Annotated in this window: 224 protein-coding genes, 1 tRNA gene and 1 pseudogene (1 of these 226 only partly in view); 108 read left to right on the top strand and 118 right to left on the bottom strand. The window is 65.6% G+C overall.

The genetic code is table 11. The features are described 5' to 3' along the window. Window positions 1–118, top strand: partial view of a hypothetical protein gene (locus KZZ07_RS06880; protein ID WP_219513078.1) — the 3' portion only. 32 nt of this gene lie to the left of the window's left edge; 118 of the gene's 150 nt are visible here — the last part of the coding sequence; the start codon falls outside the window, past its left edge; its stop codon occupies window positions 116–118. Between the two features lie 20 nt (window positions 119–138). Here KZZ07_RS06880 and KZZ07_RS06875 read toward each other — a convergent pair whose 3' ends face one another. Both KZZ07_RS06875 and KZZ07_RS06870 read right to left on the bottom strand, forming a co-directional pair. Next, window positions 139–306: a hypothetical protein gene (locus KZZ07_RS06875; RefSeq protein ID WP_219513077.1), complete on the bottom strand. Its 168-nt coding sequence runs from the start codon at window positions 304–306 to the stop codon at window positions 139–141. 85 nt (window positions 307–391) lie between these two features. After that, on the bottom strand, window positions 392–1,264 hold the full coding sequence (locus KZZ07_RS06870; protein WP_219513076.1) for an NAD(P)-dependent oxidoreductase: 873 nt from the start codon (window positions 1,262–1,264) through the stop codon (window positions 392–394). Between the two features lie 103 nt (window positions 1,265–1,367). Between KZZ07_RS06870 and KZZ07_RS06865 the strand changes: the two genes are divergently transcribed. Further along, window positions 1,368–3,833, top strand: coding sequence for a penicillin acylase family protein (locus tag KZZ07_RS06865; protein WP_219513075.1), 2,466 nt, complete (start codon window positions 1,368–1,370; stop codon window positions 3,831–3,833). Beyond that, window positions 3,830–4,708, top strand: coding sequence for an aminoglycoside phosphotransferase family protein (locus tag KZZ07_RS06860; RefSeq protein ID WP_219513074.1), 879 nt, complete (start codon window positions 3,830–3,832; stop codon window positions 4,706–4,708). Before KZZ07_RS06865 ends, KZZ07_RS06860 begins: the two co-directional genes overlap by 4 nt. 35 nt (window positions 4,709–4,743) lie before the next feature. Here the strand turns inward: KZZ07_RS06860 and KZZ07_RS06855 are convergent, their stop codons facing one another. The 11 genes from KZZ07_RS06855 to dusB all read right to left on the bottom strand — a co-directional run bounded on the left by KZZ07_RS06855 (window position 4,744) and on the right by dusB (window position 18,313). Further along, window positions 4,744–5,241 carry a P-loop nucleotide/nucleoside kinase family protein gene (locus KZZ07_RS06855; RefSeq protein ID WP_219513073.1) on the bottom strand — a complete coding sequence of 166 codons (498 nt, stop codon included), beginning with the start codon at window positions 5,239–5,241 and terminating at the stop codon, window positions 4,744–4,746. Between the two features lie 190 nt (window positions 5,242–5,431). Further along, on the bottom strand, window positions 5,432–6,688 hold the full coding sequence (gene hflX / locus KZZ07_RS06850) for a GTPase HflX (protein ID WP_219513105.1): 1,257 nt from the start codon (window positions 6,686–6,688) through the stop codon (window positions 5,432–5,434). A 17-nt stretch (window positions 6,689–6,705) separates the two neighbouring features. Then, window positions 6,706–6,945, bottom strand: a complete 240-nt coding sequence (hfq, locus tag KZZ07_RS06845; RefSeq protein ID WP_023849333.1) for an RNA chaperone Hfq — start codon at window positions 6,943–6,945, stop codon at window positions 6,706–6,708. A 136-nt stretch (window positions 6,946–7,081) separates the two neighbouring features. Then, the gene (locus KZZ07_RS06840; protein ID WP_219513072.1) at window positions 7,082–8,584 is read right to left on the bottom strand and encodes a TrkH family potassium uptake protein; all 1,503 of its coding nucleotides are present in this window, start codon (window positions 8,582–8,584) and stop codon (window positions 7,082–7,084) included. 66 nt (window positions 8,585–8,650) lie between these two features. Continuing rightward, on the bottom strand, window positions 8,651–10,027 hold the full coding sequence (trkA, locus tag KZZ07_RS06835) for a Trk system potassium transporter TrkA (RefSeq protein WP_219513069.1): 1,377 nt from the start codon (window positions 10,025–10,027) through the stop codon (window positions 8,651–8,653). Between the two features lie 396 nt (window positions 10,028–10,423). Beyond that, window positions 10,424–11,038: a hypothetical protein gene (locus KZZ07_RS06830; RefSeq protein WP_219513068.1), complete on the bottom strand. Its 615-nt coding sequence runs from the start codon at window positions 11,036–11,038 to the stop codon at window positions 10,424–10,426. Between the two features lie 14 nt (window positions 11,039–11,052). Further along, window positions 11,053–12,468: a nitrogen assimilation response regulator NtrX gene (gene ntrX / locus KZZ07_RS06825; protein ID WP_219513067.1), complete on the bottom strand. Its 1,416-nt coding sequence runs from the start codon at window positions 12,466–12,468 to the stop codon at window positions 11,053–11,055. A 27-nt stretch (window positions 12,469–12,495) separates the two neighbouring features. Then, window positions 12,496–14,769 carry a sensor histidine kinase NtrY-like gene (locus tag KZZ07_RS06820; RefSeq protein WP_370631079.1) on the bottom strand — a complete coding sequence of 758 codons (2,274 nt, stop codon included), beginning with the start codon at window positions 14,767–14,769 and terminating at the stop codon, window positions 12,496–12,498. A gap of 110 nt (window positions 14,770–14,879) precedes the next feature. Continuing rightward, the gene (locus KZZ07_RS06815) at window positions 14,880–16,250 is read right to left on the bottom strand and encodes a response regulator (protein WP_219513065.1); all 1,371 of its coding nucleotides are present in this window, start codon (window positions 16,248–16,250) and stop codon (window positions 14,880–14,882) included. After that, entirely contained in the window at window positions 16,251–17,333 is a 1,083-nt protein-coding gene (locus KZZ07_RS06810) for a two-component system sensor histidine kinase NtrB (RefSeq protein WP_219513064.1), read from the bottom strand. Further along, window positions 17,333–18,313 (bottom strand): tRNA dihydrouridine synthase DusB, encoded by a 981-nt coding sequence (gene dusB / locus KZZ07_RS06805; protein ID WP_219513063.1) that lies wholly within the window; start codon window positions 18,311–18,313, stop codon window positions 17,333–17,335. The genes KZZ07_RS06810 and dusB overlap by 1 nt, the downstream gene beginning before the upstream one ends. A gap of 196 nt (window positions 18,314–18,509) precedes the next feature. On the opposite strand from dusB, the gene KZZ07_RS06800 reads away from it, so the two are divergent. The 4 genes from KZZ07_RS06800 to KZZ07_RS06790 all read left to right on the top strand — a co-directional run bounded on the left by KZZ07_RS06800 (window position 18,510) and on the right by KZZ07_RS06790 (window position 22,154). Next, window positions 18,510–19,640 (top strand): bifunctional 2-C-methyl-D-erythritol 4-phosphate cytidylyltransferase/2-C-methyl-D-erythritol 2,4-cyclodiphosphate synthase, encoded by a 1,131-nt coding sequence (locus KZZ07_RS06800; RefSeq protein WP_219513062.1) that lies wholly within the window; start codon window positions 18,510–18,512, stop codon window positions 19,638–19,640. Further along, window positions 19,637–20,122, top strand: coding sequence for a phosphatidylglycerophosphatase A family protein (locus KZZ07_RS27610; protein ID WP_255564195.1), 486 nt, complete (start codon window positions 19,637–19,639; stop codon window positions 20,120–20,122). The genes KZZ07_RS06800 and KZZ07_RS27610 overlap by 4 nt, the downstream gene beginning before the upstream one ends. Further along, window positions 20,119–20,583, top strand: a complete 465-nt coding sequence (locus KZZ07_RS27605; RefSeq protein WP_370631078.1) for a CinA family protein — start codon at window positions 20,119–20,121, stop codon at window positions 20,581–20,583. The genes KZZ07_RS27610 and KZZ07_RS27605 overlap by 4 nt, the downstream gene beginning before the upstream one ends. A 392-nt stretch (window positions 20,584–20,975) precedes the next feature. After that, a complete protein-coding gene (locus KZZ07_RS06790; protein WP_219513060.1) occupies window positions 20,976–22,154 on the top strand; it encodes an ammonium transporter in 1,179 nt (392 codons plus the stop codon). Between the two features lie 115 nt (window positions 22,155–22,269). Here the strand turns inward: KZZ07_RS06790 and KZZ07_RS06785 are convergent, their stop codons facing one another. From KZZ07_RS06785 to KZZ07_RS06775, 3 genes are all read right to left on the bottom strand, one after another. Next, complete coding sequence (locus tag KZZ07_RS06785) at window positions 22,270–23,547, bottom strand: MmgE/PrpD family protein (protein WP_219513059.1); 1,278 nt, start codon at window positions 23,545–23,547, stop codon at window positions 22,270–22,272. A gap of 57 nt (window positions 23,548–23,604) precedes the next feature. Beyond that, entirely contained in the window at window positions 23,605–24,132 is a 528-nt protein-coding gene (locus tag KZZ07_RS06780; RefSeq protein ID WP_219513058.1) for a hypothetical protein, read from the bottom strand. A gap of 150 nt (window positions 24,133–24,282) precedes the next feature. Then, complete coding sequence (locus tag KZZ07_RS06775) at window positions 24,283–24,726, bottom strand: type II toxin-antitoxin system RatA family toxin (protein ID WP_219513057.1); 444 nt, start codon at window positions 24,724–24,726, stop codon at window positions 24,283–24,285. 70 nt (window positions 24,727–24,796) lie between these two features. Between KZZ07_RS06775 and hpt the strand changes: the two genes are divergently transcribed. Beyond that, window positions 24,797–25,336: a hypoxanthine phosphoribosyltransferase gene (gene hpt, locus KZZ07_RS06770; protein WP_219513056.1), complete on the top strand. Its 540-nt coding sequence runs from the start codon at window positions 24,797–24,799 to the stop codon at window positions 25,334–25,336. Between the two features lie 83 nt (window positions 25,337–25,419). Further along, the gene (locus KZZ07_RS06765) at window positions 25,420–26,934 is read left to right on the top strand and encodes a Hint domain-containing protein (protein WP_219513054.1); all 1,515 of its coding nucleotides are present in this window, start codon (window positions 25,420–25,422) and stop codon (window positions 26,932–26,934) included. A 19-nt stretch (window positions 26,935–26,953) separates the two neighbouring features. Here the strand turns inward: KZZ07_RS06765 and KZZ07_RS06760 are convergent, their stop codons facing one another. Next, window positions 26,954–27,901 (bottom strand): tetratricopeptide repeat protein, encoded by a 948-nt coding sequence (locus tag KZZ07_RS06760; RefSeq protein WP_219513052.1) that lies wholly within the window; start codon window positions 27,899–27,901, stop codon window positions 26,954–26,956. A gap of 199 nt (window positions 27,902–28,100) precedes the next feature. On the opposite strand from KZZ07_RS06760, the gene KZZ07_RS06755 reads away from it, so the two are divergent. The 3 genes from KZZ07_RS06755 to KZZ07_RS06745 all read left to right on the top strand — a co-directional run bounded on the left by KZZ07_RS06755 (window position 28,101) and on the right by KZZ07_RS06745 (window position 30,148). Then, window positions 28,101–28,553: a c-type cytochrome gene (locus KZZ07_RS06755; protein WP_219513050.1), complete on the top strand. Its 453-nt coding sequence runs from the start codon at window positions 28,101–28,103 to the stop codon at window positions 28,551–28,553. Window positions 28,554–28,559: 6 nt separating this feature from the next. After that, the gene (locus KZZ07_RS06750; protein WP_219513049.1) at window positions 28,560–29,438 is read left to right on the top strand and encodes a c-type cytochrome; all 879 of its coding nucleotides are present in this window, start codon (window positions 28,560–28,562) and stop codon (window positions 29,436–29,438) included. Window positions 29,439–29,632: 194 nt separating this feature from the next. Then, complete coding sequence (locus KZZ07_RS06745) at window positions 29,633–30,148, top strand: hypothetical protein (RefSeq protein WP_219513047.1); 516 nt, start codon at window positions 29,633–29,635, stop codon at window positions 30,146–30,148. A gap of 48 nt (window positions 30,149–30,196) precedes the next feature. On the opposite strand, the gene lipA is transcribed toward KZZ07_RS06745, so the two are convergent. Together lipA and KZZ07_RS06735 are read right to left on the bottom strand one after the other, a co-directional pair. Then, the gene (gene lipA, locus KZZ07_RS06740) at window positions 30,197–31,147 is read right to left on the bottom strand and encodes a lipoyl synthase (RefSeq protein WP_219513046.1); all 951 of its coding nucleotides are present in this window, start codon (window positions 31,145–31,147) and stop codon (window positions 30,197–30,199) included. A 223-nt stretch (window positions 31,148–31,370) separates the two neighbouring features. After that, window positions 31,371–32,486 carry a DUF6456 domain-containing protein gene (locus KZZ07_RS06735; protein WP_219513045.1) on the bottom strand — a complete coding sequence of 372 codons (1,116 nt, stop codon included), beginning with the start codon at window positions 32,484–32,486 and terminating at the stop codon, window positions 31,371–31,373. Between the two features lie 237 nt (window positions 32,487–32,723). Between KZZ07_RS06735 and KZZ07_RS06730 the strand changes: the two genes are divergently transcribed. After that, window positions 32,724–33,011, top strand: coding sequence for a DUF6477 family protein (locus tag KZZ07_RS06730; protein WP_219513044.1), 288 nt, complete (start codon window positions 32,724–32,726; stop codon window positions 33,009–33,011). A gap of 27 nt (window positions 33,012–33,038) precedes the next feature. Here KZZ07_RS06730 and KZZ07_RS06725 read toward each other — a convergent pair whose 3' ends face one another. After that, window positions 33,039–34,583: a trimethylamine methyltransferase family protein gene (locus tag KZZ07_RS06725; protein ID WP_219513043.1), complete on the bottom strand. Its 1,545-nt coding sequence runs from the start codon at window positions 34,581–34,583 to the stop codon at window positions 33,039–33,041. Between the two features lie 358 nt (window positions 34,584–34,941). On the opposite strand from KZZ07_RS06725, the gene KZZ07_RS06720 reads away from it, so the two are divergent. Then, a complete protein-coding gene (locus KZZ07_RS06720) occupies window positions 34,942–36,201 on the top strand; it encodes an OmpP1/FadL family transporter (protein ID WP_219513042.1) in 1,260 nt (419 codons plus the stop codon). 16 nt (window positions 36,202–36,217) lie between these two features. On the opposite strand, the gene KZZ07_RS06715 is transcribed toward KZZ07_RS06720, so the two are convergent. Both KZZ07_RS06715 and KZZ07_RS06710 read right to left on the bottom strand, forming a co-directional pair. Then, on the bottom strand, window positions 36,218–36,529 hold the full coding sequence (locus KZZ07_RS06715; RefSeq protein WP_219513041.1) for a Lin0512 family protein: 312 nt from the start codon (window positions 36,527–36,529) through the stop codon (window positions 36,218–36,220). Continuing rightward, window positions 36,526–36,870, bottom strand: coding sequence for a Lin0512 family protein (locus KZZ07_RS06710; RefSeq protein ID WP_219513040.1), 345 nt, complete (start codon window positions 36,868–36,870; stop codon window positions 36,526–36,528). Before KZZ07_RS06710 ends, KZZ07_RS06715 begins: the two co-directional genes overlap by 4 nt. A gap of 132 nt (window positions 36,871–37,002) precedes the next feature. Between KZZ07_RS06710 and KZZ07_RS06705 the strand changes: the two genes are divergently transcribed. Next, a complete protein-coding gene (locus tag KZZ07_RS06705; protein ID WP_219513038.1) occupies window positions 37,003–37,701 on the top strand; it encodes a DUF2270 domain-containing protein in 699 nt (232 codons plus the stop codon). Between the two features lie 77 nt (window positions 37,702–37,778). Here the strand turns inward: KZZ07_RS06705 and KZZ07_RS06700 are convergent, their stop codons facing one another. Continuing rightward, complete coding sequence (locus KZZ07_RS06700; RefSeq protein WP_219513036.1) at window positions 37,779–37,958, bottom strand: hypothetical protein; 180 nt, start codon at window positions 37,956–37,958, stop codon at window positions 37,779–37,781. A gap of 160 nt (window positions 37,959–38,118) precedes the next feature. Between KZZ07_RS06700 and KZZ07_RS06695 the strand changes: the two genes are divergently transcribed. The 4 genes from KZZ07_RS06695 (at window position 38,119) to bmt (ending at window position 42,708) form a co-directional block, all read left to right on the top strand. Next, window positions 38,119–39,294 (top strand): alpha/beta hydrolase, encoded by a 1,176-nt coding sequence (locus KZZ07_RS06695; RefSeq protein ID WP_219513035.1) that lies wholly within the window; start codon window positions 38,119–38,121, stop codon window positions 39,292–39,294. A 42-nt stretch (window positions 39,295–39,336) separates the two neighbouring features. Further along, on the top strand, window positions 39,337–40,905 hold the full coding sequence (guaA, locus tag KZZ07_RS06690; protein ID WP_219513033.1) for a glutamine-hydrolyzing GMP synthase: 1,569 nt from the start codon (window positions 39,337–39,339) through the stop codon (window positions 40,903–40,905). Continuing rightward, complete coding sequence (locus KZZ07_RS06685) at window positions 40,902–41,546, top strand: YdcF family protein (RefSeq protein ID WP_219513031.1); 645 nt, start codon at window positions 40,902–40,904, stop codon at window positions 41,544–41,546. The genes guaA and KZZ07_RS06685 overlap by 4 nt, the downstream gene beginning before the upstream one ends. A 148-nt stretch (window positions 41,547–41,694) precedes the next feature. Next, window positions 41,695–42,708 carry a betaine--homocysteine S-methyltransferase gene (gene bmt / locus KZZ07_RS06680; RefSeq protein ID WP_219513029.1) on the top strand — a complete coding sequence of 338 codons (1,014 nt, stop codon included), beginning with the start codon at window positions 41,695–41,697 and terminating at the stop codon, window positions 42,706–42,708. Between the two features lie 350 nt (window positions 42,709–43,058). Here bmt and KZZ07_RS06675 read toward each other — a convergent pair whose 3' ends face one another. After that, window positions 43,059–43,994 (bottom strand): LysR substrate-binding domain-containing protein, encoded by a 936-nt coding sequence (locus KZZ07_RS06675; protein ID WP_219513028.1) that lies wholly within the window; start codon window positions 43,992–43,994, stop codon window positions 43,059–43,061. Between the two features lie 115 nt (window positions 43,995–44,109). Here KZZ07_RS06675 and KZZ07_RS06670 point away from each other — a divergent pair, with 115 nt between their 5' ends. Next, on the top strand, window positions 44,110–44,382 hold the full coding sequence (locus KZZ07_RS06670; protein WP_219513027.1) for a DUF4242 domain-containing protein: 273 nt from the start codon (window positions 44,110–44,112) through the stop codon (window positions 44,380–44,382). On the opposite strand, the gene KZZ07_RS06665 is transcribed toward KZZ07_RS06670, so the two are convergent. Next, complete coding sequence (locus KZZ07_RS06665) at window positions 44,379–45,464, bottom strand: PA0069 family radical SAM protein (protein ID WP_219513026.1); 1,086 nt, start codon at window positions 45,462–45,464, stop codon at window positions 44,379–44,381. The genes KZZ07_RS06670 and KZZ07_RS06665 overlap by 4 nt on opposite strands. Window positions 45,465–45,637: 173 nt before the next feature. On the opposite strand from KZZ07_RS06665, the gene KZZ07_RS06660 reads away from it, so the two are divergent. From KZZ07_RS06660 to KZZ07_RS06640, 5 genes are all read left to right on the top strand, one after another. Further along, window positions 45,638–46,342: a corrinoid protein gene (locus KZZ07_RS06660; RefSeq protein WP_219513025.1), complete on the top strand. Its 705-nt coding sequence runs from the start codon at window positions 45,638–45,640 to the stop codon at window positions 46,340–46,342. Window positions 46,343–46,431: 89 nt separating this feature from the next. Next, entirely contained in the window at window positions 46,432–46,647 is a 216-nt protein-coding gene (locus tag KZZ07_RS06655) for a hypothetical protein (protein WP_219513024.1), read from the top strand. Continuing rightward, window positions 46,647–46,964, top strand: coding sequence for a YbjQ family protein (locus tag KZZ07_RS06650; protein ID WP_219513022.1), 318 nt, complete (start codon window positions 46,647–46,649; stop codon window positions 46,962–46,964). Before KZZ07_RS06655 ends, KZZ07_RS06650 begins: the two co-directional genes overlap by 1 nt. A 93-nt stretch (window positions 46,965–47,057) precedes the next feature. Beyond that, a complete protein-coding gene (locus tag KZZ07_RS06645) occupies window positions 47,058–47,231 on the top strand; it encodes a hypothetical protein (protein ID WP_219513021.1) in 174 nt (57 codons plus the stop codon). Then, window positions 47,212–47,889, top strand: coding sequence for a DUF1638 domain-containing protein (locus tag KZZ07_RS06640; RefSeq protein WP_219513104.1), 678 nt, complete (start codon window positions 47,212–47,214; stop codon window positions 47,887–47,889). Before KZZ07_RS06645 ends, KZZ07_RS06640 begins: the two co-directional genes overlap by 20 nt. Before the next feature lie 4 nt (window positions 47,890–47,893). Here the strand turns inward: KZZ07_RS06640 and KZZ07_RS06635 are convergent, their stop codons facing one another. Then, entirely contained in the window at window positions 47,894–49,558 is a 1,665-nt protein-coding gene (locus tag KZZ07_RS06635) for a divergent polysaccharide deacetylase family protein (protein ID WP_219513020.1), read from the bottom strand. Between the two features lie 187 nt (window positions 49,559–49,745). Between KZZ07_RS06635 and KZZ07_RS06630 the strand changes: the two genes are divergently transcribed. The 7 genes from KZZ07_RS06630 (at window position 49,746) to lexA (ending at window position 55,297) form a co-directional block, all read left to right on the top strand. Next, window positions 49,746–50,327, top strand: a complete 582-nt coding sequence (locus KZZ07_RS06630) for an anthranilate synthase component II (protein ID WP_219513019.1) — start codon at window positions 49,746–49,748, stop codon at window positions 50,325–50,327. Next, window positions 50,324–51,343 carry an anthranilate phosphoribosyltransferase gene (trpD, locus tag KZZ07_RS06625; protein WP_219513018.1) on the top strand — a complete coding sequence of 340 codons (1,020 nt, stop codon included), beginning with the start codon at window positions 50,324–50,326 and terminating at the stop codon, window positions 51,341–51,343. Before KZZ07_RS06630 ends, trpD begins: the two co-directional genes overlap by 4 nt. An 11-nt stretch (window positions 51,344–51,354) precedes the next feature. Continuing rightward, a complete protein-coding gene (locus KZZ07_RS06620) occupies window positions 51,355–52,008 on the top strand; it encodes a uracil-DNA glycosylase (RefSeq protein ID WP_219513103.1) in 654 nt (217 codons plus the stop codon). Further along, window positions 52,008–52,811 carry an indole-3-glycerol phosphate synthase TrpC gene (gene trpC / locus KZZ07_RS06615; RefSeq protein ID WP_219513017.1) on the top strand — a complete coding sequence of 268 codons (804 nt, stop codon included), beginning with the start codon at window positions 52,008–52,010 and terminating at the stop codon, window positions 52,809–52,811. Before KZZ07_RS06620 ends, trpC begins: the two co-directional genes overlap by 1 nt. After that, complete coding sequence (gene moaC / locus KZZ07_RS06610) at window positions 52,808–53,284, top strand: cyclic pyranopterin monophosphate synthase MoaC (protein ID WP_219513016.1); 477 nt, start codon at window positions 52,808–52,810, stop codon at window positions 53,282–53,284. The genes trpC and moaC overlap by 4 nt, the downstream gene beginning before the upstream one ends. Then, window positions 53,281–54,447 (top strand): molybdopterin molybdotransferase MoeA, encoded by a 1,167-nt coding sequence (locus KZZ07_RS06605; RefSeq protein WP_219513015.1) that lies wholly within the window; start codon window positions 53,281–53,283, stop codon window positions 54,445–54,447. Before moaC ends, KZZ07_RS06605 begins: the two co-directional genes overlap by 4 nt. Before the next feature lie 154 nt (window positions 54,448–54,601). Beyond that, complete coding sequence (gene lexA / locus KZZ07_RS06600; RefSeq protein ID WP_219513014.1) at window positions 54,602–55,297, top strand: transcriptional repressor LexA; 696 nt, start codon at window positions 54,602–54,604, stop codon at window positions 55,295–55,297. On the opposite strand, the gene KZZ07_RS06595 is transcribed toward lexA, so the two are convergent. Then, window positions 55,291–57,366 carry a ComEC/Rec2 family competence protein gene (locus KZZ07_RS06595; RefSeq protein ID WP_219513012.1) on the bottom strand — a complete coding sequence of 692 codons (2,076 nt, stop codon included), beginning with the start codon at window positions 57,364–57,366 and terminating at the stop codon, window positions 55,291–55,293. The two genes, lexA and KZZ07_RS06595, sit on opposite strands and share 7 nt — an antisense overlap. Window positions 57,367–57,442: 76 nt before the next feature. Here KZZ07_RS06595 and gltX point away from each other — a divergent pair, with 76 nt between their 5' ends. Further along, window positions 57,443–58,858, top strand: a complete 1,416-nt coding sequence (gene gltX, locus KZZ07_RS06590) for a glutamate--tRNA ligase (RefSeq protein WP_219513011.1) — start codon at window positions 57,443–57,445, stop codon at window positions 58,856–58,858. Window positions 58,859–58,937: 79 nt separating this feature from the next. Continuing rightward, window positions 58,938–60,233 (top strand): citrate synthase, encoded by a 1,296-nt coding sequence (gltA, locus tag KZZ07_RS06585; protein WP_219513010.1) that lies wholly within the window; start codon window positions 58,938–58,940, stop codon window positions 60,231–60,233. A 185-nt stretch (window positions 60,234–60,418) separates the two neighbouring features. Here gltA and KZZ07_RS06580 read toward each other — a convergent pair whose 3' ends face one another. Then, on the bottom strand, window positions 60,419–61,195 hold the full coding sequence (locus KZZ07_RS06580; RefSeq protein WP_219513009.1) for an enoyl-CoA hydratase-related protein: 777 nt from the start codon (window positions 61,193–61,195) through the stop codon (window positions 60,419–60,421). A 70-nt stretch (window positions 61,196–61,265) separates the two neighbouring features. Beyond that, window positions 61,266–61,769: a DUF2087 domain-containing protein gene (locus KZZ07_RS06575; protein WP_219513008.1), complete on the bottom strand. Its 504-nt coding sequence runs from the start codon at window positions 61,767–61,769 to the stop codon at window positions 61,266–61,268. Between the two features lie 224 nt (window positions 61,770–61,993). Here KZZ07_RS06575 and KZZ07_RS06570 point away from each other — a divergent pair, with 224 nt between their 5' ends. After that, window positions 61,994–62,371, top strand: coding sequence for a VOC family protein (locus tag KZZ07_RS06570; protein ID WP_219513007.1), 378 nt, complete (start codon window positions 61,994–61,996; stop codon window positions 62,369–62,371). A gap of 17 nt (window positions 62,372–62,388) precedes the next feature. Here the strand turns inward: KZZ07_RS06570 and KZZ07_RS06565 are convergent, their stop codons facing one another. From KZZ07_RS06565 to KZZ07_RS06550, 4 genes are all read right to left on the bottom strand, one after another. Further along, window positions 62,389–62,886, bottom strand: a complete 498-nt coding sequence (locus tag KZZ07_RS06565; protein ID WP_219513006.1) for a cytochrome c-type biogenesis protein — start codon at window positions 62,884–62,886, stop codon at window positions 62,389–62,391. Then, window positions 62,883–64,850, bottom strand: coding sequence for a heme lyase CcmF/NrfE family subunit (locus tag KZZ07_RS06560; RefSeq protein ID WP_219513005.1), 1,968 nt, complete (start codon window positions 64,848–64,850; stop codon window positions 62,883–62,885). The genes KZZ07_RS06565 and KZZ07_RS06560 overlap by 4 nt, the downstream gene beginning before the upstream one ends. A gap of 154 nt (window positions 64,851–65,004) precedes the next feature. Beyond that, window positions 65,005–65,568, bottom strand: coding sequence for a holin family protein (locus tag KZZ07_RS06555; RefSeq protein ID WP_219513004.1), 564 nt, complete (start codon window positions 65,566–65,568; stop codon window positions 65,005–65,007). After that, the gene (locus KZZ07_RS06550) at window positions 65,559–66,182 is read right to left on the bottom strand and encodes a holin-associated N-acetylmuramidase (RefSeq protein WP_255564194.1); all 624 of its coding nucleotides are present in this window, start codon (window positions 66,180–66,182) and stop codon (window positions 65,559–65,561) included. Before KZZ07_RS06550 ends, KZZ07_RS06555 begins: the two co-directional genes overlap by 10 nt. 83 nt (window positions 66,183–66,265) lie before the next feature. Here KZZ07_RS06550 and KZZ07_RS06545 point away from each other — a divergent pair, with 83 nt between their 5' ends. After that, the gene (locus KZZ07_RS06545) at window positions 66,266–66,691 is read left to right on the top strand and encodes a cupin domain-containing protein (RefSeq protein ID WP_219513003.1); all 426 of its coding nucleotides are present in this window, start codon (window positions 66,266–66,268) and stop codon (window positions 66,689–66,691) included. 64 nt (window positions 66,692–66,755) lie between these two features. Here the strand turns inward: KZZ07_RS06545 and KZZ07_RS06540 are convergent, their stop codons facing one another. The 4 genes from KZZ07_RS06540 to zwf form a co-directional block, all read right to left on the bottom strand. Further along, on the bottom strand, window positions 66,756–67,313 hold the full coding sequence (locus tag KZZ07_RS06540; RefSeq protein WP_219513002.1) for a PRC-barrel domain-containing protein: 558 nt from the start codon (window positions 67,311–67,313) through the stop codon (window positions 66,756–66,758). Window positions 67,314–67,407: 94 nt separating this feature from the next. Beyond that, complete coding sequence (gene pgi / locus KZZ07_RS06535; protein ID WP_219513001.1) at window positions 67,408–68,991, bottom strand: glucose-6-phosphate isomerase; 1,584 nt, start codon at window positions 68,989–68,991, stop codon at window positions 67,408–67,410. A gap of 94 nt (window positions 68,992–69,085) precedes the next feature. Further along, window positions 69,086–69,763, bottom strand: coding sequence for a 6-phosphogluconolactonase (gene pgl, locus KZZ07_RS06530; RefSeq protein WP_219513000.1), 678 nt, complete (start codon window positions 69,761–69,763; stop codon window positions 69,086–69,088). 28 nt (window positions 69,764–69,791) lie between these two features. Further along, window positions 69,792–71,246 (bottom strand): glucose-6-phosphate dehydrogenase, encoded by a 1,455-nt coding sequence (gene zwf, locus KZZ07_RS06525; RefSeq protein ID WP_219512999.1) that lies wholly within the window; start codon window positions 71,244–71,246, stop codon window positions 69,792–69,794. A gap of 219 nt (window positions 71,247–71,465) precedes the next feature. Between zwf and KZZ07_RS06520 the strand changes: the two genes are divergently transcribed. From KZZ07_RS06520 to KZZ07_RS06510, 3 genes are all read left to right on the top strand, one after another. Continuing rightward, on the top strand, window positions 71,466–72,413 hold the full coding sequence (locus KZZ07_RS06520; RefSeq protein ID WP_219512998.1) for a radical SAM protein: 948 nt from the start codon (window positions 71,466–71,468) through the stop codon (window positions 72,411–72,413). A gap of 102 nt (window positions 72,414–72,515) precedes the next feature. Further along, window positions 72,516–73,457: a nucleoside hydrolase gene (locus KZZ07_RS06515; RefSeq protein ID WP_219512997.1), complete on the top strand. Its 942-nt coding sequence runs from the start codon at window positions 72,516–72,518 to the stop codon at window positions 73,455–73,457. Then, window positions 73,454–73,900 (top strand): GNAT family N-acetyltransferase, encoded by a 447-nt coding sequence (locus KZZ07_RS06510; RefSeq protein WP_219512996.1) that lies wholly within the window; start codon window positions 73,454–73,456, stop codon window positions 73,898–73,900. Before KZZ07_RS06515 ends, KZZ07_RS06510 begins: the two co-directional genes overlap by 4 nt. 7 nt (window positions 73,901–73,907) lie before the next feature. Here the strand turns inward: KZZ07_RS06510 and KZZ07_RS06505 are convergent, their stop codons facing one another. Further along, entirely contained in the window at window positions 73,908–74,444 is a 537-nt protein-coding gene (locus KZZ07_RS06505) for a CBS domain-containing protein (RefSeq protein ID WP_219512995.1), read from the bottom strand. 99 nt (window positions 74,445–74,543) lie between these two features. Here KZZ07_RS06505 and KZZ07_RS06500 point away from each other — a divergent pair, with 99 nt between their 5' ends. Beyond that, a complete protein-coding gene (locus KZZ07_RS06500; RefSeq protein ID WP_219512994.1) occupies window positions 74,544–75,962 on the top strand; it encodes a protein adenylyltransferase SelO in 1,419 nt (472 codons plus the stop codon). A gap of 52 nt (window positions 75,963–76,014) precedes the next feature. On the opposite strand, the gene KZZ07_RS06495 is transcribed toward KZZ07_RS06500, so the two are convergent. Next, entirely contained in the window at window positions 76,015–76,950 is a 936-nt protein-coding gene (locus tag KZZ07_RS06495; protein WP_219512993.1) for a DMT family transporter, read from the bottom strand. Between the two features lie 120 nt (window positions 76,951–77,070). On the opposite strand from KZZ07_RS06495, the gene KZZ07_RS06490 reads away from it, so the two are divergent. From KZZ07_RS06490 to KZZ07_RS06480, 3 genes are read left to right on the top strand one after another with little or no spacing between them, the layout of a single operon-like run. Then, window positions 77,071–77,925: a DUF533 domain-containing protein gene (locus KZZ07_RS06490; protein WP_219512992.1), complete on the top strand. Its 855-nt coding sequence runs from the start codon at window positions 77,071–77,073 to the stop codon at window positions 77,923–77,925. 7 nt (window positions 77,926–77,932) lie between these two features. After that, a complete protein-coding gene (locus tag KZZ07_RS06485; RefSeq protein ID WP_219512991.1) occupies window positions 77,933–78,859 on the top strand; it encodes a DMT family transporter in 927 nt (308 codons plus the stop codon). Beyond that, on the top strand, window positions 78,856–79,269 hold the full coding sequence (locus KZZ07_RS06480) for a Fur family transcriptional regulator (protein ID WP_219512990.1): 414 nt from the start codon (window positions 78,856–78,858) through the stop codon (window positions 79,267–79,269). Before KZZ07_RS06485 ends, KZZ07_RS06480 begins: the two co-directional genes overlap by 4 nt. A 167-nt stretch (window positions 79,270–79,436) precedes the next feature. Here KZZ07_RS06480 and KZZ07_RS06475 read toward each other — a convergent pair whose 3' ends face one another. The 6 genes from KZZ07_RS06475 to KZZ07_RS06450 form a co-directional block, all read right to left on the bottom strand. Then, window positions 79,437–80,156, bottom strand: coding sequence for an alanyl-tRNA editing protein (locus KZZ07_RS06475; RefSeq protein ID WP_219512989.1), 720 nt, complete (start codon window positions 80,154–80,156; stop codon window positions 79,437–79,439). Further along, window positions 80,153–82,597: a DUF3772 domain-containing protein gene (locus KZZ07_RS06470; protein ID WP_219512988.1), complete on the bottom strand. Its 2,445-nt coding sequence runs from the start codon at window positions 82,595–82,597 to the stop codon at window positions 80,153–80,155. Before KZZ07_RS06470 ends, KZZ07_RS06475 begins: the two co-directional genes overlap by 4 nt. Beyond that, window positions 82,594–83,628 carry a cysteine synthase A gene (locus KZZ07_RS06465; protein WP_219512986.1) on the bottom strand — a complete coding sequence of 345 codons (1,035 nt, stop codon included), beginning with the start codon at window positions 83,626–83,628 and terminating at the stop codon, window positions 82,594–82,596. Before KZZ07_RS06465 ends, KZZ07_RS06470 begins: the two co-directional genes overlap by 4 nt. A 142-nt stretch (window positions 83,629–83,770) precedes the next feature. Then, window positions 83,771–84,892, bottom strand: a complete 1,122-nt coding sequence (locus KZZ07_RS06460; RefSeq protein ID WP_219512984.1) for a gamma-glutamylcyclotransferase — start codon at window positions 84,890–84,892, stop codon at window positions 83,771–83,773. A gap of 2 nt (window positions 84,893–84,894) precedes the next feature. After that, window positions 84,895–85,335, bottom strand: coding sequence for a TrgA family protein (locus KZZ07_RS06455; protein ID WP_219512981.1), 441 nt, complete (start codon window positions 85,333–85,335; stop codon window positions 84,895–84,897). Between the two features lie 3 nt (window positions 85,336–85,338). Continuing rightward, window positions 85,339–86,544 carry an SAM-dependent methyltransferase gene (locus KZZ07_RS06450; protein WP_219512979.1) on the bottom strand — a complete coding sequence of 402 codons (1,206 nt, stop codon included), beginning with the start codon at window positions 86,542–86,544 and terminating at the stop codon, window positions 85,339–85,341. A 145-nt stretch (window positions 86,545–86,689) separates the two neighbouring features. Here KZZ07_RS06450 and KZZ07_RS06445 point away from each other — a divergent pair, with 145 nt between their 5' ends. Beyond that, window positions 86,690–87,091 carry a hypothetical protein gene (locus KZZ07_RS06445; protein WP_219512978.1) on the top strand — a complete coding sequence of 134 codons (402 nt, stop codon included), beginning with the start codon at window positions 86,690–86,692 and terminating at the stop codon, window positions 87,089–87,091. A 16-nt stretch (window positions 87,092–87,107) separates the two neighbouring features. On the opposite strand, the gene KZZ07_RS06440 is transcribed toward KZZ07_RS06445, so the two are convergent. From KZZ07_RS06440 to KZZ07_RS06410, 7 genes are all read right to left on the bottom strand, one after another. Continuing rightward, window positions 87,108–88,529 (bottom strand): cryptochrome/photolyase family protein, encoded by a 1,422-nt coding sequence (locus KZZ07_RS06440; protein ID WP_219512977.1) that lies wholly within the window; start codon window positions 88,527–88,529, stop codon window positions 87,108–87,110. Between the two features lie 66 nt (window positions 88,530–88,595). Further along, window positions 88,596–89,795 carry an aminotransferase class V-fold PLP-dependent enzyme gene (locus KZZ07_RS06435; RefSeq protein WP_219512976.1) on the bottom strand — a complete coding sequence of 400 codons (1,200 nt, stop codon included), beginning with the start codon at window positions 89,793–89,795 and terminating at the stop codon, window positions 88,596–88,598. A gap of 134 nt (window positions 89,796–89,929) precedes the next feature. After that, window positions 89,930–91,759 (bottom strand): BCCT family transporter, encoded by a 1,830-nt coding sequence (locus tag KZZ07_RS06430; RefSeq protein WP_219512975.1) that lies wholly within the window; start codon window positions 91,757–91,759, stop codon window positions 89,930–89,932. 63 nt (window positions 91,760–91,822) lie between these two features. Beyond that, the gene (locus KZZ07_RS06425) at window positions 91,823–92,236 is read right to left on the bottom strand and encodes a universal stress protein (RefSeq protein ID WP_043140094.1); all 414 of its coding nucleotides are present in this window, start codon (window positions 92,234–92,236) and stop codon (window positions 91,823–91,825) included. A gap of 273 nt (window positions 92,237–92,509) precedes the next feature. After that, window positions 92,510–92,935, bottom strand: coding sequence for an HIT family protein (locus tag KZZ07_RS06420; RefSeq protein WP_219512974.1), 426 nt, complete (start codon window positions 92,933–92,935; stop codon window positions 92,510–92,512). Continuing rightward, on the bottom strand, window positions 92,932–93,927 hold the full coding sequence (acuI, locus tag KZZ07_RS06415; protein ID WP_219512973.1) for an acryloyl-CoA reductase: 996 nt from the start codon (window positions 93,925–93,927) through the stop codon (window positions 92,932–92,934). The genes KZZ07_RS06420 and acuI overlap by 4 nt, the downstream gene beginning before the upstream one ends. A gap of 101 nt (window positions 93,928–94,028) precedes the next feature. After that, a complete protein-coding gene (locus tag KZZ07_RS06410; protein WP_255564193.1) occupies window positions 94,029–94,547 on the bottom strand; it encodes a DinB family protein in 519 nt (172 codons plus the stop codon). A 293-nt stretch (window positions 94,548–94,840) separates the two neighbouring features. Between KZZ07_RS06410 and KZZ07_RS06405 the strand changes: the two genes are divergently transcribed. The 7 genes from KZZ07_RS06405 (at window position 94,841) to KZZ07_RS06375 (ending at window position 103,684) form a co-directional block, all read left to right on the top strand. Then, a complete protein-coding gene (locus KZZ07_RS06405; RefSeq protein ID WP_219512972.1) occupies window positions 94,841–96,358 on the top strand; it encodes a CHAD domain-containing protein in 1,518 nt (505 codons plus the stop codon). A gap of 301 nt (window positions 96,359–96,659) precedes the next feature. Beyond that, on the top strand, window positions 96,660–97,586 hold the full coding sequence (locus KZZ07_RS06400) for an OmpA family protein (protein WP_219512970.1): 927 nt from the start codon (window positions 96,660–96,662) through the stop codon (window positions 97,584–97,586). Window positions 97,587–97,650: 64 nt separating this feature from the next. Further along, window positions 97,651–98,634 (top strand): hypothetical protein, encoded by a 984-nt coding sequence (locus KZZ07_RS06395; protein WP_219512968.1) that lies wholly within the window; start codon window positions 97,651–97,653, stop codon window positions 98,632–98,634. A gap of 74 nt (window positions 98,635–98,708) precedes the next feature. After that, complete coding sequence (locus tag KZZ07_RS06390) at window positions 98,709–99,653, top strand: trypsin-like serine peptidase (RefSeq protein ID WP_219512967.1); 945 nt, start codon at window positions 98,709–98,711, stop codon at window positions 99,651–99,653. 33 nt (window positions 99,654–99,686) lie between these two features. After that, window positions 99,687–100,370, top strand: a complete 684-nt coding sequence (locus tag KZZ07_RS06385) for an OmpA family protein (RefSeq protein WP_219512966.1) — start codon at window positions 99,687–99,689, stop codon at window positions 100,368–100,370. Window positions 100,371–100,399: 29 nt separating this feature from the next. After that, complete coding sequence (locus KZZ07_RS06380) at window positions 100,400–102,232, top strand: caspase family protein (protein ID WP_219512965.1); 1,833 nt, start codon at window positions 100,400–100,402, stop codon at window positions 102,230–102,232. Window positions 102,233–102,235: 3 nt separating this feature from the next. Continuing rightward, complete coding sequence (locus KZZ07_RS06375) at window positions 102,236–103,684, top strand: hypothetical protein (protein WP_219512964.1); 1,449 nt, start codon at window positions 102,236–102,238, stop codon at window positions 103,682–103,684. A 79-nt stretch (window positions 103,685–103,763) separates the two neighbouring features. Here KZZ07_RS06375 and KZZ07_RS06370 read toward each other — a convergent pair whose 3' ends face one another. Beyond that, complete coding sequence (locus KZZ07_RS06370) at window positions 103,764–105,791, bottom strand: TonB-dependent receptor domain-containing protein (protein ID WP_219512963.1); 2,028 nt, start codon at window positions 105,789–105,791, stop codon at window positions 103,764–103,766. Between the two features lie 198 nt (window positions 105,792–105,989). On the opposite strand from KZZ07_RS06370, the gene KZZ07_RS06365 reads away from it, so the two are divergent. The 12 genes from KZZ07_RS06365 to KZZ07_RS06310 all read left to right on the top strand — a co-directional run bounded on the left by KZZ07_RS06365 (window position 105,990) and on the right by KZZ07_RS06310 (window position 113,918). After that, a complete protein-coding gene (locus KZZ07_RS06365) occupies window positions 105,990–107,048 on the top strand; it encodes a hemin-degrading factor (protein ID WP_219512962.1) in 1,059 nt (352 codons plus the stop codon). Continuing rightward, window positions 107,045–107,938 (top strand): heme/hemin ABC transporter substrate-binding protein, encoded by an 894-nt coding sequence (locus tag KZZ07_RS06360; RefSeq protein ID WP_255564192.1) that lies wholly within the window; start codon window positions 107,045–107,047, stop codon window positions 107,936–107,938. The genes KZZ07_RS06365 and KZZ07_RS06360 overlap by 4 nt, the downstream gene beginning before the upstream one ends. A 4-nt stretch (window positions 107,939–107,942) precedes the next feature. Beyond that, a complete protein-coding gene (locus tag KZZ07_RS06355; protein ID WP_219512961.1) occupies window positions 107,943–109,010 on the top strand; it encodes a FecCD family ABC transporter permease in 1,068 nt (355 codons plus the stop codon). Then, window positions 109,007–109,789 (top strand): heme ABC transporter ATP-binding protein, encoded by a 783-nt coding sequence (locus KZZ07_RS06350; RefSeq protein WP_219512960.1) that lies wholly within the window; start codon window positions 109,007–109,009, stop codon window positions 109,787–109,789. Before KZZ07_RS06355 ends, KZZ07_RS06350 begins: the two co-directional genes overlap by 4 nt. A 10-nt stretch (window positions 109,790–109,799) precedes the next feature. Beyond that, window positions 109,800–110,549, top strand: coding sequence for a ChaN family lipoprotein (locus KZZ07_RS06345; protein ID WP_255564191.1), 750 nt, complete (start codon window positions 109,800–109,802; stop codon window positions 110,547–110,549). A gap of 12 nt (window positions 110,550–110,561) precedes the next feature. Further along, window positions 110,562–110,885, top strand: coding sequence for a heme-degrading protein HmuQ (hmuQ, locus tag KZZ07_RS06340; protein ID WP_219512958.1), 324 nt, complete (start codon window positions 110,562–110,564; stop codon window positions 110,883–110,885). Beyond that, window positions 110,882–111,049 carry a hypothetical protein gene (locus tag KZZ07_RS06335; RefSeq protein ID WP_219512957.1) on the top strand — a complete coding sequence of 56 codons (168 nt, stop codon included), beginning with the start codon at window positions 110,882–110,884 and terminating at the stop codon, window positions 111,047–111,049. Before hmuQ ends, KZZ07_RS06335 begins: the two co-directional genes overlap by 4 nt. Window positions 111,050–111,166: 117 nt before the next feature. Then, a complete protein-coding gene (locus KZZ07_RS06330; RefSeq protein WP_255564190.1) occupies window positions 111,167–111,595 on the top strand; it encodes a hypothetical protein in 429 nt (142 codons plus the stop codon). Then, a complete protein-coding gene (locus tag KZZ07_RS06325) occupies window positions 111,592–112,248 on the top strand; it encodes a MotA/TolQ/ExbB proton channel family protein (RefSeq protein WP_219512955.1) in 657 nt (218 codons plus the stop codon). The genes KZZ07_RS06330 and KZZ07_RS06325 overlap by 4 nt, the downstream gene beginning before the upstream one ends. Next, the gene (locus KZZ07_RS06320) at window positions 112,241–112,627 is read left to right on the top strand and encodes a biopolymer transporter ExbD (protein ID WP_255564189.1); all 387 of its coding nucleotides are present in this window, start codon (window positions 112,241–112,243) and stop codon (window positions 112,625–112,627) included. The genes KZZ07_RS06325 and KZZ07_RS06320 overlap by 8 nt, the downstream gene beginning before the upstream one ends. Continuing rightward, a complete protein-coding gene (locus tag KZZ07_RS06315) occupies window positions 112,624–113,010 on the top strand; it encodes an ExbD/TolR family protein (protein ID WP_219512953.1) in 387 nt (128 codons plus the stop codon). Before KZZ07_RS06320 ends, KZZ07_RS06315 begins: the two co-directional genes overlap by 4 nt. Further along, entirely contained in the window at window positions 113,007–113,918 is a 912-nt protein-coding gene (locus tag KZZ07_RS06310) for an energy transducer TonB family protein (protein WP_219512951.1), read from the top strand. Before KZZ07_RS06315 ends, KZZ07_RS06310 begins: the two co-directional genes overlap by 4 nt. 4 nt (window positions 113,919–113,922) lie before the next feature. On the opposite strand, the gene KZZ07_RS06305 is transcribed toward KZZ07_RS06310, so the two are convergent. Genes KZZ07_RS06305 through KZZ07_RS06290 form a run of 4 tightly spaced genes read right to left on the bottom strand, consistent with a single transcriptional unit; the run spans window position 113,923 to window position 117,129 of the window. Next, window positions 113,923–114,669, bottom strand: coding sequence for an amino acid ABC transporter ATP-binding protein (locus KZZ07_RS06305; RefSeq protein WP_255564188.1), 747 nt, complete (start codon window positions 114,667–114,669; stop codon window positions 113,923–113,925). 7 nt (window positions 114,670–114,676) lie between these two features. Beyond that, window positions 114,677–115,546, bottom strand: a complete 870-nt coding sequence (locus KZZ07_RS06300) for an amino acid ABC transporter permease (RefSeq protein WP_255564187.1) — start codon at window positions 115,544–115,546, stop codon at window positions 114,677–114,679. Next, window positions 115,536–116,288: an amino acid ABC transporter permease gene (locus KZZ07_RS06295; protein ID WP_219512950.1), complete on the bottom strand. Its 753-nt coding sequence runs from the start codon at window positions 116,286–116,288 to the stop codon at window positions 115,536–115,538. The genes KZZ07_RS06300 and KZZ07_RS06295 overlap by 11 nt, the downstream gene beginning before the upstream one ends. A gap of 1 nt (window position 116,289) precedes the next feature. Continuing rightward, on the bottom strand, window positions 116,290–117,129 hold the full coding sequence (locus tag KZZ07_RS06290) for a transporter substrate-binding domain-containing protein (RefSeq protein ID WP_219512949.1): 840 nt from the start codon (window positions 117,127–117,129) through the stop codon (window positions 116,290–116,292). A gap of 672 nt (window positions 117,130–117,801) precedes the next feature. Here KZZ07_RS06290 and KZZ07_RS06285 point away from each other — a divergent pair. Genes KZZ07_RS06285 through KZZ07_RS06265 form a run of 5 tightly spaced genes read left to right on the top strand, consistent with a single transcriptional unit; the run spans window position 117,802 to window position 123,986 of the window. After that, window positions 117,802–118,620, top strand: a complete 819-nt coding sequence (locus tag KZZ07_RS06285; protein ID WP_219512948.1) for a creatininase family protein — start codon at window positions 117,802–117,804, stop codon at window positions 118,618–118,620. Between the two features lies 1 nt (window position 118,621). Continuing rightward, a complete protein-coding gene (locus KZZ07_RS06280; RefSeq protein ID WP_219512947.1) occupies window positions 118,622–120,205 on the top strand; it encodes a CocE/NonD family hydrolase in 1,584 nt (527 codons plus the stop codon). Continuing rightward, a complete protein-coding gene (locus KZZ07_RS06275) occupies window positions 120,198–121,226 on the top strand; it encodes an ABC transporter ATP-binding protein (protein WP_219512946.1) in 1,029 nt (342 codons plus the stop codon). Before KZZ07_RS06280 ends, KZZ07_RS06275 begins: the two co-directional genes overlap by 8 nt. Window positions 121,227–121,260: 34 nt before the next feature. Continuing rightward, on the top strand, window positions 121,261–122,301 hold the full coding sequence (locus KZZ07_RS06270) for an ABC transporter substrate-binding protein (protein ID WP_219512945.1): 1,041 nt from the start codon (window positions 121,261–121,263) through the stop codon (window positions 122,299–122,301). After that, window positions 122,298–123,986 carry an ABC transporter permease subunit gene (locus KZZ07_RS06265; RefSeq protein ID WP_219512944.1) on the top strand — a complete coding sequence of 563 codons (1,689 nt, stop codon included), beginning with the start codon at window positions 122,298–122,300 and terminating at the stop codon, window positions 123,984–123,986. The genes KZZ07_RS06270 and KZZ07_RS06265 overlap by 4 nt, the downstream gene beginning before the upstream one ends. A 17-nt stretch (window positions 123,987–124,003) precedes the next feature. Here KZZ07_RS06265 and KZZ07_RS06260 read toward each other — a convergent pair whose 3' ends face one another. Next, window positions 124,004–124,891 carry a LysR family transcriptional regulator gene (locus KZZ07_RS06260; RefSeq protein ID WP_219512943.1) on the bottom strand — a complete coding sequence of 296 codons (888 nt, stop codon included), beginning with the start codon at window positions 124,889–124,891 and terminating at the stop codon, window positions 124,004–124,006. A gap of 114 nt (window positions 124,892–125,005) precedes the next feature. On the opposite strand from KZZ07_RS06260, the gene KZZ07_RS06255 reads away from it, so the two are divergent. From KZZ07_RS06255 to KZZ07_RS06240, 4 genes are read left to right on the top strand one after another with little or no spacing between them, the layout of a single operon-like run. Next, window positions 125,006–125,431, top strand: coding sequence for a cupin domain-containing protein (locus KZZ07_RS06255; RefSeq protein ID WP_219512942.1), 426 nt, complete (start codon window positions 125,006–125,008; stop codon window positions 125,429–125,431). Between the two features lies 1 nt (window position 125,432). Then, window positions 125,433–126,224: a cysteine hydrolase family protein gene (locus KZZ07_RS06250; RefSeq protein WP_219512939.1), complete on the top strand. Its 792-nt coding sequence runs from the start codon at window positions 125,433–125,435 to the stop codon at window positions 126,222–126,224. Beyond that, window positions 126,221–126,610, top strand: a complete 390-nt coding sequence (hpxZ, locus tag KZZ07_RS06245; protein ID WP_219512937.1) for an oxalurate catabolism protein HpxZ — start codon at window positions 126,221–126,223, stop codon at window positions 126,608–126,610. The genes KZZ07_RS06250 and hpxZ overlap by 4 nt, the downstream gene beginning before the upstream one ends. Further along, window positions 126,610–127,749: an amidase gene (locus tag KZZ07_RS06240; RefSeq protein WP_219512936.1), complete on the top strand. Its 1,140-nt coding sequence runs from the start codon at window positions 126,610–126,612 to the stop codon at window positions 127,747–127,749. Before hpxZ ends, KZZ07_RS06240 begins: the two co-directional genes overlap by 1 nt. A gap of 514 nt (window positions 127,750–128,263) precedes the next feature. On the opposite strand, the pseudogene KZZ07_RS28050 reads toward KZZ07_RS06240, so the two are convergent. The 12 genes and pseudogenes from KZZ07_RS28050 to iscR all read right to left on the bottom strand — a co-directional run. After that, window positions 128,264–128,605 (bottom strand): annotated as a pseudogene (locus KZZ07_RS28050) (DDE-type integrase/transposase/recombinase); the annotation flags it as partial. A gap of 498 nt (window positions 128,606–129,103) precedes the next feature. Beyond that, window positions 129,104–129,180, bottom strand: a tRNA-Arg gene (locus KZZ07_RS06230). Between the two features lie 60 nt (window positions 129,181–129,240). Then, on the bottom strand, window positions 129,241–130,251 hold the full coding sequence (locus tag KZZ07_RS06225; RefSeq protein ID WP_219512935.1) for a methyltransferase: 1,011 nt from the start codon (window positions 130,249–130,251) through the stop codon (window positions 129,241–129,243). A 114-nt stretch (window positions 130,252–130,365) separates the two neighbouring features. After that, complete coding sequence (locus KZZ07_RS06220) at window positions 130,366–131,586, bottom strand: cysteine desulfurase (protein WP_219512934.1); 1,221 nt, start codon at window positions 131,584–131,586, stop codon at window positions 130,366–130,368. Next, the gene (locus KZZ07_RS06215) at window positions 131,579–132,163 is read right to left on the bottom strand and encodes a YIP1 family protein (protein ID WP_219512933.1); all 585 of its coding nucleotides are present in this window, start codon (window positions 132,161–132,163) and stop codon (window positions 131,579–131,581) included. The genes KZZ07_RS06220 and KZZ07_RS06215 overlap by 8 nt, the downstream gene beginning before the upstream one ends. Beyond that, entirely contained in the window at window positions 132,160–132,660 is a 501-nt protein-coding gene (locus KZZ07_RS06210) for a YIP1 family protein (protein ID WP_219512932.1), read from the bottom strand. Before KZZ07_RS06210 ends, KZZ07_RS06215 begins: the two co-directional genes overlap by 4 nt. A 3-nt stretch (window positions 132,661–132,663) precedes the next feature. Beyond that, on the bottom strand, window positions 132,664–133,941 hold the full coding sequence (gene sufD, locus KZZ07_RS06205) for a Fe-S cluster assembly protein SufD (RefSeq protein WP_219512931.1): 1,278 nt from the start codon (window positions 133,939–133,941) through the stop codon (window positions 132,664–132,666). Continuing rightward, on the bottom strand, window positions 133,941–134,696 hold the full coding sequence (gene sufC / locus KZZ07_RS06200) for a Fe-S cluster assembly ATPase SufC (protein WP_219512930.1): 756 nt from the start codon (window positions 134,694–134,696) through the stop codon (window positions 133,941–133,943). The genes sufD and sufC overlap by 1 nt, the downstream gene beginning before the upstream one ends. Before the next feature lie 140 nt (window positions 134,697–134,836). Beyond that, window positions 134,837–135,049 (bottom strand): hypothetical protein, encoded by a 213-nt coding sequence (locus tag KZZ07_RS06195; RefSeq protein ID WP_219512929.1) that lies wholly within the window; start codon window positions 135,047–135,049, stop codon window positions 134,837–134,839. After that, window positions 135,046–136,578 carry a Fe-S cluster assembly protein SufB gene (sufB, locus tag KZZ07_RS06190; protein WP_219512927.1) on the bottom strand — a complete coding sequence of 511 codons (1,533 nt, stop codon included), beginning with the start codon at window positions 136,576–136,578 and terminating at the stop codon, window positions 135,046–135,048. The genes KZZ07_RS06195 and sufB overlap by 4 nt, the downstream gene beginning before the upstream one ends. A 15-nt stretch (window positions 136,579–136,593) precedes the next feature. Beyond that, window positions 136,594–137,643, bottom strand: a complete 1,050-nt coding sequence (locus KZZ07_RS06185; RefSeq protein WP_219512926.1) for a cysteine desulfurase family protein — start codon at window positions 137,641–137,643, stop codon at window positions 136,594–136,596. A 108-nt stretch (window positions 137,644–137,751) separates the two neighbouring features. Next, on the bottom strand, window positions 137,752–138,219 hold the full coding sequence (gene iscR / locus KZZ07_RS06180; RefSeq protein WP_219512925.1) for a Fe-S cluster assembly transcriptional regulator IscR: 468 nt from the start codon (window positions 138,217–138,219) through the stop codon (window positions 137,752–137,754). 185 nt (window positions 138,220–138,404) lie between these two features. Between iscR and KZZ07_RS06175 the strand changes: the two genes are divergently transcribed. Continuing rightward, a complete protein-coding gene (locus KZZ07_RS06175; RefSeq protein ID WP_219512924.1) occupies window positions 138,405–139,058 on the top strand; it encodes an alpha/beta hydrolase in 654 nt (217 codons plus the stop codon). A gap of 12 nt (window positions 139,059–139,070) precedes the next feature. Beyond that, the gene (locus KZZ07_RS06170; protein ID WP_219512923.1) at window positions 139,071–139,352 is read left to right on the top strand and encodes a hypothetical protein; all 282 of its coding nucleotides are present in this window, start codon (window positions 139,071–139,073) and stop codon (window positions 139,350–139,352) included. A gap of 175 nt (window positions 139,353–139,527) precedes the next feature. Here the strand turns inward: KZZ07_RS06170 and KZZ07_RS06165 are convergent, their stop codons facing one another. The 6 genes from KZZ07_RS06165 to KZZ07_RS06140 all read right to left on the bottom strand — a co-directional run bounded on the left by KZZ07_RS06165 (window position 139,528) and on the right by KZZ07_RS06140 (window position 147,987). After that, window positions 139,528–139,944 (bottom strand): DUF1801 domain-containing protein, encoded by a 417-nt coding sequence (locus tag KZZ07_RS06165; protein WP_255564185.1) that lies wholly within the window; start codon window positions 139,942–139,944, stop codon window positions 139,528–139,530. 16 nt (window positions 139,945–139,960) lie between these two features. After that, window positions 139,961–141,355 (bottom strand): dihydrolipoyl dehydrogenase, encoded by a 1,395-nt coding sequence (gene lpdA / locus KZZ07_RS06160; protein WP_219512921.1) that lies wholly within the window; start codon window positions 141,353–141,355, stop codon window positions 139,961–139,963. 77 nt (window positions 141,356–141,432) lie between these two features. Then, window positions 141,433–142,014, bottom strand: coding sequence for a DUF924 family protein (locus tag KZZ07_RS06155; protein WP_219512920.1), 582 nt, complete (start codon window positions 142,012–142,014; stop codon window positions 141,433–141,435). 99 nt (window positions 142,015–142,113) lie between these two features. Next, a complete protein-coding gene (locus KZZ07_RS06150) occupies window positions 142,114–143,373 on the bottom strand; it encodes an MFS transporter (protein WP_219513097.1) in 1,260 nt (419 codons plus the stop codon). Between the two features lie 268 nt (window positions 143,374–143,641). After that, complete coding sequence (gene queA, locus KZZ07_RS06145; RefSeq protein ID WP_219512918.1) at window positions 143,642–144,697, bottom strand: tRNA preQ1(34) S-adenosylmethionine ribosyltransferase-isomerase QueA; 1,056 nt, start codon at window positions 144,695–144,697, stop codon at window positions 143,642–143,644. A 17-nt stretch (window positions 144,698–144,714) separates the two neighbouring features. Next, on the bottom strand, window positions 144,715–147,987 hold the full coding sequence (locus KZZ07_RS06140) for a YhdP family protein (RefSeq protein ID WP_219512917.1): 3,273 nt from the start codon (window positions 147,985–147,987) through the stop codon (window positions 144,715–144,717). A 98-nt stretch (window positions 147,988–148,085) separates the two neighbouring features. Between KZZ07_RS06140 and KZZ07_RS06135 the strand changes: the two genes are divergently transcribed. The 4 genes from KZZ07_RS06135 (at window position 148,086) to KZZ07_RS06120 (ending at window position 151,444) form a co-directional block, all read left to right on the top strand. After that, on the top strand, window positions 148,086–148,547 hold the full coding sequence (locus KZZ07_RS06135) for a peroxiredoxin (protein WP_219512916.1): 462 nt from the start codon (window positions 148,086–148,088) through the stop codon (window positions 148,545–148,547). A 96-nt stretch (window positions 148,548–148,643) separates the two neighbouring features. Then, complete coding sequence (locus KZZ07_RS06130; RefSeq protein WP_219512915.1) at window positions 148,644–149,468, top strand: ferritin-like domain-containing protein; 825 nt, start codon at window positions 148,644–148,646, stop codon at window positions 149,466–149,468. A 163-nt stretch (window positions 149,469–149,631) separates the two neighbouring features. Further along, window positions 149,632–150,939: a M23 family metallopeptidase gene (locus KZZ07_RS06125; RefSeq protein WP_219512914.1), complete on the top strand. Its 1,308-nt coding sequence runs from the start codon at window positions 149,632–149,634 to the stop codon at window positions 150,937–150,939. Beyond that, entirely contained in the window at window positions 150,929–151,444 is a 516-nt protein-coding gene (locus KZZ07_RS06120; RefSeq protein WP_219512913.1) for a bactofilin family protein, read from the top strand. Before KZZ07_RS06125 ends, KZZ07_RS06120 begins: the two co-directional genes overlap by 11 nt. Window positions 151,445–151,555: 111 nt before the next feature. Here KZZ07_RS06120 and KZZ07_RS06115 read toward each other — a convergent pair whose 3' ends face one another. From KZZ07_RS06115 to KZZ07_RS06070, 10 genes are all read right to left on the bottom strand, one after another. Continuing rightward, window positions 151,556–151,837 carry a hypothetical protein gene (locus tag KZZ07_RS06115; RefSeq protein WP_219512912.1) on the bottom strand — a complete coding sequence of 94 codons (282 nt, stop codon included), beginning with the start codon at window positions 151,835–151,837 and terminating at the stop codon, window positions 151,556–151,558. A gap of 470 nt (window positions 151,838–152,307) precedes the next feature. Then, complete coding sequence (locus tag KZZ07_RS06110; protein ID WP_219512911.1) at window positions 152,308–152,511, bottom strand: hypothetical protein; 204 nt, start codon at window positions 152,509–152,511, stop codon at window positions 152,308–152,310. A gap of 144 nt (window positions 152,512–152,655) precedes the next feature. After that, entirely contained in the window at window positions 152,656–153,240 is a 585-nt protein-coding gene (locus KZZ07_RS06105; protein WP_219512910.1) for an HNH endonuclease, read from the bottom strand. A 228-nt stretch (window positions 153,241–153,468) separates the two neighbouring features. Then, the gene (locus KZZ07_RS06100) at window positions 153,469–155,202 is read right to left on the bottom strand and encodes a PDZ domain-containing protein (RefSeq protein ID WP_219512909.1); all 1,734 of its coding nucleotides are present in this window, start codon (window positions 155,200–155,202) and stop codon (window positions 153,469–153,471) included. 133 nt (window positions 155,203–155,335) lie between these two features. Then, on the bottom strand, window positions 155,336–155,632 hold the full coding sequence (locus tag KZZ07_RS06095) for a putative quinol monooxygenase (RefSeq protein ID WP_219512908.1): 297 nt from the start codon (window positions 155,630–155,632) through the stop codon (window positions 155,336–155,338). Between the two features lie 74 nt (window positions 155,633–155,706). Further along, on the bottom strand, window positions 155,707–157,950 hold the full coding sequence (locus tag KZZ07_RS06090; RefSeq protein WP_219512907.1) for a trypsin-like peptidase domain-containing protein: 2,244 nt from the start codon (window positions 157,948–157,950) through the stop codon (window positions 155,707–155,709). Between the two features lie 60 nt (window positions 157,951–158,010). Beyond that, entirely contained in the window at window positions 158,011–158,676 is a 666-nt protein-coding gene (locus KZZ07_RS06085; protein WP_219512906.1) for an alpha/beta hydrolase, read from the bottom strand. Window positions 158,677–158,703: 27 nt separating this feature from the next. Then, complete coding sequence (locus KZZ07_RS06080) at window positions 158,704–159,186, bottom strand: hypothetical protein (protein WP_219512905.1); 483 nt, start codon at window positions 159,184–159,186, stop codon at window positions 158,704–158,706. Continuing rightward, window positions 159,183–159,830: a DNA-3-methyladenine glycosylase family protein gene (locus KZZ07_RS06075; RefSeq protein ID WP_219512904.1), complete on the bottom strand. Its 648-nt coding sequence runs from the start codon at window positions 159,828–159,830 to the stop codon at window positions 159,183–159,185. Before KZZ07_RS06075 ends, KZZ07_RS06080 begins: the two co-directional genes overlap by 4 nt. Then, on the bottom strand, window positions 159,797–160,513 hold the full coding sequence (locus KZZ07_RS06070; protein ID WP_219512903.1) for a precorrin-6A/cobalt-precorrin-6A reductase: 717 nt from the start codon (window positions 160,511–160,513) through the stop codon (window positions 159,797–159,799). Before KZZ07_RS06070 ends, KZZ07_RS06075 begins: the two co-directional genes overlap by 34 nt. 294 nt (window positions 160,514–160,807) lie before the next feature. Here KZZ07_RS06070 and KZZ07_RS06065 point away from each other — a divergent pair, with 294 nt between their 5' ends. Both KZZ07_RS06065 and KZZ07_RS06060 read left to right on the top strand, forming a co-directional pair. After that, window positions 160,808–162,037, top strand: coding sequence for an MFS transporter (locus tag KZZ07_RS06065; protein ID WP_219512902.1), 1,230 nt, complete (start codon window positions 160,808–160,810; stop codon window positions 162,035–162,037). A 358-nt stretch (window positions 162,038–162,395) separates the two neighbouring features. Beyond that, the gene (locus tag KZZ07_RS06060) at window positions 162,396–163,802 is read left to right on the top strand and encodes a phenylacetate--CoA ligase family protein (protein WP_255564184.1); all 1,407 of its coding nucleotides are present in this window, start codon (window positions 162,396–162,398) and stop codon (window positions 163,800–163,802) included. 365 nt (window positions 163,803–164,167) lie between these two features. Here the strand turns inward: KZZ07_RS06060 and KZZ07_RS06055 are convergent, their stop codons facing one another. The 5 genes from KZZ07_RS06055 to KZZ07_RS06035 all read right to left on the bottom strand — a co-directional run bounded on the left by KZZ07_RS06055 (window position 164,168) and on the right by KZZ07_RS06035 (window position 169,566). Then, the gene (locus tag KZZ07_RS06055) at window positions 164,168–164,941 is read right to left on the bottom strand and encodes a squalene/phytoene synthase family protein (protein WP_219512901.1); all 774 of its coding nucleotides are present in this window, start codon (window positions 164,939–164,941) and stop codon (window positions 164,168–164,170) included. Continuing rightward, entirely contained in the window at window positions 164,938–165,654 is a 717-nt protein-coding gene (locus tag KZZ07_RS06050) for a class I SAM-dependent methyltransferase (protein WP_219512900.1), read from the bottom strand. The genes KZZ07_RS06055 and KZZ07_RS06050 overlap by 4 nt, the downstream gene beginning before the upstream one ends. After that, entirely contained in the window at window positions 165,654–167,273 is a 1,620-nt protein-coding gene (gene cimA, locus KZZ07_RS06045) for a citramalate synthase (RefSeq protein WP_219512899.1), read from the bottom strand. The genes KZZ07_RS06050 and cimA overlap by 1 nt, the downstream gene beginning before the upstream one ends. A gap of 193 nt (window positions 167,274–167,466) precedes the next feature. Next, entirely contained in the window at window positions 167,467–168,855 is a 1,389-nt protein-coding gene (cysS, locus tag KZZ07_RS06040) for a cysteine--tRNA ligase (protein WP_219512896.1), read from the bottom strand. A gap of 330 nt (window positions 168,856–169,185) precedes the next feature. Beyond that, window positions 169,186–169,566 (bottom strand): VOC family protein, encoded by a 381-nt coding sequence (locus tag KZZ07_RS06035; protein ID WP_219512894.1) that lies wholly within the window; start codon window positions 169,564–169,566, stop codon window positions 169,186–169,188. 160 nt (window positions 169,567–169,726) lie between these two features. On the opposite strand from KZZ07_RS06035, the gene KZZ07_RS06030 reads away from it, so the two are divergent. Further along, a complete protein-coding gene (locus tag KZZ07_RS06030; protein WP_219512893.1) occupies window positions 169,727–170,071 on the top strand; it encodes an MmcQ/YjbR family DNA-binding protein in 345 nt (114 codons plus the stop codon). A gap of 358 nt (window positions 170,072–170,429) precedes the next feature. Here the strand turns inward: KZZ07_RS06030 and KZZ07_RS06025 are convergent, their stop codons facing one another. From KZZ07_RS06025 to fabF, 3 genes are all read right to left on the bottom strand, one after another. Further along, on the bottom strand, window positions 170,430–170,642 hold the full coding sequence (locus tag KZZ07_RS06025) for a hypothetical protein (protein ID WP_219512892.1): 213 nt from the start codon (window positions 170,640–170,642) through the stop codon (window positions 170,430–170,432). 131 nt (window positions 170,643–170,773) lie between these two features. Then, window positions 170,774–171,931: an endolytic transglycosylase MltG gene (mltG, locus tag KZZ07_RS06020; RefSeq protein WP_219512891.1), complete on the bottom strand. Its 1,158-nt coding sequence runs from the start codon at window positions 171,929–171,931 to the stop codon at window positions 170,774–170,776. A gap of 6 nt (window positions 171,932–171,937) precedes the next feature. Continuing rightward, window positions 171,938–173,200 (bottom strand): beta-ketoacyl-ACP synthase II, encoded by a 1,263-nt coding sequence (gene fabF, locus KZZ07_RS06015; RefSeq protein ID WP_219512890.1) that lies wholly within the window; start codon window positions 173,198–173,200, stop codon window positions 171,938–171,940. A gap of 205 nt (window positions 173,201–173,405) precedes the next feature. Between fabF and KZZ07_RS06010 the strand changes: the two genes are divergently transcribed. Then, entirely contained in the window at window positions 173,406–174,407 is a 1,002-nt protein-coding gene (locus KZZ07_RS06010) for a hypothetical protein (protein WP_219512889.1), read from the top strand. An 80-nt stretch (window positions 174,408–174,487) separates the two neighbouring features. Here KZZ07_RS06010 and KZZ07_RS06005 read toward each other — a convergent pair whose 3' ends face one another. Beyond that, window positions 174,488–175,267: a glycosyl transferase gene (locus KZZ07_RS06005; RefSeq protein WP_219513094.1), complete on the bottom strand. Its 780-nt coding sequence runs from the start codon at window positions 175,265–175,267 to the stop codon at window positions 174,488–174,490. 259 nt (window positions 175,268–175,526) lie between these two features. On the opposite strand from KZZ07_RS06005, the gene rsgA reads away from it, so the two are divergent. From rsgA to KZZ07_RS05990, 3 genes are all read left to right on the top strand, one after another. Beyond that, on the top strand, window positions 175,527–176,564 hold the full coding sequence (gene rsgA, locus KZZ07_RS06000; protein ID WP_219512888.1) for a ribosome small subunit-dependent GTPase A: 1,038 nt from the start codon (window positions 175,527–175,529) through the stop codon (window positions 176,562–176,564). Between the two features lie 127 nt (window positions 176,565–176,691). Next, complete coding sequence (locus KZZ07_RS05995) at window positions 176,692–176,898, top strand: DUF1998 domain-containing protein (RefSeq protein ID WP_219512887.1); 207 nt, start codon at window positions 176,692–176,694, stop codon at window positions 176,896–176,898. After that, window positions 176,895–177,884, top strand: a complete 990-nt coding sequence (locus KZZ07_RS05990; protein WP_219512886.1) for a nuclear transport factor 2 family protein — start codon at window positions 176,895–176,897, stop codon at window positions 177,882–177,884. The genes KZZ07_RS05995 and KZZ07_RS05990 overlap by 4 nt, the downstream gene beginning before the upstream one ends. A gap of 295 nt (window positions 177,885–178,179) precedes the next feature. Here the strand turns inward: KZZ07_RS05990 and KZZ07_RS05985 are convergent, their stop codons facing one another. The 7 genes from KZZ07_RS05985 to KZZ07_RS05955 form a co-directional block, all read right to left on the bottom strand. Next, window positions 178,180–179,346 carry a M20 aminoacylase family protein gene (locus tag KZZ07_RS05985; protein WP_219512884.1) on the bottom strand — a complete coding sequence of 389 codons (1,167 nt, stop codon included), beginning with the start codon at window positions 179,344–179,346 and terminating at the stop codon, window positions 178,180–178,182. A 141-nt stretch (window positions 179,347–179,487) separates the two neighbouring features. Continuing rightward, window positions 179,488–180,654, bottom strand: a complete 1,167-nt coding sequence (locus KZZ07_RS05980; protein ID WP_219512882.1) for a M20 aminoacylase family protein — start codon at window positions 180,652–180,654, stop codon at window positions 179,488–179,490. Window positions 180,655–180,707: 53 nt separating this feature from the next. Then, window positions 180,708–182,051 carry an NAD(P)/FAD-dependent oxidoreductase gene (locus KZZ07_RS05975; RefSeq protein ID WP_219513093.1) on the bottom strand — a complete coding sequence of 448 codons (1,344 nt, stop codon included), beginning with the start codon at window positions 182,049–182,051 and terminating at the stop codon, window positions 180,708–180,710. A gap of 160 nt (window positions 182,052–182,211) precedes the next feature. Then, window positions 182,212–183,372, bottom strand: coding sequence for an acetylornithine deacetylase (argE, locus tag KZZ07_RS05970; protein ID WP_219512880.1), 1,161 nt, complete (start codon window positions 183,370–183,372; stop codon window positions 182,212–182,214). Window positions 183,373–183,411: 39 nt separating this feature from the next. Beyond that, a complete protein-coding gene (locus KZZ07_RS05965; protein ID WP_219512877.1) occupies window positions 183,412–184,293 on the bottom strand; it encodes an endonuclease/exonuclease/phosphatase family protein in 882 nt (293 codons plus the stop codon). Window positions 184,294–184,296: 3 nt separating this feature from the next. Further along, the gene (locus KZZ07_RS05960) at window positions 184,297–184,692 is read right to left on the bottom strand and encodes a hypothetical protein (protein WP_219512875.1); all 396 of its coding nucleotides are present in this window, start codon (window positions 184,690–184,692) and stop codon (window positions 184,297–184,299) included. Window positions 184,693–184,703: 11 nt separating this feature from the next. Continuing rightward, window positions 184,704–186,548 carry an ABC transporter ATP-binding protein gene (locus tag KZZ07_RS05955; protein WP_219512874.1) on the bottom strand — a complete coding sequence of 615 codons (1,845 nt, stop codon included), beginning with the start codon at window positions 186,546–186,548 and terminating at the stop codon, window positions 184,704–184,706. A 252-nt stretch (window positions 186,549–186,800) separates the two neighbouring features. Between KZZ07_RS05955 and KZZ07_RS05950 the strand changes: the two genes are divergently transcribed. The 6 genes from KZZ07_RS05950 to KZZ07_RS05925 all read left to right on the top strand — a co-directional run bounded on the left by KZZ07_RS05950 (window position 186,801) and on the right by KZZ07_RS05925 (window position 192,437). Then, a complete protein-coding gene (locus KZZ07_RS05950; protein ID WP_219512873.1) occupies window positions 186,801–188,498 on the top strand; it encodes a peptide ABC transporter substrate-binding protein in 1,698 nt (565 codons plus the stop codon). 104 nt (window positions 188,499–188,602) lie between these two features. Then, entirely contained in the window at window positions 188,603–189,610 is a 1,008-nt protein-coding gene (locus KZZ07_RS05945; RefSeq protein WP_219512872.1) for an ABC transporter permease, read from the top strand. Beyond that, window positions 189,603–190,592 carry an ABC transporter permease gene (locus KZZ07_RS05940; RefSeq protein WP_219512871.1) on the top strand — a complete coding sequence of 330 codons (990 nt, stop codon included), beginning with the start codon at window positions 189,603–189,605 and terminating at the stop codon, window positions 190,590–190,592. The genes KZZ07_RS05945 and KZZ07_RS05940 overlap by 8 nt, the downstream gene beginning before the upstream one ends. Window positions 190,593–190,650: 58 nt before the next feature. Then, entirely contained in the window at window positions 190,651–190,959 is a 309-nt protein-coding gene (locus KZZ07_RS05935) for a DUF1697 domain-containing protein (RefSeq protein ID WP_219512870.1), read from the top strand. Between the two features lie 59 nt (window positions 190,960–191,018). Next, a complete protein-coding gene (locus KZZ07_RS05930; RefSeq protein WP_219512868.1) occupies window positions 191,019–191,180 on the top strand; it encodes a hypothetical protein in 162 nt (53 codons plus the stop codon). A gap of 207 nt (window positions 191,181–191,387) precedes the next feature. Further along, a complete protein-coding gene (locus KZZ07_RS05925) occupies window positions 191,388–192,437 on the top strand; it encodes a YeeE/YedE family protein (RefSeq protein WP_219512867.1) in 1,050 nt (349 codons plus the stop codon). A gap of 354 nt (window positions 192,438–192,791) precedes the next feature. On the opposite strand, the gene KZZ07_RS05920 is transcribed toward KZZ07_RS05925, so the two are convergent. The 3 genes from KZZ07_RS05920 to KZZ07_RS05910 all read right to left on the bottom strand — a co-directional run bounded on the left by KZZ07_RS05920 (window position 192,792) and on the right by KZZ07_RS05910 (window position 195,860). Then, window positions 192,792–194,093, bottom strand: coding sequence for a DUF3422 family protein (locus tag KZZ07_RS05920; RefSeq protein ID WP_219512866.1), 1,302 nt, complete (start codon window positions 194,091–194,093; stop codon window positions 192,792–192,794). 132 nt (window positions 194,094–194,225) lie between these two features. Beyond that, window positions 194,226–194,642 carry a DUF6314 family protein gene (locus tag KZZ07_RS05915; RefSeq protein WP_300533851.1) on the bottom strand — a complete coding sequence of 139 codons (417 nt, stop codon included), beginning with the start codon at window positions 194,640–194,642 and terminating at the stop codon, window positions 194,226–194,228. Window positions 194,643–194,729: 87 nt separating this feature from the next. Then, on the bottom strand, window positions 194,730–195,860 hold the full coding sequence (locus KZZ07_RS05910; protein ID WP_219512865.1) for a sugar-transfer associated ATP-grasp domain-containing protein: 1,131 nt from the start codon (window positions 195,858–195,860) through the stop codon (window positions 194,730–194,732). Between the two features lie 219 nt (window positions 195,861–196,079). On the opposite strand from KZZ07_RS05910, the gene purB reads away from it, so the two are divergent. From purB to KZZ07_RS05885, 5 genes are all read left to right on the top strand, one after another. Next, window positions 196,080–197,390 (top strand): adenylosuccinate lyase, encoded by a 1,311-nt coding sequence (purB, locus tag KZZ07_RS05905; RefSeq protein ID WP_219512864.1) that lies wholly within the window; start codon window positions 196,080–196,082, stop codon window positions 197,388–197,390. Window positions 197,391–197,395: 5 nt separating this feature from the next. Continuing rightward, window positions 197,396–197,884: a DUF4396 domain-containing protein gene (locus KZZ07_RS05900; protein ID WP_219512863.1), complete on the top strand. Its 489-nt coding sequence runs from the start codon at window positions 197,396–197,398 to the stop codon at window positions 197,882–197,884. 126 nt (window positions 197,885–198,010) lie between these two features. Continuing rightward, on the top strand, window positions 198,011–198,163 hold the full coding sequence (locus KZZ07_RS05895) for a hypothetical protein (RefSeq protein WP_219513107.1): 153 nt from the start codon (window positions 198,011–198,013) through the stop codon (window positions 198,161–198,163). 242 nt (window positions 198,164–198,405) lie between these two features. Next, complete coding sequence (locus KZZ07_RS05890; RefSeq protein WP_219512862.1) at window positions 198,406–199,458, top strand: flagellar motor switch protein FliG; 1,053 nt, start codon at window positions 198,406–198,408, stop codon at window positions 199,456–199,458. Window positions 199,459–199,526: 68 nt separating this feature from the next. Then, the gene (locus KZZ07_RS05885) at window positions 199,527–200,495 is read left to right on the top strand and encodes a lysophospholipid acyltransferase family protein (RefSeq protein WP_370631077.1); all 969 of its coding nucleotides are present in this window, start codon (window positions 199,527–199,529) and stop codon (window positions 200,493–200,495) included. Here the strand turns inward: KZZ07_RS05885 and KZZ07_RS05880 are convergent. Further along, window positions 200,465–201,160 carry a DUF1223 domain-containing protein gene (locus KZZ07_RS05880; protein ID WP_219512861.1) on the bottom strand — a complete coding sequence of 232 codons (696 nt, stop codon included), beginning with the start codon at window positions 201,158–201,160 and terminating at the stop codon, window positions 200,465–200,467. The genes KZZ07_RS05885 and KZZ07_RS05880 overlap by 31 nt on opposite strands. A 319-nt stretch (window positions 201,161–201,479) precedes the next feature. On the opposite strand from KZZ07_RS05880, the gene acnA reads away from it, so the two are divergent. The 8 genes from acnA (at window position 201,480) to KZZ07_RS05840 (ending at window position 210,473) form a co-directional block, all read left to right on the top strand. Then, window positions 201,480–204,239 (top strand): aconitate hydratase AcnA, encoded by a 2,760-nt coding sequence (gene acnA, locus KZZ07_RS05875; protein WP_219512859.1) that lies wholly within the window; start codon window positions 201,480–201,482, stop codon window positions 204,237–204,239. Window positions 204,240–204,407: 168 nt separating this feature from the next. Beyond that, window positions 204,408–205,310 (top strand): Hint domain-containing protein, encoded by a 903-nt coding sequence (locus KZZ07_RS05870; protein ID WP_219512858.1) that lies wholly within the window; start codon window positions 204,408–204,410, stop codon window positions 205,308–205,310. 136 nt (window positions 205,311–205,446) lie between these two features. Further along, entirely contained in the window at window positions 205,447–205,782 is a 336-nt protein-coding gene (locus tag KZZ07_RS05865) for a TM2 domain-containing protein (protein ID WP_255564182.1), read from the top strand. A gap of 167 nt (window positions 205,783–205,949) precedes the next feature. After that, window positions 205,950–206,153 carry a hypothetical protein gene (locus KZZ07_RS05860; protein ID WP_219512857.1) on the top strand — a complete coding sequence of 68 codons (204 nt, stop codon included), beginning with the start codon at window positions 205,950–205,952 and terminating at the stop codon, window positions 206,151–206,153. Between the two features lie 183 nt (window positions 206,154–206,336). Continuing rightward, a complete protein-coding gene (locus KZZ07_RS05855) occupies window positions 206,337–207,263 on the top strand; it encodes a Hint domain-containing protein (protein WP_219512856.1) in 927 nt (308 codons plus the stop codon). An 85-nt stretch (window positions 207,264–207,348) separates the two neighbouring features. After that, window positions 207,349–208,293: a Hint domain-containing protein gene (locus KZZ07_RS05850; protein ID WP_219512855.1), complete on the top strand. Its 945-nt coding sequence runs from the start codon at window positions 207,349–207,351 to the stop codon at window positions 208,291–208,293. Between the two features lie 776 nt (window positions 208,294–209,069). Next, complete coding sequence (locus KZZ07_RS05845; protein WP_219512854.1) at window positions 209,070–210,014, top strand: Hint domain-containing protein; 945 nt, start codon at window positions 209,070–209,072, stop codon at window positions 210,012–210,014. Between the two features lie 318 nt (window positions 210,015–210,332). After that, on the top strand, window positions 210,333–210,473 hold the full coding sequence (locus KZZ07_RS05840) for a hypothetical protein (RefSeq protein WP_219512853.1): 141 nt from the start codon (window positions 210,333–210,335) through the stop codon (window positions 210,471–210,473). A gap of 36 nt (window positions 210,474–210,509) precedes the next feature. On the opposite strand, the gene KZZ07_RS05835 is transcribed toward KZZ07_RS05840, so the two are convergent. From KZZ07_RS05835 to yajC, 11 genes are all read right to left on the bottom strand, one after another. Next, window positions 210,510–211,352: a cytochrome c gene (locus KZZ07_RS05835; protein ID WP_255564181.1), complete on the bottom strand. Its 843-nt coding sequence runs from the start codon at window positions 211,350–211,352 to the stop codon at window positions 210,510–210,512. 98 nt (window positions 211,353–211,450) lie between these two features. Next, window positions 211,451–211,990, bottom strand: coding sequence for a DsbE family thiol:disulfide interchange protein (locus tag KZZ07_RS05830; protein ID WP_219512852.1), 540 nt, complete (start codon window positions 211,988–211,990; stop codon window positions 211,451–211,453). Beyond that, entirely contained in the window at window positions 211,983–212,141 is a 159-nt protein-coding gene (gene ccmD / locus KZZ07_RS05825; RefSeq protein WP_219512850.1) for a heme exporter protein CcmD, read from the bottom strand. The genes KZZ07_RS05830 and ccmD overlap by 8 nt, the downstream gene beginning before the upstream one ends. Continuing rightward, window positions 212,138–212,887: a heme ABC transporter permease CcmC gene (ccmC, locus tag KZZ07_RS05820; RefSeq protein WP_219512849.1), complete on the bottom strand. Its 750-nt coding sequence runs from the start codon at window positions 212,885–212,887 to the stop codon at window positions 212,138–212,140. Before ccmC ends, ccmD begins: the two co-directional genes overlap by 4 nt. Window positions 212,888–212,959: 72 nt before the next feature. Continuing rightward, window positions 212,960–213,616 carry a heme exporter protein CcmB gene (ccmB, locus tag KZZ07_RS05815; RefSeq protein ID WP_219512848.1) on the bottom strand — a complete coding sequence of 219 codons (657 nt, stop codon included), beginning with the start codon at window positions 213,614–213,616 and terminating at the stop codon, window positions 212,960–212,962. After that, entirely contained in the window at window positions 213,613–214,227 is a 615-nt protein-coding gene (gene ccmA, locus KZZ07_RS05810; RefSeq protein WP_219512847.1) for a heme ABC exporter ATP-binding protein CcmA, read from the bottom strand. Before ccmA ends, ccmB begins: the two co-directional genes overlap by 4 nt. 182 nt (window positions 214,228–214,409) lie before the next feature. Further along, window positions 214,410–214,763, bottom strand: coding sequence for an Mth938-like domain-containing protein (locus tag KZZ07_RS05805; RefSeq protein ID WP_219512846.1), 354 nt, complete (start codon window positions 214,761–214,763; stop codon window positions 214,410–214,412). A gap of 9 nt (window positions 214,764–214,772) precedes the next feature. Beyond that, window positions 214,773–215,522 carry a sulfite exporter TauE/SafE family protein gene (locus tag KZZ07_RS05800; RefSeq protein ID WP_219512845.1) on the bottom strand — a complete coding sequence of 250 codons (750 nt, stop codon included), beginning with the start codon at window positions 215,520–215,522 and terminating at the stop codon, window positions 214,773–214,775. Next, complete coding sequence (gene secF / locus KZZ07_RS05795; RefSeq protein ID WP_219512844.1) at window positions 215,515–216,483, bottom strand: protein translocase subunit SecF; 969 nt, start codon at window positions 216,481–216,483, stop codon at window positions 215,515–215,517. Before secF ends, KZZ07_RS05800 begins: the two co-directional genes overlap by 8 nt. Window position 216,484: 1 nt before the next feature. Then, on the bottom strand, window positions 216,485–218,149 hold the full coding sequence (gene secD, locus KZZ07_RS05790) for a protein translocase subunit SecD (protein WP_219512843.1): 1,665 nt from the start codon (window positions 218,147–218,149) through the stop codon (window positions 216,485–216,487). Window positions 218,150–218,155: 6 nt separating this feature from the next. Beyond that, window positions 218,156–218,443: a preprotein translocase subunit YajC gene (gene yajC / locus KZZ07_RS05785; protein ID WP_219512842.1), complete on the bottom strand. Its 288-nt coding sequence runs from the start codon at window positions 218,441–218,443 to the stop codon at window positions 218,156–218,158. A 423-nt stretch (window positions 218,444–218,866) separates the two neighbouring features. Here yajC and KZZ07_RS05780 point away from each other — a divergent pair, with 423 nt between their 5' ends. From KZZ07_RS05780 to lfb1, 4 genes are all read left to right on the top strand, one after another. Next, complete coding sequence (locus KZZ07_RS05780) at window positions 218,867–219,514, top strand: trypsin-like serine peptidase (protein WP_219512841.1); 648 nt, start codon at window positions 218,867–218,869, stop codon at window positions 219,512–219,514. Window positions 219,515–219,598: 84 nt separating this feature from the next. Beyond that, entirely contained in the window at window positions 219,599–220,891 is a 1,293-nt protein-coding gene (serS, locus tag KZZ07_RS05775) for a serine--tRNA ligase (RefSeq protein ID WP_219512839.1), read from the top strand. Between the two features lie 31 nt (window positions 220,892–220,922). Continuing rightward, window positions 220,923–221,624 carry a TspO-related membrane protein gene (locus tag KZZ07_RS05770; protein ID WP_219512838.1) on the top strand — a complete coding sequence of 234 codons (702 nt, stop codon included), beginning with the start codon at window positions 220,923–220,925 and terminating at the stop codon, window positions 221,622–221,624. An 80-nt stretch (window positions 221,625–221,704) separates the two neighbouring features. Further along, on the top strand, window positions 221,705–222,076 hold the full coding sequence (lfb1, locus tag KZZ07_RS05765) for an LIC10280 family protein (RefSeq protein ID WP_255564180.1): 372 nt from the start codon (window positions 221,705–221,707) through the stop codon (window positions 222,074–222,076). Window positions 222,077–222,254: 178 nt separating this feature from the next. Here the strand turns inward: lfb1 and der are convergent, their stop codons facing one another. Then, window positions 222,255–223,727, bottom strand: coding sequence for a ribosome biogenesis GTPase Der (gene der, locus KZZ07_RS05760; protein ID WP_219512837.1), 1,473 nt, complete (start codon window positions 223,725–223,727; stop codon window positions 222,255–222,257). Window positions 223,728–223,923: the final 196 nt, after the last annotated feature.

Genomic DNA, 223,923 nt, shown 5'->3' with positions numbered 1-223,923 from the left:
CGGCAACCCGTTCAACGGGAAGGGCTGGGAGGAATGGGAGCTCGATGACACGATGAAAGTCACCTCTGCCACAGGCTGGTTCGACGGCGAGACATACGACCGCCAAGTCGCGGGATGACCGCCGGTCCGTTCTCCGGATCACGCAGAGGCGCTGGTCGCGCGTTTTGATTTGACCGTCAAATTCCCTGCTTCGGACGTGACCTCGGCATCGGTGCAGAAGCCGATCCCAAGCCCCAGCCCGACGGCGGCGATACCGCCGGGCTTTGCGCGCTGGACCGGCTGGGGCCCGTCGCCTACCGGCATCATTGAGGGCCCGCCTGGCCGCGCCGGACAAGCGGTTTCGAAACCGCTTGGCAATGCCTTTCGAAAGGCATTGGCGCCGACGTGACGGTCAGTCGAAGCTGCGCAGCCGCTTGATCAACGAGGAGGTGTCCCAGCGCCCGCCGCCCATCTTCTGCACGTCCTTGTAGAACTGGTCGACCAGCGCCGTGACGGGCAGAGAGGCGCCGTTCTCGTTCGCGGTGCGCAGGCAGATGTCGAGGTCCTTGCGCATCCAGTCGACGGCGAATCCGTGTTCGAATTCATCCGCGATCATGGTCTGGTAGCGGTTGACCATCTGCCAGGACCCGGCCGCGCCGCCGCCGATCACGTCGACCACCGCCGCACCGTCCAGCCCCGCCTTCTCGGCGAAATGCAGCCCCTCGGACAGGCCCTGAACCAGGCCTGCGATGCAGATCTGGTTGACCATCTTGCACAGCTGACCCGCACCGCTCTCGCCCAGGCGTTTGCACAGCTTGGCGTAGGATTGCATGATCGGCTCCGCCGTGTCGTATTTCGCCTTATCGCCGCCGCACATGATGACAAGCTGGCCGTTTTCGGCCCCAGCCTGCCCGCCAGAGACCGGCGCATCGACGAATCCCAACCCGCGTTCCGCAGCCTGTTCGGCCAGTTCCAGCGTCACCTGCTGGGACACGGTTGTGTGATCGACGAACGTCGCGCCCGAGGACATGCCGGCAAAGGCGCCGTCCTCGCCGGTGCAGATCCCGCGCAGGTCGTCGTCATTGCCGACACAGGCCATGACGAAATCCGCGCCCTGCGCCGCCTCACGCGGGGTTGCTGCCGCCGCGCCGCCGTATTCGGACACCCATTTCTCGGCCTTGGCGGCGGTCCGGTTGTAAACCGTGACCTCGTGCCCGGCCCTGGCCATGTGGCCCGCCATCGGATAGCCCATCACCCCAAGGCCCAGAAACGCCGTTTTCGCCATATCGTTCTCCCCTCGTCACGTCAGCCTGCCTGCCCTTGGCAAGCCCGGGCTGGCAAGTTAATCCCGGTGCGATCTGACCTAGCCCATATGGACGGAGAACGAAATGGCGGTTGTGTTCCGATGGCTGTTGCGGCTGGCCAGCCTGGCCGTCGCCCTGATCGTCATCGGCGTGGCGCTTGCCTATTACCTCGGCTCCCGGTCCTTGCCCGATTACGACAAGGAGCTGCCCGTCGCGGGGATCACCGCCGATATCGAGATCGTGCGCGACAATTCCGCGGTGCCGCATATCATGGCCCTGTCGGACCGCGACGCGTTTTTCGGGCTGGGCTACGTCCACGCGCAGGACCGGCTATGGCAACTGATGATGATGCGCCGCACCGCGCAGGGCCGCCTGTCGGAACTCTTTGGCCGCCGCACCCTGCGCACCGACACTCTGCTGCGCCGCCTGGACATCTACACGGCGGCCAAGGCCTCTGTCGAACATCAGGACGCGCGCACGCTGGACGCGCTCGAAGCCTATTCCGCGGGCATCAACGCGCGCATCGCCGAGATCAACGCCAATAGCCTGGGACGCGGCGCGCCCGAATTCTTTCTCTTCGAGGCGGAAATCGCGCCCTGGCAACCGGCGGATTCGCTGGCGGTGATCAAGCTGATGGCGCTGCAACTGTCGGGCCAGATCGGGGACGAGGTGCTGCGCGCGCGGACCTCGCTGCTTCTGGGGGACGAAAAGCGCCTGTCCGACATCCTGCCCGACATGCCCGGCAATGGCGTCGCCGCCCTGCCCCGCATCGCGCAACTGCCCGAAGGCAGCGGCACGCGCCATGCGAGCGCCGCGCCACAGGGGGGTGACTTTCTCTGGCCGGTGCCACGGCGCGGATTGGCGGGCGCCTCCAACGTCTGGGCCGCCGCGCCGGAACGCTCGGCCTCGGGTGGGACGCTCTTGGCCAATGACCCGCATCTTGGCTTTACCGCACCGACCTTCTGGTACCTGGCCCGGTTGCAGCTGAAATCCGGCGGTGTGATCGGCGCGACGATCCCCGGCATCCCGGCGCTGATGGTGGGCCGGTCGGAACAGCTGGCCTGGGGTATCACCTCGTCCTATCTCGATGATCAGGACCTGTATTTCGAGGAACTGAACCCCGACGCCCAGGGCGAGTACCGCACGCCGGACGGATTCAAACCCTTCGAAAGCCGCCAGTCGATCATCCGTATCAAGGGCGAGGCGCCGGTCACGCTCAACCTGCTGTGGACGGACAACGGCCCGATCCTGCCCGCCTCGCAGTTCAACCTCGACAAGATCACGCCACCGGGGCACCTGGTCTCGCTGGCCTGGACCGCGCTCAGCCACGAGGACACATCGGCCTCGGCCGCCATCGGGTTGATGATGTCGCAATCGGTCGAAGAGGCGATCGAGGTTTCGCGCCTCTACGTCGCGCCCTCGCAGAACCTGACGTTGATCGACGAAGACACCGTGGCGATGAAACTGGTCGGCGCCATGCCACGCCGCGACCCGGCGCATGAAAGTCTGGGCCGCCTGCCCTCGCGCGGGTGGATCGAGACCAACCGCTGGCAGGGGTTCTTTCCCTTTTCCGCCAACCCCGAGTTCCTCGCCCCCGAGGGCGGCATCGTCGGCAACACCAACAACAAGCTGGTCGACCGCCCCTTCCCCGAGCATGTCAGTTTCGATTGGGGCGACAGCCAGCGCGTGCAGCGCTGGCAGACCATGATGCAGGGCCGAAAGGTCCACACCCGCGACAGTTTCGTCGAGGCGCAACTGGATACGGTTTCGCCCGCCGCACGCACCCTGTTGCCGCTGATCGGGCGGGACCTGTGGTTCACCTCAGAGGCCGCGGCCGAAGGGACGCCGGAACGCCGCCGCCAGCGCGCGCTGGACCTGCTGGCCAACTGGAACGGCGAGATGAACGAGCACATGCCGGAACCGCTGATCTATTCCGCCTGGCTGCGCGCCCTGCAGGTCCGCCTGATCCGCGATGACCTGGGCCCGCTGGCCGAGGAGTTCGACCATGTCGAACCGCTGTTCATCGAGCGTGTCTTTCGCGACGTGGACGGGGCCAGCGCCTGGTGTGACGTGATCCGCTCGGCGGCGGTGGAAAGCTGCACCGACATCGCAAGGCTGGCGCTGGACGACGCGCTGATCTGGATCGAGGAACATTCCGGCAAGGCGCTGGAATCCCTGCGCTGGGGGGACGAACACCTGGCCACGCATGAACATCCCGTCCTCGGTCAGGTGCCGATCCTGCGGTATTTCGTGAACATCCGCCAGACCACCTCGGGCGGCGATCATACGCTGCAACGGGGCGTGACCTCGGGGCATGATCCCGATCCCTTTGCCAATGTGCATGGTGCCGGGTATCGCGGGGTCTATGACTTCGCCGATCCGGACAGTTCGGTCTTTGTCTCGGCCACCGGCCAGTCGGGCCATCCGCTGTCGCGTCATTACGACGACCTCGGCCAGCTCTGGCGGCGTGGCGAGTATATTCCCATGTCTCTGGACGTGGGCCTGGCCCGCGCCGCCTCTGTCGGCATCACCCGGCTGGTCAAACCATGAGCGAGGACCGCGCGACCGAGGTGCTGAAAACGCTCTGGCCGGAATGGTCGGGTCGGATGGAAATCCTGTGCGACGGACCGGACACATGGGTCTATCGCCCGTCGCGGGGCCGTGTTCCGGCGGTGGTCAAGCTCTGGCCGCGCAAGTCCGAGGCCAAAGCCTCACGTCAGGCACTGCGGCAGGCGGAATTGGCGGCGGTGCTGTCACATGGCCCCTACCGCGTGCCGCGCGTTCTGTGGTTTGGCAAGGGCGCGCTGGTCATGCAGGACGCGGGCGGGCCGGATTTTCGCGACCGTCTGGAACGTGAGGCCGCGGGGCCATTGCTGCGCTCTGCCGGGGAATGGCTGGCCGCCTATCACGGGCTCAGCCTGCGCGAACGCAAATTCCTGCCCAAGGGACAAGTCAACTGGCTGACCCGACTGATCGAGGCGGTCGAGGCCGGTGAGCGCAAACCGATCGACGCCAAGGGACTGGTCTCTGCCGCGCGCGCGCTCAGGGAGACGCGCGGCACGGTGCGCGGCCTGCCCGCCACCCGGGCCATCACGCACCGCGACCTGACCCTGTCCAACCTCGTCAGCGGCCCCGATGACACGGTCTGGGGCATCGACTTCGAGAACGCGAAAGAGGACGAACCACTGCGCGACGTCTTTTCCCTGGCATTGGACGTGCTGTGCCTCACCGGGGACGAGGCGGCGCTGGCATCCCTGCGCGAGGGTTATGGCGATGACGTCACCGCGCCAGAGGTGCGGCTGTTCCTGCAGCGCTGCTTTGCGATCAGTGTCTGGGCCAATACGCCGCTGTCGCCTTCGAAACGGCAGCGCCAGCGCTGGGAGATTGCCCGCGATCTGCTGGAGCGTGACAGCGCCGTGATCTGACCCGGTCCCGGGCTGCCCCGGGACCTCCTCGCCGCTCATACCTGTGCATCGTGCGTCACCACGTTGAATCCCTCGTCCGGCCCCGGCGGCACGAAGTGGCGGGAGAACTGGTGAAACTGCTCATCCGTCACGACAAAGGGATGCGTGCCAGAGGCATTGCGCCTGCGCAGACGTTCCAGGCAGACCTCGTCCGGCGGTGCCAGCAGGTACAGCTGATGCGCGGCACCTGTCTCTTCCAGGATGCCCCGCACCCAGGCGCGTTGCTCCACGGTATTGGCCGCGAAATCCAGCACGACCGAAACCCCGGCCCGCAGCAGAGCCGCAACATGCGGCCCCATGACAGCCCGCAGTTTCCCCGTGCATCGCAAATAGTCGCGCGGGGTGGCCATCTGGTCGGCAAACAATGCGCCCAGCCAGGCGTCCTCGGTGATCAGGACAGCGCCCTTGGGACCGGCAAGCCGGTTGGCCAGGGTCGATTTCCCGGCGGCGATCTTCCCGCACATCACGTGCAGGGTTGGACATTCAGGAGACATGACAGTGATCCTTGTGCGGCGCATCCCGCGCCAGTGACATTCAGAACAAGACGCACCCGGCCCGGCGGTTCAGGCCGGGACCGTAATTCGGATGCGGCGCCAGGCGCCGGTTTTCTGAACATCGACTGTCATGCGCGCCGGATCGCATGAAATGGGGGGCCTGTCCACCCGCCATGAACGGGGCACGGGTTCAGTCCAGCGTCTGAAACCGCGCCTTGTCGCGTGCCGACCAGAGCACGCGCAGGTGAAAGCCGTCCTCTTCCTGGCGCTCGTCCTCGACCAGCCCCTTTTCAAAGAGCCAGGCCCGGCGCTTGCCTTCGGAGAAGCCCAGGACCAGGTCCTCCTCGACGCGTTCGGCGCCAAGCGCCTCTGTCACTGCCTCCAGGAAGCCATCCAGCCCCTCGCCCGTCAGGGCGGAAACGACAAAGACATCCGGGTTGCGCGCGGCACGGATGCGCACCGTTTCCAGCTCTTCCGGCCCCAGCTGGTCCAGCTTGTTCCACAGTTCGATCTGCGCGGTTTCCTCACCCACGCCCAGGCTGTCGAGAATGCCGCGCACGTCCTCGGCCTGCTCTTCCGTCTCGGGATGGGAAATGTCGCGCACGTGCACGACAACGTCCGCGGCCAGCACCTCTTCGAGTGTGGCGCGGAAGGCGGCGACCAGTTCGGTGGGCAGGTCACTGATGAAGCCCACCGTGTCCGAGAGGATAACGTCGGCCCCCGTCGGCAGGCGTACCGCGCGCATCGTCGGGTCCAGCGTGGCAAAGAGCATGTCCTTGGCCATGACGTCCGCCCCCGTCAGCCGGTTGAACAGCGTCGACTTGCCCGCGTTGGTGTAGCCCACCAGCGCAACAATCGGATAAGGCACCTTGGCCCGCGCCTTGCGGTGCAGCTCGCGCGTCTTGACGACCTTGTCCAGCTGCCGGCGCAGCCGCACCAGCTGTTCGTCGATGGCCCGGCGGTCGGCCTCGATCTGGGTCTCGCCGGGGCCGCCGACGAATCCCAGCCCGCCGCGCTGGCGTTCCAGGTGGGTCCAGGCCCGCACCAGCCGCGTGCGCTGATAACTGAGGTGCGCCATTTCCACCTGCAGAACACCTTCGCGGGTCGCCGCGCGATCCGAAAAGATCTCCAGGATCAGCCCGGTCCGGTCCAGCAGCTTGACCTTCCAGTCACGCTCAAGATTGCGTTGCTGTACCGGCGTCACCGGACCGTCGACCAGAACCAGGTCGATCTCCTCGGCCTCCAGCTTGGCGCGCAACTCTTCGATCTTGCCGGACCCGAACAGCGCGCCCGGGTGCGGGCGCGGCAGTGGCACGATCTGCGCGCCGACAACCTCCAGCCCCGGCAGCGCATGCGCCAGCGAAACGGCCTCTTCCAAGGCCATTTGCGCATCGCGGCGCTCCGGGTCGCTCTTGATGTCAGGATGTAGGACCCACGCCCGGGTCACAGGCGGCGCGTGTTCTCTCACGCGTCCCCTTCGCCGTCATACAGGTTGATCGGCTGGCTGGGCATGATGGTCGAGATTGCGTGTTTGTAGACAAGCTGCGACTGGCCGTCACGGCGCAGCAGGACGCAGAAATTGTCGAACCAGGTGATGACACCCTGCAACTTGACCCCGTTGATCAGGAAGACCGTCACCGGGACCTTTGTCTTGCGGACGTGATTGAGAAATGCGTCCTGCAGGTTCTGTCTATCAGAAGCCATTGAATTGCCTTTATTCTTGCCGTGCCCGCGCGCCGGGCTGCCCTCGTCTGGGTGAGTATGGTATGCTGTGGCGGGAGTTTCCAGCCGAAAATCCCCGAATTCGTGTGGCCGATCCCCGGGGGATGTCTCTAGGCAACTATTCGCGCCATATCTCGGGGCTTATCATCACGATGATTGCCAGCAGTTCAAGCCGTCCCAACACCATCGCCCCGCAAAGGATCAGCCGCGCGTCCCAGGGGATCGCCGACAGGTCGATCGCCGCGGCGGTGTCGATCAGCGGCCCGGTGTTCGACAGCGTGGCAATGGTCAGCACCGTCGCCCGTTCGAAATCCACCCCGTAGGCCCCAAGGATCAGTGTCATCGCCGCCAGCGTCAGCGCGAAGAACATGAAGAAAACCCAGGCGATAAAGGCCCCTTCGCGCCGGATGCGGCGCCCGAGCGGCCCCGCGCGCCCCACCGAATGCGGGTGCACCAGCCGCTCGATCTCGCGCTTGCCATTGAGATAGAGCGCGTAGACCCGCAGCAGCTTGACGCCCCCCGCGGTGGTCGCCACGCCGCCGCCCACCAGCGACAGCCCCATCAGGATGATTCCCGGCGTCGGCAGCCCCGACCAGCCCTGCGCCGTCGCCCAGTCGCCACTGACGAATCCCGTCGTGGTCAGGAAAGAGGCCGCGGTGAACAGCCCGCCCCAGAGCGCGCGCAGGCCCGCGATCCAGTTCTGTTCTTCGCCCACCTCAAAGGACGCCGCCCAGTGGCGCAGGAACATCGCCAGAGGCACCGCCACCACGATGATCATCCCCAGGCGGAACTCCGGATCGTAGAACAGGCCGCGTTCCTGCCGTGTATCGGCGGAGAAGGTCAGCCGCGACAGCGCGAAGAACAGAAAGCAGAAGAGAATCATCTCTCCGGCCATGCCGCTGGGCGCGGCCCCCAGTTCGGCCAGCGGCGTGATCCCCGAGGTCGCCATGACCGACATGGCATGGCTGACGGCCACCAGCGGCGGATCTCCCGCCACCAGCAACATCACCGTCAGCGCCAGCGTCAGCCCGGTATAGACCGGGAACAGGACATGCGCGCTGCGCATCAGCCGTTCCGCCGGGCTGGTCGGGCCGGTGTTCATCGCCCCTTGCGCGACGGACTGCCCGGGCTCACCGCTGGCCGTGACCTCGAATCCTCCCAGAGCCAGCGGCGCCAGGATCGCCGAGGCGGCGATCCACATCACCAACCCGCCCATCCAGCCGACCTGCGCCCGCCACAGATGTTCCGGCCCCGACAGGCGCGCCGCGTCGAACATCGTGGCGCCGGTTGTGGTAAAGCTCGACACCATCTCGAAATAGGCATTGCCGAACCCGGTGGTCCGCACCGCCTCGTGAAAGGGCACGGCAAAGATCAGCGGCAGAACGACAAAGCCCGCCGCCAGCGCCACCAGCTGGCGCAGGGCGCTCTGGTTGTGTTGCCTGTTGCCCATGGCCAGCGCCACGAGGGCAGTCATGATCAGCCCCAGCAGCGCCCCATAGAAAAAGGTCCGCGCGTCATGGTGCTCTTCGATGGCGTAGGCAAAGACCGCCGGCAGCAGCATCGAGAAAGAGCCAAGCCCGGTCAGAAGCAGGAACAGCGGCAGCCGCGCGATGGTCTTCATCCCGTGCTGCCCCGCCCCGGGCCGCGTCGCGCGGCAAAGGAACCCATGCGCCTCACCGCTCCGCGCCTAGAAAAAGTCGATCGAGACCTGAAGCAGGCGCTCGACCTCCGGCACATCGCCCGCCAGGGCAAAAATCACGATCTGGTCCCCTTCGTCGATCCGCAGCGAGCCGGTTGGTTTGACCACCTTCTCGCCCTTGCGCACCGCCCCCACCAGCACCCCCTCCGGAAAGTCGATCTCGCGGATCAGGCTGCCCGAGATCGGCGAGGTCGACAGGACCTCGGCCTCGATCACCTCCGCCTCGGCATCGCCGATGGAATAGACCTGGCTGACGCGGCCGTGCCGGATATGGCGCAGGATCGAGCTGACCGTGGTCGACCGCGGATTGATATAGGCGTCGATGCCCAGGGGTTCCATCAGCGGCACCAGCGTCGGATCGTTGATCAGGGCGATGACCATCGGACAGCCGGCGGCCTTGGCACGCACGGCGGCCAGCATGTTGACCTTGTCATCATCGGTCACGCAGAGCGCCGCATCCGCCCGCGCCACCCCGGCCTCGACCAGCAGCGCCGCGTCCAGCCCGTCGCCATGCAGGACGATGGTGCGCTCAAGTTCCTCGGCGGCCCGTTCGGCGTTCTTGCGGTTGTGCTCGATCATCTTGGCACGCACCCGGATCTTGCCCGTCTCCAGCCGCCGCGCCACGGACAGGCCGACATTGCCGCCGCCGATGATCACCACACGCTCCTGCTTGCGCAGCGATTTGCCAAAGATCTCCATCGTGCGCTGCACATCGTCGGCATGGACCATGACGTAACAGCTGTCGCCCTCGAACAGCTGGTCGCCCGATTCCGGCGCAAAGAGCACACCCTCGCGCCGCACCCCCACCACGACAGAGCGCAGGGTGGAAAACAGGTCGGTCAACTGCCGCAAAGGTGTGTTCACGATCGGACAGCCCGCGTCGATCGTCAGCCCCATCAGCTGGGTCCGCCCATCCAGAAAGCTCTCGGTATCGAAGGCGGCGGGCGCCGCCAGCCGCTGCAGGGCCGCGTCGGCCACTTCGCGCTCGGGCGAAATCACCACGTCGATGGGCATGTGATCGCGACGGTAAAGGTCGGAATAGATCGCCGTCAGGTAGCTTTCGGCCCGCAGCCGCGCGATCTTGCGCGGCACCGCAAAGACCGAATGCGCCACCTGGCAGGTGACCATGTTGACCTCGTCGGAATAAGTGGCCGCGATCACCATGTCGGCGTCACGGGCGCCCGCCTTGTCCAGCACATCCGGGTAAGAGGCAAAGCCCGCGATCCCCTGCACGTCCAGCGTGTCGGTGGCCCGGCGCACGAGATCGGGGTTGTTGTCCACCACCGTGACGTCGTTGCGCTCTCCGGCAAGATGGCGGGCGATCTGCCAGCCGACCTGGCCCGCCCCGCAAATGATGACCTTCATGCGCCCTGCGCCCCGATCTGCACCGCGTCCCGGCTCTGGCCTCATTGCCTCGCATGCGGGGGCAGCGCCGTCAATGGCCTGCAGTCCACGGCCCAAGCCGCTGTTCCACGGAGCCATCTCTCGCGTGATGCCGTTCCGGGCCGGACGGCGCCGGGGCGCAAGGGGGCGCAGCCCCGCCGACAGGCGGCTTGCCCTTGCGCCCCGGCGGCGACTGGCCCAGGCAGCAGGACAGCGAGAGATGGGTTCGGGGACCAGCGGCGCGCCTGTTCCCTGGTGAATCCTTGAGCAAAGGCGCGCGCCGCAAGGCGCGCAACAGGGTCGGCGGGCGGGCGTCTTTGCGGCGCAAGCCGCAAACAGTCCCGTCCAGACGACCACGCCCGAAGATCACGCCCGGCGCTACCGGCCCGCGCGGCGCGCCCTGCGGGCCCGTTTCATGGCAAAAACCTCGGCCCTTGGCACCCAGCGGTATTTCGGGTCGCTGGCAACCGGGCCGAACCACAACCGCCCCTGCCCCAGCCGCCACGGGTCCAGAACCAGCCCCCGCTGCATCGGCGCGCCACGGGTCGAGACGATCACCGTCGAATGTTCGATCCGCAGGTTGTCCGCATTGGCAATGGCACGGTGCAGCGACAGGCTTTCCAGCCCCTCACGTTTCAGCCGCGCTTCGAGGTCATCCGCCCAGTCCTTGCACAGTCCCCGCGGCTTTCGCCCGGTGTTCACCTGGATGTTGTGGATCAGCGGCGGGTCCACCGCGTCCCAGCGCTCTGCCCAGACCAGGGGCTCGCGCACGGAGATCCGTGCAACCGCCGCCGCCTCTGCCGGCGCCACACCCGGCCCCAGCGCCAACAGCGCCCGTTCCAGCACCCTGATCTTCGCCGCAGGGGCGTCCGGAACCTCGGCAAACGCCGGTCCCGACACCCGCTCAACAGGCGCCCTTGCGCCCGGGGGCGCCGCGCAGCCTGCCAGCGCCAGGGCGCTCATCCCCAGGGCCGCCCGCCGTGTCAGTTCCATCCCGGCCACGCCGTTCAGGAGACTTCCGAGATCGGCGCATCCACCCGCGCCACACGCGCGCCCGACTTCGCAGAGGTGACGACACCCAGCGACTTCAGCTTGCGGTGCAGGGCCGAGCGTTCCATGCCCACGAATGACGCCGTGCGAGAGATATTGCCGCCGAACCGGTTGATCTGGGTCAGCAGGTATTCCCGTTCAAAGGCCTCGCGCGCCTCGCGCAGCGGCAGGGTCGCCAGCGTGCCCGATAGGACAACGCGGCCCTCGGCATCCTCGCCCGGGGCGGTTTCCTGCGGCAGTTCGCGGGCCTCGATCGGACCGGTGCCATCGCCCAGGATCAGCACCCGCTCGACCAGGTTCTTGAGCTGCCGCACGTTGCCCGGCCAGGTCATGGTCTGCATCAGCGCGATGGCCTCCTCGGTCAGTTCCCGCATGGGCAGGCCCTGCGCCTGGTTGCACTGGTCGATGAAATGCCCCGCCAGTACCGGGATGTCCTCTCGCCGCTCGGCCAGCGAGGGCACGGCGATCGGCACCACGTTCAGCCGGTGGTACAGTTCCTCGCGAAAGCGGCCCTCGGCGATCTCGTCCTGCAGGTCGCGGTTGGTCGAGGAGATCACCCGCAGGTCGACACGCACCTTGTCGTTGCCGCCAACGCGCGTGAATTGCTGGTCCACCAGAACGCGCAGGATCTTGGACTGGGTGCCGTTGGGCATGTCCGCGACCTCATCGAAATAGACCACCCCGCCATGCGCCTGCTCCAGAAGGCCCGGCTCGATCCCGCGCTTGGCGGTTTCGCGGCCAAAGAGCATCGCCTCCATCATCTCGGGTTCCACGCCTGCGCAATTGACCGTGACGAAGGGCGCCTTGGCCCGGTTCGACTGGGCATGGATATAGCGCGCGGCCACTTCCTTGCCCGCCCCCGCCGGGCCGGTCAGCATCACCCGGCCGTTGGATTTCGTCACCTTCTCCAGCTGCCCCAGCAGCGCGCGGAAGGCGGCGCTTTCACCGATCATCTCGGCGGATTTCACCTCGCCGCGTTTCAGCTGCACGTTCTCGCGCCGCAGGATCGAGGTTTCCATCGCCCGCCGGATCACCACCAGCAACTGGTCGATGTTGAAGGGCTTTTCGATGAAATCGTAGGCGCCCTGCTTGATGGCGGCCACGGCGATCTCGATATTGCCGTGGCCGGAAATGATGACCACGGGAATGTCGGGGTTGTCACGTTTGACGGTCTTGAGAATGTCGATCCCGTCCATCTTGCTGTCCTTCAGCCAGATGTCGAGGATCAAGAGCGCCGGCGGCTCGGCGTTGATCTCGTTCATCGCCTCCTGGCTGTTGCCCGCAAGCCGGGTGGCAAAGCCCTCATCCTCGAGGATATCCCCGATCAATTCCCGGATATCGCGTTCGTCGTCGACGATCAGGATGTCGCTCATTGTCTTTGCCCTCTCATTTCTTCGTGCTCAAACATCTTCCAGCTCCGCCGCCCGCGGCAACTCGGCCGCACGGTTCAGCGGCAGCCGCACAACCGCCATCGCGCCCTGGTGCGCGCCCTCGGCGAAGGCGGGCGCATCTTCCAGCACCAGCGTTCCGCCATGTTCCTCGATGATCTTCTTGACGATCGGCAAGCCCAGACCGGTGCCCTTGTCGCGTGTCGTCACGTAAGGCTCGAACAGCCGCGCGCGGTCCTCGGGCAGACCGATGCCATTGTCCATGATGCGGATCTCGGCGCGGCCCTCCTGCGCCTCCGCCGTGACGCGGATCTCCGGTTGATAGTCTTCGGGCGCGCCCTTTTCCTGCAGGCTCTCGACCGCTTCACCCGCGTTCTTGATCAGGTTGGTCAGCGCCTGGCCGATCATGGTGGAATCCAGTTCCGCCGGCATCGGCTCTTCCGGCAGGTCGGTGACAAAGCGGACACCGGGCTGGCCGGTTTCCTGCATCAGGACCTCGCCGCGCAGGATCTCACACAGGTCCTCGGGGCGCCGTTCCGGTTCCGGCATCCGCGCAAACTTGCTGAATTCGTCCACGATGCGGCGCAGGTCGTCGGTGCGGCGCATGATCCGTTCCGTCAGGTCCGCGACCTTTTCCGCATCCGGTCCGTCCAGCCGCTTGGCAAAGCTGCGCTGGATGCGTTCCGCCGACAGCTTGATCGGCGTCAGCGGGTTCTTGATCTCATGCGCGATGCGCCGCGCCACGTCGCCCCAGGCGGCCATCCGCTGGGCGCTGACCAAGTTGGTGACATCGTCAAAGGCCACCACGTAGCCCTCCAGAGAGCGATCCTGCCGCCGCCGCGTGGACAGGCGCACCAGCAGGTGTTCAAGCCGCCCCTCGCGGCTGACCTTGACCTCTTCCTGCGCGGTTTCCACCGCCTCGGCCCGCAGCCGTGTGAAGAGCGCGCCGAACTCGGGCACCGCCACCCCCAACGGCACGGCCCGATGTGTCTCGTTCCAGCCCAGCAGCCGCTCGGCGGACCGGTTGACGAAAGTCACCTTGCCGTCGGCATCGAGGCCCACCACCCCGGAGGTGACAGAGGACAGGACGGAATCGAACAGCCGCTGACGGCGTTCGATCTGCCGGGTGTTTTCGAGCAGGGTCTCGCGCTGGCCCTTCAGCTGGTGGGTCATCTGGTTGAAATAGCGCCCCAGCATGGAAATCTCGTCGTCGCCCTCTTCCTCGGGGACCTGCACGTCAAGATCGCCGGACCCGACGCGCTGCGCCGCCCCGGTCAGGCGCCCCACCGGGCGGCTGAGGCGTTCGGCGAACCACAGGCCCGCCCAGGTCGCCGCCAGGATCAGAAGCAGGGCAAAGCCCAGATACAGCAGCGCGAAGTCGAACAGACGCCGTCCCCGCTCGCTTTCCTGCTGCTGGTAGAACCGCGCGGTTTCCTGGGTCTCGTCCAGCAGGTTGAGGATCTGCCCGTCCACCTCGCGGCTGACGTAAAGATACCGGTCGGCAAAGGCCTCCAGCGGCAGCAGGGCGCGGAACTCGTTGTTGTCCCAGTCCGGGATCACGGTCACGCCCTCGGCATCGGCGCGCAGGAAATCCGCCTCTGAGGGTTCCTCGAAATCGAACAGGTAAGAGCGTTCGCCCCGCGCCCGGATACTGCCCGCGCTGTCGATGACAAAAGCCTCGCGCAATCCGCGCTGAATCTGGGCCTGCCCCTGGCTGAGAACCTGGCGCAGCTCGCCGTCGTCCATGACAAAGTTGCGGCGGCGGTTGGCGTCAAGAAACGCACCAAGCGCGCGCGCGTCCTGGACCAGCCCGGCACGGCTTTCTTCCTCGTAGGCCTCGGCAGCCGAGAGTGAGGCGCCGACCACGTTCTGCACCCGGCTTGAGAACCAGGTTTCCAGGCCGATGTTGATGGTCAGCACCGCGAAGACGGCCACCGTGACCGTCGGCAAAAGTGCCATCAGCGCAAAGGCCGCGGTCAGTCTCAGGTGGAGGCGGGAACCCGCCGATTGCGCCCGGCGATCGGCCACCATGCGGGCCACGCGCGCCAGAAGCAGCGCCGCCAGCAGCAGGACATAGACAAGGTCCGCCAGCAGGACGAGTCGCAGCGACAGCGACCCGGCCCCCTGGTTCAGTGGCCCCAGAACCATGAAGGTCGCAAAGGACAGAACCGGCCCCAGCGCCACCAGGAAAAGCGCCACGATATTCTGGAAAAGCCTTGTCCGACGCAGGCGTGAGAATGACCCCCAGGTCGGAAATCGGTAAAATGAGCGTGCCCGCGTGGCCACAGCCTATCCTCGCCAATGTGCCGGCTCTGGATATCCAGAGGTCGACGACCGCCATATTTTGTGGCCTTCTCACCACGCCGAGGCGGCGGGGCCACACTTATGTGGCCCTTTTACATCAATTTCCGGCGGCGTGTCACGCGAATATCAAGGTCGGTGATCTTCTTGCGCAAAGTATTGCGATTGATGCCAAGCAGGTCGGCGCATTTGGCCTGGTTGCCACCCGTCGCCTCCAGCGCGATCTCGATCAGCGGCGCCTCGACCTCGCGGATGATCCTACCATATAGGCCCGGCGGCGGCAGCATCGCGCCATGCAGATCGAAGTAGCGCCGCAGGTGTCGGCCCACGCTTTCGCCCAGCTTGTCGCTGTCGCCGCCGCGCAGGACGGGGCCGGTTTCCGGCTGGTTGCCCAGCACCGCCTCGACCTCGGAGCGGGTGATTTCCTCGGCCCGGCTGGTCAGGCTCAGGCGGCGCACGGCGTTTTCCAGCTGGCGCACGTTGCCCGGCCAAGAATAGACGCGGAACAGGTCCGCCGCCCCTTCCGACAGCCAGCGTTTCGGCGCGCCCTCGCGCTCGGCCCGGTTGAGGAAGTGTTCCGCCAGAAGCGGGATATCCTCGACCCGTTCACGCAAGCTCGGCACGGCGATGGCCGCCCCGTCGAGGCGATAGAACAGGTCCTGGCGCACCTTGCCGTCCTCGATCAGCGACTGCGGATCATGCTGGGACGAGGCGAGGAAGCGCGGGACATGATCGCCCGGCACATCCATCATGCGCACGACGCGGGCCTGAATTTCGTCGCTGATGTCGGCGATCTCGTCGATCAGCAGCGTGCCGCCCTTGACCCGCGCCAACACCCGGGCCGGCCCATCCAGGTCCGACAGGTCAGATCCGGTGACGGTGATGAAGGGCAGCGTGCGCCGATCGCTGAAATCATGCAGCGCCCGGGCGATCAGGGACTTGCCCGTGCCGCTCTCGCCGGTGATCAGCACCGGCAGGTCCGTATTCATGACCCGCGCTACAAGCCGGTAGAGCCCCTGCATCGCCGGGGTCTTGCCCACGAGCGGCAGCTCGTCGGGTTCATCCGCGCCAACCACCGGTTCTTCCCGTTTGGGCGTGCGGTTGCGGTTTTCCAGCGCCCGCGCGGTGCGCTTCATCAGGTCCGGCAGGTCAAAGGGCTTGGGCAGGTAGTCATAGGCCTCGGCCTCGGCCGCCTGGATGGCGGTCATGATCGTGTTCTGCGCCGAGATCACGATCACCGGCAACCCGGGCCGGTCCTCGGAAATCTTGGGCAGCATCTCAAGGCCGTTGCCATCGGGCATGACGACGTCGGAGATCACCACATCGCCCTTGCCCTCGCTCACCCAGCGCATCAGCGTGGTCAGGCTGGACGTGGCGTGAACCTTGCAGCCCGCGCGCGTCAGCGCCTGCGTCAGAACCGTGCGGATTGTGCGGTCGTCATCGGCGACCAGAACTGTACCATCCATCTAGCTGCTCTCCTTTGGCGCCGCAGGTGCCCGCGGCAGCGAAATGCGAAAAACCGTCTTGCCCGGAACGCTGTCGACGGAAATCCAGCCGTCGTGATCCGAGATGATCTTGCTGACCAGCGCCAGGCCCAGGCCGGTGCCGTTCTCCTTGCCCGAAACGAAGGGGTCAAAGATGTCGCCCTTGATGTCCGGCGGCAGCCCCGGACCGTCGTCGATGATCTCGACCTGCAACGGCAGGGTCTGACCGGAGCCATCGGCCCGCCGCAACCTGAAACTGTGTTCGTAGAAGGTATGCAGCCGGATCGTCCCCCCCTCCTTTGGATCGGCCGCCTCCGAGGCGTTCTTGATCAGGTTCAGCACCACCTGCAGCAACTGGTCCGGGTCCCCCAGAGCCATCGGCAAGGACGGGTCGTAGTCCTCGATGATCTTCATATGCGCACCGAACCCCAGCAGCGACGAGCGCCGCGCCCGGTCCAGGACGTCGTGGATATTGACCTCGCGCAGCTCCGGAGCCGAGAGGTTTCCGAACTGCTCGACCTGCTCCAGAAGCTTCACGATGCGTCGGGTCTCGGCCACGATTAGATCCGTGAATTCAAGGTCATCCTGACCGATGCTCATGCTGAGGAGCTGTGCCGCGCCGGCGATTCCGGCCAGCGGGTTCTTGATCTCATGCGCCAGCATCTCGGCCATGCCGATGGCCGATTTGGCGGCGGATTTCACCGAATGGCTTTGCGTCATGCGCCCGGCCAGTTCCCGCGGCGAGATCAGCATGACCATCCAACCCGGCCGCCCCGACAGCGGCGCGATCTGCAGGTTGCAGACCAGCGGCGGGCGCGCCCCCGTCCCCACATCCACGTCGTTGACGAAGAGCGGCGTGCCCTGGCTGCGGGCGCGGACAAAGCTCTCTTCCAGCGGGGCATCCACCGCCAGTCGGTCCCAGATCGGCTGCCCGGTCAGCCACTTGGACGAGTTGTTCATGAAGCCTTCGGCGGCCGGGTTCAGATCGGCGATCCGATCATCCTCGTCGATCAGGATGGCCGGGACGGGCAGCGAGGACCAGATGTTGGGATCCGTTTCGGTCATCACGCGGCCTCCGCCTCGGCGCTCAGCGCCTCGGGCAGAAGGTCCAGCACCGCCTGCGTGTCCCTTTCGGTCAACAGGCGCTTGCGCAGGCCCGGCGGCGTGTTTGCCGCATCCATGTACCACCCCAAGTGCTTGCGCGCGACGCGGTTCCCCAGCGTCTTGCCGTAAAAACCCAGCAAGGCCTCGTAGTGCCCCGACACCATGTCGGTCAGGTCAGCCCCCCTGGGCACTTTCGGCGCCGGAGCGCCGTACAGCGCATGCGCCACCTCGGCCAGCCGCCAGGGCGCGCCCTGCGCCCCGCGCCCGATCATGACACCATCGGCGCCAGAGCGCCGCAGCGCCTCTTGCGCGCTTTTGGCGCCGATCACGTCTCCATTTGCGATTACAGGTACTTGCACCGCGTTCTTGACCTCCGAAATCGCGGCCCAATCGGCCTTGCCCTTGTAAAACTGACAGCGTGTGCGGCCATGAATGACGATCATCTTTACCCCTGCGGACTCGGCACTTCGGGCAATCTGCGGCGCGTTCAGGTGATCCGCGTCCCATCCCAGCCGGGTCTTCAGCGTCACCGGAAGGTCCACGGCCTCCACCACGGCTTCGACCAGGCGCAACGCATGGTCCGGCGCCCGCATCAAGGCCGATCCGGACCATCCGCCCGTCACCTTCTTGGCCGGGCAGCCCATGTTGATGTCGATCACCCGCGCGCCCATGTCGGCCACCATGCGCGCCGCCTCGGCCATCGGCCCCGGTTCGCGCCCGGCAATCTGCACGCTGGTGTTCTCGATCTGCGCGCCCAGTTCCGCTTTCTCGCGTGTTCCCGGACGTTCGGTCAGAAACTCGCCGCTGGCGATCATCTCGGACACGACAAGACCCGCGCCAAAGCGCGAGACGAGTGTGCGAAACGGCAGATCGGTGATTCCCGCAAGCGGTGCCAGCAAAACGGGTACGGTGATCCGCCGGTCTCCAAGATCAAAGCTCAATTGCCCAGTCCTTGTGCGATGGCGTGTGGGTATCCTCTGGGTTCAAGATCTATGGGAAAGCATTGTTTTCTTCAATCAATGCGGCTCAATTCGAGGGCGACCCAAAGGAGAACGCCCATTTTTTAATCAAATCTCTCGTCGGATTGCGCAACATGGTGCCTGCGCCTATGAGAGGACGGCGAAGATCGGACGGGCCATGCAGACAGGGATCATCATCGTTGCAGCCGGGCGCGGGATGCGGGCCGGTGGCGGGCTGGCGAAACAGTGGCGCCGCGTGGCGGGCAAACCGGTGGCGCGCTGGACGCTCGAGGCCTTTGCCGGGCGCGGACCTCTGGTCATGGTTGTGCATCCCGACGACATTTCACAGGCACAGAGCGTCGCGGCGGGGCTGGATCTGCGGATCGTGACCGGCGGTGCGGACCGTGCCGCCTCGGTCCGCGCAGGGCTCGACGCCCTGACGCAGGAGGTGCCCGATCGGGTGCTGATCCATGACGTCGCCCGCCCCTGCGTGTCGCAGCCGGTCATCGAGGCGGTGCTGGCAGCGCTGGACCAACATTCCGGCGCCGCACCGGCGCTGCCCGTCACCGATGCGCTATGGACGGGCGATGGCACCCGCGTGACCGGCACCCGTGACCGCGAGGGACTGTACCGCGCGCAGACGCCGCAGGGGTTCCGCTTTGCCGAGATCCTGGCCGCCCATCGCGCGAATCCGGGCGGGGCCGCAGACGATGTCGCCGTGGCCCGTGCCGCCGGGCTGGAGGTGGCCATCACACCGGGCGACGAAACCAACCTGAAGATCACCACGCCTGAGGATTTCTCTCGTGTGGACAGTTACTTGCGAGGAAATATGGACATTCGCCTGGGCAATGGCTTTGACGTTCACGCGTTCGAGGACGGGGATCATGTGATCCTCTGCGGCATCAGGATTCCGCACAGCCACAAGCTGAAAGGCCACTCAGACGCCGATGTAGGCATGCATGCCGTGACCGACGCCATCTACGGCGCGCTGGCCGAGGGCGACATCGGGCGGCACTTCCCCCCCTCGGACCCACAGTGGAAAGGCGCCGCCAGCGAGATATTCCTGCGCCATGCGGTTGAGCTGGCGCGGGAACGCGGCTTCGGGATCGGGAACATCGACCTGACGCTGATCTGCGAGCGCCCGAAGATCGGGCCACATGCCGATGAAATGACACAGAAAATGGCGGAAATCATGACACTGGACGCAGGACGGATCTCGATCAAGGCCACCACCTCGGAACGGCTGGGGTTCACCGGCCGCGAAGAAGGGATCGCGGCGCTGGCCACCGCGACTCTGGTGTCCGCATGAGGTGGCTGGCTTCGGTCGGTGGGGTCGGCTACCTGCGCCCCGCCTCGGGCACCTGGGGATCGCTGGCGGCGCTGCCTTTGGCCTATGGGATACACCTGCTGGGCGGGTTCTGGCTCTTGCTGGTGCTGACGCTTCTGGCCTTTGGCCTGGGCTGGTGGGCGGTGCAAACCCTGACCGCACAGGGCCACGGCGAAGATCCTTCATGGGTCGTGATCGACGAACTGGCGGGACAGTGGATTGCAATCTTTCCAGTAAGTTACGGCGCAATATTCATGAGCGTGGATGTCTGGCGGCTTTGGCCCGGCTGGGTCGCTGGGTTTGTCCTGTTCCGCCTGTTCGACATCTGGAAACCCTGGATCATCGGGCGCATCGACCGCATGGGCACGCCGCTGGCTGTGATGCTGGACGACGTGCTGGCGGGCCTGTTCGCCGCAGTCGTGTCGATTGCCCTGGCCGGCCTGTCACATGGAGTTCTGATGTGAATACCGCAGAGCAGATCATTGAAAAGGCAACACAAACCGGATTGACAGTCACGACCGCCGAAAGCTGTACCGGCGGCAAGGTCGCGGCCGCGCTGACCGATGTGGCGGGTTCTTCTGCCGTCTTCGAACGCGGGTTCGTGACCTATTCCAACGCGGCCAAGGCCGAGATGCTGGGCGTCCTGACCGCCACGCTCGATGCGCATGGCGCGGTGTCAGAGGACGTCGTGCGCGAGATGGCCCTTGGCGCGCGCGCCGCTGCGCGGGCGGATGTGGCCGTTGCAATCAGCGGGATTGCCGGGCCCGGCGGGTCCGAGTTCAAGCCCGAAGGTCGGGTCTGCTACGGGTTGGCCAGTGCTGCCGGGGTGATCACCGAGACCGTCGAACACGGCGCCATCGGTCGCGCCGAGGTGCGCGCGGCGGCCACGAAACACGCGTTGGATCTGATCCTTTCGGCCCTTTGACCGGGGTTTGAATTTTGTACAAAACGTACGAAACGTACACCGTTTTCAGCATTTTGTAAAAAACGCCCCGAGACGCCTGAACGGCCCTTTGTCAAAGCGTTCCCAGCCACGAAACAAGTCCCGCATACCGGGCAAGCGACCCGATACGCACAGAAAGCGGGCACTTTTTCGATCCAGCCCGCCCTTTACCGGGCGCCGCAATGACGCTTTATAGACAGAGCTTGAGAGGTCCTTAATTCGCCCCATTTGCGGGCATTATCCAAAAATTAAGCCTATTCTTGAGGCTTTTCGCAAAGAGCGCGCGTTTTATGCGCCTTTCACCCCTGATGCCGCTTTTTTCCGCACCCGAAACCGTCTTTCTGCCCCGCAATCCAAGAGGAGGGACAAGAGACATGAACGGAGCGGATACCGCCTGGATCATCGTGGCAACAGCATTGGTGCTGTTCATGACACTGCCGGGGCTGGCGCTGTTTTACGGCGGCCTCGTGCGGGCACGGAACGTGCTGAGCGTCTTCATGCACTGCTATGCCATCGCCTGTCTGATGAGCGTGCTGTGGTTTGCCCTGGGCTATTCCATCGCCTTTGGCGAGGGGAACGCGCTTTGGGGCGGGTTGGGCAAGGCCTTTCTGACCGGCATCGACGCGGACAGCCTGGCGGGCACCCTGCCCGAGGTGCTGTTCTTTGCCTTCCAGATGACCTTTGCCATCATCACCCCGGCGTTGATCGTGGGCGCCTATGTCGAGCGCGTGGGGTTCGGCTTTGTCTTGGTCTTCTCGGGCCTGTGGATGCTGCTGTGCTACGCGCCGGTGGTGCATTGGGTCTGGGGCGGCGGCCTGCTGGCGGGCGACGCGCCTCTGTTCGGCGAAGCGGTCAAGGATTTCGCCGGCGGCATCGTCGTGCATGAGACCGCCGGTCTGGCGGCGCTGTTGATCGCGGTCTTCCTTGGGCCGCGCCGGACGCAGACCCATCCCCCGCACAACCCGGGCTATGTGATGATCGGGGCGGCGATGCTCTGGGTCGGCTGGTTCGGCTTCAACGGCGGCTCTCAGCTGGCGGCGGACGGTGGCGCGGCGATGGCGATGACGGTCACGCATCTGAGCGCGGCGGCGGCCTCGCTGACCTGGGCGCTGTGGGAAAAGGTGAAGTTCGGCAAGGCCTCGATGGTGGGCATGGTCACGGGGACGATCGCCGGGCTGGCCTCGATCACCCCCGCGTCGGGGTTCGTCGGACCGGTGCAGGCGCTGGTGATCGGCGCGGTGGCGGGCATCCTCTGCCAGGAGGCGGTGAACCTGATCCGCAACAAGCTGCGGATCGACGACACGCTGGACGTCTTTGCGGTACACGGGGTTGGCGGGATCTTCGGCACGGTGATGATCGCGGTCTTTGGCCTGGGCTCCTGGGCGGCGCAGCTGGGCTCGCTGGTGGTGGTCGGGGTCTTTACCACGGGGGTCACGGTTGTGCTGATCCTAGTGGTCAAGGCGGTGGTGCCCCTGCGGGTCGACGAAGAGAGCGAGGTCAACGGGCTGGACATCAGCGTGCATGGCGAGCGGGCCTATGACCACGCCAGCTGAGCGGCTGGATATATGATGACGAACGGGCCCCGGCGGGGCCCGTTTTCGTTTGGGGATGGGAAAGGTCCTTTGAAGGACCTTGGGAAACGCGCTTCGAAGCGCGTTGGCCCCGTCCTCAGGCCGAGCGCGCCATTGCATCGGTCAGCGCGGCGCGATCCCCGCCCTCGATCGCCCGTGTCAGTGCCTCTGCCCGTGCCTGCCCCACAAGCGCCGCAGCCTTGGCGGACAGGCGTTCGGCACGGGTGGCAAGCGGAATGGGCGCGTCGAGGTCGAAGCTGGCCACCCGACCCTCTTCGGATCCGTCCAGCGTGACCAGCGCCTCGGTCTCTTTCAGGTCGTCCTTGCCCACCACCTTGACCCGGTCGCGCAGGGCGATCACCGCCGGATCGGCGCATAGCGCGTCGCTGTAGGTCTCCAGCGCGGCGGTGTCATGCCCCAAGAGCGCCAGCGCGACCGCCGTGCGATAGCTGAACTTGGCACCGAGACCGGTCGTCGGCGCGGGCTGGTTGCAGACGGTGAGCCAGCGCGGATGGGTGAAGACGGTGATTTCGGTGATCCGGTCGGCGTCGAGGTCGGACATCGTGGCCAGCGCCTCCAGCGTGGCGTGCAGCCCGTGGCAGCAGGCGTGGAACTTGTGGCTGAGGCTCTCCAGCAGAGCCTCGGCGGGCTGGTCCGTGGCGCCGTCGCAGACATGGGTCTGGACAAAGCCGTTGACCGTATCCAGCGCATCGGGGTTCGATACAAAGCCGCGCGCGGCGAGGAAGGCCGCCTCCACCCCGTTGGAGGCGGCGATGCCCGCGTTGAAGGGTTTGCCCATCGTGCCGAACTGCGACTTGAGGCCGGAGGCGCGGGTGGCGGTCAGGCCGAGCGCGTGCAGGACCTGCTCCTCGGTCAGATCCATCAGCTCGGCGGCGGCAAGGCAGGCGCCGAAGGCCCCGGCGGTGGCGGTCTGGTGATACCCCGCCTGGTAATGCGACCGGCCAAAGCGCAGGCCGAAGCGGATGGAGGCCTCGGCGCCCAGGCGCGCGGCAGAGAGGATTTCGGACAATGGCTTGTCCCGCCGTTCGCCCACCGCAAGGGCCGCAGGCAGCACGGCCACCGAGGGGTGGCCGATGTGGGCGAAATGGGTGTCGTCGTAGTCCAGCGCGTGCGAGGTCGCGCCGTTGACCAGTGCTGCGGTCCGCATGGGCGCCCGCCCACCGCCGAAAAGCGTGGCCTGCGGCGTGCCGCCCTCGTCCTCGGCCAGGGCGCGGGTCAATTGCGACACCGGCTCTGACTGCCCCGCGATGCCACAGGCGGCCCAGTCGAGCGCGGAGAGAGCCATGATGGCGCGCGCCGTCTCGGTGTCGGCGGCGCGGGCGGCCTCGATGATCGGGGTAAAGGGGGATGTCATGGGGGCCTCCGGCTGTGATCCGCCGCGCAGACTAGCCGGATGACGGGCGAGGTAAAGTCACTCTGCCGGGTCGGCCCCGGTGGCGCTGCGGGCGGCGGCATAGGCCGGGGCCGCGCGTTGCAGGGCAGAGGTGGCAGGGGCCTGCCCACCGGGCAGGCCCTGCGGGGACGCCGGGGCAGCCATCGGCAGCGGACCTTCCCCGGCTGCCTGGTCCTGTGGCTGGTCAGGGCCCTGTCCGGACGACGGGTCCCGCCGGCGGCCGCCCTGCTGGTCGCTGCCCGGACGGTCTTCGGGACGCCGGTCCAGCCCGTTGATCGCCGCCGCCGCAAGCCTGCCGGTCTGGCTGGTCGAGACAACAGGAGGCGGCGCGGGGACGGGCAATTGCGCCGAGGGCGGCAAGACCGCGCCGGTGGCCATCGGCGCCCCGGCGCCATTTGGCGCGGCGCCCGAGGGCGCGCCCTGTGCGGCGGACTGCGGCGCCTGTCCGGGCGGCACCTTTTGCGCCGCGTTCTTGGCCGCCTGCGGCAAGCCGATCAGCTGCACCAGCGGCAATTTCAGAGCGGCGATGTTGAAGACGGCGGGCATGGGCCTCTCCGAAACAGCGGTAACGGCCCGTTCAGAGCTACGCCCGAAATCGGGCGATTTGGGGGCGAAGGCCCCCGGCAAGGGGGGATTCGCGCAAGCTGGTTAACGGTGCGCAGGTGGCGCAGGGTCCCGGGTCAGGCCCGGGACGGGTCAGCCGTAAAGCTCGGCCGCGCGGCGTTCGAAGGCGCGCACGATGCGTTGCATCGCATCGTAGAAGAACATGCCCGCCGCCCCCTGCAGGATGCGGTTGCGGAACTCGAAATCGACGAAGAAGGAGACCTCGCAGCCGCCCTCGACATCGGTGAACCCCCATTTCGAAATCATGTGGTGAAAGGGGCCGTCGAGGTATTCCGTGTCGATCCGCATGTCTTCGGGCCAGAGCGTGACGCGGCTGCCGAACTTTTCCCGGAACACCTTGAACGAGATCACCAGGTCCGCAAGCATCACCTCGTGGTCGCCCATCTCCTGGCGCGAACGGATGCGCGCCGCCGCCGTCCAGGGCAGGAATTTCGGGTAGGAGGCCACGTCCCCCACCAGGTCATACATCTGCTGGGCGGTATAGGGCAGCTTGCGGGTCTCGGAGTGGGTCGGCATGTCGCTCTTTTCGGGACTGAACAATGGGCGGGGATTTCGTATTGTCGGGCGGGAATTTCAAGGGAAAGCCATGACAAAGCGTCCTTATGTCGTAGACGAGATGATATCGGCCAAGGCCATCGCCGCGCGGATCGAGGCCCTGGCGCAGGAAATCGACCGCGAATTCGCGGACACCGACAAGCTGGTGGTGGTCGGCCTGTTGCGCGGCAGTTTCGTCTTTATCGCCGATCTCGTGCGCGAATTGCACCTGCCGGTCGAGGTCGATTTCCTCGAAGCCTCGTCTTACGGCGACGGTATGGAGAGCAGCCGCGAAGTGCGCATCCTCAAGGACCTGCGATCCGGGATCGAGGGACGCGACGTGCTGGTGGTCGAGGACATCATCGACACCGGATTCACCATGAACCATGTGTTGCACATCCTGCGCGGGCGTGAGCCGCGCAAGCTGAAGGTGATTGCGCTCCTGGACAAGCCCACGCGGCGCGAGGTGGACATCAGGGCCGACTGGACCGGATTCGAGATCCCGGATGAATTCGTCGTGGGCTACGGCATCGACTTTGCACAGCGCAACCGCAACCTGCCCTATATCGGCAAGGTCCGGTTCACCGACTGAGGACCGGTCGCCGAAGATGCACCGAAAGGGCATTTTCCTTGCCGCAGGTTTGATGTCAGTCTGCGCAAGGGAGGTGTCACATCATGGCGGTCATCACGGTCACATCGCTAGGCGACGTCACGGCAGAGGACGGTCTGACCACCCTGCGCGAGGCGGTTGACCAGGCGGCCTCGGGCGACACGATTGTCTTCGACGCCACTCTTGCCGGCGGGCGGGTGGAGCTGACGCAGGGCCGGATCGGCATCGAGAAGGACCTGACCATCGACGGCGATGTCCTGGGGGCCGACCGTCGCGCCGACATCACGCTGGATGCCAACGGGGTCGACCAGATCTTTGCGGTCCGGGGCGTGTCCAGCCTGACGCTGAACGCGCTGGTGTTGACCGGTGGTTCGGTCGGCGGCGGCGGGGCGGTTTATATCGCGGGCGACGCCTCGTTGATCGTCGATGCCTGTACCTTCACCGGCAACGCAGCCCCGAGCGGCCCGGGCGGGGCGATCTGGAACAACGGCACGTTGACGATCACCGACAGCACCTTTGCCTACAACAATGCGTTCGACCAGGGCGGGGCGGTCTTCAGCCAGGGGGTCATGACCGCGACGAATACGACTTTCACCAACAACACGGTTTTTTCGGGCTTTCCCGGCAAAGGCGGGGCGATCAGCGCCAGCGGCAATGCCAGCACCCAGCTGACGTTGATCGACTGCACGGTGACCGACAATGTCGCGGCGGGGGCTGGATCCACAGGCGGCGGCATTTTCCAGCAGTTCGGCTCTATGTCGCTGACCAATACCATCGTCAGCGGGAACGCGGCGGATATAGGCGCCAATGTCACCGGCGGCTTCACCGACAACGGCGGCAACGTCATTGACGGGGACCCGACGCTGATCTTCGGCGCCAACACCCTGGCCTATAATGGCGGGCCGGTCGCGACCGTGGCGCTGGCCGAAAGCGCCGGCAACCCGGCGCTGGACGTGGGTGCCTCGGCGCTGACCGACGCGCGGGGCTTGCCGCTTTACGATGTGCCGGGCGTGGGCAATGACGGCAGCGGTTTTGCCGATGCCGGAGCCTACGAAGTGCAATGCTTTGCGGGCGGGACGCGCATTTCCGCACCCGAAGGGATGGTGCAGGTCCAAGACCTGCGGATCGGCGACATGGTCGACACCGCCGAGGGCGCCCCTGTGCCCGTGCTGTGGATCGGACGGCAGAGCGGCCCGGCGCGCGCACTCCAGGCGGTGCGCATCGCCGCCGGGGCATTGGGGCGCGGCCTGCCCCTGCGTGACCTGGTGGTGACCGGAGATCATGGCATGGTGCTGGACGGGAGGCTGGTCAACGCCTCGGCGCTGGTGGATGGCGCGGGCATCCGCTGGGTTCCGGCGCGCGCGCTCCCGGCCCGGGTGACCTGGTATCACGTCGAAACCGAAACCCATGCGGTGATCCTGGCCGAGGGCAGCCCGGCCGAGACCTTCATCGACTTTCGCGGACGCCGCGCCTTCGACAATTTTGACGAATACCTCGCGCTTTACGGCGCTGAGCGGATCATCCCCGAGATGCCCCTGCCCCGGATCTCGGCCCGCAGGCTGCTGGCGCGGGGCGCCTGAAGTTCAGAGGGCCTGAGGCTCAGCGGGCCTTGAGACTGTCGGCGAAGGCCCGCGCCGTGGCGCGCTGGGTCTCGTCGAACCCCTCGGCGATCTCGGCGCAGTCGGCGGCGGCGTCGCCCTCTTCCAGGCTGTGCCCCCAGTCGAGGCCCAGCAGGCAATAGCCGTAGCCCTTGACCGGGTCGTGCCAGAACCCCTCGTACTCCTCCCAGGCGACGAAAAGGCCCAGTTCAAAGGCGGCCTTGGCCACGCCCTTTTCGACCCCCATGCGGTAGAGCAGGTAGGATTTCAGCAGGTCCTGCGCGATGCCGTCGTTGCCTTCGTAAAGCCAGGCAAGGTCGGGAATCGATTTTTTGTCGCCCGCCGCCACCGCGCGTTCCAGGTAGAGGCGGCTGAGATCCACGTCGCTGGCCACGCCGTTGCCGTGATAATAGGCATAGCCAACCTCACGAAGACCGTTGAAGGTCCCTGCATCGGCCCCCTTGCGGTACATCTCAAGCGCAAGGGTCTTGTCGGCCTCGACGCCACGACCGTGGAAATACATGTCGCCCAGCAGGTTCCAGGCCTGCGGATACTCCAGCGCGATGGCTTCTTCGGCCAGGGCGCGGGTCTTGTCAAAATCGATGCCGAACCCGTCGTGATCGTTTTGCCAGAACAGCGCCATGTTGAAATAGGCCCGGGCAAAGCCCTGGTCGGCGGCGCGCCGGTACCAGTCCAGCCCGGCGGCGGGATCATAAGCCAGCCCCTTGCCGCCGTCCTTTTCGGTCAGGCTGGCACCGAGGATGTTCTGGGCCACGGGATCGCCGCCCTCGGCCGCGGCGCGCAGGGTGTCCCAGATCCCCTCGTAACGCCCGTTCAGCCAGGCCTCGCGCGCCTCGGCCAGGGCGGGTGAAATCTCTCGGTCAAGGCTGCCCTGGGCGGGCGCTATCAGCGGCCAGAGTGCGATCAGCACGGCAAGGAAACGGGTCATGGCAAAGGGCTCCGCTCAAAAAATGACGTTTTGTGCCACAAGGATAGTCAGGCGGTTGTCTGCCGGTCAAACCCCACGTCAAGATCCATGCTTGCAGATCACACCTGCGCGAGAGCACATGTTACTCAGCAGGTAAGAATGTGATTGTCACAATGGCCTGCGATATTATGCTGCAGGTATTCAACACAGGGAGATACCCATGAAAACTCCATTTGCCGCACTGGCGATCCTGGCCGTTCTAGGCACCCCCGCTCTCGCACAGGACCTTCCGCAGCCGGTCAAGGCGCGTCAGGGCCAGTTCAACATCCTGGCGCTGAACCTGGGCGTTCTGGGCGGCATGGCCCGCGGCACGGTCGAGTATGATGCCGAGGCGGCCCAGGCCGCAGCCGATTCGCTGGTCGCCGTGTCGACTCTGTCGCAGGGCGCGATGTGGCCGGACGGCACCGATGCCGGGTCGATCGCCGGTACCCGCGCCAAGGCGGACATCTGGGGCGACATGGACGATTTCACGTCCAAGTGGGCCGATCTGGGCGAAGCCGCCACCGCGATGGCCGCCGTTGCCGGCACCGGCCGCGACGCGATCGGCCCGAACATGGGCGGACTGGGCAATGCCTGCAAGGCCTGCCACGACAGCTATCGCGCGCCCGAGTAAGCCGCTGTGCGCAGCTTTCTGAAACTTCTGGTCCTGGCGGCGATTGTCGGCGCCGGGATCGGTCTGTGGGTGACGGCGCCGGACCGGGTGGATGCCGCCCGGCTCGACGGGCTCACAGGCGATGCGGCGCGCGGCGAGACGGTCTTTACGGCGGCCGGCTGCGCCTCGTGCCACCATGCCAAGGGGTCCGAGGACAAGCTGCTGCTGACCGGCGGGCAAGAGTTCGTGTCGGATTTCGGCACGTTCTACGCGCCCAATATCTCGCCCCACCCCGAGGCGGGCATCGGCGGCTGGAACTTCGAGGATTTTGCCAATGCGGTGACGCGCGGCGTGTCCCCGGAAGGTCAGCACTATTACCCGGCCTTCCCCTATACCGCCTATACCAAGATGCAGGACCAGGACCTGAGCGATCTCTGGGCCTACATTCAGACGCTGGAGCCCAGCGACGTCGCCAGCAAACCGCATGACGTGGGTTTTCCGTTCAACATCCGCCGCTCCGTCGGCGGCTGGAAGTTCCTCTTCATGTCGGATGACTACGTGATGGAGGCCGCAGACAACGAACGCGGTCGTTACCTGGTGGAAACACTGGCCCATTGCGCCGAATGTCATACCCCGCGCAACGCGCTGGGGGCGCTGGACAAGACCCGCTGGATGGGCGGCGCGCCAAATCCCTCGGGAAGCGGCAAGATCCCCGCGCTGACCCCGGACAAGCTCGACTGGTCCGCGGATGACGTGGCCTACTACCTCGAATCGGGATTCACGCCGACCTTCGACGCGGTCGGTGGTCACATGGCCGAAGTGGTCGAGAATTTCTCCAAGCTTCCGGCAGAAGACCGTCAGGCGGTCGCAGCCTATATCAAGGCTTTGCCGCCCTTGGGCGAATGATCCCGCGCCCCTGACCCAGGACTGAACCCGCGCGTCGGGTTCAGCCCCCCCTTCTCCCGACTGGCCACAACGATACCGCCGGCTTTCGCTTTGGTGAGCCCGGAGCCCCGCGCCGCGCTTGACACCTATCAAGACCCGCCGCCGAAAACCCGTGTACCCTCCGCCTGTCGCACGCCAAATGTCGGAGGCCTGAAATGCACCGCTTTAAAATTCCCACACTACGCTGGCTTTCCGCGAGTCTGGCACTGGCAGTCGGGCTTTCCCTGTCACCGGTTCACGCGGACAGTGATTTCTTTCCCTTGACCCGGGTTGAGCCGTCGAGACCCGCACCCGATCTGGTTATCCGCGACATGGAGTTCGTCATCGTCCAGAGTGACGAATTCAAGCAGATGCGTCTGCGTGTCCACGTCAAGAATATCGGTGACGCGCCCGCAATCGCGTACCCCTTTCCAACGCTGGAGATTTACAGATCCGCCTGGATCAACAACACGAACATGTTCGAACGGATTGCATTGTGGGCCGTGCCGAACCTGAATCCCGGTGCGGAGCTTGTTTATGAATCCAATGCGCTGGGTGTACCCAACACGTGGATCGGCTATTATCTTGCCGTAGTCGACCGCGGCACAAGTTTCGACCCGCGTGGCGTCGTGCATGAGGGTCCGACAATCATGGCCGAAAAAAATAACACGATGGGCATCCCGTCGCGCTGAACGTTGCGCGACAGGTTATCAGGCCATATGGCCTGATAAACACTTGGATCACGCCTTGGAAAGTTTCGCCTCTCGCGCCGTGCGCAGGCGGGCAAAATCGTCCCCCGCGTGGTAAGACGAGCGCGTCAACGGCGTCGCGGACACCATGAGGAAGCCTTTGCCATAGGCGGTTTTCTCGTAAGACGCGAATTCCTCGGGCGTCACGAAACGGTCGACCCGGTGGTGTTTGGGCGTCGGCTGCAGGTACTGGCCAATGGTCAGGAAATCCACGTCCGCCGCGCGCATATCATCCATGATCTGCGTCACCGCCTGCCGGTCCTCGCCCAGGCCCACCATGATGCCGGACTTGGTAAAGATCGCGGGGTCGATCTCCTTGACCCGCTGCAACAGGCGCAAGCTGTGGAAATAGCGCGCGCCGGGGCGCACCGTCGGGTAAAGGCCCGGCACGGTTTCAAGATTGTGGTTGAAGACATCCGGCTTCGCCGCAACGACGATTTCCAAGGCCTCAGGACCGCACTTCAGGAAATCCGGCGTCAGGATCTCGATGGTGGTGCCAGGTGCGCGGTGACGCACGGCGCGGATGGTCTGGGCGAAATGCTCGGCGCCGCCATCGTCCAGGTCGTCGCGGTCGACGGAGGTGATGACAACATGGTTCAGCCCAAGTTTCTGGACCGCATCGGCCACGCGGCCCGGCTCGAAGGCATCGAGCGTATCCGGGCGCCCGGTGGCCACGTTGCAGAAGGTACAGCCGCGGGTACAGATCTCGCCCATGATCATCATGGTGGCGTGCCCCTGGTTCCAGCATTCGCCCGCGTTGGGACATCCCGCCTCTTCACAGACAGTGACCAGGTTGTGCTCGCGCATGATGCGGCGGGTTTCGGCATACCCCTGCCCGCCCGGTGCCTTGACGCGGATCCAGTCGGGTTTCTTCGGCTGGGCATTGTCCGGGCGGTGCGCCTTCTCCGGGTGGCGTTCGGCGGGCATTTTGAGATCGCGCACGGAAATTTCCCCTCATGTGGCAAGGACCTTATCCTTACTACCGTAATGCAGGGGGCGTTTCCAGAGTACCCGGTCGCAGTCCCTGCGGCCTATCCCCGATGTTGACGATTACCCCCTGCACCTTTCCCCGGTGTTTCAAAAACTTAGACCCCGGAGCGGCGTGATGCCGCCCCGGGGCCATGCAGGGGGTTTCTGTCGGGGTTGCCCTGGGGGCAGGGCTGGATCAGCGGATCAGGTCGCCACCGCCCTTGCTGCGTTCCTCGTAGTGGCGACGCAGACGCTGCAGCGCGATACGCAGCACGACCTTGCCCGACCGGGCCGACCAGCCCAATCGCTTTTCGGTGGTTTCCAGCCCTTCGAGATAGCAGCAGCAGCGCAATGCCACATCGCCCAGGCCCGGCCCCAGGTCGCGCAACGCCGCCTGCAGGCGGGCCTGCGCTGCGGCAGAGCCACTGTCCTCAAACCCGCCGGGCGCAGTGGCGACACCGGCGGTCAGGAACTGGTCCCAGTTCTGCGCCGTGCGCGGCCCCATCTGGGCCAGTTCGAAATCCTCGCGCAGACGCTCGCCCGCGGCGATCAGCTCATCCGACAGGAAGGGTTCGCCATCCTTGCCGCGCCGCCGACCCAGGGCGGTCAGCGGGCTTTCCGCCAGCATGTAGCGCCCCTTGCGCGCGCGCGGGTCACGCTCGACCTCGTCCAGCGCGGCCTCGGCGTCACGCCCGGTGTCGAACCCGGCCTGGGCCTCGGCAAACCCGCGCACGCGGCTTTCCTGCTCGGCCACCAGCCGGTTGAGCGCCGCGCGCCCCGCCGAGGTGATGCGATAGCGCGAGATCCGCCCCGGGGCATCGCAGGCGATCCAGTCTTTGAGCGCCATTGCCTGGGCAACGGCAACATCCACCACGGCGGTGCGCGTGCTGCCGCCGTCGCCGGTGTCGCGCACGACCACGGCCTTGTCCATTTCGACCGCGACGGCCAGCACGGAGCCGCTTTCGCACAAGCGGCGCAGCACGCGCCGTGCCTCGCGGGCGAGCGTGGCCTCGTCCGGCGGCGTGGGTGTCATGGCAGCGTTCATCGGATCCGTGTCCTTTCTGGTCTTTTGTGCCGGAACCGTTTCCCCGGCAGCCCCCAGGTTGCACAAAGCCGCATCAATCAGGGGATCGTCCCTGCGGGTCTCGATCCTGCGCACCTGGCGCAGGACGGTCGACGCGTGGCACCCAGCTTGCCGCGCGAGTTCCCGGATCGAGCACCCCTGTTCGGTGTGCGCAAGGTAGACGCGCGCCGCCTCGGGCACCCAGTTCGGCAGATGATCCGCCGGGATGTCGAGCTGCGCGTCACGCATGGGCGCATACTGAAAAAGGGGTTATTTCCACAGACTTATCCCCAGTGGCAACTTTGGCAACCTAAACGTGTGTTCCTTACTGGACAGTTAACAGAACACCGCAAAAGTGATTGTTTATAAGAAAGTTAAACTACTTCTGAACTCTGCGTTCGGACCGTACGCCCCGGACGCAACACTCGCCAAAGCTGTGCATAGTCAGCCGGTATTCGCATGACGCGACCTGCATGGAGCGAGACGATGAAAGACATTCTTGGTTTGCTGAACGACCTGCGCCGCCCGCGCCTGCTGATCCGCGCGGCCCGCATCGGGGCGCAGGACTATCGGCGCAATCCGCACCTCAACCGTCTGCTGGGATATGGCGCCCTGCCCCGTCCCGGCGCCGCGCTGATGCGGCTGGTCGAGATCGAGTCCGAGCTGAACGAGCGGCGCCATGCCGATGACGCCGCCTATTCGGTCAGCCGCCATGTCGAGGTGCTGACCGCGATGATGGGCGAGGCCCGCATCCTGCGCGAGGCGGCCTACTGAGGCCGCCCGCAATCTTGCGCCCGACCCTCAGGAAAAGGCGTCGGGCATCGAGGCCTTGCGCTCTGCCACGAAGGCGTTGAGCGCCTCGTTGATCGCGGGGTCGAGCATCGGCTGCTGATAGGTATCCAGAAGCTTCTGCACCCGCACAGTCGCCAGCGCCACGGTATCCCGGGCGCCTTCCTCGGACCAGGTTTCATAAGGCTTGTAGTCGAAGACCTCGGACCGCCAGAAGGCGGTCTTGAAGTTGGCCTGCGTGTGCGCGCAGCCCAGGTAGTGACCGCCGGGACCGACCTCGCGGATCGCATCCATCGCCAGCGTGTCCTCATTCACAGTCACACCCTGCGCCATCTTGTGCAGCGTGCCCAGCTGGTCGGCATCCATCACGAACTTCTCGAACGAGGCGACAAGCCCGCCTTCGAGCCAGCCGCAGGAATGCAGCATGAAGTTCACGCCGGACAACAGCCCCATGTTCAGCGAGTTCGCCGTCTCGTAGGCCGCCTGCGCGTCCGGCAGTTTGGAGCCACAGAACGACCCGGCCGAGCGGAACGGAAGGCCGAGGCGACGCGCCAGTTGCCCGGCGCCGTAGGTGACCTGCGACGCTTCCGGCGTGCCGAAGGTCGGCGCCCCCGAGTTCATGTCGATCGAGGTCACGAAGGCACCCATGATGACCGGAGCGCCCGGGCGCACCAGCTGCGAATAGGCCACGCCGGCCAGCGTTTCCGCCAGCACCTGCACCAGTGTACCCGCGACCGACACCGGCGCCATCGCGCCCCCCACGATAAAGGGGGAGACGATGCAGGCCTGGTTGTTCTGCGCGTAGATTTCCAGCGCGCCCATCATCACGTCGTCGAAGGTCAGCGGCGAGTTGATGTTGATGAGCGAGGTCATCACGGTGTTGTCCTGCACGAACTCCTTGCCGAAGAGGATGCCCGCCATGTCAACGCTGTCCTGCGCGCGGCTGGGTTCGGTCACCGACCCCATGAAGGGCTTGTCCGACAGGGTCATATGCGCCAGCAACATGTCCAGGTGACGCTTGTTCACCGGCACGTCGGTAGGTTCGCAGACGGTGCCGCCGGAATGGTGCAGCCATTTGCACATCTGGCCCAGCTTCACGAACTTGCGGAAATCCTCGATCGTGGCATAGCGGCGGCCGCCGTCGGCGTCGCGCACGAAGGGCGGACCATAGACCGGCGCCAGGACCAGACTGTTGCCGCCGATCTCGACCGATTTTGCCGGGTTGCGGGCGTGCTGGGTGAACCGCGAGGGCGCGGTCTTGATCAGCTCGCGGGCCAGGCCCCGGGGAATGCGCACGCGCTCGCCGTCGATCTTGGCGCCCGCCGCCCGCCAGCGCTCCAGCGCAGCGGGGTTCTGGACGAAGTTGACGCCGACCTCTTCGAGCACCTGTTCGGCGTGCTCTTCGATCATCTCCAGAGCGGCGTCGTCGAGCAGCTCCATGTTGGGGATGTTGCGCTCGATGTAACGGGCGGTCTCCACCTGGACCGAGGTCCGTTCTGCGCGGCGTGCGGCACCGCCGCCGCCTCTGGACCGTTTGCGCGCTGCTGCTTCTGCCATGTGTCTCAGCCCTCGTCTGCGGGGGCGGTGCCGTTATCGGCCCGCTGGATCATTCCCCGTTCTAACGCTTCGCGTCCTGTGCCCATCGACCTTTTCCGGCAGGTGCGGGGGAAAAGCGACATTCCCCCGCCGGTCTGGGCCGCGCGGGCGGCCCTTGCCGCCCTGCCCTCCGGGAATCGCGCCGCAGAGGGGCAATTCCGAATTGATGACCCCGAGAATAATATTTCGTGACAAGTCACATTCCAGATGCTTAATATCACAATAGTGGAATACTACTGCCGGGCCGCAACGACGGACCGGCCCAACAAAAGCCAATGCAGGCCGGACAGCGGTCACGGACAAGGGAGGGACACCCCGAATGGTGCTCATGAAACTGCGCGGCCTCACGGCCGGCGCACTGGTTCTCTGCGGGCTGGGCACAGGCCCGGCAGAGGCCACGAACGGCTATTTCGCAAACGGCTTTGGCGGCGCGTCCAAGGGGATGGCCGGGGCCGGCGTCGCCGTGCCCTCGGGGGTTCTGGGCCTGGCCCAGAACCCGGCGATGGGTCACAAGGTCGGCAACAAGGCGGGCCTCTGCCTGACCAGCTTCCTGCCTGATCGTTCGGTCGAGATCGCGCCGGGCGGACCGCTGACCCCGGGCACCCACAAGAGCGAAAACGACTATTTCCTGATCCCCTGCGGCGGCGCCAACTGGGTGTTGAACAACCGGCTGACCTTCGGCGCATTTCTGTTTGGAAACGGGGGGATGAACACCGAATACGGCACCAACTTCTTTGCCGGGTTCGGCGCCGGGTCGGAACCGCTGGGTGTCAACCTCGAACAGGCCTTCATCAGCCTCAACCTGTCCTACAAGCTGTCGGACCAGGTGACGGTCGGCGTCTCGCCGATCCTTGCGGTTCAGCGGTTCAGCGCCACGGGGCTGGAGGCGTTTTCCGCCATGTCGACCGCGCCGGGCAATGTAACCAACCAGGGCGATGACTGGTCCCACGGCTGGGGCGCGAACTTGGGCATCCTCTGGGAGCCGGGCAACGGACTGGCGTTCGGGGCCTCTTACCGAACACGCATCGAGATGCAGAAGTTCGACAAATACGCCGGGCTTTTCGCCGAACAGGGCGGGTTCGACATCCCCGCCTCTGCCACCATCGGCCTGGCCTACACGCCGCCAACCGCGCCGAAATGGACCCTTACCGGTGAAGTTCAGCGCATCTTCTACAGCGACATCGCGGCCATCTCGAACCCGAACGCACCGCCGGAAGGGCCGCTTGGCGCGGACAACGGGATCGGGTTCGGCTGGACGGACATGGACATCTGGCGCGTCGCCGCCATCTATCGGCACAACGAGACATGGACCTTTCGCGGCGGGATCAGCCACGCCAGCGCCTTTGCCGAAGGCAAGAACGCGGTCCTGAACAGACTGACCCCGGCCACGCCGCAGTGGCATGCCTCTCTGGGGGCCTCGTACCGGATCAACGACCGCTGGGGCGTCACCGGATCCTGGACCCATGCCTTTGACAACAGCATCAAGGGCACCAACCAGGCGCTGACCGGCGTGCCGCAAGAGGTTCGCGCACGCATGTCCCAGAACGAGATCGCCCTGGGCCTGACCTACCGCTGGTAGACCGCGCCACCCGCCGTCAGGTGGCGGGTTCCAGCGGAAAGACCTCGATCGCCGCGCTGACCATGACCAGCGCGGCGCCACCCGGTTGCGGCACGGACATGCCGCCGGGCACCACGCGCACCTCGACCTCTCCGGCGCCGAAGGCACGGTTGAGCCCGCTGGTGTCCAGCTCTGCCGCCTCGGGCACGCCCAGGGTGACATGCACGGCACAGTCCACCTGCACATGCAGCACGGCGCGCGCCTGCGCCGCCGCGATGGCGCGTTCCGCCGCCTGACCCGCGGTATCACCCACGCCCATCCCCATCTGCACAATCAGTCGCTGTCTCATGCCGCCGCCTCTTCAAAGGAAACGGTCAGCGCCGCCAGCGCCATGACCGTCGGATTGCCCTGCCCCTCGGGGCGCGGCACGTCCAGCCCGCCAAAGACCACCTCGATCCGCGCCTCACCATAGGGAAAGACCTTTTGCAGCTCGGCCAGGTCCACCGCCTCTGGCTGTTGCACTGCGACGCGGACCGCCAGACGCATCTCGGATTTCTCACGCCCCAGCCATTCGGCGGCGTTGATCGAGGCCTTCCACAACAGGTCGCGCAGCGCGCGCACCGAGGCCTCGGTGTAATCGCCCCGCCGGAGCGAGGTGCCCAGGCCGAATTCCGTCAATACCTGCATCATGCCTCCATCCCGTCGCTCCCCCCAGAGGAGCCAGAGCACGGCGCCGGGGTCAAGCGGCGAAACGGCGATGCGACTTTGACCTCTGAGCGGAGACGCGGCAGAGTAGCCGAAAAAGGAAAGGAATCCGGCATCATGGGAGGAGAGGCCGCGGCAGAGGCGCCCGAGTTGGAGCGCAAGACGCTGAGTTCGTCCGAGATCACTGCCGTTGCGCATCTTTACCGGGGAGAGGTCTATCGCAGCACGATCTGGCGCACCCGGCTGGACACAACGACCAACTGGGCGGTGGTGACGCTGGGCGTGGCGCTGTCGATCTCGTTTTCGGCGCCGGGGGCCTCGCCCCTGCCGCTGGTGCTGGTGGGGGTGCTGATCCTGCTGTTCCTGATGCTGGAGGCGCGGCGGTACCGGTATTTCAACGTCTGGCGCGCACGTTGCCGCTGGATGGAACAGCATTTCTACGCGCCCATGCTGGACGACGGCGACCTGCACCTTGAGGAAAACTGGCAAAAGACCCTGGCTGCGGACTACCTGCGGCCCACCTATCATGTCACGCTGCTGACCGCCGTGGGGCGCCGTATCCGGTCGAACTACCTGTGGATCCTGCTGATCCAGTCGCTGGCCTTTGCCGGGAAACTGGCTGTGCACCCCACCCCCGTAAAGACCTGGGACGAGGCGGTTTCGCGTGCCGATGTCGGCCCCGTGGGGGGAGAAATCCTGATTCTTGTGGGCGTCCTATATGTCTCTGCCGCCGCCGGAATGGCGCTCTGGTCCTGGCAGTCGGACGTGAAACGGGGCCGTCAGCGCGGGCGCGTCAAATCCCATTCCATGGGCTGATAGGCGCCCCGCGCACCGGAGAAGGGACAGCGCCCTTTTCGGCACGCGGGGCCAGGCCTGACGGCTGGCCGTACGCGTCAGACCGGGACACCGCCAAAGAGCCGGGCAAAGCCACGGCGCCGGCGGAGTTTGGTGGGTTCGGGAGTGAACATGTCATGCGCCGCCTGCGAGCGCATGTGGCGGCCCCGCGCCATGTAATAGGCTGTGTCGATGGAACCATCGGGGCGGGTGCGGATCGTGTCGTCCTGCTGGGTCATGGTCTGTCTCCGGGTCTGGGATGTCATGACCCCATCTGACCCGATCACGGCCCGCCCCGCTTGAAGACGGTCTTGTCCTTGTCTTGTGAAACCCTTGTCATTCGCCCTGCCCTTGCGAAAACCTTTGCCATCGGCGCCGGACTTGCTGGATGCTGGATGCATGATCCTGAAATTCAACGATTGCGCGCTCGACCTCGACCGCCGGACCTTGGTTCGCGGCCCGCAGGAGGTTCACCTGGAACCGCAGGTCTTTGACCTGCTGGCCTATATGGCACAGTCCGGCGGGCGAGTGGTCTCCAAGGACAAGCTGGTCGAGGTGGTCTGGAAAGGCCTTGCCGTCTCGGATGCGACCATTGCGGCACGGATCAGCGCCGCGCGGGCGGCAGTGGGCGATTCCGGCAAGGAACAGGGCGTTCTGCGCACGATTCCCCGGCGCGGACTGTCTTTCGTGGCCAAATTGCGGGACAGCCCCAGGCCCCCGCAGACCCCCAGAACCACCCCGACCGACGTCGCCTATGCCCTGTCACAGGACGGCAGCGCCATCGCCTGGAGCCTGACCGGCGACGGCCCGCCCTTGTTGCGAATCGGGCACTGGCTGTCGCACCTGGAACTGGACCGGGACGGCACCATCTGGGGGCCATTGATCGACCGCCTGTCGCAGCGCCACCGGCTCTTGCGCTATGATCTGCGCGGTACGGGACTGTCGGCACGGGATGCGCCGCTGACCGGCATCGACGTTTTTGCCGAGGACATGGCGGCAGTGGCAGATGCCGCCGGGTTCGATTGTTTCGACCTCTTTGCCGCCTCGCAGGCCGCGCCCGTCGCCATCCGTTTCGCCGCGCGCTGGCCCGACAGGGTGCGGCGCATGGTGATCGTCGGCGGTTATGTCCAAGGCCGCGTGCACCGCGCCGCCGGCACAGAAGATGTGGACGAGGACACCATTCTTGCCATGATCCGCGCAGGCTGGGGCAAGGCCGACAGCCCTTTTATGCAGGCCTTTTCCACGCTTTTCGCCCCCGACGCGACGCGTGAACAGCGCGACGAACTGGTACGGATGCAGCTGTCCAGCGCCAGCCCCGAGTGCGCCGTCACCCTGCGCCAAGTGATTGATCGTTTCGACGTGACCGGCGACCTGGCCCGGATCGACGTTCCCGCTCTGATCTTTCACGCCGAACAGGATGCGATCCACCCGCTGAGCCAGGGTCTGAAACTGGCCGCGCACCTCAAAGGCGCGCAATTCGTGAGGCTGGACAGCCGGAGTCACATGCTCTTGCCGCAGGACCCGGCGTGGGAGCAGGTCCTGGCCCGGACAGAGGCCTTTCTGGCCGAAGGCTGACAGCGCGATTGCACTTTTCCGCAGCCCTGCCTAATGGAAGGCATGACCGAGACCCAGCACGACCGCCTCCTCATCATCGACTTTGGCAGCCAGGTGACGCAGCTGATCGCGCGCCGCCTGCGCGAGCTGAATGTCTATTGCGAAATCCACCCTTACCAGAATGTCACCGAAGCTTTCCTGGCCGATTTCGCGCCAAAGGCGGTGATCTTCTCCGGCGGGCCCGATTCGGTGACCCGCGAGGGCAGCCCGCGCCCGCCGAAGGGCGTCTATGACCTCGGCGTGCCGATCCTGGGAATCTGCTATGGCCAGCAGGTCATGATGCAGGACCTGGGCGGCAAGGTCGTGGCGGGCGAAGGCACCGCCGAATTCGGCCGCGCCTATGTCGTCCCCGGTGAAACCCGCCTGGACATGCTCAACGGCTGGTTCATGGACGGTTCCGGCCGCGAACAGGTCTGGATGAGCCACGGCGACCACGTCTCGGAAATCGCGCCGGGCTTTGCCGTCTACGGCACCTCGCCGGGCGCGCCTTTCGCGATCACGGCGGATGCCTCGCGCCATTTCTACGCCGTCCAGTTCCACCCCGAGGTGCACCACACGCCCAACGGCAAGACTCTGTACGAGAACTTTGTACGCGCCGCCGGGTTCAAGGGCGACTGGACGATGGGCGCCTACCGCGAAGAGGCCATCGCCAAGATCCGTGAGCAGGTGGGCGATGCCAAGGTGATCTGCGCGCTGTCCGGCGGTGTAGACAGCTCGGTCGCGGCGGCCCTCCTGCACGAGGCCATCGGTGACCAGTTGACCTGCGTCTTTGTCGATCACGGGCTGTTGCGCCTGCACGAGGCCGACGAGGTCGTCGGCATGTTCCGCGACCACATGAACCTTCAGGTCATACACGCGCAGGAACAGGATCTCTTCCTGGGGGAACTTGACGGCGTCAGCGACCCCGAGACCAAGCGCAAGATCATCGGCAAGCTCTTCATCGACGTGTTCCAGAAATACGCCGACGGGATCGAAGGCGCGCGCTTTCTGGCGCAGGGCACGCTGTATCCGGACGTGATCGAGAGCGTCTCTTTCAGCGGCGGCCCTTCGGTGACAATCAAATCGCACCACAACGTCGGCGGCCTGCCCGAGAAGATGGGCCTGAAACTGGTCGAACCGCTGCGCGAACTCTTCAAGGACGAGGTCCGCGCGCTGGGTCATGAGCTGGGCCTGCCTGCCTCCTTCATCGGGCGCCACCCCTTCCCCGGCCCGGGCCTGGCGATCCGCTGCCCCGGAGAGATCACCCGAGACAAGCTGGACATCCTGCGCAAGGCGGACGCGATCTATATCGACCAGATCCGCAAACACGGCCTCTATGACGAGATATGGCAGGCCTTCGTCGCGATCCTGCCGGTCCGCACGGTGGGCGTGATGGGCGACGGGCGCACCTATGACTATGCCTGCGCCCTGCGCGCGGTCACATCGGTCGACGGGATGACGGCGGATTACTATCCGTTCAGCCATGATTTCCTGGGCGAAACCGCCACGCGGATCATCAACGAGGTCAAGGGCATCAACCGCGTCACCTATGACGTGACCTCGAAACCCCCGGGCACGATCGAGTGGGAATGACCCGGCTTCTGCGCTGGTTCTTTCAAACGATATTACTCTATTCCCTGGCGTGTCTTGCGCTGGCCGTAGGATCGAGCCTGCTGATCCGGGATTGTCTCGTGGTTGACGAGGCCTACGACATTGTCGTCGTGCTGGGAGGCGGGCGCGAGGGCGAAGAACATGTTCTGGAACAGAAAACGGGACGCATTCATGCCGGCGTTCTGTTGTACGAGCGCGGCATTGCGCCGCGTCTCTTGCTAACCGGTGGTGGCGATCCGCGAACGCACAAGAGCAGCGCCATTGCCCTTGCCCGCATAGCCCGAGATCTCGGTGTGCCAGACACCGCGCTCACGCTGGAAACGCTGTCTCTCTCCACGCTGCAGAACGCGCTTTTTTCCAAGCCTGACCTCCCAGAAGACGCGCGCCTGTTGCTGGTGACAGAGGCCTACCACGCCTGGCGCGCCGGGGCATCCTTCGCCTGGGCCGGACGTCCCTCAGCGGTTTGCGCAAGTCCTGGACCCGGGCGAACAACAGGAGACAAGGCAACGGTGCTCCTGCGCGAGGCGGGCTCCTGGGCCGTCAATATTCCCCGTGCCGCGATCTGGTCGCTTGCCCGCGCGCTGGGTCTGCAAGACAAGCTGCCAGCCTTTCTCCTGAGCTGATACCCTTTCCCGAGGACCGAGGCCGAAACAAGCATGGTCCCGCAGCTTTTGCTCTGCCCCCTCATAACAATGATGATGATTATGAATTTGCCTCCAGTCAGCAGATGTGAAACACGCAAACCAACGACGTCCGGAAAAGGCAAAAACGATGAGCGACGCACTTTCCCGGGCCCTGGCTCAGCGCGACTGGCTGCTGGCAGACGGGGCGACGGGCACCAACCTCTTCAACATGGGGCTGCAATCCGGGGATGCCCCGGAATTCTGGAACGAGGATGAACCGGACAAGATCCGCGCGCTGTATCGCGGCGCGGTCGAGGCGGGATCGGATCTTTTCCTGACCAACAGCTTTGGCGCCAATGCCTCGCGGCTGAAACTGCACGAGGCCGGGCACCGCGCCTTTGAACTGTCGAAACTCGCCGCCGAACTGGGCCGCGAGATTGCCGACGGATCGGGCCGCGAGGTGATCGTCGCAGGTTCTGTCGGCCCGACGGGCGAGATCATGGGCGAGGCCGGCAACCTGACCCACGAACGCGCGGTCGAGATGTTCGAGGAAACCGCCGCCGGCCTCAAGGATGGCGGCGCGGATGTGCTCTGGGTCGAGACGATCTCGGCCCCAGAGGAATACAAGGCCGCCGCCGAGGCCTTTACCAACGTCGGCATGCCCTGGTGCGGCACCATGAGTTTCGACACCGCGGGACGCACGATGATGGGCATGACCTCGGCCGACATGGTCAAGATGGTCGAGAGCCTGCCGAACCCGCCACTGGCTTTCGGCGCCAACTGCGGCGTCGGCGCCTCGGACCTGCTGCGTACGGTACTGGGCTTTGCCGCTCAGGGGACAGAGCGTCCGATCATCGCCAAGGGCAACGCGGGCATTCCGAAATACGTCGACGGGCACATCCACTATGACGGCACGCCCGAGCTGATGGCCGAATACGCGATCATGGCACGCGATTCCGGCGCCCGGATCATCGGCGGCTGCTGCGGCACGATGCCCGAACACCTGAAAGCCATGCGCGCGGCTCTGGAAACCCGTGAAAAGGGGCCGCGCCCGACGCTGGAACAGATCACCGGCATGCTGGGCGGGTTCTCGTCCGACAGTGACGGCACGGGTGACGATGGCCCGACACGCGAACGGCGCGGACGGCGTCGGCGCGGCTGATAGGCGTGTGGCGGATTTCGCATCCGCCACGGCGACCTCGATCAAGGTCTGATTAACGCCCCTGCCCTATTTTCGTCCCGCCGACCCGGGTGGGATTCGGTTGGCAGGTAAGGGGTATATCATGGCGGATCACAGATGGGTCGCAGATGTTCTGAGCGACTTGGAAAGGTACCTACAGGCCAATGGCGGACAAGCGACAAGGGCAGCACTGCGCGTTGCACGGCGTGTCGCAATGGACGAACTGGGCCTGCAGGACGCCGGGGCCGACGCGGGATTTGAGGCCGACACCGGCCATGCCGTGGCCGGAGTCGGCTGTGTCCGGCTGGTCGTCGACAACGGCTGAGACGCGGTCAGATCCCGAACAGTATACGCATCTTGGCATGGTCATCGGCGGCACGGGCACCGATCCAGTCCCGAAACTTGCGCTGGACCGGTCCCAGCGGACGCTGTTCGTACCACAACAGGCGGTGCCAGTACTCCGCCGGCACGACGGACCCCACGCCGAAAGGCATGACCAGCGCGCCGCTTTCCACCGAGTGTACAACGTCCGACAACCCGCCCAGCACAAGGCCGATCCCGGCCCGCGCGATCCGCGCCCCGCTACCCTTGAGGGCAAACCGTGGCCCGTCGTTCGCGCTGGAGATGTCGATGCCCGTGGCCCGGCTCCATCCCTGCCAGTCCAGCCAGGCCGCGTCGGTGGTGGGCACGTCGATATGGGCGATGGGCACGCCGCTCAGATCCGTCTGGCCGGGGGTCAACCCGTAGCGGCGGGCGAACTCCGGCGTGCAGACCGGCACCACCCCGCTGGGCAGCAGGTCGATCGCGCCATAACCCGGCCCGGGTTGCGGCATGAAGCGGATGGCGAAATGCACGTCCGAACCGGCCAGGTCCACCACCTCCCAACTGGTGTCGATGCGCAGGTCCACCGCCCCCAACCTGGCAAAGAGATCCGGCAGGTGATGCGGCAGCCAGCTTTCGGCAAAGGTCTGGGTGACAGTCAGCGCCACGCGCCGCTGGCCAAGCCCGGAGCGCAGCGCATCCTGCACCGAGGCAATGGCCGCGAACCCGCTGTGCAGCGCGGGCGCCAGCCCGGCCAGGTCCTCGACCGGTTCCAGACCGCCTGGGGTACGCCGGAACAGCGTCCGGCCCAGCCTGTCTTCCAGCCGGCGGATCTGCGCGCTGACGGCGGCCTGGGTCACGCCCAGGGCCACGGCTGCACGCGCGACCGATCCTTCACTCAGAACGGCATCCACCGCCCGCCAGGCATTGAGATGCGACAGCGGCATGCTCCCCCGACAACATTTTGTCACCCGTCGAGTACAATAACTCAAATGATCGCGGGACAGAACTGCGCTTTACTTGGGGTGAGACGACAACGTCTTTTTGCCCAGGGAGGCCCAGATGAAAACCTATGTGATCGAACGAAATATCCCCGGCGCCGGGTCCATGTCGCAGGACGAGCTTTGCGGCGCGGCCAGCGCATCGAATGCCGCCTTGGCGAAACTGGCGCCCAGGGTGCAATGGAACCATTCCTACGTGGCCGGGGACAAGACATTCTGCGTCTACCTTGCCGAGGACGAGGATGCGATCCGCGAACACGCGCAGATGAGCGGCTTTCCCGCCGACACGATCACCGAGATCAAGACCCGCATCGACCCGACGACCGCCGGCTAGAACAGGCTCAACTGATCGCCCTTTTGTGCGGGCGGGGCAAAGAGATCGCGACGCAGCGCGGGCTGGTCGCGATCCAGCCCCAACGCGCGCGCCGCGCGCCGGAATCGCGCCGCCACCAGGTCGGCATAGGGGCCTTCGCCGCGCATGCGGGAAAACCATTTCGAGGAATAGACCTCGCCGCCGTGCATGTCGCGCAGGTGGCCCATGATGCGCGCGGCCCGGTCGGGATAATGCAGCTGCAGCCAGTCCTGCCAGAGGTCAGCGACCTCCAGCGGCAGGCGCAGCATGATCCAGCTGGCCGCGTCCGCGCCGGCGTCGGCCCCTGCCTTCAGGATCGCCTCCAGCTCCGGATCGGTCAGGGCCGGGATCATGGGCGAGGCCATGATCCGCACCGGAATGCCCGCCTCCGTCAGCCGTCGAATCACCTGCAAGCGGCGCTGCGGGCCGGGCGCGCGCGGTTCCATCCGGCGCGACAGGACCGGATCCAGCGTTGTGACGGATATTCCCACCCGCGCCAGCCCCTGCGCCGCCATGTCGGACAGAATGTCGATGTCGCGTTCGATCAGCGCGCCCTTGGTCACGATGGCCACCGGGTGCCGGAAATCGCGCAGGACCTCCAGGCAGGCGCGCATGATGCCACGGTCTCGCTCGACCGGCTGGTAGGGATCGGTATTGGTGCCGATGGCCAGCGTCGCAACCTCATAGCGCCTGCTCCGCAATTCGCGCGCCAGCACCTCGGGCGCGGCGGGCCGCGCCACCAACCGCGTTTCGAAATCCAGGCCGGGCGACAGGCCCAGCCAGGCATGCGTGGGCCGCGCAAAACAGTAGATGCAGCCATGTTCGCAGCCCCGGTACGGGTTCAGCGACCTGTCAAAGGGCAGGTCCGGCGACCGGACGTAGGTGATGACCTTGCGCGGCACTTCCTCGCTGACCTCGGTCCGGAACACCCCGCCCTCTTCCGGCAGGTCCCATCCATCATGCACATCCTCGCGCCGCAACCTTTCGTAGCGGCCGCAATCGCGACTCGTCGCGGCACGGCCACGGGCGCGTTCGGGATCGACGGGGCGGGACGGGGGTTTCATGCCGAAAACTTAGAACACAACGGGAACGTTGACAAGATTTGCGGCACTTGGGTGCCGCAGGTCGGTCCAGCCTTACCCAATGTCGCAATCCGCCAATTGAAATCCGCAGAAAACGACGAATAGTCGTTCAAACGACGGCATGCGATGCCATGCCAAGCCAAGGGAACCGCGCCATGTCCGATGAAGAAGACGACATCATCCTCTCCGAACTCGACGACGAGGAACTCGTCCAGCAGATGTTCGACGACCTCTACGACGGTCTCAAGGAAGAGATCGAAGAAGGTGTGAACATCCTGCTCGAGCGCGGCTGGGCCCCCTACGATATCCTGACCAAGGCATTGGTGGGTGGCATGACCATCGTCGGCCACGACTTCCGCGATGGCATCCTCTTCGTGCCCGAGGTTCTGCTGGCCGCCAACGCGATGAAGGGTGGCATGGCCATCCTGAAACCGCTCCTGGCCGAAACCGGCGCCCCCAAGCAGGGCAAGATGGTCATCGGCACCGTCAAGGGTGATATCCACGACATCGGCAAGAACCTTGTCTCGATGATGATGGAAGGCGCCGGCTTCGAGGTGGTCGACCTGGGGATCAACAACCCGGTCGAGAACTACCTTGAGGCGATCAAGGCCGAAGAGGCCGACATCCTCGGGATGTCCGCCCTGCTGACCACCACCATGCCCTACATGAAGGTGGTGATCGACGCGATGATCGAACAGGGCATCCGCGACGACTATGTCGTGCTGGTCGGCGGCGCCCCGCTGAACGAGGAATTCGGCAAGGCGATCGGCGCCGACGCCTATTGCCGCGACGCGGCCGTGGCGGTGGAAACCGCCAAGGAGTTCATCTCGCGCAAGCACAACCAGATGGCGGCCGGCTGACACAGCTGCCGGTCGATGAGGCGGGGCCCCGGCTCCGCCTCTTTTCTTTTGCGCCCCCTGCGGTCAGGATGGATGCAGAGGGGTGCGCCATGAAACTCGACAGACTCGTATTGATCATCGTCTGCGTCCTGGCAGGCAGCGCCGTGACCTTCTGGCTCGGGATGCTGCTGCTGGCCTCTCTCAGCGTGCCTTTCGCATGGCTGGCGGTGCTGCCCGCGGCGCTGGTGGGCTATATTCTCTATCGGGTCATCGCCGAACGGGTCGGCAATGCCGAAGAAGACCATTACGACGGGATGAAACACTGATGCTGATCGTCACCACCGAACACGTCGCCGGGCACGAGATCACCGCATCTCTGGGGCTGGTACGCGGCGCCACCGTGCGGGCCAAACACCTGGGCACGGATATCGTCGCCGCGCTCAAGATGCTCGTCGGCGGAGAGCTGACGGGCTATTCCTCGCTGATGGCGGGCGCACGGGAACAGGCGCTGGACCGCATGGCCGCCGAGGCCGAGGCGCTTGGGGCCGATGCGATTGTCTCCATGCGGATGCAGACCTCTGCCATCACGCGGGGGGCCTCCGAGATCGTCGCATATGGCACGGCGGTCAAGCTGTCGCGATAGGCACCCTGGCGCGTATTGATGCCGCAAAAGCGCGAATGGGGTTTTTCTTTCGTAACCTTTGGCCCATATTTAACAGTGAGGAAGGAGATCCCAATGCCCGTGACATCCTTTGCCCTGCTTGTGTGCGCCGTGATCGTGGCAGCTGCTCTGACGGTCTGGGCGGTGTCTTCCTTCGGGGTTCTGACGGTGGTGCCTGTCCTTCTGGCGATCGCGCTGCTGGCCCGCTGGGCCCTCGCCCATGTCCCCTATGACGACAGCCGCACCTGACGCGCTTTCCGACCGCGCCCTGACCGAAGACGGCCTGCGCCCCCACCAGAGTGCTGGCGGCGAGGGACGGATTCTGCTGCTGGCCTGCGGCGCGCTCGCCCGAGAGATCCTGGCGCTGATCCGGTTGAATGGGTGGGATCACATGGATCTCGCCTGCCTGCCTGCGATTCTGCACAACCACCCGGAAAAGATCACCGGCGCCGTGCGCGCGGCGGTGGACAAGCACCGGCCCAACTACGCGCGGATCTGCGTGGTCTACGCCGACTGCGGCACCGGCGGGCTGTTGCAGGCCGCCTGCGACGAGATGGGGGTCGAGATGGTGCCCGGCCCGCATTGCTATGCCTTCTTCGACGGGCTGTCCGCCTTAGAGGCCCGCGACGAGGTCACGGCCTTTTATCTCACGGATTTCCTCTGTCGTCAGTTCGACGCCTTCGTCTGGAAGCCGCTGGGCCTGGACCGACACCCGCAGCTGCGCGAGATGTATTTCGGCAATTACGACCGGCTGGTGTATCTCGCCCAGACCGAGAATGCCGAGCTGACAGCCCGGGCCGAGGCCTGCGCAGAACGCATGGGCCTTGCCTTTGAGCGGCGCTATACCGGTTACGGTGACCTGGCGCGCGTTCTGGAAGGCTGGGCCGGCGCACCGGCTCCACGCTGACGGATTAATCCGACGCCAGCGACTCGGCCAGCACAACCGATGTCGGAACAAGTGCGATACTGCCGCTGCGGTCTTGCAGCCCCCAGAGCACCAACGCCGAGACCGTGTCGGCGCGCAGCCGCCCCATCATGACCACGCCGCCTTCTTGCCGGGCGCGAAAGGCGGCCTGGTCCAGCGTGCGGCGGATCATCGTGGCGTCCTGCCCCTCACCGTCGAAATCGCGGAACAGCGTGACAGAGGGCACACCATCCTTCAGCGCCAGTTTCTGCGCCGTGTTCAGCCCCTTGGGCTGTGAGATCAACCCGTGCCCGCTATCCGCAAGAAAGGCCGCGACCTGACTCGACACATCGCGGGTCTCCTGCAGGTCGCCATCCGGGTCCTCAAGCACGGCCACGACATCCGGCACCGCCCGCATCAGCCCCTCCATCGCGACCTCGACATCGGCGGCCTGGGCACCGTCGGGCATGTCGCCCAGCACCAGCACCTCGAACCCGAGATCGCGATAGCCCTTGGCGGCGGCGGCGGGGTCCGGATGGTTGGGAGAGATCGCAAAGCTCACAGGGAAGGGAAAGGCCTCGAGCCCCGAAGGGCCAAGCGGGCCGCTGCCGTCGTCGATCAGAACGATGGCCATGCGCGGCACGTCCGGCGCCACCTTGACCGGGGCGGCGAAGCGCACCAGCGGGCTGTCTTCGGGCAAGGCCGCCAGCGCAGAGGGGGGCGCGGTGGGGCCGGTCTCCTCGGGGTCGGGCTGCGGATCGGGGGCAGCGGGCGTCGCGCGATCCACGAGGGACCGCGCGGGTTTGCCGATGGCCGGCCCCGTGGGTTCGGGCGCGGGTTCCGTTGTCTCCAGCACGGGTTCAAGCGCCGGATCGGGACCGGGCGCCGCAACGCGCGGTGCATCGGGATCGGACGCGGGGGCGTCCGGGTCCGGCGCGGCGGCGGGCTCGGGTGCCTCGGGTGCGGGATCGACCGGGGCCGGGTGCTCCGGCGCGGGATCGACCGGATCTGGCCCGTCCACCCGCTCGGTTACAAGCGCACTGTCGCCATCGGGCACGACCGGGGCCGGCGGCTGGGCCGGGCCGGTGATGATGATCGGTTGGGCTTCGGGACGGGGCGCCCCGGGGGCAGAGGTCTGCGCCCCCGGTTTGACCGGCGCGTCACGCCCGACGGAAACCGGCGCCGTGCCGTCTGGCGCCGGGGTTGCCCCCTCTGGCGCATCCGGCGCCCCGCCGACACGGGGGGCCGCGGGAGGTGCGGTATCCGCGCCCACCGCCACAGGTCCCGAGGGCGCGGCAGGCGCACCGGCTGGCGCGGCGGGCCGGTCGACGCCGCTTTCGGGCACCGGACGGCGCCCCGGCTCGGAAAGATCCGGTTTCGGATCAGCCACGTCACCCGCCTCGGGCGTCTCGACCACGCGCGGCGCCGAGGCATCGGGCGCCGGGTCAACCGGATCGGGCTGGGCCACCGGTTCGGCATCCGGGACCGCAAAAGGTGCCGCATCCGGGTCCGCATCGGGGGGCGTGTCCAGCAGGCCGCTGTCCACCACCCCGCCCGGTGGCGGCACGATGGCCGGGTTTTCGGGCAATGGTGTGTTCAGCGATACCGCTGCCAGCCCGGCCCCGGAAAAGACCGCGCCCCAGATCGCCCCAGACAGAAAACCCCGTGCCATGCTGCTCTCTCCGACCTCTTGCGCGCCTGTCCCGGCGCCTTTGTCCTGCAGTCCGGTCCCCCTGGCGGGCTTGACGCCACCGGGAGGGCCTGCGCATGTATACCGCGACGTGGCCCCGGGCCGCCAGCCCCCGATCGCGTCCCCGCTCTATAGACCTGTAAACGTTAGTCCAAAGGCGACCCGCGCCATGCTGCTCCTGATCGATAACTACGACAGTTTCACCTACAACCTCGTCCATTTCCTGGGCGAGCTGGGCGCAGAGGTACAGGTCTGGCGCAACGACGCCCTGAACGTGCAAGAGGCGATGGCGCTGAAACCCGAGGGCATCGTTCTGTCCCCCGGTCCCTGCGACCCGGACCAGGCGGGCATCTGCCTTGCCCTGACCGCGGCCGCCGCCGAGGTGCGGATGCCCCTGCTGGGCGTCTGCCTGGGCCACCAGACCATCGGCCAGGCCTTTGGCGGCACGGTGGTGCGCCATGACGAGATCGTGCATGGAAAGATGGGCGAGATTCATCACCGGGGCGAAAGCGTGTTCAAGGGCCTGCCCTCGCCGCTGAAGGCCACCCGCTATCACAGCCTGGTGGTGCGGCGGTCCGATCTGCCCGACAGCCTCAAGGTGACGGCGGAATTGCAGGACGGCACCATCATGGGTCTGATGCACCGCGACTTGCCCATTCACGGCGTGCAGTTCCACCCCGAATCCATCGCCTCGGAACATGGCCACGCCATGCTCCGCAACTTTCTCGACGCGATGAAGGTGCCGGCATGAGCGACAATCTTCGCCCCCTTATCGGCACCAGTGCCGACCGCTCCCTGACCCGCTCCGAGGCCGAGACCGCCTTTCAGATCCTGTTCGACGGCCAGGCCACGCCTGCCCAGATCGGCGGGTTGCTGATGGCCCTGCGCACGCGGGGCGAAACGGTGGACGAATACGCCGCCGCCGCCGCCGTCATGCGCGCCAAGTGCAACAAGGTCACGGCACCGGCGGGTGCGATGGACATCGTCGGCACCGGTGGCGACGGCAAGGGCACGCTGAACATCTCGACCGCCACGGCCTTTGTCGTGGCAGGTGCGGGCGTGCCCGTGGCCAAACACGGCAACCGCAACCTCTCGTCCAAATCCGGCGCGGCAGATGCGCTGGGGCAGATGGGCATCGAGGTCATGATCCCCGCCGACAGGGTCGAAAAGGCGCTCTCCGAGGTCGGCATCTGTTTCATGATGGCGCCCATGCATCACCCGGCGATGGCCCATGTCGGCCCGGTCCGGACCGAGCTGGGCACACGCACGATATTCAACATCCTCGGCCCGCTGACCAATCCTGCGGGCGTCAAACGCCAACTGACCGGCGCCTTTACCCGCGAGCTGATCCGCCCGATGGCCGAAACCCTGGGCCAGCTGGGCAGCGAACGCGCCTGGCTGGTGCATGGGTCGGACGGCACGGACGAGCTGACCATCACCGGTGTCAGCTGGATCGCCGCCCTGGAAGAGGACGGCAGCATCCGAGAGGCCGAACTGCACCCCGAGGACGCGGGCCTGCCGGTTCACCCTTTCGAGGAGATCGTCGGCGGCACGCCCGAGGAAAACGGCCGCGCCTTTCGCGCGCTTCTCGACGGGGCGCAATCGGCCTATCGCGACGCGGTTCTGCTGAACGCCGCAGCCGCGCTGACCATCGCGGGCAAGGCGGCGGACCTGCGCGAGGGCGCCGCATTGGCGCGCGAAAGCATCGACAGCGGCGCGGCGCTTGGCAAGGTTCAGGCGCTGGCCAAGGCGACGCAGGCGGCGTGACCCACGGCGTCCTGACGCCGCCCGACGGCTGGCGCCACCTGCCCTTTTTCGTGCAGGATCTGCCCCGGATCGCGGCCCATCTTGCACAAACCGACGCGCAGGTGCTGCCACCCGCGCATCAGGTCTTTGCCGCGCTGACCGCCTGCCCGCCGGAGCGCACGCGCGTGGTGATCCTCGGACAGGACCCCTACCCGACGCCGGGCCACGCCCACGGGCTGGCCTTTTCCGTCGAACCGGATGTGCGCCCCCTGCCCCGCTCCCTGACCAACATCTTCAAGGAGATGACGGAGGAGCTGGGCACCTGTCCGCCCAACGGGGACCTGCACTTCTGGGCCGACCAGGGCGTGCTCTTGCTCAACACCGCGCTGACAGTGGAGGCGGGCAAGGCGGGGGCCCATGCCAGGCTGGGCTGGGCGCGGCTCACCGAACAGGTGTTGGGCGCGCTGTCGGACCGTCCGCGTGCTTTCCTGCTCTGGGGTGGCCATGCCCAAGGGTTTGCAAAACACATCACCGGCGCGGACCACCTGATCCTGACCAGCGCGCATCCTTCGCCGCTCTCCGCGCGCCGGGGCTTTTTCGGCTCGCGCCCCTTTTCCCGCATCAACGACTGGCTTAAGGACAAGGGCCAGACGCCGATCAACTGGACGACGCCCAAGGGACCGTGATGACCACCACCATTCTCGACAAGATCAAGGCCTACAAGCTGGAAGAGATCGCCGCCGACAAGGCCGCCAAACCGATGAGCACGGTCGAGGACGAAGCCCGGGCCGCGCCGCCGGTACGGCGCTTTGCCGGTGCCCTGATGGAGGCCTCCGAGACCGGTTACGGCCTGATCGCCGAGATCAAGAAAGCCTCTCCTTCCAAGGGGCTGATCCGCGAGGATTTCGACCCCGAGGCCCTGGCCAAGGCCTACGAGGCCGGCGGCGCCACCTGTCTGTCGGTACTGACGGACACGCCCAGTTTCCAGGGCGCCAAACCCTTTCTCACCGCCGCCCGCGCCGCCTGTTCGCTGCCCGCGCTGCGCAAGGATTTCATGTATGACACCTATCAGGTGGCCGAGGCGCGGGCGCTTGGCGCCGACTGCATCCTGATCATCATGGCCAGCGTCAGCGATACGCAGGCCGCCGAACTGGAAGAGGCCGCGCAAAGCTGGGGTATGGATGCGCTGATCGAGGTGCACGACGGTGCCGAACTGGACCGCGCACTGGCGCTCAACTCGGCCCTGATCGGGGTCAACAACCGCAATCTCAAGACCTTCGAAACCACGCTGGACACCACCCGCACCCTGTCGAAACGCCTGCCGGACGACCGTTTCCTGATCTCCGAATCCGGGCTGAACACGCCCACCGACCTGGCGGATATGGCAGGTCACGGCGCCCGCGCCTTCCTCATCGGCGAAAGCCTGATGCGTCAGGCGGATGTCGCGGCGGCCACGCAGGCGCTGCTGAAAAACCCGGTGCCGGCATGAGCGGGCTGACCCATTTCGACGACCAGGGCAACGCCCATATGGTCGATGTCTCGGACAAGCCGGTGACCGCCCGGATCGCCACCGCCGAGGGCCATGTGAAAATGGCGCCCGAGACCTTTGAGATGATCACCGAGGGCCGCGCGAAAAAGGGCGACGTGATCGGCGTGGCGCGGCTGGCGGGCATCATGGGTGCGAAAAAGACGCCCGAGCTGATCCCGCTGTGCCACCCGCTGCCGGTGACCAAGGTGACGGTCGACCTGACGCAGGACCCGGACTTGCCCGGCCTGCGCATCACCGCCACGGTCAAGACCTCGGGCCAGACCGGCGTGGAAATGGAGGCGCTGACCGCCGTCTCGACCGCCGCGCTGACGGTCTATGACATGGTCAAGGCGGTGGACAAAGGCATGGTCATCGGCGGCATCCGCGTCCTGCTGAAGGACGGCGGCAAATCGGGGCGTTACGAGGCGACATGATCTCCGTTTCCGAGGCGCTCGACCAGCTTTTCGCCCTTGCCGCACCGCTGCCGGTCGAGACCGTGCCGCTGGTCCGGGCCGCGGGCCGCATTCTGGCGCAGCCTGTGACCGCAAGACGCGATCAGCCGCCCTTTCCCGCCTCCGCGATGGATGGCTATGCCGTGCCCGACGCGGCCCCGGGCCAGCGGTTTACGGTGATCGGCGAAAGCGCCGCCGGAGCCAGGTTCGAGGGCAGCGTCGGCCCCGGCCAGGCGGTGCGCATCTTTACCGGCGCCCCGGTGCCCGAGGGCGCCACACGCATCGTCATCCAGGAGGACGTGACCCGCGACGGCGAGACGATCACACTCGACGACGACCTCGACGACAACCCCTATATCCGACCCGCCGGCACCGATTTCCGCATCGGCCAGACGGTCGAAGCGCCGCGCCTCCTGACACCTCAGGACGTGGCCCTTCTGGCGGCGATGAACATTGCCGAGGTGCCCGTCACCCGGAAACCCCGCGTCGCCCTGATTTCGACCGGGGACGAACTGGTGATGCCGGGCGACACGCCGGGCCCGGACCAGATCATCGCCTCGAACACCTTTGGCCTGCACGCGCTCTTGCGCGACCTCGGCGCCGAGCCGCGCATCCTTCCCATCGCCCGCGACACGACAGAGTCGCTGATCCACGGGTTTTCGCTTGTCGAGGACGCGGATCTGGTTGTCACCATCGGTGGCGCCTCGGTCGGCGACCACGACCTGGTGGCGCGCGTGGCCGGAGAACTCGGGATGGAGCGCGCCTTTCACAAGGTCGCCATGCGTCCCGGCAAACCGCTGATGTCGGGCCGGTTGAGCGATGCCATGATGGTGGGCCTGCCGGGCAATCCGGTGTCGGCGATGGTCTGCGGCCACGTCTTCCTTGCGCCGGTGATCCGGGCGATGCTGGGGCTGGGCACCGCACCCACACCACGCCTCAAGGCCCGGTTGAGCGCCCCGCTCTCGGCCAATGGTCCGCGCGAACACTATATGCGCGCGCACCTGGACGGCGACGGGATCCGGGCGCTGGACCGTCAGGATTCCAGCCTGCTCAGCGTTCTGGGAAAGGCAAACGCGCTGCTGGTGCGCCCCGTGGGCGACGCCGCACGCCAGATCGGCGATACGGTGGACTACCTGCCGCTGTAGCGCCCGTCACGCCGCGCTTTGTTCCCCATTCCGGACAGGTTGGCCCTGCCGCTGTTGACGCCAATGCGCAACAAGGCGCCGGGCTTATCCACATGATTGTTGACACAAAACAAGAACACCCGTAGAACAAAAGTTAACAACTGTGGGGCTGAGCATGCTGACAAAGAAACAACTCGACCTTCTCGACTTCATCAACAAGCGGATGACCCGTGACGGTGTCCCCCCCAGTTTCGACGAGATGAAAGACGCGCTCAACCTGCGGTCCAAGTCCGGTATTCACCGCCTGATCACCGCTCTGGAAGAACGCGGTTTCATCCGCCGCCTCGCCCACCGGGCCCGCGCCATCGAGATCGTGAAGCTGCCTGAAAGCCTGGGCGGCCAGCCTGCCGGGTTCTCCCCCAAGGTGATCGAGGGCGACCGCCCGGACAACCGGCCCTCGGGCGCTTTCGACCTTGGAGCGGCGAACCTTGCGGAACTGCCGCTGGTCGGCAGTATCGCCGCCGGTCGGCCGATCGAGGCCATCAACGATCCCGCACCGGGCGTCTCTGTTCCCGGGCAGATGCTGCACGGCCAGGGCCGTCACTACGCGCTTGAGGTCAAGGGCGACTCGATGATCGAGGCGGGCATCAACGATGGCGACGTCGTTGTGATCCGTGAAACCTCGGATGCGTCGGAAGGCGACATCGTCGTGGCCCAGATCGAAGGCTACGAGGCCACGCTGAAACGGTTCCGCCGCAAGGGCGACATGATTGTCCTGGAGGCCGCGAATCCGATCTATGAACCGCGCGTCCTGCCGCGGGGATCCGTCACCGTGCAGGGCCGCCTTGTCGGCCTGATCCGCACCTACTGATCCGCAACCGCAGAGCGCGCGACCTTCACCGGGTCCGGCGGGCCGCCATGCCAGAGCCGATGGCCCGAGAGGTCGCGGTCCGTCACCACCTGCACACCATCCCTCAACCAGACTGCGACAGACCCGCTCTCGCCCAGGCGCGGCGGGTCAAAGACTTCGCAGCCGCCCGGCAGGCTCAGCGCCACGCTGGACACCACGATCTGTCCCGAATGACAGCTGGTGACGCTGCGCGCGGCGCGCTTGCCCTGCAGGTGCAGGATCTCGAGGTCCCCGAGGGCGGCCCGCGCCACGCGCCCTTCGACCGGCGTGGGCCAGAGTGCCGCCGCCTCGGGTTGCACATGACCCCGCCCATCGTTTTCCAGCCAGACACCCGCCACAAAGCCGGACCCACGGTCGCGTGACAGCGCCCGCCCCTCCGGCAGCATGATCCCCACCAGCGTCCCGCTGTCCGAGATCAGCACCCCGGGCCTGTCGGTTCCGGCCCAAAGCACCACAGCCAACCCCAGCGGCACCAATCCGGCCAAGCGCCCGCGCCCGCGCCACAGGAACAAGAGCAGTCCTCCGAGCGCGATCAGCGGCAGCACCCAGGAGCCCGGCGCCACAACATGGCCCACGGCCCCCTCCCAGTCCGCCACCGTATGCGCGACGCCAAGAATCCAGCCCAGCCCAAGCGCCATCAGCTCCAGCGCGATCCAGTCCAGTCCCAGCGGCATCAGGAGCGCCGCCAGCACCGCCAGGGGCACCACCCAGATGCCCATGACCGGCACCGCCATCAGGTTCGCCACCAGGCCGTAATGCGCCACCTGGTTGAAATGCGCCATGCCCACCGGCGCCGTCGCCGCCCCCGCCACAGCCGACGACAGGACAACCGACAGGATCGGCGAAATCCAGCGCGGCCACTTTCGGTCCCGCTGGAGCAGACTGAACTGCTCAAAGACCGCGACAAGCGCGGTGGTGGCGGCAAAGGACATCTGGAAGCCCGGCCCCAGCAGCGCCTCGGGCCGCATCACCAGAACAACCAGGGCCGCGATGGCCACGCTTCGCAAGCTCAATGCGCGGCGGTCCAGCAACAGCGCGCAGAGCGCCGCCGCCACCATGATGAAGGCGCGTTCCGTCGCCACGTTGCCCCCCGACAGCGCCAGATATCCCGCGGCGGCCAGCAGCGCGCCAAGCGCGGCCAGTTTTTTCCCCGGCCAGTGATGACGCGCGTGACGGGGCAGAATCAACGCCAACCGCAGGGCCGCGAACACGAACCCCGCCAACAGCCCCATGTGCAGCCCGGAAATCGCCAGCAGATGCGCCAGGTTGCTGTCCCGCAGCGCCTGCAACGTTTCCTGCCCCATACCGGACCGATCACCTGTCATGATCGCGGCGGCAAAGGCACCGCGCTCGCCCGGCAAGGCCTCCTGAACCCGGGCCGACAGCCACAGCCGCAACCGGGCCACCGGAAGACCGTCATCGGCCTCTTGCAACAACAGGACCGGACTGCGCGTGTAACCCACCGCCCCCAGCCGCAGGAACCAGGCGTGGCGGCGAAAATCAAAGCCGCCCGGTTCCACCGCGCCGCCGGGCGGGGACAGGTGGCCGGTCAGGATCACCACCTGCCCCGGGCGCGGGTCGAGATAGCCCTGTGTCCCGTGCAAGGATACGCGGACACGCAGCGGGACCTCGTCCGGGTCCATGCGTTCCAGCACCACCCGGTCCAACGTCAGCCGCAGCGCATCCGAGGCAGAGCGGTCGATCCGGACCACCCGCCCCTCGATTGCGCCGTAGTACCGGAAGTCCAACACCGGGCCGGCCACTTGCTGCGCCCGCACACCGGCCAGGGCAAACCCCGCTGCCGCCAGCGCAACCGCGCCCAGCAAAGGCCCCCAGAGCGGCCCCGCCCGATGTTGCAATAGCGCCAGGCAGCCCAGCCCGCCACAGGCCCAGAGCACCGCCGCCGAGGGTTCGGCGCGGAGCGAGAAATAGACCCCGATGCCGATTGCCAGGCAGACCGGCGCCCAGGGAAAGAGATGGCCACGCTGCCCCAGGAGAAGGGCGGCCAGCCACGTCAGGACCTGACCCATGCTTGCCCCCCGATGGGCGGCTCGTTAAGGAACGGCCAAGCCTAGCCCCGATGCCGTTATGAAAAGGTTAACCAAGATGCCCGACGCACAGGTCGTCACCCGCTTTGCCCCCTCGCCCACCGGTTTCCTGCACATCGGCGGCGCCCGCACCGCTCTGTTCAACTGGCTGTATGCCCGGGGTCGTGGCGGCAAGTTCCTGCTAAGGATCGAGGACACGGACCGCGCGCGCTCGACCCCCGAGGCGACAGAGGCAATCCTGCGCGGGTTGGACTGGCTGGGGCTGGACCATGACGGCGAGGTTGTCAGCCAGTTCGAACGCGCCCCCCGCCACGCCGAGGTTGCCCATGAGCTGCTCGCCAAGGGCGCGGCCTACAAGTGCTTTTCCACCCAGGAAGAGATCGAGGCTTTCCGCGAGGCCGCCCGCGCCGAGGGCCGCTCGACCCTGTTCCAGAGCCCCTGGCGCGACGCCGACCCCGCCACACATCCCGACGCGCCCTATGTCCTCCGCCTGAAGACGCCGCAGGACGGCGAGACGGTGATCGCGGACCAGGTGCAGGGCCGCGTCACCATCCGCAACGACCAGCTGGACGACATGGTGCTGCTGCGCTCGGACGGGACGCCCGTCTACATGCTGGCCGTTGTGGTGGACGATTTCGACATGGGCGTGACCCATGTGATCCGGGGTGACGACCACCTCAACAACGCCGCGCGCCAGATGGGCATCTATTCCGCGATGGGCTGGCCGCTGCCGGTCTACGCGCATATCCCGCTGATCCACGGGCCGGACGGCAAGAAGCTGTCGAAACGTCATGGCGCGCTTGGCGCCGACGAATACCAGAAGATGGGTTATCCCGCAGCGGGCATGCGAAATTACCTGGCGCGCCTGGGTTGGAGCCACGGCGACGACGAGTTCTTTACCGACGCGCAGGCCAAGGAGTGGTTCGACCTGGGCGGGATCGGCAAGTCGCCGGCGCGCTTCGACCTCAAGAAACTGGAAAATCTCTGCGGCCAGCACATCGCGATCAGCGACGATGCTGCACTGCTGCATGAAATCGAGGCTTTTCTTGCAGCCAAAGGGGACACCGCCTTGACCGAAACGCAGCGTGACGGATTGCTCCGTGCGATGTATTGCCTCAAGGACCGGGCCAAAACGCTTCCGGAACTTCTTGAAAAGGCGCACTTTGTCCTGGCGGACACCCCGATTCAGCCAGATGAGAAGGCGGCGAAAAACCTTGACACGGTATCCCGTGGTATACTGGCTGCGTTGACGCCGCACCTGCAAGATGCTAGCTGGTCCCGAGACGATCTGGAGGCGGTTCTCAACCGCTTCGCCGAGGATCAGGGGACCAAGTTCGGCAAGCTGGCCGGCCCGCTGAGGGCGGCGCTCGCCGGACGTGCCGTGACCCCTTCGGTCTTCGACATGATGCTCGTCCTGGGCCGCGATGAAAGCCTTGCGCGGTTGGCCCGGGCCGCGGCCGAAAAAGAGGGCTGAGGCCCCGGATCGGCCATGTGACTTCAACCGGCTGGGCCGTCTCACGGCCCCGCTTTACGATATTAGAGGGATGACAAGCATGGCTGAGACCAGCAAGACCGCGACGCTTTCGATCGACGGCAAGGATTTTGAACTGCCGATGCACTCGCCGACCGCCGGTCCGGACGTGATCGATATTCGCAAGCTCTACGGCCAGGCCGGTGTCTTCACCTATGACCCGGGCTTCACCTCGACCGCCTCTTGCGATTCGACCATCACCTTCATCGACGGCGACAAGGGTGAGCTGCTGCACCGCGGCTATCCGATCGACCAGCTGGCAGAGAAATCGCACTACCTGGAGGTCTGTTTCCTGCTGCTCTACGGCTATCTGCCCAAGGCGGCCGAGCTGGAAAAATTCGAGAACACGATCACCCGTCACACGATGATCCACGAGCAGATGTACAACTTCTTCCGTGGGTTCCGGCGGGATGCGCACCCGATGGCGATCATGGTCGGCGTGGTCGGCGCGATGGCGGCCTTCTACCACGACTCGACGGACATCAACGATCCGCGCCAGCGCGAGATCGCCAGCCACCGCCTGATCGCCAAGATGCCGACGATTGCCGCAATGGCCTACAAATACTCGGTCGGCCAGCCCTTCGTCTATCCGCGCAATGACCTCGATTATGCGGCGAACTTCCTGCACATGTGCTTTAGCGTGCCGGCAGAGGAATATGTCGTCGACCCGATCCTGAGCCGCGCGATGGACCGGATCTTTACCCTGCACGCCGACCATGAGCAGAACGCCTCGACCTCGACCGTCCGTCTTGCGTCGTCCTCGGGCGCCAACCCCTTTGCCTGCATCGCCGCCGGCATCGCCTGCCTCTGGGGCCCTGCCCACGGTGGCGCCAACCAGGCCTGCCTGGAAATGCTCAAGGAAATCGGTGATCCCGAGAACATCCCCGAGTACATTGCCCGCGCCAAGGACAAGAACGACAGCTTCCGGCTCATGGGCTTCGGCCACCGGGTCTACAAGAACTTCGACCCGCGCGCGAAGGTGATGAAGCAGTCCGCCGACGAGGTGCTCGACCTCCTGGGTGTCGAGAACAATCCGATCCTCGCCACCGCGAAGGAGCTGGAAAAACAGGCCGTCGCCGATCCCTATTTCGCCGAGAAAAAGCTGTTCCCGAACGTCGATTTCTACTCGGGCATCATCCTCGAGGCGATGGGCTTTCCGACCTCCATGTTCACGCCGATCTTCGCGCTGTCGCGCACCGTCGGCTGGATCAGCCAGTGGAAAGAGATGCTGAACGATCCGCAGAACAAGATCGGACGTCCGCGCCAGCTGTACCTTGGCGAGACGGAACGGGACTACGTCGATATCGAAAACCGCTGAACGCGGGAAAGACGATGATCCAAAGGCCCGGGCATGCCGCCCGGGCCTTTTTCATTGGACCCTCTTAACGTTCCAGACCCCGCACGTTCCAGACCCCAGGCAGCGGCGCCGCCACCCTGTTTCTTTGGGCCGATAAATACCTCCGGGGGGAGCCGAAGGCGGGGGGCAGAGCCCCCCAACAGTCCTCAACGCCCCTCGTAGACCGCCGGGCGTTTTTCGTGAAAGGCAACGACACCCTCTTTGAAGTCCCGCGTCTTGCCGCATTCCCCCTGCAGCTTCGACTCGACCCCCAGCTGCGCCTCAAGGTCATTGTCATAAGAGGCCCGCAGCGCCTGTTTCACACGCGCATAGGCCGCTGTCGGCCCCTGGGCCAGGTGCCGGGCGCGCGCCGCGACATGGGCGCCAAAGACGTCGTCGGCCACCGCTTCCCAGATCATGCCCCAGGCATCCGCCTGTGCCGCGGTGATCTTTTCGGCAAAGAGCGCAGCACCCATCGCCTTGGCCAGCCCCATCTGACGCGGCAACAACCACGTCCCTCCCGCATCCGGGATCAGCCCGATCCGGGTAAAGGCCTGCAGGAAGAACGCCGATTCCGCCGCGATCACCACGTCGGCCGACAGGGCCAGGTTGGCGCCCGCCCCCGCCGCAGCCCCATTGACCGCGCTGATGGTCGGCACCGGGCAGTCATAGATCGCCCGCAGCATGGGGACATATTCGTCGCGCAGGGTCCGTTCCAGGTCCAGGTTGGCGGCATTGCCGCCATCGCCCAGATCCTGCCCGGAACAGAAGGATCGTCCCGATCCTGTCAGCACCACGACCCGCGCTTCGCGCCCGCCACGGTCGACCGCGTCGGTGATCTCGGCCCGCATCTGGGAGTTGAGCGCGTTCATCACGTCTGGCCGGTTCAGCGTCACGGTGGCGATATCCTCGGCCACCGCGTAGGTGATCATGTCGTATTGCATGGGTGTGCTCCCTGTAACCTTGCCGGCATCAAACATCGCGGGCGGGGGAATGGCAAAGCCAAACGCCGCGTCACGGCCGCAACACGCGGGCAATCAGCGCACGGGCCTCGGCGCTGGGACGACGTTCCAGCCGGGCATAGGCGCTGCCGTCGCGGTCGCGCTGCAAAAGCCCGTGTTCGATCATCGCGCGGCGGATCTGGGCCGCGTCGCGAAAGCTGCAAAGCGTGTCGATCCGGGCGCTGATCTCGCGTTCCGTCCAGGTGGTCGCGGGCGACAGTTGCGCCCAGATCACCCAGAGGCAGAGGCCCTGTACGGACGTGCGCCCCGGCCAGTCCGTGAACCGGGCCGCAGCGTCAAAGAACCGTGCCGCCCGGGCAACCGCCCGGTCGTCCAGCGGCTCTGCCGGGGTGTCGGCCAGCCGCGCGCGCATATGCTGATAGTTGCGATAGCCCGCCGCGCGGGCGATCAGGCCCAGCATCTCGAGGTGCGAGGGCGGGTTTTCCAGCCCCGCGCGCAGGGACTTGGCGAAAATCGACAGGTCGGGAATGGTCAGGGCAATGGGATCACGAGACATCTGTGTCCTCCGTCACCGATACCGCGTCCCCTGTGCCGGGGAGAGGAGGGCCGCCCTTGTCCATGGGTATCGTGAAGGTACACCAAGGATCATTCGATGATCGCAGGTTTAGCGAAAGGCGGCGCCTGGGTGAACTGCGGACCCGTGAGACGCGCCTAGCAGAAAGCCGCAGGCGGGTCCATCGCCGTTGACCCTGGCGCCCCCGGCCTGTCATGCTCGCGGCCATGAGCTATAAACCCGACGGCTACACCGATCTTTCGCCCTATCTCGTCGTGCCCGACCCCGAGGCCGTCCTCAACTTCTGCGAGGCGGTCTTTGGCGCCACCCGGCTGCGGGTCTTTCACGACGGCGACAGGATCATGCACGCTGAGTGCCGTATCGGCGATTCCATCCTGATGATGGGCGGGGCCGAAGGGGCCGCGGGCGCGGTCATCCACCTCTACCTGCCCGATCCCGACGCGGCCTTTACCAGCGCACTGGAACTGGGCGCGGTGGAAATCCAGCCGGTGATGGAAAAGGGCGACGGCGACCGTCGCGGTGGATTTCGCACCCCCTGCGGGACGCAGTGGTACGTGTCGAAACAGATGGGCGCGCCGGCATAGTCCCTACCCGGGGCGCCTCAGCCCTCTTCGCCTTTCAGCAATTCGTCAAGGCGCGTCTGCTCTTCCGGAGACAGCCCGTCATCCCCTGCCCCTCCCGCCTGCGAGCGGCGGCGCACATAGGCCATACCCACGACCAGGGCCAGCAGGAACAGCCCGGGCCCAGAGGCCCAGAGCAGCCAGTTCCAGCCGCCTGTCGTCGGTTTCAGCAGGACAAACTCGCCGTAGCGGTCGACGATGAAATCCACCACTTCCTCGTTGGTGTCGCCCGCCATGATCCGCTCACGCACCAATAGGCGCAGGTCACGCGCCAGCGAGGCGTTGCTCTCGTCGATGCTCTCGTTCTGGCAGACAAGGCACCGCAGTCCCGCCGAGATGTCCCGCGCCCGGGCTTCAAGGGCCGGATCGTCCAGCATCTCGTCCGGCTGGACCGCCAGCGCCACGCTGGCCACCAGCGCAAACAGCAGGCCAAGGATGTAGGGCGGGGTTCCACCCTGCCGACGGGCTCTCAGTCTCATTCCGCGGGCACCCCTTGTGCCGGTGTGGTCTTGCGTGCCCCGGCGGCGATCCGGTAGCGACGGTCGGACAGGCTCAGACAGCCGCCCAGGGCCATGATGATCGCACCCGCCCAGATCCAGTTGGCCAGCGGCTTGATATAGACCCGCATGACCCATCCGCCGTCATCCTGCGGATCGCCGATCACCACATAGACATCGCGCATCACGCGATAATCAATGGCCGCCTCGGTCGTGGGCATCTGCGCAACCGGGTAGATCCGCTTTTCCGGGTTCAGCACCGCAATCTCGCGGCCATCGGCCATGACCCGCACCTCACCCATTGTCGAACGGTAGTTCGGACCCTGCACCTGGTTGACGCTCAGCAGCGTGAATTCGAAGGCACCCACGGTCCAAGGCTCATCGATATGGGCGACACGGATGTCTTCCTCTTGCCAGGCCAGCAGCCCGGCGATCCCCAGCATGGTGATGCCAAGGCCGGAATGGGCCACGGTCTTGCCCCAATCGGCGCGCGGCAACCGCAACAGGCGCGAGAAATCGCGCGACTGGCCCGTGCGCCCGATCAGATCGGTCACGGCCCCCGCCACGATCCATGTGCCCAAGAAGACGCCAATCGGCCCCATCAGACTGCGCCCGGTCTGCATCGCCCAGACCAGCCCCATCAGCGCGATGGCCAGACCAAAGGCCGGGGTGAGCGAGCGCAGAATGCGGTCCAGCTTGCCCCGTTTCCAGCTGATCATCGCGCCAACAGGCAGGACCAGACCCAGCACCACCATGAAAGGGGTGAAGGCCATGTTGAAGAAGGGCGCGCCCACCGACAGCTTTCGTTCGAACAGCATCTCGGCCAGGAAGGGCCACATGGTGCCGACGAAGACGACAAAGCTGGATACTGCCAGCAGGATGTTGTTCACGACCAGCGCGCTTTCTCGGCTGACGATGCCAAAGACGCCTTTGGACTCCATCACCTTGGCCCGTGCCGCGAAGAGCGTCAGCGCACCGCCGGTGAAGAACAGCAGGATATATAGGATGAACTTGCCGCGCACCGGGTCATTCGCGAAGGCATGGACGCTCGTCAGCAGGCCGGACCGCACGATGAAAGTGCCGATCAAAGAGAACCCGAAGGCCAGGATCGCCAGAAGGATGGTCCAGCTTTTGAGCGACTCGCGCTTTTCCACGACGATGGCCGAATGCAACAGCGCGGCGGCAAAGAGCCAGGGCATGAAGCTGGCATTCTCGACCGGGTCCCAGAACCAGAAACCGCCCCAGCCCAGCTCGTAGTAGGCCCACCAGGATCCCAGGGCGATGCCGATGGTCAGAAAGATCCAGGCCGCGAGCGTCCAGGGCCGCACCCAGCGCCCCCAGGCCGCGTCCACCCGCCCCTCGATCAACGCCGCCACTGCGAAGGAAAAGCAGATGCTCAGCCCGACGTAGCCCAGGTAGAGGAACGGCGGGTGAAAGGCGAGCCCCGGGTCCTGCAACAACGGGTTCAGGTCGGTGCCGTCGATAGGCGGGACGCTGAGACGCGTGAACGGGTTCGAGGTGAAGATGATGAAGGCATAAAACGCCGCCGAGATCGAGCTTTGGACAGCCAGAACGCGGGCGCGCAGTGTCGGTGGGATATTGGTGCCGAACCAGGCGGCACAGGCCCCGAAGAGTGCCAGGATCAACACCCAGAGCAGCATCGACCCCTCGTGGTTGCCCCAGACGCCCGAGATCTTGTAGAGCATCGGCTTGGCCGAATGGCTGTTCTCGTAGACCAGTTTCAACGAGAAATCGGACACGACAAAGGCATAGGTCAGGGCCGCGAAACTGCTGGCCACCAGCAGGAGTTGCAGCGTCGCCGCCGGTTCCGCCACGGCCATCCACCCGGGCCATCGCTTGTGTGCGCCCACCAGGGGCATGACCATCTGAACCAGTGAAACCAGGAAGGCCAGGATCAGGGCGAAGTGTCCGAGTTCTGTAATCATGTCTTGCGTTATAGTTGTGACGCCCTCCCGCGCCAATCCTTTTCGCCCGGTTTCCCCGATCACATTGTCGCAATGATATACGTACCACCCGCGCCACGAAAAAACCGCGCCCCTTGCAGGAGCGCGGCAATCGTATCGAGATCGGGGAAATCCGCTAGCCGGAGGACCGCCGCCAGTCGGCAAGTGCCGGATTGTCCGACGGCACCTCGAAGGTCGCGGTTTCGACCGGGGCATCGGCATCGGGCGTCACATCGCGCAGCGCCTCGACATCCTTGACCGTCTGCACCACCTGCGGGACCGCCGCCATCGTCACCGCCAGGTCGCGCTGGAAATCCTGCCCTTTGGCCTGGTGGCGCGCGCCGAAGTAAAAGCTGACGATGGCCGCCAACAGCCACCACAGCGGCTCTGGCACCAGGGCGATGCCCGCCATACGCGCCGCGAACCAGACCGGGTCGACCATCGCCGCGACAAACATGCCCAGCGTCCCCAGCGCCATCGCCGGGCGTGGTACACGATTCAAGGCATCCATCAGCCGGTCAAACCAGCCGCGACGGCGAATGCGGAACTCGCCCGCCATCTGCGCCAGCGCCGCGGCCTGCGCCTCGTGACCGCGCTGCGCCTGCGCCTCGGCATTGACACGGAACACCTCCGCTGTCTCCGTCACCACGTTGCGGCCAGGGCCGAACAGCGCGCCAAGGATCTGACCGATCAGCCCCATGCCGCCACCCGGGCGTGAAACTCGGCCTCCGTCATGTGGTACTTGGGCGCAATGAACTCTTCGGCGCGCTTGATCCAGCCGCCTTTTCCGCCCGCGCGGGTGCGCGCGTATTTGCGCGAGGCCGGACGGTTGTCGGCGATGCGGAAGTAATAGTTGCGCCGCGCGATCCCATAGGCATCCACCATGTGATGCGGCGCCTTGCCATAGGCGCGCGCCGTGGCGGCGATGGTGTGCGGGCCAATGGCACCATCCACCGTGACCTGTTCCCCCATCTGGTTCAGCAGTCGCTGCAGGATCTTGACCGCGTTACCACCCGCGTTGACATACATGTCAAAGACCGTGGCATGCAGAGGCTCCGGCAATTCCGCGATGCGCGGTTTCAGGAAGTAGTGGGTCAGAAAGATCGTCACCGCCTGGTCGCGGGTGATCTGGCGCACGTCCGCAGCATCGACATGTCCATTGCCGTCTAGGTCCAGGCCCAGACGGCGCATCGTGTGGATGGTGACGCCATATTTCGTGGCGCCACCCGGATCGTCCGGGTCGTTGACATATCCGCCCTCGCGGGCAACGATTTCCTCGGCCATCCTGCGGACGCGGGGGGTCAGAGTCGACATCCAGTCTCTCCTGCTCGGTTCACTCTCGATGGCCTGAGGGTGCGCCGCAGCTCTTAACCAATCCTCACAGGACCGTACGTTGCATGACCGCTAAAGAGATCATCGCCCTGCTGGGCCTGTCGCCACACCCCGAAGGCGGGCATTACCGGCAGACATGGGAGGCCGAGACCGATGACGGCAGACGCGCGGCCGGCACCTGCATCTATTTCCTGCTGAAAGGGGAGGAGCGCAGCCATTGGCATCGGGTCGATGCGGGCGAAATCTGGCATTTCTACGCCGGCAGCCCGCTGCGCCTGATGCGTGCCGCAACCGACCAAGGCCCGCGCGATGACATGGTGTTGGGGCCGGACCTGTCACAGGGGCAGCGCCCGCAGGGGATCGTCGAACCCGGTCACTGGCAGGCCGCGCAATCGCTGGGGGACTGGACCCTTGTCGGCTGCACCGTTTCACCGGGTTTCCGCTTCGAGGGTTTCGAGCTGGCCCCGCCCGATTTCGACATCCCGGGCTGACACATACGAAAACGCCCGGGGCGCAAATGGCCCCGGGCGAAATAACTCTGTCGGGTGTAGTGGGTTACTCGACCCGCTCCATGTCGGACAGGTCCTCGCTGGTGAACGGAGTCACGACAGCGTAATCCGCCTCGCTCACCATGACCATCTTGGTTTCATCCATCGGCAGCATGACCAATTTGTCGGCCACACCCAGGAAACCGCCGACCTCTGCCACGAGGCCCGTGATCTCGCCATTCTCGTCGACGATGAAATCGTCGATCGAACCGATGCGTGTCCACTCGTCGGCCACGGTCTCATAGTTCACATTCACGTCCCAATCGACGCTTTCAGTGGCCGACAAAGTGTAGATCGGCGCGCCGACGATCACCGAGGCTTTGACCGGCCCGGTCAACCCGGTATCGGCCTTGGCCGTATCCGACGCTTTGGCCTTGGGCGCATCCGGGTCGGTCGCCATCGGATCGGCCGTATCGGCTTTCTCCATCGGATCCGCCGTATCGGCCTGTTCCATCGGCATCGGCTCGGCGGCCGGGTCCATCGCATCGCCGGATTCGTGGTTTTCCGCCAGCGCGACAGCGGGGATGAGAGCGGTTGCGGCAACGGTCATCATGAAGCGTTTCATGTTGAACTCCTTCCTTTTTTCCGTTCAGTCTGCCCAAAGAACGCGTCTCTTTTCGCTCCTGTTCCCCATTATATTTTTCGCACCAACAGGAACTTCAGCCGCCTCCGTGCGTATGCAAGAACTTCAAAAGCTGCGTGGTGGAGGCGTCCTTGCCTTCGACCGGCACAGCCCCCGTCACCATCGGCCCCAGGGCCGTCGCCAGTTCCTTGCCAAGCTCCACGCCCCACTGGTCGAAAGAGTTGATGCCAAGGATCACGCCCTCGACAAAAACCCGGTGTTCATACAGCGCGATGATCTTGCCCAGCGTTTCGGGGTCGAGCAGCGGATAGATCAGCGTCGTGGACGGACGGTTGCCCGGAAAGACCCGGTGCCGCGCCTGCCGCTCCAGCTCGTCGCCCTCGAACTTGTCCGCGACCTTGCCGCGCGCCTCATCCAGATCGCGCCCGCGCATCAGCGCCTCGGACTGGGCCAGGCAATTGGCAACCAGCAACTCGTGGTGATGCTTCAGATCCGGTTCATGGCCTTTGGCGGCCACGAGGAATTCCGCCGGGATCACCCGCGTGCCCTGGTGGATCAGCTGGTAAAAGGCGTGCTGGCCATTGGTGCCCGGCTCTCCCCAGACCACTGGGCCGGAGTGATAGGGCAGATCAGCGCCGTCCATGCTGACGCCCTTACCGTTCGATTCCATCTCCAGCTGTTGCAGGTAGGCAGGCAAGCGCGACAGGCGGTTGTCATAAGGCAGCACCGCGCGCGTGGCATGGCCCAGCACCTGATTGTGCCAGATCCCCACAAGCGCCAGCAGCACCGGCAGGTTTTCGGCCAGGGGGGCGGTCTGGAAATGCCGGTCCATCTTCATGCCGCCGGTCAGAAAGGCGCGAAAGTCCTCCGGCCCCACCGCCAGCATCAGCGACAGGCCGATCGGTCCCCAGACCGAATAGCGCCCGCCGACCCAATCCTCGAATCCGAACACGCGCTCCGCCGGGATGCCGAACTCTGCCGCCTTTTCCTGGTTCGAGGACAGGGCGATGAAACGTCCCTCGTCGGACACGCCCCTATCCGCCAGCCAGGCCTTGGCCGTGCGCGCGTTGGTCATCGTTTCGATGGTGGTAAATGTCTTGGAGGCGACGATGAACAGCGTCGTCTCGGGATCGCATAGCGCCAGCTTGTCGGCGATGTCGGCGCCATCGACGTTCGACACGAAATGCGTGCGCGGCCCGTCGTGATAAGGCGCCAGCGCCAGTGTCGCCATGACCGGCCCCAGGTCCGAGCCGCCAATGCCGATGTTGACCACATCCGTGATCCCCGAACCGCGGATCTCGCGCGCCAGCGCCTCCATCCGGCCCAGCGTGTCCAGGACCGGTGGCATGACGTCCACGCCATCCACGCGGACCTCGGTCCCGTCGAGGTTGCGCAGGGCGGTGTGCAGCACCGCGCGCCCCTCTGTCTCGTTGATCTTTTCCCCGGCGAACATCGCGTCCCGACGGGCCGCCACGCCGCGCGCCTCGGCCAGGGCCAGCAGGCCTGCGCGCGCCTCGGCGTCGATCTGCGTCTTGGAATAATCGAAGAGCATGCCTTCTGCCGACTGCGAAAATGCCCCGGCCCGGCCCTCATCCGCAAACAGGGTCTCGATCCGGCGGTCGCCGATGCCTGCCGCCAGTGTCTTCAGTTGCTCGAACATTCCATCCCCCTCGCCGACCTTGATGCGGCCCTTTGAACATGTGCCCACCCCATAGCAGGCGGAAAATGACAGATTTGCGACCCGGGCGCGCAGCCTATGGCGCCCAATGCACCCGCGCCTCGGACAGGACCGCGTTGATCGGCGCCTCTTCGGCTGGCTTGCCGCGCGCCGATTCCAGCGCGACGCGCTTTTCTTCGCCAAAGATCAGGACGTGCTTTGACATTGCCCCGTTCAGGACGTGCGCGCTCAACGTGATGCGCGGCTCGGGTGCTCCGGGCGCCCGCATCGGCAACAGCACAGGCGCCTTGGGGGACAGGGCCTCTTCCAGCCGGTCCGCCCCCGGAAAAATCGAGGCCGTGTGCAGGTCGGCCCCCATCCCCAATAGCACCACCGCCAGAGGCAGTTCCTCGGCAATCGGCGCCTGCAGCGCTTCAAGCGCCTCTTCCGGTTCATCCGCGGGCGCATAAAGAGGCAGGAAACGTGCCGCCTGCGCCCGATTGATCAGCAAACGCTCACGCAGCAACCCGGTGTTCGAACGCGGGCTGTCCTCTGGAACCCAGCGTTCATCGGTCAGCAGTACATCCACCCGCGACCAGTCTAGATCGACAGTGTTCAGATCGTCAAAGACCGGACCCGGGGACGTCCCGCCGGGGACTGCGAAGCCGACCCGGTCCCGCTGACCCAGCGCCTGCCGCAAGTCGCCGGCCAGCTGGTTGGCCAGGTCGATGGCCAGCATCTCCCTGTCCTGATACTCGATGAATTCGTAACTCATGTTCCCGGCCTCCCTTGTCTCGCCAGGCTCATGCGCGGATGTCGCGCCAGCGACGCCCGTCGCGATGCATCAGCATCAACGCATCATCCGGACCGGCGGATCCGGGGTCATAGGGTTTGGGCACCTCGCCCCGGCCCAGCCATCCGGCGATGATCGGATCGGTCCAGGCCCAGGCGGCCTCGACCTCGTCACCGCGCATGAACAGGGTCTGATTGCCCCGGATCACGTCCATGATCAACCGTTCGTAGGCATCGGGCACTTCTTCCGCCTCCGGTCCCAGCGCCTCGGCAAAGCTCATGTCCAGCGGCACGTCCACCAGCCGCATGCCACCCGGCCCCGGTTCCTTGATCGTCACACCCAGGGTCATGCCCTCGTTCGGCTGCAACCGGATGGCCAGCACGTTGCGGTGCGTGCCTGCCTCGGGGCCGAAAATCGAATGCGGCGCGTCCTTGAAGACCACGGCGATTTCGCTGGCGCGCGCCCGCAGCTTCTTGCCCGTGCGCAGGTAGAAGGGCGTCCCGGCCCAACGCCAATTGGAGATATGGCATTTCATCGCCACGAAACTCTCGGTGGTCGAGCGCGGATTTTCCACATGTGCGCGATAGCCGGGCTGGTCGTCGTCCGCGTCGTACTGGCCACGCACGATGTGGTGGTAATCCACCGGGTCCAGCGCCCGGATCACCTTCAGCTTTTCGTCCCGCACCGAATCCGGTTCGAACCGTGCCGGGGGTTCCATCGCAATCAGGCACAACAGCTGCATCAGGTGGTTCTGCACCATGTCCCGCATCGCGCCCGACTTGTCGTAATAGCCGCCACGCCCGCCCACGTCGACGGTTTCGGCCACGGTGATCTGGATGTGATCGACGTATTGCGCGTTCCACAACGGCTCGAACAGCATGTTGCCGAACCGGACCGCCATCAGGTTCTGGACGGTTTCCTTGCCCAGGTAATGGTCGATCCGATAGATCTGATCCTCGTGAAAATGCTGCCGCAGGGTCGCATTCAGCGCCTTTGCGCTGTCCAGGTCATGACCAAATGGCTTTTCGACCACCACGCGGCTGTCATCGTCGGCCAGCCCGAAATGGCGCAGCCGTTCCGCCAAGGCCCCGAAAAGCGCCGGACCGACCGAGAAATAGAAGGCCCGAACCGTCCCGGGCCGCAGGTGCGTTTTCAGCGCCTCCCAGCCGCCCTCCCCCATCGCGTCGACCGCCACATAGTCGATACGTTCGAGGAATTGTTCCAGCGTGCCATCCTCGCAGTGGCGGCCGCCCCCGAATTCGCGGGTGGCCTCGGCCACCATCTCGCGAAAGCCCGCCGTATCCATGTCGCTGCGGGCGGCGCCGATGATCCGCGCGTCCTCTGGCATCTGTCCGCTGCAATAGCGCCTGAACAGCCCCGGCAGGATCTTGCGCCGGGCCAGATCGCCCGTCGCCCCGAAAATCACCAGATCGAATGGGTCGACCGGAATTACGCGTGAAACCATGAGTCCCGTGCCTTTCCTGTTCGGCGGAGCGGGCCGCCTCTTGCCATTGGCAATGCACCGTTAGCGCTAACGCATCCTGTTCGCGCTCCGAATACCCCATGTTCGGTTCAAAGTCTAACACCCAATTGATGCATCACAATGGCGTCAGGCGAAATCTTGTGACTGGCACCGGCTTTGCCTACTGCTTACGCCTTGGGGGGACTGCTTGAAGGACTGGATATGAAAGACGCTTCCGCCGCAAATATCGACAAGTTCAAGGACCCGGCCCGCACAGCCAAGGGCGAGCCGCGCGCACATGTGGCCCTGTCGGACCCGCAGACGCTGTGGTTCAACACCGGCACGCTCTGCAATATCGAATGCCTGAACTGCTACATCGAAAGCTCGCCCGAGAACGACCGGCTGGTCTATATCACGGCGGACGAGGTCACGGACTATCTCGACCAGCTCGAAACGCGGAACTGGGGGGTGGCCGAGATCGGATTCACCGGGGGAGAGCCCTTTATGAATCCCCAGATGATCGAGATGACGCGCCGCAGCCTCGCCCGGGGGTACAAGGTGCTGATCCTGACCAATGCCATGCGCCCGATGATGCGGCCTGCCATGCGCGAAGGCCTGAAGGCGCTGCACGCCGACTACGGCGACCGCCTTACACTGCGCATCTCCCTGGATCACTGGTCGGCGCGCCACCACGACGCCGAACGCGGTACGGGGACATTCGAAAAAACGCTGGAAGGAATGCGCTGGCTGCGTGACACGGGTATTCGCATGGCCGTCGCGGGCCGCACGATGTGGGACGAATCCGAAGCCCTGTCGCGGGCCGGGTTCGCACGCCTGTTCGAGGCCGAGGGCTTCGACATCGACGCAGAGGATCCGGGCATGACCATCCTCTTCCCGGAAATGGATATCAACGTCGAGGTGCCCGAGATCACCACCTCCTGCTGGGACATCCTCGACAAGCAACCGACCCAGGTGATGTGTTCCTCCTCGCGCATGGTGGTCAAGCGAAAGGGGGCGGCACGCCCGTCTGTCGTGGCCTGCACCCTGCTGCCCTACGAGCCGGAATTCGACCTTGGAGAGACGCTGGAGGCGGCAGAGCAGGACGTCTCGCTGAACCACCCCCACTGCGCCAAGTTCTGCGTCCTTGGTGGGGCCAGCTGTTCCGCCTAGTCCCCCGTCCTGACGTCCCGGCAAGGCCCCGCCGACCCGCCGATCCAGCTTGCGCCGCTCCCTGCCCCGTGTCACTCCTCCGGCAGCGAGCAGGAGAGACAGATGGCAGCGCGCAAGATCATCATCGACACCGACCCGGGCCAGGACGACGCGGTGGCCATCCTTCTGGCGCTCGCATCGCCCGCAGAGCTCGATGTCCTGGGTATCACCGCCGTTGCAGGCAATGTCCCGCTGGAGCTGACCGCGCGCAACGCCCGCATGGTCTGTGAACTGGCGGGCAAGCCAGAGACACTTGTCTTTGCAGGATGTGACCGACCGCTGGCGCATGATCTCGTTACCGCCGAACACGTGCACGGCAAGACCGGCCTCGACGGCCCCGACCTTCCCGAGCCGACCATGCCGCTGCAGGACGGTGATGCCGTCGACTTCATCATCGACACCCTGCGCGCCCAACCGGAAAAGACCGTCACGCTCTGTCCGCTGGGGCCGCTGACCAATATCGCCGCTGCCCTGCAACGCGCCCCGGACATCGCTGTACGCATCCAGGAAATCGTCCTGATGGGCGGCGCCTATTTCGAGGTGGGCAACATCACCCCCGCCGCCGAGTTCAACATCTACGTCGACCCGGAAGCCGCTGAAATCGTGTTCAAATGCGGCGCGCCGATCACGGTCATGCCGCTGGACGTGACACACAAGGCGCTGGTCACCACCGCCCGCAACGAGACCTTTCGCACCCTCGGCACGCCGGTCGGGATCGCCGTGGCGCAGATGACCGATTTCTTCGAACGCTTCGACCGGGAGAAATACGGCTCGGACGGCGCGCCCCTGCACGATCCCTGCGTCACGGCCTATCTGCTGCAACCCGATCTCTTCTCGGGCCGGTTCATCAACGTCGAGATCGAGACCCGCTCCGACCTGACGCGCGGCATGACGGTGGCCGACTGGTGGCGGGTCACGGACCGCGCCCCCAACGCCATGTTCATGGGCGACGTCGACGCCGACGGCTTTTTTGCCCTGCTGACCGAAAGGCTGGCGCGGCTATGAAATCCCTCCACCTCGCGGGCGAAACGGATGCAGACAGGCTCCTGCCGCTGGTCGCCGCCTTTCATACCGAAATGGGGTATGGCACCGACACCGACCACCGCGCCGCCGCCATCTCGCCCTTGCTTCAGGGATCGCCCCACGGCGCGGCCTGGCTGATCGGACCGCGACGTGCGCCGGTGGGCTATATCGTGCTGACCTTCGGCTGGTCGGTCGAGTTCGGCGGGCTGGATGCCATCGTCGATGAACTCTACGTCCGCCCCGCCGTGCGCGGGCGCGGCATGGGGCTCGAGGCGCTGGACGGCATCGCCAAGGCGATGCGAGAGGCTGGCGTGCGCGCGCTGCACCTCGAGGTCGACCGCGAAGATGAGCGCGCGCAGCGCTTCTATGGCCGCGCGCGCTTCAAGCCCCGCGATCGCTACATCTTCATGAGCCGGGTGCTCTGAGCGCGACTCACATCGCGCTCACGACGATCACCATGAGGATCGAATACAACATGATGCCCCCGCCGATCAGCCAGATCGGATAGTTGCGCCCCACGCTTGCCTTGGCCAGTTCCTTGGCCTGGTAGATCAGGTCGGGCCATGTGTAGCTGACGAAATCACCCTGGGTGAAGACCGCCTTGATCCTCTCGTCCTCATCCACGACAGGCAGGCGGCGGAACCGTTCGTTCGACATGATGCGCAGCCAGTCGATGACCTCGTCGGTTTCCCGTGCCACACGCGGATCGCGGGTCATGATATCCTCCAGCGTCAGGCTGGTCGCGTCGGCCTTCCTCGCCACGACCTTGCGCAGGATGTCGCGTTCCGTCACCACCCCCAGCACCCGGTCGTCCGGATCCACCACCATGACCGAGCCAAAGTTGCGCTCGTTCATCGCCTGCGCGGCGGTCGTGACCAGGGTCTTTGGCGAAAACGTCAGCGGCTGCGGCTTGGACGAGAACTCGGGGCGATCCATCAGGCGCATTGCGTAGGCGTTTTCCGTCTGCATCGTCTTGCTCCTGTTTGTTGGGTTGCGGGTAACCCTAGCCCCCTGACAGCTGTGGCAAGACCGCTGGCGCAACCGTGATCGCGCCCCTATATCTCGGGCATGACCCTGCACATCCCCTTCGACAATTCCTATGCCCGCCTGCCCGAGGGCTTTTTTGCCCGCCAGGGCCCGACCCCGGTCAAGGCCCCGCAGACCGTGGCCTTCAACCATGACCTTGCCGATCTCCTGGGCATCACCGGCGCCGACGACCCCGCTCTGGCGGCGCAATTCGGCGGCAATCGCGTGCCAGAGGGGGCCGAGCCCTTGGCCCAGCTCTATGCTGGGCACCAGTTTGGCCAGTTCAACCCGCAACTGGGGGACGGGCGCGCCTTGCTGCTGGGCGAGGTTGTGGGCACCGATGGCATCCGCCGTGACATCCAGCTCAAGGGATCCGGCCCAACGCCCTTCTCACGTCGCGGCGATGGCCGCGCCTGGCTGGGGCCGGTCCTGCGCGAATACGTCGTGTCCGAGGCGATGCACGCGCTTGGCATCTCGACCACCCGCGCCCTTGCCGCGATCCGCACGGGCGAGGAGGTCATCCGCGAACGCCCCCTGCCCGGTGCCGTGCTGACCCGCGTCGCCCAAAGCCATATCCGCGTGGGCACCTTCCAGGTCTTTGCCGCGCGACAGGACAACGAGCGTCTGAAAACGCTTTACGACTACACGGTCGACCGCCACTATCCAGATGCGCGCGACCCGCTGGACCTGCTCAACGGCGTGATCGAACGGCAAGCGCAGCTAGTGACACAATGGATGGGCGTTGGTTTCATCCATGGGGTGATGAACACCGACAATTGCGCGCTCTCGGGCGAAACCATCGACTACGGGCCCTGTGCCTTCATGGATGCCTACGACCCGGACACGGTGTTTTCCTCGATCGACCGGTTCGGGCGGTACGGCTATGCCGCGCAGGCCGATATCATCGTCTGGAACATGGCCCAGCTGGCCACGGCACTGGTGCCGCTGATGCCCGACACGGACAAGGCTGTCGAGGATTTCACCAAGGCCGTGCATGCCATGCCAGACCGGCTGCGCGCGCTCTGGCTGGACCGCTTCGGCGCCAAGATCGGCCTGTCCGCCCCGACGCAAGAAGACCTGTCCCTGATCGGCGACCTGCTGACGCTGATGCACGAGGGCGGCGCGGATTTCACCAACACCTTCCGCGCCCTGGCCGATGGCGATGCCCGCGACCAGTTCACCGACCGCGCGGCTTTTGACGGATGGGAGGCACGCTGGCAAGCGCGGCTGGAACAAGAGGATGACCCGCAGGCGCTGATGCGCGCGGTGAACCCGGTCCTGATCCCGCGCAACCACCGCGTCGAACAGATGATCGAGGCCGCCGTGGCGGGCGACGATGCGCCCTTTCACCGGCTGAGCGCGGCGCTTTCGGCGCCATTCGACCTGGACGACAACTATGCCGACCTGCGCCGCCCGCCGTCGAGAGGCGAAAAGGTTCGCGCCACCTTCTGTGGGACCTGACCCCACCGGACGTCACACCGCCCCGGGCGTGCCCCGGGGCCTCTGCCCGGTCCTAGTTTTGCCCTCGCAATGTTTCCTGCCCCGGGCCGGGCGGACCTTCGGCCCGCGTCTTGCGACGTCGGTTGATCAGCACGATCCCCACCGAGGTCAGCGCCAGCGCCCCCAGGAAATCCGGCCCCACCGGCTCGTCGAAGACAAGCCAGCCAAAGACCACGGCCATGACCGGAGACAAAAAGCTGAAGGACGCGATGTCCGAGGCCGGATAGATTCCCATCAGCCGCAACCAGAACATGAACCCCAGCGAGGCCACCAAAACGCCATAGGCCAATCCGAACAGGCTCAGCAGGCCGGTCTCGCGCCAGAGCGGGCCGAACAGCGGCGCCACCACGCAGAGCACAACCGCCGAAACAGCCAGTTGCCAGAACAGTTGTCCCTCCGGGTTCAGCTCCGAGGTCCGCGTCAGGCGCACATTCAGCGCGATCCCGGCCCAGGCCCAGGAGGCCAGAAGCGCCAGCAGATCGCCCCAGATGTTGCCCGCCCCACGGCTTTGCGGATCGGCAAGCGCCCATGCCACCCCCGCCATCGCCAGCACCAGGCCCAACAGGCGCCTTGACGACAGGCGTTCTCCCGGCAGGGTGAAATGCGCCACCAGCGCCAACCAGACCGGCATGGCGTAAAAGGTGATCGAGGCGCGCGAGACGCTGGTCAGGTCCAGCGAGGTGAACAGCAGGATGAACTCGATGCTGAACAACCCGCCCAGTATCAGTCCGGGCCACAGCGTCTGCCGCAGTCCCTTGATCCGGCGCCCACTAACCAGCAGCCAGATCCCCAGCACCGCCAGCGCCAGGGCCGAGCGCAGCCCCGCTCCGAAGACCGGACCGATCCCGGCATTGGCCAGTTTGATCGCCACCTGGTTGAAGGCCAGGACATTGGCAAAAACCACCATCCCCACCGCGCCGGCGAGGTCCATCTGTTGCTTGCGTTCCATGCCCTCTTGGACACCCGGACGCGGGCAAGGTCAATCCACTGCCGACGCCCCCCCTGTGCGCGGCGGCGAAGTTCTGTCACAGTCGCCAGAGGGAGATCATCGTCTGAGAGGAGAACGCACATGGGTCTGATGGGAACACTGGCTAAACTCGCCATAGGGTATGCCGCAGCGCGCGGGGTCGACCGGATGTCCGGAGGACAGGGACTTGGCAGTCTCCTCGGCGGTGGCGCGCAGGTACCGGCGAAAACGCCGACCGCGACGCTGCAGGCCCAGATGGGCAAGCTCATGGGCGGCCAGGCCCCCCAGGGCGGCGGCTGGCAAGAGATGATGGAGGCGGCGCAGAAAAGCGGCTTTCCCGGCATGCCCGGCGCCGGCGCCGCTGGGGCCAACCCCCTTGCCGACATGATGAAGACCATGCAGGCCGGAGGCATGGATCTCTCGGCCTTCACGGGCCAGGCAGGCACCGGAAAAGGCGGCGGCCTGCTGTCGCAACTGGGCGAAGGCGGCACCGGCATGGCCGGGATGCTGGCGGCCTTTGCCGGGTCGGCGGCCCAGGCGCAGGGCAAGGGCGCCGCCGGGCTGATGGACGCCATGAACGCCCAGTCCACAGCGCCAGAGGCCGAAGCAGCCGCCGGCCTCATGCTGCGCGCGATGATCCAGGCCGCAAAAAGCGACGGCGGCATCGACAAGGCGGAACAGGCCAAGATCCTCGAAACCCTGGGCGAGGATGCTGACCCTGAGGACCGCGCCTTTATCCAGGCCCAGCTCAAGGCCCCCGTCGACCCCGAGGCGCTGGCCGCGGATGTCCCCGAAGCGCAGCGCATGCAGGTCTATTCCGCCTCGCTGATGACGATCCGCGTCGATACGCAGGCCGAGGCCGAATACCTCGACACACTCGCCAAGGCCATGCAACTGGATGAGGCGGTGGTGAACATGCTGCACATGCAGATGGGCCTGCAACCGCTCTACGGCTGAGACATTCATGACACGCACCCCGGCCTTCGGCCTCGGCCTTGCCCTGGCCGGGGCGCTGATCCTGACACCCGATGCGCTGCTGATGCGCCTCTCCGGCATGTCCGGCTTCCAGATGCTGGGCTGGCGCGGGATCTGCATGGCGGTCATTTTCCTCGTCGCCTGGACATTGACCAGCCGGACCCGCCGCGCCGATCTTGCCGGGATTGCCGCGCCGACCGCGCTTATGGTGATCGCCTGCCACGCGTTGAATGCCATGCTGTTCCCCTTGGGGATCGCCTTGTCCCCGGTGGCGCCGGTCCTGTTGGGCGTGGCGACGGTGCCTGTCTGGTCGGCGCTTCTGGCGCGCCTTCTGCATAGCGAAGCCACCTCGCGCGCCACCTGGACCGCCATCTTGCTGGTTCTGGCCGGACTGGCGATTGCCGTGACCGACAAGGGGGCGGCTGCCCTGGACGCGGCCGCGCTGACGGGCGCCGCCTGCGGCCTTGGCGTGGCCTTTGCGCTGGCGCTCAATTTCGTCACCCTGCGCCACAATCCGGACCTGCCCCTGCTTCTGGCGATCGGCCTCGGCGCGCTGATCGCCGGCACGACGGGCTGGGCCATCACCGGCCCCGGCAGGATGACCCAAGGCGCCCTTTGGGCGATCCTCCTGGCCAGCATCTTCGTGCTGCCGCTTTCCTTTTTTGCCCTCAGCCAGGCGTCGCGCCACACCGCCGCGGCCAATGTCAGCCTGCTCTTGCTCCTCGAAACCGTGCTGGCCCCGCTCTGGGTCTGGCTCGGCACCGGCGAAGCCCCCTCGCGGCGGATGATCCTGGGGGGCGCGGTGGTCATCGTCACGCTGGCCGTCTACGTCGCACGCGCGCGCCGCGTTCGAGGCTTGGCCTCGCCCGCCGCATTGCCTAAAACGGGCGCCAGACCAACGACTCCGGGCCCATGACCGATAGCATCTCAGACCGCTGCACCGCCAAAGGCCTGCGCATGACCGACCAGCGCCGGACCATCGCCGAGGTGCTCGAACGCGCGACGGATCATCCGGACGTGGAGGATCTCTATGCCCGCGCCTCTGCGCGCGACCCCAATATCTCGATCGCCACGGTCTATCGCACCGTCAAGCTGTTCGAAGAGGCGGGCATCCTCGAGAGGGTCGATTTCGGCGACGGTCGTGCCCGGTACGAAGACGCCGAACGCGAACACCACGATCACCTGATCGACCTCAACACCGGCGAGGTGATCGAATTCGTCGATCCCGAGATCGAGGCCCTGCAGGAAAAGATCGCGGAAAAACTGGGCTACCGGCTCAAGGGCCACCGCATGGAGCTCTACGGCGTCCCGCTGAAAAAGCGCTGACGCCCAATCACCGCCGATCTTCGTTCTGGTGAGTCCTGAAGCTGTCGACCACAGGGCCACAGGCACCCACCCAAGGCAAAGCCGTCGCGTCACCAAGGGCGGATAAAAGCGCGCGGAAGCGCTCATTTTTGCAACCGTCCCGTCCTTGGCCTTTCCAGGCCAAACCATCACGCCAGCGCGATGGTCACGCGCCGGTTCTGCTTGCCCTTGTTCTCGATCTTGCCCAGCTTCAGCGCGCCGATCTCTCCGGTGCGGGCGACATGGGTGCCGCCGCAGGGCTGCAGGTCCACCTGCTCACTCCCCGAGCCGATCCGGACCAGCCGGATCTGGCCCGCGCCGCGCGGCGGCTGCACGGACATGGTCTTGACCAGTTCCGGACGTGCATCCAGTTCCGCCTCGGTGATCCAGCCTTCCGTCACTTCCAGGTCGCGGTCCACCAGACGATTCAAGGCCTCTTCCACCGCGTCGCGATCCTGCGGCGGTTCCGGCATCTTGAAATCCAGGCGCCCGGTCCCGGCGCCGATCTGCCCACCCGTCACCGGCAAGGGGATCACCACGCTCAGCAGGTGCAGCGCGGTGTGAATACGCATGTGCTTGTGCCGCCGTTCCCAGTCCAGTGTCTGCACAAGCCTCGTCCCGACCGCCGGCAGTTTCGCCGGTTCCGCAGGCACAAGGACAGAGACGCCCCCGTCTCCCTTGACCGCGGTCGCGATTTCCAGCGTCCGGCCATCCCATTCCAGCCAGCCACTGTCGCCGGGTTGGCCACCGCCGGTCGGATAGAAGAGGGACTGCGACAACACGATGCCACCCTCGTCGGTCAGGGCCACGACTTCTGCAGAGGCATCGCGCAGGTAGGGATCTTCGCGGTAGAGCGGTTGCTGGCTCATCCCTCGTCTCCGTCATCTGACACGCGTTCATCTCCCATGACGGCGCCGGACTTGCGCGGCGCCGGGCGCGGTGGGCTTTCTTGCGCCTCCTGCTCCTGAGATGCACTCCGGCGGCTTTCGACCGCGTCGGCCAGAACCTCCGGATTTCGCAGCCAAAGGTCGCGCTGCGCAAAGGGAATCTCGATGCCCTCGCGGGCGAATTCCTCGACGATCTGGTGGCGCATCTCGGTCTTGACGTCCAGGCCCTGACCGACATCGAACAGGATCGCCCGAATGCGGAAGTCCAGGGAATCCGCACCGAAGCCCATGAAATCCACCGCCGGCGCCGGGTTCATCAGCACCAGGTCGTGCTGCCGCGCGATGTTCAGCAGGATGCGTTCCGCCTTGCGCGTGTCGGTGCCATAGGCCACGCCCACGTCGATGATGATCCGGCCCAGCGAATTGCCCCGGGTATAGTTCGACACCGTGCCCGAGACGAAATCCGCGTTCGGGATGATCATGTCATAGCGGTCAAAGGTTTCGATCCGGGTCGAGCGCACAGAGATGTCCTTGACGATCCCGTGTGTGCCGTTGACTTCGATCCAGTCACCCTCGCCGATGGGGCGTTCGATCAGCAGGATGATCCCGGACACGAAGTTCGAGACGATGTTCTGCAGACCGAAACCGATCCCGACCGAGAGCGCACCGGCAACGATCGCAAGCGAGGAGAGGTCCAGCCCCCCGGCCGTCACCGCGATGATGACCGCCAGGAAGATCCCGACATAGCCCACGCCGGAGACGATGGAGTTCTGACCACCCTGGTCGATCTGGGTCTTGGGCAACACCGAGGTGCGCAGCGCGCCCTGCAGCAGTCGTGTCAGCATGTAACCGGTGGCAAAGACAAGAATCACGACGACAAAACTCATCGGGGTGATCCGGGTCTCGCCGATGCTGATGCCCTCCTGTGCCCGGGTCCAGATCTCGGTCAGATCGGCCGTGCGCGCGCCCCAGATCAGCGCCAGCGCCGGCAGAGCCAGCATCGCAAGGGCAAAGCCGCCCAGCACCGGCCAGAGGCTCTCGCCCCCCTGCCCTTCGCGTCCGGAAACCAGCTCGTAGAGGCTGTTGATGAACCGCTGCGCCACCATGATCAGACCGACAAGCGCCAGCGTCGCGATGGTCGGATAGACCATCGTTTCCCCGACCTTGTAGTAGCCGATGGCCGCCATGGCCGGGCCCAGAACCCCGACGATCTGGCAGGCCCGGCCCAAGAGCCGGGCAAAACGCAGCCGAAAATCGCCCGGCCCGTTCTCACGCGCCTCTCGGGTGCCCACCATGGCCGCGTCGTTGCGCACACGCCCAAGCCGCACCAGCATCAGGCCCGACAGGGCAAGAACCGGGAATTGCACGACCGCAGTCGTCGCGGGCGACCACTGGCCGATCTCGACAAATGTATCGACAGCGGATTTCAGCACGTAGAGAAAGGCCAGCGCGTTCGACAACCGCCGCGCAACCGCGCGTTCCTCGTGTGGGATCAGCAGCACGGCGATCCTGTCGTCGTCGTTGAACGCTTCCTCGGCCAGCCAGCGGATGCCGAAAAGCATGGCCACCCAAGAGCCGAGATTGTTCAAGAGGCCCGCCCAGGTCGGGCCGGTAAAACCGGTGGCGCCAATCGCCAGCAAGAGCGCCACAACCCCGAAGAACGGCAGGACGATCTTGCCAAGGGAGACAAGGAACCGGAACACGCCGGAGCCGCGCCGCGTTCCCGCGCGCAGTTTCTCGACACCGGCCCGCGCCCAGCGCGGACCGCGCACCAGCAACAACAGGCCGAGCAGGGCAAAGAACAGGACCACCGGCAGGTTCTTCAACGCTGCCGCGCGCGTAGTCCTGTCCGAGGTCTGTTTCGACATTTCCTGCCACAGATCCGAAAAGGTCGCGCTGACCTCTTTCGCGGCAACCGGCCAGCGGGTCGGATCCAGCGGCGAGGTCCCCAGTTCCAGCAGTGCATCCGCCTGGCGTTCACGAATGATGCGGTCGATCCCACCGACGATGGAATCGGCGCGGGAATAGGCCGCCTCGGCCCGCAGCACAGGCGCCCGCGCCTCGGACAATTGCTTGTTCAGCAAGGCGCGCTGATCGGCGATCTCATTGGCTTCGCTGCCGTCCTCCGGCACCGGGCCCAGCGCATCAAGCTGCGCCTGCAGGGTCTCGATGCGCGAGGCGTTGGTGCCCTGCGCAGCCAGGAACTGCTCGCGCCATTGCGCGATCTGCGCCCGCAGGTTTTCCAGCCGTTCGTCAGAGGCGCGCTCGGCATCGATCATCGCCTCGGCCCGCGTGGCGACGGTCTCCCAGGCGGTATAGTCTGGTGGTGTATCCTGCTGGGCCAGCGCCGCGCCGGTCCACAGGAAAACGGAAAGCACCAGCGCGGAAAGCGCCGGCAGAATCTTGCTGAACTGTCGGGTCATGCGTCCTCGAATACACCGGGAATGCTGGACGGTCCGCGCGTCATCCAGGGCGGCGTCGGCAGGCCCTTGTCACGCAGGAAGTCAGGGTTGAACAGCTTGGACTGGTAGCGGGTGCCATAGTCGCAGAGCACGGTGACAATCGTGTGCCCCGGCCCCATCTCACGCGCCATGTGGATGGCGCCGGCAACGTTGATGCCCGTCGATCCGCCCATGCAGAGGCCCTCATCGGCCAGCAGGTCGAACACGATGGGCAGCGCCTCTTCGTCGCTGGCCTGGGTCAGGAAGTCGGGCTTGAACCCTTCGAGGTTCGCAGTGATCCGCCCCTGCCCGATCCCTTCGGAGATCGAGCTGCCCTCGGGCTTGGCTTCGCCGTCCTTGTAGAGGCTGTAGATCCCCGACCCCATCGGATCGACGATCCCGCATTTCACGCCCTTGGGCTGCAGCGCCATGCCGACACCCGCCGCCGTCCCGCCCGAGCCGACAGCACAGATGAAGCCGTCGACCTTGCCGCCGGTCTGCTCCCAGATTTCGGGGCCGGTGGTCTCGATATGGGCCTGGCGATTGGCCACGTTGTCGAACTGGTTGGCCCAGATCGCGCCGTTGGGCTCGCTCGCGGCCAGCTTTTCGGCCAGCCTGCCGGAGTAGCGGACATAGTTGTTGGGGTTCTTGTAGGGCGCCGCCGGCACCAGCACCAGTTCCGCCCCCGCAAGACGCAGCATGTCCTTCTTTTCCTGGCTCTGCGTCTCGGGCATGACGATGACGGTCTTGAACCCCATCGAGGCACCGACCAGCGCAAGGCCGATCCCGGTGTTGCCGGCGGTGCCCTCGACGATGGTGCCGCCGGGCGCCAGCTGGCCCTTCGCGATGGCATCCTTGATGATGTAGAGCGCCGCGCGATCCTTGACCGACTGGCCCGGGTTCATGAATTCCGCCTTGCCCCAGATCTCGCACCCTGTCAGCTCCGACGCCTTGCGAAGCTTGATCAGCGGCGTCTGTCCGACAGCCTGTGCGAGGTCCTGCGAATTGCGCATGACGTGTCCTTTCCGAAACGTGTTCCCATTGGTGTAGGGCCGAGGTCCGGGGAACTCAAGCCGCAGCGGATCACGGCCGCGCCAGACTTGGACCTGTGCAATGCCGCCTGACGCTTCGCAAGTGCAATCCTTGAGAAACGTCTCACCCCGCGCGCAGGTCGGCCCGCCGCGCCGCCACCCAGTTGATCAGCATGGCCAGTGGCAGGGCATTGATCTCGCCCGTCTCGATCAGTTCCATCGCGTGCTCGAACGGGACGACATGGCTTCGGATGTCCTCGTGCTCTTCATCCAGCCCACCGATCCCCTTGTCACGACCGGACAGATCGCAGAGCCCAACGAAAGCATGATAGAACTCTGTCGTGTAGCCGGGAGAGGCATAGCCCTTGCAGGCGGGCAGCAGGGCGCGCACCTCCAGCCCCGCCTCCTCGACCGTTTCGCGCCGCGCCGCCTCTTCGGGGCTTTCGCCCGCGTCGATCACACCCGCCACCGCCTCCAGCACCCAGGGCGCAGGATCACCCCTGTGGATCGGGCCAAAGCGCATCTGTTCGATCAGCAGCACTTTGTCCAGAACCGGGTCATAAGGCAGCACCAATGCCACGTCGAAGGCGATGAAACATTCCCGCTCAAGCGGCGCGCTCCACTCCCCGTCAAAGCGGCGATAGCGCAGGCGGAATGGGTCGATCCGGAAGAAGCCGCGGTAGGGCTGACCGCGCAGCCCCTGGTAGTCCACGTCCTCGATCCCGCTGGCGCGGCGCAGGGTTTGCGGAGCGCCCTTGGCCGCGATTTCATGCGCCCAGGCGCGCGCGCGGAAAAACGGCAACATCCCCGCCACCTCGCGCGCCGCGTAGGCGCCACGGCGGTCCATGACCTCCTGTGCGGCCCGCATCGTCACCCCGCCCCAGCGCGCCAGCCAATCATCCAGCGACCAGGGCGCGCCCGGTTGCCAGCGATCCTCTGTCACCGGGAAAAAGACCTCTGCCCAGCATGGTCCCGCGCCGGTCTCGACGGTCACGGGGCGCAACTCATAGGCAAAGCCGCCTTCGTAATAATCCAGCGCCGCGCGGTCCGCATCGCTGACGCCCCGCAAGAGAACCCCCTCGGCCTGTGCCCCCGACTTGGACACGATCATCGGAAAGGCCTGCCCCTGTGCCCAGAGCACCGCGTGATCCGGCAATTGCGCCGGTTCGACCTCGGGCACATGGCCCAGCACCAATTCCAGCAACGGCAGATGCCGCAGCGTTCCGTAGAAAAACAGGTCTGACAAGGTTATCTCCAGCGTCTGCCCAAGGCCTCGGCCACGAGCGCGGCGACGATCCCGCCGCCCAGCAGCGTCAGGATCACCTGCATGTCGAGAAGGATCATCCCGTAATCCAGGCTGATCTCGAAAATGGCGGCAATCGCCTCGAACGGCGTGTCGTAACGGCGGGCAAAGGACAGGCGGACCATCTCGTTCACGCCCTGCGACAACAGGCCGAGGATGACCATGACAATGGCGGAGGTTATTCCGTTGTTGATGGCCGAGGTCATCCCCTGGCCCACCCTTGGCCCCAGAAAGAGCCAGCCGACCAGCACACCGATCGCCGCGTTGACGTAGTTGAACCAGCCGAAATCGACGCTGAAGGGCACAAGCGGCTTGATCATGTCAGAGACGAGCCATCCCAGCGCCGCGAGGCCGAGGGCGGCAATCAGTTTCGCGGCGTTGGGCATAAGTCAGGCGGGCTTTGCGATGGTGATCTGGGTCACGTCACAGTTACCGCTGTGAAAGGTCGCCGCGCAAGAGGCGAGGTAGAAATTCCACATCCGGCGGAACCGGTCGTCGAATCCCAGGTTGGCCACCTCGTCCCAGCGGTCGTTGAAGGTTTCGTGCCAGCGGCGCAGGGTCTGCGAATAGCTCTCGCCGAATTCCAGGCTGCGGACCACCTGCAAACCCGCGCGCTCGACCTCGGCGCGCAACACCTCGGGAGAGGGCAGCATGCCACCCGGGAAGATGTACTTCTGGATGAAATCCACGCCCCGGCGATAGATCTCCCACCGCTTGTGCTGGACGGTGATGATCTGCAGCGTCGCATTGGCGCCGGGTTTGAGACGCGCGCTGACCGTTTCGAAATAGGCGGGCCAGTATTTTTCGCCCACCGCTTCGAACATCTCGATCGAGGCGATGCCATCGTAACTACCGCGTTCGTCCCGATAATCCTGCAGCTTCAGCTCCACGCGGTCGGCCAGACCGGCCTTGGCGATCCTCTCCTGGGCATAGGCAAACTGTTCCTGGCTGATGGTCAGACCCGTCACACGCAATCCGCGCTCCTTGGCGGCATATTCGGCGAACCCGCCCCAGCCACAGCCGATTTCCAGCACATGATCGCCCGGCTGCGCCCCCATCTGGTCGATCATCGAGGCGTATTTCAGCTCTTGCGCCTTTTCCAGGCTCTCCTGCCCGGTGCGGAAAAGGGCCGAGGAGTAGGTCATCGTATCGTCCAGCCACAGACCGTAGAAGTCGTTCCCCAGGTCATAGTGATGGGCGATGTTCTTTTTCGCCTGCCGCTTCGAGTTCGATTGCAGCCAGAAGCGGAACCGCTCCCACATGCGCACCAACCCGCCGCCGGGGTAGCCGTCGAACATCTCTTCGTTGGCATGCACCAGGTCCAGAAAGGCCATCAGGTCCGGGGTAGACCACCAGCCGTCCAGATAGGCCTCGCAAAAGCCCAGGTCGCCTTCGCGGATCAGGCGGGCAAAGATGTCATCATGATGCAGGTGCAGTTCGGCCACCGGGCCGGGAACGCGCCCCTCGGCGCGAAAAACGCGCCCGTCGCGCAGCACAAAATCAAGTCGGCCGCAGCCCATCCCGCGTGCCATGTCGAAGACCCGCGCGAAGTACCGGGGCAGCTGGTCCTGCCCCTGGGTGTCTGTCAATAGCATAGATTTCTTTCGAGAAGCCGATATTTTATCGAAGTTTATGTCCCAAACCACCTGTGGCAAGGATTTGTGCTTTGGATTTTCTTCAACATGGTGTTTTCTGGTATCAGTCCGGAGCGAAACGTTCCCTCACAACGGGAGATGACAGATGAAAAAGCATTTGGTAGCGGTGTGCCTCATGGCTCTTGCAACCTCTGGATGCGGCAAGGTGATGAGTTTCGTCGGCGTCGAGAAAGGTGAGACCAAGGCTCCGCAGGCGCGACCGGCCATGACCCTGTCCGAACCCGTCCGCGAAGTGCAGCCCAAGCCGGTTTCCGGCGGGTCCTGGGAACGCAACGTGGCGCGCGACATCCCCTACTTCAACATGTCCGCCCTGCCCATCGCGGTCTACAGCGACGTCGAGTTCACGCAAAAGGTCGGCACCCTCGCCCCCGGCGAAGGCGGCTATGTCGAGACCTGTTCCGATGCCAAGCCGGTCTGCAAGATCGCCTATGCCGGCAATTCCAGCGGCTGGGTCAAGATGGACCGCATGGGCGGCGTGACCAACTGAGCCTTCCGGCACGGAGTCAGAAGCCGCGATTTTCATAGGCCGCGAGGGCGCGCTTGCGCCCCACATCCGCGGCGACCACCGGGTCCGGGTAGCCGTCAGAGGCGGACAGCCCCCAGCTGACCGGGACCGCATCGAAATAGCTCAGCGCCTCTTCGGATGGGTGCTTGCGCCCTTCGGCGATCCAGCGCTCGATGTATGTCCTTTTCGGATCGAACTTGTCGCGCTGGGTGACGGGATTGAAGACCCGGAAATAGGGCGTGGCGTCCGGACCGGACCCTGCCGACCACTGCCAGCCCATCGCGTTCGAGGCCGGGTCCCAGTCGATCAGGCAATCCTCGAACCAGCGCATCCCGATCTTCCAATGCGTCAGCAAGTGCTTGGTCAGGTAAGAGGCCACGACCATCCGCGTGCGGTTGTGCATCCGCCCCGAGACATACATCTCACGCATGCCCGCATCGACAAAGGGAATGCCGGTGCGGCCCTGCTTCCAGGCGATGACCTCCGCACGGGTCTCGTCCTCGTTCCAGGGAAAGGCCTCCCATTCCTCGCGCCAGTTGCTGTCCAGCAGATGCGGCGTGTGCCACATCAGATGGTAGGCGAACTCGCGCCAGGCCAGTTCCTTGAGAAAGGTCTCGGCCCCTTTCTTGCCGTCTTCCATCGCGCGGCGCCCGGCGTGCCAGCACTGCGCCGGGGTGATCTCGCCCAGGGCCAGGTTCTCACTCAGGCATGAGGTGCCATCGATCCAGGGCAGATCGCGCGTGTCTCCGTAACCTGCCACTTTTTCTGCGATGAAGGCGCCCAGCCGGCCCTGCGCCGCGTCTTCGCCCAGTTGCACCCAGGGGCGCACGACATCCCCACCGCGCCGCATCGCGGCCCCCAGTGCCCAGTCCTCCAGCCTCTCGCTGCGCGGCCAGGTTTCCGGTTCCGGTATCCGCCCCGGCGTCGGCAAAGGAGAGGCCACGTCCCGCCCCCGCACCGCTTTCCAGAACGGGGTAAAGACCTTGTAGAACCCGCCCTGTTGCGTCTCGACACTCCAAGGTTCGAATATCAGGTGCCCGGCAAAGCTGGTGGCTTCGACGCCTGCCTCCTTCAGCGCGGACTTGACGGCTTTGTCCCGCTCCACACTCGCCGGATCGTAGGCCCGCATCCAGTAGACGGCCCCTGCCCCGGTTTCGTCCACCAGCGCCTTGAGCACCGCCGCCGGATCGCCAGACCGCAGCACAAGGTATGACCCCTTGTCCTTCAGCCGCTGGGCGAAATGCCCGATGCCCAGCCCCATCCGCCATTTCGGCGCGGCCCCCAGGCCGTCCATCACCGCGTCGCGGATCACCACCGGGATCACCGGGCGCCCGGCCTTGCAGGCGGCCTGCAGCGCGGCGTGGTCGGACAGGCGCAGGTCGCGCCGGACCCAGAGGATGACGGGAGAGGTGTCGGACAAGGCGCGCTCCTTCACTGGCTTGCCGGATGCGACATAGCGCGTGCCGCCAAAGGGCAAGCCCCGGAATCAGAGAACCGCGTCCAGCGCCTCGATCAGCTTGGCCACTTCTTCCTCGCCGGTGTAGTGGACGAAGGACAGGCGCAGCACCCCCCGGTCCGGGTCGATCCCCATCGCCTGCAAGGGGCGCACCGCGTAGAAATCGCTGCCCCCGGCCATGATCCCATGCGCGGCCAGCTCTGTCGCGGCAGCTTCGGCGGAGGTCGGCAAGGCCAGCGCCACGGTCGGCGCGCGGTTGGCCGCATCACGCGGCCCCAGCAGGCGGATCCCGTTGCGCTCCGAAACCGCGTCCAGCAGGGGCTGCAACAGCCTTGTCTCATGCGCGCGCATCAGGTCGTGCAGGTCATGCGCACCGCAGCCGTGATGGTTAGCCAGCGCCTCGACGTAATCCACCATCCCGGCGCAGGCCGCCACCTGGGCATGGTCCGGCCCGGCGGGGGTGAACTTCTTGGTCAGCACATCACCGTTGAAATAATGCGCCTGGTTCGGCAACACCTCGGCCAAGGTCCGGCGGATCACCATGATGCCCTGGTGGGGGCCATATGTCTTGTAGCTGGAAAACAGGTAGATATCCGGCCCCAGGTCACCCACGTCCGGAAACCCGTGCGGCGCATAGCTGACCCCGTCGACACAGACAAAAGCCCCCGCCGCATGGGCGCGGGCGGTGATCTCGGTCACCGGGTTGATCTCTCCGACGACGTTGGAACAATGCGGAAAGCAGACCAGCCGGACCTTTTCATCCAGCAGCGGTTCCAGCGCCTCGGGGTCAAGATGGCCGGTGTCCGGGTCGATCTTCCATTCGCGGATCTCGATACCCTCGGCCTCCAGCCGGCGCCAGGGGCCGGAATTGGCCTCGTGATCCTGGTTCGTGACGACAATCGCCTCTCCGGGCTGCATGAACTGCCGAAAGGCGCGCGCAAGGACATAGGTGTTCTGCGTCGTCGAGGGGCCAAAGCTCAGCTCATCGGTGTCCACACCCAGCAACGCCGACAGCCGGCTGCGTGCCTCGTCCATCTCGGCGCCACCTGCCTCGCTGGCGGCAAAGGGGCCGTAGGGCTGCACCTTGCGTTCGGTGTAAAAGCGCGTCAGCCGGTCGATCACCGGCTGGCAGGCATAAGAGCCGCCGGCGTTTTCAAAGAAGGCCTGCCCCTGCAGGGCGGGTTGGGCAAAGGCGGGAAACTGCGCCCGCACGAAATCGATATCCAGCATGTCACCCCAATCGCTCTTAAGTGGCGGTGACAATGCGCCTGTGACGCCGCGCGTCAACCCATGCCTCCGCCGGAAACGGAAAAGGCCCCGGCGTCACCGCCGGGGCCTTTCCTGTCTTGGGGGGCGAAAGGGGCTTACAGCGCCTTCCGCTCGGCCAGCAGGCCTTTCCAGATGGCATAGCACATCACCAGCAGGACCACCGTGAACGGCAGACCGGTGGAGATCACCATCGACTGCAACGACGACAAGCCACCCGCCGAGAGCAGCAGCACGATGGCCACGGCCCCTTCGAAGATACACCAGAACACCCGCTGCGGCACCGGCGCGTCGACCTTGCCGCCCGCCGTGATCGTGTCGATCACCAGCGACCCGGAGTCCGAGGAGGTGACGAAGAACACGATCACCAGGATGATCCCGATGAAGGAGGTGATGGCCGCCAGCGGCAGCTCGTCCAGCATCTTGAACAGCTTGAGCTCCAGCGAGGCGCTCTGCGCGGCAGTATAGCCGTCAGCCACGACCTGGTGCACAGCGGTGCCGCCAAAGACGCTCATCCACAGCACGCAGACCAGCGAGGGGATCAGCAGCACGCAGATGATGAACTCGCGCACGGTACGGCCACGGCTGACGCGGGCGATGAACATGCCGACGAAGGGTGACCAGGAGATCCACCAGGCCCAGTAGAACGAGGTCCAGCCCTGGCTGAAGTTGACATCGGCCCGGCCGGATTCGCCCGCAATGGTCTGAGTCAGCGGGTTGGACAGTGCCGGAAGATACTCGATGTAGGCCACGAGGTAATCGACGAAACCCGTGAGCAGCAGGATCGTCGGTCCGGTCAGCAACACAAAGATCAGCAGCAGGAAGGCAAGGCCCATGTTGATCTCGGACAGGACCTTGACCCCACCGTCGAGGCCACGCACCACCGAAACCAGCGCCACGGCGGTGATCGCGGTGATCAGGACCACTTCGGTCGCCGATCCCACGGGAATGCCGAAGAGCTCGTTCAGACCCGCGTTCGCCTGTGTCGCGCCAAAGCCCAGAGAGGTCGCCAGACCGAAAAGCGTGGCAAAGACCGCCAGCGTGTCGATGATGTGACCCCACCAGCCCCAGACGCGATCCCCAAGGAGCGGGTAGAAAGCAGAGCGCAGCGTCAGCGGCAGCCCCTTGTTGTAGGAGAAGAGCGCAAGCGCCAGGGCCACGATGGCATAGATCGCCCAGGGGTGCAGACCCCAGTGGAAGATCGTCGCCGCAAAGGCCAGACGCACGGCCTCTTGTTCGTCGGCTGCAGCACCTCCCAGCGGTGCCCAGTCCGCACGGTTCGCGGAGACGGTGAAGGCGTCACGTTGATCCGCCGGCACAGCCTCGTCCAGCGCGGCGGACAGCGCCGCCGGATCGGGATTGGTCAGGCCGACCGCCGCATCAAAAGCCTCGCGGCTCTCGAACCCGGCCGGGGCCCCCTCTTCCGGCACGTCTCCGGCAAAGCTCACGTTGTGGTAGGCCCCTCCGGACGATGAGGAAAAGTGGCTCATCGGTTCGGACACGCCGTAGAACATCAGGCCGATGCCCATGCCCGCAGCAAAGAGCATCGCGAACCAGCCGACATAGCCATAGTCCGGCGTTGCGTCCTGACCACCCAACCGAACCTTGCCCACCGGCAGGACGATCAGCAGAAGGCAGAACAGGACAAAGATGTTCGCCGCGCCCAGGAAGAACCAGTCGAACCCCTTGGTCACGGTGCCAAAGAGCCAGTTGAAGAGTTCGCCCGCCTGTTCCGGCAGTGCGAGGGTGTAAAAGACGAAAGCGATGATCGACAGCCCGGAAATCAGGAAAACCGGGTTGTGAATGTCCAGACCGAAAGGACCGATCTGCGTTTCAATGTTGTCCTGCCCGATTTCGTAATCGGTATCGATCAGGTCCGAGACGCCTTCCGGCTCCGGTATGCCCTGATCGTCTGAGGTGTCAGCCATGTGAGGCCTCCCTGTACTTGCGTTTCCTTGAGGGATCGGCGTCTGTGCGCCAATTGTTCGCCGTCAGCGCACCACCATGACCGAAACCTTGGCATGGCCCGCCACCGTGCCCCCGTTCGAGGGCCAGATGTAATCGGTGATGTTGGGAATATGGCTGGCCATGATGACCAGGTCCGCGCCGGTCTCGTCCACCGCCTTCAACAGCGTCGGGTCCAGGTCAATCGACGGGTCGTGGCTGGTGACGGCGTGGGGTTCGGTCGATACCCCATGCGCCCCGGCCTGCGCCTCGGCGAATTCCTTGAGTTTCTCGGCGAATTCCGCCGGCGTATGCGCGATGGAACTGGGGGTCGCCGCCGCGACACCCACATAGACCACCGTGGCCTCGTAGTGTCGTGCCAGGTCGGCCGCACATCCGAGCGCCTTTTCAAGGCGATCTATGTGCTTGAGGTCGACCGGCACCATGATCCGTTTGAACACGTCCCACTCCCTTTGATTTTTCTTGCCGAAAGCGTGCGCCCTGGGCGGAACGGTCTTCCGGCACTTGCATGTCCGTGACGCCCTGCTCGGCGTCTCGACCTTCAAAGCCTAACCCGGAAACGAGGTTAAGGACAAATCATCAAGACACTCGAGACCCCAAAAGCGACATCCCCGGTCGCAAAAATGTTGCCAGAACAACAAAATAGCCCCGCCACCGGAAACCGGCAGCGGGGCTGTCAAAGGCAAGGCCCGCCCCAGCGGGCGCGGGTCATGTCATGCGGTTCCGTCCAGGGCCTTGCTCATTTTCCCGGCAATTTCCGAGATCTGCGCCATGTCCCCGGGCTGCCCCGGCGGGCGCAGAGAGACGCCTTCCCAGCGTGGCAGGATGTGGAAATGCAGGTGAAAGACCTCCTGCCCCCCCGGCGCCTCGTTGAACTGCTGCACGGTGACACCGTCCGCGCCCAGCGCCGACATTGCGGCCTTCGCCACCTTCTGCGTCGTCGCCATGACGCTGGCGAGCTGGTCGGCCGAGGCGTCCAGAAGGTTGCGGCAGGCTGTCCTTGGGATCACCAGGCAATGACCGTCGGCCCGCGGGAAAATGTCCATGAAGCACAGCGTGTCCGCGTCCTCGTAGACCCGGGTCGAGGGGATCTCGTCCCGCAGGATCTTGGCAAAGATATTCTGGTCGTCATAGCTCATGCGTTCACATCCACCACCACGCGGCCCTTGACCTGCCCCTTGAGGATGTCCTTGCCCAAGCCGGGAAGGTCCGAAAGGGTCGCCGGCTGGACCATCGCCTCCAGCTTGTCCATCGGCAGGTCGCGCGCGATCCTTTGCCAGGCGCGGACGCGGTTGTCATAAGGCTGCATGACACTGTCGATACCCAAAAGGTTGACGCCGCGCAGGATGAAGGGCGTGATGAGCGCGCCCTCGATCGCCGCGCCGCCGGCAAGGCCGATGGCCGCGACGGAGGTGCCGTATTTCATCTGCTTCAGCACCCGGCCCAGCATCGCTCCCGCAACCGCATCGACGCAACCGGCCCAAAGCTCGGTTTCCAGCGGCTTGCGGGTGACTTCCGACAGGTCCTCGCGCGGCACGATCTGCGTGGCACCCAGCCCGCGAAGGTACTCTTCCTGTTCCGGCCGTCCGGTAACCGCAGCCACCTCGTGGCCCAGACGAGCCAGGATCGCCGTGGCGACCGAGCCGACACCGCCAGCGGCCCCCGTCACCAGGACCGGCCCGTGACCCGGCTCCAGCCCGTGATCTTCCAGCGCCATGACCGCCAGCATGGCGGTCAGCCCTGCGGTGCCCACGGCCATGGCCGCGCGCGAGTCCATCCCCTCGGGCAGTGGCACCAGCCAGTCGGCCTTGACCCGCGCCTTTTGCGCATAGCCGCCCCAATGCGCCTCTCCGACGCGCCAGCCGGTCAGCACGACCTTGTCGCCGGGCTTGTAGCGGTCGTCCGAGGAGTCCTCGACCGTACCGGCAAAATCGATGCCCGGCACATGCGGGTACTTGCGGACAAGCCCGCCCCCCGGACCGATGCACAGCCCGTCCTTGTAGTTGACGGTTGAATACTCGACCGCCACCGTCACCTCGCCGCCGGGCAGGTCATCCAGACCGATGTCCCGTACCGCGGCAGAGGTCTTGCCGCTCTCTTCGTCCTTGTCGACAACCAGTGCCTTGAACATGGGTCTCTCCCTTCTCTGATTTCGTTTTACACGGCCCCTGCGGGACGGCGGGCGGGGCGTCTTTCGCCGTCAGGCGAAACAGCGTCCGTCCGGCGTCCCGGTCACAGCCAGGGGCCCTCTTCCGGCATGAAGGCCAGATCGCTCACCGGGGCCGCGACACCGGCGGCCGTCAGCATGGCATGGATCTGGCCGCGATGGTGGGTTTGATGGTTGAACATATGCGTGACACACAGCGCCATCGGCTTTGACACATTGCGCCCCACCGCACCCGAATACCACGACAATTCCCCCGCAAGCTCCACCGCCCGCAGTTGTTCCGCCCAGAGCAGGATATCGGCATCCGTGCGGAACCGCGCGATTTCCCAATCCCCGCGTGAGGCGGTCAGCGCCGGGCTTTCCTTGATGCCCCCCTCGGGGCGCGGGGTGTCGGAAAAGCGCGACATCCAGATCATGTCCCCCCAGAGCAGGTGGTTCGCCGTCCCCAGGATCGACCCGAAAAAGGCCTTTCGGTCCTTGACCAGCGCCGCGTCGTCCAGCGCCCCGAAGGCGCGTTTCACCTGCCGGTTCTGCCAGGCGTTGTATCGCGCCATGACCAGGCAGTATTCGGGCGTAATCATCATCCGCCGGTTTCCTTTCCCTCGGCCGCCACGGTCCCATCGGGCGGCCCAAAGCCAGGGCGCCTGCCCGGCACATCGCCGGTCGCCCCGCGCCGGAGGTTTACAGAGCCGGCGAGCGAGGGCAATCCGATAAAGCCGCGGAAAAAGGCACACGGCACCGACCCGGGCAGATCGACGGCACAGGGGCGACCTGACGCGACGTCCCTCCCCGCGTCCGTTCACCGGGGCGCGGTTCTGTGACAGTCTGGCCATCGAAAGACCAACGGCCAAAGGCCCCAAGCGACTGCCCCGGAGCAATGAGCAAGACCGAACCGAAAACACTGCTGTTCCACGGCGATCTCCGCGCCACGCTTGGCGGGGAGTGCCGCGTCTCGGTCCTGGGCCATGAGGCCCATGCGCACGCCAGGCTTTTCGACAGTTTCGATACGGAACTGGCCCACAAGGGCGTGCTCCTTCTTTCGGCAGGCGACACCCTGTCATTGCTGGACGCAAGTGGAGGCGAAACGCGGCAGGACAGCGCCCCGGCCGGATTCCTCGACGAAATGCCCGACGGCCCGGTAGCGCGCATCCTTGCAAAGCACCTGTCGCCGCTGCGCAGGCTTCTTGAACTGGTCACGGCAGAGATGGGGGCACAGGATGTCGCGCTGCGCGACGCCAAGGACAGGCTTCTGTGTCACGGCCATCTCCGCGTCCTGACGACGGACAAGGGGGGGCAGATCAGCCTTCTCGGGCTGCGGCCCCTCGCCGGACAGAAAGGCGACTACAAGCGGCTCGTCAAACACCTCCGCTCCGAGCCCTCCCGCTGCTGCCCCCGCGAGGCACTGGAAGCACTTGCCCCCGGAGCGACCGCCTACCAGCCGAAACCGGATGTCGCGCTCTCGCCAGACACACCTGCCTTTGACGCGGCCTCGGCGATCGTCGCCGCGCATCTGCCCGTCGTCCGCGTCAACGAACCGGGAATCATCGCCGATCATGACAGTGAGTTCCTGCACGATTACCGTGTCGCCCTGCGCAAGATCCGCTCTGTCGTCTCCTTGTTTACGGGCGTCTACAGCCCGGGTCAGGCCGCGGACCTCAAGGCCCGGTTTTCGGCCCTCATGTCGGTCACGGGGCGCTTGCGGGATCTCGACGTCTACCTGATCGAACGCCCCCGCTACGTGCAGATGGTTCCCGACAGCCTGCGCCCCGGCGTCGACCTGCTCTTCGACCATTTTGCCAAGGAGCGTCACGGTGCCCATGACGCGCTCTGCCGCCATCTCCGGAGCGAGACATACGACGCCGAAATCACGGCCCTGCATGACCTCTTTGCCACGCCGCACGAGCGTCTGGACAGGGGGGATGAGGCCGACCATCCCGCCCGCGACTACGCCCAACAACTGATCCGAAAACGCTACCGCAAGGTCCGCAAGGTCGCCCGGGCAATCGACTCGGACACGCCGGACGCGGAAATTCACCGGTTGCGTATCCAGTGCAAGAAACTGCGCTACCTGATGGAGTTTTTTGCGCCGCTCTTTGGCCAATCCGATATGACACGCCTCATCAAGGCGCTGAAAAAGCTTCAGGACAACCTGGGCGATTTCAACGACAGCGTCGTCCAGCAAAAAGCGCTGTCCTCTGTCTTTGGCACGCTGACGGACACCGATCACGACCGGCAACTGGAAATCGCCCGCAGCATTGGCGCACTGACCACCGTGCTGCACCAGAGACAGGATGCCGAACGCGCCCGCGTCATGCAGACCTTTGCCGATTTCGACGCGCCAAAGACTCGCGCCGGTTTCAAGGCGCTCCTGGATCCACGGAACGGCGCAGGCTGATTCCGGCCTTCGGGACATGCCTGGCCTTCTAAACACCTGCTCTCAAGCGAGTCGGCGCCCCCGCGCTCTGATCTCTCCGCGCGGCGAAATAGGCGGATCGCCTTTTCCAAAACATGAAGAAGCGATCGCAACCTCCTGTCAGGTAATTATATTCTGCAAATCGAATTCTTTTTGATCTGCCTCAAGGCCGCTGCTTCCTGATTGGACGAGGCTGACTTCACAGGCACCCAAGTTCCAGTCAGTTCCGGTATCAGCCGAATTCCTAGACGGGTGTCCAACGCATTGCCGTGGGGGAGACGACATGCACCACATCCGAAAACGACTATCCATCCTGTTTGCCGTCGCGGTCGGAGCCTTCTCTCCGGCCCATGCGCAGACAACGACCGAAACCCTGCAACTGGACAGCTCGCGGGCGGACAGCGTCACCGCGATCATCAAGTCGCTGGCGCCGATGGCAGGTCAGCCCGCCACGCCGCCGGCCGGAACGCCGCCCGTGGTCACGCATCCCTTGCCGGACGTCTTTCTGCCGCCGGTGATCGTGGGGCGGCCGACGACCATCATCATCGACCGGCGGCCCATCGTGCTGAACTATGGCTACAGCTTGGACGTGACAGTGTATTTCGCTTATGACAGCGCTTTCCTGACACCCCCTGCGCGGCAGGACCTGGACCTGATCGGCCAGGCGCTGAGGTCCCCGCAGTTGATGAACAACCGCTACCTGATCGCCGGTCACACCGACGCGCGCGGGCCCGAGGATTACAACGTCGACCTGTCCTATCGCCGGGCCTGGGCGGTCAAGCGCTACCTGATGCGCTATCACTCGATCCCCTCGTGGCGGCTCGAAGTGGTCGGATGGGGCGAGCGTTATCCCCGCAACCCCGCCGATCCCTATGCGGCCGAGAACCGTCGGGTCGAGATCACTCTGATCGACAGGGTGCAGCCGATGGTCCCACTGCCCCAAGCGGTGCCGCAACCGGCCCCGCAGACCAGCGATCTGGACAAGCAGCCCATGCCGCAGCCGATGCCACAGCCCGTGCTGCCGCCACAGACCGGCGCGCAATACGTGCCGCCGCTGCCGCCCTGCCCCGCCGGTGTCGTCAGCCCGGACGGCAAGGCGCTGGACCTGGACGATTTCTCGCCCGAGCCGGGCATCGACTGCGACCCCGGCCTGCCGGCCTCTGGTCGCGTGATCGTCCAGCCCGACGGCCGCATCATCGTTCTTCACTAAGCCATAGGCGCCGCGCCTTCCCGGGCGCCGCGCAGAAATCCGGACCACATTGGAGGAGTCCCACATGAAATTCCTGACCAAGACCCTGATGGGCGCATTCGCGAGCCTGGCGCTCGTGCTGGCCCTCTCGCTTGCCCCGGCGCCCACATACGCCGGCGATCAACCCAACATCCTGCCCGTGCCAGAGGACGCCGACCTCGACACGGTGCCCGGCAACTCTCGCGTGTTCGAACGCGTTCTGCGCGCCATGATCACCGAGATGCAGACGATGGGCTTTCGCGTCTATGACCAGACCGGCGTCATCATGAGCTTTACCGATCCGAACCGCGTGCGCCGGTCGGATGCCGAGCTGATCGCCCTGGCCCAGCGCGTGCCCAACGTTCCGATCGACGTGATCATGCCGATCCAGATCTACGCCTCGGCGGATCAGAACCCCTATATCCCCGACGTGCTGGACCTGCGCATCCGGGTGACGGGCCGTATGCTGCACGCGCAGACCATGCAGAGCCTCGGCAACTTCGAGGTGGCCTTTGGCCCCGGCGCGGGTGAGATCCCGGTCGCCTCGCTGCCGCGTGTCTGCAACCGCGACTGCGTTCTGGAACATGTCGGCAAAGAGGCCAAGACCATCGGCGCAGAGGTGGGCCGTGTCCTGGCCACCAAGCTTGACGTGCTCTCGCCCGCCAGCCCGCAGCCGATGCCGCAACAGCCGGTAATCGTGACACCGCCCGTTGCCCAGCAGCCGGTCATTCCGGCCCCCGCTGGCTGCACCGGCCTGACCACCGCCTATACGCTGGCCTTCACCGGGTTCCAGCCGCAGGAAATGACCCTGATCGAAGGCTACCTGGCCGGTTTCAAGGGCTATGACCACCACCGCCCGGTGCGTGTCACCATGACCAGCGCCGACTACTGGTACGAGACCTGCTCGGACGTGGCGCGGTTGAACCGCAACCTGCGCCTGATGGTTGAATCGATGGGTGTCCAGGCCCGGATCGCGATGTCGGGCAACCGGTTCGAGATCCAGAAGATCGGCCTCATGGGCAACCGCTGAACACCGATGAAAACCGGGATGCGCCGCGCCTCGGCGCATCCCCCCCTGTTCCCGCAGATCGAAAGACCCACAGGATGATCCGTTTCGTGCTCACCCTTGCCCTGTCGCTGGCCGCTGTGTCGGCACAGGCCCAGGTCGCCACCTTCAGCGCCGATGACTATGGCAAGACGGACCTCGTCTTCCTAGAAAGCACCGGCAATGCCAGCGCCTATATCGCGGCGCAGGACGGGGCCTTTGAACCGATCCGCGAATTGCCCGCCGACGATCCGATCCGCCGCCTGGCCCAGGCCATCGGCAGGGTCGACCTGCTTGAACAGAACGACCGGGGCGGGCGCGACCTCGTGACCTGCACCGGCGCGATCCTGCCTGGCGGCTGGGTCCTGACCAACCACCACTGCATTCCCGAAGACGGGCCCCACAGGCTGCTCGCCGCCTCGATCCTGACCGGCTACCTCTTGCAAGGCGCCAAGGATACGCAGCGCTATACCCTGTCGATCGACCCTGCCGACTGGCATTCGGTCTTGGATTTCAGCCTCGTGCGCATGATCGATCTGCCACAGGACATCCTGCCGCTGCTGATCGAGGACGTCACCGTCGACCCGGGCGATCCGCTCATGGTGATCCATCATCCGCTGGGCCGGCCCCAGGTCATGACGCGGTTCCGCTGTTTCGCCCTGCGAGAGCAGGACAGCGGGCCGATCCTGCGCCACCGCTGCGACACCCAGCCCGGCAGCTCCGGCTCGATCCTTTTCGACCGCGAGTTGCACCCTGTCGCCCTGCACCATTCCGGCGGCATGACAGCCAACGACGACCACAGCTTCAACAAGAGCACCCGGCTGAGCGCGATCCTGGCGCAGTCCGACCTGCTGCGCGAGATCACCGGGGCCGCACCTTCGGCCCCCCCCGCCACGCCGCCCGCCGACCCCGCAACCGATCTGCCGCTGGAAAGCCGCCATGCGCCGCCCCCGGGCACCGGTCTGGGCTCTGGCGGTGTCACCGACCTGCTGCGCGGCAACTGACAGCCGCGCCACCGCACCCAAGGGAGAAGAGACATGACCATCACCGCACCCAAGTGGCTCGCCGGATTGAGCCTTGCCCTTGTCACCGCCCTGCCGGTGCAGGCCGACCAGGCCGAAGAGATCCAGAAGATCATCACCTCGCTAGCCCCGGTGCAGCAGGAAAGCACCGCCCCTGTAGAAGAGGCCGCCCGGGGCGTGCAGATCGGCGGCCGCACAGTCTGGGTGGTGCCGCAACACAGCATCGACCTGCAGGTCTTTTTTGCGCTCGACAGCTACGAGCTGACTTGGCGCGCCCGCGAGGACCTGGCCGCGCTCGGGCACGCGCTGGCCTCCTCGGCGCTGCGTCCGCATCGCTACCTGATCGCTGGCCATACGGATGTTTCGGGCGACGACGCCTACAACCAGTGGCTCTCGGAGCGACGCGCCGAAAGCGTTGCACGCTTCCTCGTCGAAAATTTCCCCATCGAGCCGCACCGCCTCATCGCCGTCGGTTTTGGTGAAACCCGGCTCAAGACGCCCGGCAATCCGACCGCCGCGATCAACCGCCGGGTCGAGGTGACGCTGCTTCTGCCCGCAAGGCCTGAGTCGAACGCCCCCGCAGCCGCGCCCACTGCGCCGCCGCCCGTCGAAAGCGTCGAACCGGTGGCCCCGCCCGAAGAACCCTTGCCCGGCACGCTGCAAAAGGACAAGGACGGCAACATCACCATCACCTGGTGACGCCCCGCACGACCTGGAAAGGCATCCGAATGCGACGCATACAGCCTCTGACCCGGTTCGCCTTGGCAACAGCACTGGCCGGTCTTGTCCAGACCGGCCCGCTCTGGGCCGAAGAGCCGGGCTCGACCGTGCTGACCGGCCATCAGGGCGCCATCGACGCCGCCGTCTTCAGCCCCGACGGTCGGCATGTCCTGACCGGCAGCGCCGATTACACGGCGGAACTCTGGGAGGTGTCCACCCAGCGCGGGCTGGCCATCCTCGAAGGCCATGAGCACCGCGTGAGCGGCGTCGCCTTCAGCCCCGATGGCACCCGCGCCCTGACCGCCAGCGCCGATGGCACCGCGCGGGTCTGGGACCTCTCCACCGGCGAGGAAGTCCTGAAACTGACGCAGGACGGCGGGCGCTTTACCTCTGCCGCCTACAGCCCCAACGGGCGGCAGGCCGTCACCGGCGGCAACGACGGGATCGCGCGGCTCTGGGACCTGCGCAGCGGCGCCCAATTGCGCCAATTTTCCGGCCACGATGAAACCATCACCTCGCTGGCGATTAGCCCTGACGGCACCCGCCTCCTGACCGGCAGCACAGACCGGACCGCGCGACTGTGGGACATGGCCAGCGGCGAGGAGATCCGCACCCTTGACGGGCACGAGGCGCTGATCCTCTCGGTGGCCTTCGGCCCCGAAGGCAAACGCGCCATCACCGGCAGCTGGGACAAGAGCGCGATCCTCTGGGATCTGGACACAGGCAAGGTCCTGCGGCGCTTTCCGGGGCACGAGGCCGCAATCCGCGCCGTCGATCTCAGCCCCGATGGCGCGCTGGCCCTGACCGGTGAATGGAACCGCAAGGCCTATCTCTGGAACGTCGAGAAGGGTGAGGAACTGCAGGTTTTCGACGGCCACGGCGCCTCGATCGACGCGGTGGATTTCGCACCCGACGGGCGCAGCCTGCTGACCGCCAGCTGGGACGGGACCGTGCGGCTGTGGCCGGTGCCAGAGGCGCTCTGGCCCGATCTTCCGGAACGCCAGCCGGTGATTGCCGCCCCCCGGCCCGCGCCTGCGCCCAAGGCGCCCGTCACCGTGGCCGTCGCCCGGCCCGAAACGCTGGTCCTGATCATCGGCAACCGCAGCTACGCCGAGGCGCCGCCTGTCGAATATGCCCACAACGATGCCGAGGCCTTTGCCCGCTATTTCCGTGACACCCTGCGCGTGCCGCAGGAAAACATCATCGTCGAAAAGGACCTGAACTCCATCGGCATGGCGCGCTGGTTCGGCACCGACGAGGTGCCGGACGGGCGGCTGGCCCGCCGCGCGCGCTTTGTCGATGACATCGTGGTCATCTACTCGGGCCACGGTGTCCCTGTCTTTCACGAGGAAGGCCTGCCAAGCGGCTATCTGCTGCCCGTGGACGTGCCCGCCGCCGAACCGGGCTTTGGCGCCTACCCGCTGGACATGCTGATCCGTCAGCTGGAAACCCTGCCGGTCAAGAGTGTCACCGTCCTGCTGGACGCCTGTTTCTCGGGCCTGTCCACGCAGGGCAGCCTTGTGCCAGGCGTCTCGGGCGCTTTCGGGGTCGCCGTGGCGCCGCCGCAGGAAAAGGCCCGGGTTTCGGTCCTGACAGCAACCGATTTCCGCACGCCGCAGTTTGCCCACTGGCTGGACGACAAGAAGCAAGGCGCCTTCAGCTACTACACGCTGGAGGGGCTGCGCGGTGCGGCGGATGCCGATGGCGACGGGCGGATCCGCCTGTCCGAATTGCGCGATCACATCGACGAAAGACTGGCCCAGCAGGACCTGCGCCAATCGCCCAGCCTGCTGCCCGGCAGCGAGGACAACGTGCTGGCCGAATACGTCACGGAAGACTGACCCATGCTGCGCATTGCCCTCCTGTCCGCCCTGCTCGCGCTGGCCTTGATCCTGCCCCGCACCGCCTTGGCGCAGGCCGAAACCCAACTGGGCGCGGAACTCTGCCGGATGGCAGAGGGACAGATCCCGGCGGGCAGCACCATTGCGCTTGCGGCGCCGCTGGCGGCGGAGACCCCGTTGCCGGTTGCCGAGGTTGAGGCGATCATGAGCCGCGCCGCGCAGGAGATGTGCGCCGACTGGCCTGCCAAGCCCCGCATCCTGGCCGGCAGCGCCGAATTGCGCGCCTCGCTCGCACTGGTGCTGAACCGGCAAGGCACAACCGCCTGGCAGGAAACCGTGCAATCCACTCTTCGGCAGGAGGCGGATTTTGTCCTGGTCGGGGAAACCGGCATCGCGGATGGGGACGTGACCCTGCGGCTGACGCTGGTCGATCTCAGCGACGGGCGGGTGATCGTCAAGACCTCGGACAGGCGGCTGACCGGGCTGACAGGTCAGGCCGGGGGCGACCCGCGCGCCGCCATCAGCGCCGCCATCCGCCAGTTCCTGGACATGCTGCCCGAAGCGCGGGACGAGATCACGGTCGGCGCCTTCGTGAATGAGACCTCGGGATTGGAAACACCCGTTGGCCGGACCCTGGCGGACATGGCCGTGGAGGCCTGGCTGGACGCGGCCAATTCGGTCACCGCGCTCTTGCGCGATGCGCCGCCCGCGCGGGTGCGGCGCGGGCCGCCGCCCGCCAGCGGTTACTACCTGGGCGGCAGCGTCCGGCTGATCGACCGCAATCGCTTTCAACTGGTGCTGCGCCTGTCGCAGGACGGCGCGCTGCGCGCTTCGCGCACGCTGGACCTGTCCTCGTTGCGGATGCCGGCGCATCTGCGGGCGTTGCTGGACCCGGCCAACATGGCCCAGGGCACGGGCCTGGACGGGATCGCAAGCGCGCTGGGGGCGATGGGCAAAGGACAGCTGTCCCTGACGGCCTCTGGCGGGCGGGCAGGAACCTACCCGGTCTGCCACGCCACCGACGCCGCCCGCGTGCCCGCGGATTGCGCCGACAGCCTGATGCGGTTGGCACTCAACTCCGACCGCGCCGGGGCGTTGCTCTGTCTCTCGCTGGATGAGACCGGGCAATTCTACATCGTCCTGCCGGCGGACTATGCCCCTGACGTGCAGGTGGTGGCCCGTCAGACAGTCACCCTGCCCGATGACCTGCCACCCCTGCCCGGCGGCAACCGCGTCTACTGGCCCGCGATGGGGCCGCCGGCGGAAACGCTGCTGGGCTGCCTGCTGTACCCGACACTGCAGGCGGGCCTGATGCAGGCCCTGAAAGGGCTGGATGGTGCACGGCTGGCCCCAGCCGACAGGCTGGCCCTTCTGGCGATCCTGCGCGACGCAGGGCCCCTGGCGGGCGCCGCCACCCGCGTCCGCATCATCGACGACACCCGCGTGAAATGAGCGAAAGGAAAACGGGCGGGTCCGGGGATCCCCGGACCCGCCCGCCCGTGCCCTGCCTGAATTGGCCGGAGGGATCGGCTCAGAACGTCTTGGTCAGGCTGACCTTGAAGGTCCGGCCCGGCGCCTTGCGCGTGGATGAGGACAGGTGCCCGACATAATCGGCGTCAAAGGCATTCTCGATCCCGAACCGCACCTCGGTGCCTGTCATCCAGGACGCCTGGTCCGGCCGCCATGTGGCGCGCAGGTTGTGCACGGTGACAGTGTCCAGGTCGGCGCCCAGCGCATCGCGGCGATCTGCGGAATGCACCATCTCCCAGCTCAGGTCCAACCCGTCCTCCCACTTCTTGCCCAGCGTCAGTTGCACGCGGTCGGCGGCGGCGTTGCGCCAGGTGATGCCGCCCGCCCCGGGGGCGAATTCCTCGCCCGAGCCGACGTGGCCCGCGAAATCGACATAGGCCCCGCTGGCATGACCGTAAGAGGCTTCCAGCTCCAGCCCCCGTGTCTCGACCCGGTCGAGGGTGGTCGAGGTGGACCCGGCGGCGGTGTAGCTGGTGATGTCCCACATGGTCGTGGCATAGAGGTTGCCCCGAATGGTAAAGGTATCGCCCGCGCCAAAGACATCCGCGCCGGTGTATTCCGCCCCCAACTCGAAAGTATGCGACTTTTCCGTGGTGTCCATGCGGGCAAGCGCGGCGGCGCTGGCGCCCAGGTCGTCGATGATCGGCAGGCCCTCGGTATAGGCGGCACTGCCGAAGACCGACACCCCGTTGCCAATGTCATAGGACAGCGCCAACCCGCCCATCAGCGTATCATTGGTGAACGTGCCGTAGGTCGTCGCGCTTTTGACGGTCGAGGTCTCGTAGCGCAGCGCAGGCGTGACGGTGAAAGCGCCCATCGTGATCTCGTCCACCAGGAACAGGGCAAAGCGCCGGTCGGACCCGCCGGGGGCGCCGGCGGCATCGTTGTCCTTGCGGTCCCGATGGATGAACTCGGCGCCGGCAAGCAGGTCATGCCCGAAAGCATCCGAGCCGAACAGCGCACGGTTCGACAGGGTCAGCTTGGTGGTCTGATACCGCTGGTCCGCGTTGACCGTGTCGACCAGGAAGGGAAAGGTCGGCGTGCCTTCCAGCGGCGACGAGCCCGGCACATAGTCATATTCGATCATCTGGTCCGCAAAGGACAGGTTCACCCGCATGTCCACCAGATCGCTGACCGGATTGAACCGGTAGTCGATCACCGCCTGCCGCGTGTCGGTCAGCCGGTCGACATTGCCGAATGTGCCGCCGGTGGTGGCGAACTGGTCATAGGGCACGTCCTTGTCATCAGCGCGGGTCTGCGAATAGCTGAAGGTCAGCTCATGCGCATCCTCCTGCCCAAAGGTGAACCTGGCCTTGGCCAGCCCCGAGGGCGTGCGGAAGGCGCTGTTGCCGATGGTTCGCCCATCGCCCGCGGTCAGATCATCCTGATCCCGGATCGTGTAGTTGAACAGGAATTCCGCGCGGTCCGTCGGCTGCCAGGCCAGGGTGGTGGAGCTGACCTTGCCCGCCCCGTTCGAACTGAATTCAAAGGTCTGCGCCCCTGCAAAGCCCGGCACGCCCCCCGTGAAATCCGAGGCGTCCTTGCTTTCCAGCTTGACCACCCCGCCGACGATGCCCGACCCATAGGCAAAGCTGCCGATGGTGCCGCGCAGGACCTCGGCGTTCTTGTACAGCAACGGGTCGGTGAACAGCTGCGTACCGATGCGGTACAGTTCCTCGGACCCCACGGCGGCGCCATCCACCAGCACCGCGATCTTCTGGTCCGAACCGTAGGTGGTGTTCGCGCCAAACCCGCGAATGTTGATCCCCGACCCCTGCGGCGTGGTGCCGTTGACCAGCGTCACGCCGGGCACGGAATCGATCAGCTGCGCCACGGTGCTGGCCTGGCGATCCTGGATTTCCTCCTCGTCGATGACGGTGCGCGACAGCGCCGTGCCAAAACTGAGGTCCCGTTTGCCTCCGGTCAGAATCAGGGTCCCGAGGAACCCGGGGGCGTCCTGTGCCGTCGCTGGCAATGCCAGCGACAGGCAGACAAGCGCGGTGGTCCCGCGCAAAAGGGGAGTGAGCATAAGCGCCTTCCTTCGTGTCCATGTAAGTGCCGTGGCTTGCGAAGGCTGGCGCGGGCGAAGTGTTGCCTGGGCGATAAAACGTATCGTGACGGGTTGCAGCCTTACGGTATCCAGACTAAAATAGTCAAGTAATTAGCGTAAGCCACGCGGGGCAGCAGCCCGGCGAAGCCAGCAGACTTTCCCTGACCCGAGGACGTCATGACCGAGCAGCTTACGCCATCACCAGAACAGATCCGTGCCGCCGAGGCCGACACCCCCAAGATGCGCGCGCGCGACCTTGCCGCGCAACTGGGCATCACCGAGGCCCAGCTTGTCGCCGCCCGTGTCGGTGACGGCGCAACCCGCATCGACGCCCACCCCGACCGCATCATGCCGGGCGCCGCACGCCTGGGCGAGGTCATGGCCCTGACCCGGGTTGAGGGCTGCGTGCATGAAAAGGTCGGACACTACGCCAACTACCACCCCGGCGATCATGCGGCGATGGTGCTGGCTGAGGACATCGACCTGCGCATCTTCCCCTCTCACTGGGTCCATGCCTACGCGGTGGACACACCCGGGCAGGACGGCAACGCGCCGCGCCGATCGCTGCAAGTCTTCGACGCGGCGGGCGATGCGATCCACAAGATCCACCTGCGCGAGACCTCGCACCATAACGCCTGGGCCGATCTTGTCTCGGAGCTGGCCCTGCCCGACCAGGCCCCGGGTCAGACTGTGGCACCACGCAAGCCCGTCGAAGGGGCGAAATCGCGCCCTGACAAGCTGGACATATTGCGTGAGGAATGGGCACGCCTGACGGACACGCATCAATTCTTGCGCCTGTGTTCCAAGCTCAAGATGAACCGCCTTGGCGCTTACCGGATCGCGGGCGCGCCATTCGTGCGCGCACTGGCCCCCAAGGCCGTCAACGCCATGCTGGAGGCGGTGCGCGACGCGGGAATCGAGGTGATGATCTTTGTCGGCAACCGGGGCTGTATCCAGATCCACTCCGGCCCGGTGAACACCCTGCACCCGATGGGCCCCTGGCAAAACGTGATGGACCCCGGCTTCAACCTGCACCTTCGTCTGGACAAGGTGGCCGAGATCTGGGCCGTGGAAAAGCCCACCCAGCGCGGACCGGCCGTTTCGGTCGAGGCATTCGATGCCGAGGGCGCGCTGATCTTCCAGGTCTTCGGTGTTGGTAAGGAAGGGCGCGATTCACGGCCCGCCTGGGGCAGGATCGTCGCGGCCCTGCCCGCGCGCGAAGAGGTGCCGGCATGAAACGCTGCACGTCTTCCAGCGGGCTGGCCATGTTCACCGGCCTGTCCACCGCGATGTTCGGCGCGCTGGTCGCGCTGACCGTTTCCGCGCAGCAACCCGCCCATCCGCAGGCCGATGTCCTGTCGATCGGCGGAGCGGTGACGGAAATCGTGGTGGCCCTGGGCCAGCAGCACCGCCTGCTGGCCCGTGACACCACATCGACTTACCCCCCGGCGGTGACCAACCTGCCGGACGTCGGCTACATGCGCGCGCTGTCTCCCGAGGGCGTGCTCTCGGTCGGTCCCAGCCTGATCCTGTCGGAGGAAGGCGCCGGGCCGCCCGAGGCCTTGGAGGTGATCCGCGCCGCCGACCTAGCCTATGTCGAGGTGCCCGACGCGCTGGACGCCACTGGCATCCTGGACAAGATCGAGATCGTCGGCACCGCCCTGGGCGTGCCCGAGCGGGCCAAGGGGCTGGCAGCCGAGGTTGGCGCGGCGCTGGACGCGGCACAGGCCCGCGCGGACATACCCGCTGAGGATCGCAAGCGCGTGCTCTTTGTCCTGTCCACCGATGGCGGCAAGATCAACGCCTCGGGCACCGGGACGGCGGCAGATGCGATCATCCGCATGGCCGGGGGCGTGAACGCCGTCGAGGATTTCACCGGCTACAAGCAGTTGACGGACGAGGCCGTGGGCCTCGCCGCGCCCGACGTGATCCTGATGATGGACCGCACGGGCGATCACGCGGCGGGGGATGACGAGCTGTTCGACATGCCCGCCATCCGGATGACCCCTGCGGCAGAGACGCGGTCCGTCGTGCGCATGGACGGGCTCTTGATACTGGGGTTCGGGCCGCGCACGGCAGAGGCCATCGAGGCGCTGAACGCGGCGCTCTACGGAACGCCGGGCTGATCCGATGACCGCGATCACTGACCCGCTTGTCCCGCCGCGCGACCGGCTGGCCCACGCCCGCGTGCTGCATTGGATGCTGGCCGCGTTCCTGCTGCTTTGCGCGCTGGCCAGCCTGCAGGTGGGCGCCGCCGATGTGACCCTGACCGCCCTTCTGGGCAAGCTGGTCAGCGGCGAACCCCTGAGCCAGATGGAACGGGTTGTCCTCTTCGACATCCGCCTGCCGCGCCTGACGATGGGCCTTCTGGTGGGGGCCGCGCTGGCCGTGTCCGGCGCGGCGATGCAGGGGTTGTTCCGCAACCCGCTGGCCGATCCGGGTATCGTCGGCGTGGGGGCAGGCGCCGGGCTGGGCGCGATCCTGGCCATTGTCCTGGGCGCCTTGCTGCCCGCATGGATGCAAGAGCTGACCGGCGACCAGCTGACGCCCTTCGCCGCTTTCCTGGGGGGCTGGGGATCGACCCTGCTGCTCTACCGCGTGTCCACCCGGCACGGGCGCACCTCTGTGGCGACAATGCTGCTGGCAGGCATCGCTCTGGGGGCACTGGCCGGGGCGCTCTCGGGCATCCTCGTCTACATCGCCGACGACAGGCAGTTGCGGGATCTCACCTTCTGGGGGCTGGGATCGCTTGCCGGGGCAAGCTGGGCCAAGGTGTTTGCCGCCGGACCGCTGATCCTGCTGTCCATCGGTGCCACCCTGGTGCTGGGGCGCGGGCTGAACGCGCTGGCGCTGGGAGAGGCGACCGCCGCCCATATCGGCATCAACGTCCAGCGCATGAAAAACGTCGCGATCCTTGCCGTGGCGGGCTCCGCCGGGGCGGCGGTCGCCGTCTCGGGCGGCATCGGTTTTATCGGGATCGTCGTGCCGCATCTTCTGCGGCTCGGCTCCGGCCCGGATCACCGCACACTCTTGCTGAATTCTGCGCTTCTGGGGGCCAGCCTGCTGATCCTGGCGGATGTGATCGCCCGCGTCATCATCGCCCCCGCTGAACTTCCCATCGGGATCGTCACCGCCGTTCTGGGCGCGCCGGTCTTTCTGTGGATTCTTCTGAAACGACAAGGATTGGTCGCGCCATGACGCTGGTGGCTGAAAACATCCGGGTCCGCTATGGTCGCCGCGAGGCGCTGCGCGGGGTCAGCCTGACCGCAGAGTCGGGCGAGGTCACGGCCATCGTCGGCCCCAACGGGTCGGGCAAATCCACCCTGCTGGGCGCCATCGACGGCACCCTGCCGCACCAGGGCCACGTGCGCCTGAACGGGCTGGACGTCTCCGGGCAACCGGCCTGGAAACTGGCCGCCACCCGTGCCGTCCTGCCACAAGCCTCTCGCCTGGCCTTTCCCTTTACGGTGATCGAGGTCGTGCGCATCGGGGTGCAGGCGGGCACGTCGGGCGACCGGCCAGAGGTGCCGATGCAGGCGCTGGCCCGCGTCGGGCTGGCGCACTACGCCGACCGTCTGTTCCAGGATCTCTCTGGGGGCGAGGCGCAGCGCGTCATGCTGGCGCGTGTGCTGGCGCAAGTCTGGGCACCGGTCGAGGACGGCGTGCCGCGCTGGCTCCTGCTGGATGAACCGGTCTCCAGCCTGGACATCGCGCACCAGTTGCAGGTGATGGAGATCGCGCGCGACTTTGCCCGTGGCGGAGGCGGCGTTCTGGCCGTCATGCATGACCTGAACCTGACCGCGCTCTTTGCCGACAGGATCGCCGTCCTTGCAGAGGGGCAGCGTGTGGCCTTCGGCACCCCTGCCGAAGTCCTGACCGACGACACCCTGTCGCGCGCCTATGGCTGCGCGCTGCGCGTCTCTGCCCCGCCGCCGGCAGATATTCCCTTTGTCCTGCCGCACGCGGCATCCGCCTGAAAGGTCACCCATGCGTCTTGTTCCCCTGTTAGTCTGCCTCGCCACGCCTGCCTTGGCCGATCCCGTGGCCGATATCGTCATCCTCGGAGAGGTCCACGACAATCCCGAGGCCCACATCGGCCAGGCTGCGGCACTGGAAAGCTTGACCCCCACCGCCGTGGTCTTTGAAATGCTGACCGCCGGGGATGCGCTCCGCGCCGATCAGGACCGCGACCAGATCCCGGCGATCTGGGACACTGGCGGCTGGCCGGACTATGCCCTGTATGCACCGGTCTTTGGCGCCCTGGGCGCGGCACGCATTGTCGGCGCCGCCGCCCCGCGCGAGACGGTGCGCGCCGTCTATGGGGACGGCGCCGCGACCCTCTTTGGCGTTGATGCCCCACGGTTCGGCCTGGACAAGGCCCTGCCCGACGCGCAGCAGACCCTGCGCGAAGAGATGCAGTTCGACGCCCATTGCCAGGCCATGCCGCGCGAGATGATGGCAGGCATGGTCGAGGTGCAGCGCTACCGCGACGCCGTCTTTGCCCGCGCGGCCCTTGAGGCACTGGACACCTACGGCCCGCCCATCGCGGTCATCGCAGGCAACGGCCATGCCCGCACCGACTGGGGCATTCCCGCCGTGATCGCCCGGGTCGCACCAGAGGTCACGACCCATGCCATCGGCTTTGTCGAGGCACAGACTGACACGCCTTTCGACACCGTTACCATCGTTCCCCCGGCGCCGCGCGACGATCCCTGCGCCAGCCTGCAAACCAACTGAGGAGAAAACGCCATGTACCTGGCCATGAATCGCTTTACCGTCCCGCTGGAAAACGCCGCCGAGTTCGAAGAGCTCTGGCTGTCGCGCGAAAGCCACCTGCGCGATATGGCGGGGTTTGTCGCTTTCGACATGCTGCGCGGCCCGGAGGAAGACGGCAAGATCCTCTACGCTTCGCACACCGTCTGGGAAAGCGAGGCGCATTTCCGCGCCTGGACCCGGAGCGAGCAATTCCGCACCGCCCACACCCGTGCTGGCCAGACCCGCAAACTGCACGAGGGCGCGCCCCGGTTCGAGGGCTTCACCTCGATCCAGAGCATCGCGGCACGGGCCGCATGAGCGCGCCGGACCGGGATCAGGACGATCGATTCCGCACCGTTTGCTGGCGCGAGCTGCTGCATTCGGAAACCGACCAGTTCGACAGCGCGGGTCTGGCCCTGGAACAGCTGATCGATCTGCAGCGGGTGGTCGGCCCGCGCCCCGATCCGCGCCATCCACAATAACAAACTTTTTCTATCAGGAATTGTCCGACAGATCGCTGCCTGCTAGTCACATGATCAACCAGCCAGGGTGTCCCGCCCCAGCCAGACACGAAAATCCCATCGATGGGGGCTGGTTTCATGAACCTTCCGTCCTTTGGCATTCCCGCGCTCTGCGCCCTTGCCGTGACCTTTGCAGCGCCCGCGCAGTCAGAGACGGCGCAGGGTGCGCATGTCTCGCTGGAACTCAACGCGCTGGAACCGGTCGACGGCGCCTGCCGCATCAGCTTTCTGATCCAGAACGGCCATGACAGCGACATCGCACGGGCCGTCTACGAGGCGGTGCTGTTCGACACCGAGGGCCGCGTGGATCGCATGACCCTGTTCGATTTCGGGAACCTGCCCGCCGCCCGCCCACGCGTGCGCCAGTTCCTTGTCCCCGGCCTGATCTGTTCCGACCTGGGCCGCCTGCTGATCAATGGCGCCGAAACCTGCGAGGCCGCCAGTCCCGGTGCCTGTACGCAGGACCTGCACCTGCGCAGCCGCACCGAGGTGGAGATCATCGGATGATCGAGACTTTGCAAGACGCCGTGCAACGGATCTTTGACCTTGGCGGTCCGGTTGTCATCCTGCTGGGGGCGCTATCCATCGTGGTCTCGGCTGTCGTGCTCTACAAGCTCTGGCAATTCACCGCGGCGGGTGTCGGGCGCCACCGCGCCCTGCGTGCGGCGATCGAGGCCTGGGACATGGGCAACCGTCTGGCCGCGCGGCGCCACCTGGACCTGTCGCGCAGCTATCTGCGCCCGGTGGTGGCGATGGCGCTGGACGGCCAGGACGATGCCGACCGGCTGGAGGCCGAGGCAGAGGTGCGCTTTGCCCGCCTTGAATCCGGGTTTCGGCTGCTCGAGTCCATTGCGCAACTGGCGCCCCTGCTCGGCCTCTTCGGCACGGTTCTGGGCATGATCTCGGCCTTCCAGGCGCTGCAAGAGGCCGGGGCGCAGGTCGACCCCTCGATCCTCGCGGGCGGCATCTGGGTCGCGCTGCTGACCACCGCCGTGGGGCTGGCCGTTGCCATGCCCACTGCGCTGGTGCTGAGCTGGTTCGAGGGCCAGATGGACGCCGAAAGGGTGCTGGCGCAAAAGGCCCTGCGCACGATCCTGGCGCCTGCAGATCACGCCCTCGGGGTCTCCCCCGCACCGGCGACAGTGCCAGCCCATGCGTAGGCGTCACCGGCGGCGGAAACTGTCGATGACCTCGCTCATCGACGTGATCTTTCTCCTGCTGCTGTTCTTCATGCTCTCCTCGACCTTTTCGCGCTTTGCCGAGGTTGAACTGGCCGCAGGCGGTGCCGGAACCGGCGAAGCCTCTGGCCTGCGCCCGGTGTTTCTAAGGTTGGCACCCGATGGGCTGAGCCTCAACGGCACGTCGCACGACCTCACGGCCCTGCCCGAGGCGCTGCGCCAACATCGGAAAGACATAGACGCCGACCTGACCGTCGTGGTCGCCCTGCAAGGCGCGGTCACGGCCCAGCGCCTGACCGATCTGCTGGTGGCGGTCCGCGCCCTGCCCGGCGTCAGGCTCACGGTCCTGGAAACCTCATGAGAGATCGCCGACAGAAAACCGAGCGTGAACCGACCATCGCGCTGATCAACATCGTCTTCCTGATGCTGATCTTCTTTCTCGTGGCGGGGACGCTGGCCCGCCCGCTGGACAAGGATCTGACGCTGGTGCGCACGGCGGATCTGGACACCACCGCGCCCGCCGATGCGCTGGTGATCCACGCGGACGGGCGCATGACCTGGCGCGGGGCATCGCAGGCCAGCGCCGCCAACTTCATGGCGCAACTGCCCGCAGAGGCAAAGGCCCGTGTGCGCATCATCCCAGACCGGAACCTGAACGCCGCCGATCTGGTCCGGATCGGACGTGCCCTGCGTGGGGCTGGAGCCGAAAAAATTGTCATTGTCACCGAGAAGGCCCTAGAATGATCGTCTCGTCCCGACTTGCCAAATCATCCGCCGTGTCGCTGGCGCTGTTGGCCCATGGCGCCGTCGCCCTGACTCTTGCCAGCCCCGAAGGGGCCCGGATCGAAGGCGCCTCGGGCGGGGCCGAGGTGCGGCTTGGGTCATCCTTTGCCGACATGGCGGCGGGCCTTGTCCGGCCCGAACCCGCGAAGACACCTGCAGAGAAAGCAGACCCGGAAAAACTGACGCCCGAGCGGGCCAAAGCCCGTGTCGAGCAGACGCCTGAACGGGCGCCCCCCCTTCTGGCTGCGATCGCCCCGGCAGAGGCCGACAGCAGCCCGCGCCTTGAGGCGTTGAAACCCGATGCTCCCGAAACGCTGGACCTGGTCGCCGCGGCCCCCGCGATCAAACCGCTCACAGCGGACAGTGCCCCTGCCGACCGGTTGACCGGAGAAGCGCCGAAAAGCGCGGCGGTCTCTCGGTCGCTGCGGCCAAAGATGCGCACACCGGAGTTCGAAGCCGCGAACAAGCCGGTGGCCAAGTCGAGGCCCAAACCCGCCCCGCAAGGCGGCGGCGCCGCGCGCAGCGCCCGCGCCGGAAGCCCCACCGGCAACGAGGCCGCCAAGGCGCGCAAGACCGGCAACAACGGTCACAAGGCCGCGCCGGGCAACGCAGCGGCCAGCAACTATCCCGGCCAAGTCATGCGCAAGCTGTCCCGCGCCGGGCGGCCCCGCGTGAACGCACGCGGCACCGCCGTCGTGGCTTTCTCGATTTCCTCGGCTGGCGGCCTGGCCTCGCTGTCGCTGGCGCGCAGTTCCGGGTCCTCGGCGCTGGACCGGGCCGCGCTCGGCGTGGTGCGCAGCGCGGCCCCCTTCCCCCGTCCGCCCAGCGGCGCAAGGCGCAGCTTCGCGATCGAGATAAAGGGACGCTGAGACCCTACAGGATCTGGCTGAGGAACTCCTTGGTGCGCGGGTCCTTTGCCTCGTCAAAGAAGCTGGCCGGCGGCCCGTGTTCCACGATCACGCCCCTGTCCGTGAAATAGATGTGATCCGCCACCTCGCGGGCAAAGCCCATCTCATGCGTGACAAGGATGCAGGTCATGCCCTCTGCTGCCAGGTCCTTGATCGTGACCAGCACTTCCTTGACGGTTTCAGGGTCCAGCGCCGCCGTCACCTCGTCGAACAGCATCACGTCGGGCCGCATGGCCAGGCTGCGGGCAATGGCCACGCGCTGTTGCTGACCGCCGGACAGCTCGCCGGGGTAGTTGTCTTCTTTCCCCTCCAGCCGCACCTTCTTGATCAGCGAGCGCGCCCGGTCCTCGACCGTCCTGGGATCTTCCTTGAGCACCTTCAGCGGCGCCATCATGACGTTTTCCAGCGCCGTCTTGTGCGGAAACAGGTTGTATTGCTGGAACACCATGCCGACTTTCTTGCGCAACGCCAGCTTGTCCAGTTTCGGGTCGCTGACCTCCTGCCCCTCGACGGTGATCGAACCCCGCTGAATGTCGTTCAGCGCGTTGATGCAGCGGATCAGGGTCGACTTGCCCGACCCCGAGGGGCCGATGATGCAGATCACCTCGCCCTTCATCACGTCCAGGCTGACGCCCTTCAGCACCTCGAAGTCGCCAAAGCTCTTGTGTACGTCCTTGAGGGACACGATGGGCAAATCGGGGGTCCAGCTCATGGCAACCTCACAGTTTCACGGAATAGCGCCGTTCCAGCGCGATGGTCAGCCGGGCGATCGGGTAGCAATAGGCAAAGAACAGCACCAGCGCATAGCCGTAGAAGGGCATCAAGAGTTCCGGGTGGTTGTTCTCGGCCTCCATCGCCTGACGGGAAAAGGTGATGATCTCACCGACGCCCAGGAGCGAACAGAGCGGTGTGGCCATCGTCAGGATCGCGTACCAGTTCATCCAGGGCGGGATCATCCGCTTGAAGCACTGCGGCAGGATGATCTGCCACAGGGTTTGTGTGCGGGTGAAGGACAGGCTCTCCGCCGCCTCCCACTGCGCCGAGGGCACCGAGTTGACCGCGCCGCGCACGATCTCGGAGATATTGGCCATGACCGGCAGGCTGAGCCCGATCACCGCCTTGACCCAGCCCGGGATCGGGATGGTCACACCAAAGACCGTGATCTGAAAGGGAAAGGCCAGAAGCACCACGAAGAGCAGAACCAGCCAGGGTGAATTTCGGAACAGCTGCGTGATCGCCCAGGAGATCCCGCGCGTCACCTTGTTGCGCGACAGTTGCGCCAGCCCCAGCGCCGCGCCCAGCGTGGTGCCGATCAGCATCGCGAAAAGCGAGATCAGGACGTTGAACAGGAACCCCTGAAAGGTCAGGAAGGGAATCCAGCGCCAGAGTGCGGCAAAGGCATCCACGGTGCCGAACATGGCCGATTGGGCAAAGGCCGCGGCGGGCCAGAGTGCCAGCAGGACAAGCAAGCTCCACGGCGGCAGCGATCCCAGCCAGCGCACCAGGAACAGCTCGTCATATTGATGCCCGCGCAGGACATAGGGTTTCATGACCGGCAGATCGGTCGTCCCGTGCAACCTACTGTCCATAGCCGGGAATCCTCATTTTGCGTTCCCAGCGGTTCATGCCCATCACCAGGATGCCGACCAGCAGGATATAGGTCACGAAAAGCAGCAGCATCGTGGGGTTCTGCGCCGAGGGGAAATCGTTCCAGACCGACACGCTTTCATACAGCAGTTCGGGCACGGCGATGGCATAGGCCTGGGTCGTCGTCTTGACCAGGTTCACCAGGTTGTTGTTCAGCGAGGGGATCGACACCCGCAGCGCCAGCGGAAAGACCACCTCGCGGTAGGTCTGCGTCCGCGTCATGCCCAGGCTTTCCGCCGCCTCGACAGTGGAGTCAGGCACCGCCTCGATCCCGGCGCGAAAGATTTCCACGTTGAAAGCGCCGGCAAAGAAGGACAGCGAGATGATCGCCCATCCGACGTTCGAGATGATCGGCACCTCCAGCCAGCCGTCCGGGCTGTAGGACGGCGTGAACTGGCCCAGCGCAAAGTAGAAAAACAGCAGCTGCACCAGGGGCGGCGTGTTGCGGAAAAACTGGATATACCCCTGCACCAGGGCGCGCAGCACGCGGTTGTGCGCGCCCTGCGCCCAGGCACCGACAACGCCGATGATCACGGACAGGATCACGCAGGCGATGCTCAGCTGTATGGTCATCCACAGGCCGGACAGAATCCGCCCGGCCTGTTTCTCGTCATAGAGCCAGATGAAGTTCCACCGCGCATGCTCGGCGGCGAGTTCGCGAAAGAACTCCTCGAATCCGATCATGTTATTCCGGCATCGGCGTCGTCTGCTGGATCAGCTCCTGTTGCTTGGCCAGGAAGGCGGTGGGCTTGATCCCCCACTTTTCTTCCAGTTCGATCAGCGTACCGTCGAGATGCCACTGGTACTGCATGCCCTTCATGAAGGCACCGAAGACGCAGTCTTCCTCGGACTTGGGCACGGCCAGCCCCCAGGGGCTGTCATCCTCGGACGGCAGCGGCATTTCGAAATCGTCCCAGTTTCCGCTGGCGATGTCCGACCCGATCGAGCTGTCGTCATAGACGAAGGCCACGCATTTCTTGTCGCGCAGCGCCTGCTTGGCCTCCGCGGTGCCGGAGAAGGCCACGACCTCGACGTCGTAACGATCCTCGACGATCTGGTTATAGAAGGCGCCCTGAATACCGCAGACCGGCTTGCCTGTCAGGTCCGACCAGTCGGTAAAGCCCAGCTGCTTGGGCGCCATGACGTTCGTGCCGGAGGTGTAGTAGTTGGGGCCGACGATCCCCACCAGTTCCCGCCGGTCGGGGCGGTCGGTCATGGTGGCGATCATCAGGTCGATCTGGCCTTGTTCCAGGAACTGCATCCGGTTCGAGCTGACGACGGCCATCAGTTCCAGGTCGACACCCATCGTGTCGGCGATCATCTGGGCCATGTCCGGTTCCATCCCGATGATGGACCCGTCGGTATCGCGATACCCCCAGGGTTTGTAATCAGCCTTGACCCCCACGGTGAGCGTGCCGCTCTCCATGACCTTCTTCCATGTGTCGTTGGTGCACTCCTGCGCCGCCACGCTGAGCGGGGCCAGGGCCGTCGAGGTCACAAGAGCGGTGGCAATAAATCGTTTCATATGTTTCTCCCTTGTTATCGAACATATTGTTTTTGATGAGCGTTCGCTGAGGTCAGTTTGGCACAGCCGACGCGAGAGTCAAAAAAGTTCGCGCCAGGGCCTTTGGATTTCCGACGGGCGCCGCGGTTCGCCCAACTGCGCGGCACTGCGAAGCGGGGGACACGCCGCAGCGCGTCAATTCCCGCAAGGTTGGGGTCTTCCTCCACTATGGCCATTCGGGCGCGTGTTTTTCCCGCCCTGAATTTATGCATCCCGCGCCTTACCGCACATCCAAGCGGCAGTGCAGCATTGCGCATGCGGCGAGCCCTCTGCGCCGGGCCCAAACCGAAGCGGCCCCATCAGCCTGCCGGCAGACAAGGTCAAACCCTGCACTCCGGTCAGGTGAAAACCTGGACTGGTACAGGAATCCCCTCTCCTCCTCGCCGCCCGCAGCCCCTTGCAAAACATGCAAATATTGCCTTCAGGACGGGGTAACGGCGCCCCCGCCCACGGTCGGCAGGACTGCCGAAGGCCTGACCCGCAGAAACCGCCAGGCCCCGATTTTTGAACGGCGTCCTTCGTCATACGTTGCCAATTTGGCAACGCAAACCTCTAAAAACGCCGCTTTTCCTGCATCACAAACCGCGACAACAGTCAGGTGAATCACTCGAACACCTGACGGAGACGGCGCAAATGAAGCTCAAATCGAACTGGTGGTGGGATCTCTCCACCAAGGATTTCTCCGACCTGGACATGAGCAAGGTCGTCGCCGTTCTGCCCACGGCCGCCGTGGAACAGCACGGCCCGCACCTGCCCGTCCGCGTCGACAGCGCCATCAATGCCGGCATCATGGACCGCGTCGCCCAGCGCATCCCCGACGACCTGCACGCCCTGATCCTGCCGATGCAGGCGGTGGGCAAATCGGTCGAGCATCTGGAATTCCCCGGCACCCTGACCCACAGCTACGAGACCCTCGCCCGGATCTGGTTCGAGATCGGCGAAAGCGTCGCGCGCACCGGCTGCCGCAAGCTGGTCTTTGCCAACTGGCACGGCGGCCAGCCCCAGGTGATGGAAATCGTCTGCCGCGAGTTGCGGGTCAAGCTGGGCATGTTTGCAGTCAGCGCCAATGCCTCGGCCGACCTCGATGTCTCGGACCTCTTCGACGGGCAGGAGATGAAGCACGGCATCCACGGTGGCGAGTTCGAGACCTCTCTGCTGCTCGAACTGCACCCCGAGCTGGTGGATATGAACCTGGCCGAGGATTTCGAGCCGCTCTCGGTCGAGATGGAAAAGGCCGGCGGTATTCTGACCCCCGAAGGCCGCATCGGCTATGGCTGGCAGACCCAGGACCTGCATCCCTCCGGCGCCTGCGGCAATGCCGCCGCCGCCGATGCAGAGCGCGGCCGGATCGCGCTGGACCGCGCCGCCGACCGGTTCGTCGCGCTGCTGAAAGAGGTTCGGGACTTCCCGATCGAACGCGTGACGCAGAAAACCATGTACAACGATGCGTGACATGGCGGACACCCCGCCACGGCCCCTGCTGCCGGTGCGCGGCCCTGTCCGGCAGGACCTGCGCTTGAAGGACGGGACCCGCCTGGTCGCCGACATCTGGCGGCCGGACACGCAGGACAGCCTGCCGGTCCTGCTGATGCGCCAGCCCTATGGTCGCGCCATCGCCTCGACCGTCACGCTGGCCCATCCCGCATGGTACGCGGCGCGCGGCTATTTCGTCGCCATCCAGGACGTGCGCGGCACCGGCGAGTCCGAGGGCGATTTCGACGCGCTGGTCAATGAGGCCGAGGACGGCGCCGAGACCCTCGACTGGGCGCGTGACCTGCCGGGATCAAACGGCAAGGTCGGCACCTACGGCTTCTCCTACCAGGGCACCACGCAGTTCCTGATGCTGGCGGGCGGCGCCCGGCCCGACGCGATGGCGGTCTCGATGGCGTCATGGTCCCCCCTGACCGACTGGCTGTCCGAAGGCGAGTTGTTCCGCTGCCGGATGTCCACCTTCTGGGCCGCGCAGATGGCCCGGCTAAAGGCCCGCCGGACAGGCGACGAGGCGGCGCTCGGCGCATTGGCGCCCGACCGGAGCTGGCAGGCGCAGTTCGACTTTCTCATGACACGCCCGGACCTGTCGCATCTCTCCCGCTGGGCCAGCGGTGAGCCGGGCGTGGACCCGGCGGCGGACCTGAACCCTCCTCCCGCCGTGCCCCTGATGCAGACCGCCGGGACGGCCGATTTCTTCCTGCGGGGCTCGCTGGCCGCCGACAGGGCCTTTCGCGCGGTCTCTGCCGAAACGACGCATCTTATCCTTGGTCCCTGGGGACACATCGGATGGAACCGCTCCGCCGGTTTGGCGCGGCTGGCACCGGGGGCGGAGATCTCGGTCGACCGGGCGCAGCTCGCCTTTTTCGATCACTACCTCAAGGATATTGGTCCGCGCCCCGCCGGGGTCACGGCCTATGACGCGGGCACCGACAGCTGGCACCAGACCGAAACCATCGCCGGATCGGGGTCGCGGATCTATCACCTAACGTCAGACGGCCTTGCGTCACAGATGGTGACGGACGGTCGGCTGACGACCGGTCCCGCCAAGCCGGGAACCGACATGCTGGTCCTTGATCCTACCCGGCAGGCGCCACTGTGCGGGGGCGCCTTCACGGGTCCGGTCGATCTTGGTCCGTTGCACGACCGGTCCGATGTGGCCTGCTACACCACCGCACCGCTTGCCGAACCGATGCACCTGCGCGACCGGGTCGAGGCCGAAATCACGCTGGACGTCGATGGCCCGCACCCGGGACTGGCAGCAACGCTGGCGGTCGTGGACCGGCACGGCACCGCCACGGCACTGGCCGCGACCGTCACGCGCCTGAAGGGCGGGACGCTGCGCCTGGTGTTCGAGGGGCTCTTTCACAGCCTGCATCCCGGGCAGGCCCTGCGCCTGTCCATCCAGGCCGCCCCCCTGCCCGACGTCCAGCCTTATCCGGCCACGGACCTCACCGATCCCGGCGTGATCGCCACGACCATCGCCATCGACCACGGTGCCAGCCGGCTCCTCGTCTTCACCGCAGATCAGGAAACACCTCATGCGTGACCGCAACTATCTCATTCTGGACGCGATAACCGCCATGTACGGGGACACCGTCGCGGTCGATCAGCTGACGCTGGAAATCGCCCGCGGAGAGTTGTTGTCGCTGCTGGGGCCGTCCGGCTGCGGCAAGACCACGACGCTGCGCATGATCGCCGGGTTCATCCAGCCCTCATCGGGGCACATCATGGTCAACGGACAGGACATCACCCGCCTGCCCCCGCACAAGCGCAACATCGGCGTGGTCTTTCAGGCCTACGCGCTGTTCCCGCACCTCTCGGCGCTGGAGAACGTGGGCTTCGGCCTGCGGATGCGCAATGTTCCCAAGGCGCAGCGGCAGGAACGCGCCCGCGCCGCGCTGGAGACCGTGGGCCTGGGGGCCTTCGCCGACCGCCTGCCCGGCAATCTCTCCGGCGGTCAGCAGCAGCGCGTCGCCCTGGCCCGCGCGCTGGTGATCGAACCCGAGGTCCTGTTGCTGGACGAACCGCTGTCGAACCTCGACGCCAACCTGCGGTCCGAGATGCGCGACGAGATCCGCGCCCTGCAACAGCGCCTTGGCATCACGACCATTTTCGTCACCCACGACCAGCAAGAGGCGCTTTCGATGTCCGACCGTATCGCCGTCATGGACGGCGGTCTGATTTCGGAACTGGGCACGCCGCAACAGCTTTGCGATACGCCGACATCGGCCTTCACGGCCAAGTTCCTGGGCGCACGCACGGTGCTGAACGGCAGCGTCGACAACGGCGTGTTCCAAACCAAGGGCGTACGCTGCGAAGGCGCGCCGGACGGGGCGACCAAGATGGTGCTGCGCGCCTCGCGCCTGCGTCTGGGCGACGCGCCGACCGGGCCGCTGTCCCTGTCGGGCACCGTCACCTCGGTCAACTACCTTGGCGAGACCTTCGAGATCGACCTTGCCTCTGCCAGCGGCCCGGTCCGGCTGACCATCCCCTCGGACCTGGCCGCCCCGGCGGCGGGCGCAACCGCCTCTGTCGAGGCCTTGCCCGGCGCCGTTACCTTCATCTGAACGACCCAACCACCCACCAACAGGAGTAAATGAAATGGCTTTGAACCGCAGACAGTTTACCGGCCTGATGGCCGCGGGCCTTGCCGCCCCCGCGTCGATCATCCGCCCGGCCTATGCCCAGCCCAAACCCGGTGACGAACTGGTTGTCGGTATCTGGGGCGGCGCGCAGGAAAAGATCGTCAAGAAACACATCGAGCCAAAGCTGGTCGAGAAGTATGGCTGCAAGGTCTCTTACGTCCTGGGCGGCACCGGCGAACGCCGCGCGCGCGCCTACGCCGAACGCGGCCGGCCCAGCTTTGACGTGCTGTACCTGAACATTTACGAAAGCCGTCAGGCCGTCGCCGATGGCGTCACCCAGCCCGCCAGCCCGGCGGTGCCGAACTACGAGTACCTTTATCCGCTGGCCCGCAAGGGCGGTTACGGGGTGGCCTTCAACCCCTGCACAATCGTCTACGACAAGACCGCCGCCTCGGCGCCGATCACCTCGTGGAAGGACATGTGGAACCCGGAATGGAAAGGCCGGATCGCCTGGCCGAACGGCCTGGGCGCCGAGGGTATCTCGGCCCTGATGATGACCGCCAAGGCCTGGGGTTATTCCATCGAGGAATTCGACAAGGTGGTCGAAAAGGTCAAGGAACTGAAACCCTTTGCCGGCATCCAGGGCAGCCAGGCGCAACTGTTCGACATGCTGGACCAGAACGTCGCCGACCTGTCGGTCGAGTTCGCCTCCTTCACCCGCATGTACGCCGAAAGCCGCAACCCCAACTGCGCCATCGCAACGCCGGTCGAAGGCCAGGCCGTGACGATGAACGTGGCCTGCATCACCGAGGGCACGCGCAACCAGAAGCTGGCCGAGGAATGGGTGAACCTGCATCTCAGCCCCGAGACCATGCTCGCCTACGCGAACGAGATCTACTACTCGCCCACCGTCAACAACGTCGAGATCCCGCCCGAGCTTGAGGGCAAGGTCATCACCGCCGGCAATGTCGACAGCCTTGTCGATTTCGACTGGGATTACATCAACGCCCACCGCGCCGAGTGGCAGGCGAAATATGACCGGGAGATCGCTGGATGAAACGCTGGATCGGTCCGGTTCTGTCCTTTCCCGTAACCGCATGGCTGCTACTGGCCTTCGCGGCTCCGATGGGGGTGGTCGTGCTGCTGTCGCTGCACGAATACCCCAGCCCCTTCGGCCCGGTGATCCAGAGCCCATCCCTGGTACAATTCGTCAAGATCCTGACCGATCCATTCTATCTTTCGGTGATCGCCGAAACCGTGCTGCTCGGCCTGGCCGTCACCGCGATTTCGGCGCTCCTCGGATACCCCCTGGCCTATTGGCTGGCGCGCATGCCATCGAAATGGCGTGCGCTGTCCTTCGCGGTGATCCTCATTCCCCTGCTGACAAACGTGGTTGTCCGGTCGCTGGGGATCATGCTGCTGTTGTCGCCGCAGGGACTCATCAACACGTTCACAGGCTGGTTCGGCATTCCGCCAATCGAAACCATGCTGTTCAATCACGGGGCGGTCACGGTCGCGCTGGCGCAGGTCTTTATGCCCTTCATGGTGCTGGCGCTCTATGACAACCTGCAGAACACCTCTCCGCGGATCCACGAAGCCGCCGAAAGCCTGGGCGCCTCGCCCGGGATGCGCTTTCTGACCGTTGATTTCCCGATGTCGCTGCCCGGGCTGCGGTCGGGCGTGATCGTGGTCTTCCTGATGGCGACGACCTCTTATGTTTCGGCCACGCTTCTGGGCGGCGGCAAGGTCTGGACGATGGGGATGCTGGTGCTGAACGAGGCGATCAGCAATCTCAACGCGACGATGGCCTCGGCGCTGTCGCTGGTGATGACGACGGTCGGTCTGGGTTTCATCGCGCTGGCGACGCTCTGGCTGAACCGCTTCATGCGCTGGCGCCAGGGGGTGCCCTCATCGCCCTGGACGATCCCCGCCTGGGTGGCGGTGCTTGTCGACCGGGTCGGTCCGCCGCTGCGCTACCTGCTGCTGTTCTGCGCGATCGGGCTGCTGATCCTGCCGCTGGTGCTGGTCATGATCCAGAGCTTCAACGACGTGCCGCTGGCCACCGCCGCCGGGTTCAAGGGCTTTACCCTGGAATGGTATCGCCGCGTCCTGATCGAAGGCGATTACACCAGGAACTTCCTGGTTTCGGTCAAGCTGGCCCTGGTCGCCGTGTCCATCGCGGTTTTGCTGGCCATGCCGGCGGCCTTTGCCCTGGCGCGCTATCCCTTCCGGATGCGGCCCGTTCTGCTGGCCTTCTGGATGCTGCCCCTGTCGCTGCCCGGCGTGGCCATCGCCGTCGGAATGCTGAAACTGCTGCAGGTCTACCTGATCATCCCGCCCTTTGCCGGGCTGGTCTCGATCCACGTCGTTGTGATCCTGCCCTTCATCATCACCCTGCTGACCACCTCCGCCATGACGCTTGACCGTTCGCTGGAAGAGGCTGCCGCCAGCCTCGGGGCGAACAAGATGCGGTGTTTCCTGCTGATTACCCTGCCGGGCATGGCGCCGGGGATTTTCGCGGCCGCGCTGGTCGGCTTCCTGATGAGCTTTGGCGAAGTCACCGTGACCAGCTTTCTCACCACCGCGCGCCTGACGACGCTGCCGGTCCGGATCTATTCCGAAGCGACCTTTGCGCTGGAACCCACGGCACATGCGATCTCTGCCCTGCTGATCGTCGTTACGACCGTGGCGCTGGCGCTGCTGGGCAAGTTCGTGCGTCTCGACCGGCTGTATTCGAGGTGACGCAGATGCAATGTCTCTTACCCCAGGGCCGCGCGGAAATGCTCTGCCAGAACACTGCCCAGCGCGGAGGGATTTCGCTCGGGCCCCAGCAAGATCAACCTTTGCGTCTCGCGGGCAAACTCCTCGACCGGGACAAAGGCAAGCTGACCGGCGGCCACCTCGGTCTCGATATCGAAGGGTGTCAGAAAGGTGATGCATCCGCCCAGCCGCGTCAGGTGGCGCATCATCTCGATCGAGTTCGTCTCGATCAGGTCGCTGGGCCTGCCCCCCGAACGGGCAAAGAGCTTTTCCAGGTGCGGGCGGATCACCATGCTCGTATCCGCCACCACCATCGTGTAGTCGGCGCATTCGTCCAAACGGACGCTGGAACGCCCGGCAAAAGGGTGATCCGGCGGCACGACAACCCCGAGATTGACCATCGCGACCGCCAGTTGCCGGACGTTGGGACGCTGCGGAAAGTCGAACCCGATGGCCAGGTCGGACTGCCCCTCGGCCACGGCGGCGATCATCTCGTCCGGGTCGGTCATCAGCTGCAGGCGCACCGCGACCTTGGGGTTGGCCTTGCGGAACTGCATCACCACGCGCGGCACGATGTTCGAGGCAAGCCCGCTCATCAGCACGACCGACACCTCGCCCCGGCGCAGCCCCTTGAGGTCCTCGATCAGGGCAAGATTCCTGTCCATCTCGCGCAGGGTCTCGCGGATATGAACCAGCAGGATTTCCCCGGCGGCGGTCAGCGTCAGCGACCGCGGCGCCCGGTTGAAGATCGGCGTACCGAGGTCCTCTTCCAGCGACTTGATCTGCCGCGAGATCGCCGAGGCCGCGACGTTCAGCTTGTCCGCCGCGGCCCGGATCGACCCCTGCCGCGCCACTTCGTCCACATAGGTCAGAACCCTCGCGTGCATCCGCTTCTCCGTTGCCTAACCATCATCGAAATCCCGGTTTCCGATGCCAAACATGGCACGCGCATCCCCCGTTCACCATCCCGCAGAACCGCGAACTGACAAAAGGTTTCCCAGATGATCAAATCCTTCTCACATGAACAGGTGGCCAAGGCCGAGGCCTGGAAGATCGCGCCCACGGACAGCAACTATTTCGTGATGCTCTTCGACCCAGCCAATGCGCCGACCGACAACATCTACGTCGTCGAGATCTTCACCAAGGACGGCGCGACCCCGCCGAACAGCCACTCCAATGCGCATGAGTTCTTTTACGTGATCGAGGGCGAAGGCTATGCCTCGTCAGATGGCGACCGCCTGCCCATCGCGAAAGGCGACGCGCTGCTGTTGAACCCCGGTTCCCTCCACGTGGTCGAGAACACCGGCAAGGGCAAGCTCTATACGCTGACGGTGATGACCCCGAACCAGGATTTCTCGGAACTGATCCGCTCGGGAGAGCGGGTGGAGCTGGACGACGAAGACCTGCGTGTTCTGACAGAGGCCTGAAATGACGGACCTTTCTACTGATACCCCCCTGCCCCTCGGGGCCACGCCACGCAACGCATGGCATGTCAGCAAGTCCAGCGTCGACATGACCCGGACCCCGCCGCCGGTGCGTCCCGTCACCCTGCGCGACCGCGACCGCACCGTCACCATCGACCTGTCGCGCACGGCGATCATCGTGATCGACATGCAGAACGACTTTTGCCACGGGGACGGCTGGCTTGCCCACAAGGGCGTCGACGTGGCCCCGGCCCGGGCGCAGATCGCGCCGTTGCAGGCCCTGTTGCCGGACCTCAGGGCACAGGACGTTCCGGTCATCTGGCTGAACTGGGGCAACCGGCCCGACCGCATGAACCTGCCGCCCTCGGTGTTGCACGTCTACGATCCCGATGGCCGGTCGACCGGCATCGGCAAGCCGCTGCCCTCGAACGGGTCGCATGTGCTGGAGGAAGGCAGCTGGGCCGCCGCCGTGGTCGACGAACTGGCGCCGGAACCGGGCGACATCGCCGTGTCGAAATACCGGATGTCCGGGTTCCAGGACACCGAGCTGGACAGCATCCTGCGCAACCTCAACATCACCACCGTGCTTTTCGCCGGCGTCAACGCCGATCAATGCGTTCTGTGCACGCTGCAGGATGCCAACTTCCTCGGCTACGACGTCATCATGCTCGAAGACTGCTCGGGCACGACCTCACCCGCCTATTGCATGGATGCGACGCTGTACAACGTGCGCCAGTGTTTCGGCTTTGTCGGTGACAGCAAGGACATCCTCAAGGCCATCGGAGACGGCGCATGACCGTGACGTTGAACCAGCCCGAGGCGCTGGCAGAGCTGACAGCCGCCTGCGATACCTATGAAAAGGCCCTGATGGACAATGACCTGGAGGTGTTGGACGGGCTGTTCTGGGACAATCCCAACACGCTGCGCTACGGCGTCGGCGAAAACCTCTACGGGATCGAAGAAATCCGCGCCTTTCGCAAGGGCCGCACCGGCGGCTCACCCCAGCGAGAGGTCGTCCGGCGCGAGATCACGACACTGGGTCCGGATGTGGGTATCTGCAACCTGCAGTTCCAGCGCGTCGGCTCGACCCGCGTCGGGCGCCAGAGCCAGACCTGGGTCCGCACAGAGGAGGGCTGGCGCGTGATCGCGGCCCATGTCTCTCTGATGCAGGACGGATCGTGATGCAGTTCAGCGCCGCACCCTTCGTCTCGCTCTTTGATCCGCCGCTCTCTGCGGGCAAGGGTCCTCTGACGGGCCTGCGCCTTGCGGTGAAGGACAATTTCGACGTCACCGGGCATGTCACCGGCTGCGGCAACCCCGAATGGGCGGCAACCCACCCCGCCGCCGAGACAACCGCCCCCCTTGTCGCGCGACTGTTGGACCTTGGGGCCGAGGCCATCGGCAAGACCCAGATGGACGAACTGGCCTATTCGCTGATGGGGCAGAACGCGCGCTACGGCACGCCGGTGAACCCGGTCACGCCGGACAGGATGCCCGGCGGGTCCTCGTCCGGCTCTGCCGTTGCGGTGGCGTCGGGCGCGGTGGACATCGGGCTGGGCACGGACACCGGCGGCTCTGTCCGCCTGCCCTCGGCCTTTTGTGGCGTCTACGGCTGGCGACCCACGCACGGCCTTTTGCCGGCAGAGGGCCTCGTGCCGCTGGCCCAGAGTTACGACGTGCCGGGCTTTATGACCCGCGACGCCGAAACGCTCTCGCTCCTGGCGGAGCAGTTCGCTCCGGCAGCCGCCCCCCTGGACGGCGCGTTCCTGTACCCCGAGGACCTCTGGCGTCTTGCAGAGACGGACACCGCCGAGGCGCTGCTGCCCCCCGGTCAGGCCCCCGGACCCACGCTTTTTGACGATGAGCTGCGCGGTCTGCTCCTGCCGACCTTTCGGATCTGCCAGGGGGCGGAGGTGGCTGCCAATTTCCGCGACTGGATCGCCGAGGCCGCCCCGGCCTTCGGTCCCGGCATCCGGCAAAGGTTCGAAGGCGCTCTCGCCCTGACGGGCGAAGAGATCGCACAGGCCCGCAAGGACCGCGCCCGGATCACGGGTCACCTGATCGCCATCCTTGGCGAGCGGGACGTGATCGTCCTGGCCACGGCGCCGGGCCCGGCGCCCCTTCTGTCCGTCGATGGCGCGGAAATGGAAGACTACCGCAACCGCGCGCTGACGCTGCTGTCGCTGGCAGGGCATGCCGGTTTGCCGCAGGTCAGCCTGCCGATGCGCACCCGCGCCGGGCTGCCTGTCGGTCTGTCCCTTGTTGGTCCGCGCGGCAGCGACCGGGCACTGATCGCGCTGGCAGGCCAGATGCAGCGCTGAAACCGCCCCCCCGCCAAAGGTTGGGTCCCGGCCATCGGGACAGCCGCCCCGACCAGGGGTGACCCATGCTTGTCTGGTGATGCACTGGATGCTTGCGCCGACCTCGTCCATCTCGAAGACGTTTCTCCCGTGCTCAGGGAAATCTGCAAGACACGCATGCGCTGTAGTTGCAGGCGCGTCCAAGTGTTGTCGAAGCGGGAAGGAGGGATGATCAACATCAAGAAGACCCGCAGGGATTACAACGAGTTGGGCCCGCAGCACAGGAACATGCATCCGAATTGCAGGGCGAAGGCGGCGATGCGGGACGACCACCAGGAAGCTATCGGCTCGAACGTTGTTTGGGTCTTGGGCAAGAAATTCGCTCGCCACGGCACTTGCCCCATTGGCGCACAATGGCTCGCCCTGACGGTTCTGGATACCCGTTCCCGACCGTGCCCGGGTTCCGATCCCCGGCGTCGTGCAAACGCTGCAGAATGTCTGCGGGCGGGGGCGGCTATCCGAACTCTATACGGGTCGACAACAGCAGGGCATTTATCTCCCGCGCCCGGGCGATGTTGTCGAGTTCACGGGCAACCCGCTGACCGGATAACGCCGTGTCGACCACGCAGGCCAGGCATTCCCGGCTGAAGTCATCGATGACGCAGAGCACACGGAACCGACGCCCGCCCGACAGACTGTCTGAGACGAAGTCCAGGGATCACCGCTGGTTCGGCCCTTGCGGGATGGAGATAGGTGCGCGCGGTCAGCCCCTCTTCGCGGTAGATGCGGTACGGCTCTTCCAGTTCACTTGCAGGTCCTCTCGCCCCAGCAAGCGGTGCAGCTGGCGATACCCGTCAGTTCGGTGGTGGTGATCGAGCCGGGCGGGATCGCTTCCGAATGGAGCGGGATTGCGTCTAAGGAGGCCGCAGGCCGGGCCCTTTTGCTGGGTTGATGACAGCATTTGCGAAGGCGCAAGAGGCGCTCGGCAAGCTGCCGGGGCCAAAGATGATCACCGATCTGCTGATGCGCACGCTGGAATCGCGAAACCGAAAACCGCGCTATGTTGGTAGGCGGATGGCAATGCCAATCCTGTTCCTGCGCCGCCGGCTGTCCGACCGGATGTTTGACCAGGTGGCGATGGCCTCGTTCAGACAGGGGGCGGGCATCGCCGGAGCGCATTGTGACACTGGCAAACGAGCAGTGACCCAGAACTATGAAGGCGCGCGGCTTCGATCTTGGCGTCTCGTGAACGACCCGATGAGGCGGCGTACTGTGTCAACGCGATGCGACACTCCGCCTGCTTGCGCCACTATTGAACGGAAGCACCGACCTTCTACAGGTCCGTCCCTCTCGGCAATTGATTTGTCCATTGAAATGGCGCACCCGAAAGGATTCGAACCTTTGGCCTCTGCCTTCGGAGGGCAGCGCTCTATCCAGCTGAGCTACGGGTGCTTCGCGGCTGTCTATAACCGCTCGCCCGCACCGCCGCAATGGGGTGCGGGCGCAAAAGCGTCAGGGCTTCTTGCCCTGCGCCAGCATGGTCATCTCGGGGATCATCGCGCCAACGCTCACGTCCTGGAAACCCGCCGCTGCCAGCGCCCCTTCCAGCCAGCCGGCGTCCAGCGACCGGGCCTCGGGCGTGAAGGCCGTGTGCTGCAGCTGCCAGAGCGCCGCGAGGCCCGGGCCGGTGCGGTCCTCGTTGACGATAAAGTCATGGACCAGAACCACCCCGCCGGGGTTCAGCACCTTGAAGGCCTGGGCGATCAGCCCGGCGTGGGTTTCTCCCGGGACACCGGAAAAGAGGTAGGACATCAGCACCACGTCCTGTCCTTCGGGCCAGGGCGTTTCCAGCGCGTTGCCTTCGAGATAGGTGATCCGGTCGGAAAGCCCCGCCTTCTCGACGTATTCCCGTCCCAGCTTGGCGACATTGGGGAATTCCAGCACCGTGGCCGTCAGCTCGGGATTCTTCTTGCACAGGGTGATGTCGAAGGCCGCGGTGCCACCGCCCACGTCCAGCATCTTTTTCTTGCCGCCCAGGTCCAGCGACCGGGCCAGTTGCCGCGCCGGACCCAGCGAACCGGCGTGCTGGCTTTCGGAATAGAGCCGCGCCTCGGCCGGATCGGAAAACCAGTCGGCGTAAGAGGCCGTGGCATCCTCGTCCATCTCGCCCGAGAGCGCGCCTTCAAGCTGTTCCATGAGCGGGTACATCTGCTTGCCCACCTGCAGGCGCAGGTAGTCGGAGAAATCGTATTTCGCCCCATGCACCAGGAAAGCCTCGGCCGCGGGCGCATTGGAAAACCGCGCCTCCTCGACCGCGACCAACCCCATGCCCGCCAGCGCCGTGAGCAGCGTCATCGCGCGATCCTCGTGCATCTCGGCGGCGGCGGCCATCTCTCTGGCCGTCATGGCGCCCTTGGCAAGATGGGTGAAGACATCGAGCTCGAGCGCGGCGAAAAGCGCCTTCGAGCCCATGAATCCAAATGCGATCTGCGAAATCTCGTCGGCTTCGGTCAATAGGGGCATGCGGGTCTCCGAGGTTGTTGCGTCCCGCGCAACCTGCCAAGACCCGGCCCGGAATTGAACCGCCTGCCGCGAAAATAACCCGTTCCGCTGCGGCACTGCCCGTTTTGACGGCGTTCAGCCGAACAAATCGTGCGCCAGTTCCAGCGCGTCGACCAGCGCGTCGATCTCAGCTTCGGTGTTGTAAAGCCCCATCGAGGCGCGGCACGTGGCCGTCACCCCCAGGTGATCCATCAACGGCCCGGCACAGTGATGGCCCGCGCGCACCGCCACACCCTTCTTGTCGAGGATGGTGGAAATGTCATGCGCATGCCCTGCCCCCTCCATCGTGAAGGAGAAGATCGCCGCCTTGTCCGGCGTCGTGCCCTGCACGCTGAGCCAGTTCAGTCCGCCCAGTTTCGACACGGCGTAATCCCGCAGCCTGGCCTCATGCGCAGCGATGTTCTCCATCCCGAGATCCATCATGTAGTCCAGAGCCACGCCCAGGCCGATCTGCTGAACGATCCCGGGTGTGCCGGCCTCGAATTTCATCGGCGGGTCGTTCCAGGTCACCTCGTCCTTGTGGACCTCGCGGATCATGTCGCCGCCGCCCATGAAGGGGCGCATCTCGTCCATGCGGGCACGCTTGATCCAGATCGCGCCCGAGGCGGAGGGACCGTACAGCTTGTGCCCGGTGATGGCGTAGAAATCGCAGCCCAGATCCTCGACATTCACCGGCATGTGCACCGCCGCCTGAGAGCCGTCGACCAGCACCGGCACGCCCTTGGCGCGCGCGCCCTCGCAGATCGCCTTGACGTCCACCACCGTGCCCAGCACGTTCGACAGGTGGGTGACGGCGACCAGCTTTGTCCGGGGCCCGATGGCGTCGACCACCTTTTGTGGATCGAGGTAGCCGGTGCTGTCCACATCCACCCACTTGATCTTGACGCCCTGCCGCTCGCGCAGGAAATGCCAAGGCACGATATTGGCATGGTGTTCCATCACCGACAGGACGATCTCGTCCCCCGCGTCCATCTGCGGCATGGCCCAGCCATAGGCGACAAGGTTGATCCCCATGGTCGTGCCGGTGGTATAGACGACCTCCTCGGGGTCTTTCGCACCAAGAAAGCGCGCCACGGTCTCGCGCACGCCCTCGTATTTCTCGGTCGCCAGGTTGGACAGGTAATGCAGGCCCCGGTGAACGTTGGCGTATTCCTCGGCATAGCCGCGCGTCACCGCGTCGATCACCACCTGCGGTTTCTGCGCCGAGGCGCCGTTGTCCAGGTAGACCAGCGGCTTGCCGTTCACCTCGCGCGCGAGGATCGGAAAATCGGCGCGGATCGCCTCGATATCATACATTGTCCAACATCCCTTCCGGTGTGACCCCGGCCAGGGTCAGTATCAGCGAGACCGCAAAGGCCATCGCCAGCATGCCCAATACCAAGACGGCCAGAGCACGCAAGAGGCTGCGCAGTTCATGCGCCTCGTCCAGAAAATTCACGGCGATCCAGACGCCAAGCGCGGTCGCCGCCATTGTGACCAGCCCGGCCAGCGCCAGAGAGACCGGCACCACCAGCAGCGTGGCTGCCTGAACCAGTACCCGCAAACCCTGCATCCAGATCATCACCAGCGCGATTTCCTCGACCCGCGCACGCCCGCCGAACAGCCGCCCCATCCAGGTCAGGGACAGGATCACCGCCGCCAGGGCCAGTCCCTGCATCACCAGGAAACTGACCGGCCCGCCGATGAATCCGGGCGCGCCGGTCGGGTCCAGCAGGGTCGACAGGCCATAGAGAAGCGCGTTCAGAACCACCACCAGAGCGAAGCCGGTCAACAGCGCCTCGCGGTTGGGGCGGATCGACAAGAGCAGCGCCGCAACCTCGCGCGGGTTCGTCACGCTTTGCAGCGCCAGTTTCAGGAACCCGTCCAAGGTCACGCCGGTTCCGCCCCGGCGTTCAGGCGCCGCGCCTCGCGCAACCCGCTGCTCCAGAACCACAGGAAGGCCGCGAACCACAGGATGCCGACCAGCGTCAAAGCGCCCCCCGGCCCGATGAACCCGGCCACCAACCCGTTGAGCAGCGCCAGCGGCGAGGCCGCCAGCAGCGCCCAGAACAACGCCAGCCGCGTGCCGTAGCCCTCGATCGGACGGCCTATGGCGCGCGCGACCAGCTGGCTCAGTCCCGCGATCAGGTAAAAGATCAGCGGCAGAAAGATCAGCGTCGCCAACAGGGCACCACCAAGCGCAGGTTGCAGTTCGGTGTCCTGCAGGTGCGCCTCGCGGGCGAGGCGCGGCCATTGCGCGACGAACATAACGCCGCAGGCCCCCATCAGGTAGGCCAGCGCACGCGGCTCATGCGCCCCGCGCGCCAGCTGCGCGCGCAGGACCTTGCCCGGCCCGCGATAGCTGGCAGCGATATCCGTCGTGACGCTCAAGGCTCAGTCGCGCCGGCGTGCCAGCCAGCCGGCAACCCGCTCGACCAGGTCTTCTTGCAGGCTCTCGTCTTCGACCTCCTGCACCGCTTCGGCGATAAAGGCGATGGTCAGCAGGTCCTCGGCGGTCCCACGCGGCACGCCGCGCGCCCGCAGGTAGAACAAACCGTCCTCGTCGATGGCCCCGCTGGTGGACCCATGCGAACAGGCCACGTCATCAGCGTAGATTTCCAGCTCGGGCTTGGCGAGGAACTGGCTGTCCCCATCCAGCAGCAGCGACTGGCTGATCTGGTAGCCGTCGGTCTTTTGTGCGTCCGGTTTCACCAGGATCTTGCCCTGGAAGACACCTGTCGCACCGTTGCGCAGCACCTTCTTGAAGACCTGGCGGCTTTCGCAGTTCACCGCGTCATGGGTCACAAAGACCGTGTCGTCATGGTGGAAATCGCCGTCGCCCATGCAGGCGCCCGCGACATGGGCCACCGCATCGTCGCCGGTGAATTCGACCACCACCTCGTTGCGGGTCATGGCGCCATTCACAGTGAGCGTGAAGCTCTTGAAAACGCTTTCCTTCTCCAGCCGCGCAAAGATATGCGTGGCGGCGCGGCGTTCATGGTCGCGGCCCTGCGCACGGATGTGGTGCAGGCAGGCGCCCTCGGCCACGTCGACCTCCATGCACTTGTTGAAGCGCGCGGCGGCGGGTCCGTTTTCAAGGATCGTCGCCTCGGCACCCGGATCGACCTTGACCACGTGATGCAGGATCGCATCGGACCTGTCCGACACATGACGGTAGATCAGGCTGATCGGCTTGGACGGTTTGCCGGTCACGTGGATCAGCAAGCCGTCGCTGGCGAAGGCGGTGTTCAGCGCCGCCAGCGGCCGCGCCACGGGGCTCTGCGCCCGCGCCTCAAGAACGCCATACAAGTCCTTGGCCCAATGGATGTCTTTCGCCTCGGCCAAGCGGTCGATGGTCACACCTTCAAGGCTCAGGTCATCCGACTCCTCGGGCGAGAAGACACCATCGACAAACACCAGCTTGAGCCGGTCGCGGCTGTCAAACAGTGGCGCCTCACCGCTGTCCATCGTCGCCGCAGCCGGTGCTTCGGCGGCCACCAGCGTGTCGGGCCGGGTAAACTTCCAGTACTCGTCGCGCGCATTGGGCAGGCCCATCGCCCGCACCCGCGCCAGCGCATCGCGCCGCGCCGGATCGGCCCAGCCGCCTTCGGGCAGGCTCAGCGCCGTGATCCGCGCCTCGGTTGCGTCCTGTTTCGCCTGCGGCAATGCCATTACGCCACCTCCTCGAGGATGTCGGCATAGCCGTTCTGTTCGACCTCAAGTGCCAGCTCGGGACCGCCGGTCTTGATGATCCGGCCATTGGCCATGATGTGCACCACGTCCGGCTTGATGTGGTCCAGAAGCCGCTGGTAGTGAGTGATGACCAGGAAACCCCGGCCCTCGTCGCGCAGCGCGTTCACACCGTCGGCCACCAGCTTCATGGCGTCCACGTCCAGGCCCGAGTCGGTCTCGTCCAGGATGCACATCTTGGGTTCCAGCATGGCCATCTGCAGGATCTCATTGCGCTTCTTCTCACCGCCCGAGAAGCCGACGTTCACGGGGCGCTTGAGCATCTCGGCGTCGATTTTCAGGTCCTTGGCCCTGGCGCGGATCACCTTGAGGAACTCGGCGGAAGACATTTCCTCCTCGCCGCGCGCCTTGCGCTGTGCGTTCACGGCTGTGCGCAGGAAGGTCATGTTGCCCACGCCCGGGATCTCGACCGGGTACTGGAACGCCAGGAAGAGGCCGGCGGCGGCGCGGTCCTCGACCTCCATGTCCAGCAGGTCCTCCCCCAAGAGGGTGGCAGAGCCGTCGGTGACCTCATAGCCGTCGCGGCCCGACAGGACATAGGACAGGGTCGACTTGCCCGAGCCGTTCGGCCCCATGATCGCATGCACCTTGCCTGCCTCGACGGTCAGGTCGACACCCTTGAGGATCTGCTTGTCTTCTTCTTCAAGTTTGACGTGCAGGTTCTTGATTTCCAGCATTTTCTTCCCTTTCCCTCGGCACGGCACCCGGGCAATCCTTCAGCTGATCGCCGCTGCGGTGCCAGAGGCCGAAACCATCAGCATCTTATTGAAAACTTTATCATTCGGGCTGAGGCCCGAAAACGTCATTCCCTCGGGTGTCACCACAGCCACCAGCCGCAAGAGCGCGGCAGGAACACAGGCGCAAAACAGTCCCGGATCTCTTGCGCGCGCACCACGTCCAGACCGGGCAAGAGCGGCGGATCAAAGCGCGGCCCGGCGGCCAGCGCCGGTTCCTGCCAGCCGACACCGCTGACCAGCATCATGATGCCAGCCAGCAGCAGAACGGCTTTGCCCGCACCGCGCAGGCTCACCCCACCGACCCTTCAAGCGAGATCGCCACGAGTTGCTGAGCTTCCATGGCAAACTCCATCGGCAGCGCCTGCAGCACGTCGCGGCAGAACCCGTTGACCACCAGGGCCACGGCCTCTTCCTCGTCCATGCCACGCTGGCGGCAATAGAACAGCTGGTCGTCGTCCACTTTCGACGTCGTCGCCTCGTGCTCCACCCGGCTCGAGTTGTTCTTGACCTCGATATAGGGGACCGTATGCGCCCCGCATTTATCCCCGATCAGCAGAGAGTCGCACTGGGTGTAGTTGCGCGAATTCTTTGCCTTGGGGTGCATGGACACCAGCCCGCGATAGGTGTTCTGCGCCACGCCCGCGCTGATCCCCTTGGAGACGATGCGCGACCGCGTATCCTTGCCCAGGTGGATCATCTTGGTGCCGGTATCGGCCTGCTGGTGGTTGTTGGTGATGGCAATCGAATAAAACTCGCCCTGGCTTTCATTGCCACGCAGGATGCAGGAGGGGTATTTCCAGGTCACGGCAGAGCCGGTTTCGACCTGCGTCCACATCACCTTGGCCCGGTCGCCGCGGCAATCGGCGCGCTTGGTGACGAAGTTGTAGATGCCGCCCTTGCCTTCTTCGTTGCCGGGATACCAGTTCTGCACCGTGGAATATTTCACCTCGGCATCTTCCTCGACGATGATCTCGACCACCGCCGCGTGCAGCTGCGCGGTGTCGCGCTGCGGCGCGGTGCAGCCTTCGAGGTAGCTGACATAGCTGCCCTTGTCGGCGATGATCAGTGTACGCTCGAACTGGCCGGTGTTTTCCGCGTTGATACGGAAGTAGGTCGACAGCTCCATCGGGCAGCGCACGCCCGGCGGCACGTAGACGAAGGACCCGTCAGAGAACACGGCCGAGTTCAGCGTCGCGTAGAAATTGTCCGAGACCGGCACAACCGAGCCCAGGTATTTCTTGACCAGTTCGGGATGCTCGCGGATCGCCTCGGAGATCGAGCAGAAGATGACGCCCGCCTTCTTCAGCTCCGCCTGAAAGGTCGTGCCCACCGACACGGAGTCGAACACCGCATCCACGGCGACCTTGCGGTCGCTGTTGCGTGCATCCGCCGGCATGGCCTCGGCGCCCTCGACCCCCGCCAGGATCATCTGTTCCTTCAGCGGAATACCCAGTTTCTCGTAGGTTTCCAGCAGCTTGGGATCGACCTCGTCCAGCGACTTGGGCTTTTCCATCATCGACTTGGGACGGGCGTAGTAATATTGGTTCTGAAAGTCGATTTCAGGGTACTCGACCATGGCCCAGTCCGGCTCTTTCTTCTGCAGCCAGCGTTCATAGGCCTGCAGGCGCCAGTCGGTCATCCACTGGGGTTCTTGATTCTTTTCCGAGATCAACCGCACAATGTCCGGCGTCAGCCCCTTGGGGGCGTATTCCATCTCGATGTCGGTTTCCCAGCCGTGCTTGTAGGTGCCGACGGATTTGACGGCATCAACCGTCTCCTGGTCGACGCCCTCTTTTACCGTCACGTCTTCAAAAGCCGCCATCGGGTTTCCTTCCTTTCACGCGGCCCGTGCCCGGTGCCGCTGGTACTTGTCGATCCATGCCGCGCAAAAACGCGCCACGTCTTCCTCGGTCGTCTGCACCCCAAGGCTCACCCTGATGGCGCCGCCCGAGGTCGCTTCGTCGTATCCCATCGCCTCCAGCACCCGGCTGCGGCGAACCTTGCCGCTGGAACAGGCCGAGCCGGCGCTGACCGCAAATCCCGCCAGGTCCATCTGCATCACCTGCGTCTCGCCTTTCCACCCGGGTGTGGCAAAGCAAGAGGTGTTCGGCAGTCGTGGCGAGTCTTTCCCGACAAAAATAGTTATGTCTGAGGCAGCCTCAAGAGATTCTTCTAGAATGTTTCTAAGATTTTCGACCCGCGCCCATGCCCCGGACGCCACGTCACGCTGCGCAGCCTCAGCCGCCGCACCGAATCCTGCGATGCCGATGACATTCTCGGTTCCGCTCCGCCTGCCCATCTCCTGCCCGCCGCCGCGCAGGATGGGCACGGGATCGTCGCGGGTGGAATTGATCAAGGCGCCCACCCCCTTGGGACCACCGATCTTGTGTCCGGACAGAATCATGTAGGAGGGTTTTCCGCCTTCCGGGTAAAGCACCGGCATCTTGCCCGCCATCTGGGTGATGTCGCAGACCACGGCCTGCCCGTCCCGGTTGGCCGCCGCCCTACGGTCGGGCTGCATGACACCGGTCTCGCTGTTGGCGGCAGAGACGGCCAGCAGCCCGGCATCCTCTGCCCCCTCGCTCCAGGCCAGCAGGCAGTCATGTTCCGTGGGCAGCGCCGCAAAGCGCCCGCCATGCCGATCCTTCTGGGCCACCGCCAGCGCCGCCGCCTCTGTGGCCGATCCGGTAAAGACCACCTGGCTGGCCATGCAGCCCACCAGCTCTGCCACCTGGGACCGCGCCGCCTCGACCAGACCCTTGGCCGCGCGCCCTTCCGCATGGACGGAGGACGGGTTCCCCACCACGTCCATCGCGCGCAACATGGCCGCGCGCGCCTCTGCCCGCAGTGGCGTCGTGGCGTTATGATCCAGGTAGACCCGGCTCACGTCCACGCCCCCTGTTTCTTTGGGCTGCAAATACTTCGGGGTTTGGGGCAGCGCCCCAACCGGCGGCGCCAGCCGCCTGATCCTGCGCGCCGCAGGCGCTCCGTTGGATCACGCCTTGTCATCATCCACCACGGAAAAGATCGTGGGCACCGCCGGACAGGGCGCCAAGGTGTTGTCCACAACGTCCGACAGCCGCGTCTGGTGCAGGAAGACATAGACATGCGCCGAAAGGCTCTGCCACAGCCGGTTGGTCAGCGACTGCGCCCGGCTGCCGGACAGCGCGCCCGAGGCGCCCGCGCCCTTGTGCATCGCGTCCACGGTCTCGTCCACGGCAGCCAGCACGTCGACCACGCGGATCTCGGTCGCCGGGCGCGACAGGCGATAGCCGCCGCCGGGGCCGCGCACCGACTCGACCAGGCCCGCCCGCCGCAACTTGACGAAAAGCTGCTCGAGATACGGCAACGAAACGTCCTGCCGACGCGAGATATCGCCCAGCGTCACCAGGTCCCCGGCGGGTTGAAGCGCGATATCCGCCAGCGCGACCATCGCATAGCGTCCCTTGGTGCTCAGTTTCACGGCGTTTGCGCCCCCACGTGCCGCGGCAATTGACCTTGACCGCCACATTGCCTATCTGCTTCGCAGCCCGGACCACGCCCGAACCGATTTAGAACACTTCTAAAGAAGCCGCGTGTTTTGGTCAAGAATTTCAGGCACGCCGCGGTCACGCGCCCGTCGCCACTGTGAAGGAGCTGTTCCGCCCCATGCCCGAGGTCATTTTTCCCGGACCCGAAGGCCGTCTCGAAGGCCGCTACCACCCGCAAAAGGACCGCGATGCGCCGATTGCCATCGTGTTGCATCCGCATCCGCAGTTCGGCGGGACCATGAACAACAAGGTTGTCTACAACCTGCATTACGCCTTCTACAACATGGGCTTCACCGTGCTGCGGTTCAATTTCCGCGGCGTCGGCCGGTCCCAGGGCGAATATGATCAGGGTGTGGGCGAACTCAGCGACGCCGCCTCGGCGCTCGACTACCTGCAGTCGATGAACCAGAACTCGAAACACTGCTGGGTCGCGGGGTTCTCCTTCGGCGCCTGGATCGGGATGCAACTCTTGATGCGGCGTCCCGAGATCACCGGCTTTGTCTCGGTCTCGCCACCCGCCAACATGTATGATTTCTCGTTCCTGGCGCCCTGCCCCTCTTCGGGCCTGATCATCAACGGCGCCGCCGACCGCGTCGCCCCGCCTGCCGACACCCGCGCGCTGGTGTCGAAACTGCACGAGCAGAAGGGCATCCAGATCACCCATGAAGAGGTCGAAGGCTCGGGGCACTTCTTCGAAGAGCCGCACATGGCAACGCTGATGGACAGCGTGTCGACCTATGTGAAGCGCCGCCTGACCGAGAACACCCGATAAAGGAAGGCCCCCATGTCCGTCGTCGACGACCTCGCAGACAAGCTTGCCCGCGACACGATCAAGGCGATGGACGCCCTTGGGGATGAGAACCTGCCGGAACAGGTGGCCAAGGTTCTGGGGGCGTCGTCCCCCTCCTCCGAAGAGATCTTTCGCGCCGCGGTCCGCATCCGCCTGGCCGAGCGGCGGGCGCGGAACTTTCTCAACGACCACGTCCAGCGCGCCCTTGAGGCGCGCAAACGCGGGGATGCCGCGCCCCCGGCGATGGCGCCCGGCGCGGACAACGAGAACCTGTAACGGCGGAAATCTCGTTATAGGCTAAATTTCAAAGTCTTGCGCTGACTTCCTCACCCTCCTGAGAGCCGGACTGTCGGACCGGGGCTCTGCCCCGGACCCCGGAGGTATTTTGAGCCCAAAGAAACACTGGGGGCGGCGCCCGGTCCCTGGCATTGGACCAGGGGCATGAGGTGTCTCACCCCGGCGTCATCTCCCAACGTTTGCCCAAGTCCGCCAGCCCGGCGCGGATCAGTTCCGCCAGCACGTCGTGGTCCACCTTCGACAGCGCACCGAGGTAAAGGCAGGACTTGCCCAGCTTGTGCGGCCCCAGGCGCGACAGGATCTCACTGAAATCCGCGTAGCCGGGCATGATATAGACCACCATGTTGGCCTTGCGCGGGGCAAAACCGGTGGCAAGGCTCTGCCCGGAATGCCCGCTGGCATAGGTATAGGCATATCGCCCGTAGCCCAGCATCGACGACCCCCAGAGCACCGGCTGCCAGCCCGTGACCTTGCGGAACAGCGCATCCAGAACGCGCGCGTCCGCGCGGCGGCGGGCCGGTTCGACAGCATCGAGAAAAGCCTCGACCGAGGCATCCGAGGGTTGTGTCATCTGGTCTGTCATCGCCTCAGAAGTGGATCGCCCGATCCCAGGCGTCGAGCACGGATTCGTGCATCATCTCGCTCAGGGTCGGATGCGGGAAGACCGTCTGCATCAGATCCGCCTCGGTCGTCTCCAACTGGCGGCCGACGACATAGCCCTGGATCAGTTCCGTCACCTCGGCCCCGACCATATGCGCCCCCAAGAGTTCGCCCGTCCGGGCGTCGAAGACCGTCTTGACCAGCCCCTCGGGTTCTCCCAGCGCGATGGCCTTGCCGTTGCCGATGAAGGGGAAGCGCCCGACCTTGATATCAAAGCCCTTCTCCTTGGCCTGCGCCTCGGTCAAGCCGACGCTGGCTACCTGCGGCTGGCAATAGGTACAGCCTGCGATACTGTCCGGGTCCACGGCGTGCGGCTGCTGCCCGGCGATCAGTTCGGCCACCATGACACCTTCATGGCTGGCCTTGTGGGCCAACCAGGGCGCGCCCGCCACGTCGCCGATGGCATAGAGCCCCTCAACCCCGGTGCGGCAGTGGGGATCGGTCACGACATGGCTCTTCTCGACCCTGACGTCCAAATCCTCCAGCCCCAACCCTTCTACATTTCCAACAATACCCACAGCCGAAATCACCGTATCCACGGTTAGTTTTGACTTATCCCCACTTTTATCCACATGCGCGACAACCGCCCCCTTGCCGCGGTCCAGCTTGTCGACCTTCGCCCCTTCGAGGAGGGTCATGCCCTGTTTCTCGAACTGTTTTTTGGCGAAAGCCGCGATCTCGGCATCCTCGACCGGCAGGATGCGGTCCATGACCTCGACCACTGTCACCTCGGCGCCAAGTGTCTGGTAGAAGCTGGCAAACTCGATGCCGATGGCCCCCGATCCGATGACCAGCAGTTTCTTCGGCATGTGCGGCGGGACCAGGGCGTGCTTGTAGGTCCAGACCTGTTTGCCGTCCGCCTCCAGCCCCGGCAGTTCGCGGGCCCGCGCGCCGGTGGCCAGCACCACGCTGCCCGCCTCCAGGATCTCTTTGCCCTTGTCGGTGGTGACATGCACCCGGCCCGGCCCGTCCAGACGCGCGGTGCCCATCAGGGTCGTGACCTTGTTCTTTTTCAGCAGGTGGCCGACGCCGGAGTTCAGCTGCTTGGCCACCCCGCGCGACCATTTGACCACCGCGTCCAGGTCATAGGACAGGCCCTCGGCCTTGAGGCCGAATTCCTGCGCGCGCTGCATCAGGTGGAACACCTCGGCGGACCGCAGCATGGCCTTGGTCGGGATACAGCCCCAGTTCAGACAGATGCCGCCCATGTGTTCGCGTTCGACCACGGCGACGCTCAGCCCCAGCTGCGCGCCGCGGATCGCCGCGACGTAGCCACCCGGGCCCGCGCCAATCACCACCATGTCAAAGCGTTTCGCGCCCATGCCGTTCCTCCCCTGCAGGCCTTCGCAGGGGAGGCTAGCCCGTCACCGGGACAAGGGCAATCGGCAGCAGGCGCCGATCAGGCCGCCACGTCCGCCTGGAACTCACGCAGAACGGCGCCATAACTGCCCTGCTCGAGAAAGCTCTGCTCGGGCGCGTTGGTCTTGCGCGACAGAACCTCGTTCCGATAGGGGAACCGACCGAACCGGCGGATCACCTCGCGGTGCACGCGGGCGTGCAGCAGGTTGCCTTCGGCCTCGGGCATGCGTTCCTTGAACAGGCGCACGCAGCGGTCCTGGTCACACAGGTTTTCCGAATGCATCAGCGGCATGTAGAAGAACTGCCGCGCCGGCGGGTCGATCTTGAGATCCCAGCCGCGATGGATCGCCTGTTTCGCTGCCGCACGGCCCACCTCGTCCGAGGCAAAGGCGCGCGCATCGTCGCGGAACATGTTCCGCGGAAACTGATCGGCCAAGAGGATGTAGGCCAGCGCCCCCGAAGGATAGGTCAGCCAGAGACCGTAACGGCCTTCCATCAATCCTTGCCAGGCGACACCGAACCGCTCGGTGATCACCGCATCCCGCGCGTCATCCTTTGCGTACCAGCCCTTCGGGCCGACCTCGTCCAGCCAGAAGGCCAGTATACTGTCGGGGGTGGTCATCTGTTTCTCCTCTGTCACCCTGTACTTATCCCGCCACGAAATAATATTGCGCGAGGAATCACCGGCACCCAAATCACGAATTCTGTCAGGTTCTGACAGTCAATGCGCATCGGCCTCGTCATCCTCTTGCTGGTCGATGAAATATTCCTGCGCCACCTCGACGGCGACCGGGGTCGACGAAGGCATGACCGGGGCATAGGCGCCGGTGTCCTCGACCGAGGGCGCCGCCCGTTGCGTCATCCGGTAGAGCGCGTAAAGCGAGACCAGCGCCAGCAGCACGAAGATCAGCAGGAAAAAGCCCTGCGGCCCGGCACGTTCCATGACCCAACCGATGATCAGTGGCCCGGCGATGGCGCCCAGCCCGTTGACGAACAGCAGCCCGGCAGAGGCGCTGGCCATGTCCTCGTGGCCGAGGAAGTCGTTGGTGTAGGCAATCAGCAGCGAATACAACGGGTTGGAGCAGCCACCGATGACAAAGGCCGCCGAGACCAGCACCGCGAAAGAGCCGCCCGACACCGTCGCCAGCACCGCCGCCCCGGCACCGCAGGCGGCCACCAGCATGATCAGCCAGCGGCGGTCGACCCGGTCGGACACCCAGCCCAGCGGGTATTGCAAGACCAATGCACCGACATAAAAAGACGCCACGAAGATCGAGATCTGGGTCAGTTTCAGCCCCACCTCGGTCGCATAGACCGCCGCCATGCCGAACTGTGCCGCAAAGACGCCGCCCAGCAGGAACATCCCCACCATGCCCAGCGGCGACACGCCGTAGAGCTCACGCAGGGTCATCGGCTTGGAGGACTCAAAGGCCGGCGTGGGTGAAATAGACAGCAGGATCGGCGCGAAAGAGATCGAAACCAGGACCGAAGGGATCACGAAGAGCAGGAAACCGCTCACGTCCGGAACCACCAGCAGCGCCTGGCTGACGATGATGCCCGCCATTTGCACAATCATGTAGGCCGAGAGGGTCTGGCCGCGCGTCTCGTTGTCGGCGGCGTTGTTCAGCCAGCTTTCGGCGGTGACGTAGACACCACAGAAACAAAAGCCCAGCACCAGACGCCCCAGCGTCCAGGCGATCGGGTCTTGCACCGCCGGGAAGAGGATCAGCACGGCCGAGACAAAGGACCCCAGCGCCGCAAAGACCCGCACATGCCCGACCCGCCGGATCATCCCCGGCACGGTGCGCGAGGCCAGCAGGAAACCCGCGAAATAGCCCGCCATGACAATCGACATGGTGCCGGCGGAAAACCCTGCCGCCGCGCCGCGCACACCCAGCAAGGACCCCTGCAGGCCGTTGCCGATCATCAAGAGCAGCATGCCCAGGAGCAGCGCCCAGGAATTTTTCAGCACATGGACCAATGGTTTGCCCTTTCTTTTCGGCACAGTGCAAAATCACGTGCCGCCGCCGGATGGCTGTTGGCGACGCCCTGCCCGATTCTGTGTCGCTGTGGAACCAAAAGCGTCACGCATTGGCGAATTGCTGCGACTTTTTTCGGCAGGGTCACGCCGTTCGTTTCCCCGCGCGGTCGCAAGATGGCGGATGTGAAACCGGGGGCGCTGCCCCCGTCTCCCTTCGGTTGACTCCCCCGGGCGTATTGGACAGAGAAGAAACCGCGGACGCGGCGCCTCAGCCCCGCGGCGGGATCAAAAGCGAGGCATCGCCGTAGGAGAAGAACCGGTATTCGGTCGCGACAGCATGGGCATAAATCGCCCGTATATGCTCGGGGCCCATCAGGGCCGAGACCAGCATCATCAGCGTCGACTTGGGCAGGTGAAAATTGGTCATCAGCGCGTCGGTCACGTTGAAGGTGAAGCCGGGGTAGATGAAGATATCCGTCACCCCCCGGAACGGCGCGATCTCTCCGCCCTGTGCCGCCGTCTCGATCAGGCGCAACGCGGTGGTGCCGACGGGAATGATGCGCCCGCCTGCGGCGCGGGTGGCGGCGATTTCGGCCGCGGCCTCTGCGCTGACCTCCCCCCATTCGCCGTGCATCTTGTGGCTGGTCACGTCCTCGACCTTGACCGGCAGGAAGGTGCCCGCGCCCACGTGCAGGGTGACATGGGTGAACTCCACCCCCATGTCCCGCAGCCGCGCCAGGAGCGCGTCATCGAAATGGAGCGAGGCGGTGGGCGCGGCCACGGCGCCCGAATGCCGAGCCCAGACCGTTTGGTAGTCGTCACGGTCCTGCGCGTCCGCGGGGCGTTTCGCGGCGATATAGGGCGGCAGCGGCATGGCACCGGCGGCGTTCAGCGCGGCGTCGAAATCATCGCCTTCGAGATTGAACCGCAAGAGGCCCTGCCCCTCTTCGCGCGCGTCAAGAGTGGCGCTCAAGGCATTGGAGAAAATGATTTCCTCGCCGTCGCGTACCTTTTTCAGCGGCTTGATCAGCGCCGCCCAGCCCCCCCCGGCGCGCGGCTCCAGCAGGGTCACCTCGATCTTCGCCTCGGTCTCTCCGGCGTCGGACGTGCGTCGCCGGACACCTTGCAGCCGCGCCGGGATCACCCGCGTGTCGTTCAGCACCAGCCGGTCGCCCGGGCGCAGCCAGTCCACCAGGTCGGTGACATGCGCGTCGGTGATGACATCACCCTCGGCCACCAGCAGCCGGGCAGAGGTGCGCGGACGCGCGGGCCGCGTGGCGATCAGCCCATCCGGCAGATCGAAATCGAAATCGCTGAGTTTCATGGGGCAACCCGTTGGAATCACTGTGACAGCTTGGGCGGAGGCCGACGGAAGATGTCACGGAACATGCCCGGGGTGAAGGCCGAAAGCGGGTTGACCCTGACGCGCGGATTCTCGACCGATCCGCGTAGGTTGAAATTGAAGCCGATCAACCCCTCGCCCCGGCGCGAGAAGATCTGGCCGATGCCGTTGATCAGGTAGATCGGCGACAGCACCCCCTGCATGTCCATGCGCCCGCTGGCCAGGTCGTAATAGCCGTCCAGCGAAATCCCCATCGACGGCCCCACCGCGCTCGACCGGCTGACGATCACCCGGCTGGGGGTCAGGCGGAACCGCGCCTCGACATCGGTAAAGAAGATCCCCGGCCCGTTGAGCTGGTCCAGCAGGCCGACCACGCTGACCGCATCCAGCAGCGCGGCGATGGCGGGGGCCTTCCGCAGGCGCGTGCCCTCGATCCGCATGAATCCGTCATAGCTGCCCGGCTGGCCCCGGACCGGCGCGATGTCCAGCTGGAAACTGCCGTCGCGCACGGTCTTGAGCAACCCGGCGGCGCGCAGCACGTCGCCCGCATCCTCTCCGGTGATGCGAAAGGCGGTGCCGCCCGCCTGCGGCACGGCCAGCCCCTTGACCGGTGTGCGCCCGCCCAGTTGCGCGTCAAAGCGCCCGTTCAGCCCGCGCGTGGTGTCGAAATCGGCGCGGAAATCCTCCAAGACGATGCTGTCGGTCAGGCGCAGGCTGTCCAGCGTCAGGATCAGCGGCGCGCCGCCCCCCGGCCTGCCGTCACCACCCCCGGTGCCCGAGCTTGAGGTGAAGGGCGCGCCCCGCATGTCCACGCTGCCAGAGCCGACCTCGATCGCGGGCAGCACTCCGGCGCCGCGCCCGCGCAGGCGCCCGGCGACGTCCAGCCAGTCGCCCACCGTCAACCGCGTCAGTTCCAGCCGGTCGAACCCGCCCTGCGCGGTCAGCAGGACACGGCCCTCGGCCTTCAGCCCCGCGCCTTGCAGTTCCAGCCGCTCGATCGTGGGCACCTTTCCCAGCAGGCCCGCGACGGCAAAGCGGCCTCCTTCGCCCGGCGCCATGTCCCAGCCCAGCTGCGGCAGCGACAGGCCCATGCCCACCAGATCGCTGGTCAGCGAGAAGCGCGCCGGGGCGCCGCGCGGCATGTCGATGCGCAGCTGGCCCTTGCCGCTGCCCCGCACCGTGCCCGGGGGCAGGCCGATCCCCAGCGCCGCGATGCTTTCGGGCGTCAATGTCACCTCGGCGTCGACCTCGCCCCCGGTGCCCGAGAAGGGCCGCGCCCAGCGGCCCGTGGCCGGAACGCCGTCGACGATCACCGCGCCTTCGAGGGCCACCGCCTTGTTGGTGACGCTCAGCGCCAGCCGGTCGGCGGTCAGCGGTTTGCCCGGGATGGCCGTCGGCGCATCCACGTCGCGCAGCATGCCTTGCAGGTTTAGCGCCACATCCGGCAGGGTCAGCCCCTTGACCAGCGGCAGCGCGATCCGACCCGAGACGCGCGCCCGTCCGCTGGCCATGTCGACGGTCCGGTCGGCCTTGTCGATCAGCCGCCAGGCCTCGTTGTTGAGATAGGACAGCGCGGCGGTGACGCTGCCCCGCGCCTGCAGGCGCACCTCGCCCACCGCGGGCTTGACCCGCAGGTCGCCGATGACGAACTCCGTCCCGCTGAGGTCGATGGGCCCGCGCCCGGCATCGGTTGTGCCCGCCTCCAGCCGCAGCCCAAGCCGTCCATCGTAGATCGTGATCCGCCCCGCCGCGCCGGTCAGGCCCGGCATTCGCGGGTTGAAGGTGGCCACGCCCTCGGAAAACGCGAAGTCGATATAGGTCTTGGGCTCATCCGCGCCCGGGTCCGCACGCAGGGCGAACTGCACGTCCTCGATCCGTCCGCTTTGCACGTTGTTTTCAACCCAGCGGCGGGTGCCCGGATGCAGATCCTCTGGCCAGAACCCCAGCACCTGCTCCGGTGTCGTCTGCTCGATCTGCGTGTCCAGCGCCAGCCGCCAGCCATCGACCTGGGCCGAGAGCTGCCCCGAAGCGCGCAGCGGATAGGTCGGATCGGTCAGGCGCAACTCGCCCAGCGTGACCTCGAAGGGATCGAGCCGCACCTTGAAAGTCGCCTCTGCCCCGGAAAGGTTGACGGACCGGTCCAGCAGCGCGCCCTTGGCCAGCGCCATGTCGCTCAGCGTGAACTGTCCGGTCAGCCCCTGCGGCCAACCGGTCTCGATCCCGTTCAGCCGGGCCGTCCCGGCGGCCGTCACCTTGCCCAGCGGAGACGCCAGGCGAATCCGCTGGAACCGCAGCAGCCCTTCGGCGGGCGTGTAGGTAAAGGCGGTTTCGGCACTCTCGAACGGCAGCGCGCGGGTGGCGGCGGTGGGCTGCAACGCGCCCTTGCCGATCTGCAGGGAGGCCTCCAGCGGTTTCAGCGTCCCGCTGTCGTCGAGGCCGGAGCGCAGCGCGCCCGAGATCGGCGCGTCCAATTCCTCGAGCCAGGCCAGCGCCGGGCTTTGCGTGGCGATATCGCGCGAGGCGAGACCGTGCAGGATGACGCCGAAATCCAGGCTTTGCTGGCCGATGGGGCTCTGCGCCTCGACCTCAACCGTGGCCACGCCGTCGCCCCCCGACAAAAGCGCGACATCGCCGGACAGCGTCAGCCGCCCATCCTCTCGGGCCAGCCGCAGCCGGCCGCCATCGGCGGTCCAGCCGCGCCGCGCGCGCTGGTCCTCGTAGCGCAGGGTCAGCGCATCCGCCTCGAAGGATTTCAGCCCCGCCAGCCGGGGATCGCCCAGGACCGTGTCGATGCGGGCGATGATCTGGCCGATGTCGGGCATCTCGGAACTGGCGGCAAAGGCATCGCCCAGCGACAGCCCCAGACGCCCGTCCGCAGCGCGCCGCAGGGTGACAAAGGCGCCCGAGACCTGCGCCTCGCGCAGGTCGACCTGGCCATTGAGCAGCGCGGCGGGCGACAGGCCTGCCTCGATGTCCGACAGTTGGGCCACCGTCTCGCCGTTGAGGTTGCGGATTTCCACATCCCAGAGGATCACCCGCGCCAGGCCGCTGCGCTGGACCAGCAGGCTCATGCGGCCGAAATCGACCTGGATTCCCGGCAGGCTTTCGGCGATGCGCGTCTCGATCCGTTCGCGGACCCATTCGGGCGCGTCCACCGGACGGCCAACCATGGCGTAGCCCGCCACCCCCAGCGCCGCCAGCAGCGCCACCAGGACGTAGAGAAGCCGCCGCCCGCGTCTGCGGCGGCGGGGCGACGTGGATTTTTCCTGCATTCCGGCCTGTCTGCTCACTGGAAGCCCGCGCCCATTGTCTTACTCTCCTGGCACAGCTTAATGGCACATCATACAGCAACGCACCAAAGGAGACACCCATGTCCGACACCGCGCTGGAAACCGCCCCCGATTTCACCCTGCCCTCGACCTCGGGCGAGGTCAGCCTTTCGGCCCTGAAGGGCGCGCCGGTGGTGCTGTTCTTTTATCCGCGCGACGACACTTCGGGCTGCACCAAGGAAAACGAGGCCTTTACCGCGCTTCTGCCCGAGTTCGAAAAACTGGGGGTCAAGGTCTATGGCGTGTCGAAGGACAGTATCGCCAGCCATGAAAAGTTCATGGCCAAGAAGGCGCTGACCGTGCCGCTGATCTCGGACGAGGGATCGGACATGTGCGAGAAATACGGCGTCTGGAAGGAAAAGAAGATGTACGGCAAGACCTTCATGGGCATCGAACGCTCCACCTTCCTGGTGGATGCCGAAGGCCGCATCGCGCAGGAATGGCGCAAGGTGAAGGTCCCCGGCCATGCCGAGGCGGTGCTGGAGGCGGCACAGGCGCTCTAGTCCCGGCCGCGGCGCGGGGGACTTGCGTCATGGGGGAGCTGCCCCCATACCCCCGGAGGTATTTTTCGAGAGTAGAAGGCAGGGGGACGGCGCCGGATGATGAGCCTTTGCGAAATGGCGGTGGACGTTCTGACCACTGCGGACGGGCGGCGGAAAACCGCCAAGTCGCGGGCCTATGCGGCGCAATGGTTCGCGGCGCGCGCCGCCGGGGAAGACATCCCGCTGGGCCGGGCGGCGCCGCCGCTGCGCCCGTCGCGCCCCGAGGCGCCCGAGCTGCTGGACCCGCGCCAGGTGCCCAAGCGCAAGCCCGGCAGCCCACAGGGGCGCATCGCCCTGCTGCACGCGGTGGCGCATATCGAGCTGAATGCCGTCGACCTGCACTGGGACATCATCCCGCGCTTTGCCGATACGCCCATGCCCGCCGGGTTCTACGACGACTGGGTCAAGGCGGCGGACGAGGAGAGCAAGCACTTCAACCTGATGTGCGACTGCCTCGAGGAACTGGGCACATTCTACGGCGCCCTGCCCGCCCATGCGGGCATGTGGCGCGCCGCCGAGGACACGGCCGATGATTTCATGGGCCGTCTGGCGGTGGTGCCGATGGTGCTGGAGGCGCGCGGCCTGGACGTGACGCCGGGCATGATCGAGATCTTCCGCAAGGCCGGGATGACCAGCGCGGTGGCGGCGCTGGAGACGATCTATGCCGAGGAGGTGAGCCATGTCGCCTATGGATCGAAATGGTTCCATTTCCTCTGTGGCCGGAATGACACAGATCCGAAAAGCGTGTTTCACGAGCTGGTGAGAAAATACTTCAAAGGCGCGTTGAAACCACCCTTCAACGAGGAAAAGCGCGCCGAGGCCGGGTTGCCGCCGGATTTCTACTGGCCGCTGGCGGATCAGACCCCGGCAAGAACCCGTTGAATCGGCGGATTTTTGCCGTTTCGGCCCCTTCCCGCCGGTGCGACCGAATCGCAGGGCCAAAAATCTTGCGGTCCCCTGAAAGGCTGGGGTAAGCCCGACGACAGGGTGCCGTTAAGTGGGGACTGTGCGCACCTTGATTGGGACGGGACTAGGGGACAGTCAGGTGAGATCACGTCTGACCATCAGACTACACGCGCTCGTAGAGCGCTTTTTTCCGGAACGCAGGCTCTTTCTGAGATCCGACAGCGACACGCGCTTTATCCGGCTGAGATCGGAAACGCAGGCCGTGGGATTTGCCGGGCTGACCTTGCTGGTGGGCTGGAGCATCGTGGCAACATCGATCCTGTTGATGGACTCGATTGGCGCGGGCAACTTTCGCGACCAGGCCAAGCGTGACCAGGAAACCTATCAGCACCGGCTGAACGCCCTGTCGGCGGAACGCGACGCCCGCGCCGCCGAGGCGCTGGCCGCGCAGGATCGCTTTGCCTCCGCGCTGAAACAGATCTCGGTCATGCAGACGGAGCTGCTGAACTCAGAGGCACATCGGCGCGAGCTGGAAACCGGGATCGACGTGATCCAGGCGACGCTGCGCGAGGTGATGAAGTCGCGCGAAGAGGCGACCGCCCGGCTGGCCGAACTGGAAAGCGACCTCAAAGGCGAAGTGGCCCTTGCCCGCGCCAGCGGCGACGACGCCACCGTCAAGCTGCTGAACGAGGCACTGACCCGCGTCGCCGAGGAACGCGACCAGGTGATCGCCGACGCCCAGGCCGCGCTGATCCGCGCCGCCGAGATGCAGGCCGAGATCGAGATCCTCGAAGACAAGAACGACCGCATCTTCCGCCAGCTCGAAGAGGCGATGACCGTCTCGGTCATGCCGCTGGACAAGATGTTCGAGAAGGCCGGCATGGACCCGGACCGCATCCTGAACGAGGTCCGCAAGGGCTATTCCGGCCAGGGCGGCCCGCTGACGCCGCTCAGCTTCTCGACCAAGGGTGACGCCACCTCTCCCGAGACGCTGCGCGCCAACCGCATCCTCAACCAGATGGACCGGCTGAACCTTTATCGGATCGCCGCCCAGAAGGCGCCTTTCGCCTCGCCGCTCAAGGACAGCTTCCGCTTTACCAGCGGTTTCGGCTATCGCTGGGGTCGGCTGCACGCGGGCACCGATTTCGCCGCGCCGCACGGCACGCCGATCTATGCCACCGCCGATGGCGTGGTGATCCACGCAGGCTGGCAGTCCGGTTATGGCCGGCTGGTCAAGATCCAGCACGAATTCGGCATCGAGACGCGCTATGCGCATCAATCCAAAATCCGCGTGAAGGTTGGCCAAAGGGTCTCGCGCGGGGATCGGATCGGTGATATGGGGAACACCGGTCGGTCGACCGGGACTCATCTCCACTACGAAGTCCGAGTCGGCGGCAAACCCGTCAATCCGATGATCTATATCAAGGCTGCGAAAGATGTTTTCTAAGAGCAAGATCAATGAGCCCGGCCACAAGGCCGACGATACGTCGAAACCGGCCATGCCCGAGCCCTCGAAATCCTCCGCAGGCGATTACAAGCCCGCAGCCACGCCCAAGGCAAAGCCGCCGGCCTCGTCGCTGTCGGCCGATCTGCATGTGACGGGCAACATCAAGACAACCGGCGACATCCAGGTCGAAGGTACGGTCGAGGGTGACATCCGCGCTCACGTCCTGACCATCGGCGAAAGCGCCACCATCAAGGGCGAAGTGGTCGCCGACGACGTGGTGGTGAACGGTCGTATCGTGGGCCGCGTGCGCGGCCTCAAGGTCCGCCTGACCGCCACCGCCCGTGTCGAGGGCGACATCATCCACAAGACCATCGCGATCGAATCCGGCGCCCATTTCGAAGGCTCGGTGCAGCGTCAGGACGATCCGCTGAACGGCGGCAAGCGCCAGCAGCCGGCGCCCCAGGCCCCCGCAGCGGCTCCGTCCCCGGCGGCCAGCAACGACTGATCGCACGGCTCTAGATCTCAGGACGAAGAAAGGCCCCGCCATCAGCGGGGCCTTGTGTTTTCGGGACAGATGCTTTCGCGGCAGCGGTCCGCAGGGGCGGACCCGGACGGCTCAGCCGCCCTTTTTCTGCTGCTGGGTCTGGGTCTGCTGGTTCTGGTACTGCTGTTCGGTCCGTTCGCGGTTGCGGTTGCGGTTGCCGGCGCTGACATCCGGGCTGACCGGGCCAACCACGGTGCCGTCGTCCCGCACATAGTTGCCATCCACGATCGACCCGCCGACCACGTTACCGTACTTGTCGAACTGCACCGGCACATAGACCGGAACCGGCTCGGGCTGGGCACAGGCAGCGGTCAAGGCGACCAATGCGGTGGCCGCGACTGCTTTGAATTTCATGGTTCATCCCCTCGTTTCGGATTCTTCCCCGACTCTGCGCGCTTGGCAGGCCGCTCGCAAGATCCCGAATACAAAAATCTGTTCCCGTGTCGCTCTTGTCCAAGAAACACTCGCCTTTCAGGGGCGGCATTGCGTCTGGGGGACAGCCCCGAAGGACCGCCCGAGGAACCTGGAGCTGCCCATGTCCCCGCCCGCTGAGGATCGCCTTCCTTCAGGCCCTTCCCTCTCAGCCGCGCGCGGCACAACTGGCCCTGCCCGACGACCCCGGCCTTTGGCAGCCGGATCTCGCCGGAGGAGCAGACCGCCGTGGGCGCCCCCGAGGCATGTCTGACAGCAATCAAACGCGCCTCGACCGGATCGCGCTGATGCCGCCATCCTCGCGGCGGATGACACCGCAGACGACTTGGTGCAGCCGCGCGGCTTTCGTCTCGTGTATCACCCGGATCCCGCGCAACTGGTCGAGACCGCCGTCACAGATCAATATCCACGCGCGCGCGATCGAGGAGGAAACCATGCACTGGCCCGAAGTGGCGGATCAGCAGGTCTCTCTGGACGATGTCGAGGAAGCGCTCCGGGACCAAATCCGCATGGCGTCCCCCGGCTTTGCCTTTGGGGGCTATGCCGCGCCGTTCCGGATGGACCAACGCGGTGAATGGCCGGATGCGATGGATCACACCCGCTGCGTCATCGGCTTGGGGGATCACCACGCATGGATGCTGCAAGGTCTCAGCATGGCGGTCGTGACGCGGGACAACAACCTGGCAGCGCAGCGCTGGGACAAGACCCTGCTGATCATGGACAGCGACCAGGATGCGGCCTCAGGCCTCCAGCTCGGCATCCCAGTAAAGGAAATCCAGCCAGCTTTCGTGCAGGTGGTTCGGCGGGAACCGCCGCCCCATGTTCAGCAGTTCGCCCGCCGACGGTTGCCGCGGCGGCTTGCGCAGGCTCATGTTCACCTGCCGCAGGCTTTTCGACCCTTTGCGCAGGTTGCAGGGCGCGCAGGCGGCCACGACGTTTTCCCAGCTTGTCACGCCGCCCGCCGCGCGCGGGATGACATGGTCAAAGGTCAGTTCCGTCTTGGTTCCGCAATACTGGCAGCGGAATTCATCCCTCAGAAAAAGATTGAAGCGCGTGAAGGCCACGCGCTTCTGAGGTTTGACAAAATCTTTCAGGACCACCACCGACGGTATCCTGAGCGTCATACTCGGACTGCGCACCACTTCGTCATACTCGGCCACGATATCGACCCGGTCCAGGAAGGCCGCCTTGATCGCGTCCTGCCAGGGCCAGAGGCTCAGCGGATAATACGAAAGTGGACGGTAATCCGCATTGAGCACCAGGGCCGGATGGTGTTTGAGAGCCCCCGGCTCCCGTACGAAATGCGTTCTGAACTCACTGTTCATGAGAGACTCTTCCCTCGCCCTGCCTGCTCACCTTCGAAGCACCAGAGCGGGGAACCCGCCCCAGCCTATGAAACACTATATCTCGCGTTTTGCCTCTGGCAAGTCCCGCAAGATGAAGTGGTCGGACAAACCTGTAAGACGATTCCGTAACGCCTCTGTGACAGGCAGCCCCGGCGCGCTGTCCACAGGTTTTCCACACGGCGTTTCACCGGGCAGCCTCGCGCATGATCACAAGCCCAGGGCCACAAAGCGCGGGTTGCCGTCCCTGTCCACCAGCAGGAGGATCGTCTTGCGGCCCTGCCCGCGGGCCTCCTTGATGGCGGCCTGTGCGGCGGCAAGGGTGGTCACCCGCTTCTGCCCTATCTCGGCGATCACATCGCCGCGCTGGATGCCCTTCACCGCCGCGTCGGATTCCTCGGCCACGTCCGCCACAAAGAGCCCCGTCTTCGTCTCCGGCAAACCGAACTCCGCGCGCTGCTTCGGGCCGATCGCCTGCAGCGTCATGGACAGGATCACCGCGTCGGCCCCCGTGTCCCGCTCGGGCTTCGGCTCAGGCTGTTCGGCCACGTCCTTCGATGGCTTGGGCCGGGCCGTCAGCGTCACACGCAGCGCGAGTTCCTCGCCATTGCGGTTGACGGTGAGGGGGATCGTCTCTCCGGCTTGGCGCTCGGACACCAGCCGGACGAGGTGACGGGTGTCCGTAAACGTGGCGCCGCCGAAGGTCAGGATCACGTCGCCCGGTTTGATCCCCGCCGTCTTTGACGGCCCCTCGGGAACGGCCGAGACCAGGGCGCCCATCTCTGACGCCAGCCCAAGCGCCTGCGCGATTTCCTCGCTCAGATCCTGAATCCGGATGCCCATGTAGCCGCGGGCCGGCGCCGGATCCGGTGCCTTCTCAACCACGGGTTTGTCGGGCTCCTTGGACGGGGCGCCGGGCGACACCGGCGGAACGGTCGGCCCCTCGGGCCGCTTTTCCGGGCCCGGAGCGGGCTGTCTGTCCAATTCGCGGGCCAGCCGGTCACGCTCGGCCTGCAGGGCCGCCAGTTGATCGGCCAGCTTCTGACGCTCCGCCTGCAGCGCGGTCAATATGTCGTCCGGCCTCTCCGCCGCAGGGGTCACGGGTTTCAGCACCTTCGAAACCGCAAGGATATCGGCCATTGGAATGGCATAGTTCACCTCGCCTGCCCGGCTGCCCGCATTGTGCAGCGCCACGACCTGCTTGCTGTCCGCGTCGATCACCGGCGAGCCCGAGTTGCCCGGCAGCGTGTCGCAGAGGTGGTGCAGGCGATGGTCCACCACCGCCGGGCTGTCCGCCTGGCATTTCTCGCGGCTGATCCGCTGCGCCTCGCCCATCGGATGGCCAATCACCCAGAACGGCGTGTGATCGGCGGGCACCGCCGCCGAAAGCTCCAGCGCGCCGAAGGTGGCGTTTGCGTCCCCCAACACCTGCAAAACGGTATAGTCCAGTTCCTTGTTCGTCTCGATCGGCTCCGGGTTGACGTGAAAGCTCGTCACCCCGTCGGACCGCCCGTCGCGCAGGAACCCCGCGTGAAACTGCACCGCCGCGATAAAGCTCGCCCCCTGCGCCTTCATCTTGGGGTGGTCCAGAACGCCGGGAATGCAGTGATGGTTGGTCACCAGCATGTTGCCCTCCACAAGGAAGGCGGTGCAGGGCGCGTGGCCCACGTTGGTCAGCACCTGCAACATGCCCACCGGGCGCCCGGCGCGCGCAAAGACCGAGTCGGGGCCATAATTGGCGACGAACTCGTTGTTGTAGTCACCCACCCGCGCCTCCAGCTGCATATCGCTGAGCAGGGATTCGGTCTGCGGCGCCACCACCTGTCCAAAGGTCTCGGGCGGGAACAGCATCAGGTCCTGCGCACGGGCCGGACCACACAAGGACAGGGCAAGCGCAAGCGCGGCGGCAGAGCGGGCAGGAAAGTTGGGTTTTGGGCGCGACATGGGGGGCTCCACAAGGGGATTCGCGGCTCAGCTTAACAAAATAGGTGCCAGGACCGAGCACGGAATCCCCGGCCTGACGACCGGCACCGCCGTGCAGGCAAAACCGGTCTCGACGCGCCCCGCCAATCCCGGGTCAGGCAGCAACCAGATCGTAGTGCCGGATCAGCCGTGCCTCGACCAGCGCGTCCTCGGCCGGGTCGATATGCGGCGTGGTGTAATCCTCGCCGACAAAACCCTTGAGCGCGTCGAGATCGCGCCAGACCATGACAAAGGCGAACTCGCGCGGGCTCTCGGGCCGCGCGGCGCCCGGGTAGACATCGACGACGCCATCGGTGCCCTTCATCAGGGGAATGGCCGTCTCGTGAAAGAACCTGGAAAATTCCGCCTCTTTGCCGGGGCGGATGGTGACCTGGAAAATGCGCATGATCATCGGCTGGGCCTCCCGTCAGACAGGGCCGGAGCAGCCCGGCCCCTGCCCCAACATAGCACAGGTGGCTCGGTTTCTTATTCCCCGCCCCAGACAATAAGCTGACCGTCCCTGGAAACGGAGGCGACACGGCTGCCATCCGGGGAAAAGGCCACCGAAGTCACGGTGTCCTCGTGCCCCTTGAGCAGAACGACCTTCTTGCCGGTCGAGGTGTCCCAGAGCGCCACACGCGCCAGACCCGCCGCCGTCTCGTATCCTGCCGTGACATAGGCCCCGTCCGGCGAGAAGGCGGGCGTCATATTGATGGCCGACAGGCCTGCAAGCGGCGCAATTTCAGTTCCCGTCACACCGTCCCAAAGACGCGATGTGCTTGAATCAGCGGCGGTCACGACCCTGTCACCGTCAGGTGAAAAAGCAACCCCGAAGAGCGTGCCATGTCCTGGCATGACCTTGATCGCGCGCCCCGTCTCAACATCCCAAAGCCCGGCTTTGCCGCTTAGCGCAACTGTTGCGGCCCGCCTTCCGTCAGGGGAGAAGGCAGCCGCGATCACCTGGTCACCGTGTCCTTCCCACCTAATCAGCCCTTTCTCGGTTTCGACATCCCAGAGGACTGCCGTCTGGTCATAAGATGTTGTAATCAGTCTTTTGCCATCGGGAGAGAACGCCACGCCGTGAATCATGGCGGCGTGACCTCTGATCTGCGTCCATAGAAAATCACCCGTCTCAGCATCCCAAACAACAGGCCCCTTCGCACCCCATTCATAGGTCACGATCCGCGTTCCCGTCGGCGCCAAGGCCCCGCGGGTCTCATTTGTTTTCGTTTTGAGTTCAAAAAGTTTGCGCCCTGTCGATGCTTCCCAGACTTGCGGCGGCGCGTTGGCAGAGAAGGTCACGATCCGGGTGCCATCTGGTGAAAAAACTGCCCTATAGAACTTCGACCCTCCGGCCAAAGCAAACACCTTGCGCCCGGAGGCCGCGTCCCAGACCCGCGCGGCGCCATCATTAGAGGCAGTGATAATCCGTGTTCCATCCGGCGAAAAGGCAACGTGGTTGATCTTGTCACTGTGCGCATCAATTACCTTGTTTTTTGCCCAATGCTCCTTGGGAAAGCTGGCGCTTTCAAAGATCTGATCCGGCCGTATCGGTGGAGCGTCCGACCGCCGCCTGTCGTCACCCGCAGCCCTCGGACCCTCGGTTCTACCGGTGCCGCCATCCAGCCGGTCTCTTTCCGCCTGCAGCGCTGCCAGTTGATCGGCCAGCTTCTGGCGTTCGGCCTCGGCCTTTTCGCGCGCCAAACGCTCGGCCTCGGCCTTCGCCAGCGCCGCCTGTGCCGCCTCGTCGGCCAGCCGCTTGCGCTCGGTTTCCGCCGCGGCCCGAGATGCGTCCCGCTCGGCCCGCAATCGTTCCAGTTCCGCCTTCAGGGCCGCCAGTTCATCGCCCTCAGGTTTCGGCGCAAGCGCCACCAGTTCTGCCACGACCTCGGACTCCCGTGCGATCAGGCTGATCGGGATGGCAAAGTTGATGCCTTCGCTGGGGCTGCCGGCGTGGTGCAGCGCAATCACCTCACGGCTGTCGTCGCTGAACACCGGAGAGCCGGAATTGCCCACCAGGGTATCGCAGGTATGGCGCAGCTTCTTGCCCGCGCGCGGCTTGGTCGCCGTCGCGCGGCATTCCTTGCGGCTGACATACAGGGCCTGCGGCACCGGCACCGGCGCCACCTGGAACACCGGGTGCCCCATGACCAAAAGCGGCATCCCCGCATCGCGCGCGCCGTCGATTTCCATCGCCGCCAATGTCACCGTCCCCCATTCCGCCGCCGGATTGCCGAAGACCTGAAGGATCGCGTAGTCCAGATCGCTTGACGGGCTGATCTCGACCGGGGTGGTGCCGACGGAATAGGTCCGCGTCCCCGCCTCGATGCCGCTTTCGACATAGCCGGTGACGAATGTGATCGCCTGCGCCTGCCCGCCTTCAAGGCAATGGGCATTGGTCATCAGGTACTGTTCGGAGATCAGGAAAGCGGTGCAATACCCGACGCCCTGTGCAAAGGCCACGTCCAGCCGCCCCACCGCACGTCCCAGCCGCCGCAGTTCCGACGCCTCGGGGTACTGCGAGGCCGGTTCCGCATCGAAGGCGCCGCCAAAGGCCTGCTCGAAGGCGATGTAGCCGCCGCCGGACTGGTTGCCGCTGATGGCGACCTTGCCATAGTTCGACAGCGGGGCAAGCGGGATCTCCTGCGCCTGTCCCGCACTCGCAAGCGCGATGAACGAAACGATGACGGCGAGGCGGGCAATGGGCATCTGCAAAAGGACTCCGGGCATTGATTCGACCGTAAGTCTAGCAGCCGAAATGCCCCGATCCAGTCGCGCAAGCCGCGCCCCTCAGAATCCGCACTTGTCGCGCAGAAAGGCCAGCGCCACGCCCAGCCCGTCGGGCGCGATGCCATGCGCGGTGCCTTCCATGATATGGGCAAAGACCTCCTTGAAGCCCGCCTCCTGCAGCGCCTCCGCCGCCTGCGGCAAAGATTGCGGCGGCACCACGTCGTCCTGGTCGCCATGCACCAGCAGGATCGGCGGTTTGCTCTTCCACTCGTCGGCCAGCAGTTCCGGCGCCAGCAGGCGGCCCGAGAAACCGACGATCCCCGCCAGTTCGTCCTCGCGACGCGGACCGACGTGCAGGCTCATCATCGTGCCCTGGCTGAAACCGAACAGCGCCACCTGTTCCGGCAGCAGGTCCTCATCCACCATCAGCGCTTCCAGAAAGGCGTTCAGGTCGTCGATGGCCCGCGCCATACCGGCCATGCTCTCCTCTTCGGACGAGCCGTCGATCCAGGGGATCGGGAACCACTGGAATCCGAAGGGCGCCCCGGCGCAGGCCTCGGGCGCGTCGGGCGCCACGAACAGCGTATCGGGCAGATGTTCGCCCAGCGGATCCGCCAGCCCCAACAGGTCCGCCCCGTTGGCGCCATAGCCGTGCAGGAAGACGACGCAGGACCGCATCTCTCCCGATACCGGTTCCTTGCGGCCCGTCTGCAATACTCGTGTCATACCCTGTCTCCTGTGATGAGCCTTCGGTCAGCGCTTCTCGAAAAAGCAGACCTCGACCGCGCCCGCATTGTCCTGCAGCGCGGTGTCGTTGATGCGAAAATCCATGACCCGGCGGATCTGCTTCCTGTTGAACGTCCAGCCGCTGGGGAAATGGCCCACGGTGCCGCCATCCAGCCGGTACAACAGCCGTCCAAAGGGCAAGGAGGGCCGTTCCTTGTAGGTGGCATAGGGGGCAAGCCGTGCCTCGTCCGCCGGGCCGTGGCCGTCCGGGCCGACGCGACCATAGGTATTGGCATCCACCGTCCAGCCTTCGGCACGCCCCAGGCGCAAGGCCTCCAACTGGCCGGTCAGCCCTGTCTCGTGCCGCTGCCATCCCTTCCGCGCCGAGATCGACAGGCATTCGAACCCGGGCCCGGTGCTGACGACCCTGGCCGGGACAACATCCTGGGCCTGCGCCGCTCCGGACAGCGCCGCCGCCATGATCCCGGCGGCAACAAATGCGACTTTCATGCAATCCCCTCGCGGTTCTTCTCCACATGGTAGTAGGCCCAGAGCGCGCGCGCCGCAACCGACCGCCAGGGCGCCCAGTCGCGGGCCATCTCGCGCAGCGCCTTCTCGCGCGGGCGCTCGGGCAGGTCGAAGAGCACGCGCGCCCCTTCCTGCAGGGCCAGGTCGCCGGGGGCAAAGACATCCGCCCGGCCCAGGCTGAACATGGCGTAGATCTCGGCGGTCCAGACCCCGATGCCCTTGACCGCGACCAGCCGCTCGATCACCGCCTGTGTCGGCATCTCCCGCAGGGCCTCGAAATCGATCCCCGCCTCGGCCAGCGCCAGGGCATAGGTGGCCTTCTGGCGCGACAGGCCCAAAGCGCGCAGATCGTCATGGCTGACCGAGGCCACCGCCTCGGGCGTCACCATGCCCGCCGCCTCCAGCCGCGCCTGGATCGCCCGGGCCGAGGCCACGCTGACCTGCTGGCTGACGATGGCGCTCAAGAGCTGGGCAAAGCCGTCGGGCCGCAGCCGCAAAGGCAAGGGGCCGGTCCGGTCCAGCGCAAAGGCAAAGCGCGGCTCTCGCGCCGCCAGCCAGTCCGCGCCCTCGGCCACGCAGGCCTCCGAACGGATCAGCCGTCCGACAGGTTGTGCGTCCTCAGCCATGCCAGGGCCTCCTTCACAGTTGCGACACGCGGCCCGCCGGGCCGGCGCGGACGGGCAATCATGGCCACCGGCAGATGCAGGCGGCGTGCCGCCTCCAGCTTGGGCCAGCCGCCCGGCCCGCCCGCATTGTGCACCATCAACCAGTCGATCCGCTGCTGGCGCAAGAGCCGGATCTCCTCCGCGACGGTAAAGGGCCCGTCGGCGTGCAGGTAGCGTCCCCGGCGCAGGGGGAAAGGGTCCCGCCCGCCGCCGATGCGCCGCATCAGCACATGAGCCCGCAGCGCCCGCAGCCCCGGCAAGGCCGCCCGCCCCGTGGCCACAAGCACGCGGGCGCCCGCCGGGATCACCCCCACCGCCGCCCGGGCATCGCGCAACGACACCCAGCGGTCGCGCCGGGTCGGGCGCCACTCCGGCCGCACCAGCTGCAGCACCGGCACACCAGCGGCGCGCGCGGCCCGCGCCACGGCAAAGGCCGTCGCCACGTCGCAGGGATGCGCGGCCTCGACCACCACGCGGGCGCCCCTCTCCCGCAGCCAGTCCGCCGTGACCGGACCGACACTGACCGCCCCCGGCCAGCGCCGTGCCACTCTCTCACGCGTGGGCAACCGCACATGGGCACCGGGCAAGGCCCGAGCCAGGTCATGCGCTTCCGCCGCGCCGCCGATGATCACGATCCCCGTCATGCCACCCCCATAGAACAGCGCGCGGGGAAAGGGAAACCCGCGCGCAGCCCCCCGCTCCGGCACCTGCCGCACACCGGAGGGCGCCAGGTGTCGCGCCCATGTTTCTTTGGGCTGAAAATACCTCCGGGGGGAGTCGACCGGAGGGAGACGGGGGGCAGCGCCCCCCGGCCCGGCAATCCAACCGGACCCGGGCATGGAATGACGCCACGTCACCAGCCAAGCCGCATCCGGGCAATCCGGCGGCGCGACATATTCCCTCTTGCTCATATGAGCGGCGCCGCCTAACCCATGCGCATGAGCGACGTGACAGTGCCCCCCTCCGACAGCCGCGCCAAGCGCAACGTGACCGTCCTGGTGCTTGCCCAGGCCATCCTCGGCGCGCAGATGCCGATGATCTTCACCATCGGCGGGCTGGCCGGGCAATCGCTGGCCTCCAACGCCTGTTTCGCCACCTTGCCGATCTCGCTGATCGTGCTCGGCTCGATGCTCTCGGCCACGCCGGTCTCGGCGCTGATGCAGCGCTATGGGCGGCGCGCGGGCTTTTTCGTCGGCGCCGGCGCGGGCGCGCTTGGCGGCTTGGTCGGGGCCTACGGGCTTTACACCGCCTCCTTCCCGATCTTCCTGCTGGGCTCGCTCATCACCGGCACCTACATGTCGGCGCAGGGTTTCTACCGCTTCGCCGCCGCCGACACCGCCTCGGACTCGTTCCGGCCCAAGGCGATCTCCTACGTCATGGCGGGCGGGCTGCTCTCCGCAGTGATCGGCCCGCAGCTGGTCAAGGCGACCTCGGATGCCTTCGTCGTGCCTTTCCTGGGGGCCTATGCCGCCGTGGTGGCGATCAACGTCATCGGCGCGACGCTCTTTCTCTTCCTCGACATCCCCCGCCCCCCACGCCCGGCCGAGGACGCCCCCAAGGGCCGCACCCGCTGGGAGCTGCTAACCACCCCGCGCATCGCCGTAGCGGTGATCTGCGCCACCGTCTCCTACGCGCTGATGAACCTCGTGATGACCTCGACGCCGCTGGCGGTCGTCGGCTGCGGATACGAGACCGGGGATGCCGCAAATGTGGTCACCGCCCACGTGCTGGCGATGTTCGCGCCCAGCTTCTTCACCGGCCACCTGATCGCGCGGTTCGGCGTGGAAAAGATCATGTCGATCGGCCTGGTGATCCTCGCCGGGGCCGGGATCGTGGGCCTGTCGGGGGTGAACCTTGAACAATTCTTCGTCGCGCTGATCCTGCTGGGACTGGGCTGGAACTTCGGCTTCATCGGCGCCACCACCATGCTGGCCGGCGCGCATGAGGCGCATGAGCGCGGCCGGATGCAGGGTCTGAACGACCTCATCGTCTTCGGCGGCGTGACCTTCGCCTCGCTGGCCTCGGGCGGGCTGATGAACTGCTCGGGCGGCTCGGCGCAGCAGGGCTGGACGGCGGTCAACCTGGCCATGGCGCCCTTCCTGGCGCTGGCGGGGGGCGCGCTGATCTGGCTGGTGCTGCGCCCAAGGGACGCGGCCGAAGAGGTCTGAACCGAAATCCGGGCCGAAACGCGTCAGGCCGCGACTGTCGAATGCCCTGTATCATTGACCCGAAGCGATGGATTTTCCGGCTCTTGGCAATAGCCCTTGCCAGGCAATTCGGCCCCTGCCGTCAAGCATGTCCACCCCAATCCGGACCTGCGACTCAGGGGGCGCCAATGTTCGGTGTGCGGGACTAAGCAGATGCCCGGCTTCACTGCCCAAATGTCCGGTTTACCGGTATGCCTCATTGCGATGATCCAGCATGCTTGCGCGCTTTGACAGAGGTCAATTTGCGCTGACCTCAGTGCTGTAGTCTGGATTCAATGGGGATATCATCGACGCACAATCAACGGATTCGCCAGCAGACATGCATTTCAGTCTTCTCAGAGCACTGGGTTACTTTGCCGATGGGCTTTGGACAAGCTGGGGCGGTCGAAAGCGTATTGAGGCCAGGCAACACCGCAACCTCCAGCGCCTCGTAGACAAGGCGCGGCGCGACTCACCGTTGTTCCGCAGGCTCTACGAAGATCTGCCACCTTCAACAGATATCGCACTCCTCGATTTGCCGGTGACGCGCAAGCCCGACCTCATGAGTGCATTCGACGACTGGCTGACGATCCGTACGCTTTCTCTCAAACAAGCCCGCGAGCATCTCGGGGACATTGGAAATGCGGGTGTGCCGATCGGCGATGTCGCCGTTTTCCAGACCTCCGGAACATCGGGGGAACCCGCGGTCATCGTCATGTCCTCGTCGTTCGTGGAATATTACTATGGGATCATGATGGCGCGCTTCGAACGCTACCATTGGAAACTCATGCGCGACGTGCGCAAGCTCGGCGTGAGGGTGACGGTCACCGGCGGGAACGGTCACTTTGCCGGCAACGGGTTCAACAAGCTGATGCAACGGCTTAATCCGGCCCTGGCGAGGGGATTGGGATTGAACTTCATCGAGGCCGAGCAACCGATCGACCAGCTGGTTCAGAAACTCAATGCGATTCCGAGCGTCGCCTGGATCGTGACATACCCCAGCATGTTGACCATCCTCGTCCGGGAAAAGGAGGCCGGGCGTCTGCACATCGAACCGGCGCTTTTCCGTACCGGAGGCGAGACGCTCACCGACGATCTGCGTACGAGGGCCCTACGGGCCTTCCCTTCGCTGAAATACGGTATCGCGGATTTCTATGGCAGCACCGAGTGCCTCGCACTTGCTTTCACGTGCAGCCACGGGCGGAAGCACGTGAACGAAGACTGGGTCATCTTGGAAGCGGTCGACGAGGCGATGCACCCCATTCCCGACGGAACCTTGTCGGCGACAGTGCTCCTGACGGTGCTTGCCAACGAAGTTCAACCCTTCATTCGTTATGATCTCGGAGACTGTGTTCGGTTTCATAAGAACGAGTGCCCCTGCGGGTCACCGTTCCGCAGTTTCGAAGTGGAGGGGCGCCAGGCGACCCTCGTTCGCGTAGGGGAGGTGACGCTGTCGCCGCTCGTCTTCGATCTGGAGCACGAAGATGCGCGGCGTGTTCAGCTGATCCAGGCCGGCGAGAGAGAGTTTGAAGTGCGCGTGCAGTTGGCTGACGAGGCGGCGGCAAGCCCTGTCTATGAAGAGGTCATCGCGTCGGTGAAACAGGTATTTCGCGACAACGGCTTGGAGGATGTCGCGGTACGAGAAAACCATGAGGCGCTGGAGTTCACCGCGAGTGGAAAGTTTCACGAAGTATTGCCCTTGCGCCGCGCCGATACTCAAAACACGATACCATCCGGCATTCGCTAGCTGCTTCGGAGTGATCACGGGAGTGTCTGAGAACTCCGGCAACTAGGATGGTCCGTCTTCGTTGAAGCCGACATTCGGACACCACGCAGCATCAAGCAAGCTGGGCTCTCAACGGGCCTTCTCTGCGCCAGGCACATACGGTCGTTCTGCCCTTGCCTCGCCCGTTAGGCCTGCCCCGCGCCATGTCGCTCTGGGGCCCGTGAGCGGAGCTTTGGCCCTGGTTGTCCCGATCCCTGCCGATGCGCCTATCGGGTGACGATCAATTGCGCAGGACGCAGCAATCTCAGCGCTAGGTCAGCAACGTGACCGGAATGCAGTCTTGCCTGGCCACTGACGCGCCCCCGTGCCGGGCCTGACCCGGCACCTCAGCTTGTCAGCAGATGCCAGCGGCGGGAAAACTCGCTGAGCCGCAGCCGCCCTTCCCCCACTGCAGCCGGATCGCGCGCGGCCTGCGCCAACAGCGGCTTGCCCAGCGCAAACTCGCGCAGCGCCGCCCCGGCCAGGCCATGTCCCCGCCGCAGCGCCCGTAGCCCGGGCGCCTTTCGGACCTCTTTCAACCGTGTTCGGGCCAGCGCCGCGATTGCCTCTGCCCGCCCGTCCGGCAGGGGCAGCTTGCCGCGTGCCTCCAGCTCCGGCACTGCCTGCAAATACCGCGCCAGTGCCGCCGCGCGGGCATGCGTCAGCACCGCCGCCTCCTCCGCCCGCGCCCCCAGCGCCGCCAGAGCGGCCAAGGCCAATTGCCCCGCCGTGGCGTCCAGATAGGCCATCAGCGCCGTCTCATCGGCAAAGGGCGCGCGTTCGAGGTCTGCCTCGCGTGCGGCCACCGCCGCTTGCAACCCCGAGACATCCACCCCCGCCAGCGCCTGCGCCAGCGGCGTGACCACCTCGTGCCGCCGCGTGAACCCGCCCGAGCCGATCTCCTCCAGCGCGTCCTGCCACCATTGCAGCCGCATCTGCGCAATCATCGGTTCCTGCGTGACCCAGGGCGCGCGCGACACCTCGACATTGAAGGCATAAAGCGGCATCAGCACCGCCCGCGCGGGCAGCGGGGCCGCCATCGCGGCCAGGAACCGCTCGGGGTCGCCGCGTTCGACGATCTGCGCACAGGCGTAAAGGTCGCCGCCCTCCTGCCAGCTCATGACAGCCGCCGCGCCACGACAAGGTGATAGCCGGTATCCTCGCGCACCGCGCGCCAGTCCCGCGCCTCCTGCGCGCAGAGGTCCAGCATCCCGGTCAGCTTTGCATCCGCCTCGGGGCGCAACTCGGCGATGCGCGCCTCCATCGGTTGGTAATAGGCCTCCCAGCCCGCCTCCGAAACGTCGCGCGTGCCCAGGATCTCGAACCCCGCCGCCGCCACCGCCGCGGCGATGCCCGCGCGGTCGCGGGTCGGATAATCCTCCCAGAAGGCCCGCGCCTTTTCCTTGGGGGTCTCCGTGAAATAGCAGGGTTCCGAGAAGGCCAGAACGCCGCCCGGTTTCAAGGCTCCACGCATCACCTCCAGCCCCGGTTTCAGCCCGAGGAAATAGAGCGCCCCGGCGCACCAGATCATGTCAAAAGGAGCCTCCGGGAACTCGGCAATCCGCCCCATGTCCTCCTTGCGCACCGTCACCTGCGGCAGATCGGCAAAGCGGGCCTGCATCTGCGCCACGAACCCGTCCTGCTGGTCCACGGCCAGCACCCGGCCCGCGCGGGCCAAAGCGGCCACGTCGCCGCCCGCCCCGGCGCCCGCGTCGCAGATCACCGCGCCCTCGGGCAAGGCCGCCAGATCCAGCGCCCAGGCCACATCGTCGGGCGACCCCGGTCCCTCGCGCGGCAGGTCCTTGTGGACGGTAAAGAAGGCCTCCCAGTCCATCAGCCCGGCATCCCGTCGCGCACCAGCTTCCAGCGCACCGCGTCCAGCAGCGCCTCGAAACTGGCGTCGACTATGTTTGCGCTGACGCCCACGGTGGCCCAGCGCCGCCCTTGCCCGTCCTCGCTGTCGATGATGACGCGGGTCACGGCCTCGGTCCCGCCCTGGGTGATGCGCACCTTGAAATCGACCAGCCGCATGTCGTCGATGGCCGCCTGATAGCGGCCCAGGTCCTTGGCCAATGCCTTGGAGAGCGCGTTGACCGGGCCACGGTCGTTGCCCGCCTCGTCCATCGACTCGCTGACCGACAGTTTCTTTTCGCCGTCCACCTTCACTACGACAACCGCCTCCGACAGAGAGACCATCTGGTTGTACTTGTTCTTGCGCCGCTCCACCGTCACCCGGTAGCGCTTGACCTCGAAAAACTCGGGCAGCATCCCCAGTTCGTCCCGCGCCAAGAGCTCGAAACTCGCCTGCGCGGTGTCATAGGAATAGCCTTCGGTCTCGCGTGCCTTGACGCGGTCGAGGATGCGGGCCAGCGCCGGCTCACCCTTGTCGACCTCCAGCCCCATCTCGGACAGGCGGCGGCGCAGGTTCGACTGCCCCGCCTGGTTCGACATCGGCACCACGCGGCGGTTGCCCACCAGCCCGGGGTCGATGTGTTCATAGGTGGTCGGGTCCTTGAGGATGGCGCTGGCATGCAGCCCCGCCTTATGCGCAAATGCCGAGGCGCCGACATAGGCCACCTGTTTCTGCGGCACCCGGTTCAGGATGTCGTCCAGCATCCGGCTGGTCCGCGTCAGCCCGGCCAGCGCCTCGGTGCTGACGCCCGTCTCGAACAGGTCTCTGTAGGGCGCCTTGAGCAGCAGCGTCGGGATCAGCGCCGTCAGGTTGGCATTGCCACAGCGTTCACCCAGCCCGTTCAGCGTGCCCTGGATCTGGCGCGCGCCCGCCATCACCGCCGCCAGCGATCCGGCCACGGCGGTTTCCGTGTCATTGTGCGTGTGGATGCCCAGATGATCGCCGGGGATCCCCTTTTCGATCACATCCTGCACGATCTGCCCGATTTCATGCGGCAAAGTCCCACCGTTGGTGTCGCAAAGCACGATCCAGCGCGCCCCCGCCTCCAGCGCGGCGCGCAGGCAGTCCAGCGCATAGGGCGCGTTCGCCTTGTAGCCGTCAAAGAAGTGCTCGGCATCAAACAACGCCTCGCGCCCCTGCCCCACGAGATGCGAGACAGAGGCCGCGATATTGGCGATGTTTTCCTCCAGCGTGATCCCCAGCGCGGTGGTGACGTGGAAATCATGGGTCTTGCCCACCAGACAGACGGCGGGCGTGCCCGCATTCGTCACCGCCGCCAGCACCTCGTCATTGGCGGCAGAGCGCCCCGCGCGCTTGGTCATGCCAAAGGCGGTCATCGTGGCGCGGGTCTTGCCTACCTCCTCGAAAAAGGCGCTGTCGGTCGGGTTCGCCCCCGGCCAGCCGCCCTCGATGTAGTCGACGCCAAGCGCATCGAGCGCCGCCGCGATCTTGAGCTTTTCGGCGGTGGAGAACTGGACGCCCTGCGTCTGCTGCCCGTCGCGCAGCGTGGTGTCGTAGAGGGAGAGGCGTTCGAGGGTCATGTCGCCCTCCGGTGCTGGGTGAGACAGGAGGCGCGCATGCGCCATGCCCGACCTCGGGAGGGCGGACACACATTCCCGGCGAATGCACTCCAAAGCCCGTTTGTCGCTCTTGCTGCCATTGACCCAACGAATGCCCTCCCGGGGGGGAGGTCGGGCATGGCGCATGCGCGCCGGGTGGTTCTTTTTGCAACCATCATTCCAGCCCCTCCAGCTTGGCCGCATCGAACCCGGCGCCCGGCACCAGGTCCACACCCGCCTTCGACATACGCACCTCGACCCCCGCTTCGATGAGGGCCTCTTTCATCCGGTCCACCTCGGAGAAATCCTTGCTCTGCATGGCCTCGGCACGCGCCGCGGACAGCCGGTCGGCCAGCGCGGACAGATCGACGGAAACCGCCTCCCAGCCGGACAGGGCATCGGTCAACAGCCCAAGCACCGCAGCCCCGGCCTTCAGAGCCGGGGCCTCCCCCGCCGCGGCCAGTCGATGAAGCTCGGAAATCGCGCCAGCGGTGTTCAGGTCATCGGCCAAGGCGGCGACAACCGTCTCGGGCACATCCACCGCCTCGACATTCGCAACCATACCGCGCCACTTGCGCAGCGTGGCCTCCGCCTCGCGCGCCTTCTCCGCCGTCCAATCCATCGGCTTGCGGTAATGCGTGCTCAGCATGACAAAGCGGATCACCTCACCCGGCACGCCCTGGTCCAGCAGGTCGCGCACGGTAAAGAAGTTGCCCAAGCTCTTGGACATCTTCTTGCCCTCGACCTGCAGCATCTCGTTGTGCAGCCAGACACGCGCGAAATCCCCCTCGGGATGGGCGCATTTCGACTGGGCGATCTCGTTCTCGTGATGCGGAAAGGTCAGGTCATTGCCGCCGCCGTGGATGTCGAAACTCTCGCCCAGCAGAGCGAAGCTCATCGCCGAGCACTCGATATGCCAGCCCGGACGCCCCCGGCCCCAGGGCGACTCCCAGCCCGGCAGATCGTCCGACGAAGGCTTCCACAACACGAAATCCATCGGGTTCTTCTTGTAGGGCGCCACCTCGACCCGCGCGCCGGCGATCATGTCCTCGACCGAGCGGCCCGAGAGCGCGCCGTATTGATCATAGCTCTCGACCGAGAAGAGCACATGCCCCTCGGCCGCATAGGCGTGACCGGAAGCGATCAACTCTTCGATCATGGCGATCATCTGCTCGATATACTCGGTCGCGCGCGGCTCTTGCGTGGGTCGCAGCGCGCCCAGCGCATCCATGTCCGCGTGATACCAGCCGATAGTCTCATCGGACCGTTCCCGCACCAGTTCTTCCAACGTGCCGGGCGCCCCCGCCTCTTTCCGCTGCAACGCGGTGGCGTTGATCTTGTCGTCCACGTCGGTGAAGTTGCGCACATAGGTGACATGGTCCGCCCCGTAGACATGGCGCATCAGGCGAAACAGCACATCGAAGACCAGCACCGGGCGCGCATTGCCCAGATGCGCGCGGTCATAGACCGTGGGACCGCAGACATAGATCCGCACATTGTCAGGGTCTAAGGGTCGGAAGTCTTCCTTCTTCCGGGTCCGGGAGTTGGTGAAGCGGATGTTCATGGCCTCGTCCTTCGCAAATCTTGCGGCGGGCCTAGCAACTCTATGATGCGAATGGAATAGAGGACCGTCCCGCCAAAAGCCGGGATGTCCCGACCGATGTCAGCAGGTAATGCAGCAGAGAGTGTGTGCAGCGGTCGTCATGGGCGCGGCATAACATGCGGGGCTTTGCGCGCCAAGGGGGATGTGATGCGCGTAACGGGGACGTTTTCAGGGGCGCTGCCCCTCTTGGCCTGCGGCCAATTCACCCCGGAGATATTTTGAAGAGAGAAGAAGGTGCAGGCGCGCGGCCCGGGCTTCTTCTCTCTGGAAATACTCATGAACGCTCAGGGCTCAGCCGTAGCTGACCATTTCATATTCCACCGAATCCGGCCCGTCGAAGTAGAAGCGGCGGCCGGGTTCATAGTTGGCGTGATTGAAGGTCTCGATCCCCTCGGCGCGCACGCGGGCCTCGACGGCATCGAGATCCTCGACCACGATGCCGACATGATTCAACCCGGCGGCGTTTCCGTAGCGGGGATGCGCCTCAGCGACGGGCGCTTTCGGCGTGTAGAGGGCCAGGTAGCTGTCCGCATTGCCCACGTGCACGGAATAGCCGTCGTTGAGCGAGGCGCCCTGCCAGCGGATGTGCCAGCCCAGGAGGCGGGACAGGAAATCTGCGGTGGCGCGGGCGTCAGGGACGGTGATGTTGACGTGTTCGAGGTGTGCATTCATGGCTCTGTCCTTTCTTGTGGCTATGATGGGCAGAGCGTAATTCCTCAAGCTCACTTCAGATCAAGAGGGTTTTCCGGAGCCTTTTCAGAGACATGCGCAAACACCTTTTGGGTTCTTTGTCCGGCTTGCGCCGGGGCGGCGCGCGCGGCATCCTCCGGGCATGGGACGCGATACGGTCAACGAGATCTGCCGGGCGCTGCCCGGGGCGGTGTGGTCCGATCCCTGGGGCGGTGGGCATGATGCCTGGAAGGTGGGCGGCAAGATGTTCGCCTGCATCGGCGCGGCCAATGACGGAGTTTCCGTCAAGACACCCTCGATCGAGGATGCGGCCCTGCTGATCGAGATGGAACGCGCGGTGCGCGCACCCTATTTCCATCGCTCCTGGGTGCGGGTGGATTGGGACGCGGTGCCGGCGGACGAATTGCGGGACCGGATCGAAACCTCTTACCGGATTGTCTTCGGTGGGCTCACGAAAAAGCTGCAGCGCGAGATCTCGGGCGGCTGAGGCCTGGCGCCAAGGCGCTTCGAAGCGCCTTGGCAACGCCTTTTGAAAGGCGTTGAAAGCGGTTTCAAACCGCTTTCCCAGCGAAGACACCCGCCGGCGGCGCAGTTGCCGGGCGGGTCGTCGCATCCCTGTCATCAAAGGCTGAAAACGGCGGCCGCCGGACGGATCGGTCTTGCCGGGGTGTCACTCCCGGCCCTGTTCGGGGCATCGCCCCTTCGTTCCGCGCAGATCGAAAGGCCCCCGAGCGGGGACATGATCCGGTTTTCAGTGGTACCGCGGGGCAGACTGAGGCCGCCCGGTCGACAAAGATGCCTCGCAAAAAGCACGGCTACCCAAAGAGTCGCAAACACCTAAGGATTCATCGCAACCGACCGCGCATGGTGTCAATCAATACAAAAAATGGCCAAAAACAAAACAGCACCGCCCCGGGAATAAAGAAATAGCTGTCCGAAAACTCATCCGGAAAAACGACATAGATGAGAAAAAAGCCAAAATGGCAGACAGAGTAGAAGAGAAACGCTTTTCTTAGCTTTAGCGGGTTCCCGTTAGAGTCTTTGGACTTCTTGGTCACAACCAGCCCCCTACGTTCAAAGCGCGCCTACAAAAGCCCGCACGATTTGGTCGAAGATGAATGACCTGAGTAAAAAATCCAAGCCGAGTCGCACAGATAAAGCGTGAGGGCAGCGCGCGCTGCCTTCCGGCCTACTGGTCGCGCTGCGCCTCCAGCGCGCGGTAGGCGGCGACGTTGCGGTTGTGCTCGTCCAGCGTCACGGCGAAGTTGTGCCCGTCGCGCGGGTCCAGCGTCTTGGCCACGAAATAGATATACTCCGTGTCCGCCGGGTTCAGCGCCGCCTCGATGCTGGCGCGGCCCGGGTTGGCGATGGGCGTCGGCGGCAGACCGTCGATGCGATAGGTGTTCCAGGGCGTCTCTGCATCCAGCTCGGACCGGCGCAGGCCCCGGCCCAGCGGCCCCTCGCCCTTGGTGATACCGTAGATCACCGTCGGGTCTGTCTGCAGACGCATGCCCTTGTCCAACCGGTTGACGAAGACGCTGGCCACCTCGCGGCGCTCCTGCGGGCCGCCGGTTTCCTTCTCGATGATCGAGGCCAGGATCAGCGCCTCTTCCGGGCTTTCCAGCGGCAGGCCCGCGGCGCGGTTGGACCAGGCCTGGGCCAGGATGACCTCCTGGCGTTCCTTCATCCGGGTGATGACATCGGCGCGGCTGTCGCCGGGCAGGATCTCGTAGCTGTCGGGGGCCAGGCTGCCTTCCTCGGGCACGTCGACCTCGCCGTCCAGGACATCGATCTGGTTCAGTTCCGCAACCACCTGCCAGCTGGTCACACCTTCGGCCAGCGCCACGCGGAACCGGGTGCCGGCGGTGTCCTTGACCTCTGCATAGATCTCGGGCGTGTCACCCTCTCCGGGATCAAAGCTGGCCTGTTCCTCGTAGCGGCCCGTGGCCGGGTCGACCGCCCGCACCTGTACCGTCGCCCGGGTGATGCCGATGCGATAGACCACCTCTGTGCCGCAGGTCGAGGCGCCGCCGCGCGTGACGATATCGGTGATCTCGGCCATCGAGGCGCCCTCGGGCACAAGGTAGCTGCCCGCCTTCAGCGCCTGGGTCTTGTCGCCGTAATCGGCGCCGACGCGGAACATTATCGCGCTTTTGACGGCGCCCTGTTCGGACAGGTCCTCGGAGACGGCGCGCATGTTGGTGCCGCGCGGCACCTCCAGGCAGATCGCTGCCGTCAGCGGTCCCTGTGCATGGTATTCGCGCTGCGCCCAGATCAGGACGCCGCCGAAGAGGAACAGCGCGACGACCAGAAAGGTCAGCGCGTTCGAGGCGATGCTGCGCCACATGGGGGGTTACTCCACCTTCCCGAAGACCACGCTGGCATTGGTGCCACCAAAGCCAAAGGAGTTGGACAGGGCATAGTCCACCTTGCGCGCGCGCTTGGCATTGGGCGCCAGGTCGATGGGGGTTTCCACCGCCGGATTGTCGAGGTTGATCGTCGGCGGGGCCACCTGGTCGCGGATCGCGAGGATCGAGAAGATCGCCTCGATCGCGCCCGCCGCGCCCAGCAGGTGCCCGGTGGCGGATTTGGTCGAGGACATGGTGACACTGGAGGCGTGATCGCCCAGCAGGCGTTCGACCGCGCCCAGCTCGATCGTGTCGGCCATTGTCGAGGTGCCATGTGCGTTGATGTAATCGAGGTCCGTGGGCGCGATGCCTGCATCCTTCAGCGCCGCGCGCATCGAGCGTTCGCCGCCCTCGCCGTCCTCGGAGGGGGCGGTGATGTGATAGGCGTCGCCCGACAGGCCGTAGCCCGCCACTTCGGCGTAGATCTTTGCGCCGCGCGCCTTGGCGTGTTCGTATTCTTCCAGCACGACGACACCGGCGCCTTCGCCCATGACAAAGCCGTCACGGTCGGCGTCATAGGGACGGCTGGCCGCCTTGGGATCGTCGCCGCGTTTCGTGCTGAGCGCCTTGCAGGCGTTGAAGCCCGCGATGCCGATTTCGCTGATGGCCGCCTCGGCGCCGCCCGCGATCATCACATCCGCATCGCCATATTTGATCAGCCGGGCCGCATCGCCGATGGCATGGGCGCCGGTGGAACAGGCGGTCACGACCGCGTGGTTCGGCCCCTTGAAGCCGTATTTGATCGAGACGTTGCCCGAAATCAGATTGATCAGCGCGCCGGGAATGAAAAACGGCGAGACGCGGCGTGCGCCCTTCTCCTTTATCAAAAGCGCGGTTTCGGCAATGGAGTTCAGCCCGCCGATGCCGGAGCCGATCATCACGCCGGTGCGCAGGCGGTCCTCTTCATCCTCGGGCTTCCAACCCGCGTCGGTGACGGCCTGTTCGGCGGCGGCAATGCCGAACTTGATAAAGTCGTCGACCTTGCGCTGTTCCTTCTTGTCCATGTAGGCGTTGGGATCGAAGGTGCCATCGCTGCCGTCGCCATAGGGCACTTCGCAGGCATAGGTCGTCGCCAGGTGGCTGGCGTCGAACTTGCTGATGGTGCCCGCCCCGGACTGACCGTCCAGGATCCGGCTCCAGGTCTCTTCGACTCCGCAAGCCAGCGGCGTGACCAGCCCCAGCCCGGTGACAACTACGCGACGTGCCATGCGCCTGCCCTCTCTCTCACGTTCTTTGTCCGCTCATACCGCGCGAAGCCCGGCAGGGGCAAGGGGATGCCGCCCCCATCGGCAAGAGACCGACCGCCGCCAAACTGGCCGTGCAACAGGCGAAAATGGCTGGATTCCCCACTATGCCCCTGTGCCAGACCATGCAAACTGCGTGCACATCCATCGCGCCACACAGGAATTTTACATGCTTATGCGTACGCTATTGACCGCCGCCTGCGCGGCCTGCCTGATGACAGCACAGGTGCAGGCCGGCCTGATCCTCGACGGTCTGCCCTCCGACAAGATCGACGAACCGGCGGAGGCAGCCCCCAAGCCGGCGGAACCGGCTGTTCAGGGCGGGCCGAAGTTCGCCGGCGACTGTTTCGCCGGCAGCGCCCCCGCCGGGGCCGACGCCCGGCTGGCCGGCATTCCGGCAGCCCCGGCCTATCAGCCGATGGCGCGGAACGGTGGACGGCAGAGCGGCACCGACTGGGCGCGCCCCGGATGGCGTCCGGTGACCCAGGCCGATCCAGACCTGCGCGACATCGCGCGCAACGTGGCGCTGGTGCAGCTTTGCTATGTCACCCCCGACGGCATGCCGCGCGAGGTCGATTTCGGCAGTGCGACGCGATCCATCGACAGCGCCTTTACCACGTCCTGCACCGGCATCCTGCTGCCGGGCAACCGCCTGCTGCTGCCGCATTATTGCATGGTGCCGCAGGGATTCACCGAGGCCGGGTTTACCGTTGGCGGCGTTCAGGCCGTGTTCGGATATATTGACAGACAGACCCCGCCGCTGACCGTCCGGGCCGGGGCCGTGCCGCTGGCGATGGACAAGGACCTGGGCGCCGCGGTTCTGAGCCTCGAGGGCGAAGCGACGGGCGCGCTGGGGGATGGCATCGTCGGGCCCGCTGCAACCGACCTGCCGCAGTATCACCCGCTGGTCATGCTGCATCACCCGATGGGGCAGCCGATGCGCCTCTCCTCTGCCGATTGCCTGGAGTTGTCCCGGCGCGAGGACCTGCCCAAGGGACAGTTCCGCCACAGCTGCGAAACCACAGGCGGATCGGGCGGCGGGTTGCTGCTGGATGCCCGCACGCTGGCGCCGCGCGGGATGCATTTCTCGAAGACCACCGGCGACAGCCGGCAGGCGCTGGACCTGCGCGCCATCGACGCCGCGCTGGATCTTGGCCTGACGGCAGAATGAGCCTGCCGCCGGGGACGGTGGGCGGGGCGTCTTTCGGCGCAGCCGAAACAGCGCCGTCCCCGTCCTTTAGGCCCAGTCCCCTAGGCCCAGTCCGTGCCCAGGTCTGCGCGGGCGCGGTCGATCCAGTGCTCCTGCAGCCAGTCGCAGGGCTTGGAATAGCGGATAAAGGACCCGGTATAGCCCGCAAGTGCATCCGTCATCTTGGGACGCCCGTGGAAACAGACCACGCGGGCGTCTTCCGGCAGGCGGGGTGCGTGCAGGTAGTTGCCCGGGAACGGATTGCAGTCATACTTGAACGACACCACCCAATCATCTGGAATATAGGTAAAAACACCCCGGTCCATCGCCTTGTGCGAGGTATAGCGTTGCTCCGATCCGCGCGCCTTTTCCACCTCTTCATAAGGGTTGGCGGCCAGGTCCTCGTAGAGGAATCCGTGCAGCGCCGGATCGAAGCGAAAGACCGATCCGTGCCCGGTGGGCCGCCCCTTGCGCTTTTCCGTCCAGTCATGGCGCATCGCCACCGTTCCCGGCGCAAGGTCGTGGATCTCGTCCAGCCCGCCTGTTATCACCACGTCCAGGTCAAAGCCCAGCACCGGCCCCTCAAGGTCTGGCACCAACCCGGGCCGGAAAAGCGAGGTCTTGCGCATCGCGCCTTGTCGGTTGGCCACTTTCAGCGCGGCTTCCATCGGTTCGGCATAGGGCTCGACGGGCAGGTCCAGCACCTCGATGTCCGGGTGCAGCCCCTCGGCATGTTCCGTCATCACCATGAAGCGCACCGGCAGCGACAGGTTGCGCCGCACGCCCGAATAGAGCCGGTTGACATACTCGGGACCGAACAGCGTGCCCCACTTGATGCACATGATGTTGATGGCTGTCACGCCGCGCCCCCGGTTTGGTGTTGCCCGCGCGGCATAGCAACGCCCGCGCAGGAACACCAGCGCTTGCGGCGGACCATGCCCGCGCCTATGTTTCCCCGGAACCCGAACTGAGGACGGAGGCCATGATGGAGATTGCATCGACCCTCCGGGCCGCGCGCTAACACTCAGCCCGCCGCCCGTGCACGCACCTGGGACCGCCTGCCGCGGCCTCTACCTGCATGTCTGAACGGGACTTACACCATTGACAGAATTTGATCTGACCGGCCTTGGATGGTCGGCATGTTTCGCGCGCCAGCTGGATGACGATGACGGGGGCCTGACCCCGGCCCGCCTCTCCGAGGTGCACCGCGACCGCCTGCGCGCGCTGACGCCCGAGGGCACCCTCACCCTGTTGCCCAGTGAATCCACCGGCGCCTATGCCGTGGGCGACTGGGTGCTGAGCGACGGCACACGCGCCATCCGTCGGCTGGAGCCTTCCAGCGACCTTTCGCGCCGCGCCGCCGGGCGCGAGGCAAAACTCCAGCGGATCGCGGCGAATGTCGATACGCTGGGCATCGTCACCAGCTGCAATGCCGATTTCAACATCGCGCGGCTGGAACGCTACCTGGCGCTGGCCCATACCGCCGGCTGCCTGCCGCTGGTGGTGCTGACCAAGGCCGACATGGCCAAGGACGCGGCTGATTACCTGCGCCGGGCACAGCGGCTCTCGCCGCTGGTGACAGCCCTTGCGCTGGACGCCACCGACCCGGACGAGGTCTCCCGCCTCGCGCCCTGGTGCCGCGACGGGCAGACGCTGGCTCTGGTCGGATCCTCGGGCGTGGGCAAGACCACCCTGCGCAACGCCCTGACCGGTGAACATGAGCTGACCCGGGGCATCCGCGAGGATGACGCCAAGGGCCGCCACACCACCACCGCGCGCAGCCTTGTGCCCACCACCACCGGCGGCTGGCTGATCGACACGCCGGGGATGCGGGAACTGCAACTGGCGGAGGCGGACGAGGGCATCGGCGCGGTCTTCGAGGATATCGAGGATCTGGCCCGCCAGTGCCGGTTCCGCGACTGCGCCCATGCCGGGGAACCCGGCTGCACGGTGCAGGCCGCCATCGACAGCGGCGACCTTGATCCCGACCGCCTCGCCCGCTGGGAAAAGCTGCGACGCGAGGACCGCTACAACAGCGAAACCGTGGCCGAGGCGCGCGCGCGCGGCAAGGCCTTCGGCAAGATGGTGCGCGAGGTCTCGACCATCAAGAAGCGCCGCCGCGATCCCGGCGCCCCATGACCTCACGCGCGGGCAGGCCTCCCCTGCCCGCGCGTTTTTTTTCGGCCCGCGTGGTCGTTCCGCATGACAGGCCCGCCGCGCCGCATGGGCCAGGGTGGTCACAACCACCCCATTGCGGAGACAGATCATGGACCCGACCCATTTCATCGCCACCCGCGCCCTTCCACGCGGCCCGAAAAACGACCCGCGAACCATCAAGGCCTTCTACGCCGCGCATGACCACTGGCCCGGCGGCATCGGCCTTGCTCGGCAGTGGAGGCATCTGGCGCAGGCAGTCCGCCACCTGTCCGGGATTTGGCACCGGCGTGCCCAGAGGGTAGACCAATGTACATGACCCGCAGCCCCCAGCCCGCCACCCCTGTCGAGGACACCGACCGTGCCGCCGTCGCGGCGGTGATCCACGCCGAGACCACCGCCTTTCAACAGCGCGACTACGCGGCCTGGGCCCGCTGCTGGGTGCAGGAGCCGCGCACGCGGGATGTCTATGTCTCCCCCGCCGCCGGGCTGACCGTGCACAGCGGCTGGGCCCAGATCGCGCGCTACATGAAACATGTGATGGACAGCGGCATCGGCTGCCCCAAGGTGCCCTTTGGACAGGAGAACCTGCGCATCACCCTGTCGGGCGACACCGCCTGGGTGGTCTACGACGAATGGGCGGCGCCCCCGGGTGCGGCCCGGATCGAGAGCTTTGAGACGCGGATTCTCGAACGGATGTCGGGCGAGTGGCGGATCGTCTACGCCGCCTTCGTGATGCGGCACGGCGAACCGGGCGGAGACGAGTCGATCTCGGTCGATGCTTCCGGCCAGCTGCTCTGGGCCAGCCCCGGCACGCTGGCGCGGCTGAAGGATCACCCGCTCCTGACGCTCTCGGCGGGTCGGCTGCGCGCCCATCGGCGCGACTGGGACAGGGTGCTGCAGGCGGCGCTGGAACGGGCCGGTCAGTACCACGGCTATTTCGAGTTGCACCGCTTTACCCAGGAAACCGGCGGCCCCTTCCGCTACCCTGCGATCCTTGGCGAGACCGACACCGGCGGTCTGGCGATCGTGCATCTCTCGGTGCGCAACGGCACCACCTATGTCGGGATCGACGGCGACGCCGGGATCGACCGCCGCTTGGCAGTGGCGCAGGCGGTCTACGGCCTGTCGGACGGCCAGCTGCGGCTGGCTCGCCAGATCGCCGATGGCAAGGGTCCGAAAGAGGCCGCCGAGGCGTTGGGGATCAGCGTCAACACCGCCCGCACCCATCTGACACGGCTCTACGACAAGACCGGCGTGAACGCGCAGACCGCCTTGGTCCGGCTGCTCCTGAGCGTGGGCTGAGGCCGCGCGAAAGCCGCCCCCAGCCCTGCCCGCGCCCAGTTTCTTTGGGCTGGAAATACCTCCGGGGAGCGCGAGGGGCTGGCCCCTCGCATTCTTTGGCGCGCACCTCCGGTGCGACGGGCCAGCCCCTCGCATTCCTGAGTGCACACCTGTGGTGTGACGGGCTGGCCTCTCGCATCCCTGAGTGCACACCTGTGGTGCGACGGGCTGACCCGCCCCGCACAGCCGAAAAAGTGGGACGGCGGGCGGGGCGACGTGCCCCCGAACGGGGGCACAAGCGGCGCCCCGCCGTCCTTTACGACGCCAGCGGCATCCGGCGTTCGACAATCTCCGCCCACCAGGAACAGCCCGCCGGGATCGCCTCGTCGTTGAAGTTGTACTCCGGGTGGTGGACCATCGCCGTGTCGCCGTTGCCCACGAGGATATAGGCGCCCGGGCGCTCCTCCAGCATATAGGCGAAATCCTCGCCGCCCATCACGATCGGCGCCTCGTCGACCCCGCCGGACACCGCCGTCGCCACATCGCGCGCGAACTCGGTCTGCTCGGGATGGTTGACCATCACCGGATAGCCCTTGTGATAGGTCACCTCCGCCGTACCGCCAAAGGTCGCCGCCACACCTGCGCTGATCTCCTTGATGCGCTTTTCGGCCAGCGCGCGCATCTCGGCGCTCTGAGTGCGGACCGTGCCCTTGATGTGCACCCGCTGCGGGATGACGTTGAAGGCCTTGGACGAGGTCTCGAAGCTGGTCACGGACACGACCACCTGATCCACCGGATCGGCATTGCGCGCGGCGATGGTCTGCAGCGCCAGAACCAACTGGCTGGCCATCACGGTGGTGTCCACGGTTTCATGCGGCTTGGCGGCGTGGCCGCCCAGCCCCTCCAACGCGATCTCGAACTGGTCGGTGGCGGCAAAGAAGGCGCCTTCGCGGATGGCAAAGCTGCCCACCGGGCGGCCCGGCCAATTGTGCATGCCGTAAACCTCCTGGATGCCCCAACGCTCCATCATGCCGTCGTCGCACATTTCCTTGCCGCCGCCGCCGCCTTCCTCGGCGGGCTGGAAGATCACCACCACCGTGCCGTCGAAGTTGCGCGTCTCGGAGAGGTATTTCGCCGCCCCCAGCAGCATCGCCGTGTGGCCGTCATGGCCGCAGGCATGCATGGCCCCGTCGGTTTTGGAGGCATAGTCCACGCCGGTCTGTTCGTGGATCGGCAGGGCGTCCATGTCGGCGCGCAGCCCGATCACCTTGCCAGAGCCATTGCCGCGGCCCTTGATCACGCCGACGACGCCGGTGCGGCCGATACCCGTCACCACCTCGTCACAGCCGAAGTCCTTGAGCTTTTCCTCCACCAGCGCCGAGGTCCGATGCGTCTCGAACAGGATCTCGGGGTTCTCGTGCAGGTCCCGGCGCCAGGCGGTGATCTCGTCCTGAAGTTCGGCAAAGCGGTTCTTGACGGGCATCTTGGTCTCCATGTTGTCGTGAGTGTTCATTGATCCGCGCGGCCTCTCGGGCGCGGCGCGGTTCTGCTTGTCAACATATGCGCCCGGCTCCGGGGCGCAACCACGACCGCGCGTCGCCCCTGCCCCGGCGTCCCGTGCTGCCTAGCCCAGGGGCATCCGGGTCTCGGCCAGCGTCGCGAACCAGCTGGCCCCCACCGGCGCGATGCTGTCGTCGAAATCATACCCCGGGTTGTGCAGGTCCGCGCTGTCGCCATTGCCGATAAAGACAAAGGCACCGGGCCGCACCCGCAGCATGTCGCCGAAATCCTCGCTGCCCATGACGCGGGGCGCCTCGCGGTTCACATGGCCGGAAACCGCCTCGCCCGCATCGCCGGCCAAAACGGCCTGCGCCTCGGCATTCACCAGCGGGTCGACACCCTCGATATACTCCATCTCCGCCTTTGCCCCGTGGGCCATGGCGGTGGCCTCGGCGATCTGGCGAATACGGGTGCGGATCGTGTCACGGTCCGCGACGTCGTACTGGCGCACCGTGCCGATGACCGTCACCGCATCGGGCAGCACGTTGTAGGTGAAGGTCTCCGACTTCATCCCGCAGACAGAGATCACCACCGCATTCTGCGCGTTGATATCGCGTGAGGGGATCGAATGCAGCGCGGTGACGATCTGGGCCGCCGCCAGGTTGGTATCCACCGCAAGATGCGGCATGGCGCCATGCCCACCCTTGCCCGTCACCCGGATCTCGAACTTGTCGGCGGAGGCCAGGAAGGGCCCGGGCCGCGTCGCAAAATGGCCGGGCGTCAGCCCGGGCCAGTTGTGCATCGCATAGACCTCGTCGACTTCGTAGCGTTCAAAGACCCCGTCACCGATCATCGCCTTGGCCCCGCCGCTGCCCTCTTCGGCGGGCTGGAACAGGGCCACGACGGTGCCGTCGAAATTGCGCGTCTCGGCGAGATACCGGCAGGCGCCCAGCAACATGGTGGTATGCCCGTCATGACCGCAGGCATGCATCTTTCCCGGCACGGTCGAGGCATAATCCGCCCCGGTCTGTTCCAGGATCGGCAGCGCGTCCATGTCGGCCCGAAAGGCGATGGTGCGGCCCGACCCGCCCTGCCGTCCCCGGATCACCGCGACGACGCCGGTCTGTCCCACACCCTCGATCACCTCGTCACAGCCGAAGGCGCGCAGCTTTTCGACCACGAAGCGCGCGGTCTCGTGCTCTTCAAAGCGCAGCTCGGGGTGGGCATGCAGGTGGCGGCGCCATTCGGTCAGGTCCTCCTGCCAGTCGGCGATACGGTTCTTCACGGGCATTGGATATCTCCTTTGCCCGTGATCCTGCGCCCATGCGGCACGCTCTGCAAGCCTCAGAGATTGGGCCCGGGTTTCAACCGCGTCCCGTCGAAAAAGCGCGACATGCGGAACCGGCTGAGGTCATGACCCGGATCGCGCTCCGTCGCCAGGTCCACCGCCACCCGGCCAAAACCCGGCCCGATGCCAAAGCCGTGCCCGCACATGCCCGTCACCACCGTCAGCCCGGGGATCTGCGCCACGTGATCCACCACCGGCACCACGTCCGGCAGCACGTCGATCATGCCCGCCCAACTGTCGTGCAGCGCGATCTCACCGGCCCAGGGGTAGGCCGCACCGAACAGAGCGATGACCTCCGCAACCTTGTCCGCGTTGGGCGCCGGATCCAGGAGGCGCATCCGCTCGAAGGGGCTTTCTTCCGCCCCGCTCCAATGGCGCGGCGTGGAAAAGGCATCCGGCCAGTGGCGCGGTTGCGGCCCGCGCGGGTGGATGTCGAACTCTCCGCTCAACGCCAGCGGCAGATAATGGTGCAGGTGCCGCAGCATGTCCGGGCCAAGATACAGCTCGCCAAAGGCCGCGGGCGCCAGCGTGTACCCACCATCGGCGCGCGGACGAAAGGCCAGCCGGTCATCCACCGCCGCCGTGTGCACCACCTCGGGCAGGGGCTGGGTGGCCATCGCGGTCGAACGCACCGCAAGCTGCGGGATGTCCACCCCGTGCCGACGCAGGAAGAGCGAGGACCAGGCACCGCCCGCCAGCACCACCGCCTGCGTGCGGATGCGGCCCCGTTCCGTGATGACGCCGGTCACGCGCCCCGCCTGCCGGTCCAGCCCGCGCACCGCGCAGCTTTCGGCAATCGCGGCGCCCTCGGCCCGGGCCAGCCGCGCCAGTTCCGGCACCGCCACCCAGGGTTCGCCCTTCATGTCTGTGGGCGTGTGCAAGGCGCCGATCCAGGACCCGCGCGGGTAGTCCAGCAGGCGCAGCATCTCTGTCCGCCCCAGCAGTTCCGAGCTGACGCCAAGCCCGCGCGCCTCGTCCAGCCAGCCCTCGAAGGCCGCCATCTCACCCTCGTCGCGGGCCAGGTAGCTGACGCCCACGGTGCGCGTGCCCAGCCGCCCGCCACAATCGGCGTCCAGCGCCTGCCACAGATCCTGCGCCTCATGCGCGATGGGGATCTCGGCCATGTCGCGGCCCTGCACCCGGATCCAGCCCCAGTTGCGCGAGGACTGCTCTCCGGCCACCCGACCCTTTTCCAGGAGCACGACCGACAGCCCCCGCCGCGCCGCGAAAAGCGCCGTCGAGACCCCGATCACTCCGCCGCCGATCACCGCAAGATCGACAGCCTCGGGCAAGGGATCGGAAAATTCGACCGCGCCCATGTCGTGAAAGGGAAATCTCATCATGTCTCCAGGCATTTCGGCGTCTCACTTCGTGGTTCATGTCGATTGGGGGTTTTCCCAGAGAAGACGCCAGGCGCGCGCCCCTGTTTCTTCTCTCTCCAAATATCTCCGGGGGTGAGGCCGCAGGCCGAGGGGACAGCGCCCCCTGACAGAGCCCCGCTCATGCCAAGCGCTCCAGCAGGCGGTCCATGAACCGCTGGCCTTCCTCGAACTGTGCAAACGTGATGTACTCGTCGGGCTGATGCGCAACGGTGATGCTGCCGGGGCCGCAGACCACGGCCTTGTAGCCGGCGACCTGGAAATGGCTTGCCTCGGTGCCATAGCTGACGAAGTTTTCCGAGTTGTCGCCGGTGATCTGGCGCACCAGCGCCTCGGCGCTGTTGTCCTCTTCCGGGGCGAAAGGCGGCAGGCTGAATTTCTCTTCCAGCTCGATCCGGGCCTCGGGGCGGATCTGTTGCATCTGCGCGGCCAGGTCGGCGGCCTTTTCCTCGGTCAGGCGGCGCCACTGGTCCAGCGTCTCGCCCGGCACCACCCGATAGCCGAAGCCGAACTCGCAGTCCTTGGCCGCGATGTTGTGCGCCGTGCCGCCGTGGATCTGGCCGACGTGGACATTGGTGTAGGGCGGGTCGAAGAGCCCCGCCATGCCCTGCGGCTCCGCCGCCTGCAACTCGGCGTTCATCCGGTTGGCCCAGCAAATCATCTCGGCCCCCCACATGATCGCGCTGACCCCGGTGTGCAACAGCGAGCTGTGGACCTCGAAGCCATGCACATGCACCCAGAAGGTCACACCGCCCTTGTGGCCGGTCACCGCCTTCATCATCGTCGGTTCGCCCACGATGACGTCGCGCGCGCGCGGCAGGCCGGACATGGCCTCGATCAGGGGCGGCGCGCCGGCACAGCCGATTTCCTCGTCGTAGGAGAGCGCGATCTGAAGGGGACGTGTCACGCCGCGCCGTTTCGCCTCGACCAGGGCCCAGATCGCCAGCGCGTCAAAGCCCTTCATGTCGGTGGTGCCACGCCCATAGAGGCGGCCGTCCTTCTCGGTCACGCAAAAGGGATCGGTGGACCAGTCCTGCCCGTCCACCGGCACCACGTCCGTGTGCCCCGAAAGCACGACGCCGCCCTCTTCCCACGGCCCGACATGGGCAAAAAGCGCGGCCTTTTCAGGCTCGTCCGGCTTGACGTGGCGCCCGGCCTCGATCCCGTGCGAGGCGAGATAATCCTGCACCCAGTCGATCAGCGGCAGGTTGGTGTCGCGGCTGACGGTGGGAAAGCTCACCAGCTTGTCCAGCAGCGCGCGGGGGGACAGCACCTCGGCCATTCTCACCTCGTTCTTGATGTGGCGGATGGCCCATGCCTGTCATGGCAGGGCGATATCCGCAACCACCGGGTAGTGGTCCGAGGGCCAGTCGCCCGCTCTTTTGCCATGCAGCCCCCAGGGACCGCCCACAAGCCGCACGCCCGGCGCCCGGCCCAGCCGGTCGATGGCGGGCAGGATGTGCAAGCCCCGGTTGAAATGAAAGCTGCTGTCGCGCGGATCATGGGTCTGCACCCCCGCCTCGCGCAGGATTCGCACGGTGCGCCAGCCCGAGAGCGCGTTCATGTCGCCCAGCACGATCACCGGCAGGCCTTTTTCCATCGCAGGCCGGACATGGGCCGCCAGGCGACGCGCCGCGTGGCGGCGCTTGGCCGCGTCAAGAAAGTGGAAATGCACATTGTAGACCCGAAAGCGTTGCCCCTCCGGCCCCGCGAAATCCGCCCAGGAGGCGTAGTAGATCCAGAACCCCGGACGCCGGCGGTCCTGCGCCACGACCTCGGGCGCGTCGTAGTAGAACCAGCCCTGGTCCAGAAGGCGCAGGCGGTCGGTGCGGTAGAAGATCGGCTGCCGCGTGGGAAAACGCCGCCAGTCGCCCGTGGCCGCAAGACCGTATCCCGGGTTGCGCGACAGCAGCCAGTCGCGCGCCAGGTTCACGTCGCGGTTGGCGTCCGGGCCGATGCTGACCATCTCCTGAAAGGCGACGAGATCGGCGTCCACCTCCTTGAACACCGCATCCAGCGCCTGTTTGCGCGCCTCCCAGTCGGCCAGCGACCAGGGGCCGCGCGGTTCGGTCATGCGGATGAAATGCACGTTGTGGCTGGCCACGCGCAGGGCGCCGGGGCTGCGCGCGGGAGGGCCCGGTGGCGGCGTGCAGGCGGATAGCCAAAGCGCCAGCAGGATCAGCGATATGCGCAGGGCCCGCATCGCTCAGCGCCCCGCCCCCGCGGGCGCGTCGCGCAGCCAGGTGCCGCCGTACCAGCTACAGTGCCAGTCCGGGTTCTCTGCCTCGATGGCGCGCAACAAGCATTCGGTGGCACCCCATTCGTCGATGGCCAGGCTGATGGCACGGCTGTCAGGTCCCGGCAGCCGCAGTTGAACCTGAAAGCGGTCCCGCCGAAAGAATGCCGCATCGCCGTTGTCGTTCCAGCGCAGGCCCGGCAGGTGACGGTCGAAAACGGCGCGCAGGTCCTCGTGCGGGCCAAAAGCGAGCGCCGGGCTCGACCCGACGATATCTTCCAGCCAGGGGGAGTCATCCAGGCGGGGATCATCGGGCGTGCAGGGGGGAGGGCCGTCGAACCGCCAGATCCGCAACCCCGCCGCCACGCCCTGCCCCGTCAGTAACCGCTGTCGGTGATCAGGACCTTGTGGCCCGGGCTGACCTCTTCGTATTCCGAGGGCGCGGCTTCGTAGTCGACCGGATGGATCGGCGAGGGGATCGGCTTGAAGTTGAGATCCTTTTCCGACTTGCGACGGCGCGGGTCGGCGATCGGGACCGCCTTCATCAGGGCCTGTGTATAGGGGTGACGCGGGTCCTCGAAGACGGCGCGGCGCGGCCCCAGCTCGACGATCCGGCCCAGGTACATGACGCCGACATAATGGCTGACCCGCTCGACCACGGCCATGTCGTGACTGATGAAGAGATAGCCCAGCCCCATGTCGGCCTGCAGTTCCATCATCAGGTTGATGACCTGCGCCTGCACAGAGACGTCCAGCGCGCTGACCGCCTCGTCCGCGACGATCAGGCGGGGCCGCAGGGCCAGGGCACGGGCGATGGCGATGCGCTGACGCTGGCCGCCCGAGAGTTCGTGCGGATAGCGGCGCATGAAGCTGCGCGGCAGTTCGACCCGGTCGAACAGCTGCGCGACATGATCCGAGACGGCGCTGCCAGTCTCGATGCCGTAGTTGTGGATCGGTTCGGCCACCTGGTCGGCCAGTTGCAACTGCGGGTTCAGCGAGGCGAAGGGATCCTGAAAGATCATCTGCATGTCGCGCCGCGCCTCGCGCAGCCCGTTGGTGCCCAGCGCCATGATGTCGGTGCCGTCGAGATCGACCTTGCCCGCCAGCGGTTCCACCAGCCGCAGGATCGACCGCCCGGCGGTGGACTTGCCGCAACCGGATTCGCCGACGAGGCTGAGCGTCTGGCCCTTGTTCACGACAAAGGAGACATCCTCGACCGCGTGGACATTGGCCACCGTGCGGCGGAAAAAGCCGCCCTTGACCGCAAAGCGCGTGGTCAGCCCCTCGACCGTCAGCAGCGGTTCGTTGGTGCCGGGAATGGGCTTGAGATCCTGGTCGGTGCGGCCGACCAGCTTCATCGGTTCGGGCAGGTCCTTGCCCGTCATCTCTCCCAGTTTGGGGACAGCGGCCAGAAGCGCCTTGGTATAAGGGTGCTTCGGGTTCTCGAAGATTTCCTCGACGGTGCCTTCCTCGACCTTGTTGCCGCGGAACATGACCACGACCTTGTCGGCCATCTGGGCGACCACGGCCATGTCATGCGTGATGAACATCACCGCGGTCCCGGTCTCACGCTTGAGCCGGTCCATCAGCGCAAGGATTTCCGCCTGGATGGTGACGTCAAGCGCGGTGGTCGGTTCGTCCGCGATCAGCAGGCGCGGCTTGCAGGCCATCGCCATCGCAATCACCACGCGCTGGCGCATCCCGCCCGACAATTCGTGCGGGTACTGGTTCAGCCGGCGTTCCGGTTCGGGGATACGCACCTCGCGGAGCAGTTCCACGGCGCGGGCCTCGGCCTGCTTGGCACTCATGCCGCGATGTACACGCAGACCCTCTGTCAGCTGCTTCTTGACCGTGAAAACCGGGTTCAGCGCGGTCATCGGCTCCTGGAAAATCATGCCGATCTCATTGCCGCGAATGTCGCGCATGTGACGCTGATCCAGCGTGCACAGGTCGACCTCGCCGCCTTCCTTGCGGTCGAACAGCAACCGGCCACCGGCGATGTCGCCGCCGCCGTATTCCACCAGCCGCATCAGCGAGAGCGAGGACACCGATTTGCCCGAGCCGGATTCGCCCACAACGCAGACCGTTTCCCCCGGGCCGATGTCGAAACTGACATCCTCGACGCCGACGACCGGGCCATCCTTGGTCTGGAACTCCACCCGCAACTGATCGATCCGCGCGATCGGTCCGGCGGTCTGCGAGTTCGGTGCGCTGTCCAGCATTGTTGCGTGCTCCCCATGTCCTGAACGCAAAGGCTATGGGCTGCGCAGGCCGCCTGTAAAGACCCGCAGTGCTTTTACGTTAGGCAATGCTTGCATTTTGCGCATGTTCTGCTTTCGATGGGGAACGCGTGGGGGGTCCGGTTCATCGATGTGCAAATGACGGTTGCATTCGTCGCCGCATCTGGCCGACCATCCTGCTACAACGAAGGGTCCGGGCAAGACATCCGGTCCCGACCAACATGGAGTGATATCATGAGACTCAAGACCCTGATGCTCGGGGCTGTCGCGGCTGTTGCACTGGCGCCCGCCGCCTTTGCCGAGCGCGCGTCGGACGGCGACGTCAAGATCATCTACTGGCAGGCTCCGTCGATCCTGAACCCGTTCCTCTCGGGCGGGACCAAGGACGTCGAATCCTCGTCGATGATCATCGAACCGCTGGCACGCTACAATGAAAACGGCGAACTGGTGCCCTGGCTGGTCGACGAGATCCCCACCGTGGCCAATGGCGGCGTCTCCGAGGACCTGACCCAGATCACCTGGAAACTGACCCCGGGCATCCTGTGGTCCGACGGCTCGCCGCTGACCTCCGAAGACGTCAAGTTCACCTACGAATACTGCACCCACCCCGAGGGCGGCTGCGCGCAGGTCACCAAGTTCGAGGGCGTGACCTCGGTCGAGACCCCGGACGAGTCGACCATCGTGGTCACCTTCGAAGGCCCGACCCCGAACCCCTACGGCCCCTTCGTCGGCGGTGAGAGCCCGATCCTGCAGAAAGCCCAGTTCGAGAATTGCGTCGGCGCCGCGGCCTCGACCTGCACCGAGCAGAACTTCAACCCGATCGGCACCGGCCCCTTCGTCGTCACCGAGTTCAAGCCGAACGACGTGATCACCATGAAGGCCAACGACAACTACCGCGACCCGGCCAAGCCGGCCTTCGCCACCGTGACCTTCAAGGGCGGCGGTTCGGCGGCCGCGGCGGGCACCGCCGTGATGGAAACCGGCGAGTTCGACTATGCCTGGAACCTGCAGCTTGCCCCCGACGTCATCGCCAAGATGGAAGCAGGCGGCATGGGTGTGCCGGTGGCCGGCTTCGGCCCGCTGCTGGAACGCATCATGCTGAACAACACCAACCCCGATCCGGCGCTTGGCCCGGACGAACGGTCGGTGATCCGTCCGCACCCCTTCCTGGGTGATCCGGCGGTCTACAAGGCGATGTCCATGGCCATCGACCGCAACCTGCTGGTGGAAATCGGCTATGGCCAGGCCGGCCGCGTGTCCTGTTCCTGGGTCCCCGCCCCTGCCGCCTTTGCCGCCGACATCGAAGGCTGCGACGTGCAGGACATCGAGGGCGCCAAGAAGATGCTGGACGATGCGGGCATCGTCGACACCGACGGTGACGGCATCCGCGAGAAGGACGGCGTGCCGCTGTCGATCGTCTACCAGACCTCCGTCAACGCCGTCCGCCAGGACTTTCAGGCGCTGATCAAGGACTGGTGGGAACAGATCGGCATGGAAGTCGAGCTGCGCTCGGTCGATGCATCGGTCTTCTTCGGTGGCGACCCGGGTTCGCCCGACACCTTCCAGAAGTTCTATGCCGACGTTGAAATGTACGCCAACACCTTCAACGGCACCGACCCGCAGGCCTACCTGGGCAACGGTCTGTGCGACAAGGCTCCGCGTCCGGAAACCCAGTGGCAGGGCGAGAACATCAGCCGCTTCTGCGACGAGGAATACGACGCGCTGCACAAGAAGCTGTCCGAGACCGCGGACATGGCGGAACGTCAGCGCATCGGCCGCGAGCTGAGCCGCATGGCCTTTGAGCGTGGCGGGATGATCCCGCTGGTCCACCGTGGCCGCCTCTCGGCACATTCCAACAGCCTCGGCGGCGTCAAGCTGAACGTCTGGGACAGCGAGCTGTGGAACGTGGCCGACTGGTACCGGATCGACTGATCGGCTGACAACCGGGGCGCGCCCGGCGCGCCCCTTCCGCAGGCCGGACCTATCCCGGCCCGGCCTGCCCCCGGCCCCAAAGCCGCAAAAATCAGAGGCGCTCGATGCTCTCATACGCGACGCGACGTCTGGTTCTTTCGATCCCGACGCTTCTCTTCATCAGCTTTGTCATCTTCATGCTGCTTCAACTCGCCCCCGGCGACCCGATGGCGCAGGTGCCGCTCACGGTCCCGCCAGAGGTGAAACAGAAGATGCGCGAGGCGCTTGGCCTCGGCGAACCGCCGCTTGTGCAATACTGGAAATGGCTGGTGCAGGTCTTCTGGACCGAACCCAAGGTCTTTATCGACTGGGCCTTCGGCACCAACATGACAGAGGGCGCGCAACGCGTGATCTCGTGGCAGACCCGGTCGCCGGTCATGGACATCATCATCCAGCGGATTCCGCAGACACTCTGGGTGGTCGGCACGGCCTATGTGGTCGCCATCCTGATCGCCATCCCGGTTGGCGTCTATTCCGCTTACAAGCAGTATTCGGTCTTTGACCAGGCAGGCACCTTCGTGACCATGATCGGCTTCTCGATCCCGCCCTTCTTCACCGGCCCGCTGCTGATCGTTGTCTTTTCCGTCCAGCTGGGCTGGTTCCCCTCGATCTACGACACCACCCACGTCGTGAACGACTGGGGCAGCTTCAAGATCCAGCTGCAGCAGATGATCATGCCGGTCATGGTTCTGGCGCTGCAGATCACCGCCCAGCTGAGCCGCTACATGCGCGCCTCGATGCTGGACAACCTCAATCAGGACTATGTCCGCACCGCCCGCGCCAAGGGCCTGAGCGAGGCGATTGTCGTCAACGTCCATGTCGTGCGCAACTCGCTGATCCCGGTCGTGACCGTGATCGCGCTGGGGGTGCCGGCCATCTTCGGCGGCGCCATCATCACCGAACAGGTGTTCAAGGTGAACGGGATCGGCCAGCTGCTGATCACCGCGCTCTTTGCCAACGACCTGCCGATGGTCATGACCCTGACCTTCATCTTTGCCGTGCTGATCGTGCTCTTCAACCTGGTTGCCGACATCCTCTACGGCCTGCTTGACCCGAGGATCCGCTATGACTGACAACACCACTCCCGCGGACGAGCCATTGCAGGCCATCGAAGCGCTTGCGGACAAGGAACCGTCGAAACCGCCGCGGTCGCGCGCCAAGGACGTCTGGGACCAGTTCCGCAAGCACAAGGGCGCCACGTTCGGCCTGGGCTTTCTGATCTTCATCACCCTTGCGGTGATGATCGGCCCAATGCTCTACGACGTGGACCCGCAAAAACCCGACATCCGCAACAAGAACTTTCGCCCGATCTATGTCGCGCTCTGGGATGCGGACGCCAAGACCGGCTGGCTGAAACCGCTCGGGTCCGACCAGCTGGGCCGTGACCAGTTGGCGCAGATGCTTTCGGGCGGGCGCGCCTCGATGGCGGTGGGCTGGGCCGCGATGATCCTGAGCCTTTTCATCGGCACGGCCGTCGGCGTGGCGGCGGGCTACTTCAAGAGGATCGACGGGCTGCTGATGCGGACCACGGATCTCTTTCTTGCGCTGCCCATCCTGCCACTGTTGCTGTTGGCGGTAACGCTGTTCCGACAACCGCTGACGGCCAGTTTCGGGCTGGAGGGAGGCATGTTCATCCTGATTGTCACGATGATTGCCGTCACCTCCTGGATGCCCACGGCGCGGATCGTGCGGGGCGACATCCTGGCCATCAAGGAACGCGAGTTCGTGCTGGCCGCCCGCTCGATCGGGACAACCCGGTTCAAGATCATCCGGCGGCACCTTCTGCCCAACGTCCTGTCGCCGATCATGGTCTCGGCGGCGCTGGGTCTGGCCACGGCGATCATCACGGAATCGGCCTTGTCGTTCCTCGGCGTGGGCTTCCCTTCGGACTTTCCGACCTGGGGTAAGATGCTGGCCGACGCGGTGGTGCGGATGGAGGAGTTCCCGGAACGCGTGCTGTTGCCCGGCATCGCCATCTCGCTGACCGTTCTGTCGGTCAACTACCTGGGCGACGGGTTGCGCGACGCGCTGGACCCGCGCATCCGGGGCCGGTGAGCGTCATCCCCCCGAACACACCAGGGACCGGCGGTGCCAACCGCCGGTCTTTTTCGTGATGGCGGGGTATGCCGCCTTTCTGCGCGCGGTGAATGTCGGCGGCACCGGCAAGCTGCCAATGGCAGAGCTGCGCGCCATGATCGAGAGGATCGGCGGCGGCGCACCGCAAACCTGGATCGCCAGCGGCAACGCGGTCTTTGCCCATGACGCCCCACCGGATGAGGTCAAGGCCCGGCTGGCGGCGGCGCTAAAGACCTACGCCGGCAAACCCCTGGACCTCGTCATCCGCGACCTTGCCCAGCTTGACCAGATCCTGGCCGCCCTGCCCTTTCCCGACGCCAGGCCGCAACAGGTGGTCTTTTTCTGACCGACGCCCCCGTACCGCAGGACCCCGCCGCAGAGGCCCGGGGGCTGCGCACCGAAGAGATGCACCCCGGTCCCGGCGTGCTCTACATCCATTACCCCAACGGCATGGGCCGGTCGAAACTGGCCCACCCGGCGATGCGGCTCGGCACGATGCGCAACCTCAACACGGTGCAAAAACTGCGCGACATGCTGGCAGAGCACCCGGGGGCGAAAAAAGGATAACCCCACGGCGCGCGGCCCGGCGCCCCGAACAGGTACCCGCCCCGGCGCGGGCGCGGGGATGACGTCTTCCCACCAGACAGGCAGAACCGGGAAACTGTCCCGGTTCCAAAGGCGCCCCGCAAGGATCATGTGCTTGCCTTGCGGCGTTTGGCCCCTCATTTGGGACAAAATTCCTGTTCCCCGACGTCCCGCACCCCGGAGGCTGCCATGTATGAATCGCTGGGTTTCGACACTCTCACCGCACCGCAGGCCGCGGTCTGGTTCGCGCTGATCCTCGGCGCCGCCTTTGGCCTCTTGGCCGAGCGGACCCGTTTCTGCTTTCGCCGTGGCCTTGTCGGAGAGGACAGGCGCGCCGCGCTTGGCGTCTGGCTGACCGCGCTGGCCTTTGCGCTGGTGGGCACACAGGCCGCCGTGGCGATGGAGTGGATCAGCTTCGGCGATCACCGCTTCATGGCAAGTGACCTGCCTGTGGCGGCGATCCTCGTCGGCGGGCTGCTCTTCGGCGCGGGCATGGTCTTGACGCGCGGCTGCGTCTCGCGGCTGACCGTGCTGACCGCCTCCGGCAACCTGCGCGCGCTGACCGTCCTGGCGGTCTTTGCGGTGGTGGCCCATGCGACGCTCAAGGGCGTTCTGGCCCCGCTGCGCACGACGCTGGCCCAGACCACCCTGCCGCTGGGAGAGACCACCAGCCTTGCCGCCCTGCCCGGTGGTGCCCCGCTCTGGACCGCATTGCTGGCCGCCGCGGCGCTGGCCTACGGGCTGCGCTCGGGCAACCGCTGGCAGGCGCTTGTGGGAGGTGCGCTCATCGGCCTGCTGGTACCGCTGGGCTGGGTCGGCACCGGCTTCATCCTCTATGACGATTTCGACCCGATCGCGATGCAGAGCCTGGCCTTCACCTCCACCTGGTCGGACACGCTGTTCTGGACCGTCGCCTCGACCTCGATCCCGGCGGGCTTCGGCGTGGGCCTGATCGGCGGCGTCTTCCTGGGCGCATTCGTCTCGGCCCTGGCCGCACGCCGCTTCCAGTGGCAGAGCTTCTCTTCCCCGGCAGAGACCGGCCGCTACCTGGCCGGCGCCGCGCTGATGGGCGTGGGCGGCGTGCTGGCGGGCGGCTGCACCGTTGGCGCCGGTCTCTCGGGCGTGCCGACCCTCTCGATCGCCGCCCTGGCCGCTCTGGCCGCCATCACGGTGGGCGGGCTGGTGACCAATGCCCTGCTCTCCGCAACGCCGCGCGGCGCCTTGCAACCGGCGGAATAAGTCCCCCAAATGACCCCGGAAAACGGCCCCCGAGACCTCTCCGGGGCCGTTCCTCGTTTCACACCCAGACAATCGGCCCAAGCCTGTTCCCCGGAGCCCTCCGTCGCTTGAGGCCGATCAGAGCCGGGGTGCGGGGGGATGCAAGGGGCCGCAGGCCCGCCGACAGGCGGCGTGCCCTTGCATCGCCCCGCGCGCTGGCTCAGGCCCTCAAAAAGCGAGGGAGGGCTCCGGGGAACAGGCGAGGCTTGTTCCTTGGTGACTCCCGGAGCGAAAAACAGGCGCAGCCTGTCCAAAGGGTCGGCGGGCGGGCGCCTTTGCGGCGCAGCCGCAAACAGTCCCGTCCCGGCGAACCGCCTACAGATCCGGTCCGGTCTCTTCCATATGGTGCCGGATGCGGCGGATCATCAGCCAGACCACCACCACCACCGGCAGCGTCACCAGCGCCGTCATCATGCCTTTGCTGATCCCCAGCAACTCCGCCACCGGGTAGAGCAGGTAGCCCGCCAGCGAGACCGCGTAATAGCTGATCGCCACCACCGAAAGACCCTCGACCGTCTTCTGCAGCTGCAATTGCAACTCTGCCCGTTTGTTCATGCTTTCCAAAAGCTGCTGGTTCTGCGCCGAACGGCCCACCTCGACACGGGTGCGCAGCAGGTCGGCGGCGCGGGTGGCGCGATTGGTCATGCTTTCCAGCCGGCGCTCGGCGCTTTTCACCGTACGCATGGCCGGGTCGTAGCGGCGCATCATGAATTCGGAAAAGGTCTGCCGCCCCTGGAACCGCTCTTCGCGCAGCACCTCGATGCGCTGGCCCACGATGGCCTCGTAGGCACCGGTCGCCCCCAGCCGAAAGGACATGCGCGCCGAGAGGCTTTCCAGCTGGGCCGAAACCTTGAGCAGCGCCTTGAGGGTGCCTTCCTCCTGGCCGTCCTCGTCGGTCATGATCTGCATCAGCCGTGTCAACTCGGTGTCGATTTCGCCCAGCCGGGGCGAGATTTCACGCACGCGGGTGAAGCCCAGCATCGACATGGCCTTGTAGGTCTCGATCTCGCAAAGCCGCTGGACGATGCGGCCCACGCGGCGCTGGCCGATGCCCTCGCGCACGAAGATGGCAAAGCGCTGGTGGCCGGCCGGATCGATTCGGAAGTCGCCCGCGATCACCGCGTCGCCGTCGATCACCTCGCTGACGGCCACGCTTTCGGGCACCAGCCAGTCGTGCAACTGGCGGCTGACAGCCGCGTCGTCGGCGGGACGTTCGTCGATGCGCAGCATGGCCGATGTCACCCGCACGCCCGGCGCGCGCGCCAGCCAGTCGGGCGGGAAGACGTCGAAATCCGCCGGGTCAAAAGCGCGGTCGCCCAGGCCCGGCATGAAGACCGTGTAGGTCACGAATTCCGTATGTTGTTCCCATTTCAGCATAAATTGCCCGATCCGGCCCTGGTAATGCGTGGCGCCGGGCTGGGGATGCGGGGTTTCATGCCGGTCGAGCAGGTCAAGCAGGTGCCTCAGGTCGGCCCCCCGGTCACGGGCGGCGGCTTCCTTGGGCTGCTTGATCGCCAGGTAGATCGCGCGGCAGGGCGCCGTGAGCGAAGGAAAGGGGCGCGCGTGCAACTCGTTGGCCAGCTTGAAACGCAGCGGATGGTCCTGGATGGGCGGCATGTCATGGCTCCGGTGGATGCGCGCAACCTGAATTGCTGCAGGTGCAAAGTAAAGCGAAAAAACAACATACAATCAGTATGTTATATGAATGCCGCTGTATGCAATCCGGCACAGGGACCTTTTTGTGCCAAATCATGGGGTTGATCCGGCCAGCGGGGAATACCGCGTGGTGCTGACATAGGATTTGCGCGGCCCGCTGACGCGCCAGACCACCTGCCAATGCGGCCAGTGGCTGAAATCATAACTGCCGTCATATTGATCCGGCGGGCACCAATGCGCGGTGTCGCCGCCTTGCGGCGGCACTACGTGAAACAACCGGCCGTCTTCGAAAAAGACCGTCAGCTCCGAGGACCAGAGATAGCGGCGCTCGGCCTGAAAGGCGCCCTGCGCGCCCAGCGACAGACGCCCGGTTTCAAGATAGAGCGCATCGCGCCCCTCGGCGCGCCACGCGGCCTCGCCCTCGAACTGACCGCGCGTGCCGTCATCGTGGACGATCCCTCGCCGGATCTGCCAGCGCCCGAGGAAGTCCTGCAACCGTCTGTCCTGCACGCCTGTCTCCCTGTGAAGGCCCGCAGGGTCCCCAAAGACGGCGCCCCGGTCAAGGGCGCCGTCCTGGTCCCCGGTCCGAGAGGGAAGTCAGACCGCGGTCACACCCCAGTCGTGAAAGATACCGCGCACTTTCGGTGTCAGGACCCCTGTGCCGCTGGCGTATTGCGGCAGGCTGAAGGACGAGCCGGCATTGACCTCGACCACCACCGGCCCGTCGTCGGTGATGCAGATGTCGGTGCTCTGGTAGCGCAGCGGGGTGTGCAGTTCCGTCACCCGGGCGTTGACCTCAAGCACCCGGTCCCAGTGCGGCAGCACCTCGCCCACCAGCGGCACGTCGGTTTCGGGATGGGTGTCCAGTTCCTTCAGCCCGGGTCCGTCCGTGGCTACGAGGCGCAGCACCTCGCCGGTCTGCGGGTCGATGTTGCACAGCAGGTTGCCGGGACGCCAGAAATTGTCGGCCAGGTTGCGGGACGACGGCAGTTTCAGAACCGCAGAGGGCACATACAGGCCATCGTCGGCCAACATGCTGACCATGCGGATGGTGGCGGCAGCGCTGGTGAACTGGCGGATGAAGGCGCAGTTCTCGACCACTTTCTGCAGCAGGAAAGCATCCTTGCCGATCACATGTTCAAAGAACTTGGCATAGGTCACGCCGCCCTTGTCGCGCAGGTAGACCATTTCTTCGTCGGCGCCTTCGATCATGAAGACACCGACACTCATCAGGCCGCGGTTGTGCTTGCCGAACAGCGGAAACTCTGCGTCCTGCAGGAAGGCGCGCAGATCCTCGGGCGTACGCAGCACCCGGCCGCCGGCATAGCGGCGGGGGCCGGTGTCGACCACGGCCAGTGTCTCGGGCTGCGGCAGGCCATCCTCTGCCAGCACACGGCTGCTCAGCCACTTGTCCTCGGTGACTGCGAACCATGAGGTGTCATTGCACTGGTGGATCACCTCGTTCTGAACCCGGGCGCCGACAAAGGCGGCGCGGTCCGCGTCCTGGATCGCCTTGTCGTAGAGGCCGAACTTGACGTATTCGTCGAAGAAGATCCTTGCCTTGCCGCGTTTCATGAGGATCATTTCCATCGCGATGGCGGCAGGGTTGCGACCGCTTTTTCGCGCGGCGTGGACGATCAGGGCCGTGGCATTGGCGTCCAGTTTTTTCGACCATTGCGCGTGATCGCGCTGCACAATGGAACCGGCGGCGGTGGCGGTCTGGGACATGGATCTGCTCCGAGCTTTCTCAATTTGGCCCTACCGTGCCGCGGAAACGGGGCGACAAGGTGGCGAACTCCGAACAATTTGCCGACAACAGCAGGTTTCGTTTCCGACGCGGCGACAATTTCGCGCCGACATATCGTCGCGAAGGCGCGTGCCGCCTTGTCGCCCGCCCTGCCCTTGCCTATGAGCGGACGGACCAAGAGACACCGCAGGAGGCTGCCCATGATCCCCCGCTATTCGCGCCCCGAGATGGTCGCCATCTGGAGCCCCGAAACCAAGTTCCGCATCTGGTACGAGATCGAAGCTCATGCCTGCGACGCCCAGGCCGAGCTGGGCGTGATCCCGAAAGAGAACGCCAAGGCCGTCTGGAAGGCCAAGGACGTCGAGTTCGACATCGACCGTATCGACGAGATCGAGCGCGAGACAAAACATGACGTCATCGCCTTTCTGACCCACCTGGCCGAACACGTCGGCAGCGACGAGGCGCGGTTCGTCCACCAGGGCATGACCTCGTCCGACGTGCTGGACACATGTTTCAACGTCCAGCTGGTGCGTGCCTCCGACATCCTGATCAAGGATCTCGAAGGCCTGCTGGCCGCGCTGAAGAAGCGCGCCTACGAGCACAAGGACACGGTGCGCATCGGGCGGTCGCACGGCATCCACGCCGAGCCGACGACGATGGGCCTGACCTTTGCCCGCTTCTACGCCGAGATGGACCGCAACCTGTCCCGGATGCGCGACGCGCGGGCCGAGATCGCCACGGGCGCGATTTCCGGTGCCGTGGGCACCTTTGCCAATATCGACCCGGCGGTCGAAGAGCACGTCTGCGACCAGATGGGCCTGGTGCCGGAACCGATCAGCACCCAGGTGATCCCGCGCGACCGTCACGCGGCGTTTTTCGCCACGCTCGGCGTCATTGCCAGCAGCATCGAGAATGTCGCCATCGAGATCCGCCACATGCAGCGGACCGAGGTGCTGGAAGCCGCGGAATTCTTCTCGATGGGGCAAAAGGGGTCTTCCGCGATGCCGCACAAGAAGAACCCGGTGCTGACCGAGAACCTCACCGGCCTTGCCCGCCTTGTCCGCATGGCTGTCGTCCCGGCGATGGAGAACGTGGCCCTCTGGCACGAGCGTGACATCTCGCACAGCTCGGTCGAGCGCAACATCGGCCCGGATGCGACCATCACGCTCGACTTTGCCCTGTCGCGCCTTACCAGCGTCATCGACAAGCTGCTGGTCTACCCGCAGAACATGCTGGACAACATGAACAAGTTTCCCGGCCTCGTCATGTCGCAGCGGGTGCTGCTGGCGCTGACCCAGGCCGGTGTCAGCCGCGAGGATGCCTACCGTCTGGTCCAGCGCAACGCGATGAAAGTCTGGGATCACCGGACCGACTTTCGCGAGGAACTGCTGGCCGACGAAGAAGTGCGCGCGGCCCTGTCCGAGGAAGAGATCAACGAGAAGTTCGACCTTGGCTATCATACCAAGCATGTCGACACGATCTTTGACAGAGTGTTCGGGCCCTCTACCTGAGGGGAATGGAACATCAAACGCATACCCCTGCGCATCACGAGGATGCGCAGGATGACGGACATGACAACCACGCCACATGGCCCGCCGCATTCTGGGCGACGGTCCATTGTGCCACCGGCTGTGTCAGCGGCGAAGTGCTGGGGCTGGTGATCGGCGTGTCGCTAGGGCTGAGCGCCTTGCCGATCATCGCCCTGACGACCTCCCTGGCACTGCTCTTTGGTCTGACGCTGGCCTCTGTCCCGCTGGCGCGGCGGCTGGGGGTCGGACTGGGCACAGCCCTTGGCATGGTCTGGCTGGGCGAGACCGTGTCGATCCTGACGATGGAAACCGTGATGAACGGTGTCGACTACCTGATGGGCGGCATGAGCTCCGGCACGGTCTGGAGCGCGACATTCTGGCTGTCGATGGCCATTGCCATCCCGATCGGGTTCATCGCCACGCTGCCGGTCAACTATGTCATGATCGGGCGCGGGATCGCGAACCACGATCACTGAGCGCCCCGAAACCGGGCGGGTTTTCTGGATGTTGCGCGGGCGCCGGGCCCCCGGGCAAGTTTGTTTTTGCCGGATGCCGGTTGCGTGCTACCCTTTGGGATGCACGCAGACAGGAGGACCATGAAGATGAAGTTGAAGACGATCTTCGCCGCGACGGCCCTTATCGTGGCACCGGCGCTATCGATGGCCTGCCCGGCCCATACCAAGCAAGCGATGAGCTGTGCCGACGGCATGACCTACGACCACGAAAGCAACAGCTGCGTGGTAATGTCCAGCTGACGATCGTCGGCGCCCCGCCCGGGGCGCAGGACCGGACTTTCGCGGGCGGCCCATCGGGCTGCCCGTTTCGTTTTGCGGAAGGCATGGCCGCCAAAGCTTGACAGCGGCTTAACGCAGACAGGCATTTTCCCAACAATTGCGGGCGCTTCCTGGGGCTATTCCCGGCATCGGGCTTAACGGGCCGGAAACCTTGTGGCGTTACCCCTTGGCCAAAGCCCAACAACATGGTCGGAAAGAACCGGATGTCCGCACTCGCTGCCCTGCCTGCCCCATCCGCCCCCGGTGGCAAGCCCCGCCTCAGCCGCAAGGCCAAGGCCGCCATCATCGTGCAATTCCTGCTGAACGAAGGCGCGGATGTGCCGCTGGCCGCGCTGCCGGACGAATACCAGGCCGAGCTGACGATGCTGCTGGGCAACATGCGCTACGTCGACCGCGAGACGCTGAACGCCGTGGTCGAAGAGTTCTCGAACGAGCTCGAATCGGTTGGCCTGGCCTTTCCGGGCGACATGGCCGGTGCGCTGAACGCGCTGGATGGCAAGATCAACCCGCATACCGCCATGCGCCTGCGCAAGGAGGCCGGAGTGCGCCAGACCGGCGATCCCTGGGCACGGATCAACGCGCTGGACGTGGACCAGATCAAGACGCTGGTGATGTCCGAAAGCATCGAAATCGCCGCCGTCATGATGTCCAAGATCGCCGTCGGCAAGGCGGCGCAGGTACTGGCGAAACTGCCCGGCGACAAGGCGCGGCGGATTTCCTACGCGGTGTCGATGACCACGGGTGTGACGCCCGACGCGGTGGACCGGATCGGCCTCAGCCTGGCGGCACAGATCGACGCGGAACCGCCCAAGGCCTTCAAGGCGCGGCCCGACGAACGGCTGGGCGCCATCCTGAACTATTCCAACACCGCCGTGCGCGAGGAACTGTTGCAGAACCTCGAACAGGAAGACGCGGCCTTTGCCGAGGCGGTGCGCAAGGCGATCTTTACCTTCGCGAACATCCCCGAGCGGCTGAACCCGATGGACGTGCCCAAGATCACCCGCGACGTGCCGCCGGACACGATGGCCCTGGCGCTGGCCGCGGCCACCCAGGGATCCCCCGAAGACATGAAGGCGGTCGAATTCCTCTATGCGAACATGTCCAAACGCCTGGGCGAAAACCTGCGCGAAGAGGCCTCTGGCCTGGGAGAGGTCAAGGCCAAGGTCGGTGAAAAGGCGATGGCTTCGGTGGTCAGCGCGATCCGCGACCTGGTCGACATGGGCGAGATCGAGCTGGTGACCCCCGACGAAGAGTGATGCCCCCGCCCCTTGCCGCCCGGCACCGCCCTGCATAGAACGGGGGCGATCTGTACGAGAGGCCCCCGGTGAGCGGCAAGGACACGGCAAAAACGGAGAAGTCGGGCAAACCCAAGGCGGAACCCGAGGTCGTCCACGGCACCTGGCAGGACCGCCTGTCCGACGTCGGGCTGAACATCTTTGTCGGGGCGCTGCGCCTGTTGCCCGTGCGCCGCCGGCTGAACCTGGCCAGCTGGATCGTGCGCCACGCCGTGGCCCCTGCGTTGGGGTACTACGACCGGGTCGAGGCCAACATCGACCACGTCTGGCCCGACACCCCACCCGAGGAAAGACGCCGCATCGCCGATGCCGCCATCGACAACCTCGCCCGCGCCTTCATCGAGAATTACGACCCCACCGAGATGCTGCAACGGGGCGCCGCCTACCCGGTCGGCGGCCCCGGCCTGGCCGCCTTTGAAAAAGCCCGGGCCGAGGGGCGGCCGGTCTTGCTGCTTTCCGGGCATTACGGAAACCCGATCTGCGCGCGCTGCGCGCTGGTGGCGCGCGGCTACGAGGTGGGCGGGCTTTTGCGGGCCATGTCGAACCCCTATTCCAACGCGCGTTACGTCCAGAACTATCGCGACGTGGCGGAACCGGTCTTTGTCCAGGGGCCCGGCGGGCTGAAGGCCCTTCTGCGCCATGTGCGCGGCGGCGGTGTCCTTGCGATGGTCTTTGACGTCTTCGACGGCTCCGGCGTGCCGATAGATTTCCTGGGTCAACCGGCCCCCACCGTGACCTCTCCGGCGGATATCGCGCTCAAGACCGGGGCGCTGCTGATCCCCTATTTCGGCATCCGCCGCGCGGACCGCTATGGCTTTGACGCCATCCTCGAAGAACCGATCGAGCACGGTGATCCGGTCGAGATGATGCGCGAGGCGACGCGGCGGCTGGAGGCGCGGATCAAGGAGGATCCGGGGCAATGGATGTGGACGCACCGGCGCTGGAAACCCAAGCGCCAGATGAAGCGTCAGCGCAAGCGGGCCGCCGCCACGATGTGACCATCCTTCGGGTCCTGCACCAGCACAACCACGGGCGTGTCCGCCCCCACGGTCACGCGACCCTCGTAGGGCCCCTGCCCGTCCCAGCGGGCCACCACGTCCCAGCGGCGCGCGATATTGGTATAGGTCAGCGTGTGACCCGCGTTCTCGCCCCGGGTGATGGTGATTTCCTCGGCCGGGTCATACCGCACGACATGCACGTCGCAGGGCCGCATCGCTTGCAGCGCCTCGGCGCGAATGACAATGGCATCGCCGTCACGGGTGACCGACAGGCTCACATGCGCCGGCTGTTCGGCATGTTTGCGGATCAGCTTGGACAGTTTCATCGGACGTGAGCCGACGACATCGTCCTCGCCGTTGATGACCATCTGCGGCGTATAGATCATCTTCCATCCGCCGGTGCGGGCATAGGCCTTTTGCCGCTTGGTAAAGGCGTTCTGGGCAAAGGCGTCTTTCCAGCCGATGTAGTCCCAGTAATCGACATGCAGCGCCAGCGGGATCACGTCGTCGCGGTCGCTCAGCTCGGCCAGGATGGCATCCGCCGGTGGACAGGAGGAGCAGCCCTGCGAGGTGAAAAGCTCGACCACGACCGGGTTATCCTGGGCGCTGACCGCCCCTGCCAGCGCGATCCAGCCCGCCGCCACCATACCTGCAATGCTGCGCATGAGTGCCTTGCCCTTGTCTCGTTCCCCCGTCCGGGTCTACCCAAGCGCGTTCTCGAATGCCAATCAAGGTTTTGGGAGATTGCGTGACAGGTTTTGCCCCACCCGCGCCCGCCGCACCCGGGATTGCACAGCGGTCAGGGCCCAGGCAGGCTGCATGGTTGAAAGGCAACCGGACCGCGCGGCACGGGTCCGGCGCCCCGGCCCGGCAAAATTGTGTGCAACGGTATACAAAAACGACGCACCCCCCTTGATTGAGTCACCGGCTTTCGGCAAGAGAGGCGCAAGGAATATTCTCGTCACCCCATCGGAGGCATTGCCCATGACCATCACCGTAGGCCATGACAGCGCGGGCACGCGCAAGACGCTCGAAGCCGGCGGCAAGACCGTCGCCTATTACTCGATCCCGGCAGCCGAGGCCGCTGGCCTTGGCGATTTCTCGCGCCTTCCCGCCGCGCTGAAGGTGGTGCTGGAGAACATGCTGCGCTTCGAGGACGGCAAGACCGTCACCCAGGACGACATCAAGGCCTTCAGCGATTGGGCCGCGAATGGCGGCAAGGGCGACCGCGAGCTGGCCTACCGCCCCGCGCGCGTTCTGATGCAGGACTTCACCGGGGTTCCCGCGGTGGTCGACCTGGCCGCCATGCGTGACGGCATCAAGGCCCTGGGCGGCGACGCGCAAAAGATCAACCCGCTGAACCCCGTCGATCTGGTCATCGACCACTCGGTCATGATCGACGAATTCGGCAATCCGCGCGCCTTCCAGATGAACGTGGACCGCGAGTATGAGCGCAACATGGAGCGTTACACGTTCCTGAAATGGGGTCAGACCGCGTTCAACAACTTCCGCGTCGTGCCGCCGGGCACAGGCATCTGCCACCAGGTGAACCTGGAATACCTCAGCCAGACCGTCTGGACCGATGAGGATCAGAACGGCGAAACCGTCGCCTACCCCGATACCCTCGTGGGCACCGACAGCCACACCACCATGGTCAACGGCGCCGCCGTTCTGGGCTGGGGTGTGGGCGGCATCGAGGCCGAGGCCGCGATGCTGGGTCAGCCGATCTCGATGCTGATCCCCGAGGTCGTCGGCTTCAAGCTGACCGGCGCGATGATGGAAGGCACGACCGGCACCGACCTGGTTCTGAAAGTCGTGGAAATGCTGCGTGCCAAGGGCGTGGTCGGCAAGTTCGTGGAATTCTACGGCGACGGCCTGGACAAGCTGCCGCTGGCTGACCGCGCCACCATCGCCAACATGGCGCCCGAGTACGGCGCCACCTGTGGTTTCTTCCCGATCGACAACGAGACCCTGCGCTATCTGACGAACACCGGCCGCGACAAGGACCGGATCGCGCTGGTCGAAGCCTATGCCAAGGCGAACGGCATGTGGCGCGACGCGGATTACGCGCCGGTTTACACCGACACGCTGGAACTGGACATGGGCACCATCGTTCCGGCCATCTCCGGCCCCAAGCGTCCGCAGGACTATGTCGCCCTGACCGCCGCCGCGCCCGCCTTTGAACAGGTCGTGGCCGATTTCCGCGGCATCGACATCTCTGGCGACGCCAAGGACATGGCCGCCGAAGGCCCCGCCGCGACCAAGCCGGTGAACATCCACAAGAGCGCCTCGGTCGAAGGTGAGGACTACGAGCTGCGCGACGGCTCGGTCGTGATCGCCTCGATCACCTCCTGCACCAACACCTCGAACCCCTACGTCATGATCGGCGCGGGCCTGGTGGCACGCAAGGCGGCCGCCCTTGGCCTGACCCGAAAGCCCTGGGTCAAGACCTCGCTGGCGCCGGGCTCGCAGGTTGTGTCCGCCTACCTGGAGGCCGCAGGCCTGCAGGACGACCTGGACAAGATCGGCTTTAACCTCGTGGGCTACGGTTGCACCACCTGCATCGGCAACTCCGGTCCGCTGCAGCCGGAAATCTCGAAGGCGATCAACGACAACGACCTGATCGGTGTCTCTGTCCTGTCGGGCAACCGCAACTTCGAAGGCCGGATCAGCCCGGACGTGCGCGCCAACTACCTGGCCTCGCCGCCGCTGGTCGTGGCCTATGCGCTGGCCGGTGACATGAACATCGACATCACCTCCGAGCCGATCGGCCAGACGCCGGACGGCAAGGACGTCTACCTGAAAGACATCTGGCCGACCACGCAGGAAGTGGCCGAGCTGGTCGAACAGACCGTGACCCGCGAGGCGTTCCAGTCGAAATACGCCGATGTCTTCAAGGGGGACGAAAAGTGGCAGGGCGTCGAGGTTCCGCAGCAGGAAACCTATGACTGGCCGGCAACCTCGACCTACATCCAGAACCCGCCCTACTTCCAGGGCATGGGCAAGGAGAAGGGCGCGATCACCAACATCGAGGGCGCGCGCGTCCTGGCCCTGCTGGGCGACATGATCACCACGGACCACATCTCTCCGGCGGGCTCCTTCAAGGACACCACCCCGGCGGGCAAGTACCTGATCGAACGTCAGGTGCCTCAGCGCGAGTTCAACTCCTACGGCTCGCGCCGGGGCAACCACGAGGTCATGATGCGCGGCACCTTTGCCAACATCCGCATCAAGAACGAGATGCTGGACGGCGTCGAGGGCGGCTATACCAAGGGCCCCGACGGCAACCAGACCTCGATCTACGATGCCGCGATGGCCTACAAGGACGCCGGCACCCCGCTGGTGATCTTCGGCGGCGAACAATACGGCGCGGGCTCGTCGCGTGACTGGGCGGCCAAGGGCACGGCCCTGCTGGGCGTCAAGGCGGTCATCGCTGAATCCTTCGAGCGTATCCACCGCTCGAACCTGGTCGGCATGGGCGTCATCCCGTTCGAGTTCACCGGCGGCGACACCCGCAAATCGCTGGGCCTGACCGGCGAGGAAAGCGTCTCGATCACCGGTCTGGACACCGTGCAGCCGCTGCAGGAAGTGCCCTGCACGATCACCTATGCGGATGGCTCGACCAAGGAGATCACGCTGAAATGCCGGATCGATACCGCCATCGAGGTGGAATACATCGAACACGGCGGCGTGCTGCACTACGTGCTGCGCAACCTCGCGCAAGAGCCGATGGCGGCTGAGTGAGCTTCGGAAACATGATCGAAAGGGGCGCTTTTCAGCGCCCCTTTTTTTTCGTCCGACACAGCGAGGCGGCTCGGTCCACCGACGCCTATGGGCACCACACGGGACGGGAGATAAGAGTTGACGGCCCAGATTGTTTGACGGCAACGTCACACGAGACAGGGAGTAGAGATGCCAAATTCAGAAACCTTCGCCAATTATTATTTCCACGGGTTTTCCGCTCCAAGCGGAGCCACCACCTACAGCTTCCCAGCCGGCCCCAATAGCACGCTGTTCGATACCGCCGACAGCGGTGTAAACGATGGAATGACAGATGTCGGTGCAGCTCTCGACTGGTCCGACCACACCGGCGGCGTGACGCTCTACGGCTTTTCCGGCAATGGCGATCCGATCGTCCTGTTGGACGACGGCAGCTACTACACACTGTCCAACGATGCTGGCCTGAACGGACAATTGGTGTCCCCGGACACCTCTCCCGCGACATACGTTTATTGCTTTGCACAAGGCACGATGATTGCCGGACCGGACCGGGAAATCCCTGTTCAGGACCTTTCGATCGGTGACCTCGTGCAGACTGCCGAAGGTCGGACCGTGCCCGTGAAATGGATCGGTCGACAGACGGTGCACAATCGGATCGGCGCCCCCAAGACATCGCTTGTCCGCATCCGCGCCGGGGCCTTGGGCAATGGCCTGCCCCACACCGACCTCACGGTCACCGCCGACCACGGCATGGTCATCGACGGGTATGTGATCAACGCCTCGGCGCTGGTGAATGGGACGACGATTGACTTCGTGCCCCGGTCAGAGCTGCCCGAGACTTTCACCGTCTACCATGTCGAGACGGAGGCGCATGAGGTGATCCTGGCCAATGGCGCACCTTCGGAGACATTCATCGACTACCGCGACCGACGGTCCTTTGAGAACCATGACGAATATCTCGGCCTCTACGGCTGCGAGAGGATCGTTCCCGAGATGCGCGCGCCCCGAATTTCCAGCGCACGGCATCTTCCGGCGGGAATCCGGGCGCGTCTTGGGATCGAAATATCACATTCCGATAGCGCGCTCCGCGCCTGAGCCCCCAGCCAGATCGAAACGCGAAATCGAGGCGGCCCCTGCCCCGGGGCCTCTTCCCAATTGCTCCCATATTTATGCCGTATTCACCTTTCATCCTGCATCAACACAGGGATTTCAGACGCTCAGGAGACATGGATTGGAACTTTCCACGCAACAGCAAATGCTGGTCGAACAGAAACTAACCAATGAAAAGAAGTCCTCGACAACGGCCTATTTGCTGTGGTTCTTCCTCAGCGGGTTTGCCGCCCATCGGTTCTACCTGGGCCGCGTCGGCACCGCCATCGTCCAGCTGATCCTGCTCTGGGGCGGGCTGCTGCTGGCCTATTTCATCATCGGCATCCCGATGCTGCTGGCCTTTGTCATCTGGTGGATCGTGGACGCCTTCCGCATCGGCCCGATTATCGAACAGGACGCCGCGGCCAAACGTGCGCGGATCGCAAACGAGGTCGCCCTGACGACGCGGGCCGACTGACCTCAGCCAGCACCGGGGCGCCGCCAGCCTTTCGCGTGGCGCCCATTCATCGCGACCGGGACCCAAGCCGAACCTGCGGGCGATCGTCCGCGTGACTATCGGTTCCAGAGGATTGTCCCCCGGTATCGCAAAGCCTTACGCATATTTATGTCGCCGGCGGGACCGACGTGAACGGCGACTTCCAGATGCAGGGGCCGAACGCGATCACCTCTGTGGTCAGCGACGGTGCCGACGGCAGCAATGACACCAGCACTGCGGTCGGCAACGACGTGACATGGACCGTGTCCAGCGTGCTGACCAGCGGCGCCTATGAACTGGTCGGATTGACCGCTGACGGCGCCCCGGATTTACTGGGCACGATTTCTGCCTAACCCCGCGTCGGGTGAACAACCTACTGAGACTTCACACCTAGGCGCTCTCCCTGCCGCGCGACGAGGCCCCGCCGCCCCCGGAGGCAAAGCCAACGGCAAAGTTCTGGCGATGCGCGGCGAATCGGTTAACCTGTTGTCATAGCGAGTTGCACGGATTTCCGACTGTCACCCGGGGAGAATTTCATGGCGACCACGACCACATTTACAAATTATTATGCATTTTCCGGCGTAGACAGCGGCGGCACGCTGTCCTGGACCTTTCCGTCAAACAACAGTCTGAGCCGTGATGTGACCGATATCGACGAGGACGGGCTGGTGGATGCCGGTGTCGATCACTGGAACACCTCGGACTACACCTTTTCGGGTTACGTGATCGAACACAACGGGCAACAATTCGGCGTCTTTCGCTACGATCCCAGCTTCTCCGCCCCGAACGGGTTGTACTACGTGCCCCACAACGGCGAGCTTGACGATTTCCCGCTGACCGCCGGGTCGACCTCGACGACCTCATCCGAAATCTACGTGGTCAACTGTTTTGCAGCAGGCACGCTGATCGCCACGCCCGGCGGGGAACGCCCGATCGAAGACCTGGAGATCGGGGATTGGGTCCTCTCCAATGACGGCACGGCCCTGCCCCTGCGCTGGCTGGCGCGGCAAACCGTTTCCGCTCGCGTTGCCCATATTGTGCGTGTCAGAGCCGGGGCGCTTGGACCACAACAGCCATTCCGTGACCTTGTCGTGACCGCCGACCACGCCTTGCTGGTAGAGGGGTGCCTGGTCAATGCCTCGGCGCTCGTGAACGGGGACAGCATCGAGTGGATGCCGCTGTCGGACCTCCCCGAGACATTGACCGTCTACCACGTCGAAACGGACGGCCATGAGGTGATCCTCGCCAATGGCGCGCCCTCGGAAACCTTCATCGACTACCGCGGTCGTCGCGCCTACGACAATTTCGGTGCGTACCTGGATCTCTATGGGGTCGAGCGGATCATCCCCGAGATGGCGTACCCACGGATCTCGTGCCGGCGCCAATTGCCGGAGGCGATCCGCGCGCGGCTAGACCTTGGCGTCGCGCCGCGACCAAACGCAAGAGAGGCAAGGCGAGCCTGACAAGTGCGCCGGACACAACAGTATGATTGGCAGCAGGCCTTGCCGAAGGCCCCCGCCGCATGGGTAACGAGAGGACGAACACGTCATGGGAACCTTCCAGTTTCAAAGCTCGGGCTACTATCTGGGCACCTCGGGAACCGTCACGCTGGGCGGATCGGGGACAGAGCCCAGCCTGCTGGAAGTGGTCGAGCTGGAGGTCGATAACAGCTTTGAAACCGGCGACACGCTGATCTATCGGGTCAATGGCATCAACAGCAGCAATTGCACCTACCTGGGCAATGTCGACGTGACCAAGGCCGGGGGCGGCACGGTCAACCTGCCCGTTTTTGCCCTGACCAACGGGTACAGCTTTATTCCCATCCCGCTGACCGACAACCTCGCCGACTACACCTTTCCCAGCCCGTTGAACCTGGACACGCTGGACACCAGCGACTACCCCGACTGTTTCGTATCCGGCACGATGATCGACACCGAAGACGGCCCCGTCCAGGTCGAGAGCCTTTGGATCGGGGACCGCCTGTGGACCGCCAGCGGCGGGGTGGCTCGGGTCCATTGGATCGGGAGGCAAAGACTGGTCGTCCCCCGCAGGGGCCGTCGGCTGGTGTGCATCCGCGCGGGCGCCCTGGGCAGCGGGCTGCCGCTCAGCGATCTTACCGTCACCGCCGACCACGGCCTGGTGATCGACGGGCTGGTCATCAACGCCTCGGCACTGGTGAACGGGACGACGATTGACTTCGTGCCTGCCCCGGAGCTGCCCGAGAGCCTCACGGTCTACCATGTCGAGACGGAGGCGCATGAGGTGATCCTGGCCAATGGCGCGCCCTCTGAGACCTATATCAACTACCGAGACCGGCGCCGGTTCGACAATTTCGACGCGTACCTCAGGCTGTACCGCGTCGAGCGGATCATCCCGGAAATGCCCCGTCCCCGGATATCAAGCGCGCGGCACCTGCCGGCGCACATCGCGTCGCGCCTCGGCATCCAGCGGCGGGCCGGTTTTGCAGAAGACCTGCCCAACACAGCTGCATGATCGCATAGAGCCCCCTGGGTCGGCAGAAAGCCCGACTCTTCGGGAGCGTCTCGCCTCGAGTGGCATCTAGTACTGTCCCCGCACCGTCACGCTCTCGACGGGCGACCGTCCCCGCCGTGTTCGCCAATGCCCGTCCTTCGTGATGACGACCCACGAGGATGTCCAGGCACCTGTCGGCGTCGTGACGTCATGTCCGCTTGGCCTTTGGCAAGAGCCGGGGTTTGACACAACCGCGCACAGCCGACTGGTCCGTCTGTCATCCGCAGCAAACCACTGCTTGAACGCATCGATTGCGCTCAGAAGGAAGCCAAACAACTATATCATTTTTTCATTTCTCCTCCCGCCAATGGATTCCTCTCCCCAAAAATGGCGGGCTCCCACTTATACAATCTAAAGTTGTTTATATCACGTCGCCTTCCAGCCTCACAACTTGCCACCGTGATCCACCCGTGAGGGAAGCTCATCATTGCACTATGGATCCGCCCTAAGATCGTCCGAAAATTTTGCCGACTCACGCCTAACCTTGCAAACATATACACTCACCAGTCAGGTTTCACTCTCAAAAAATGCAACCTTAGGTGTACTAAAAATCATAGTGCAAGATGTATCAATTCGGTTGACCGCGTTAAAACCGCTGGAGTAACTCTTCTCATGCGGGAGCGAATCCATACTCATCCGAAGGCGTCAGCGCAAACTTCGGAAAGCGTATCGGCGTGTCTGCAAGGCAGGACTCTTCAGAGCCCTGATCTTTATGGTGTGATGTATAGGAGAATTTCATGTCAACAATCGACCTTGCCAACGTGCATGAGTATACCGGCGGCGTTGCTCTTACCGTCGGTGGCGTCCTGGACGTCGGGTTGCTGCCCTATGGTCCGGAACTGGGTACGGCCACTTTCGTCGACGATGACGATGCCTTCGAAACCGCGGATACCGCCACCTTCAATGGCTCGGGCTTTTCCTACATCGGTCAAGGGACGGCGGCGACGCTCGGCCTGGGCGGCATCGAACTCGATTCGAAACCCGTCGTGGCCTTCTCGCAGGGCGGAACGACCTACCTGTGGTATCCCGAAGGCGAGCCTCTCGCTGGCGTGCTGAGTTCCACCATCAACCTGACGAGCGACGCGCCCTACGCCTACTGCTTTGCAGAAGGCACGCTGATCGACACCGCACAGGGTGAGCGCAAGGTAGAGGACCTGGCCATCGGCGACACGATCCGCACGGCAGACGGGTCTGAAACGACGATCAAATGGGTGGGCGTCCAGACCCTGAGCAGCCTCTTCAGCGAGACCGGCAAGCAGATGGTTCGCATCAGCGCGGGCGCGCTTGGCGACGGTTTGCCCCACAGCGACCTGACTGTCACCGCGGATCACGGCATGATCCTTGACGGTCTGGTGGTGAATGCCTCTGCCCTGGTCAACGGGTCGACCATCGACTTTGTCCCGGCAACAGAGTTGGGCGGCCGCTTCAAGGTCTACCATGTCGAAACCGAGAGCCATGAAGAGATCCTTGCCAACGGCGCGGCGGCGGAAACCTTCGTCGATTACGCAGCGCGCAAGAACTTCGACAACTACGACGAGTATCTCGCACTCTACAATGGTGTGGAACGCCTGATCCCGGAAATGACCAAGCCGCGCATTTCCTCCAGCCGGATGCTGCCCACGCAACTGCGTACGAAACTGGGCCTGACTACCCCCGTCATCCAGTTCCGTAAGAGCGCCTGACGCTTCGCCCTTCTTCCTGGGGGCATTGTGCACAGGCACTCGGCGCGGGTCCTGCAATTATCGCGGGGCCCGTTTTTCTATCTGTCGGATTCCAATGGTCAGCGCATTCGCCTGGCCGGATGGGCCGGAACCACAAGATGCCCTGCCGGCCTCGGCTCATAGATCGGCCAAGGGATGCCCATTTCCACGACAAGGTTGCAGGTTTCCGCGCAAATCCTGCGCACTGGCGGATTTCCTGACCTGCGCGCCACCCATTCCCCCCTGTAAATCAGCCTCGAGACCCCATGTCTTGAACAGAAAGACAAACGAGGCAGACCCATGAAAACCCTGACCATTCTCCAGGCCGCCGCGCTCGTCATGCTGGCCGTGATCGGCGCCTATGCCGGGCAGGACGACGGCGCTCAGACCTGCGCCGCGCCCCAGCAGGCCACGACACAGGCAGCGGCCTGCGATCTGTGATCACAGGCCGCCTTGGCCTGTCCCTGCCGCGCGCGTTCAGCCCGCGTCGGGCAACGGCGCCAGGCTGCGCAGGTAGAGGATGACGGCCGAAAGGTCATCGCCCGTCATCTGCGAGAAGTAGCCATAAGGCATCGGCGGCAACATCTGGCTGCCGTCGGGCCGCACTCCCTTGACGATCATGTCCGCCAGTTCCGCGTCGGTATAGCCTGCCAGCCCATCCTCGTGCGAGGTCAGGTTGGCGGCGACGGACGTGCCCCAGGGGCCGTGGAACTCGAAACCGCCAGCGCCCAGGTGGCTGTCCAGCATCGGACCTTTCTCACCCATCGGGGTGTGGCATTCCATGCAATGCGACACCGGCCCGGCCAGGTAGGCGCCATATTCGACGGTCACCGCCTGCTGAGGATGCGGCACGCTATCGACCGGCGGGCCATAGGCGGGCGGCAGCGGGATGTTGTAGGTGCTCTTGCCCGGGTCGTTCTCGACCGTGGGCACGGTGCGCAGGTACATCACCATGCTCATCAGGTCGTCATCGGACAGGCCGCGATACATGGCAAAGGGCATCGGCGGCCCGATGATCGTGCCATCGGGGCGCAGGCCTTCGCGGATCGCCCGCGCCAGTTCGGCATCGGACCAGCCCGCGACGGCCCCGGCGGGCGTGATGTTGGGGGCAATGGCGGTAAAGGCCGGGTTCTTGTCCACCAGCCGCCCGGCCAGGTTCTGGTCCATCACAGGGCCCTGCGGCCCCATCGGTGTATGGCAATTGCCGCAGCCTGCCGGTCCTTCGACCAGGTAACGTCCCCGGTCCAGGCTCGGCTCTGCCTGCGCCGTGGCACCGGCCATCGCCAGCCCAAGGCACAGCCCTGTCAGTCGTGAAAACATGTCCCTCTCCCTGAAAAATCGCTTCTTTTTTGTAGACAAACGACTCGCACGCCCGGGCGAGTGTAGTGCCTTCCAAAGAAGTTCCTCAGGGAAATCTTTTAACGGCCCAGGGCCTCGTTCAGCTTGGGCAGGAAACGCTGCTCGTAATCCGCCCCCACAAGGGGACCAACGAACTTGAACAGGACCGTGCCCTCACCGTCCAGGATGAAGGTTTCCGGCGGGCCGGTCACCCCCCAATCGATCGCCGTGCGCCCGGCCGGGTCAAAGGCCACTGCCATGAAGGGGTTGCCGTCATCGGTCAGGTACTTGGTAGCATTGCCCGCCTTGTCCTTGATGTTCACGCCGACAAGGCGGATGCCGTCCTCACGCATCTTCAGCAAGACGGGATGTTCGGCGCGGCAGGGCGGGCACCAGCTGGCCCAAAAGTTGACCACCGTCACCTCGCCCCCCGCCAGCATCTCGGGCGTGATGGCGGCATAGCCCGGCAGGGCGGCATCGGTCATCTGCGGGGCAGGCTTGCCCGCGAACATGGATTCCAGCTTGTCAGGGTCTTCGCGGCCCAGGCCGAAATAGAACAGCGCGCCGAGCGCTGCAAAGATCAGCGGCGGCGCCAGCATGAGAGGGGAAACCTTAGCCATTCTTCTTCTGACGCTCCTCGATACGCTGCAGCTCGGCCCTGACCCGGCGTGACCGTAGCACGCTGACCACGATCAGCAGGATGATCAGCAGCAGGGAGACCGCGTAGGACGACAGCACCGTGCCCGCGTATTTGCCCAGTTCCGGCATCATGCGCTGCGCTCCCGTGCCAAGAGGGCGCGCGAGCGGCGCGCCCGGATTTCCGTCTGGGTGCGCAAGAGCACAAGCGCCACGAACAGCAGGACAAAGCCCACGCCCGAGACCAGCAACGGCATGAAATAGACGTTCGAAACCTTTTCGTCCATGTCCGCGCCGGTCACGGCGCCCGCCCGCAGCACGGAGGACCCCTGGTGCAATCCCTGATTCCAGAACTGCACCGCATACCGCGACAGCAGCGCAAAGACCGACCCCACGAGGCAGAGGATCGAGGTCAGGTCGGCGGCGGTGTCGTCATCCTCGATCGCCTCCCAAAGGGCCATGTAGCCGAGGTAAAAGAGAAAGAGGATCAGGAAGACCGTCAGGCGCGGATCCCAGGCCCACCATGTACCCCACATGGGCTGGCCCCAGATCGCGCCGGTGACAAGGCCGATCACCGTCATGGTGGCGCCAATGGGCGCGGCGGCGCGGGCGGCCAGCGCGCTGACGTGGTGGCGCCGCACGATCCAGATCAGCGAGGCCAGCAGCATCATGATCCAGGCGTTGATCGCCATCATCGCCGCAGGCACGTGCAGGTAGATGATCTTGACGGTCGATCCTTGCCGGAAATCCTCTGGCGTAAAGAAGAACCCCCAGACCAGGCCCGTGACAAGGCAGATCACCGCCGCAACCGTCACCCAGGGCAAGAGCATATCCGCGGTGCGGATGAACTTGACCGGATTGGCATATTCCCAGATCGACATGGTCCTTGGCCTCCCTTGTCTGGCGGTTACAGCGCAAATATCGCGTCGGCGCAATACGTCACGGGCGCGCGCTCACCGGAGGTTGATCCGCAGCACCGCTGCGCTGGCAAAGGGCAAGAGCGCGGCAACCCCGAAACTGATCCCCGCCAGCATCAGCAAGGGCGTCTGCACCGCCAGCCCCTCGGCCCCGCGCCGCGCCACCTCGGCGCCAAAGATCAGCGTTGGCACGTATAGCGGCAGCACCAGCAGCGACATCAGCAGACCGCCCCGTTTCAGCCCCACGGTCAGCGCCGCGCCAAAGGTGCCGATGACCGACAAGGCCGGTGTGCCAAGCGCAAGGCTGATGAACAGCCAGAGATAGCCCGGCCCGGCCAGGTTCAGCAGCACCCCCAGCGCAGGCGCCACCAGCACCAGCGGCAGGCCGGTGGTGATCCAGTGCGCAAGCGCCTTGACGCTGACAATACCCTCCATCGGCAGGGGCGCGGTGGCGAGCAGGTCCAGCGACCCGTCCTCCCAATCCAGCGCAAAGATCCGGTCGAGCGAGAGCAGGCAGGCCAACAGCGCACCGATCCACAGGATGCCGGGCGCGATCTGCGTCAGAAGGTCGGTCTGCGGGCCGACACCAAAGGGCACCAGCACCGTGACAATCAGGAAAAAGGCCAGACCAAGGCCAAAGCCGCCCCCGGCCCGCACCGCCAGCCGCAGATCCCGTGTCAGTAGCGCGATCACAGGAAAGCCTCGTCCTGCAGGGCCGCGCGCGGTTTCGCGCGATAGGGCGTCACATCGAAATCATCCGCCTCGGGAATGCCAAGGTCGATATGGGTCGCCATCAGCGCCGATCCCCCCTGCCCCAGGTGCGCGCGCACCGCCTCGGCAAAGAGCGCGACAGAGGCGATATCCAGCGAAACCGTCGGCTCGTCCAGCACCCAGACAGGCCGCCCCGTCACCATCAGGCGCGCCAGCCCCAGCCGCCGCTTTTGCCCGGCGGACAGGGTCCCGGCCAGCCGGTCCTCCAGGGTTTCGAGGTTGAAGGCAGAGAGCGCGCCAGAGATCCCCTCGGTGCCGAAGACCTGCGCCCAGAACCGCAGGTTTTCCCCCACGCTGAGCATGGATTTCAGCCCGTCGGCGTGCCCGGCATAGGCGATGCGCTCGCCCGCGCCCGTGACCTCTCCGGCCATCGCGGGCTGCAAGCCCGCCACGGTGCGCAACAAGGTTGTCTTGCCCGCGCCATTGGGGCCGCGCAAGACCAGCGCACGGCCCGGCGCAAGCGCAAAACTCACCCCGTCCAGCACCGGCACGCCGCCCCGGGCCACCGTCAGATCGCTTGCCGTCAAATCCATGCTGTGCGGCTTACCCCAGTGCGCGCGCCCGCAAAAGCCCCAAGCGTCCGCCGCGACGCGATGCCCGCACCGCAAGACCGCGGCAGCCTGCTTCTTTGGGCCCCAAATATCTCCGGGGGAGTCGACCGAAGGGAGACGGGGGCAGAGCCCCCTGCCCGTCACGCCAGCCAGATGCGCGACTCTCAGACCGGCAGCGCGGCCAGCGCCACCCGGCGGCCTTCGCTCAAGAGGACGTTGTAGGTGCGGCAGGCCGAAGGCGAATTCATCGCCTCGACGCCCAGCCCGGCCTCTTCCAGCCTGTCGCGCAACCCCTTGGGCAGATGCGCGGTTTCGGCCCCCGTGCCGACAAAAATCACGTCGACAAAGCCGATCATGCTCAGCAGTGTCTCGTGATCCTCCAGCCCGCCCCAGTCGGCGCGGCCCCGGTCCCAGATCAGCAAAGCGCCCTCGTGGACCTCGCCGCCAACGCGGAAAAAGCCGGGACCGTAGCCGTCGACCGGCAGCGCATCGGTGAATGTGATCTCGTTCAGTCGCATGCGCTCTCCCTACCCCCAAACCGGCAGGGCCGACAAGGCCGAGACGGCGATCAGACCATAGGCGACACTGCGGTAGACCCGCTCCTGCTCCGGGCGAAAAAGCCGCCCGCCCAGCCAGGCACCGACCATGTTGGGCACCGCCATCGCCAATCCCAAGACGGCAAACCCCGCCTCCAGCCGGCCGAAAACTCCCATGTAGGCCACCAAGAGCAGGTCGTAGGACATCAGGAACAGCAGGATCGTGGCGCGGATGTTCTGTATCGGCAAAGGGCGCGCCATATAAAACAGGATCACCGGCGGACCCGGCAAACCGGCAACGCCGCCAAGGCCCCCGGACAGGGCACCGATGCCCGTCACCATGCGCCGGCCCACCTGCCCGCGATAGCGCAGGCCCAGCGTCAGAACCGCCAGCATTGCCAGCGCCAGAAGCCCCACAGCAAGTTGAAAGATCTCTGGCGCAATCAGCGTCAGCACCCATAGTCCCAGGGGCAGACACAGCACACAGCCCAGTAACAGGCGCCCCAGATCGCCCCGGTCCACATCGGCCCAGGCGCGGCGGACAATCGGCACCGGCCCGAACAGATCCATCAGGGTCATCGTGAGGATAGCGCCGAAGGGGGGCAGCCCCTGCGCCGCCACCGGCAAGAAAACCAGCCCCGAGCCGAACCCGGTGAAACCACGTACCAACCCGGCGAGGAACGCCGCCAGGATGACCCAGCCCATCTCCGTCGGAGACAGGCTGAACCATGCGTCAGGCATCAATGTCGCCGAACTGGTTTCCGGTCGTGTCCGTGGGCTTGGACCAGTCGCGTTTCACGCCAAGGCGCAGCAGCATGACGGAGGCCACGAAAATCGACGAATAGGTGCCGACGATCACGCCCCAAGTCATGGCAAAGACAAAGCCGCGGATCACGTCGCCGCCCAGCACCAGAAGCGCAATCAGCGCCAGGAGCGTGGTTAGGGATGTCATGAAAGTCCGGCTCAGCGTCTCGTTGATCGAGAGGTTGAGCACCTCTTTTAGGTCCTTGGACTTGTACTTGATCAGGTTCTCACGCACGCGGTCGAAGACCACGACCGTGTCGTTCAAGGAATAGCCGACGATGGTCAGCAAAGCCGCGATGATCGCCAGGTCGAACCGGATCTGCAGTTCCGAAAAAACGCCGATGGTCAGCACCACGTCATGTACCAGTGCGACGACCGCGCCGACGGCGAACTGCCATTCAAAGCGCAGCCAGATGTAGACCAGCACCGCCCCGATCGCCAGCGCCACGGCGATGGCCGCCGTGCGGATCAATTCGCCCGAGACCTTGGGGCCGACGGATTCGACCGAGACGAACTTGATGTCCGGCGAGATTTCCAGCAGCGCTGCCTCGGCGGTTTCGATCACCTCTGTGCTGACCGCCTCTTCGCCGTCCTGGGCGCCGATGCGGATCATGGCCACGTTCTGCTCGGGTCCGAAATTGGGGTCGAAGACCTCTGAGATCACGACGTCGCCCAGTTCCAGCGCCGCCAGCGCGTCGCGATAGGCGCCCACGTCCACCGGCTGCGCGCTTTCGGTCCGGATCGTGGTGCCGCCGCGAAAGTCGATGCCGTAGTTCAGCCCGCGCAGACCGAAGCTGCCAAGCGCCAGCAGGATCAGGAAGGCCGAGATGCCCAGCCAGAGCACCGGCCGCGAAAAGAAATCGAAGTTGGTCTGTTGGGGAACCAGTCTCAGGCGCATGTCAGACCTCGATCGTTTTCGGACGGCGGCGTTCGAACCAGATGACGATCAAGAGCCGCGTGACAAAGATCGCAGTAAAGACGGAGGTCAGGATGCCAAAGCCCAGGGTGACGGCAAAGCCGCGCACCGGGCCAGAGCCCATGACATAGAGTATCACCGCCGTGATGAAGGTGGTGATATTGGCATCGACGATCGCCGACAGCGCCTTTTCATAGCCCAGTTCGATGGCCCGCGCCGGACCGCGCGCGGTGCGCACTTCCTCGCGGATCCGCTCGAACACCAGCACGTTGGCATCCACGGCCATACCCACGGTCAGCACGATCCCCGCGATGCCCGGCAGGGTCAGCGTCGCCCCGATCATCGACAGAAGGCCAAAGATCAACGCGATGTTCAGGATCAACGCGACATTGGCAAACAGACCGAAGAGGCCATAGCTGAGCGCCATGAAGACCAGCACCGCGACAAAGGCCACCATCGTGGCGATCTTGCCCGCGTCGATGCTGTCCTGCCCCAGTTCCGGGCCGATGGTCCGTTCTTCGAGGAAGACCAGTTTCGCCGGCAGGGCACCGGCGCGCAGCAGCACGGCCAGCTGGGTCGATTCCTCGACCGTGAAACTGCCGGTGATGATGCCTGACCCGCCCGCGATATGGGCCTGGATGACGGGGGCCGAGATAACCTCGTCGTCCAGAACGATGGCAAAGGGCGAACCGATGTTGTTGGCGGTGTAATCGCCGAAACGCCGCGCCCCCGAGGGGTTGAAGCTGAAGTTCACCGCCGGACGGCCGTTCTGGTCAAAGGCGGGCTGCGCGTTGGTCAGGTCCTCGCCGGTGACGACGGGGGCCTGTTCGAGGATGTAGTAGACACCCTCCTGATCCAGCGCGGGCAGGATCTCGTTGCCGACGCCGGGGCGTTCGCTGCCGTCGGACGTCCGGCTGACCACCGGCTGGAAGGTCAGCTGCGCGGTGGTGCCGATGATCTCTTTGAGTTCGGCGGCGGACCCGATGCCCGGCACCTGGATCAGGATGCGGTCAAACCCCTGGCGTTGAATCGTCGGTTCACGGGTGCCAACCTCGTCGATGCGGCGCCGGATGATTTCCAGGCTCTGCTGCATGGTGCGGTCGTCGAGCGCCTGGCGCTCGGCCTCGGACAGGGTGATGACCAGCACGTCATCCTCGCCCCGCACTTCGAGGTCGGTCGACCCCGCCCCGGTGAGCGACACCACCGGCTGCGCCAGCGTGCGCACCAGTTCGATGGCCCGGTTCATGCCTGCAGGTTCGGAAATCTTGATGCGCAGTTCGCCCAGGGGGGCGTTGGGCTGCAGGCGGATGGTGCCGACCTCGTCGCGCGCGTCGCGCAACAGGTCGCGAACCTCGGGCCAGAGCGATTCCATCCGCGCCTCGTAGACGTCCTGCACCTGGACCTCTGCCAGAAGGTGCGCACCGCCGCGCAGGTCCAACCCGAGGTTCACCAGCCCCGAAGGCAGGTAAGAGGGCCAGCCGGCAGCGAGATCGCGGTTTTCCGTGGTATCAAGACCCGCCTCGATGGCCTTTACGGCATCGTTGTGGGTTTCGACCCGCGAATAGAATGCGTTGGGCATGGCGAGCAGCAGGCCGACCACGACAGTCGCCCAGATCAGCACGCGCTTCCAGAGATCGACCTGCAGCATACCCGATCAGCTTTCGGCCGGTTCGGTCTTGGACAGGACCTGCGCGATGGTCTGCTTGACCACGCGGACCTTGACGCCCTCGGCCAGCTCGACCTCGATTTCCTTGTCGTCCTTGACCTTGGCAACCTTGCCGATCAGCCCACCCTGGGTGACGACCTGGTCGCCGCGGCGCAGCGCGCCAACCATTTTCTGGTGTTCCTTCATCTTTTTCTGCTGCGGACGGATCAGCAGGAAATACATGATCGCGAAGATCAGGATGAGCGGAAGAAACTGGCCGATTGCGCTTACGTCCATTGAGGATGCTCCTGTTGGATTACGGCGGGGCATCCCCCGCGAAATTTGGCCGGAACCTATGCGCGGTACTGGCCAGATGCAAGAAGGCCCCGGCGCCAGCACGCATTTGTTTCCTGCAAGAGCGCGTGTTTTCCGCCTGACCCGGTCTCGGGCGGCAGTGGCGCGCAACCGACCGACCTCTTTCAACCGTCTGAAAGCGCCTTGGGTCGGCGCGATCCCCTCGGACGGGGGCGTCGATCCCACCCGGGCCGAGCAGGAAAGGATCCGTCAGGAACTCCGCGCGTCTTCTTGCTCTGGCGCCTCTGGCATGGGCAAGGGCTGGCACCGCCGCGATCCCCGTCTTGAGACGTCACGGCCTTGCCCGGGAGCCGCGCGCCGCCTACCTTTCTTGTTGCGAACAGGGCCAAAGCGAAAGGCCGCCTCATGCTGCGCATGGCTCTGACACTCTTGCTGCTGCCCCTGCCCCTTCTGGCCGGGGAACCCTCGATCGGGCGGTTAAACACCGCCGGCTACCGCATGACCGAGATGTGTACCGCCACGCTGATCGCCCCCGACCTGGCCCTGACCGCCGCCCATTGCGTGACCCGGCCAGAGGATGGCTATCTCAAGCGGATCACGGACATGGTCTTTGTCGCCGGATGGGATGGCGCGGGGCACACAGGCGCCGCCCGCATCCGCGAGGTGCGCGTCCATCCCCAGGCCTATGCCCAGGGCCGGTTCGACCTGCGCCATGACATCGCCGTGGTCGAACTGGAAAACCCGCTGGACCCGCCACCGCTACGCATTGGCAGCGCCGCCCTGCCCGGACCTCTGACCCTGATGGGCTATCGCCGCTCGCGCCCGCACAGGCTGACCGTGACACCGCTGTGTTATGGCGACAAGGATCGCGGCATCTGGCGCATCGGCTGCCGGGTCGAACCCGGACAAAGCGGCGGGCCGGTCATGGCGGGCGACGGCGCGGCACGGCGCATCGTCGCGGTGATCGTCGCCGTTACCCGCGACGAAGAGGCGCTGGCGGTGCCGGTCGACGGTTGGCTGCGGCGGGAATTCGCGGCAGCGGGCCGGGATTGACAGGGAAGACCCGCAGCCCCTCTACCTTCCTTAATCAAGATGGGGCATAACCCCCGCGACTCACACTACCTTCTGGAGGATACGATGCACGACATCCGCGCCATCCGCGAAAACCCCGCCGCCTGGGATGCGGCCCTCTCGCGCCGTGGGGTTGACGGGATGTCGTTGCAGGTCCTCGACCTCGACCGCGCGCGCCGCGCCGCGATCACCGCTGCCGAAGAAGCACAGGCGGAACAGAACCGCGCCTCCAAGGAGGTTGGCAAGGCCAAGGCCAGCGGCGACGAGGCCGAATTCGAACGTCTGCGCGCGCTGGTTTCCGCAAAAAAGGCCGAGGTGGCCGAACTCCAGGACAAGGCCAAGGGGCTGGACACCGAGCTGGAGGCGCTGCTGGCCGGCATCCCGAACCTGCCGCTGGCAGAGGTGCCGGAAGGCGCCGACGAGGACGACAACGTCGAGATCAAGCGCTGGGGCACGCCCCGCACACTTGATTTCGCACCGAAAGAGCATTTCGACCTGGACGGCGTGAAGCCCGGGATGGATTTCGAAGTGGCCGCCAAGCTTTCGGGCTCGCGCTTCGTCGTGCTCTCGGGGGCCGTGGCCCGTATCCACCGCGCGCTGGCACAGTTCATGATCAACACCCATGTCGACGAGAACGGCCTGACAGAGACATGGACCCCCGTGCTTGTCCGCGAAGAGATGATGTATGGCACCGGCCAGCTGCCCAAGTTCGGCGAGGACAGCTACAAGACCACCAACGGCTGGTGGTTGATCCCCACCTCCGAGGTGACGCTGACCAATATCGTCAACGGCCTGATCGTGGACGAGGATTACCTGCCGCGCCGTTACACCGCGCATTCGCAGTGTTTCCGTTCCGAGGCCGGGTCGGCGGGCAAGGACACCTCGGGCATGCTACGCCAGCACCAGTTCGAGAAGGTCGAGATGGTCTCTGTCACCCATCCGGACAAGTCGCTGGAGGAACACGACCGCATGACGCGCTGCGCCGAGGGCATCCTGGAAAAGCTGGGCCTGCCCTATCGGACCGTGGTGCTCTGCACCGGCGACATGGGCTTTGGCGCGCAAAAGACTCATGACATCGAGGTCTGGCTGCCCGGTCAGGACACCTACCGCGAGATCAGCTCTGTCTCGACCTGCGGCGATTTCCAGGCCCGGCGCATGAACGCGCGGTTCCGCCCCTCCACAGGCGGCAAGCCCGAATTCCTGCACACGCTGAACGGCTCGGGCCTGGCCGTCGGGCGTTGCCTGATCGCCGTTCTGGAAAACGGTCAGCAGGCGGACGGCTCGGTCGATCTGCCCGAGGCGCTGCATCCCTACCTGGGCGGCAAGACCCGGCTGACCGCCGAGGGTGCGCTGGCATGATCCGGACGGTCCCCTGTCCGGAGGCGGTCTCTTGACCCGCCTCTGGGCGCTCCTGTGTTTCGTGGCCGCGCTCTGTTTCGCGGCCTCGCCTTGGCTGGTGCCCGGGTTTAACGGCTATGACCCGTCGAAATTCCCGGTCCTGCTGGAAGATCCGCCGGTTCAACCGGCGGGCTATGCCTTTGCCATCTGGGGCCTGATCTACATCTGGCTTCTGGTCGGCACGGGCTTCGGCCTGCTGCAGCGGGGTGATGACGTGGACTGGGCGCCGATGCGTCCGCCGCTCTTCGCCAGCCTCGCGGTGGGCACCATCTGGCTGCCGGTGGCGCAATGGTCGCCGGTGCTGGCCACCCTGCTGATCTGGGTCATGCTGGGCACCGCGCTGGTCGCGCTCTGGCGGGCGGGCGACACCGACCGCTGGCTGCAGCAAGGGCCGGTGGCGGTCTACGCGGGCTGGCTCTCGGCGGCGGCCTGCGTCGGCACCGGCGTGGTGATCGGCGGCTATGGCTGGATGCCCCCCACCCCGGCGGCCCTTTTGTCGCTCTCCGTCTGCATGGCGCTGTCGGTGACAATGCAATACCGCCTGCACCGGGCGCCGGAATACGGCATGACGGTGATCTGGGCGCTGGTCGGCGTGGTGGTGGCGAACTGGCAACCCTTCAACGCCGCAGTGACCGGCCTGGCCCTGGTGGGCATGATCGCCATCCTGGGCGTGCGCGGCACGGACACCGAATAGGCCCGGCACCGGGCCTGTGAGTTCTGGACAGGGGCCCGACCCGCCCCTAGGCTTGGCGCAGTCATTCACAAGGTCTGTCCATGCGCACCCTGATGCTTACTGCCTGCCTTCTCGCACTCCCGCTTGTGCCCGGTCCGCTCCCGGCCCAGGAAAGCCTGCATCTCGAAGAAAGTGCTGACATCACAGGGGCTTACCGGGTCGCAGGCCGCAACCCGGATGGGTCCGCCTATACCGGCACGCTGGAAATGACGGCCAGCGGCGCCCAGTACCAGCTGGCCTGGACCATCGCGGGCCAGGTCTATCGCGGCACAGGACGGCTGGAGGGTCGGGTGCTGACGGTCGACTGGCAAGGTGATAGCAACCCGGTGGTCTACGTCCTGATGCCGGACGGCGCGCTGCACGGCACCTGGGCCGACGGCCACGCCCTCGACCGGCTGGAACCGCTCCGCTAGGCCACCTCTTCACAGCTCGAAACCTCCACTGGAGGTTTCACCGCCTGCGGCGGACCGGCCCCCAGCCTGTTCCTTGGTGACTCCCAAAGCCAACAAACAGGCGCAGCCTGTTCACGCGGGTTGGGGGGCGGGCGCCTTTGCGGCGACGCCGCAAACAGTCCCGTCCCGCCGGCCAGCCTCAGTCCTTCTTCGACTGCAACTTGCCCAGGTGCTTCTTCAACGCGCCGGCGTTCTTCTTCTTGCGCCCCTTGTAGGGGTTCTTGGCGCCCTGTCCGCGCATGGTCAGGCGTATCGGCGTGCCCGGCATGTCAAAGTCCTCGCGCAGCCCGTTCACCAGGTAGCGCGAATAGCTCTCGGGCAGCTTGTCGGGATGGGAACACATCACCACGAAGCCCGGCGGCCGGGTCTTGACCTGGGTCATGTAACGCAGCTTGATCCGACGGCCATGCGGCGCGGGGGGCGGATGCCTCTGGACCATGCCCTCCAACCAGCGGTTCAGCTGCGCCGTGGGCACGCGGCGGTTCCAGACGTCATAGGCCTGCATGATCGCGGCCTGCAGCCGGTCCAGCCCCTTGCCCGTGCGGGCGGAAATCGTCACCAGCGGCGCGCCGCGCAACTGTGGCAGGACATGTTCGAACTGCTCGCGCAGCCACTTCAACTTGTCCTGCTTCTCGTTTTCCACGTCCCACTTGTTGACCGCCACCACCACGGCCCGCCCCTCACGCTCGGCGAGGTCGGCGATCTTCAGGTCCTGGGTTTCAAAGGGAATGGCCGCATCCAGCAGCACCACGACGACTTCTGCGAATTTCACCGCGCGGATACCGTCCGAGACCGAGAGTTTCTCCAGCTTGTCCTGAACCTTGGCCCGGCGCCGCATCCCGGCGGTGTCGAAAACCCGCATCGGCACCCCGCCCCAGTCCATCTGGACCGAGATCGCGTCGCGCGTGATCCCCGCTTCCGGCCCTGTCAACAGCCGCTCCTCGCCCAGGATCGCGTTGACCAGCGTCGACTTGCCCGCGTTCGGGCGTCCCACCACGGCGATCTGCAGCGGCTTGTCCCGGGTCGGCAGGCGCATGTCGCCTTCGCCCGCCTCGGCCTCTTCCTCGCTCAGCGTGACCTCGACCTCCGGCGCCTCTTCGGCGGCGCGCGCTTCGAACCCGTCCGACAGCGGCAAGAGCGTCGAATAAAGTTCGTTCATGCCTTCGCCATGTTCGGCCGACAGGCGGATCGGTTCGCCCAGACCCAGCGAGTAAGCCTCGATCACACCGGCATCCGCCGCGGACCCTTCCGACTTGTTGGCCCCCAGGATCACGTGTTTCGCCCGCTTGCGCAGGATTTCGGCAAAAACCTCGTCATCGGGCAGGATGCCCGCGCGCGCGTCGATCAGGAACAGGCAGATGTCCGCCTCGTCCACCGCGCGTTCGGTCAGCCGCCGCATCCGGGCGGGCAGCGACTCGTCGGTCTCGTTCTCCAGTCCGGCGGTGTCGACCACGGTAAACCGCAGGTCGCCCAGCTTGCCCTCGCCCTCGCGCAGGTCGCGGGTCACGCCCGGTTGGTCGTCGACCAGCGCCAGGCGCCGCCCGACGAGTCGGTTGAACAGTGTCGACTTGCCCACGTTGGGGCGGCCGACGATGGCGAGAGAGAAACTCATGGCCCGGCTCCAAAGATCAAGGGCGCCGCTTAACGCATTTCATAGCAGGGGGAAAGGGGGCATCCCCGGTCGCGACCGGGGTCCTGCCCGGCTTCTTTGGGCGGACAAATGCCTCCGGGGGGAGGCTCGCAGAGCCGGGGGGCAGCGCCCCCGCCCCGAGACCGAGGCCGCAAGGCCGATGTGCCGAGATACCCTG

Origin of the sequence: Mameliella sp. CS4 (genome assembly GCF_019392335.1) — a bacterium.
GTDB lineage: Bacteria > Pseudomonadota > Alphaproteobacteria > Rhodobacterales > Rhodobacteraceae > Antarctobacter.
This window is presented reverse-complemented; position numbering and strand designations above follow the sequence as displayed.

Bases quoted from the DNA above. Each gene is read 5' to 3' on its own strand.
- KZZ07_RS06360 (WP_255564192.1), top strand. From the start codon at position 107,045: ATGAAACGCTGCACGTCTTCCAGCGGGCTGGCCATGTTCACCGGCCTG.
- KZZ07_RS06075 (WP_219512904.1), bottom strand. From the start codon at position 159,830: ATGGCTGAGGACGCACAACCTGTCGGACGGCTGATCCGTTCGGAGGCC.
- KZZ07_RS06565 (WP_219513006.1), bottom strand. From the start codon at position 62,886: ATGAGACTGAGAGCCCGTCGGCAGGGTGGAACCCCGCCCTACATCCTT.
- KZZ07_RS06580 (WP_219513009.1), bottom strand. From the start codon at position 61,195: ATGCAATACGACATGATCACCTACGCGGTGGCCGAGGATATCGCCACC.
- KZZ07_RS05870 (WP_219512858.1), top strand. From the start codon at position 204,408: ATGCCAAATTCAGAAACCTTCGCCAATTATTATTTCCACGGGTTTTCC.
- KZZ07_RS06830 (WP_219513068.1), bottom strand. From the start codon at position 11,038: ATGGAACTGACACGGCGGGCGGCCCTGGGGATGAGCGCCCTGGCGCTG.
- KZZ07_RS06375 (WP_219512964.1), top strand. From the start codon at position 102,236: ATGCTGCGCATTGCCCTCCTGTCCGCCCTGCTCGCGCTGGCCTTGATC.
- KZZ07_RS06090 (WP_219512907.1), bottom strand. From the start codon at position 157,950: ATGCCCGGAGTCCTTTTGCAGATGCCCATTGCCCGCCTCGCCGTCATC.
- yajC (WP_219512842.1), bottom strand. From the start codon at position 218,443: ATGGACGTAAGCGCAATCGGCCAGTTTCTTCCGCTCATCCTGATCTTC.
- bmt (WP_219513029.1), top strand. From the start codon at position 41,695: ATGAGCGACGCACTTTCCCGGGCCCTGGCTCAGCGCGACTGGCTGCTG.
- KZZ07_RS06350 (WP_219512960.1), top strand. From the start codon at position 109,007: ATGACGCTGGTGGCTGAAAACATCCGGGTCCGCTATGGTCGCCGCGAG.
- KZZ07_RS06495 (WP_219512993.1), bottom strand. From the start codon at position 76,950: ATGGAACGCAAGCAACAGATGGACCTCGCCGGCGCGGTGGGGATGGTG.
- KZZ07_RS06570 (WP_219513007.1), top strand. From the start codon at position 61,994: ATGAGCTATAAACCCGACGGCTACACCGATCTTTCGCCCTATCTCGTC.
- KZZ07_RS06700 (WP_219513036.1), bottom strand. From the start codon at position 37,958: ATGACCCAGCAGGACGACACGATCCGCACCCGCCCCGATGGTTCCATC.
- KZZ07_RS06445 (WP_219512978.1), top strand. From the start codon at position 86,690: ATGAAAAAGCATTTGGTAGCGGTGTGCCTCATGGCTCTTGCAACCTCT.
- ntrX (WP_219513067.1), bottom strand. From the start codon at position 12,468: ATGAGCGACATCCTGATCGTCGACGACGAACGCGATATCCGGGAATTG.
- KZZ07_RS06395 (WP_219512968.1), top strand. From the start codon at position 97,651: ATGAAATTCCTGACCAAGACCCTGATGGGCGCATTCGCGAGCCTGGCG.
- KZZ07_RS05835 (WP_255564181.1), bottom strand. From the start codon at position 211,352: ATGTTTTCACGACTGACAGGGCTGTGCCTTGGGCTGGCGATGGCCGGT.
- trpD (WP_219513018.1), top strand. From the start codon at position 50,324: ATGAGCGACAATCTTCGCCCCCTTATCGGCACCAGTGCCGACCGCTCC.
- KZZ07_RS06870 (WP_219513076.1), bottom strand. From the start codon at position 1,264: ATGGCGAAAACGGCGTTTCTGGGCCTTGGGGTGATGGGCTATCCGATG.
- KZZ07_RS05900 (WP_219512863.1), top strand. From the start codon at position 197,396: ATGGAACATCAAACGCATACCCCTGCGCATCACGAGGATGCGCAGGAT.
- KZZ07_RS06450 (WP_219512979.1), bottom strand. From the start codon at position 86,544: ATGCTATTGACAGACACCCAGGGGCAGGACCAGCTGCCCCGGTACTTC.
- secF (WP_219512844.1), bottom strand. From the start codon at position 216,483: ATGCGCCTGAGACTGGTTCCCCAACAGACCAACTTCGATTTCTTTTCG.
- KZZ07_RS06500 (WP_219512994.1), top strand. From the start codon at position 74,544: ATGACCCTGCACATCCCCTTCGACAATTCCTATGCCCGCCTGCCCGAG.
- KZZ07_RS06365 (WP_219512962.1), top strand. From the start codon at position 105,990: ATGACCGAGCAGCTTACGCCATCACCAGAACAGATCCGTGCCGCCGAG.
- KZZ07_RS06005 (WP_219513094.1), bottom strand. From the start codon at position 175,267: ATGTGCATCAAGTGGGGCACGCTGTTCGGTCCCGAGTATGTCAACCGG.
- fabF (WP_219512890.1), bottom strand. From the start codon at position 173,200: ATGGCACGTCGCGTAGTTGTCACCGGGCTGGGGCTGGTCACGCCGCTG.
- KZZ07_RS05995 (WP_219512887.1), top strand. From the start codon at position 176,692: ATGGACCCGACCCATTTCATCGCCACCCGCGCCCTTCCACGCGGCCCG.
- KZZ07_RS06385 (WP_219512966.1), top strand. From the start codon at position 99,687: ATGACCATCACCGCACCCAAGTGGCTCGCCGGATTGAGCCTTGCCCTT.
- KZZ07_RS05940 (WP_219512871.1), top strand. From the start codon at position 189,603: ATGACTGACAACACCACTCCCGCGGACGAGCCATTGCAGGCCATCGAA.
- KZZ07_RS05800 (WP_219512845.1), bottom strand. From the start codon at position 215,522: ATGCCTGACGCATGGTTCAGCCTGTCTCCGACGGAGATGGGCTGGGTC.
- KZZ07_RS06810 (WP_219513064.1), bottom strand. From the start codon at position 17,333: ATGACCGAAACGGATCCCAACATCTGGTCCTCGCTGCCCGTCCCGGCC.
- KZZ07_RS06430 (WP_219512975.1), bottom strand. From the start codon at position 91,759: ATGGCTGACACCTCAGACGATCAGGGCATACCGGAGCCGGAAGGCGTC.
- KZZ07_RS06730 (WP_219513044.1), top strand. From the start codon at position 32,724: ATGAAAGACATTCTTGGTTTGCTGAACGACCTGCGCCGCCCGCGCCTG.
- cimA (WP_219512899.1), bottom strand. From the start codon at position 167,273: ATGACCCTCGAACGCCTCTCCCTCTACGACACCACGCTGCGCGACGGG.
- KZZ07_RS06330 (WP_255564190.1), top strand. From the start codon at position 111,167: ATGAACCTTCCGTCCTTTGGCATTCCCGCGCTCTGCGCCCTTGCCGTG.
- KZZ07_RS05990 (WP_219512886.1), top strand. From the start codon at position 176,895: ATGACCCGCAGCCCCCAGCCCGCCACCCCTGTCGAGGACACCGACCGT.
- acuI (WP_219512973.1), bottom strand. From the start codon at position 93,927: ATGTTCAAGGCACTGGTTGTCGACAAGGACGAAGAGAGCGGCAAGACC.
- KZZ07_RS06420 (WP_219512974.1), bottom strand. From the start codon at position 92,935: ATGAGCTATGACGACCAGAATATCTTTGCCAAGATCCTGCGGGACGAG.
- KZZ07_RS06155 (WP_219512920.1), bottom strand. From the start codon at position 142,014: ATGACCACCCCCGACAGTATACTGGCCTTCTGGCTGGACGAGGTCGGC.
- KZZ07_RS06765 (WP_219513054.1), top strand. From the start codon at position 25,420: ATGGCGGTCATCACGGTCACATCGCTAGGCGACGTCACGGCAGAGGAC.
- KZZ07_RS05850 (WP_219512855.1), top strand. From the start codon at position 207,349: ATGGGAACCTTCCAGTTTCAAAGCTCGGGCTACTATCTGGGCACCTCG.
- KZZ07_RS06095 (WP_219512908.1), bottom strand. From the start codon at position 155,632: ATGATCATGCGCATTTTCCAGGTCACCATCCGCCCCGGCAAAGAGGCG.
- KZZ07_RS05855 (WP_219512856.1), top strand. From the start codon at position 206,337: ATGGCGACCACGACCACATTTACAAATTATTATGCATTTTCCGGCGTA.
- KZZ07_RS05965 (WP_219512877.1), bottom strand. From the start codon at position 184,293: ATGCGGGCCCTGCGCATATCGCTGATCCTGCTGGCGCTTTGGCTATCC.
- lfb1 (WP_255564180.1), top strand. From the start codon at position 221,705: ATGCGCACCCTGATGCTTACTGCCTGCCTTCTCGCACTCCCGCTTGTG.
- KZZ07_RS06520 (WP_219512998.1), top strand. From the start codon at position 71,466: ATGAAAGACGCTTCCGCCGCAAATATCGACAAGTTCAAGGACCCGGCC.
- KZZ07_RS06480 (WP_219512990.1), top strand. From the start codon at position 78,856: ATGACCGATAGCATCTCAGACCGCTGCACCGCCAAAGGCCTGCGCATG.
- mltG (WP_219512891.1), bottom strand. From the start codon at position 171,931: ATGTGGCGCAGCATCGCCTCGAACGCGCTGACCTTTCTGGTCGTCGCG.
- KZZ07_RS06390 (WP_219512967.1), top strand. From the start codon at position 98,709: ATGATCCGTTTCGTGCTCACCCTTGCCCTGTCGCTGGCCGCTGTGTCG.
- KZZ07_RS05935 (WP_219512870.1), top strand. From the start codon at position 190,651: ATGGCGGGGTATGCCGCCTTTCTGCGCGCGGTGAATGTCGGCGGCACC.
- KZZ07_RS06720 (WP_219513042.1), top strand. From the start codon at position 34,942: ATGGTGCTCATGAAACTGCGCGGCCTCACGGCCGGCGCACTGGTTCTC.
- KZZ07_RS06130 (WP_219512915.1), top strand. From the start codon at position 148,644: ATGATGAGCCTTTGCGAAATGGCGGTGGACGTTCTGACCACTGCGGAC.
- KZZ07_RS05910 (WP_219512865.1), bottom strand. From the start codon at position 195,860: ATGTCCCAGACCGCCACCGCCGCCGGTTCCATTGTGCAGCGCGATCAC.
- KZZ07_RS06780 (WP_219513058.1), bottom strand. From the start codon at position 24,132: ATGCCCGCCGTCTTCAACATCGCCGCTCTGAAATTGCCGCTGGTGCAG.
- KZZ07_RS06080 (WP_219512905.1), bottom strand. From the start codon at position 159,186: ATGAAAGTCGCATTTGTTGCCGCCGGGATCATGGCGGCGGCGCTGTCC.
- KZZ07_RS06715 (WP_219513041.1), bottom strand. From the start codon at position 36,529: ATGAGACAGCGACTGATTGTGCAGATGGGGATGGGCGTGGGTGATACC.
- KZZ07_RS06115 (WP_219512912.1), bottom strand. From the start codon at position 151,837: ATGAAATTCAAAGCAGTCGCGGCCACCGCATTGGTCGCCTTGACCGCT.
- KZZ07_RS06695 (WP_219513035.1), top strand. From the start codon at position 38,119: ATGATCCTGAAATTCAACGATTGCGCGCTCGACCTCGACCGCCGGACC.
- KZZ07_RS06035 (WP_219512894.1), bottom strand. From the start codon at position 169,566: ATGAATGCACACCTCGAACACGTCAACATCACCGTCCCTGACGCCCGC.
- KZZ07_RS05955 (WP_219512874.1), bottom strand. From the start codon at position 186,548: ATGCTGGACAGCGCACCGAACTCGCAGACCGCCGGACCGATCGCGCGG.
- KZZ07_RS06670 (WP_219513027.1), top strand. From the start codon at position 44,110: ATGAAAACCTATGTGATCGAACGAAATATCCCCGGCGCCGGGTCCATG.
- KZZ07_RS06055 (WP_219512901.1), bottom strand. From the start codon at position 164,941: ATGAGCTGGCAGGAGGGCGGCGACCTTTACGCCTGTGCGCAGATCGTC.
- hpxZ (WP_219512937.1), top strand. From the start codon at position 126,221: ATGACCGTGACGTTGAACCAGCCCGAGGCGCTGGCAGAGCTGACAGCC.
- KZZ07_RS06370 (WP_219512963.1), bottom strand. From the start codon at position 105,791: ATGCTCACTCCCCTTTTGCGCGGGACCACCGCGCTTGTCTGCCTGTCG.
- KZZ07_RS06435 (WP_219512976.1), bottom strand. From the start codon at position 89,795: ATGCTGGATATCGATTTCGTGCGGGCGCAGTTTCCCGCCTTTGCCCAA.
- zwf (WP_219512999.1), bottom strand. From the start codon at position 71,246: ATGGTTTCACGCGTAATTCCGGTCGACCCATTCGATCTGGTGATTTTC.
- KZZ07_RS06100 (WP_219512909.1), bottom strand. From the start codon at position 155,202: ATGTCGCGCCCAAAACCCAACTTTCCTGCCCGCTCTGCCGCCGCGCTT.
- KZZ07_RS06300 (WP_255564187.1), bottom strand. From the start codon at position 115,546: ATGGACAGTAGGTTGCACGGGACGACCGATCTGCCGGTCATGAAACCC.
- KZZ07_RS06545 (WP_219513003.1), top strand. From the start codon at position 66,266: ATGACCGCTAAAGAGATCATCGCCCTGCTGGGCCTGTCGCCACACCCC.
- KZZ07_RS06320 (WP_255564189.1), top strand. From the start codon at position 112,241: ATGCGTAGGCGTCACCGGCGGCGGAAACTGTCGATGACCTCGCTCATC.
- KZZ07_RS05980 (WP_219512882.1), bottom strand. From the start codon at position 180,654: ATGCCCGTGAAGAACCGTATCGCCGACTGGCAGGAGGACCTGACCGAA.
- KZZ07_RS06315 (WP_219512953.1), top strand. From the start codon at position 112,624: ATGAGAGATCGCCGACAGAAAACCGAGCGTGAACCGACCATCGCGCTG.
- cysS (WP_219512896.1), bottom strand. From the start codon at position 168,855: ATGAACATCCGCTTCACCAACTCCCGGACCCGGAAGAAGGAAGACTTC.
- KZZ07_RS06250 (WP_219512939.1), top strand. From the start codon at position 125,433: ATGACGGACCTTTCTACTGATACCCCCCTGCCCCTCGGGGCCACGCCA.
- KZZ07_RS06775 (WP_219513057.1), bottom strand. From the start codon at position 24,726: ATGCCGACCCACTCCGAGACCCGCAAGCTGCCCTATACCGCCCAGCAG.
- acnA (WP_219512859.1), top strand. From the start codon at position 201,480: ATGACCATCACCGTAGGCCATGACAGCGCGGGCACGCGCAAGACGCTC.
- KZZ07_RS06640 (WP_219513104.1), top strand. From the start codon at position 47,212: ATGACGACAGCCGCACCTGACGCGCTTTCCGACCGCGCCCTGACCGAA.
- KZZ07_RS06645 (WP_219513021.1), top strand. From the start codon at position 47,058: ATGCCCGTGACATCCTTTGCCCTGCTTGTGTGCGCCGTGATCGTGGCA.
- KZZ07_RS06280 (WP_219512947.1), top strand. From the start codon at position 118,622: ATGGCGGACACCCCGCCACGGCCCCTGCTGCCGGTGCGCGGCCCTGTC.
- guaA (WP_219513033.1), top strand. From the start codon at position 39,337: ATGACCGAGACCCAGCACGACCGCCTCCTCATCATCGACTTTGGCAGC.
- KZZ07_RS06485 (WP_219512991.1), top strand. From the start codon at position 77,933: ATGACACGCACCCCGGCCTTCGGCCTCGGCCTTGCCCTGGCCGGGGCG.
- KZZ07_RS06400 (WP_219512970.1), top strand. From the start codon at position 96,660: ATGCACCACATCCGAAAACGACTATCCATCCTGTTTGCCGTCGCGGTC.
- KZZ07_RS05840 (WP_219512853.1), top strand. From the start codon at position 210,333: ATGAAAACCCTGACCATTCTCCAGGCCGCCGCGCTCGTCATGCTGGCC.
- KZZ07_RS06800 (WP_219513062.1), top strand. From the start codon at position 18,510: ATGCAGACAGGGATCATCATCGTTGCAGCCGGGCGCGGGATGCGGGCC.
- KZZ07_RS05805 (WP_219512846.1), bottom strand. From the start codon at position 214,763: ATGCGACTGAACGAGATCACATTCACCGATGCGCTGCCGGTCGACGGC.
- KZZ07_RS06085 (WP_219512906.1), bottom strand. From the start codon at position 158,676: ATGACACGAGTATTGCAGACGGGCCGCAAGGAACCGGTATCGGGAGAG.
- serS (WP_219512839.1), top strand. From the start codon at position 219,599: ATGCACGACATCCGCGCCATCCGCGAAAACCCCGCCGCCTGGGATGCG.
- KZZ07_RS27610 (WP_255564195.1), top strand. From the start codon at position 19,637: ATGAGGTGGCTGGCTTCGGTCGGTGGGGTCGGCTACCTGCGCCCCGCC.
- KZZ07_RS06675 (WP_219513028.1), bottom strand. From the start codon at position 43,994: ATGCCGCTGTCGCATCTCAATGCCTGGCGGGCGGTGGATGCCGTTCTG.
- KZZ07_RS06270 (WP_219512945.1), top strand. From the start codon at position 121,261: ATGGCTTTGAACCGCAGACAGTTTACCGGCCTGATGGCCGCGGGCCTT.
- KZZ07_RS06335 (WP_219512957.1), top strand. From the start codon at position 110,882: ATGAGCGCGCCGGACCGGGATCAGGACGATCGATTCCGCACCGTTTGC.
- KZZ07_RS06560 (WP_219513005.1), bottom strand. From the start codon at position 64,850: ATGATTACAGAACTCGGACACTTCGCCCTGATCCTGGCCTTCCTGGTT.
- KZZ07_RS06855 (WP_219513073.1), bottom strand. From the start codon at position 5,241: ATGTCTCCTGAATGTCCAACCCTGCACGTGATGTGCGGGAAGATCGCC.
- KZZ07_RS06815 (WP_219513065.1), bottom strand. From the start codon at position 16,250: ATGGATGGTACAGTTCTGGTCGCCGATGACGACCGCACAATCCGCACG.
- KZZ07_RS06030 (WP_219512893.1), top strand. From the start codon at position 169,727: ATGGGACGCGATACGGTCAACGAGATCTGCCGGGCGCTGCCCGGGGCG.
- KZZ07_RS06710 (WP_219513040.1), bottom strand. From the start codon at position 36,870: ATGATGCAGGTATTGACGGAATTCGGCCTGGGCACCTCGCTCCGGCGG.
- KZZ07_RS05945 (WP_219512872.1), top strand. From the start codon at position 188,603: ATGCTCTCATACGCGACGCGACGTCTGGTTCTTTCGATCCCGACGCTT.
- pgl (WP_219513000.1), bottom strand. From the start codon at position 69,763: ATGAGTTACGAATTCATCGAGTATCAGGACAGGGAGATGCTGGCCATC.
- gltA (WP_219513010.1), top strand. From the start codon at position 58,938: ATGGCTGAGACCAGCAAGACCGCGACGCTTTCGATCGACGGCAAGGAT.
- KZZ07_RS06220 (WP_219512934.1), bottom strand. From the start codon at position 131,586: ATGTATGATATCGAGGCGATCCGCGCCGATTTTCCGATCCTCGCGCGC.
- KZZ07_RS06355 (WP_219512961.1), top strand. From the start codon at position 107,943: ATGACCGCGATCACTGACCCGCTTGTCCCGCCGCGCGACCGGCTGGCC.
- ccmC (WP_219512849.1), bottom strand. From the start codon at position 212,887: ATGTCGATCTGGGAATATGCCAATCCGGTCAAGTTCATCCGCACCGCG.
- KZZ07_RS06380 (WP_219512965.1), top strand. From the start codon at position 100,400: ATGCGACGCATACAGCCTCTGACCCGGTTCGCCTTGGCAACAGCACTG.
- KZZ07_RS06065 (WP_219512902.1), top strand. From the start codon at position 160,808: ATGAGCGACGTGACAGTGCCCCCCTCCGACAGCCGCGCCAAGCGCAAC.
- KZZ07_RS06310 (WP_219512951.1), top strand. From the start codon at position 113,007: ATGATCGTCTCGTCCCGACTTGCCAAATCATCCGCCGTGTCGCTGGCG.
- KZZ07_RS06120 (WP_219512913.1), top strand. From the start codon at position 150,929: ATGTTTTCTAAGAGCAAGATCAATGAGCCCGGCCACAAGGCCGACGAT.
- trpC (WP_219513017.1), top strand. From the start codon at position 52,008: ATGACCACCACCATTCTCGACAAGATCAAGGCCTACAAGCTGGAAGAG.
- KZZ07_RS06265 (WP_219512944.1), top strand. From the start codon at position 122,298: ATGAAACGCTGGATCGGTCCGGTTCTGTCCTTTCCCGTAACCGCATGG.
- KZZ07_RS06635 (WP_219513020.1), bottom strand. From the start codon at position 49,558: ATGGCACGGGGTTTTCTGTCTGGGGCGATCTGGGGCGCGGTCTTTTCC.
- KZZ07_RS06685 (WP_219513031.1), top strand. From the start codon at position 40,902: ATGACCCGGCTTCTGCGCTGGTTCTTTCAAACGATATTACTCTATTCC.
- KZZ07_RS06705 (WP_219513038.1), top strand. From the start codon at position 37,003: ATGGGAGGAGAGGCCGCGGCAGAGGCGCCCGAGTTGGAGCGCAAGACG.
- KZZ07_RS06285 (WP_219512948.1), top strand. From the start codon at position 117,802: ATGAAGCTCAAATCGAACTGGTGGTGGGATCTCTCCACCAAGGATTTC.
- KZZ07_RS06325 (WP_219512955.1), top strand. From the start codon at position 111,592: ATGATCGAGACTTTGCAAGACGCCGTGCAACGGATCTTTGACCTTGGC.
- KZZ07_RS06540 (WP_219513002.1), bottom strand. From the start codon at position 67,313: ATGAAACGCTTCATGATGACCGTTGCCGCAACCGCTCTCATCCCCGCT.
- KZZ07_RS06785 (WP_219513059.1), bottom strand. From the start codon at position 23,547: ATGACATCCCCCTTTACCCCGATCATCGAGGCCGCCCGCGCCGCCGAC.
- KZZ07_RS06165 (WP_255564185.1), bottom strand. From the start codon at position 139,944: ATGACACAACCCTCGGATGCCTCGGTCGAGGCTTTTCTCGATGCTGTC.
- KZZ07_RS05930 (WP_219512868.1), top strand. From the start codon at position 191,019: ATGCACCCCGGTCCCGGCGTGCTCTACATCCATTACCCCAACGGCATG.
- KZZ07_RS06345 (WP_255564191.1), top strand. From the start codon at position 109,800: ATGCGTCTTGTTCCCCTGTTAGTCTGCCTCGCCACGCCTGCCTTGGCC.
- ccmA (WP_219512847.1), bottom strand. From the start codon at position 214,227: ATGGATTTGACGGCAAGCGATCTGACGGTGGCCCGGGGCGGCGTGCCG.
- KZZ07_RS06515 (WP_219512997.1), top strand. From the start codon at position 72,516: ATGGCAGCGCGCAAGATCATCATCGACACCGACCCGGGCCAGGACGAC.
- KZZ07_RS06860 (WP_219513074.1), top strand. From the start codon at position 3,830: ATGAGCGAGGACCGCGCGACCGAGGTGCTGAAAACGCTCTGGCCGGAA.
- KZZ07_RS05830 (WP_219512852.1), bottom strand. From the start codon at position 211,990: ATGGCTAAGGTTTCCCCTCTCATGCTGGCGCCGCCGCTGATCTTTGCA.
- hpt (WP_219513056.1), top strand. From the start codon at position 24,797: ATGACAAAGCGTCCTTATGTCGTAGACGAGATGATATCGGCCAAGGCC.
- KZZ07_RS06170 (WP_219512923.1), top strand. From the start codon at position 139,071: ATGTCCGTCGTCGACGACCTCGCAGACAAGCTTGCCCGCGACACGATC.
- KZZ07_RS06255 (WP_219512942.1), top strand. From the start codon at position 125,006: ATGATCAAATCCTTCTCACATGAACAGGTGGCCAAGGCCGAGGCCTGG.
- gltX (WP_219513011.1), top strand. From the start codon at position 57,443: ATGCCCGACGCACAGGTCGTCACCCGCTTTGCCCCCTCGCCCACCGGT.
- KZZ07_RS05845 (WP_219512854.1), top strand. From the start codon at position 209,070: ATGTCAACAATCGACCTTGCCAACGTGCATGAGTATACCGGCGGCGTT.
- KZZ07_RS06655 (WP_219513024.1), top strand. From the start codon at position 46,432: ATGAAACTCGACAGACTCGTATTGATCATCGTCTGCGTCCTGGCAGGC.
- KZZ07_RS06470 (WP_219512988.1), bottom strand. From the start codon at position 82,597: ATGACCCGACAGTTCAGCAAGATTCTGCCGGCGCTTTCCGCGCTGGTG.
- sufC (WP_219512930.1), bottom strand. From the start codon at position 134,696: ATGCTGGAAATCAAGAACCTGCACGTCAAACTTGAAGAAGAAGACAAG.
- purB (WP_219512864.1), top strand. From the start codon at position 196,080: ATGATCCCCCGCTATTCGCGCCCCGAGATGGTCGCCATCTGGAGCCCC.
- lpdA (WP_219512921.1), bottom strand. From the start codon at position 141,355: ATGGGCGCGAAACGCTTTGACATGGTGGTGATTGGCGCGGGCCCGGGT.
- KZZ07_RS05890 (WP_219512862.1), top strand. From the start codon at position 198,406: ATGTCCGCACTCGCTGCCCTGCCTGCCCCATCCGCCCCCGGTGGCAAG.
- KZZ07_RS05925 (WP_219512867.1), top strand. From the start codon at position 191,388: ATGTATGAATCGCTGGGTTTCGACACTCTCACCGCACCGCAGGCCGCG.
- KZZ07_RS06555 (WP_219513004.1), bottom strand. From the start codon at position 65,568: ATGGGGCTGATCGGTCAGATCCTTGGCGCGCTGTTCGGCCCTGGCCGC.
- KZZ07_RS06405 (WP_219512972.1), top strand. From the start codon at position 94,841: ATGAGCAAGACCGAACCGAAAACACTGCTGTTCCACGGCGATCTCCGC.
- KZZ07_RS06105 (WP_219512910.1), bottom strand. From the start codon at position 153,240: ATGAACAGTGAGTTCAGAACGCATTTCGTACGGGAGCCGGGGGCTCTC.
- KZZ07_RS06510 (WP_219512996.1), top strand. From the start codon at position 73,454: ATGAAATCCCTCCACCTCGCGGGCGAAACGGATGCAGACAGGCTCCTG.
- trkA (WP_219513069.1), bottom strand. From the start codon at position 10,027: ATGAAGGTCATCATTTGCGGGGCGGGCCAGGTCGGCTGGCAGATCGCC.
- KZZ07_RS06295 (WP_219512950.1), bottom strand. From the start codon at position 116,288: ATGATCGGATTCGAGGAGTTCTTTCGCGAACTCGCCGCCGAGCATGCG.
- sufD (WP_219512931.1), bottom strand. From the start codon at position 133,941: ATGGCATTGCCGCAGGCGAAACAGGACGCAACCGAGGCGCGGATCACG.
- KZZ07_RS06735 (WP_219513045.1), bottom strand. From the start codon at position 32,486: ATGCGTGACGCGCAGCTCGACATCCCGGCGGATCATCTGCCGAACTGG.
- KZZ07_RS06475 (WP_219512989.1), bottom strand. From the start codon at position 80,156: ATGAGCCAGCAACCGCTCTACCGCGAAGATCCCTACCTGCGCGATGCC.
- KZZ07_RS06225 (WP_219512935.1), bottom strand. From the start codon at position 130,251: ATGCCCCTATTGACCGAAGCCGACGAGATTTCGCAGATCGCATTTGGA.
- KZZ07_RS05920 (WP_219512866.1), bottom strand. From the start codon at position 194,093: ATGCCGCCCATCCAGGACCATCCGCTGCGTTTCAAGCTGGCCAACGAG.
- KZZ07_RS05880 (WP_219512861.1), bottom strand. From the start codon at position 201,160: ATGCGCAGCATTGCAGGTATGGTGGCGGCGGGCTGGATCGCGCTGGCA.
- KZZ07_RS06875 (WP_219513077.1), bottom strand. From the start codon at position 306: ATGATGCCGGTAGGCGACGGGCCCCAGCCGGTCCAGCGCGCAAAGCCC.
- KZZ07_RS06140 (WP_219512917.1), bottom strand. From the start codon at position 147,987: ATGCAGGAAAAATCCACGTCGCCCCGCCGCCGCAGACGCGGGCGGCGG.
- KZZ07_RS06745 (WP_219513047.1), top strand. From the start codon at position 29,633: ATGCACCGCTTTAAAATTCCCACACTACGCTGGCTTTCCGCGAGTCTG.
- KZZ07_RS06455 (WP_219512981.1), bottom strand. From the start codon at position 85,335: ATGCCCAACGCCGCGAAACTGATTGCCGCCCTCGGCCTCGCGGCGCTG.
- KZZ07_RS06865 (WP_219513075.1), top strand. From the start codon at position 1,368: ATGGCGGTTGTGTTCCGATGGCTGTTGCGGCTGGCCAGCCTGGCCGTC.
- secD (WP_219512843.1), bottom strand. From the start codon at position 218,149: ATGCTGCAGGTCGATCTCTGGAAGCGCGTGCTGATCTGGGCGACTGTC.
- der (WP_219512837.1), bottom strand. From the start codon at position 223,727: ATGAGTTTCTCTCTCGCCATCGTCGGCCGCCCCAACGTGGGCAAGTCG.
- KZZ07_RS06410 (WP_255564193.1), bottom strand. From the start codon at position 94,547: ATGATGATTACGCCCGAATACTGCCTGGTCATGGCGCGATACAACGCC.
- KZZ07_RS06275 (WP_219512946.1), top strand. From the start codon at position 120,198: ATGCGTGACCGCAACTATCTCATTCTGGACGCGATAACCGCCATGTAC.
- KZZ07_RS06465 (WP_219512986.1), bottom strand. From the start codon at position 83,628: ATGCGCAATTCGCAGGACCTCGCACAGGCTGTCGGACAGACGCCGCTG.
- KZZ07_RS05950 (WP_219512873.1), top strand. From the start codon at position 186,801: ATGAGACTCAAGACCCTGATGCTCGGGGCTGTCGCGGCTGTTGCACTG.
- hmuQ (WP_219512958.1), top strand. From the start codon at position 110,562: ATGTACCTGGCCATGAATCGCTTTACCGTCCCGCTGGAAAACGCCGCC.
- KZZ07_RS06665 (WP_219513026.1), bottom strand. From the start codon at position 45,464: ATGAAACCCCCGTCCCGCCCCGTCGATCCCGAACGCGCCCGTGGCCGT.
- KZZ07_RS06550 (WP_255564194.1), bottom strand. From the start codon at position 66,182: ATGTCGACTCTGACCCCCCGCGTCCGCAGGATGGCCGAGGAAATCGTT.
- KZZ07_RS06050 (WP_219512900.1), bottom strand. From the start codon at position 165,654: ATGGACTGGGAGGCCTTCTTTACCGTCCACAAGGACCTGCCGCGCGAG.
- KZZ07_RS06010 (WP_219512889.1), top strand. From the start codon at position 173,406: ATGCTTATGCGTACGCTATTGACCGCCGCCTGCGCGGCCTGCCTGATG.
- KZZ07_RS06660 (WP_219513025.1), top strand. From the start codon at position 45,638: ATGTCCGATGAAGAAGACGACATCATCCTCTCCGAACTCGACGACGAG.
- KZZ07_RS06070 (WP_219512903.1), bottom strand. From the start codon at position 160,513: ATGACGGGGATCGTGATCATCGGCGGCGCGGCGGAAGCGCATGACCTG.
- KZZ07_RS06760 (WP_219513052.1), bottom strand. From the start codon at position 27,901: ATGACCCGTTTCCTTGCCGTGCTGATCGCACTCTGGCCGCTGATAGCG.
- KZZ07_RS06630 (WP_219513019.1), top strand. From the start codon at position 49,746: ATGCTGCTCCTGATCGATAACTACGACAGTTTCACCTACAACCTCGTC.
- KZZ07_RS06650 (WP_219513022.1), top strand. From the start codon at position 46,647: ATGCTGATCGTCACCACCGAACACGTCGCCGGGCACGAGATCACCGCA.
- KZZ07_RS06605 (WP_219513015.1), top strand. From the start codon at position 53,281: ATGATCTCCGTTTCCGAGGCGCTCGACCAGCTTTTCGCCCTTGCCGCA.
- KZZ07_RS05975 (WP_219513093.1), bottom strand. From the start codon at position 182,051: ATGAGATTTCCCTTTCACGACATGGGCGCGGTCGAATTTTCCGATCCC.
- KZZ07_RS06175 (WP_219512924.1), top strand. From the start codon at position 138,405: ATGCCCGAGGTCATTTTTCCCGGACCCGAAGGCCGTCTCGAAGGCCGC.
- KZZ07_RS06490 (WP_219512992.1), top strand. From the start codon at position 77,071: ATGGGTCTGATGGGAACACTGGCTAAACTCGCCATAGGGTATGCCGCA.
- KZZ07_RS05985 (WP_219512884.1), bottom strand. From the start codon at position 179,346: ATGCCCGTCAAGAACCGCTTTGCCGAACTTCAGGACGAGATCACCGCC.
- KZZ07_RS06505 (WP_219512995.1), bottom strand. From the start codon at position 74,444: ATGCAGACGGAAAACGCCTACGCAATGCGCCTGATGGATCGCCCCGAG.
- pgi (WP_219513001.1), bottom strand. From the start codon at position 68,991: ATGTTCGAGCAACTGAAGACACTGGCGGCAGGCATCGGCGACCGCCGG.
- KZZ07_RS06575 (WP_219513008.1), bottom strand. From the start codon at position 61,769: ATGTCTCGTGATCCCATTGCCCTGACCATTCCCGACCTGTCGATTTTC.
- lexA (WP_219513014.1), top strand. From the start codon at position 54,602: ATGCTGACAAAGAAACAACTCGACCTTCTCGACTTCATCAACAAGCGG.
- KZZ07_RS05780 (WP_219512841.1), top strand. From the start codon at position 218,867: ATGCTGCGCATGGCTCTGACACTCTTGCTGCTGCCCCTGCCCCTTCTG.
- KZZ07_RS06755 (WP_219513050.1), top strand. From the start codon at position 28,101: ATGAAAACTCCATTTGCCGCACTGGCGATCCTGGCCGTTCTAGGCACC.
- hfq (WP_023849333.1), bottom strand. From the start codon at position 6,945: ATGGCTTCTGATAGACAGAACCTGCAGGACGCATTTCTCAATCACGTC.
- KZZ07_RS06305 (WP_255564188.1), bottom strand. From the start codon at position 114,669: ATGAGCTGGACCCCCGATTTGCCCATCGTGTCCCTCAAGGACGTACAC.
- KZZ07_RS06790 (WP_219513060.1), top strand. From the start codon at position 20,976: ATGAACGGAGCGGATACCGCCTGGATCATCGTGGCAACAGCATTGGTG.
- KZZ07_RS06725 (WP_219513043.1), bottom strand. From the start codon at position 34,583: ATGGCAGAAGCAGCAGCGCGCAAACGGTCCAGAGGCGGCGGCGGTGCC.
- queA (WP_219512918.1), bottom strand. From the start codon at position 144,697: ATGAAACTCAGCGATTTCGATTTCGATCTGCCGGATGGGCTGATCGCC.
- KZZ07_RS06240 (WP_219512936.1), top strand. From the start codon at position 126,610: ATGCAGTTCAGCGCCGCACCCTTCGTCTCGCTCTTTGATCCGCCGCTC.
- ccmD (WP_219512850.1), bottom strand. From the start codon at position 212,141: ATGATGCCGGAACTGGGCAAATACGCGGGCACGGTGCTGTCGTCCTAC.
- sufB (WP_219512927.1), bottom strand. From the start codon at position 136,578: ATGGCGGCTTTTGAAGACGTGACGGTAAAAGAGGGCGTCGACCAGGAG.
- KZZ07_RS06260 (WP_219512943.1), bottom strand. From the start codon at position 124,891: ATGCACGCGAGGGTTCTGACCTATGTGGACGAAGTGGCGCGGCAGGGG.
- KZZ07_RS06290 (WP_219512949.1), bottom strand. From the start codon at position 117,129: ATGAAACGATTTATTGCCACCGCTCTTGTGACCTCGACGGCCCTGGCC.
- KZZ07_RS06060 (WP_255564184.1), top strand. From the start codon at position 162,396: ATGCATTTCAGTCTTCTCAGAGCACTGGGTTACTTTGCCGATGGGCTT.
- moaC (WP_219513016.1), top strand. From the start codon at position 52,808: ATGAGCGGGCTGACCCATTTCGACGACCAGGGCAACGCCCATATGGTC.
- KZZ07_RS06840 (WP_219513072.1), bottom strand. From the start codon at position 8,584: ATGAAGACCATCGCGCGGCTGCCGCTGTTCCTGCTTCTGACCGGGCTT.
- KZZ07_RS06595 (WP_219513012.1), bottom strand. From the start codon at position 57,366: ATGGGTCAGGTCCTGACGTGGCTGGCCGCCCTTCTCCTGGGGCAGCGT.
- KZZ07_RS05895 (WP_219513107.1), top strand. From the start codon at position 198,011: ATGAAGTTGAAGACGATCTTCGCCGCGACGGCCCTTATCGTGGCACCG.
- argE (WP_219512880.1), bottom strand. From the start codon at position 183,372: ATGGCCGAGGTGCTGTCCCCCCGCGCGCTGCTGGACAAGCTGGTGAGC.
- KZZ07_RS06135 (WP_219512916.1), top strand. From the start codon at position 148,086: ATGTCCGACACCGCGCTGGAAACCGCCCCCGATTTCACCCTGCCCTCG.